This window comes from Sphingobacterium sp. MAE, from assembly GCF_056711605.1.
In genome coordinates this window covers 4,438,280-4,668,965 of sequence record NZ_CM160044.1, presented here as the reverse complement: position 1 = coordinate 4,668,965, position 230,686 = coordinate 4,438,280, and the positions used below count along the sequence as shown (strand labels likewise).

171 protein-coding genes, 3 tRNA genes, 3 pseudogenes and 1 riboswitch (1 of these 178 only partly in view) are annotated in these 230,686 nt (G+C 36.1%); of the genes and pseudogenes, 91 read left to right on the top strand and 86 right to left on the bottom strand.

Annotated features, from left to right (window positions below; translation table 11 throughout):
* The first annotated feature begins 28 nt into the window (after positions 1-28).
* A complete protein-coding gene (locus AC06G9_RS19950; RefSeq protein WP_480957002.1) occupies positions 29-1,228 on the top strand; it encodes a hypothetical protein in 1,200 nt (399 codons plus the stop codon).
* 89 nt (positions 1,229-1,317) lie between these two features.
* On the opposite strand, the gene lipB is transcribed toward AC06G9_RS19950, so the two are convergent.
* The 9 genes from lipB to AC06G9_RS19905 form a co-directional block, all read right to left on the bottom strand.
* A complete protein-coding gene (gene lipB / locus AC06G9_RS19945) occupies positions 1,318-2,016 on the bottom strand; it encodes a lipoyl(octanoyl) transferase LipB (RefSeq protein ID WP_045753084.1) in 699 nt (232 codons plus the stop codon).
* Between the two features lie 108 nt (positions 2,017-2,124).
* Complete coding sequence (gene hflX, locus AC06G9_RS19940; RefSeq protein WP_108158136.1) at positions 2,125-3,312, bottom strand: GTPase HflX; 1,188 nt, start codon at positions 3,310-3,312, stop codon at positions 2,125-2,127.
* Between the two features lie 225 nt (positions 3,313-3,537).
* Positions 3,538-5,643, bottom strand: a complete 2,106-nt coding sequence (recG, locus tag AC06G9_RS19935) for an ATP-dependent DNA helicase RecG (protein ID WP_480957001.1) — start codon at positions 5,641-5,643, stop codon at positions 3,538-3,540.
* Positions 5,644-5,930: 287 nt separating this feature from the next.
* Positions 5,931-7,598, bottom strand: coding sequence for a SusD/RagB family nutrient-binding outer membrane lipoprotein (locus AC06G9_RS19930; RefSeq protein WP_108158423.1), 1,668 nt, complete (start codon positions 7,596-7,598; stop codon positions 5,931-5,933).
* Between the two features lie 10 nt (positions 7,599-7,608).
* Positions 7,609-10,668: a SusC/RagA family TonB-linked outer membrane protein gene (locus AC06G9_RS19925; protein WP_108158138.1), complete on the bottom strand. Its 3,060-nt coding sequence runs from the start codon at positions 10,666-10,668 to the stop codon at positions 7,609-7,611.
* A 447-nt stretch (positions 10,669-11,115) separates the two neighbouring features.
* Entirely contained in the window at positions 11,116-11,829 is a 714-nt protein-coding gene (locus AC06G9_RS19920) for a hypothetical protein (protein ID WP_146171031.1), read from the bottom strand.
* Between the two features lie 157 nt (positions 11,830-11,986).
* Positions 11,987-12,913, bottom strand: a complete 927-nt coding sequence (locus AC06G9_RS19915) for an EamA family transporter (protein ID WP_480957000.1) — start codon at positions 12,911-12,913, stop codon at positions 11,987-11,989.
* Positions 12,913-13,299, bottom strand: coding sequence for a RidA family protein (locus AC06G9_RS19910; RefSeq protein ID WP_045753091.1), 387 nt, complete (start codon positions 13,297-13,299; stop codon positions 12,913-12,915). Before AC06G9_RS19910 ends, AC06G9_RS19915 begins: the two co-directional genes overlap by 1 nt.
* 10 nt (positions 13,300-13,309) lie before the next feature.
* The gene (locus AC06G9_RS19905) at positions 13,310-13,441 is read right to left on the bottom strand and encodes a DUF6728 family protein (protein WP_307724928.1); all 132 of its coding nucleotides are present in this window, start codon (positions 13,439-13,441) and stop codon (positions 13,310-13,312) included.
* A gap of 68 nt (positions 13,442-13,509) precedes the next feature.
* Between AC06G9_RS19905 and nagA the strand changes: the two genes are divergently transcribed.
* From nagA to AC06G9_RS19800, 21 genes are all read left to right on the top strand, one after another.
* On the top strand, positions 13,510-14,622 hold the full coding sequence (gene nagA, locus AC06G9_RS19900; RefSeq protein ID WP_480956999.1) for an N-acetylglucosamine-6-phosphate deacetylase: 1,113 nt from the start codon (positions 13,510-13,512) through the stop codon (positions 14,620-14,622).
* Positions 14,623-14,691: 69 nt separating this feature from the next.
* Positions 14,692-16,299 carry a glycoside hydrolase family 10-like protein gene (locus AC06G9_RS19895; RefSeq protein ID WP_480956998.1) on the top strand — a complete coding sequence of 536 codons (1,608 nt, stop codon included), beginning with the start codon at positions 14,692-14,694 and terminating at the stop codon, positions 16,297-16,299.
* Between the two features lie 160 nt (positions 16,300-16,459).
* Positions 16,460-17,008: an acyl-CoA thioesterase gene (locus tag AC06G9_RS19890; RefSeq protein WP_108158143.1), complete on the top strand. Its 549-nt coding sequence runs from the start codon at positions 16,460-16,462 to the stop codon at positions 17,006-17,008.
* A 244-nt stretch (positions 17,009-17,252) separates the two neighbouring features.
* Positions 17,253-17,636 (top strand): carboxypeptidase-like regulatory domain-containing protein, encoded by a 384-nt coding sequence (locus AC06G9_RS19885; protein WP_480956997.1) that lies wholly within the window; start codon positions 17,253-17,255, stop codon positions 17,634-17,636.
* Between the two features lie 7 nt (positions 17,637-17,643).
* Positions 17,644-20,415 (top strand): SusC/RagA family TonB-linked outer membrane protein, encoded by a 2,772-nt coding sequence (locus tag AC06G9_RS19880; protein WP_480956996.1) that lies wholly within the window; start codon positions 17,644-17,646, stop codon positions 20,413-20,415.
* Between the two features lie 12 nt (positions 20,416-20,427).
* Positions 20,428-22,200: a SusD/RagB family nutrient-binding outer membrane lipoprotein gene (locus AC06G9_RS19875; protein ID WP_480956995.1), complete on the top strand. Its 1,773-nt coding sequence runs from the start codon at positions 20,428-20,430 to the stop codon at positions 22,198-22,200.
* 58 nt (positions 22,201-22,258) lie between these two features.
* Positions 22,259-22,903: a peptidoglycan recognition protein family protein gene (locus tag AC06G9_RS19870; protein ID WP_480956994.1), complete on the top strand. Its 645-nt coding sequence runs from the start codon at positions 22,259-22,261 to the stop codon at positions 22,901-22,903.
* A 476-nt stretch (positions 22,904-23,379) separates the two neighbouring features.
* Positions 23,380-24,603 carry an exo-beta-N-acetylmuramidase NamZ family protein gene (locus AC06G9_RS19865; protein ID WP_480956993.1) on the top strand — a complete coding sequence of 408 codons (1,224 nt, stop codon included), beginning with the start codon at positions 23,380-23,382 and terminating at the stop codon, positions 24,601-24,603.
* Between the two features lie 57 nt (positions 24,604-24,660).
* A complete protein-coding gene (locus AC06G9_RS19860; protein ID WP_480956992.1) occupies positions 24,661-28,152 on the top strand; it encodes a SusC/RagA family TonB-linked outer membrane protein in 3,492 nt (1,163 codons plus the stop codon).
* A 10-nt stretch (positions 28,153-28,162) separates the two neighbouring features.
* Positions 28,163-30,022 (top strand): RagB/SusD family nutrient uptake outer membrane protein, encoded by a 1,860-nt coding sequence (locus AC06G9_RS19855; protein ID WP_480956991.1) that lies wholly within the window; start codon positions 28,163-28,165, stop codon positions 30,020-30,022.
* 194 nt (positions 30,023-30,216) lie between these two features.
* Complete coding sequence (locus AC06G9_RS19850) at positions 30,217-32,073, top strand: outer membrane protein assembly factor BamB family protein (RefSeq protein WP_480956990.1); 1,857 nt, start codon at positions 30,217-30,219, stop codon at positions 32,071-32,073.
* Between the two features lie 20 nt (positions 32,074-32,093).
* The gene (locus AC06G9_RS19845) at positions 32,094-33,920 is read left to right on the top strand and encodes a glycoside hydrolase family 9 protein (RefSeq protein WP_244914355.1); all 1,827 of its coding nucleotides are present in this window, start codon (positions 32,094-32,096) and stop codon (positions 33,918-33,920) included.
* A complete protein-coding gene (locus tag AC06G9_RS19840; protein ID WP_244914356.1) occupies positions 33,920-34,615 on the top strand; it encodes a polysaccharide deacetylase family protein in 696 nt (231 codons plus the stop codon). The genes AC06G9_RS19845 and AC06G9_RS19840 overlap by 1 nt, the downstream gene beginning before the upstream one ends.
* Before the next feature lie 25 nt (positions 34,616-34,640).
* Positions 34,641-35,453 carry an N-acetylmuramic acid 6-phosphate etherase gene (gene murQ, locus AC06G9_RS19835; RefSeq protein ID WP_108158151.1) on the top strand — a complete coding sequence of 271 codons (813 nt, stop codon included), beginning with the start codon at positions 34,641-34,643 and terminating at the stop codon, positions 35,451-35,453.
* A gap of 29 nt (positions 35,454-35,482) precedes the next feature.
* Positions 35,483-36,973, top strand: a complete 1,491-nt coding sequence (locus AC06G9_RS19830; protein WP_108158152.1) for a sodium:solute symporter — start codon at positions 35,483-35,485, stop codon at positions 36,971-36,973.
* Between the two features lie 69 nt (positions 36,974-37,042).
* Entirely contained in the window at positions 37,043-37,858 is an 816-nt protein-coding gene (locus tag AC06G9_RS19825; RefSeq protein ID WP_108158153.1) for a purine-nucleoside phosphorylase, read from the top strand.
* 28 nt (positions 37,859-37,886) lie between these two features.
* On the top strand, positions 37,887-39,875 hold the full coding sequence (locus tag AC06G9_RS19820; protein WP_346605594.1) for a putative porin: 1,989 nt from the start codon (positions 37,887-37,889) through the stop codon (positions 39,873-39,875).
* A 143-nt stretch (positions 39,876-40,018) separates the two neighbouring features.
* Positions 40,019-40,093, top strand: a tRNA-Val gene (locus tag AC06G9_RS19815).
* A 33-nt stretch (positions 40,094-40,126) separates the two neighbouring features.
* Positions 40,127-40,201, top strand: a tRNA-Val gene (locus tag AC06G9_RS19810).
* Positions 40,202-40,233: 32 nt separating this feature from the next.
* Positions 40,234-40,308 (top strand) — tRNA-Val (locus tag AC06G9_RS19805).
* Positions 40,309-40,526: 218 nt separating this feature from the next.
* A complete protein-coding gene (locus AC06G9_RS19800) occupies positions 40,527-43,460 on the top strand; it encodes a M16 family metallopeptidase (RefSeq protein WP_480956989.1) in 2,934 nt (977 codons plus the stop codon).
* 45 nt (positions 43,461-43,505) lie between these two features.
* On the opposite strand, the gene AC06G9_RS19795 is transcribed toward AC06G9_RS19800, so the two are convergent.
* The gene (locus AC06G9_RS19795) at positions 43,506-44,228 is read right to left on the bottom strand and encodes a 3-keto-disaccharide hydrolase (protein WP_480956988.1); all 723 of its coding nucleotides are present in this window, start codon (positions 44,226-44,228) and stop codon (positions 43,506-43,508) included.
* Between the two features lie 103 nt (positions 44,229-44,331).
* Positions 44,332-44,853, bottom strand: coding sequence for an NADPH-dependent FMN reductase (locus tag AC06G9_RS19790; protein ID WP_045755798.1), 522 nt, complete (start codon positions 44,851-44,853; stop codon positions 44,332-44,334).
* 228 nt (positions 44,854-45,081) lie between these two features.
* Here AC06G9_RS19790 and AC06G9_RS19785 point away from each other — a divergent pair, with 228 nt between their 5' ends.
* The 5 genes and pseudogenes from AC06G9_RS19785 to lepB all read left to right on the top strand — a co-directional run bounded on the left by AC06G9_RS19785 (position 45,082) and on the right by lepB (position 49,897).
* Entirely contained in the window at positions 45,082-45,879 is a 798-nt protein-coding gene (locus AC06G9_RS19785; protein ID WP_045755797.1) for a ParA family protein, read from the top strand.
* A 1-nt stretch (position 45,880) separates the two neighbouring features.
* Positions 45,881-46,808 (top strand): annotated as a pseudogene (locus AC06G9_RS19780) (ParB/RepB/Spo0J family partition protein).
* 1 nt (position 46,809) lies between these two features.
* Complete coding sequence (locus tag AC06G9_RS19775; protein WP_045755795.1) at positions 46,810-47,535, top strand: DUF5683 domain-containing protein; 726 nt, start codon at positions 46,810-46,812, stop codon at positions 47,533-47,535.
* Between the two features lie 83 nt (positions 47,536-47,618).
* Positions 47,619-48,365, top strand: a complete 747-nt coding sequence (dapB, locus tag AC06G9_RS19770; protein WP_480956987.1) for a 4-hydroxy-tetrahydrodipicolinate reductase — start codon at positions 47,619-47,621, stop codon at positions 48,363-48,365.
* 107 nt (positions 48,366-48,472) lie between these two features.
* Positions 48,473-49,897, top strand: coding sequence for a signal peptidase I (lepB, locus tag AC06G9_RS19765; protein ID WP_480956986.1), 1,425 nt, complete (start codon positions 48,473-48,475; stop codon positions 49,895-49,897).
* Between the two features lie 51 nt (positions 49,898-49,948).
* On the opposite strand, the gene AC06G9_RS19760 is transcribed toward lepB, so the two are convergent.
* A complete protein-coding gene (locus tag AC06G9_RS19760; protein WP_045755792.1) occupies positions 49,949-50,665 on the bottom strand; it encodes a pyridoxine 5'-phosphate synthase in 717 nt (238 codons plus the stop codon).
* Between the two features lie 117 nt (positions 50,666-50,782).
* Here AC06G9_RS19760 and cdaA point away from each other — a divergent pair, with 117 nt between their 5' ends.
* Positions 50,783-51,577, top strand: a complete 795-nt coding sequence (gene cdaA / locus AC06G9_RS19755; RefSeq protein ID WP_045755791.1) for a diadenylate cyclase CdaA — start codon at positions 50,783-50,785, stop codon at positions 51,575-51,577.
* Positions 51,578-51,617: 40 nt separating this feature from the next.
* Here the strand turns inward: cdaA and AC06G9_RS19750 are convergent, their stop codons facing one another.
* From AC06G9_RS19750 to AC06G9_RS19725, 6 genes and pseudogenes are all read right to left on the bottom strand, one after another.
* Positions 51,618-52,466, bottom strand: coding sequence for a DUF2911 domain-containing protein (locus tag AC06G9_RS19750; RefSeq protein WP_248755509.1), 849 nt, complete (start codon positions 52,464-52,466; stop codon positions 51,618-51,620).
* 112 nt (positions 52,467-52,578) lie between these two features.
* Positions 52,579-54,305 (bottom strand): annotated as a pseudogene (locus AC06G9_RS19745) (DUF4091 domain-containing protein).
* 68 nt (positions 54,306-54,373) lie between these two features.
* A complete protein-coding gene (locus AC06G9_RS19740) occupies positions 54,374-55,669 on the bottom strand; it encodes a sugar MFS transporter (protein WP_248755511.1) in 1,296 nt (431 codons plus the stop codon).
* 330 nt (positions 55,670-55,999) lie between these two features.
* On the bottom strand, positions 56,000-56,419 hold the full coding sequence (locus tag AC06G9_RS19735; protein WP_346568354.1) for a hotdog fold thioesterase: 420 nt from the start codon (positions 56,417-56,419) through the stop codon (positions 56,000-56,002).
* Entirely contained in the window at positions 56,391-56,939 is a 549-nt protein-coding gene (locus AC06G9_RS19730) for a DinB family protein (protein WP_045752896.1), read from the bottom strand. The genes AC06G9_RS19735 and AC06G9_RS19730 overlap by 29 nt, the downstream gene beginning before the upstream one ends.
* Positions 56,920-58,149 (bottom strand): sensor histidine kinase, encoded by a 1,230-nt coding sequence (locus tag AC06G9_RS19725; RefSeq protein WP_045752897.1) that lies wholly within the window; start codon positions 58,147-58,149, stop codon positions 56,920-56,922. Before AC06G9_RS19725 ends, AC06G9_RS19730 begins: the two co-directional genes overlap by 20 nt.
* A 162-nt stretch (positions 58,150-58,311) precedes the next feature.
* On the opposite strand from AC06G9_RS19725, the gene gltX reads away from it, so the two are divergent.
* A complete protein-coding gene (gene gltX / locus AC06G9_RS19720) occupies positions 58,312-59,838 on the top strand; it encodes a glutamate--tRNA ligase (protein WP_480956985.1) in 1,527 nt (508 codons plus the stop codon).
* Positions 59,839-59,902: 64 nt separating this feature from the next.
* On the opposite strand, the gene AC06G9_RS19715 is transcribed toward gltX, so the two are convergent.
* Positions 59,903-62,788: a DEAD/DEAH box helicase gene (locus AC06G9_RS19715; RefSeq protein ID WP_293925303.1), complete on the bottom strand. Its 2,886-nt coding sequence runs from the start codon at positions 62,786-62,788 to the stop codon at positions 59,903-59,905.
* Between the two features lie 164 nt (positions 62,789-62,952).
* The gene (gene dapF, locus AC06G9_RS19710; RefSeq protein WP_094773320.1) at positions 62,953-63,735 is read right to left on the bottom strand and encodes a diaminopimelate epimerase; all 783 of its coding nucleotides are present in this window, start codon (positions 63,733-63,735) and stop codon (positions 62,953-62,955) included.
* Positions 63,736-63,977: 242 nt separating this feature from the next.
* On the opposite strand from dapF, the gene AC06G9_RS19705 reads away from it, so the two are divergent.
* The 5 genes from AC06G9_RS19705 (at position 63,978) to AC06G9_RS19685 (ending at position 68,144) form a co-directional block, all read left to right on the top strand.
* Positions 63,978-65,525, top strand: coding sequence for a Do family serine endopeptidase (locus tag AC06G9_RS19705; protein ID WP_260948111.1), 1,548 nt, complete (start codon positions 63,978-63,980; stop codon positions 65,523-65,525).
* A 98-nt stretch (positions 65,526-65,623) separates the two neighbouring features.
* Complete coding sequence (locus tag AC06G9_RS19700; RefSeq protein WP_480956984.1) at positions 65,624-66,058, top strand: low molecular weight protein-tyrosine-phosphatase; 435 nt, start codon at positions 65,624-65,626, stop codon at positions 66,056-66,058.
* A gap of 191 nt (positions 66,059-66,249) precedes the next feature.
* On the top strand, positions 66,250-66,597 hold the full coding sequence (locus AC06G9_RS19695) for a hypothetical protein (protein ID WP_045752903.1): 348 nt from the start codon (positions 66,250-66,252) through the stop codon (positions 66,595-66,597).
* A 9-nt stretch (positions 66,598-66,606) separates the two neighbouring features.
* Positions 66,607-67,359: a peptidylprolyl isomerase gene (locus tag AC06G9_RS19690; protein ID WP_293925304.1), complete on the top strand. Its 753-nt coding sequence runs from the start codon at positions 66,607-66,609 to the stop codon at positions 67,357-67,359.
* A gap of 20 nt (positions 67,360-67,379) precedes the next feature.
* Positions 67,380-68,144, top strand: coding sequence for an exodeoxyribonuclease III (locus tag AC06G9_RS19685; protein ID WP_480956983.1), 765 nt, complete (start codon positions 67,380-67,382; stop codon positions 68,142-68,144).
* Between the two features lie 106 nt (positions 68,145-68,250).
* Here the strand turns inward: AC06G9_RS19685 and AC06G9_RS19680 are convergent, their stop codons facing one another.
* Positions 68,251-69,312, bottom strand: coding sequence for an Mrp/NBP35 family ATP-binding protein (locus AC06G9_RS19680; RefSeq protein WP_480956982.1), 1,062 nt, complete (start codon positions 69,310-69,312; stop codon positions 68,251-68,253).
* A gap of 180 nt (positions 69,313-69,492) precedes the next feature.
* Between AC06G9_RS19680 and AC06G9_RS19675 the strand changes: the two genes are divergently transcribed.
* Positions 69,493-71,526 carry a transglycosylase domain-containing protein gene (locus AC06G9_RS19675; RefSeq protein ID WP_480956981.1) on the top strand — a complete coding sequence of 678 codons (2,034 nt, stop codon included), beginning with the start codon at positions 69,493-69,495 and terminating at the stop codon, positions 71,524-71,526.
* The gene (gene hpt, locus AC06G9_RS19670; RefSeq protein WP_045752908.1) at positions 71,527-72,066 is read left to right on the top strand and encodes a hypoxanthine phosphoribosyltransferase; all 540 of its coding nucleotides are present in this window, start codon (positions 71,527-71,529) and stop codon (positions 72,064-72,066) included.
* Here the strand turns inward: hpt and AC06G9_RS19665 are convergent.
* The gene (locus tag AC06G9_RS19665; protein ID WP_260948120.1) at positions 72,063-72,623 is read right to left on the bottom strand and encodes a DNA-3-methyladenine glycosylase I; all 561 of its coding nucleotides are present in this window, start codon (positions 72,621-72,623) and stop codon (positions 72,063-72,065) included. The two genes, hpt and AC06G9_RS19665, sit on opposite strands and share 4 nt — an antisense overlap.
* 105 nt (positions 72,624-72,728) lie before the next feature.
* Here AC06G9_RS19665 and AC06G9_RS19660 point away from each other — a divergent pair, with 105 nt between their 5' ends.
* From AC06G9_RS19660 to AC06G9_RS19650, 3 genes are all read left to right on the top strand, one after another.
* Entirely contained in the window at positions 72,729-73,688 is a 960-nt protein-coding gene (locus AC06G9_RS19660) for a DUF4271 domain-containing protein (protein WP_084405282.1), read from the top strand.
* A 12-nt stretch (positions 73,689-73,700) separates the two neighbouring features.
* Complete coding sequence (locus tag AC06G9_RS19655) at positions 73,701-74,471, top strand: uroporphyrinogen-III synthase (RefSeq protein ID WP_045752911.1); 771 nt, start codon at positions 73,701-73,703, stop codon at positions 74,469-74,471.
* A 364-nt stretch (positions 74,472-74,835) separates the two neighbouring features.
* Complete coding sequence (locus tag AC06G9_RS19650) at positions 74,836-75,702, top strand: cupin-like domain-containing protein (RefSeq protein WP_480956980.1); 867 nt, start codon at positions 74,836-74,838, stop codon at positions 75,700-75,702.
* 61 nt (positions 75,703-75,763) lie between these two features.
* On the opposite strand, the gene AC06G9_RS19645 is transcribed toward AC06G9_RS19650, so the two are convergent.
* Both AC06G9_RS19645 and AC06G9_RS19640 read right to left on the bottom strand, forming a co-directional pair.
* The gene (locus AC06G9_RS19645; protein ID WP_052627497.1) at positions 75,764-78,640 is read right to left on the bottom strand and encodes a PD-(D/E)XK nuclease family protein; all 2,877 of its coding nucleotides are present in this window, start codon (positions 78,638-78,640) and stop codon (positions 75,764-75,766) included.
* A gap of 3 nt (positions 78,641-78,643) precedes the next feature.
* Positions 78,644-82,015 (bottom strand): UvrD-helicase domain-containing protein, encoded by a 3,372-nt coding sequence (locus tag AC06G9_RS19640; RefSeq protein WP_480956979.1) that lies wholly within the window; start codon positions 82,013-82,015, stop codon positions 78,644-78,646.
* A gap of 338 nt (positions 82,016-82,353) precedes the next feature.
* On the opposite strand from AC06G9_RS19640, the gene AC06G9_RS19635 reads away from it, so the two are divergent.
* From AC06G9_RS19635 to AC06G9_RS19615, 5 genes are all read left to right on the top strand, one after another.
* Complete coding sequence (locus AC06G9_RS19635; RefSeq protein WP_094773200.1) at positions 82,354-82,875, top strand: 30S ribosomal protein S16; 522 nt, start codon at positions 82,354-82,356, stop codon at positions 82,873-82,875.
* A 137-nt stretch (positions 82,876-83,012) separates the two neighbouring features.
* Positions 83,013-83,540, top strand: a complete 528-nt coding sequence (gene rimM / locus AC06G9_RS19630) for a ribosome maturation factor RimM (RefSeq protein ID WP_094773201.1) — start codon at positions 83,013-83,015, stop codon at positions 83,538-83,540.
* A gap of 165 nt (positions 83,541-83,705) precedes the next feature.
* A riboswitch (SAM riboswitch) is annotated at positions 83,706-83,811 on the top strand.
* A gap of 61 nt (positions 83,812-83,872) precedes the next feature.
* Entirely contained in the window at positions 83,873-84,829 is a 957-nt protein-coding gene (locus AC06G9_RS19625) for a methylenetetrahydrofolate reductase (protein ID WP_045752422.1), read from the top strand.
* 154 nt (positions 84,830-84,983) lie between these two features.
* Positions 84,984-86,090 (top strand): glycosyltransferase family 117 protein, encoded by a 1,107-nt coding sequence (locus AC06G9_RS19620; RefSeq protein WP_480956978.1) that lies wholly within the window; start codon positions 84,984-84,986, stop codon positions 86,088-86,090.
* Between the two features lie 180 nt (positions 86,091-86,270).
* A complete protein-coding gene (locus tag AC06G9_RS19615) occupies positions 86,271-87,998 on the top strand; it encodes a hypothetical protein (protein WP_480956977.1) in 1,728 nt (575 codons plus the stop codon).
* A gap of 100 nt (positions 87,999-88,098) precedes the next feature.
* Here the strand turns inward: AC06G9_RS19615 and AC06G9_RS19610 are convergent, their stop codons facing one another.
* From AC06G9_RS19610 to AC06G9_RS19590, 5 genes are all read right to left on the bottom strand, one after another.
* Entirely contained in the window at positions 88,099-88,770 is a 672-nt protein-coding gene (locus AC06G9_RS19610; protein ID WP_094773203.1) for an OmpW/AlkL family protein, read from the bottom strand.
* Between the two features lie 196 nt (positions 88,771-88,966).
* Complete coding sequence (locus AC06G9_RS19605) at positions 88,967-90,637, bottom strand: glutamine--tRNA ligase/YqeY domain fusion protein (protein WP_045752420.1); 1,671 nt, start codon at positions 90,635-90,637, stop codon at positions 88,967-88,969.
* Between the two features lie 172 nt (positions 90,638-90,809).
* Positions 90,810-91,454, bottom strand: coding sequence for a carbonic anhydrase (locus tag AC06G9_RS19600; RefSeq protein ID WP_045752419.1), 645 nt, complete (start codon positions 91,452-91,454; stop codon positions 90,810-90,812).
* A gap of 94 nt (positions 91,455-91,548) precedes the next feature.
* A complete protein-coding gene (locus AC06G9_RS19595) occupies positions 91,549-93,087 on the bottom strand; it encodes a SulP family inorganic anion transporter (RefSeq protein WP_434438719.1) in 1,539 nt (512 codons plus the stop codon).
* A 99-nt stretch (positions 93,088-93,186) separates the two neighbouring features.
* A complete protein-coding gene (locus AC06G9_RS19590) occupies positions 93,187-93,519 on the bottom strand; it encodes a hypothetical protein (RefSeq protein ID WP_248755525.1) in 333 nt (110 codons plus the stop codon).
* A 219-nt stretch (positions 93,520-93,738) separates the two neighbouring features.
* On the opposite strand from AC06G9_RS19590, the gene AC06G9_RS19585 reads away from it, so the two are divergent.
* The 3 genes from AC06G9_RS19585 to AC06G9_RS19575 all read left to right on the top strand — a co-directional run bounded on the left by AC06G9_RS19585 (position 93,739) and on the right by AC06G9_RS19575 (position 97,034).
* Complete coding sequence (locus tag AC06G9_RS19585; protein ID WP_480956976.1) at positions 93,739-95,280, top strand: helicase HerA-like domain-containing protein; 1,542 nt, start codon at positions 93,739-93,741, stop codon at positions 95,278-95,280.
* A gap of 55 nt (positions 95,281-95,335) precedes the next feature.
* Complete coding sequence (locus AC06G9_RS19580; RefSeq protein ID WP_480956975.1) at positions 95,336-96,247, top strand: sugar phosphate nucleotidyltransferase; 912 nt, start codon at positions 95,336-95,338, stop codon at positions 96,245-96,247.
* A gap of 106 nt (positions 96,248-96,353) precedes the next feature.
* Complete coding sequence (locus AC06G9_RS19575; RefSeq protein ID WP_480956974.1) at positions 96,354-97,034, top strand: TIGR02117 family protein; 681 nt, start codon at positions 96,354-96,356, stop codon at positions 97,032-97,034.
* 174 nt (positions 97,035-97,208) lie between these two features.
* Here AC06G9_RS19575 and dnaK read toward each other — a convergent pair whose 3' ends face one another.
* On the bottom strand, positions 97,209-99,110 hold the full coding sequence (gene dnaK / locus AC06G9_RS19570; RefSeq protein ID WP_045752415.1) for a molecular chaperone DnaK: 1,902 nt from the start codon (positions 99,108-99,110) through the stop codon (positions 97,209-97,211).
* 211 nt (positions 99,111-99,321) lie between these two features.
* Between dnaK and AC06G9_RS19565 the strand changes: the two genes are divergently transcribed.
* Positions 99,322-99,873 carry a thioredoxin family protein gene (locus AC06G9_RS19565; RefSeq protein ID WP_480956973.1) on the top strand — a complete coding sequence of 184 codons (552 nt, stop codon included), beginning with the start codon at positions 99,322-99,324 and terminating at the stop codon, positions 99,871-99,873.
* Positions 99,874-99,893: 20 nt separating this feature from the next.
* On the opposite strand, the gene AC06G9_RS19560 is transcribed toward AC06G9_RS19565, so the two are convergent.
* Positions 99,894-100,790: a GLPGLI family protein gene (locus tag AC06G9_RS19560; RefSeq protein WP_480956972.1), complete on the bottom strand. Its 897-nt coding sequence runs from the start codon at positions 100,788-100,790 to the stop codon at positions 99,894-99,896.
* Positions 100,783-103,455, bottom strand: coding sequence for an outer membrane beta-barrel protein (locus AC06G9_RS19555; protein ID WP_480956971.1), 2,673 nt, complete (start codon positions 103,453-103,455; stop codon positions 100,783-100,785). Before AC06G9_RS19555 ends, AC06G9_RS19560 begins: the two co-directional genes overlap by 8 nt.
* A gap of 190 nt (positions 103,456-103,645) precedes the next feature.
* On the opposite strand from AC06G9_RS19555, the gene AC06G9_RS19550 reads away from it, so the two are divergent.
* The 3 genes from AC06G9_RS19550 to AC06G9_RS19540 all read left to right on the top strand — a co-directional run bounded on the left by AC06G9_RS19550 (position 103,646) and on the right by AC06G9_RS19540 (position 106,103).
* Positions 103,646-103,999 carry an MmcQ/YjbR family DNA-binding protein gene (locus AC06G9_RS19550; protein ID WP_480956970.1) on the top strand — a complete coding sequence of 118 codons (354 nt, stop codon included), beginning with the start codon at positions 103,646-103,648 and terminating at the stop codon, positions 103,997-103,999.
* A gap of 155 nt (positions 104,000-104,154) precedes the next feature.
* Positions 104,155-105,297, top strand: coding sequence for a PCMD domain-containing protein (locus AC06G9_RS19545; protein ID WP_480956969.1), 1,143 nt, complete (start codon positions 104,155-104,157; stop codon positions 105,295-105,297).
* A gap of 29 nt (positions 105,298-105,326) precedes the next feature.
* Positions 105,327-106,103: a porin family protein gene (locus AC06G9_RS19540; RefSeq protein WP_480956968.1), complete on the top strand. Its 777-nt coding sequence runs from the start codon at positions 105,327-105,329 to the stop codon at positions 106,101-106,103.
* Positions 106,104-106,265: 162 nt separating this feature from the next.
* Here AC06G9_RS19540 and AC06G9_RS19535 read toward each other — a convergent pair whose 3' ends face one another.
* Positions 106,266-107,228, bottom strand: a complete 963-nt coding sequence (locus tag AC06G9_RS19535; protein ID WP_045752411.1) for an isopenicillin N synthase family dioxygenase — start codon at positions 107,226-107,228, stop codon at positions 106,266-106,268.
* 288 nt (positions 107,229-107,516) lie between these two features.
* Here AC06G9_RS19535 and AC06G9_RS19530 point away from each other — a divergent pair, with 288 nt between their 5' ends.
* From AC06G9_RS19530 to AC06G9_RS19500, 7 genes are all read left to right on the top strand, one after another.
* The gene (locus tag AC06G9_RS19530; RefSeq protein WP_045752410.1) at positions 107,517-107,966 is read left to right on the top strand and encodes a MarR family winged helix-turn-helix transcriptional regulator; all 450 of its coding nucleotides are present in this window, start codon (positions 107,517-107,519) and stop codon (positions 107,964-107,966) included.
* A gap of 36 nt (positions 107,967-108,002) precedes the next feature.
* The gene (locus tag AC06G9_RS19525; protein ID WP_480956967.1) at positions 108,003-110,429 is read left to right on the top strand and encodes a 3-hydroxyacyl-CoA dehydrogenase/enoyl-CoA hydratase family protein; all 2,427 of its coding nucleotides are present in this window, start codon (positions 108,003-108,005) and stop codon (positions 110,427-110,429) included.
* Positions 110,430-110,456: 27 nt separating this feature from the next.
* Complete coding sequence (locus AC06G9_RS19520; protein WP_045752408.1) at positions 110,457-111,632, top strand: acetyl-CoA C-acyltransferase; 1,176 nt, start codon at positions 110,457-110,459, stop codon at positions 111,630-111,632.
* Between the two features lie 197 nt (positions 111,633-111,829).
* Positions 111,830-113,608 carry an acyl-CoA dehydrogenase family protein gene (locus AC06G9_RS19515; RefSeq protein WP_094773215.1) on the top strand — a complete coding sequence of 593 codons (1,779 nt, stop codon included), beginning with the start codon at positions 111,830-111,832 and terminating at the stop codon, positions 113,606-113,608.
* 136 nt (positions 113,609-113,744) lie between these two features.
* Positions 113,745-115,001, top strand: a complete 1,257-nt coding sequence (locus tag AC06G9_RS19510; protein ID WP_248755535.1) for a YeiH family protein — start codon at positions 113,745-113,747, stop codon at positions 114,999-115,001.
* A 335-nt stretch (positions 115,002-115,336) separates the two neighbouring features.
* A complete protein-coding gene (locus AC06G9_RS19505; RefSeq protein WP_045755211.1) occupies positions 115,337-115,873 on the top strand; it encodes an RNA polymerase sigma factor in 537 nt (178 codons plus the stop codon).
* 1 nt (position 115,874) lies between these two features.
* Positions 115,875-116,579: a hypothetical protein gene (locus tag AC06G9_RS19500; protein WP_248755536.1), complete on the top strand. Its 705-nt coding sequence runs from the start codon at positions 115,875-115,877 to the stop codon at positions 116,577-116,579.
* A gap of 110 nt (positions 116,580-116,689) precedes the next feature.
* Here the strand turns inward: AC06G9_RS19500 and AC06G9_RS19495 are convergent, their stop codons facing one another.
* The 7 genes from AC06G9_RS19495 to AC06G9_RS19465 all read right to left on the bottom strand — a co-directional run bounded on the left by AC06G9_RS19495 (position 116,690) and on the right by AC06G9_RS19465 (position 124,055).
* Positions 116,690-117,256 carry a nitroreductase family protein gene (locus AC06G9_RS19495; RefSeq protein WP_293925321.1) on the bottom strand — a complete coding sequence of 189 codons (567 nt, stop codon included), beginning with the start codon at positions 117,254-117,256 and terminating at the stop codon, positions 116,690-116,692.
* Positions 117,257-117,301: 45 nt separating this feature from the next.
* A complete protein-coding gene (gene pepT, locus AC06G9_RS19490) occupies positions 117,302-118,561 on the bottom strand; it encodes a peptidase T (protein WP_480956966.1) in 1,260 nt (419 codons plus the stop codon).
* 552 nt (positions 118,562-119,113) lie between these two features.
* Positions 119,114-119,917: a DUF4197 domain-containing protein gene (locus AC06G9_RS19485; protein WP_480956965.1), complete on the bottom strand. Its 804-nt coding sequence runs from the start codon at positions 119,915-119,917 to the stop codon at positions 119,114-119,116.
* A gap of 192 nt (positions 119,918-120,109) precedes the next feature.
* Entirely contained in the window at positions 120,110-120,946 is an 837-nt protein-coding gene (locus AC06G9_RS19480) for an endonuclease/exonuclease/phosphatase family protein (protein WP_045752401.1), read from the bottom strand.
* A 178-nt stretch (positions 120,947-121,124) separates the two neighbouring features.
* On the bottom strand, positions 121,125-121,889 hold the full coding sequence (locus tag AC06G9_RS19475; RefSeq protein ID WP_094773220.1) for a glycerophosphodiester phosphodiesterase: 765 nt from the start codon (positions 121,887-121,889) through the stop codon (positions 121,125-121,127).
* Between the two features lie 344 nt (positions 121,890-122,233).
* Positions 122,234-122,881, bottom strand: coding sequence for an HD domain-containing protein (locus AC06G9_RS19470; RefSeq protein ID WP_045753849.1), 648 nt, complete (start codon positions 122,879-122,881; stop codon positions 122,234-122,236).
* Entirely contained in the window at positions 122,874-124,055 is a 1,182-nt protein-coding gene (locus AC06G9_RS19465) for a THUMP domain-containing class I SAM-dependent RNA methyltransferase (protein WP_045753848.1), read from the bottom strand. The genes AC06G9_RS19470 and AC06G9_RS19465 overlap by 8 nt, the downstream gene beginning before the upstream one ends.
* Positions 124,056-124,125: 70 nt before the next feature.
* Between AC06G9_RS19465 and AC06G9_RS19460 the strand changes: the two genes are divergently transcribed.
* The gene (locus AC06G9_RS19460; RefSeq protein WP_021187916.1) at positions 124,126-124,500 is read left to right on the top strand and encodes a DUF3127 domain-containing protein; all 375 of its coding nucleotides are present in this window, start codon (positions 124,126-124,128) and stop codon (positions 124,498-124,500) included.
* A gap of 57 nt (positions 124,501-124,557) precedes the next feature.
* Here AC06G9_RS19460 and AC06G9_RS19455 read toward each other — a convergent pair whose 3' ends face one another.
* The 5 genes from AC06G9_RS19455 to AC06G9_RS19435 all read right to left on the bottom strand — a co-directional run bounded on the left by AC06G9_RS19455 (position 124,558) and on the right by AC06G9_RS19435 (position 129,426).
* Complete coding sequence (locus tag AC06G9_RS19455; protein WP_480956964.1) at positions 124,558-125,550, bottom strand: acyltransferase; 993 nt, start codon at positions 125,548-125,550, stop codon at positions 124,558-124,560.
* Positions 125,551-125,558: 8 nt separating this feature from the next.
* The gene (locus tag AC06G9_RS19450; RefSeq protein ID WP_094773222.1) at positions 125,559-126,728 is read right to left on the bottom strand and encodes an MFS transporter; all 1,170 of its coding nucleotides are present in this window, start codon (positions 126,726-126,728) and stop codon (positions 125,559-125,561) included.
* Between the two features lie 88 nt (positions 126,729-126,816).
* On the bottom strand, positions 126,817-127,347 hold the full coding sequence (locus AC06G9_RS19445) for a fumarate hydratase (RefSeq protein ID WP_281046766.1): 531 nt from the start codon (positions 127,345-127,347) through the stop codon (positions 126,817-126,819).
* Positions 127,348-127,351: 4 nt separating this feature from the next.
* On the bottom strand, positions 127,352-128,749 hold the full coding sequence (fumC, locus tag AC06G9_RS19440; protein ID WP_094773224.1) for a class II fumarate hydratase: 1,398 nt from the start codon (positions 128,747-128,749) through the stop codon (positions 127,352-127,354).
* A gap of 107 nt (positions 128,750-128,856) precedes the next feature.
* Positions 128,857-129,426 (bottom strand): hypothetical protein, encoded by a 570-nt coding sequence (locus AC06G9_RS19435; RefSeq protein WP_045753843.1) that lies wholly within the window; start codon positions 129,424-129,426, stop codon positions 128,857-128,859.
* 150 nt (positions 129,427-129,576) lie between these two features.
* On the opposite strand from AC06G9_RS19435, the gene AC06G9_RS19430 reads away from it, so the two are divergent.
* The gene (locus AC06G9_RS19430) at positions 129,577-131,178 is read left to right on the top strand and encodes a S41 family peptidase (protein ID WP_045753842.1); all 1,602 of its coding nucleotides are present in this window, start codon (positions 129,577-129,579) and stop codon (positions 131,176-131,178) included.
* Here AC06G9_RS19430 and AC06G9_RS19425 read toward each other — a convergent pair.
* From AC06G9_RS19425 to uvrA, 5 genes are all read right to left on the bottom strand, one after another.
* Positions 131,175-132,290 carry an endonuclease/exonuclease/phosphatase family protein gene (locus AC06G9_RS19425; protein WP_045753841.1) on the bottom strand — a complete coding sequence of 372 codons (1,116 nt, stop codon included), beginning with the start codon at positions 132,288-132,290 and terminating at the stop codon, positions 131,175-131,177. The two genes, AC06G9_RS19430 and AC06G9_RS19425, sit on opposite strands and share 4 nt — an antisense overlap.
* Positions 132,283-133,164 carry a rhomboid family intramembrane serine protease gene (locus AC06G9_RS19420; protein WP_293925324.1) on the bottom strand — a complete coding sequence of 294 codons (882 nt, stop codon included), beginning with the start codon at positions 133,162-133,164 and terminating at the stop codon, positions 132,283-132,285. The genes AC06G9_RS19425 and AC06G9_RS19420 overlap by 8 nt, the downstream gene beginning before the upstream one ends.
* 13 nt (positions 133,165-133,177) lie before the next feature.
* Positions 133,178-133,900: a rhomboid family intramembrane serine protease gene (locus tag AC06G9_RS19415; RefSeq protein WP_045753839.1), complete on the bottom strand. Its 723-nt coding sequence runs from the start codon at positions 133,898-133,900 to the stop codon at positions 133,178-133,180.
* 9 nt (positions 133,901-133,909) lie between these two features.
* A complete protein-coding gene (mutL, locus tag AC06G9_RS19410; protein ID WP_045753838.1) occupies positions 133,910-135,787 on the bottom strand; it encodes a DNA mismatch repair endonuclease MutL in 1,878 nt (625 codons plus the stop codon).
* 133 nt (positions 135,788-135,920) lie between these two features.
* On the bottom strand, positions 135,921-138,761 hold the full coding sequence (gene uvrA / locus AC06G9_RS19405) for an excinuclease ABC subunit UvrA (protein ID WP_094773323.1): 2,841 nt from the start codon (positions 138,759-138,761) through the stop codon (positions 135,921-135,923).
* Positions 138,762-138,926: 165 nt separating this feature from the next.
* On the opposite strand from uvrA, the gene AC06G9_RS19400 reads away from it, so the two are divergent.
* Positions 138,927-139,982, top strand: coding sequence for a hypothetical protein (locus AC06G9_RS19400; protein ID WP_045753837.1), 1,056 nt, complete (start codon positions 138,927-138,929; stop codon positions 139,980-139,982).
* 36 nt (positions 139,983-140,018) lie between these two features.
* Here the strand turns inward: AC06G9_RS19400 and AC06G9_RS19395 are convergent, their stop codons facing one another.
* Positions 140,019-140,693, bottom strand: a complete 675-nt coding sequence (locus AC06G9_RS19395) for a response regulator transcription factor (protein ID WP_248755545.1) — start codon at positions 140,691-140,693, stop codon at positions 140,019-140,021.
* On the bottom strand, positions 140,683-141,924 hold the full coding sequence (locus tag AC06G9_RS19390; RefSeq protein WP_293925326.1) for a sensor histidine kinase: 1,242 nt from the start codon (positions 141,922-141,924) through the stop codon (positions 140,683-140,685). Before AC06G9_RS19390 ends, AC06G9_RS19395 begins: the two co-directional genes overlap by 11 nt.
* Positions 141,925-142,133: 209 nt before the next feature.
* On the opposite strand from AC06G9_RS19390, the gene AC06G9_RS19385 reads away from it, so the two are divergent.
* Positions 142,134-144,509, top strand: a complete 2,376-nt coding sequence (locus tag AC06G9_RS19385; RefSeq protein ID WP_480956963.1) for an outer membrane beta-barrel family protein — start codon at positions 142,134-142,136, stop codon at positions 144,507-144,509.
* Between the two features lie 68 nt (positions 144,510-144,577).
* Here the strand turns inward: AC06G9_RS19385 and AC06G9_RS19380 are convergent, their stop codons facing one another.
* The 3 genes from AC06G9_RS19380 to AC06G9_RS19370 all read right to left on the bottom strand — a co-directional run bounded on the left by AC06G9_RS19380 (position 144,578) and on the right by AC06G9_RS19370 (position 147,830).
* Positions 144,578-144,994 (bottom strand): OsmC family protein, encoded by a 417-nt coding sequence (locus AC06G9_RS19380; protein WP_480956962.1) that lies wholly within the window; start codon positions 144,992-144,994, stop codon positions 144,578-144,580.
* 249 nt (positions 144,995-145,243) lie between these two features.
* Positions 145,244-146,587 carry a G-D-S-L family lipolytic protein gene (locus AC06G9_RS19375; RefSeq protein ID WP_480956961.1) on the bottom strand — a complete coding sequence of 448 codons (1,344 nt, stop codon included), beginning with the start codon at positions 146,585-146,587 and terminating at the stop codon, positions 145,244-145,246.
* 25 nt (positions 146,588-146,612) lie between these two features.
* On the bottom strand, positions 146,613-147,830 hold the full coding sequence (locus AC06G9_RS19370; RefSeq protein ID WP_480956960.1) for an OmpP1/FadL family transporter: 1,218 nt from the start codon (positions 147,828-147,830) through the stop codon (positions 146,613-146,615).
* A gap of 183 nt (positions 147,831-148,013) precedes the next feature.
* Here AC06G9_RS19370 and tpx point away from each other — a divergent pair, with 183 nt between their 5' ends.
* Positions 148,014-148,514 carry a thiol peroxidase gene (tpx, locus tag AC06G9_RS19365; RefSeq protein WP_480956959.1) on the top strand — a complete coding sequence of 167 codons (501 nt, stop codon included), beginning with the start codon at positions 148,014-148,016 and terminating at the stop codon, positions 148,512-148,514.
* Positions 148,515-148,612: 98 nt separating this feature from the next.
* Here tpx and AC06G9_RS19360 read toward each other — a convergent pair whose 3' ends face one another.
* Both AC06G9_RS19360 and AC06G9_RS19355 read right to left on the bottom strand, forming a co-directional pair.
* Entirely contained in the window at positions 148,613-149,785 is a 1,173-nt protein-coding gene (locus tag AC06G9_RS19360) for a trans-sulfuration enzyme family protein (protein ID WP_094773228.1), read from the bottom strand.
* 327 nt (positions 149,786-150,112) lie between these two features.
* Positions 150,113-151,612, bottom strand: a complete 1,500-nt coding sequence (locus AC06G9_RS19355) for a catalase (RefSeq protein ID WP_293925330.1) — start codon at positions 151,610-151,612, stop codon at positions 150,113-150,115.
* A gap of 223 nt (positions 151,613-151,835) precedes the next feature.
* Here AC06G9_RS19355 and AC06G9_RS19350 point away from each other — a divergent pair, with 223 nt between their 5' ends.
* From AC06G9_RS19350 to AC06G9_RS19315, 8 genes and pseudogenes are all read left to right on the top strand, one after another.
* On the top strand, positions 151,836-153,731 hold the full coding sequence (locus tag AC06G9_RS19350) for an alpha-L-fucosidase (RefSeq protein WP_480956958.1): 1,896 nt from the start codon (positions 151,836-151,838) through the stop codon (positions 153,729-153,731).
* A gap of 3 nt (positions 153,732-153,734) precedes the next feature.
* Positions 153,735-155,858, top strand: a pseudogene (locus tag AC06G9_RS19345) (glycoside hydrolase family 95 protein); the annotation flags it as partial.
* Between the two features lie 6 nt (positions 155,859-155,864).
* On the top strand, positions 155,865-156,083 hold the full coding sequence (locus AC06G9_RS19340) for a glycoside hydrolase family 95-like protein (RefSeq protein WP_480958195.1): 219 nt from the start codon (positions 155,865-155,867) through the stop codon (positions 156,081-156,083).
* Positions 156,084-156,294: 211 nt separating this feature from the next.
* Positions 156,295-156,477, top strand: a complete 183-nt coding sequence (locus AC06G9_RS19335; RefSeq protein WP_480956957.1) for a hypothetical protein — start codon at positions 156,295-156,297, stop codon at positions 156,475-156,477.
* Positions 156,478-156,489: 12 nt separating this feature from the next.
* On the top strand, positions 156,490-156,738 hold the full coding sequence (locus AC06G9_RS19330; RefSeq protein ID WP_248755552.1) for a hypothetical protein: 249 nt from the start codon (positions 156,490-156,492) through the stop codon (positions 156,736-156,738).
* 82 nt (positions 156,739-156,820) lie between these two features.
* A complete protein-coding gene (locus AC06G9_RS19325) occupies positions 156,821-157,702 on the top strand; it encodes an AraC family transcriptional regulator (RefSeq protein ID WP_045754457.1) in 882 nt (293 codons plus the stop codon).
* A 22-nt stretch (positions 157,703-157,724) separates the two neighbouring features.
* A complete protein-coding gene (locus AC06G9_RS19320) occupies positions 157,725-159,458 on the top strand; it encodes a M64 family metallopeptidase (RefSeq protein WP_480956956.1) in 1,734 nt (577 codons plus the stop codon).
* A 59-nt stretch (positions 159,459-159,517) separates the two neighbouring features.
* On the top strand, positions 159,518-160,966 hold the full coding sequence (locus AC06G9_RS19315; RefSeq protein WP_434438662.1) for a hypothetical protein: 1,449 nt from the start codon (positions 159,518-159,520) through the stop codon (positions 160,964-160,966).
* Between the two features lie 135 nt (positions 160,967-161,101).
* Here the strand turns inward: AC06G9_RS19315 and AC06G9_RS19310 are convergent, their stop codons facing one another.
* From AC06G9_RS19310 to AC06G9_RS19295, 4 genes are all read right to left on the bottom strand, one after another.
* Positions 161,102-162,571, bottom strand: a complete 1,470-nt coding sequence (locus AC06G9_RS19310) for a glycine--tRNA ligase (RefSeq protein WP_094773236.1) — start codon at positions 162,569-162,571, stop codon at positions 161,102-161,104.
* Positions 162,572-162,777: 206 nt separating this feature from the next.
* On the bottom strand, positions 162,778-163,239 hold the full coding sequence (gene bcp / locus AC06G9_RS19305) for a thioredoxin-dependent thiol peroxidase (RefSeq protein ID WP_094773237.1): 462 nt from the start codon (positions 163,237-163,239) through the stop codon (positions 162,778-162,780).
* 37 nt (positions 163,240-163,276) lie between these two features.
* On the bottom strand, positions 163,277-164,998 hold the full coding sequence (locus AC06G9_RS19300; RefSeq protein WP_346568268.1) for a M23 family metallopeptidase: 1,722 nt from the start codon (positions 164,996-164,998) through the stop codon (positions 163,277-163,279).
* Between the two features lie 6 nt (positions 164,999-165,004).
* On the bottom strand, positions 165,005-165,616 hold the full coding sequence (locus tag AC06G9_RS19295; RefSeq protein WP_293925337.1) for a fumarylacetoacetate hydrolase family protein: 612 nt from the start codon (positions 165,614-165,616) through the stop codon (positions 165,005-165,007).
* A gap of 310 nt (positions 165,617-165,926) precedes the next feature.
* On the opposite strand from AC06G9_RS19295, the gene AC06G9_RS19290 reads away from it, so the two are divergent.
* The 7 genes from AC06G9_RS19290 to AC06G9_RS19260 all read left to right on the top strand — a co-directional run bounded on the left by AC06G9_RS19290 (position 165,927) and on the right by AC06G9_RS19260 (position 176,077).
* Positions 165,927-166,565, top strand: a complete 639-nt coding sequence (locus tag AC06G9_RS19290; RefSeq protein WP_480956955.1) for a DUF6266 family protein — start codon at positions 165,927-165,929, stop codon at positions 166,563-166,565.
* A 32-nt stretch (positions 166,566-166,597) separates the two neighbouring features.
* Positions 166,598-167,248: an HAD family hydrolase gene (locus tag AC06G9_RS19285; RefSeq protein WP_293925339.1), complete on the top strand. Its 651-nt coding sequence runs from the start codon at positions 166,598-166,600 to the stop codon at positions 167,246-167,248.
* Positions 167,249-167,337: 89 nt separating this feature from the next.
* Positions 167,338-167,838: a gluconate 2-dehydrogenase subunit 3 family protein gene (locus AC06G9_RS19280; protein WP_260948192.1), complete on the top strand. Its 501-nt coding sequence runs from the start codon at positions 167,338-167,340 to the stop codon at positions 167,836-167,838.
* Between the two features lies 1 nt (position 167,839).
* Positions 167,840-169,555: a GMC oxidoreductase gene (locus tag AC06G9_RS19275; RefSeq protein ID WP_248755562.1), complete on the top strand. Its 1,716-nt coding sequence runs from the start codon at positions 167,840-167,842 to the stop codon at positions 169,553-169,555.
* A gap of 532 nt (positions 169,556-170,087) precedes the next feature.
* Positions 170,088-173,267 carry a SusC/RagA family TonB-linked outer membrane protein gene (locus AC06G9_RS19270; RefSeq protein WP_480956954.1) on the top strand — a complete coding sequence of 1,060 codons (3,180 nt, stop codon included), beginning with the start codon at positions 170,088-170,090 and terminating at the stop codon, positions 173,265-173,267.
* An 18-nt stretch (positions 173,268-173,285) separates the two neighbouring features.
* Positions 173,286-174,848: a RagB/SusD family nutrient uptake outer membrane protein gene (locus tag AC06G9_RS19265; RefSeq protein ID WP_045752776.1), complete on the top strand. Its 1,563-nt coding sequence runs from the start codon at positions 173,286-173,288 to the stop codon at positions 174,846-174,848.
* A 53-nt stretch (positions 174,849-174,901) separates the two neighbouring features.
* A complete protein-coding gene (locus tag AC06G9_RS19260) occupies positions 174,902-176,077 on the top strand; it encodes a glycoside hydrolase family 76 protein (protein WP_480956953.1) in 1,176 nt (391 codons plus the stop codon).
* Between the two features lie 55 nt (positions 176,078-176,132).
* On the opposite strand, the gene AC06G9_RS19255 is transcribed toward AC06G9_RS19260, so the two are convergent.
* The 5 genes from AC06G9_RS19255 to AC06G9_RS19235 form a co-directional block, all read right to left on the bottom strand.
* The gene (locus AC06G9_RS19255) at positions 176,133-177,941 is read right to left on the bottom strand and encodes a M60 family metallopeptidase (RefSeq protein WP_346574901.1); all 1,809 of its coding nucleotides are present in this window, start codon (positions 177,939-177,941) and stop codon (positions 176,133-176,135) included.
* A gap of 364 nt (positions 177,942-178,305) precedes the next feature.
* Positions 178,306-179,292, bottom strand: coding sequence for a class 1b ribonucleoside-diphosphate reductase subunit beta (gene nrdF, locus AC06G9_RS19250; protein WP_248755567.1), 987 nt, complete (start codon positions 179,290-179,292; stop codon positions 178,306-178,308).
* Positions 179,293-179,393: 101 nt separating this feature from the next.
* On the bottom strand, positions 179,394-181,499 hold the full coding sequence (nrdE, locus tag AC06G9_RS19245) for a class 1b ribonucleoside-diphosphate reductase subunit alpha (RefSeq protein ID WP_293923914.1): 2,106 nt from the start codon (positions 181,497-181,499) through the stop codon (positions 179,394-179,396).
* On the bottom strand, positions 181,459-181,866 hold the full coding sequence (nrdI, locus tag AC06G9_RS19240; RefSeq protein ID WP_052627489.1) for a class Ib ribonucleoside-diphosphate reductase assembly flavoprotein NrdI: 408 nt from the start codon (positions 181,864-181,866) through the stop codon (positions 181,459-181,461). Before nrdI ends, nrdE begins: the two co-directional genes overlap by 41 nt.
* A 30-nt stretch (positions 181,867-181,896) precedes the next feature.
* Positions 181,897-182,130, bottom strand: a complete 234-nt coding sequence (locus tag AC06G9_RS19235) for a thioredoxin family protein (protein ID WP_021191847.1) — start codon at positions 182,128-182,130, stop codon at positions 181,897-181,899.
* A gap of 364 nt (positions 182,131-182,494) precedes the next feature.
* Between AC06G9_RS19235 and AC06G9_RS19230 the strand changes: the two genes are divergently transcribed.
* Positions 182,495-184,897 (top strand): S9 family peptidase, encoded by a 2,403-nt coding sequence (locus AC06G9_RS19230; RefSeq protein ID WP_480956952.1) that lies wholly within the window; start codon positions 182,495-182,497, stop codon positions 184,895-184,897.
* A 219-nt stretch (positions 184,898-185,116) separates the two neighbouring features.
* On the opposite strand, the gene AC06G9_RS19225 is transcribed toward AC06G9_RS19230, so the two are convergent.
* From AC06G9_RS19225 to AC06G9_RS19130, 20 genes are all read right to left on the bottom strand, one after another.
* Complete coding sequence (locus AC06G9_RS19225; RefSeq protein WP_045755287.1) at positions 185,117-185,635, bottom strand: DUF2911 domain-containing protein; 519 nt, start codon at positions 185,633-185,635, stop codon at positions 185,117-185,119.
* Between the two features lie 309 nt (positions 185,636-185,944).
* Entirely contained in the window at positions 185,945-187,198 is a 1,254-nt protein-coding gene (ilvA, locus tag AC06G9_RS19220; protein WP_045752782.1) for a threonine ammonia-lyase IlvA, read from the bottom strand.
* 139 nt (positions 187,199-187,337) lie between these two features.
* On the bottom strand, positions 187,338-188,501 hold the full coding sequence (locus tag AC06G9_RS19215; protein ID WP_084405278.1) for a 2-isopropylmalate synthase: 1,164 nt from the start codon (positions 188,499-188,501) through the stop codon (positions 187,338-187,340).
* 35 nt (positions 188,502-188,536) lie between these two features.
* The gene (gene leuB / locus AC06G9_RS19210; protein ID WP_045752783.1) at positions 188,537-189,610 is read right to left on the bottom strand and encodes a 3-isopropylmalate dehydrogenase; all 1,074 of its coding nucleotides are present in this window, start codon (positions 189,608-189,610) and stop codon (positions 188,537-188,539) included.
* A gap of 135 nt (positions 189,611-189,745) precedes the next feature.
* Positions 189,746-191,209: an ATP-binding cassette domain-containing protein gene (locus AC06G9_RS19205; RefSeq protein ID WP_248755570.1), complete on the bottom strand. Its 1,464-nt coding sequence runs from the start codon at positions 191,207-191,209 to the stop codon at positions 189,746-189,748.
* Positions 191,209-191,793 (bottom strand): 3-isopropylmalate dehydratase small subunit, encoded by a 585-nt coding sequence (leuD, locus tag AC06G9_RS19200; protein WP_045752785.1) that lies wholly within the window; start codon positions 191,791-191,793, stop codon positions 191,209-191,211. The genes AC06G9_RS19205 and leuD overlap by 1 nt, the downstream gene beginning before the upstream one ends.
* Before the next feature lie 305 nt (positions 191,794-192,098).
* Positions 192,099-192,920, bottom strand: a complete 822-nt coding sequence (locus AC06G9_RS19195; RefSeq protein WP_480956951.1) for a methyltransferase domain-containing protein — start codon at positions 192,918-192,920, stop codon at positions 192,099-192,101.
* A 39-nt stretch (positions 192,921-192,959) separates the two neighbouring features.
* Entirely contained in the window at positions 192,960-194,357 is a 1,398-nt protein-coding gene (gene leuC / locus AC06G9_RS19190) for a 3-isopropylmalate dehydratase large subunit (protein ID WP_045752787.1), read from the bottom strand.
* 94 nt (positions 194,358-194,451) lie between these two features.
* The gene (gene ilvC / locus AC06G9_RS19185; RefSeq protein ID WP_045752788.1) at positions 194,452-195,933 is read right to left on the bottom strand and encodes a ketol-acid reductoisomerase; all 1,482 of its coding nucleotides are present in this window, start codon (positions 195,931-195,933) and stop codon (positions 194,452-194,454) included.
* A 39-nt stretch (positions 195,934-195,972) separates the two neighbouring features.
* Positions 195,973-196,449 (bottom strand): DinB family protein, encoded by a 477-nt coding sequence (locus tag AC06G9_RS19180; protein WP_293923886.1) that lies wholly within the window; start codon positions 196,447-196,449, stop codon positions 195,973-195,975.
* A gap of 61 nt (positions 196,450-196,510) precedes the next feature.
* Complete coding sequence (ilvN, locus tag AC06G9_RS19175) at positions 196,511-197,101, bottom strand: acetolactate synthase small subunit (RefSeq protein WP_045752790.1); 591 nt, start codon at positions 197,099-197,101, stop codon at positions 196,511-196,513.
* Between the two features lie 2 nt (positions 197,102-197,103).
* Positions 197,104-198,849, bottom strand: a complete 1,746-nt coding sequence (gene ilvB / locus AC06G9_RS19170) for a biosynthetic-type acetolactate synthase large subunit (RefSeq protein WP_480956950.1) — start codon at positions 198,847-198,849, stop codon at positions 197,104-197,106.
* Between the two features lie 60 nt (positions 198,850-198,909).
* On the bottom strand, positions 198,910-200,610 hold the full coding sequence (gene ilvD / locus AC06G9_RS19165; RefSeq protein WP_045752792.1) for a dihydroxy-acid dehydratase: 1,701 nt from the start codon (positions 200,608-200,610) through the stop codon (positions 198,910-198,912).
* Positions 200,594-201,484, bottom strand: a complete 891-nt coding sequence (gene ilvE / locus AC06G9_RS19160) for a branched-chain-amino-acid transaminase (RefSeq protein WP_094773240.1) — start codon at positions 201,482-201,484, stop codon at positions 200,594-200,596. The genes ilvD and ilvE overlap by 17 nt, the downstream gene beginning before the upstream one ends.
* Before the next feature lie 974 nt (positions 201,485-202,458).
* The gene (atpC, locus tag AC06G9_RS19155; protein ID WP_480956949.1) at positions 202,459-202,707 is read right to left on the bottom strand and encodes an ATP synthase F1 subunit epsilon; all 249 of its coding nucleotides are present in this window, start codon (positions 202,705-202,707) and stop codon (positions 202,459-202,461) included.
* A 156-nt stretch (positions 202,708-202,863) separates the two neighbouring features.
* On the bottom strand, positions 202,864-204,366 hold the full coding sequence (gene atpD / locus AC06G9_RS19150; RefSeq protein ID WP_045755061.1) for a F0F1 ATP synthase subunit beta: 1,503 nt from the start codon (positions 204,364-204,366) through the stop codon (positions 202,864-202,866).
* Between the two features lie 464 nt (positions 204,367-204,830).
* The gene (locus tag AC06G9_RS19145) at positions 204,831-205,463 is read right to left on the bottom strand and encodes a hypothetical protein (RefSeq protein ID WP_480956948.1); all 633 of its coding nucleotides are present in this window, start codon (positions 205,461-205,463) and stop codon (positions 204,831-204,833) included.
* A 252-nt stretch (positions 205,464-205,715) separates the two neighbouring features.
* The gene (locus tag AC06G9_RS19140) at positions 205,716-207,623 is read right to left on the bottom strand and encodes a DUF294 nucleotidyltransferase-like domain-containing protein (RefSeq protein WP_480956947.1); all 1,908 of its coding nucleotides are present in this window, start codon (positions 207,621-207,623) and stop codon (positions 205,716-205,718) included.
* Between the two features lie 10 nt (positions 207,624-207,633).
* The gene (locus tag AC06G9_RS19135) at positions 207,634-208,260 is read right to left on the bottom strand and encodes a 3'-5' exonuclease (protein ID WP_248755574.1); all 627 of its coding nucleotides are present in this window, start codon (positions 208,258-208,260) and stop codon (positions 207,634-207,636) included.
* Positions 208,261-208,345: 85 nt separating this feature from the next.
* On the bottom strand, positions 208,346-212,398 hold the full coding sequence (locus tag AC06G9_RS19130; protein WP_480956946.1) for a hybrid sensor histidine kinase/response regulator transcription factor: 4,053 nt from the start codon (positions 212,396-212,398) through the stop codon (positions 208,346-208,348).
* A 477-nt stretch (positions 212,399-212,875) separates the two neighbouring features.
* Between AC06G9_RS19130 and AC06G9_RS19125 the strand changes: the two genes are divergently transcribed.
* The 12 genes from AC06G9_RS19125 to AC06G9_RS19070 form a co-directional block, all read left to right on the top strand.
* A complete protein-coding gene (locus tag AC06G9_RS19125) occupies positions 212,876-213,988 on the top strand; it encodes a glycoside hydrolase family 88/105 protein (RefSeq protein WP_480956945.1) in 1,113 nt (370 codons plus the stop codon).
* Positions 213,985-215,223 (top strand): DUF2264 domain-containing protein, encoded by a 1,239-nt coding sequence (locus tag AC06G9_RS19120; RefSeq protein WP_480956944.1) that lies wholly within the window; start codon positions 213,985-213,987, stop codon positions 215,221-215,223. Before AC06G9_RS19125 ends, AC06G9_RS19120 begins: the two co-directional genes overlap by 4 nt.
* Positions 215,224-215,236: 13 nt before the next feature.
* Positions 215,237-216,592: a BNR repeat-containing protein gene (locus tag AC06G9_RS19115; RefSeq protein WP_480956943.1), complete on the top strand. Its 1,356-nt coding sequence runs from the start codon at positions 215,237-215,239 to the stop codon at positions 216,590-216,592.
* A 2-nt stretch (positions 216,593-216,594) separates the two neighbouring features.
* The gene (locus AC06G9_RS19110) at positions 216,595-218,619 is read left to right on the top strand and encodes a DUF2264 domain-containing protein (protein ID WP_480956942.1); all 2,025 of its coding nucleotides are present in this window, start codon (positions 216,595-216,597) and stop codon (positions 218,617-218,619) included.
* 548 nt (positions 218,620-219,167) lie between these two features.
* Positions 219,168-222,179: a SusC/RagA family TonB-linked outer membrane protein gene (locus AC06G9_RS19105; protein ID WP_480956941.1), complete on the top strand. Its 3,012-nt coding sequence runs from the start codon at positions 219,168-219,170 to the stop codon at positions 222,177-222,179.
* Positions 222,180-222,249: 70 nt separating this feature from the next.
* Positions 222,250-223,992, top strand: coding sequence for a RagB/SusD family nutrient uptake outer membrane protein (locus AC06G9_RS19100; protein ID WP_480956940.1), 1,743 nt, complete (start codon positions 222,250-222,252; stop codon positions 223,990-223,992).
* Between the two features lie 188 nt (positions 223,993-224,180).
* Positions 224,181-225,257, top strand: a complete 1,077-nt coding sequence (rhaT, locus tag AC06G9_RS19095) for an L-rhamnose/proton symporter RhaT (RefSeq protein WP_480956939.1) — start codon at positions 224,181-224,183, stop codon at positions 225,255-225,257.
* A gap of 16 nt (positions 225,258-225,273) precedes the next feature.
* Complete coding sequence (locus AC06G9_RS19090) at positions 225,274-227,382, top strand: bifunctional aldolase/short-chain dehydrogenase (protein WP_293923844.1); 2,109 nt, start codon at positions 225,274-225,276, stop codon at positions 227,380-227,382.
* Between the two features lie 77 nt (positions 227,383-227,459).
* Positions 227,460-228,734, top strand: a complete 1,275-nt coding sequence (locus tag AC06G9_RS19085) for a sugar isomerase (protein ID WP_293923841.1) — start codon at positions 227,460-227,462, stop codon at positions 228,732-228,734.
* A gap of 10 nt (positions 228,735-228,744) precedes the next feature.
* Complete coding sequence (locus tag AC06G9_RS19080; RefSeq protein WP_480956938.1) at positions 228,745-229,206, top strand: hypothetical protein; 462 nt, start codon at positions 228,745-228,747, stop codon at positions 229,204-229,206.
* A 70-nt stretch (positions 229,207-229,276) separates the two neighbouring features.
* The gene (locus AC06G9_RS19075; RefSeq protein WP_480956937.1) at positions 229,277-230,104 is read left to right on the top strand and encodes a hypothetical protein; all 828 of its coding nucleotides are present in this window, start codon (positions 229,277-229,279) and stop codon (positions 230,102-230,104) included.
* An 11-nt stretch (positions 230,105-230,115) separates the two neighbouring features.
* Positions 230,116-230,686, top strand: the beginning of a protein-coding gene (locus AC06G9_RS19070; protein ID WP_293923837.1) for a rhamnogalacturonan acetylesterase. It continues 746 nt past the right edge of the window; only the first 571 of its 1,317 coding nucleotides appear in the window; the start codon lies at positions 230,116-230,118; its stop codon lies off the right edge, out of view.

The following is a 230,686-nucleotide window of genomic DNA, read 5'->3' as shown; positions in this document are numbered from 1 at the left end:
TGCGTTTATGTTGCAAAGACTATATTTTTTGTTTACTGTATTAATTTGTTTTATTACTCTGGATACTTTTGCTCAATCGGCCGGTGATCGTCCTGTCTATACATCAGAATGGGGGCATCTTTATCGTGCTGAAGATAATGAAAGAGATTTATTGGGTATTTTTTCTACGGAAGCGCCGATTTACGTTTTGGATTCTAATCAGACACAATATAAGGTGAAAGTGAGTAATGGAGATATTGGTTTTATCAAAAAGCAACCACTTCAAAAGGCGATGTCTGGGAAGAGATCGGAGGGTGAACCTGCTCAATATTTTTATCGAGGTAGTCAAGGAAGTCAATGTCCTCATTTTTTTGTTCAGGTATCTGAATTACGGGTGCGAAAAGCTCCAAATGTGGCTAGTATAGCTGTTAGAAGAGCCAGATTGAATGAATTGATTTGTGTGGATTACATTCCGCTTTATTCGGACGGTTGGGTATATATTGGTGATCATTTTCATGAAAAACCTGAATTCATTCAGGCTAAATTTTTAGGTACTGAATTAACTTACGCTAAAGTGTTGAAGGATTATTTTGAGGTAAGAGGTAAAGACCAAAAGCAAGAAATGGTATTGGCAGGAAGGCTGCGGGAAATCGCTTGGACTGATGATAAAAAATTAAAAGAGGCTCTGACTTTTTGGAAACAATCATTTGAAAATGCTGGTGTAAAAGATCCAAAAATAGATATAGATTTTGAATTGCTTGTCGCGGAAAGGTTTCAAAATAGACCAACATTTGATGCTATCATGAGTCAAGTAGAGGAACTTCGTATGCACTTCGATTGGAAGGGAATGCTTCTTTATGATGGAAAGATAACGGATAATCAGATGAAACAATTGGGTATGAAAAGGGTGGAAGAGATTCCTAATATGCCCGAATGTGGATGGGAACCGAAATATTATTATCAATCTCCATCATCTATTGTCGCATTTGAAGAAAATAACAAGGGTAAGTTAGTCGGGTCTGTCTATCAAACCTCCTTCCTGGAAGGTGTAGTATTACGGATTGGTCAGGAACGTGTGGATGCTAACTATGATGAACGGGAATTTGTTGAAAAATTCGGACACTTATTGACCGTCACGTGGATAGATACTCCGCATGTCTATCATATCCCAAATGGCGACGCCGGCCTCTTTATCATTACTTTTGAAAATGGAAAAGCTGTTCGATATGAATGTATGTTTTATTGTTAGGAAGGTTAGATGTTGAACATGTTGGATCATTAAAAAGGTTAGGTAAATATTGAAAATAAAGGGCCTACAGTTTGTAAGTCCTTTATTTTTTAAACCAGTTCCATAGCGAATAGATTGGCAATATGTCTTTTTAATTTGTCTTTTACTTCATTTATATTGGGTTTATAGCCCAACTCTCTTTCCATAGAAGTGACATCTTTGTCATCAATACCACAAGGTACGATATTTCCAAAATAGCTTAAATCTGCATTTACATTAAATGCAAATCCATGCATAGTGACCCATCGGCTTGCTCTGACACCCATTGCACATATTTTACGTGCTTTTTCGTTATCAGCATCTATCCATACACCTGTGAAACTCGGATATCTTCCTGCTTGAATACCGTAGTCTTGCAAAGTCAGGATAATAGCTTCTTCTAATGTGCGCAGATATAAATGGATATCTGTAAAGAAATTATCTAAGTCGAGTATGGGATATCCTACGATCTGTCCAGGACCATGATAGGTAATATCTCCTCCGCGATTAATTTTGTAATAGCGAGCTTCTTTTTCTTCTAATGCTTTTTGATCGAGTAATAAATGTTCTGGTTTACCCGATTTCCCTAAGGTGTAAACATGGGGATGCTCGTTAAAAATTAAAAAGTTTTCCGTTGACAATTCGGTGTTGTTAACACGATTATCATGCTTTATTGCTAAGGTTTTCTTAAAAATCTCTTCTTGTCTATCCCAAGCTTCTTGATAGTCTACTAAGCCCCAGTCGATAAATGTTACTTTCTTATTTTGCATATTGATATGGCTTTATGCCATTTATACTTTTGTAAAGAATTAAAATACACTTGGTTATTGTCTTCAATGCGATGTTATCCAAGCGTATTTTAGATATAAAAATTTAAATTAGTAAAGCAGATTATTGTAAGGATACCGCGCATTGTGCATATCTACAATGATTTCGTAAAGCTTCTGTTTGAACTCTTCCAAATGTGTTTTGTTTGTTGCGGAAATAAAAATAGCAGGATCAGCATTTTTTGCCATCCAACTGTTTTCAAAATCTTCTAATGTAACAGTACGTTCGCCGTCTTCTCCTTCTTCAACTGTGGGAACAAATGCATCTATTTTGTTAAAGACGGTAATAACGGGCTTATCCAATGCGCCTATATCTTTTAATGTTTCATTTACTGCTTGGATATGATCCTCAAAATTGGGATGCGAAATATCTACTACATGGATCAAAACATCTGCTTCGCGAACTTCATCTAAAGTGGATTTGAAACATTCTACCAAATGATGCGGTAGTTTGCGAATGAATCCAACTGTGTCCGATAATAGGAACGGTAAATTGTCGATAACGACTTTACGCACTGTTGTATCTAAAGTAGCAAATAACTTATTTTCAATCAATACATCTGATTTTGAAATCATATTCATGATGGTAGATTTCCCAACGTTGGTATAACCCACTAATGCAACACGGATCATGTCGCCACGATTCTTACGTTGGGTTTCATTTTGTTTGTCAATGGTTTCTAATCGATCTTTGAAAACACTGATTTTGTTAAGGATAATCCTTCTATCCGTTTCAATCTGACTTTCACCCGGGCCACGCATACCGATACCACCGCGTTGACGCTCTAAGTGGGTCCACATACGTGTTAATCTTGGTAAAAGGTATTGCAATTGCGCTAATTCTACTTGTGTCTTTGCTTGCGCACTTTTTGCGTGGCTGGCAAAGATATCCAAGATGAGGTTGGAACGATCTAATATTTTGACTTTGAGCTCACGCTCGATATTTCGAAGTTGTGAAGGTGTCAATTCATCATCAAACACCACCATGTCAATTTCTTCGGCGATGACAAAAGCTTGGATTTCTTCCAATTTTCCACTGCCCACAAATGTTGCTCGGTCTGGATAGGCCAGTTTTTGTGTAAAAATGCCTTTTGTGACGCCGCCTGCTGTTTGCACTAAAAATTCAAGTTCCTCTAGGTATTCTTGAGCCTTTGTTTCAGCTACTCCCTGTGGAATAACGCTCACGAGAATTGCGGTTTCTGGTTTTACTGCGGTATCGTATATTTTGATTTTTGCCATTATTTTCTGTTATAGTTTTGTATTGTATATTAAACTTGTGGAAATGTTAGCCTCAAGGCTTGACAAATAGGGGATGAAAGGATCAGTTTTCATATCACGAAGTCCTAATAATAATACAAAGATAATCGTTTTTAGTTTAATTGTTTTATCACGAAAGCTTATCCTTTCATTTTATTAAGAGCGCTTATGGGCTGTCTTAGAAAGAAATAGCAAGCGCGCGAATGATTACGAAATTTTATCCCAAGTGATACCGTCCGATTTTTTTGCGAGGTACTGTCTGAGTAATGCATGCCGTTCTTCGATCATTTCGGGATCTTCTTTGAAGATGTCTATGACTGAGTTTCGTGCTTCGGATAACAGTTGTTGGTCAGTAGCGAGGTTTGCTAACTTTAATTCTAATACACCTGACTGTTGCGTGCCAGAGATATCGCCTGGGCCCCGAAGTTCTAGATCTACTTCTGCAATTTCAAATCCATCATTGGTACGTACCATGGTATTCAACCTTAATTTTCCTTCTTTACTAAGCTTATTTCCTGACATCAGTATGCAAAAGGACTGCTCTGCTCCCCGACCTACACGTCCTCTTAATTGGTGGAGTTGTGAGAGACCAAAACGTTCCGAATTTTCAATCACCATAACGGATGCATTGGGCACATTGACCCCGACTTCGATAACGGTGGTTGCAACCATGATCTGAGTTTCATGTTTTACAAAACGTTGCATTTCAAAATCTTTGTCCTTTACTGGCATTTTGCCATGTACAATACTAATTTTATAATCAGGAAGTGGAAATTCACGTTGTATATTTTCCAATCCTGCCTCTAAGTATAATAGATCTAGTTTTTCACTTTCTTTGATCAGTGGAAATACAACATAAACTTGTCGGCCTTTTGCGATCTCTTCACGCATGAGGCCAAACATGCGTAGTCGGGAGCTTTCGAAAAAATGTACGGTCTTGATGGGTTTTCTTCCTGCCGGAAGTTCGTCTATAACAGAAATATCCAAATCGCCATACATGGTCATGGCCAGCGTGCGGGGTATTGGTGTTGCAGTCATCACGAGCATATGTGGTGGGATACTATTTTTACGCCACAATTTAGCCCGCTGTTCTACGCCAAAGCGATGTTGTTCATCGATGACGACAAAACCCAGATTCTTGAATTGTACTTTATCTTCGATTAAGGCGTGGGTTCCGATGAGAATATCTAAAGTTCCATTTTCTAATTCTTCATGGATAACACGACGTTGTTTGGTTGTGGTTGAGCCAGTCAATAATTTGATGTTGCAGATGTCCTCACCGAGTAATTCTTTCAATCCGGTAAAGTGTTGTGTCGCTAATATCTCCGTTGGTGCCATCATGCAGGCTTGAAAACCGTTGTCGATAGCTAAGAGCATGGTCAAGAGTGCAACCACCGTTTTTCCGGATCCTACATCTCCCTGTACTAAACGGTTCATTTGCGCTCCAGTCACGGTATCTTGTCGGATTTCTTTAACGACACGTTTTTGTGCATTTGTTAATGGAAATGGGATACGTTCTTTGAAAAAAGTATTAAACTTGTCACCTACTTTAGAGAAAATCTGCCCTCTGAATTTTTTAGTGTTGAGCTGTTTGTTTTTTAGTAATTTGAGTTGAATATAGAATAATTCATCAAATTTGATCCGCTTGATTGCTTGAGTCAGTTCTTCCTGGCTCTGTGGAAAATGAATAGCAACGGTTGCCCGGGCTTGATCCATCAATTGATGTTTTTCCAATAGATATGCCGGCATTTGCTCGGGAAGTTGACGAAATACAGTTTCTAATGCTGTTTGCTGTAGTTTTTGAATTCCTTTACTGTCTAAATTGAATTTTTTAAGTTTTTCAGTGGAAGAGTAGACCGGCTGTAGCGTCATGTTCCCTAAGTTTTTTGCTTGGGCTTGATATGGCTCCATTTCGGGATGTGTAATGGATATTTGTCCGTTAAAGACGGATGGTTTTCCATACATCACATATACCGCACCTACTTTTAACGATTTCTGGAGCCAGGTAATGGACTGAAACCACACTAACTCGATGCTTCCGGTTTCATCTTTGAATTGTCCAACTAATCTTTTGGCTTTTTTCTCTCCAATTTCTTTAAGCCCAATAAGCCTTCCTAATACCTGAGCAGAGTACATATCGGCATCAAGCTGTCTTATTTTATGAAAGACAGTACGGTCAATGTAGCGAAAAGGATAGTAGCTGAGCAGATCACCAATAGTGAAAATCTGCAATTCTTTCTTAATTACATCAGCTTTCTGAGGGCCTACGCCTTTCAGATATTCTATGGGGGTTATTAAAGATAAATCAGCCATTCTTCTAATTCGCTAATTTAAGGAATTTACTTAAAATTTTAGCAAAGTACTCTTATTGTTTGGTCATTTGTCTTGATTTAACGACATCATGTTGAGGTTTTGATTGATAATTGGCTGATAAAATACGCTTTTTAAAATTGGAATGGTTAACCGTGATGGATCATAAATGAAACTAGGTCATTGACTTGAAGAAATAAAAGTAAATGTATAGGTCTAAAATAATAAAAAATGGGGGTGATCATGATTTATGATCCACCCCCGCTCTTGTTATAGTATATTAATTTCGATTAAAAATTTCCTTTATTGACATCCCACCAGAGACGTGTGCCGCCATGATCGGCACCGCCAAGTAATGAAATGGCATTTTGTACTTCAGTCGCATTGGTGTTATACTCATTTTGCGGGAATGGTAAACGACGAATCTGAATCTTAGTGTCGATCAGACCAGCACTATTGTTAACCGCAACAGGGAATAGTTTTGGATATCCAGTTCTCCGGAATTCACTCCATGCTTCTTGTCCTTCAGGAAAGATAGCCAACCACTTTTGGGTAATGATGCGTTCCAGTTTTTCTTCATTAGTGGCTGCATCATTCCATTGTATGGTTAAGCTTGTCGGTGAGTCTGCATTATTGCTGGCGTTAAATGGATCAACGTAGGCATCAGCTTTACTGGTATTGTCTTGTAAATATGTGGCTAGACCACTTACACCCCACTGTGCAAAAGAGGTTTCAACACCTTTTTCATAAAGAGATTTTGCTGTTCCACCAACATTTGCCCAACCTCTTAGGGCTGCTTCGCTACGTAAGAAATACACTTCTGCTGCAGTCATTAAAATGGGTGCAGTGGTTGCAGTAAATGAGGGTGTACTCCCATTTGTATTTAAAGCAGATAATACTTGGTATTTATCTTTTTCAATAGCTGCGGCACCTGTGCGGATACCAATGTATTTTCCAGCAAATCCTGTTGTCAGTTTATCAACCGCTACGGGCTCCATATATTTGGAAATACGAGGATCTTTGTAACCCGTCATGTAAGATTGTAAGGAAGCATTCATACGTGTATCTGCCCAGTTTTTTGAAATAAACCAAAGTGGATTGCTAAATGTACCATCTGTAGGAACTTTAATTTTAAAGTTTTCACTATTTGCTTCGATAACTCCACCATTTGCAGGGTCCAACGCTTTTTCGGCTTGTATTTTTGCTAATTGTGGATCTGCTTTTACAATACGAATTGCAAGTCTTAAGCGAAGAGAATTGGCCAATTTTAACCAATTTTTGAATCGGGATTGGTTATCCATATTTGGGTAGACCAAATCAATTTCTTCGATTTTATCTGTCATTGGACTTTCTGCACTAAAGGCTTTTAAGGCTGTAGTAGCTTCGTCCAATTCTGTAAAGAAGGCGTTATAAAGATCGGATTGTTTGTCATAAGGAACGTCACCTGATGTGCCTACTTTACTGTAAGGGATGGGGCCATAAATGTCGGTTACACGGTTGGCCGCTGCAACTTTAATTACTTTTGCTGCTCCCCCAAGAGCTGGATAGGTTTTATCCAATCCGTTTTTTTGTAATTTATCAATAGATTTGATCACATCTAGATAAAGAACTTTAAACGGTTCGCCATTCCAACCATTCACCATAGCATAATTCAGATTGTTTTGACCACTATTGAAAGGAGTAGGGGACATAAAGTAACCGGAGAATACATCTGCATTTAGATTTTGCTGAAGTTGGTATGAATTTGGATCACCGCCTCCAGAGAAATTGTAAATGGCCATTTGGGCTGTTTTGAAGAATAAGACCAGATCTTTCCCATCGGCAGCGAGATCTTCATCGGTTAATCCGGTGTTGTTTTTGTTGTATTCTTCAAAGTTTTTTGTACAGCTGCTCATAGCACTTCCTAGTACTACACAGGCTAACATCAACTTACTTATATTTTTGAAATTGTATTTCATCGTTGTTTTTTTAAAATGTTGCATTCAAAGTAAGACCATAGTTACGGGTTGGTGGCATCATAAAGATATCTACACCGCTTAGGGTATTACCGGTAGACATGGTTACTTCTGGATCAAATGGTGCTTTCTTAGTCAAGTAGAATAGATTTCTACCTACTGCTGAAACGCGGAGTTTTTTAAAGAAACTGTCATTGATATTAAAATCATATCCTAGTACCAATTCACGTAGTCTAACAACTGTTCCATCGTAGATATATTGGCTACTTACAGGTCCCATTCCACCGACAGTGGTATACCATTTTTCGGCATCAACATTGGTCACTGTAGTACCTGAAGCTGTGATGCCATTAATAGCAACTCCGCCATTTGCACGGGCATCGCCACTTGTTTTTGAAACACCGTAACCGTCAAGAAGCGCTTGCGTGATGGACATGACTTCGTAGTCAAATTTGCCGTCGATCAAGAAACTTAAATTGAAGTTTTTATAATTGAAGCTATTGTTCCATCCCATTTGCCAAATTGGATTTGAGTTGCCTAACTTAGTATAGTTTGAATTCTTTTGTGGAGATCCATCTTCAGATACTAGAATACGTCCTTGATCGTCACGCGCAAAATCTTGTCCATAAATATCTCCGAAAGAACCGCCAACTTCAAATTTGGAAGCATAGTTATTACGTCCATCTCCGGTCAATGCAAATTCTTTAATGCGATCATCTAACTTGATAATTTTGTTTTTGTTATACGTAAAGTTTAAACTTGTTGTCCACGTGAAGTTGTCATTTTTGATGGCATCTAATGATACTAATGCTTCAACTCCTTGATTTTGGATATCACCAGCATTGATAGCATATTGATCATACAATGATGCTTGACTAGCCGCAATTTTGAAGAACTGATTTTTCGTATTTGTTTTGTAATAAGTGACATCTACATTTAAGCGGTTGTTCCACATACGCCATTCAGTACCAATTTCCAATGAATGGGTTTTTTCTGGCTTCAAACCTTTGAGAAATGCGATATCATTAAGATTGATGACCCCGTATGCATTGAGGTTATTGGTCAATAAAGTGGTATAAGGTGGTAAATCATTTCCAACGATAGCATACGATCCTCTAATTTTGGCCATGTTGACAAAATCGGGCATATTTAACTTGTCATTTAAAACGACACCTAGACCTACCGATGGGTAGAAGAATGAATTTGATTCTGTAAAAGCTAGGGTACTTGACCAATCGTTACGTGCTGTTAGATCCAGATATAACCACTGATCGTAGGATAAATTGGCACTAGCAAAGACCGATTGTAATTGTCTTCTGTTGTTCAATAGACCTGTTGGAGTTGGTGTAGTTGAATTTTGGATGATAAACTGATTTGGATATTGTAGACCAGCTGTACCACTGTTGTAATCGACACCTTCTGTCTTCCAGTCTGTGATACTGGTACCTACTACACCTGCAATTTGAAATTTATCGTTGACATTGAAATTCATGTTGGCGATCAAATCTCCATATTGCTGAGTAATGGTTGTATTGGTATAACTATATCCTCCATTAGGTCGGGCTAAAATAGACTGTGTACCTGCATATGATTTTCTATCCCAAACTTCACTGGTACGATCGACACTTCCACGTGCTTGAACATTGATCCATGGTGCGATTTGATATTTGGCACTACCGTTTAACAATAGACGGTTTCTTTTTGAACTATTTTGATTTCTGTTGACGATCCACCAAGGGTTTTGTTGTGTGGTTGGGTCATCTGAGAGCGTAAACCAGTTTTGATCATAAAGATTGCGGCTTGGATTGAATTTCTCAAATTCTTTATAAGGAGAAATGTCAACACTGCGAGGCAATAAATAAAGTCCCACTAAAGGATTATAGTAAAAACCAGATGTCGGTGCATTGTCTAGTTTTTGAGTAATATAATTAGCACTTCCTTCTACCGTTAGTTTGTCGTCAAAAAACTTGGCGCTTTCTTTTAGATTGAAGTTGTGACGGGTCATGTCATTATTTGGCGTAATTCCTTTTGCTAAAGTGTTGGCGTAAGAGAAGTACGTTTGATTTTTCTCGTTTCCTCCAGATAATGTCAATGAGTTGGTGAAATTGCTACCCGTTCTTAGGAACTTGTTAACATTATCAAAGTTCGTTTGATCATTTTTTGCTCCCCAACTGGTTACACTTGTCGTGCTAGCATTGCCTCCGGATCCTTGCCCATATTGATTTTGAAATTCTGGTAACGAGGTTGCTTGCTCGATCTGTGCACTGGAGGAGAAGTTAACTGTGGTGCGGCCACCTTTTCCAGATTTGGTCGTGATTAAGATAACACCATTGGCTGCTTGACTACCATATAAAGCGGCAGCTGATGCTCCCTTTAGTACGGAAATATTCTCCACATCTTCGGGATTGATCATGGCAATAGGATCTCCAGGATCGCGTTGACCTCCAAATACATTGTCAGGTTGTGATCCTAATGTCTGATTATTGATCGGTACTCCATCAACAACATATAAAACTTGGTTATTTCCTGAAGCTGATTTGTTTCCCCTTAATACAACTTTGGCAGATCCACCTGGTCCGGATGAACTGGAAGCAATGTTGACACCTGCTACTTTACCATTTAGGTTATTGGCCAAATTGGTGCTTTTCACACGATTCAATTCGTCGCCTTTCAGTTGTTGGGTCGAATAGGTCAACGATTTTTGAGCGCGGCTGATCCCAAGTGCTGTTACAACTACACTTTCGAGTTGTTGTGTCTGAGGCACTAGACTTATGGTTAAAGTAGTCTCATTGGGAGCAAGTGTTACGGTTTTGGTTTCATACCCAACAACACTGATGCTCAAAATACGATTTTTATCGTCAACGTTCACTTGGAAAACACCGCTAGCATCTGATGAGCTGGCTTTAGATGTTCCCAAAACTTTAATAGTAGCTCCCGCTATTGGTGAATTAGACTGGCCATCCACAATAGTACCCTTCACCTGCGTGTTTTGGGCAAGAAGTAAAGATGCTGAAAAGAGCATTGTTGGAACAATACCCAAGATCTTCAATGTTGTTTGTAATTTACTATTCATTTAGTAATATGTGTTATGATCTAATTATGTCTTTACACATTTCATAAGAATAGATTTATAAGCAATGGCTAATTCAATTTAGCTCATTGGTTAGTAGATGTCTTATATTGAATATAGGAGGGCACGTATATAATAGACGTAAAATAAAATCAATATAATTTATTAGCGAGACAGGTTTTTCTCGTAATGGGAATCTAAAGTACTATTGTTCTTGAAATTTTGAAAGGATTTTATAACAAATGTGATACAGTATTCCTGTTTATACTATCTATCTATCTGTTTTACAGTCGATTTATTTTGTCATATTTTTTAGACACCTGTTATTTTGTATCATAAAGGTCTTCGGGTTTCAGAAATTGATATTTTCTATATCATTAGAATTTAGTATAAAAAGACAGCCATAGCTGAATGCTATGGCTGCCTTTTATTAAATAACGGTTGTGTTAATTACTTAGAGAGTTCGACGACAGGTTTATTATTGACACATTTTACGCCTGTCGGATACATATATTCACCTACTGGGCAATTTGGTTTTTCAGCTTCAAGGATATTCTTTTTTAAAGAATTGTAAAGTGCAATATCTTTTTTGATTTCAGTTAGGTTAGCTGTCGTTAAATAAGGGATATAATCAAAGCCACAATCTCTTAAAAGTATAGTAGTCGTCCAATTATCTTTTCCGTTGCACGTGAGGTTATTCAGATAGTTGTCTATCTTAGTTTTTACAGGAGTTATTTGTGCTTTGCTATCGGCTAAACTAAGATCTTTCATATATAATAGCTTGGCTTTTCCATTTTCACAGATAAGTTGAATAGGTGCAGAAACATGCCAAATGCCTTCTTCACAGGGTTCGTAGATAATTCCTTCTCGGATTCCTGCATCTATTCCTTTAGATTCAAGTTCACGATATTCATTCCAAAGTTTTTCAAATTGTGTTTTAATGCGTTTGTGCACAGGGAAATAGCTGTGTCCACACCAATAATTTGCCGCTTTTTCAATGGTCCAATCGTTTAGGTTCTCGCATTTTTCTGAAGCAATGAGCTGCTCAATGGCTTCTCTTTTTTCTTTGGCTAGTTCACTCCATTGCAGTGAAGTTGTTTCATCTTTTTTACATGCGCTAACAAGTAAAATAAATAGCGTAAGATAGCTGAGTTGTTTGATCATGATCATAAAGGTTATAGATTTAAAATATAAGAATTGGACAGAGTATCAGTATTAAAGTACTAATCCTAAAAATTTGGCAAATTCTGAGCACAGATATAAGGTATACATGGTTAATAATCAATTATTAACCATGTAAACGCATTTAGAAATTGAAATGCTACAAATAATTTTTCCTTTTGAAGAGAATTTTTAATTTATCGAAATTAAAAATAATAATGGCAATGAAAATCAGACTATATGCCCAGTATTTATATGGATCTACCTGTTCTTGAAAATAGGTAACAGCCAGTGTAAATGCAATAATTGGGTTGATGTATAACATGATGCCAAGTGTCGAAGAAGATATTTTCTTTAACGCATACATGCTTGAGAATAATGGTATTATGGTAAATAGTAATGCTATGATTAATATAATGCTCCAGAATGTGCCTTCTTGAGGTATTGGACTTTGATCCATTATCATTTGGGGTATAATAAATAACGTACACATGGCTAGCTGTATCGCTAGCATATTGAGTTTGTCAAAACCTTGTATGATACGCTGTAAGACCAGATAGAAGGCATATAGTGAACCAATCGTTAAGGACCATAATACTTCTGTCAGAGACCCCGTTGCTAGCATGAATACGCCGGCTATAGCAATAATTAGAGATAGTTTTTGAGTGGTATTTAAGTTTTCTTTTAAAATGAAATAACCGCCTGCAGTAGTAATCAATGGGCATAGAATATAAGCGAACGCACCCGCTTGTACGCTAATACTGTTGATGCAATAGATATAGGTGTACCAATTTGCAAATAGTAGAATAGCTGATGCAAGCGTAAGATAAACGATTTTAATTCTTTTATTCTTAGGAAGTAGTTGAAAATTGCGATAGTCTTTTTTAAGATCTTTTTTTCTGAAAATAAAGTTGAAGAGCCAAAGAAGTGAAACGGCTAATATGATACGGTAATGCAGAATATCCTCTGCTGACCAATTTTTTAACAAGCGAATAGGGACAGCCATAAATCCCCAAATTAAAGGACCTAAAAAAGCCGCTAAGAAATACTTTCCGCGGCCTTCAGTATCTTGTTCTTTGGTTATCATTAATCTTTCCAAGCAATCACGGAAATTTCTACATTTACATTTTTTGGTAGTGTCTTAACAGCAACACATTCACGTGCCGGTTGTACAGTGGTGAAATATTGTGCATATACTTCATTGACTGTCGCGAAGTCATCCATATTGCTTAAGAAAATGGATGCTTTAACAACATCTTCAAATCCATAACCTGCGTTTTTTAAAATAGCATCTACATTTTTTAAAACTTGATGAGCTTCATCTGCAACTCCTGTTGTGATTAATTCCATCGTTTCTGGAACTAAAGGAATCTGTCCAGATACATATAATGTTTTATCGGCTTTTATTGCCTGATTGTATGGGCCGATTGCTGCGGGTGCTTTTTCTGTATTTAAAATAATTTTTTGAGACATATGTTGGTATTTAGGATGCAAGGAATATTTTATAGATCAACGCCAATATAAAAACAATGATAGCTATGGCATTGATGATATGCATAGCTTTTAGATTGCCGTTGGTGGGGCGATTGGGGTCTTTTTTTCTAAAAAAGTACATGGAACTAAGTTACGCTTGTAAATTGATAATCGCAATGATTATCTTTAAACAATCAAAAATAAAAGATAATGAATAAACTTGCTATAGTTGGTGGCAAAATCTTCTCAGATTATGATCTGATTGAACACAAAGCTCTACTCGTTGAAAATGGAATAATTACAGCTATCGTAGATCCAAAAGAAATTCCAACTGATTGGGAGCAATTGGACGTCAAAGGTGCGAATATTTGTGCTGGTTTAATTGATTTACAATTATATGGCGATGGAGATGACTTGTTTTCCGCTGAATTGACAGCCGCGTCTTTGCAGCGAATTTCGGATGGACTAGCTCGTAAGGGAACGACTTCTTATATGATGACTTTGGCAACAAATACATTTCATGTTTTTCAACAGGCTATTCAAGTTGCTGGTCATTTTAAGCATGACGCATTATTGGGATTACATCTGGAGGGACCATTTTTGAATAGTAAAAAGCGTGGTGCCCACCCTGCTGATTTGATTGTGAAACCTACGAAAGAGAATATCAAAGAACTGCTAGGCGATCATCCTTCTGTCGTGAAAATGATGACCATTGCTCCAGAGTGTATAGATGACGATGTGCTTGAATATTTACAATCTTATGGACTTTTATTAAGCGCAGGTCATAGTGATGCTACATGTAAGGAAGGCACGAAGGGATTCGATCTAGGTATTCCTACAGGAACTCATTTATTCAATGCGATGTCAGCTTTGCACCATCGAGAGGTGGGAATGGTAGGAGCAATCTTTAATCATGCTACAGTATGCGCTAGTATTATTTTAGATGGGCATCATGTGAGTTTTGAAGCTGTTAAAATTGCAAAAAAACAGATGGGTGAACGTTTATTTTTAATTACAGATGCTGTAGCAGCTTGTTCGAAAGGGATTTATCAGCATGTCTTGAATGATGGTTACTATTCGCTGCCAGATGGTACGATATCAGGTGCTGCTGTCTCTTTATTTGAGTCGGTTAGAAATGCTGTACAGCAAGTCGGTATCCCATTGGATGAGGCAATCCGTATGGCTACTACATATCCTGCTCGATTGTTGAAGCGAACAGATATTGGTAATCTAAATCCCGGTAGTATTGCTAATCTTTTAATCTTCTCTGCGGATTATAAACTTCAGGAAGTGCTGGTTAAAGGAAAGTTAATATCGAAGTAGTTCTGTCGATACAAAATCATAATCCGTACATTTGTAGCTTATTTTGAAACAACACATTAACATTTTTGAATGAAACATCACTTATTAATACTATCAGTTGCTTTATTTTTATTTTCATGTTCTTCCAAAAAGAATAGAAAACAAGAGCAGGTAAAGGGTACTACTGAAGTTAAATTGCAACATCCGGATGCAAAAGATAAGCCTCAACGTGAGAAAGTAAAAAATAATATTGAAGAGAAAAAGGCTGAAGAGAAAAAAGAGGTTGTAGTTGAGCTTCCTGAAGTGCAACGTGAATTTCGTGCTGCATGGATCGCTACTGTAGCGAATATCAATTGGCCAAGTAAGAATTTCTTGTCTACTGATGAACAAAAGCAAGAGGCTATCCAAATCTTGGATTTTTTGAAGAATAACAATTTTAATGCAGCTATTTTTCAGGTTCGTCCATCATCTGATGCTTTGTATCAAAGTGATTTGGAACCTTGGTCTTATTTCCTAACAGGAGAACAAGGAAAAGCTCCTTTTCCATATTATGATCCATTAGAATTTTGGGTTGAAGAGGCACATAAAAGAGGTATTGAGTTACATGTTTGGTTAAATCCATATCGTGCGCACCATACTTCCGGAGGTAAGCTGACAGAATCTTCCATGGCTAAAAAGATGGGTAATTCTGTCGTTCGCTTGAAACAGGGATGGTATTGGTTTGACCCATCGAAACAATCAACGCAAGATCATGCTTCACGTGTTGTGATGGATATTGTAAAACGTTATAATATTGATGGGGTACACTTTGACGATTATTTCTATCCTTACGCAGAATATAACGGTGGTCAAGATTTTCCTGATAGTGATAGTTGGAATGAATATAAGAAAAGTGGTGGTACATTGACACGTGCGGATTGGAGAAGAAACAGTGTGAATACATTTGTAGAGCGTATTTATAAGGAAATTAAAGCAGAGAAAAATTTTGTGAAATTTGGTATTAGTCCTTTTGGAATTTGGAAGCCAGGTTATCCAGCAGGTATTCAGGGGTCAAGTCAATATGATCAATTGTATGCGGACGCAAAATTATGGCTGAATAAAGGTTGGGTGGATTACTATACGCCACAATTATATTGGCCTATTCAGCCGGCCAAACAGAGTTTTACGACTTTACTAAAATGGTGGGAGAGTGAAAACACGATGCGCAGGCATCTGTGGCCCGGCATTAATACTGTGGGTAAACGTACGGCAGAATATTCTACTGAGATCGTCAATCAAATTGCGGCAATGCGCAACATTGTTCCGGATAGCAAAGGTATTGTTCATTGGAGTTTAGCAGGTTTGACCAAAAATCCTAGTATGGCAAAAGCTATTTTTGAAGGTCCATACCAAAATAAGGTGTTGATTCCTAGGACACCTTGGCTGAATGCAAATCCGATGTTGAAACCAACTTTGTTGTTGACTTCAGAGAAAGATTTTATTTTTGCAAAATGGCAGCACAAGCAGATTGACCAAGTGTTTCATTGGGTTCTTTATACCAATTATGGAGGAGAATGGTCTTATGATATTCTAGATCCATCGATAACAGCTCGAGAACTTCCGAAAATTAAAAATGGCAAAAAGCTGCAATATGTTGCGGTTAAAGCTGTGGATAGATTGAGTAATGAAAGTCCATATATTGCTGAAAAGATTAAGTAATCTAAAAAATATTAAAAAAGGGTTGTCCAACTTGGATAACCCTTTTTTTTGTAAAGTATGATTTTGGTCGATCACGTCGTCTATGAATGGAAGTCATGGATGTAATTGCTTGATCGGGATCGATTAGGAATTGATTTTTTTCTAAAGTATATTTAATTATATGGAAGAAATTTATAAAAAAGCTGGTGAGTCTGTTATACGGATGTCTCAGTTAATGTTACCCTCCAATGCCAATTTTGGAGGTAAAATTCATGGTGGATATGTGCTTTCTTTGATGGATCAAATTGCTTTTGCAGTAGCCTCAAAATTTTCTGGACATTATTGTGTGACAGCATCGGTTGGAAAAGTTAATTTTTTAAAACCGATTGAAGTAGGGGAATTGATTACGCTTATAGCTTCGGTAAACTATGTTGGCAATACTTCTATGGAAGTCGGTATTCGTGTTGAATCCATGAATATTCAATCTGGTGAAATAAAGCATTGCAACTCTTCTTATTTTACGATGGTGGCAAAAGATGAGCATGGACATTCTGTTCGTGTTCCGCGTTTGATATTGTCGAATGAAAAAGAGGTGTTTCGGTTTTATAAAAGTATCATTAAAATTGAGATTGATAAAGAAAGGGAGCGCGCAATACTTGATTTGGAATCTGATTCGGAGGAACAGTTAAATTATATCAGGGAACGCTATGATGTTAAGATCATGTTGTAATGATTTTTCTTTTTTATGTTTAATTTGTGCGCATTTCTGCATTTTGTTTTTTAAATTTTTGCTCGATTCAATCGATTGTGTTACAAAGAGATGATTTAGGGTTGTGTTTTAAGGCATATTATTAAAATAATTACGCATAATCTTGCAAAGCTTGGAACCTTTTTATACTATTGTAGTGTAATGGTTATAAACCAGTCGGGAAAAACCACCGATTTTAACAATTGCAACTAACTAAATTATTATTATGAATAAAAAATTACTCTTATTCTGTTCGGGAGTGATGTTATCTACCAGCTTGTGGGCGCAAACGAAAACTATTTCGGGCAAAGTGACCAATGCATCTGATGGAACATCCCTGTCGAATGTGACTGTCAGTATTAAAGGTAAAGCAGTCAGTACACAAACTAATCCAGATGGAAGTTTTACAATAAAAGCTGAACCTGGAGACGTCCTCATCTTTAGTGCTATTGGTTCTAAGTCAACACAGCAAATCATTGGTTCTAGTTCTACCATCAATATTGCGCTTTCTGGAAGTGAAGAAGCCTTGGGTGAGGTTGTTGTCACAGCTATGGGGATAAAAAAAGGAGAAAAAAGCTCTGGGATATGCTGTTCAAGATATCAAAGCTGATGAGTTGATGAAGAATAAAACTGCGAATGTTGTCAATTCATTAGCAGGTAAAATAGCCGGTGTGAATGTAACACAATCATCTGGAGCGGCTGGAGCAGGAGCACAAATTATTTTGAGAGGTGGTACATCTTTAGAAAGAGATAATCAACCTTTATTCGTTGTTGATGGAGTTATTTATGACAATTCAACGGTAATAGGGGGGAATAGTAGTTTTGACGGTGCACAAGCTACATCTTCGTCTAATAGCAATAGGGTAATGGATATTAATCCTGAAGATATTGACAATGTTTCAGTTTTGAAAGGACCAGCAGCAGCGGCTTTGTATGGATCTCGAGCAGCAGCAGGTGCTATAATTATCACAACGAAAAAGGGACAGGATGGTCGAACTGAGATTGGTTTTTCGAGCCGTTTTTCTAATAGTTGGGTAAATCGGTTACCAGAACAACAAAGTAAATTTAAGAGAGGGTATTTTAATAGTGCTGGTAAATTAGATACTTATACGACTCAATCTTGGGGGGAAGAATTTGGAGCTGATGATATTATGTATGATAATATTAAAGATTTTTTTCAAAACTCTACCATATTCGATAATGCTGTAAATTTATCCGGAGGTAATAAGAATGGTACTTTTTATTTATCGGCCTCTCGTTTTGATCAACAAGGTATTATTCCCAATACAAGTTTTGATAAAACGACATTTCGGTTTAATGGTGACCAAAAATTTGGAAAGTTAACTGTTGGAACTAATGTTGGTTATTCTTTAGCAAATACAGATAAAACCTTGACATCAGCTGGATTATATGGTTCAGGTGGTACTGGTGCTTTGGAGTCATTGTATGGTTGGTCCCGAAGTGATGATATGAAGAAATATCTTAATGATGATGGTACTAAATATCGAATGTTTGCAGGACTTCAGCCTTTAGAAGATGATGTTGAAAATCCTTATTGGACAATTAATCGTAATGTTCTTGGTGATAATACAGAGCGTTTTACAGGAGGCATTAACGCTACTTTACCCATTTTTGATTGGTGGAATGTGACTTATCGTGTTGGTGCGGATAGCTATTTGACCAAAAATTCAACTCGATTGGGAGAGGATGGAGCTGTAAAAAAAATATGGCAAAATGGAATGATGTCCGAAAGTGACTTTAAGTACAATTATTGGTCATCGAACTTGATGTCAGATTTTAATAAAAAGTTCGGTGATTTCGATCTAGGTGCATTAGTTGGTTTTTTCTCAGAACAAACTAAGACAACCAATAATCAAAGATTGGGCTATAATTTTGAGGTGGAAAATTTCTACAGCTTTGAAAATATTGCCGCTTCTAATAAACAATTTAGGGTCAATAATTCCACAAAAAGACTTTTTGGTTTATACGGTGAATTGCGAGCTTCATATAAAAACATACTTTATTTAAATGTAACTGGAAGAAATGATTGGACTTCCACACTTCCTGTTGCAAATAGATCCTACTTCTATCCGTCGTTAGGTGGTAGTTTTGTGTTTTCAGAACTATTGAAAGATAGTGGAGTGGATTGGTTAACTTTTGGAAAGCTTCGTGCTTCTTGGGCAAGAGTTGGTAAAGATGCTAATCCATATGTCACCAATACTTATCTTTGGAGACCTATTGAATATTTAGGTGGTATAGTTGGAGCTGGTAACAACTGGCAGAAAGGAAATCCTTTATTAAAACCTGAAACGACAGGTTCTTTTGAAATTGGAGCCGAATTAAGGTTCTTTAAGGGAAGATTAGGTATCGATTATGCTTATTATACGAACAATTCATATAATCAAATACTTTCCCCACGTCTAGGTCAATCAACAGGTTATATATTTGTTTCTGTCAACGGTGGTGATATTTATAATAAAGGTATGGAGTTGTCATTGACAGGAAAACCAATAGTAAATAATAATTTTACATGGGAGTCAACTTTGAATATGTCTAGAAATAAGGGTACTGTTGATAATTTGTTAGCAGGAGTTAATATTTTGTATGTGACTGATGTTCAGGTTGGTAATGCAAAAGCTGCTTCCTTCAACGGTGGTGATTTTATGGGTATTTCTGGTTCTAAATGGACGCGTACTTCAGAAGGAAGAGTGGTTTTAGATGCCAATACGGGAATGCCTACAAGTGACAATCAAACGACTTATAACATTGGTAATCGTGAACCAAAATTGACAGGAGGATTTAATAATAGTTTTACTTATAAAAATTTCAACCTTTCTTTCTTATTGGATTTCAGAATAGGTGGAGATATATATAATGGGACAGATTATGCAATGACGCTTAATGGTATGAGTAAGCGTTCGGAAGATCGTAATGAATTGATTTTAAATGGAGCAGTTCGCAATGGCGGTACCGAACAGGCTCCCATTTATGAAGATAAAACCTTTACTTTTTTAGCAGATGAAATTTATGATATTAAAGGTGTAAAAACTAGTGGACGAAAGATTATTCAAGATTATTGGAGTGACTTTTATGCTCGTGAAAGTTCAAATTTTATGACTAATACAAATTGGTTAAGGTTGCGTAATATTTCAATGTCTTATAATTTTTCAAACGGAATTCTAAAAAATGCTGGGATTTCGCACGTAGTAAAAGGTCTAACTGCAACAGTAACAGGAAATAATTTATGGCTTTTGACAAACTATAAAGGTATGGATCCGGAGACATCTGCCGCCGGTTCTGGGGTAACTGGTTCAAGCTCTGTTGGTATTGATTACAATGGTGTACCTAACACAGCTGGAGTTATGTTTGGATTAAACTTTAAATTTTAAGATAGTAAGCTCATGAATAATTATAAAAAAATCTTATCACTACTAGTGGTTTTAACTCTGTTTTCATCATGTAGTAAAAAATGGTTGGATATTAATGTGGACCCCAATACACCATCGAGTACTGTTGCTTCTGTTAAAAGTCGATTGGCTTGGATACAACATTACTATTTGTATGCGCAAGGAACAGCTGGTACAAGGGCAGGATATGTTACCCAACAATTGACTTTTATCAGTAGCACTGGGCAACAAAGTATGGCTGCAGGATGGAACCCCGTTGCAGGTATGTCGACCACGCCATATCAATTCTTTTTTGTAGGTGCAGGATCTAATTTTAAAGATTTGGAAGAAAAAGCCACAGCCGAAAATGCTTACCATTATCTAGGTGCTTTGAAAGCAATTCGTGCTATGGGATTTATGTTGATGACGGATTGGTATGGTGAGATGCCTTATAGTGAAGCACTGGGGGAAATCAATACGCCAAAGTTTGATGATGGTAAAATGATTTATGAAGGTTGTCTCGCTGATATTGATCAGGCAATAGCTTATTTTAATATGACTCAGCCCAATACTGCGACAGCATTGTCTGAAGGAGATAGTTGGAATGCAGGAAATGTAGATAAATGGCTGAAAATGTGTTATGGTTTGAAGGCAAGATGGTTAAATAATCTATCTAAGAAATCGAGTTTATATAAGCCTGATGAAGTATTGGCTGCGCTTGAAAAATCTCCGTTATCTATAGGCGAAAGTACGATAATATCGCATCAGGATGATCCTGCGGATAATATTGGGGATATTTTATTTGCGGACCCCGTGAAAACTTCAATTGTTTTTAATAATGCTGGTATGAATACCAATACTTTAGTGACAAAATGGTACGCTGATATTTTGACGAATTTTGATAATACTGGAGTAGAAGACCCAAGGGCCGATAAGCTTCTCCCTTGGGCACAATATGGATACCCAAAGCAGTTTGTTCGATCTAAAGGAATTGATATGCAATCAACTATCCGTATGAATGCTGGGCCAATAGCTGCTTCTTATAATGCGGACGGTAATGCCATTCAAAATAATGGTCGCACAGTTCCACCGCATTCTTGGTATGTTAATTCTGCAAATTCAGAACGCTGGGGAGATACGGTGTACGTTTCAATAAAAAGTAGTTCGAAAGGTTACGATAGTGATGTATCTGACACGTACAAATGGAAGGATGGGGTGGTAGCAGCTTCGGGAACATTTTATTCTCGTCCTGATGCCCCAACTCATTTATTAGGGTATCCTGAAATGTGTTTTATAAAGGCAGAGGTTTTATTTAATAAAGGAGATAAAGCTGGGGCTTATAATGCTTATGTTTCTGGTATTAAGGGTCATATTGATTTGATGAATATGAAGCTAAGTACTTACGGAAATGAAAATGTAAGTAAATCTCCTATGGCTCAGAGTAAAATAGATAATTTTCTTAATAAAGGTGTTGGAACTGCTGCAGATATTACTTTGGCAAAAATAATGACTCAGAAGTTTATTGCTTTATCATTTTCGCAGCAAAACTGGAATGATATGAGAAGATATGATTTTAGTAGTATGGTGTATCCAGGTTGGAAAGTACCTTATGAATATACTGTAACTTCGGCAGCACAAACAAAAATACCACAAGGGAAACAATTTAGGAGGGTGCGCCAAGTCTCACATGAAATTAATTACAATTCTGAAAGCTTAAAAGCTTCGCATCCAAATGCTTTGAATGATGATATTTGGTCATTTCCGGTTTGGTGGGACATAAAAGAATAATTTATCTTTGAGAGCCGCTATTTGCGGCTTTCGTTTTAATATGATAATAGTTAGAAGTATGAAATATTATTTAAAATTAATTTTAACCCTATTTCCAATTTGGCTTTGTGCACAAACACCTGTTATTATCCAAAAACCTATTCTTTGGAATGCAGAGCGGGAGCAGCTTTCTTTGGAATATCTTAAAAATAGGCATGGTATTGTGCAGCAAAAGGCTGTGATCAAACCAACAATGGTGGTCGTGCATTGGACAGCTAATAATAGTGTTCAAGCAACTTTTAATACGTTTAATCCCGTATTATTGCCTGGGAGGCCAGAATTGACTAAAGCAAGTCCGTTAAATGTTTCTTCGCAATATGTGATCGATAGAGATGGTACGATTTATCAATTTTTGCCTGATACTGTATTCGCTAGACATACCATTGGTTTGAATTATTGTGCGATCGGTATTGAAAATATTGGTGGCGATAAGTATCCACTTACCGACAAGCAGTTGTTGGCTAATGAGGCGCTCATTAGGCAGTTAAAAAGCAAGTATCCAATAGATTTTGTAATTGGTCATCACGAATATAAGACCTTTCGTAAAACTAAATATTGGAGAGAAACAGATTCAAATTATATCACTTCAAAGTCAGACCCTGGAGATGATTTTATGATAAAATTAAGAAGAAGGTTGATTGATTTGAATCTATTATCTTTATAACAGGATTATAAAAAACAAAAAAGGAGTTCTTATGAACTCCTTTTTTGTTTTTGTATTATTTCATCTGATTTCTTGAAATGTGGATGTTTTTTTAATCATATTACTATCTCTTCTAAAATGTTTGATGTAATTTCTTGAAAAATCATTAATTGCTGTTTTGTGCCGCACTTTATTAAAGTAATAATAATGTTACAAAACTGTGTATTAATTACACTAATTATGCTTTTGTAATTCTTAATTATTGTTAATATGTTTTTGATATTCAGTTATTTGCGATGTTTATTGAGTGTTTTTTGTTAAAAAATGTTAAATAACAGTTAATGGTGTATATAGGAAATAAAAGTGACTACTTACTTTGTTTTGCGTTTTTGTAAGTGATTTAGTTAAAAAAACGAAAACATCTACTTACATTTATTCACGAATTATCATCTATTTGCCAGTATGATAGACATGCTACCATTAATTTTTAATAAAATATGAAAAGACTATTTGGATTCCTTTTATTGACGAGTTTTCTTACTTTCACTTCATGTGCTAGTAAATCAGTAGTCATAAATCAGACTTCATTCACTTCTCTAAATAAAAATGCGCAAATTTTAACCGGTGCAGATCAGCTTTCATCTTACTTGCCTATGTTAAAAGGTAAGAAAGTAGGTGTTATGGGAAACCAAACTTCTATCGTAGGGGCATCTAAGGAACATCTAGTAGATGTGTTATTGCGCGAAAAAGTGGATTTAAAATTTGCCTTTGCGCCTGAGCATGGTTTTAGAGGTGATGTGGAGCGTGGAGAGAAATTTGGTAATGATGTTGATTCAAAAACAGGATTGCCATTATACACTTTATATGGAGGTAATCAGAAACAAGACTCTATTGTAAATGCAATTGATGTCATGATTTTTGATCTTCAAGATGTCGGCGCGCGTTTTTATACCTATATCACTTCCTTGCATCGGGTGATGGAATTATGTGCAAAACACAATAAAAAACTTATTGTATTGGATCGTCCAAATCCGAATGGTGATCAGGTGGATGGTCCGGTAAGACATGATGATAAGTTTAAATCAGATGTTTCTTGGCATAAAATAGCGATGATCCATGGTTTGACCATTGGTGAATTGGCTAAGATGATCAATGGTGAAAAATGGTTAGAAAATGGCAAACAATGTGATGTGACCATTGTACCTGTTAAAGGATATGACCATAAGATGATGTATGATCTTCCTGTTATTCCTTCGCCTAGTTTGCCTAATGCTCTTTCAGTCAGACTTTATTTGTCATTGTGTCTTTTCGAGGGGACAGATATTTCTGTAGGACGCGGAACGGATTGGCCTTTTCAAATTATTGGTTATACCAATCCAGTGTATGGCTCATTTACTTTTACTCCTGGTGAACGTCACGGTATGACTAAGCATGTAGAAGGTAAAGGTGCTATTAATTATGGGATTGATCTTCGAAGTGTAGTTCCTTCTGAACATAAATTTACTTTAAAATACGTGTTGGATTTTTACAACAAAACTCCAGATAAATCTACCTTTTTCGCTCGTCCTGCATTTTTTGATAAACTTGCTGGGACTGATCAATTGAGATTGCAGATTCTTGCCGGAAAATCGGAACAGGAGATAAGAGCTTCGTGGGCAGCTGATTTAGCTGCATATAAAATGATGCGCAAGAAGTATTTATTATATCCTGATTTTGAATAAAACAAACTAACTAAATTTCAATATAAAAATTCATTTATTATAAAACGCTACGATACAATGAGAAAATTTATACTATTTTCTGTTGCTGTGGGTCTGAGTGTGCCTTCTAAGTCTTTCAGTAATGTGAGCAAAGAAGGAGTGCTGAATAGCCCTAATGTAACACAGTCACTTTTAGCTTCATCCAAAGCTGCGCTTCAAAATGCAGTTCAGGGGGTGGTGACAGGGCCAGATGGGCCAATGGCGGAAGTAAGTGTAGTAGTTGTCGGAGGGACAGCCTCTACAAAAACAGATACTCAAGGACGTTTCAAGATTACGGCTCCTATCGGGAGTAAGTTGAGATTTACGTCCATTGGTTATGCTACAAAAGAGGCAACGGTAAGTTCTAACACTGTGAACGTTATTTTAGAATCAAGTAATGAATCTTTGGAAGAAGTGGTAGTTGTTGGTTACGGTACACAGAAAAAAGGGAATGTAACAGGTGCTGTATCGACTATCAATGTAAAAGAAAATTTACAGAGTAGACCTATTGCGGATGTTGGTCGTGCTATCCAAGGTACAACACCCGGATTGAGTGTTACAATACCAAGTGGAGAAGTAGGTTCTGATCCAAAGATTAGAATTCGGGGCGCAATTTCTTCTATACAAGGAACATCTAATCCTCTTATTTTATTAGACAATGTTGAAATACCAAGTATTCAATATGTCAATCCTGAGGATGTTGAATCTATTACAGTTTTAAAGGATGCTGCGGCCTCTTCGATATATGGTGCTAAAGCAGCTTTTGGCGTTATTTTGATCACAAGTAAGACGGGAAGTTCAACTGAAAAAATCAATGTTAATTACTCTAATAACTTCTCTTTTCAGAATCCTTTTAAAAGATATGAAATGGGTCGTCTTAATGCATTGAAATATACAGTAGACGCTATGGATCGGGTTGGAGAAACGGAAACTGGAGCTTTTTATAAAATAAATAGAGAGAGTTACGAAAAAGCTGTTGATTGGGATAAAAAATATGGTTCTACGATAGGATCAGATGACCCTACAGTCTATGGGAGAGATTGGTATGTGAATCCTACAGCGCCAACTAAAAAATTTGGTATTCGTACTTATGATCCCTATGATTATATGATTAAGGAATGGGCGCCTACTCAGACCCATAATCTATCGTTAAATGGTAGCATTAATAAAACAAAATATACGGCTTCATTTGGTTCCTTAAACCAAAGTGGTATGTTGAAACCTGGTGATGCAGATAAGTTTACAAGATATAATGCTGCTTTGCGACTAAGTACAGAACTTAATAAGTTTATTACTGTTCGTGGTGGAGCCATGTTTGCTCAGCGAAATAAGACATATCCATATGCCACAAACTCAACTACAGCAGATCCATGGTTATACATGTATAGATGGAGTTCATTGTATCCAATGGGAAATGACGAAAATGGAAATCCAATCAGAAGTCCTTGGAGTGAAAACAATGCGGCAAATGATGCATCGATGTTACGTAACTACATTAATTTAAATGCAGGTGCGACAGTTAATATTAAGAAAAACTGGAGAGTAGATATTGATTACAATTTTACGAATGAAGATTTTTCTTGGAGAAAAAATGGTACGAGATATACCGCTGCAAATTCTTGGGTTGCTGCAAAGCAAAGGCTGGATGCGAATGGTAAACCTGTTTTTGTTAATAGTGATGGTCAAGTAGTTTCTGCAACTGATGCGGGAGCAATACAGGCTTATGATTTGTCCAATGACATGTATACCGCGAATGGTTCTGCACAGGATCATATTTACATGCGATCTGAAAATGAACAAAAACATACTTTTAATGCATATACGACCTATGATTTAAATTTAAATGATAATCATGTATTTAAATTTATGCTAGGTATGAATCGGGTGGCTTCTGCTGGTCAGTATCATTGGACGCAAAAAGCTGATTTAATTGATATCACTAATCCGCAATTTGATCTTGCTGTTGGAACAATAACGGGTAGTGGAGGCGAGTATTGGGAATCTCAGTTGGGATACTTTGGTCGGGTCAACTATGCTTATAAAAATAAATATTTGTTAGAGGCAAATCTTCGTTATGATGGATCGTCTAAATTTCCTACAGATTTGAAATGGAGATGGTTTCCTTCATTCTCAGCGGGCTGGGTAGCATCAGAAGAGAGTTTTATGGAATGGGCGAAGCCAACGTTGAACCAATTAAAATTTAGAGGTTCATGGGGTATCATCGGTAATCAAACTGTACCTTCTGATTTGTATATTTCCAACATGCCTGCAGGTCAAACAAGCTGGGTAATCGATGGAACATTAACAAATTCTGTTGGATCTCCAAAATTGAATGTTCCGAATGTAACCTGGGAAGATCTGGAAACGTTGGATGTCGGTATGGATGCCAGATTTTTCAACAGTAAGTTGGGACTTACTGTTGATTGGTATCAAAAGAAAACAAACAATATGTTTGCTCCTTTAGAAGGTACTACTTTGACTTTAGGTTCAGCACCTCCGATAGGTAATTATGGTACTTTGACTACTCGAGGTCTTGAGATTGCTGTTGATTTTAACCATCGCTTTGAAAATGGCCTTGGAATTAATTTAAGAGCTAATATTGATGATGCTAAATCGGTATTTAGCGGTTATACAGAATCAAGAACCACAGGAGTAAATTATGACGGTCGTGTATATGGGGATATCTGGGGATTTGAAACTGATCGACTGTATCAGTATGATGATTTTGTGTTGGATGCAAATGGAAAGACACAATTAGTTAAGCTGACGCAGGATATGTCAAAATATTATACTGAAGGTGGTAGTCTAGCGTATTTATTGAAGGAAGGACCAAATGGCGAAAAGGCTGTTTATCAACCCAAGTATCAAAATTCATCTAATTTTTATTACGGACCTGGGGACGTAAAGTTTAAGGATTTAAATGGCGATGGAGAAATCGATAATGGTGCAGGTACAATCGATAATCCTGGAGATATGAAAATTATTGGAAATTCTACGCCTAGATATCAATATGGATTTAGAATAGGGGCTGATTTTAAGGGTTTTGATGTTTCAGCATTCTTTCAAGGAGTTGGTCAACGTAAAGTGTGGGGGACTGGATTTTTGGCTATTCCTGGCTTTAATGTTTCTGATGGCGCTATGCCAGCAAGTTTTGTTAATGATTACTGGACTCCAGAAAATCAGGATGCATTTTACCCAGCCGCATTCAATAATGCTGGTGGTACCAATGTAAACAATATGCAGATTCAATCTCGATATTTACTGGATATGTCATATTTGAGAATTAAAAATCTGACAATGGGATATACGATTCCAAAGCGTATACTGGATCGTGCAAAAATTAACAATTTAAGGGTGTATGTATCATTAGAAAATTTCTTTACTTGGGATAAGTTAAATGGCTTGCCAGTTGATCCCGAGGAGGTTGAAGGAGAATCGATTTTTAATGCTACTAACTATAATGGTGGTCGTACAGGTGTTGGTACTCCAACATTCAAAAGTGCATCATTTGGTGTTCAGTTAAACTTTTAATATTAGAAAAATGAAATTAAATAAACATATTATAGCAGTTTTGCTGTCTGCGGCAGGTTTAGTTTCTTGTAATAAGGACTTATTAGATCGTTCAGAGACAACGAAAGTGATTGATGCTGAATTTTGGAGAAACCAAAGCGATATCCGATTGTATGCAAATGACTTTTATACAAACTTTTTTGTTGGGTATAATTCAGGGTTTGGTGTTGCGTTTGCTCCGCTTAGAGGGTATAACTGGTCGGATGATTTTACATCTGAAGGAACGCAAGCAAGTTTTGAATCCACAGTACCTACAACGCGTGGTCCTCTTACAAATACAACTTTGCCGACAACAGATATGCTAACTCAGTATTCTGGGCCTTCTTGGAATTTCTACTGGGTACGCAAAGCAAATGTGATGTTGAATCGCATAGAAGATAAAGCAAAACCTAATTTATCTCCAGAAGAGTATAACCACTGGACAGCAGTTGCTAAATTTTTCAGAGCTTTTGAATATTCCCGTTTAGTAGGTGTGTTTGGAGATGTTCCTTATTTTGATGCGGAAGTCGATCCATTGGATTTTGATACGATGTATAAAGCTCGTACGCCAAGAACGGAGGTGATGGATAAAGTGTATGATGACTTTAAGTTTGTACTGGAGAATATGCGCGTAGATGATGGTAAAGGGTATGTAGGTCGTTATACAGCTGCTGCTTTAATCTCAAATTGGATGTTATTTGAGGGTACTTGGGAACATTACCACAATGTGGATAAAACAAGAGCGAAAAAGTTTTTAGAGTTAGCCGTTGAAGCTTCTCAATATGTAATGAATTCTGGTAAATATTCTTTTGGTAGTGATTTTAAAAGTTTATTTGCATCTGAGGATCTAACGGGTAATCCTGAGGTTATTTTTTTTAGAGCATATAATGATGCCGTAAAGGTGACACATGCAATTGGTTCTTACAGTAATGGTACTGAAGGACAGGATAAAGCTTCAAATTTAAATTTATTGAAATCTTTTATCTGTAATGATGGTCAAGTTTGGCAAAACTCTACAACAGCTAAAGCTGGTGACTTTTCGTTAAAAGCGTTAGCATCTTCTAGGGATCCAAGATTTGAAGCAACTTTTATGGATACAGTTAACACGGCGTCTAAAACATTAGCATATGTTCATAAATTTGCGAGCAGAGATGCCTTGAATTATATCGGTAAAACCTATCCTGCGAAATGGGCAAGTAATACCAATACAAATGATGCTCCTGTAGTTCGTTTAGCAGAAGTGGTCTTAAATTGGATTGAGGCTAAACAAGTATTAGCGGAAAATTATGGCGGTGCTGCTGTGGGGCAAAATGACTTGGATAAATCTATTAATGCAATCAGAAGTAGACCTTTAGATGCTGATGCAACTAGAAAAGGTGTTAAGAAAACTGCGCCATTATTATTATCTGCTATTCCTAATGATCCTACTCGTGATGGTGACGTGTCTCCATTGATGTGGGAAATACGTCGTGAACGTCGTATGGAATTTGTATACGAAGGATCTCGTCTGAATGATATCAGACGCTGGAAAAAATTGGATTATATGAATTTTAACAAGCCTGAATATGCGGCGGGTCCATGGATCAATGCTTTGAAAGATTTACCAAAAAATAATGCTGGTAATAATTTGGCAGATTCGTACAAAAATAGATTAAAGGTAATGAAGGCAGATGGTACCATTGTTACATTTAATGGCACAAATGCTAGTGATTTAGTTGGTTACTATGTTGTTGCAAACTTTGCAAATCGCGTCGATTTCAAAGAGCGTTCATATATGTCTCCAGTTGGACTTAATCAGGTTCAGCAATATGTGGATAGAGGATATACGTTAACACAAACAGCAGGTTGGTAGTTATCGACTACTGAGTTAATAAAGAGCCACTTAATTTTAGGTGGCTCTTTTTGTTAATTTTAAATTCAATTTGACAAAATTATCTTACGGTGTTGCTAGTATGACTGCGTATTTGTGTTATTTAATTTATAAAGTTGCACAAAAACGCATTATTTTATTTTTTATGACTATCTTTACAATACGAATTAATTCCTATGATGATAAAAAGAACCTATAGTATTATTTGCATGTTGATTTTTGCATTTAATATATTGAATGCACAATCTTTCAAATTTGCTCATGTCACCGATACACATGTTGGGGGAGCGACAGGTGAAGAAGATTTGCGTCGTACAGTAAAAGATCTGAATACTTTAAAAAATATTGATTTTGTTATCCTTTCAGGTGATATAACCGAATTTGGTGCCGATCATGAATTGATACTGGCTAAACAAATATTGGATAGCTTGTCCTTGCCTTGGTATGTAATTCCTGGTAATCATGATGGTAACTGGTCTGAAAATGGAGCCAATACTTTTCGACGTGTTTTTGGTGGTGAAACTTTCTTTTTTAAACATAAAGGTTTCATGTTTTTGGGGACTAACTCAGGACCAAATATGCGGATGAGTCCAGGACAGATTCCGCGTGAAAATCTTGTTTGGATGGATTCAATTTTTAGTGCTAATCCCGATCGTAAGATGCCTTTGATCTACATTAATCATTATCCGCAGGATTCTTCTTTAAATAATTGGTTTGAAGCTTTGGATCGAGTAAAGTCTAGGAATGTGCAATTGGCTTTTTGTGGACATGGTCATGTAAACAAATTATACGATTGGGAAGGGATACCAGGGATAATGGGGAGATCAAATCTTCGTGCAAAAAGTGAATATGGCGGTTATAATATTGTAACGATCGAAGAGGGTAAGGCTACTTATCAAGAGCGTACAGTTGATGGACGCTATTTGGATCCTTGGGCAGTGGTCACATTAGAAAACCATCATTTTGAGTTGGAAAAAAAGAAATATCCGCGACCTAGTTACATCGTTAATGATAAATATGGGTCTCAAGTCTCTGTAGCTTGGGAGTTTCAAGATGCGAGTGATATTGGTGCTGGAATGTCCCTTTATAAAGATTGCATTATCACGGCTAATACCTCAGGTGATATTTTTGCATTGGATAGCAAAACAGGCAAAAAGAAGTGGTCATTCAAAACGGGAGGTAAAGTATATTCAACACCAGCGGCATGGAAAGGTGTTGTGGTGGTAGGCTCTTCTGATCATTATATTTATGGTATAGATGCAGAGACGGGTATGTTGAGATGGAAAGTGAAAACAGAAAAAGCTGTTCTCGGTTCGCCATTGATTCATAAGGGTATAGCATATATTGGTGGATCTGATGGAGTGTTTAGAGCATTGGATGTATTGACGGGAAAACAAAAATGGAATTTTAATGGAGTGAAAGGATATGTTTCTACTCTTCCGACTTACTATCAAGATCTACTGATTTTCGGTTCATGGGGAAATGGCTTTTATGCTTTAAATGCAAAGTCGGGTGCTTTGGAATGGGAGTGGAATAACGGACATGCTAATCGCATGTTTTCTGCAGCAGCTTGTTACCCTGTTGCCGTTAATAATACCATTTTTGTAGTGGCTCCAGATCGTTATATGACGGCACTAAATGCAAAAGATGGACAAGTTATTTGGAGAGAGAAAAAGGATACAATTCGTGTTAGGGAATCCATGGGACTTTCTGCTGACCATAAATATGTTTATGTTAAAACAATGGATGGAGATTTGCTTGGGGTTTCCACAAAAGGTAATCAGATGGATGTCGCTTGGAAATCTAATTTGAAACTTCCTTATGAATTAGCCCCTTCTGCGATAAACACGAATGGTAAAATTGTTTTTGTACCGAGTCATTCTGGATTATTATCAGCACTAAATGCTAAATCAGGTCATATGCTTTGGCAATATAAAATTTCAAATGGTATGGTTAATCCAACATTAGTTTTGGGTAATAATGAACTCGTTTGCAGTACAATGGATGGTAAGATTGTTAAACTAAAATTTTAACTTTATAAAAGTTCTAAATTATGAAATTAAATACACAAAACTTATTACATTTACTGCGTATTTTTATGCTTGTTTTTGCATGTTTTGTTTTTAACTTTGCGAAAGCGCAAAAACAAGCATGGATTAGAGTAAACCAATTAGGTTATACACCTGCAGGTATAAAGGTTGCGGTATTTGGAGGAAAGGTAAAAGGAAATTATACTGAATTTGAACTGATAGAGGTAAAAACAACAAAACGCGTGTTCTCTAACACTATTGGTAAAGATTATGGTTCATATGGACCTTTTGTTCAGAGTTTTAGATTTGATTTTTCAACATTCCGGGATACAGGTTCTTATTATTTAAGAGTTGGAGAGGTGAAATCACCTGTCTTTAAGATTGGAAAAGATGTTTATAAAGGGGCTGCGGATTTTGCGCTCCGTTACATGCGTCAACAAAGGACGCTGTTTAATCCATATCTACAAGATAGTTGTCATACACACGATGGTTTTGTATTACATGCAAATAAGGTTGGTATCACTGATAGTACACGCATTGATGCAGGTGGCGGTTGGCACGATGCTTCTGACTATTTGCAATATTCTACGACCTCAGCAAATGCAACTTATCATCTTTTGGCTGCTTATCGGGATTTTCCAAAAGTATTTGGTGACCAAAAGCAGGCAAATGGACTGGATGGGAAAAATGGTCGTGCTGATGTGCTTGATGAGGCTAAATGGGGATTGGATTGGTTGATCAAGATGCATCCTGCTCCGAATTTGATGTTTAACCAAATTGCAGATGATCGTGATCATACCAATATGAGAATGCCTGGTGAAGATCCTTTTTATGGAAGAGGATTTGAAAGACCGGTATATTTTATTGATGGCGAACCACAGCAACGTGGTAAATTTATGAATAATACAACGGGAACAAGTTCTACAGCAGCTAAATTCTCGAGTGCGTTTCATCTGGGAAGTTCTTTGTTTCAAAGTGATGATCGTAGATATGCAAAAGTCTTGGCAAAAAAAGCAAAGACAGCCTATAGCTTTGCATTGATAAAACCAGGAGTAACGCAAACGGTATCGGTAAAATCGCCCTATATCTATGCTGAGGATAATTGGGTAGATGATATGGAATTGGCAGGTGCAATGTTTTATGGAGCGACTAACAAAAAGAGGTTTTTAAAGGAGTCAATGGCATATGCTCGACAAGAAAAGATTACGCCTTGGATGACAAGCGATACCGCAGCGCATTATCAATGGTATCCATTTATTAATCTTGGTCATTTTGAGTTAGGAAAACAATTAAAAGGCAATGATCGCGAGGAGATTGTCTCATACTATAAGTCTGGAATAGATGCTGTTTTAGCTAGAGCTCAAACTAATGCTTTTTATCGGGGAGTGCCTTTTATCTGGTGTAGCAATAATTTGACTGTATCCTTTGCTATTCAGTGCTTATGGTATAAAGAATTGACAGAGGATGAGCGCTATGATGAATTGGCACAGTCAAATATAGATTGGCTGTTTGGGACTAACCCTTGGGGGACTAGCATGGTTTATGGTTTGCCTTCTTGGGGCGATACACCGGTTAATCCACATTCTGCTTTTACCCATTTAAAGAATTTTCCAATTGATGGTGGATTGGTCGATGGTCCTATTATGACTTCGACATATCGTAATCTGATTGGTATCAAGTTGTTAAATGAGGATCCGTATGCAGCATTTCAAAGTGATTTAGTTGTTTATCATGATGATTACGGGGACTATAGTACGAATGAACCTACAATGGATGGTACCGCTTCTTTGATATATCTGTTGGCTTCTCAAGAGCAAAAGGCATTGGAGGAGCCTCCGGTAAAAAAGTAGTGTTGGATTCTTATGGAGCGATCATAAGGGGTGATAGTCTGCAAAAAAGGCTTGCACTTGTTTTTACAGGACACGATTTGGCTGAGGGAGGATTAAAAGTACTGAAGACATTAAGGGAAAAGTCTATAAAAGGATCATTTTTTTTAACAGGAGATTTTTTGAGGACAACAAAATTTCGTTCTGTTATAGATGAGATTAAAAAGAATAAACATTATCTTTCTGCCCATTCTGATAAGCATCTTTTGTTTAGTGATTGGAGTAATAGAAATGGATTATTAGTGACTAAAGATTCATTCATCCATGATTTGGAGATGAATTTTAGAGAACTAGATAATTTGGGTTTTCGAAGTGATAATAAATATTTTATTCCGTCGTATGAATGGTATAATAAAGAGATTGTCGTTTGGAGTAAGGAGATGGGGTATACGCCCATTAATTATACACCAGGATTGCGAACTGCGGCAGATTATAGTTATCCAGAAATGGGAAAACGATATTTATCTTCTGATGATATCGAAATGGGAATATGGAAAGAGAGTAAGCAACCCAATGGTTTAAATGGATTTATCGTGCTCGTACATATGGGTACTGATGTACGTAGAAAAGATAAATTCTATGATCGTTTGGGAAAGATAATAGATCAGTTAAAGAAAGAAGGATATCAATTTGTAGATATTCGTGAGTTATTACAATAGAATAAAGGACAATATAGAAGATAGGATGATAAATACAACCGAAAAAGAATCGCATTACCAGGATTTAGAAAAAATGACTGTTTTGGAGTTGTTAACGAATATTAATAACGAAGATAAGACCGTTCCAATGGCTGTTGAGAAAGCTATTCCTCAGATCGAGGCTTTAGTTAATGAGTGTGTTGCTAAGATGAAAAACGGGGGGCGCGTTTTTTATATTGGGGCTGGTACGAGTGGACGATTAGGTATTTTAGATGCTTCTGAATGTCCGCCGACATATGGGGTTCCTTTTGATTGGATTATCGGAATGATTGCAGGAGGAGATACAGCTATTCGTAAAGCTGTAGAGTTTGCAGAGGACGATACGGAGCAGGCGTGGAAAGATTTAGCTGAATATAGTATCAATGCGACAGATGTGGTGATTGGTATTGCTGCCTCTGGAACGACGCCTTATGTAGTAGGTGGTTTGAAGGCTGCTAACGCAGCGGGATTAGCAACAGGTTGTATCGTATGTAATGGTGGTTCTCCGATTGCAAAAGTGGCACAATTGCCAGTTGAGGTTGTGGTAGGACCTGAATTTGTTACAGGCTCTACTCGTATGAAAGCCGGTACTGCTCAAAAATTAGTATTGAACATGTTGAGTACCTCAATTATGATTCAATTGGGTCGTGTTCAGGGAAATAAAATGGTGGATATGCAACTGTCAAATCATAAGCTAGTCGCACGTGGGGTACGTATTATCATGGATGAAACGGATGCTACTGAAGCAGAAGCAACGGAATTGTTGGAAAAATTTGGTCATGTACGTCAAGCGATAGAAGCTTACCAAGAAACACATTAAACATAAATCACCTATTATAAAACAAACTTATGTCACCAATAATTTTATTGTCTTTTTTGGTTATCTACTTTGCTGTTTTACTTGCTGTAGCGCATTTTACATCAAAGGGGTCTTCGGATAACTCTACATTCTTTGTCGCAAATCGTAATTCAAAATGGTACATGGTTGCTTTTGGAATGATCGGTACCGCATTATCTGGGGTGACTTTTATTTCTGTCCCTGGAGCAGTTGGAGCTTCAGAATTTAGCTACTTTCAATTTGTATTGGGAAACGCGGTAGGATTCGTTATCATCGCCTATGTATTACTTCCTTTATACTATAGGATGAATCTTACTTCTATCTATACCTATTTGGAGGAGCGATTTGGACATACAACTTATAAGACCGGTGCTGCTATTTTTCTTATTTCCAGAACAATTGGTTCTGCATTTCGCCTTTATTTAGTTGCTATTGTATTGCAACATTTTATATTTGATGCTTGGAATATACCTTTTGTCGTTACAGTTGTTATTTGTTTATTACTGATTTGGCTCTATACGAATAAAGGTGGATTGAAAACTATTATCGTAACTGATACACTACAGACAACGTTTTTGATAACAGCTGTTATTTTATCCATCTACTTTATGGCAAAAGGTTTAAATTTTGGAATTGTGGACACCTTTGAGGCTGTGAAGGAAAGTAGCTATTCTAAAATATTCTTTTGGGATGATTTTGTTGGTAGCAAAGCTAATTTTTGGAAACAATTTTTAGGAGGTATTTTTGTAACAATTGCTATGACCGGGTTAGATCAGGATCTAATGCAAAAAAATCTATCAATGGGAACGATCAAAGAGGCTCAAAAGAATATGATAACCTTTACAAGTGTATTTGTCGTGATTAATATCTTCTTTTTGGCTGTTGGAGCGTTGTTATATATCTATGCAGAGAAAAATGGTATTAATATAAGTCAACTGGCAACTCGTGATTATCTATATCCGGAAATTGCTTTAAATCATTTAACTATCCTTCCAGCAATTATATTCATGATGGGACTGACAGCTGCCACTTTTGCTACTACAGATTCAGCTTTGACTGCCCTGACAACTTCTTATTGTATAGATTTTTTGAATTTTAATAAAAAAGAGAATCCAAATGATCCAGTATTGGTGAAGCAACGCAATTATGTACATTTTGGTTTTTCAATTGTAATGCTGTTGGTCATCTTAGTTTTCAAATTGATAAATGATGATTCTGTTGTAAATGCCATCTTTACTGCCGCGAGTTATACTTATGGACCATTATTGGGACTATTCGTTGTTGGTATCGCTACCAAATATGCTGTTAAAGACAAGCTTGTACCTTTTATCTGTGTGATATCTCCTGTTATTTTATATATATTGAAAACTTATGTTATTGAGGTTTATACACCATATGTTATTGGGTTGGATTTAATTATCATTAATGGATTTATTACATTTTTATTGTTAATCCTTACCTCTCCAGGTAAAGCCTCTGTTCAAGAGCTTGCACATAATTAAAAAAAGTTAAGTGATTTGTACGTGCAAAAAAATTAAGTTAAGTTTGATTAAATTAGTTTTTTTGTACGTATGTATCAATTGATAGAAGAAACAGCAGGATTTATCCGCAAAAAAATAGGCGATTTTCAGCCTGAATTTGGAATAATACTAGGTACTGGCTTAGGAAAATTGGTCGATGAGATCGAAGTGCAGTTTTCGCTAATGTATTCCAATATCCCCAACTTTCCAATCTCTACAGTGGAATTTCATTCTGGCAAATTGATATTTGGTACTCTTAATGGTCGTAAAGTTATAGCGATGCAGGGGAGGCTACATTATTATGAGGGATATAATATGAGAGAAATTACTTTCCCCATCCGTGTTATGAAAGTATTAGGTATTCAGAAACTGTTTGTTTCAAATGCTTCAGGGTCTTTAAATCCTACTATTCTTAAAGGTGATCTGGGAATTATCTCTGATCATATTAATCTTTTACCTGATAATCCTTTACGAGGTTCTAATTTAGCAGCTTTTGGACCACGTTTTCCAGACATGAGTCAACCCTATAATCAGGAGATGATCAAGCAAGGTTTGGCTATAGCCAAAGATAAGGAGATTCGTGCACATGAAGTAGTTTACGTAGCCGCACCAGGCCCAAATTTAGAAACTAAAGCAGAGTATCGTTACATGAGCATTATCGGTGGTGATATCGTTGGTATGAGTACGGTGCCAGAAGTTATTGTTGCAAATCACATGGATTTGCCCGTATTTGCCATCTCTGTCATTACTGATGAAGGTTTTCATGAAGATTTGAAACCTGTTTCTTTGCAAGATATCGTAGATATCGCTGCAAAAGCTGAACCAAAGATGACGTTAATTTTGAAAGAATTAATAGCTTTGCAATAGTTTTTCAACAATGCTAGTTCAAATATAAATGAAGGTGACCTTGCGCTTATTAGCGATTTTTTGTTGTATTATTGGTTTTATAAATCAAGTTCATGCACAAAGTAATGATGAATGGAGTAGTGCTTTAGACTCCGCTAGGGCAAAAGAGGATTCGAAAAAAGATTCTGTGATTTTGTCTGCTAAATATATTCGTTATACCACATTGGATATGATGAAGAAGGGCACTTATACTGTTCAAATCGATACATCACACCGTAATTTTCAATATTATAATAAACAAAATTTGCCCTGGAATCCGAGTATTAATTTGGGTTCTTACGGTCTTGCAACACGCGATTTGTTATTTCAACCAACAAAAACTATCGGTTTTCAAAGTGGTTTTCATAGTTTGGAACGGACGTTATATCGCCCAGATTCTATCCAATATTTTAGAGCACGAGCTCGATTTTCTGAACTTTATTCTGTTGGATTTTTCTTTAATGACCAAGTATTTCGTGCTCGACTTGCACAAAATATAAATCCAAGACTTAATATTGGTGGGGAATTTCATGCTACAAAGGCGGATGGATATTACACCAATCAGAAGTATTCTGATATTAAATCAGCTTTGTTTGCTTGGTATGAATCCGAAAATCATCGCTATAATTTATTGTCGAATCTAGTTTTCAATAAATTGGACGCAACGGAGAATGGTTCTATTTTGGCAGATAATATTTTTAAGGATGCTGAAAAACAATCTGCAGACCGATATCCTGTGCGTCTACAGGGATTAGGAGATAATAGACCTCGAAACGAATGGCGGGATAATTCACTTTTTATTCGTCAATCGATGTTCTTGGGGCATATTGATACCGTTGATGCCGGTAAACCTACGATGCAAATTTATCCTACTAATAGCATTGCCCATAACAGCTCGGTTCGTATTCAGAAATTTAACTTTTTTAAGAACGAAACGGATGGTAATGGAGCTTTTCCTTATGGACCTTCTCAATTAAGCCAGGATACAACAGAGATTACTTCGATTTCAAATGAATTTGAATATAGTTTTTATTTACGGGGGAAATCTATTTTTAAAAATGAAGCGAAATTGAATGTAGGATTTCAACATGATATGTATTGGTATACAGATAGCGGGATTAATAACCGATTCTATCAAAATGGAATGTTGAAAGGGGAGTTGGGCTATAAATTTTCTGACCGAATAAATATTACGGGTAAGGTGAATCAGATCGTGATGGGACACAATTTTGGAGATTATCTGTATGAGGCAAAAGCAGATTTTTTATTAAGCTCTAATGTGGGGAAAATAACGGTCTCGGCCTATTCTCAAAATAAGTCTCCTGAGATGGTGTTTAATCGGATGAATTATACTTATCATCAATGGGATCGGGATCTTGACAAAACCAAGACCCAAAATTTAGCATTCCATTATAGTAATCCAAAAATTGGTTTTAATGGTAAAGTTGAATACTTTTTGATGGACAACTATCTTTATTTTAGAGAGATTGACAATCCACAAAATGATGCGCGCTTATCAAAAATAATCGAACCTGCACAATTGAGCTCTGCTAATCTTTTGAAAATATCTGTTGGACAAAAGTTTAAGTTTAGAAGATTTACACTGGACAATCTGATTGTCTATCAAAAAACAGATCAACAGGCGGTTCTTGCCACTCCGGAAATCTATACATGGCACAGTTTGTATTATAGTAATGTTCTTTATAAAGTTGTTGATTTTAATATTGGTGTTGATGCACGTTTTAATTCTCCATTTACAACACCATCTTATTCAATTAATGCAAGCCAATTTTATAATGATAATACTGGGATTAAATTTTCTACTTACCCGATATTTGATGCATGGGCAACTGCAAACATTCAACGGGTCACATTATTCATCAGCTGTAATTTTGTAAATCAATATTTGGGACTGCCAAAAGGTTATTATACTGTTCGTCGTTATCCGATGAATGACGCTAATATTCGATTTGGAGTTTCTTGGAAATTCTATGACTAAAAATATTGAAAATTATGTGGGTGGCTTCTAGTGGATTGCGTTTTTATGCACAAAAAACTTTTGAAATAATTTTGAGAGTCAAAATTTTGCTGTACATTTGCATACGCAATTAGGGAAAGATATTAAATATCGATAACTAAAAAGGAGAATTAGCTCAGCTGGTTCAGAGCATCTGCCTTACAAGCAGAGGGTCACTGGTTCGAACCCAGTATTCTCCACAAAAAAACAGAGGTGTTTTAAAATACTGAAAAGGAGAATTAGCTCAGCTGGTTCAGAGCATCTGCCTTACAAGCAGAGGGTCACTGGTTCGAACCCAGTATTCTCCACAAAAAACAAAGGTGTTTTAAAATACTGAAAAGGAGAATTAGCTCAGCTGGTTCAGAGCATCTGCCTTACAAGCAGAGGGTCACTGGTTCGAACCCAGTATTCTCCACTTTAAAGCATCGATTTTATCGATGCTTTTTTTGTTTAAGTCTATTTTTATCTATTTCCTATATACTTTATATTCCGTATCACATAGCTGTTTTTAATTGATCTTGGGAAAAAATACTTCAACTCATCCAAAAGATTATGATTTTAAAGATGCGGGAAGACTGCGAATTATCCTTGAAACATTTATATATTTGATTGTATTTTATAAACTTATTATAAATGAATTTAAAATTTATTTCGGTAATAGCTTTTGTGTTCTTATCTAGCGTAACAACTTTTGCACAGTTGAAAAAGTATGATTGGAAAGAGGCACGTGAAGAAGGCTATACGTATCGTTACGTAACTAACGACCCTACAAATTCTCGTTTTTATACATTGAAAAACGGTTTAACAGTGATTTTGAGTCCTTCAAAAAAGGTTCCTCGTATTCAGGCATATATTGCTACTAAAGCTGGTAGTAAAACAGATCCGGCAGATCACACGGGTTTAGCGCATTATCTTGAACATATGCTTTTCAAGGGGACTGATAAATTTGGGTCTAAAGATTGGGCGAAGGAAAAACCATTACTTGATCAGATTGATGGGTTGTATGAACAATACAATTCAACAAAAGACGAATCTAAACGTAAAGAAATCTATAAACAAATCGATCAGGTATCTGGTGAGGCTGCTAAATATGCAATCGCAAATGAATACGATAAGCTGATGAGTGAAATGGGTGCCGAGGGAACCAATGCCTTCACTTCTTTTGAACAGACCGTTTATACTGAGGATATTCCAAACAATGTCATCGATAAATTTCTTGCTGTACAAGCCGAACGTTTTCGTAATCCCATATTAAGATTATTTCATACAGAACTAGAGGCTGTTTACGAAGAGAAAAATAGGGGGCTCGATAATGATGGACGTAAATCTGTTGAGGCTATGTTTGAAGCGATGTTTCCTAATAACAATTATGGAAAACAAACAACTATCGGCACGGTAGAACATTTAAAAAATCCTTCATTAAAAGCAATACGTGAATATTTTCATACTTACTATGTTCCGAACAACATGGGGGTAATTATGTCCGGTGATTTCGATCCAAATGAGGTTGTGAAGAAAATTGATCAAGCATTCAGTTATATGCAACCAAAGGAAATTCCAGTTTATAAATTTGACCCTGAACAGGATATTAAGCAGCCTATAGTTAGAGAAGTTAAAGGCCCTGAGTCTGAATTCTTGTTTTTAGGATTTCGCTTTCCTGGAGCATCTACTAAAGATGCACAAATGTTGAATCTGCTTGGAAATATGTTGACGAATGGTTCCGCAGGCCTAATCGATCTGGATCTGGTGAAATCTCAAAAATTATTGGGTGCAGGTGCATTCCCTTATGTTCTGAAAGATTATTCAATGTTGATTATGCAAGCAAATCCTAGCCAAGGGCAATCCTTAGATGATGTCAAATCTTTGATTTTAGTAGAACTGGAGAAACTTCGCAAAGGAGATTTTTCTGATGATTTGATTACTTCAATTGTAAACAACGAAAAGAAATCGGAGATTTCAAGAAATGAAAGCTATAGTAATCGTGCTGAGGAATTGATGGATGCTTTTACTTCTGGTGTAGATTGGTCTACAGAATTGAGTTATTCGGATAACTTAACTAAAATTACCAAAAAAGATATCATGGATTTTGCATCTAAATATCTGAATGATAATAATTATGTGGTAGTCTATAAGCGTAAGGGTGTTGATGATAATGTTGTAAAAGTGGAGAAACCACCGATTACGCCTGTAGTTGTAAACCGTGATGACCAGTCTGCTTTTCTCAAATCTATTGCAAAAATGCCAGAAAGTAAAATTTCACCAGTTTGGTTAGATTATGCCAAAGATATCCAAAAGGGTTCCTTAAAAGGTGTTGATGTGATTGCTGTTCAAAATAAGGATAACGCTTTATTTAGTTTGACCTATCGCTATGATATTGGAAAATGGAATAATAAGTTATTGGCTATTGCGGCAGATTATCTAGAGTTTTTGGGAACTAAAAACAAATCAAGTGAAGATTTTAGTAAAGCATTTTATAAGTTGGCATCTGATTTCTCGGTGACTTCTGGAAATGAAGAAACGCGGATTAATATTTCAGGATTAAATGAAAATTTTGAACAAACAGTCGCATTAATCCAAGATTTACTGAATAATAGTGTAGGTGATGAGGAAGCCCTAAAAGCTTATATCGGGCGTTTGAAAAAATCAAGGACAAATGCAAAAGAGAATAAGGCTTTAATTATGGAAGGACTAAAATCGTATGCAAAATATGGTTCTAAAAATCCTTTTAATAATGTGCTTACGGATGAGGAGCTAAATTCAATTAAAGCATCCGATTTAGTTGGTATTTTACATGAGCTGGCGAATATGAAACATCAGATTTTGTATTACGGTCCTAAAACAACGAGTGAGCTTGTTGCCGTATTGAAGCCTTTAAATACAAATACCAATTTTACTAAGGTTCAGAAAGCGAATAATTTTGCAGAGTTGCCTACCCCTAAAAATCAAGTGTTATTTGCTAATTTTGACATGAAACAAGCTGAAGTGTTCTGGTTTAGAAATTCAGAATCGTATAATTCGAAATACAGTCCTACTGTAGCTTTATTTAATATGTATTTTGGTGGTGGCATGGGAAGTATCGTCTTTCAGACAATTAGAGAATCTAAAGCACTAGCTTATTCTACTTATGCCAATTTTGCTTCTCCTGCAAAGAAAGAAAATCATTATTCTGTTGGTGCTTACGTGGGTACACAAGCAGATAAATTTAATGAAGCCGTTGTGGGAATGAATGAATTGTTAAATGATTTACCTGATGCTCCGAAAGCCTTGGAAATTGCTAAAGTAAGTTTGGTTAAATCGTTGGCAAGTGATCGCATTACAAATGCAAATATTTTATCAAATTATTTAAATGCTCAACGATTAGGACTTGTCTCAGATATTCGTAAAGATATATATGAGCAAGCGCCTCAATTAACTTTTGCAGATTTAAAAACTTTTCACAATAAAGAAATGAGTCGTAGACCATACGTTTACTGTATTGTCGCAAAAGACGAAAATATGAAAATGGAAGATCTGCAAAAGCTCGGAGAAGTTAAGAAATTAACTTTAGAAGAGTTATTTGGATATTAATTGTGAAGGAATTAGAAAGAGCAGGATTTTTCCTGCTCTTTCTATTTACAATACTTTTATTTTGATATTGCGGAAAGAAACTTCATCTGTATGGTTTTGCAACGCAATTTTTCCTTTTTGAAATGTACCAAAGTCAGGATAGTTTTTCATATTGGTATTGGCGACCATATCTATCCATGCTTGTGTATTGGTGCTGTCTTCGAATGTCAATTTGCCATTTAGCCAAAAACTAACTTTGCCTTTATCTTGGATGATTCGTGATGCATTCCATTCATTGAAAGGGTTAGGTTTCGAATTTGTTCCAATAACCTTTACAGAGTAAAGAGATCCTGCCCAATGTGTAGAATCTACTTGATGACGTGGTTCGGAATTGGCATTATCCAAAAGTTGCATTTCAAGACCTGTCACAAATGTCGCATCATATTTTGGATCTTCTTGCACATCGATAAACACACCGCTATTTCCTCCTTTAGCAATTTTCCATTCAAATTTTAAATCAAAATTTTCATAGGTTTCATTGGTAACTAAGTCTCCAAATATTCCCGTTTTTACTGTGGGATCACATAATATTGCCCCATCCTTTACAATCCATTTGGAAGGTTGGTTTCCCTGATTGTAAATGTGCCAATTATTGATGTCTTTTCCATTAAAGAGTAATTGCCATCCTTCTTTCTCTTCTGTTGAAGTTAAGATGTTATTTTCATGAATTTGCCTGCAAGAAGTTAATAATGCAAGTGATAATATGAGATATGATAACTTTAATTTCATATGCTTTGGTTTTTGAAACAAAATACGAAAATTTGGAATGTAATTCGAGTTAAATGAAATAGCCAATGTGAGTGGCATTGGCTATTTTAATTTCTTCTATTTTTTAAAAGTGGATAAGCTCTTCAATTTGCTCATCTATGGCTCTAATTGTTTCATCATGAATAAAAGTGTATTCCTCATTAATTTCATTTTGGATTTGTGGTAAAAATATTTTCAAAGGTAAGACATGCATCCGTAAGTAATTACAAATCCCTGTGAGGTGATCTATTCCTCTCAAATTGCCGTATCGCCCAGATGAAATGCCTACTAATGCCGCTTTTTTATGATAAAAACTAATTGGAAAACTACATGCATCTATAAAAATCTTAAGTACTCCAGGAATACTTCCATTATACTCTGGCGTGATAAAAATAAATTTATCTGCATCGGAGACAAGTTGTTGTATCTTTTGAAATTCGTCGCTTCTCTGACCATACAAATCAGAAACAATAACATCTGCAGGCAGATCTGTTAAAGGTAATATTTGACAGTTTTCGCCACTTTTTTTTAACTGCTTCTGATAGTATTGTGCAATTTTTAGTGTCTTACTTTTGGGACGATTCGTTCCCGAAATTATTAAAATCATTGTCTAGTTGTAACTTATAAAAACCCGCCGAACAAAGTGGATGTATATCCTGATTTTTTGTATCTTAGCATCTTGAGGATCTATTCCTTTAGATACTTTCAAAAGTAATAAATTAAGCACCATTTAAGTGTTTTTTACAAGGAAGAATTTATGAATGAACAGAATAATCCTTTTTTGTGACTTTAGATTCACAAAGTAATATTTTATAAAGAAAGAATTTCATTCGAAATGGGTAAAATTATATCAATTGCAAATCAAAAGGGTGGTGTTGGTAAAACGACAACATCAATCAATTTGGCGGCTAGTTTAGCTGTTTTAGAATATAAAACCTTATTGGTTGACGCTGATCCGCAAGCAAACTCTACTTCTGGAATTGGATTTGATCCAAGAACGATTAAGGAAAGTATATATGAATGTTTGGTAAATGATTTGGATCCTCGCGATGCAATTCAAGCTACAGAGACCCCTAACCTAGATTTATTACCCGCTCATATTGATTTGGTTGGTGCTGAAATTGAAATGATCAATATGCACGAACGTGAATATAAGATGAAAAAAATCTTAGATCAGGTTAAAGATGATTATGATTTTATCATTATTGATTGTTCTCCTTCTCTCGGTTTGATTACCATTAACGCATTATCCGCATCTAATTCGGTTGTGATACCAGTACAGTGTGAGTATTTTGCACTTGAGGGATTAGGCAAATTATTGAATACGATTAAAATCGTTCAGACACGTTTAAATACCAGTTTGGAAATTGAAGGTATTTTGCTGACGATGTACGATGTACGTCTTCGTTTATCCAACCAAGTGGTAGAAGAGGTCAAAACACACTTTACGGATTTAGTATTTGATACAATCATTCAGCGTAATACGCGATTGAGTGAAGCCCCAAGTTTTGGTATTTCTGTTATAATGCACGATGCATCGTGCAAAGGAGCTATCAACTATTTAAATTTGGCTAGAGAAATTTTACATAAGAACGGACATCTAAAAGAATTAGATTCAACAGTTACACTATAATATGGCAGCACAACAGCGAAAAACAGGTCTAGGAAGAGGATTAGGTGCCTTATTAAATGATAGTACCGATCTGCCTGAACGGAATTCAGATGCGGAAATATCTCGAATAGAGGCTCCAAAAAAATCAAAAGAATCTGGGAATATTAGTACGGTAAATGTGGATGCTATTGAAATGAACCCATTTCAGCCCCGTACTGATTTTGACCCCCAAGCATTGCAAGAACTTTCTGAATCGATCCTACTGCAAGGTTTGATTCAACCCATTACTGTTCGGAAAATCGGTGAAAATAGTTATCAGTTAATTTCGGGAGAGCGTCGTTACAGGGCTTCAAAATTGGCAGGTATCACTGAAATTCCTGCTTATATCCGGACAGCTAATGACCAACAAATGTTGGAAATGGCTTTGATCGAAAATATTCAACGTGAAAATCTGAACGCTATCGAGGTGGCTTTGAGTTTTCAACGTATGATCGAAGAGTGTAATTTGAAACAAGAGGAATTGGGGGAACGGGTAAGTAAAAACCGCTCTACTGTAACTAACTATCTGCGCCTATTAAAATTACCGCCAGTCATTCAAGCGGCTATCCGCGACGGAGAATTGACAATGGGACACGCTCGTGCACTTATTAATGTTGCAGAGGTTGATAAACAATTGTATATTTTCAAATTAATTGTTGATTTAGGGCTGTCTGTACGTAAGGCAGAAGAACTTGTTCGCGAGATTCAAAACGGAAATAAAAAAGAAAACACAAAAGGATAAAAATGCACCTAAATCTTTTCAATTTCAAAAAATTGAAGATGATTTGGCATCTAAGTTTTCATCTCGGGTCAAGTTAAATCTGAAGAGTGCAAAAGGAAAGGGAGCAATTGAAATTCCTTTTGAATCCGAAGATGATCTGAGTCGTATTTTGGAATTATTAGACTGGTAAGATGTATAGAGCGATCAGCTTATTGTTTTCAATTTTTATATTTTTTGTGGCACAAGCACAGAAAGTTGATTCTAAAGGAAAAGTGGCTTTAAAAACTATTGCTGTATCAGATTCAACTAAAAAGGTTTCAGCCGTACAGGATACAATAAAAAAAGAAAGCCGTAGAGAAAGAAAGCGGAGAGAAAAAGCCGAAGAAGAAGCAAAAACTCCAAAAATTTTTAAGGATTCTACACGTCTTGCTATTGAAGCAAAAACTGCGACAGCTTGGAAACGATCTTTGATCCTTCCTGGATGGGGACAGTATACAAACAAAGGTCTGTGGTGGATTAAAATACCAATCATCTACGGAGGATTTGTATCTACAGCGCTTGTATTTGATTTTAATAATCGTTACTATAAAGAACTTATTGCAGAACTCGATTACCGTTATAAAAATAATAATGCGGTAAATAATCCCGCATATGCAGGAGCTCAAACCCAAGGTCTTATCAGTGCAAAGGATTATGCTCGCCGTAATCGTGACCTCATGGTGCTTTTGACCGTGGGTTTATACGGATTAAATGTTGCTGAAGCTTATGTAGATTCCATGATTAAAAATCGTTGGAGCATTAACTCTGAAAAGTTAACATTTACAATTAGGCCTACAGTTTTACAGGGACCATCGACAAATTTTGCTTATAATGCTGTTCCAAATATTGGATTGAAATTATCCATGAAAATAAAATAAAAATATATAACTTAAATTTGTATTCAAGCATGACTGCAACATACTAATTTGGTCTTCTTTATTAAATATGATCTGAAAAAGATATGAAAATTGTATTATTCGGCTACGGCAAAATGGGCCAAATTATTGAGAAATTTGCTCAGAAGAGAGGGCATGAGATTCATTTGATTGTCAATAGTGAAAATCGTAACCTAATTACTGTGGCTAATTTAGTAGGCGCGGACGTTGCGATTGACTTTGGTGTACCTCAGGCTGCATTATCGAATATGGAGTTGTGTTTAGAAGCTAATCTTCCTATCGTGATGGGAACAACTGGCTGGTATGAACATCTTGATGCGATTAAAGAGAGATGTCTATCTGTTGATGGTTCGATTTTATATGGATCTAATTTTTCGATTGGTGTAAATATTTTTTTTCACATCAATAAAATGTTAGCCAAAGCAATTCAGCCTTATAAAGCATACGATGTGCAAGTAGAAGAAATTCATCATATCCATAAATTAGATGCTCCAAGCGGAACTGCTATTACAATAGCTGAAGGAATTTTGAATAATAGTGATGTTAAAACAGCTTGGGTCAATTCTTTAGTAGGCGATGGCGAAGAGGAGATCATCCCTAAAGCAAACGAATTATTGATAGAAAGTCACCGGATTGAAGAGGTACCAGGAACACATACGGTTGTGTATAGTTCGGAAGTTGATCAGATCGAATTTAAACATACGGCACATAATCGCGATGGTTTTGCTTTAGGTTCTGTAATTGCCGCTGAATGGTTATTTGGAAAACAAGGATTCTATCAAGTAACAGAAATGTTTGATTTTAATAGGTAATGCAATTCACTTTTTAACGTTAAAATTACGTGGTTCTGTAACGAACCTAATAGGTATGATACTAATTGAAATATTAGGTTATTAAAAAATAAAACTTAGAGAAACTTATGTGGTATATTATTTTTGCCTTCTTAACAGTTGTAGCCCATTATGGGCTTTGGAAATTATTTGTTAAAGCAGGCAGACAGGGGTGGGAAGCACTAGTTCCATTTTATCGGGAGTATGTGATGGCTCAATTGACTGGTCGTGCAAAATGGATAGTAATCTTATTACTAGTACCGATTGTAAATATCTTTATATTTTATGGTCTATACCTAGATTTGATAAAGGCATTTGGGAAAAGACGATTTTGGGAAAATGCTGCGGCTGTTTTAGTTCCATTTATCGTATTGCCCATATGGGCTAATGATCCTTTAGTCAAGTACTTAGGAAATCCTAATTCTGAAGAGTTTAAAAAGAAATATTTTTATAAAAAATCAATGGCTCGAGAATGGGCTGATGCAATTGTTTTTGCAACTGTAGCCGCTTCTTTGATTCGTGGTTTCTTGATTGAAGCTTATATGATTCCAACAGGTTCAATGGAACGTACGTTGCTAGTTGGTGACTTTTTGTTTGTCAGTAAGCTAAACTATGGGCCACGTGTCCCGATGACGCCATTGGCATTTCCTTTTGCGCACCATACGATGCCATTGACAGGTGGAAAAGCTTATTCTGAATTAATCGAACTACCTTATAAACGTTTGCCTGGATTTCAGGACATCAAAAGAAATGATGTTGTTGTATTTAATTATCCTATGGAAGCAGATGCTCCTTATAACAGACCTGTTGATAAACGTGAGAATTATATCAAGCGTTGTGTAGGTATGCCAGGTGATGAAGTTTCCATGTCAAATGCGGTATTATATGTGAATGGTAAACCTGGCTTTAATCCTCCAGAGGGACAATTGGACTATATCGTGGTAACAGATCAAACGGGATTAGATATGCGCGTCATGAGAGGTAAACGATTAGAAACAGTAGACACCGGTCAACCTAATATTTATCAGGTTTTTATGACAGCAGATGAAGCTGCAATGGTTAAAGGCTGGATGAATGTCAAAGAAGTGGTACCAAATATTCGTAAAGCTGGTGAGAATGAAGATGGAACATTTCCACATGTATCTGCTCTGAACTGGAACTTTGATAACTTTGGCCCAATTAAAATTCCTAGCAAAGGTTGGACAGTACAATTAGATAGTGCAACCATGCCACTTTATGAGCGTGCAATTACTGTATATGAAGGAAATAAGTTAGAGAATAAGACCGATGGGATTTATATCAATGGGGTTAAAGCTAATTCATATACCTTTAAAATGAATTATTATTGGATGATGGGTGACAATAGACACAATTCATTAGATTCACGTGGATGGGGTTTTGTTCCAGAGGATCATATAGTCGGTAAAGCATTATTTACTTGGTTGAGTCTTGATGAATTAGGTTCTGGATTATCTAAAATAAGATGGAATAGGATATTCAAAGGAATAGAATAACATAGCATCATAAAAAAGAAAGGGCTTTACACTGTGTAAAGCCCTTTCTTTTTATTTCAATGCATTTAGGTATCTTTTTATAGTTTCCTCCAATCCAAGGTAAAGTGCGTCTGCGACAAGTGCATGCCCAATGCTAACTTCTAGTAATCCTGGAATATGCTGATTAAAATAGGTTAAATTGTTTAAATCAAGATCGTGTCCGGCGTTAATTCCTAATCCTACTTCTCTAGCTTTTAAAGCTGCATGAAAATAAGGTCTAATGGCTTCATCTCTTTCTTCTAAAAATGCTTGTGCGTACGATTCGGTATATAGTTCAATTCGATCTGTACCTGTTTCAGCAGCAGCCTCTACCATATCTTCATCTGGGTCAACAAATATGGATACTCGAATGCCCTGATCTTTAAAAAGTTTACACATATCACTTAAATAAGCCTTATGTTTAATCGTATCCCACCCATGATTTGAAGTAATCTGACCCTCTACATCTGGTACTAATGTCACTTGTGCGGGTTTGTTGGCTAGGACGAGGTCAATAAATTTCTGTTCTTGACAATTGCCTTCGATGTTTAATTCTGTTTGAATATTGGCTTTCAAATCAAAAACATCTGTATAACGAATATGACGTTCGTCCGGTCTTGGATGAACAGTGATTCCATTTGCACCAAAGCGTTCGCAGGCTAAAGCTGCAGCTAATACATTTGGGTTGTTTCCTCCCCGTGAATTACGGAGAGTAGCTATTTTATTGATGTTTACAGATAGTGCGGTCATGTTTATTCCAATCTTTTAAGTAAAAATACAAAACTATTTGAATGCATGCTTATATTAACACTAATTTGCTTGATAAAGAGCATATTCTTTATTTGATTTTTTTTAACTTGCATCAATATGGAAGGATTTGATTATAGTCTGTTTAGAGGTTTCCGTTTATTGGATGTCATCGATATTATTTTAGTAGCGATTATTATTTACTATGTGTATAGTTTAATCCGTGGCACCATCGCTGTTAACATTTTAATTGGTGTTGCTTTATTTTACGGTATCTATATTATTGTTAAGCAAATGCACATGCGTTTGTTGACCGAGATATTTGGTGGATTTATTTCTGTGGGATCAATCGCTTTGATTGTGGTCTTTCAACAAGAAATCCGGCGATTCTTATTGCATATCGGAAAGAATATCTCGATGAAACGAAAGAAAATTTTATGGTCATTTTTGGTAAGTAAACGCACTGTTGCGAAAGATAATTCTGAACATCTTAAACCTATTATTGAATCTTGTCGTAGTATGTCGAAGTCTCGTACAGGTGCTTTATTAGTCTTTTCTAAATACTTTGATGAGGAATATTACCAAAGCAGTGGTGAATATATTGATGCACATATCTCTAAGCGTTTAATAGAAAGTATTTTTAATAAAAATAGCCCTTTACATGATGGAGCTGTTGTTGTAGTAGATTTTAAAATTATGTCAGCTTCTTGTATTTTACCTTTATCAGATAGCGAAGATCTACCTTTGCAGTTTGGCTTGCGCCATCGCGCTGCTATTGGAGTAACAGAGGTTTCGGATGCTGTTGCTGTTATTGTATCGGAGGAAACAGGTGAAATATCATTTGCTAAAGATGGTAATGTCAATATGAATATTACGCATGAGGAATTGGCCGAATTACTTAAAGAAGAGTTATAAATGCCCTTTTTCCAAAAAAAAGGGCATTTATAACTTAATTCTATTTACTGGCTTCTTGAATAACCTGTGTATTTAATTTAACGTATTCTGTGTTGTTTTCTTTTTGAGCAATTTCTAGTCCTTTTTTTGCAGTAGCAATAGCGCCTTTTTTATCACCAGCTTTTAACTGGATCTTTGCCTTCCAATAACGAATGTAAGGAGCTTCAGGATTTCCCTTTTCAGCTTCATTAGCCCAAACCAATGCTTTATTGAGATCAAGATTGTTAGTTAGATAAAATTGTGCGGCTTGTAGATAAGGTTTTTTATCCCCTTTCATCGCTTCATCAATGTTTGCTAAGATTTCTTTAGTTTGATCTACTTTTATCGTAAACTTGGTATATGTATTTTCCCAAGCTAATGATAATGTCGCGGCATTAGTAGTTACATTCTCAAACTGCATGGTAAATGTTTCTACTTTGTTGGAAAGTTTTGTAGACTTAACATTAAAACGGAGCAAATCGTCTTTTTTATCGTATGTATAAGCTCCCCATTGATTACTATTTTTAGTGAGGATGATCGTCCATTCTCCTTGAGTAGGAATGGTTAAGATACCATATGTACCAGCAGGAACTTTATTTCCTTCTATTGTAACTTCTTCTTCGAATTTAATAACAGGAATGTTGTTTGCTCCAGTCCTCCAAACTTCATTATAAGGAACTAAACCACCAAATATAACACGTCCATTAATATTTGGTCTTTGATAAGAAAGTGATAGATTTTTAATTCCTAATCCTTGTGTGATGGAAGTGGTGCTACTAGCTTGTGGTAGTTTTACTTGAGCAAAAGAAGTCGAAGATAGACTAAATGTAAGTAACGTTGCTGCACACAGTGTTAAAATAGATTTTTTCATTCTGAAAATGTTTAATTTTCACTAAAATACTGGTAAATAATCAGAATAAAGAATTTTTGATTTTAAAAAACAAAGACCGATAAATCATTTCAACGGTCTTTGTTTCATCGTTCTATAAGCTGTTTAATACTGCTTTAGCTTCTTTAAGTTGCTTCGGAATTGCATTTTGAATAATATTTTTATTTGTAAATCCTGCAATTGCTTTATTTAACTTTTCTAATTGAGCAGGGGGCAATTGATCTCTTAAAATTCTTATTTTTTCAACGTCTTGAATACCTTCAATTAACTTTTCAAAACGAATAGATGTCATGTTGTTCGGATATACAAAATAAGTGTCGCCACCTAACCAGGTTCCATAACGAGTGTCTTGACTCGGATTTGTATTCCAACAATCAAATGCCCATCTTAGGTAGCCATCAAAGCCTCTTTGCAAACTGTGCCAAGCTAACCAAGTTGCTTCTTGATAACCAGAATTGGTAAATGTATTTGGGAAAATTTCAGAACAGCACGTATAGAAAGTTGTTTTGAATCCTTTCTCTTTGCGGGCTTTTAAGATTTGAGGAGACATATCTTCTCCTAAGGTAATACTATAATCTGCAAAATTATCTGAAATTTCAGGATGATATGCACCTGCAAGGGATGATTTGAACTGTGGATCAGCTTCTTTAATGATTGCTATTGCGCGTTTCATATCTTCAAGTGGTCTTTCATCCATTGCGATTGTAGTCCATTCAAAATATCCTTTTTGTTTTAGGTGCCTTGCAAAATCTTTTATAAGGGTAACCAGTGTTCTCTATATTTTGGATCATCTGTTTTAACTTTGAGAATTTGGTATTTACCCGATGTTTCATCAAAATATTGAAAATTCATATTCCATGGAATCATACTATAACAATTGATATATTCTGAAATACCAATTTCACGCATGAAACTTACCCATTTATCAAAAATGCTATAATCGTATGACCAAGAGCCATCCCTCTTTTTTGTCCATTTGATCATAGCTTGGTATTTATCATAAGTTTGTCCATTCCAAGGGTCGTTGATGATACTTGCAGTGATGTTTTTTTGGCCAGCGTCCCGTAACCTTTCATAATATGGTTTCATGGCATTGAAGTGTGCTGAAGACCATAGCTCGACTTCATGTTGTCTCGCAATAGAGTAAGGGTTTTGCCAAAGATCTAAGTGATAAGCCCAATTTTTTGCTTCTGGTAGTACATGTGTCAATACTTCTACTGTGTAAGGAATAGTTGTATAATAATTTGTACCTTTTAGTGTAAGTGACCCTTTATAGATTCCCGCCTGCGCGTCACGGGGAACTTGTATACTTAACCAGAGGGGTCTGGTTGTATTTTTATCATATTCAAAAGTTGATTGATTAGTAATACGGTCTGCAACTAATGCCGAATCTAATACTTTACTGATACCACAACCATTTGTTAGATCTCCAGGGAGGTCTGTCATTACATAAGAAATATACCCAATGGCAATATCTTTTGTTCCGATTTCTTTTGCTTCACTATTTCTTAAAGATGAAGAACTCACTTCAATTTTATCATGATTTTGGTTGCTCCAAAATACCAATTGTGTATGTATTTTCTCGCCCTTCCAAGCTTTTGTATTCCATGATTTATTCCATGTTTCTGCTGTTGGCGGGTTTGTTTTAGAATAGCTGTAATCAGCTGTGCTAAAAGCGAAATTACTTTTCTCTTTTAAATTGTTCCACTTTTCAGTTGTTTGAGGAGCTTTAGGGTCTTTTAACTCATTTATTCTTTGGGAATAGCCCAGTTGGGCATAAATGAATAGACCAAATAGTAAACAATAAAACGATTTTTTCATATTTAGGGTATAAGAAAATAGCGATTATTTTCAAGAAATAATCGCTATTTGATTGTAATTAGTATTTTTTATTTCTGCCCGACTCTGTGACCTTTAGTTGCAAAGTATAAGATATATAGATAAGCAGGAACCATGGCATAAAGAAATGCATGTTGAAAATCAACATGTAAATTGTCTTTTAAATAACCATATATCAAAGGCCAAATAGCTCCACCTGCAATACCCATAATCATAATCGCAGAACCTGTTTTAGTGAAACGACCTAGACCTTTAATACCAAGTGGAAAAATTGCTGGCCACATCAATGAATTGGCAATACCTAATAAGGCTACAAATATAAAGGATGTAATTCCTGTAGTAAATACGGAAATAACGGTAAATAAAATACCCACCATGGTACAGATACGTAGTGCTAATTGTTGAGAAACAAATTTTGGTATAGCAATAATACCAACAATATAACCTAACAGCATGCAGCCCAACGTAAATGTCGTCGCATAGGTAACTAATGCTCCATGAATATTCAATTCTCTCGCATAAACGCCAATAATATCACCCGCCATTACTTCTACTGCAACACAGAAAAATATAGCTAATGAACCTAGGAATAAATGTGGGAATTGGAATACGCTTGTTTTCTTCTCTTTGATAACAACAGCACCGTGTTCATCTGTATGTTCTTCTTCTGCGTTAACATCTACTTCTGGTAAATGTGTTATTTTAATAACGATAGCAAATAGAACAAATATGACTGCTAGTGTGATATAAGGGGTATGGACACGTTGTAGTAAAGAATCTAAGATGGCATTTTTTGCGTCCATATCAACCGCAGCTTCTAGTTTTGCTGTGACAGCAGAGGAATCTTTTAAGAATAGAGTTCCGAAAATTAAGGGAACAATGATACCTGCTGATTTGTTGAAGAAACCAGCAATTGATATTCTTTGCGCTGCACTATCAATTGGGCCAATGATACTTAAATAGGGGTTTACAGCAGTTTGGAGTAATGCCATTGCTGAACCTTGAACAAAAATACCTGTTAAGAATAGAATATAGCTTCTGCTATCAGCTGCTGGTATAAAAATTAGAGAGCCTACGCCAAGAAGAACTAAACTAAGAACAAGACCATTTTTGAAGCCAATTTTTTTCAAAATCCAAGAACTTGGGATTGCTAAAAAGAAGTAAGCGATGTAAGAAGCAAATGTTACAAAAAAGGCTTGTAAATCTGTTTCTAAATTACAGGCAATCTTTAAGAATGGGATAAGAGTTCCATTTGCCCAAGTGACAAATCCTAAAATGAAGAATAAGGCGCAACACATTGCCATGGGGCGAAATGCTGTTTTTCCTGAATTTGGTTGAGAATTCATTTTTTTAGTATCAATTAATTGTTTTTTTAGATTAAAAATTAGAAAATGTTGATTTTTTTTTTGTCTCTATTCAAAATGTGTTTACACAATCGATTGATATTGGTTTATAATAAAAAATCAATTCTTTTCATTACAAGACTAATTAAATAAATTCAATATTGGAAATAAAAAAGGGGGATTTTGAGATTATTTAGTAATATTTTTAATAGAAAAAGGGAGTTTCATGCCTAGTACGAACCTCCCTTTTTTAAAACCGTATTAGCAAACCAAATTCAGTTGGTTTTCTTTATACGAAGACAACTGAAGAAGCCATTTGTTTTTAAAATAAAATTATTTTGGTATAATGGCAACCGTTAATCTGGATATACAATTGAGATTTCCAGATTCATCTGAGATGCGGACATCCCAGATATGTGTTTGCTTTCCAATATGTACAGCAGTACAAACAGCTGTCACGAATCCTGTTGCTACAGGACGTAAATGATTGGCATTAATTTCGAGTCCAACTCCCTTTTGTACATTGGGGTCAAGAATTAGATTAGAAGCGATACTACCGATAGATTCTGCCAATACTACAGAAGCTCCTCCATGTAAAATTCCAAATGGTTGTCTTGTCTTATTATTGACAGGCATTGTTGCTGTAATTGAATTATCGTCAATCGCTATAGCCTTAATTTCAAGCAAGCCTGTCATATATTGATCAAGGATGCTATTTATTTGTTCAGTGCTGTAATTCTGAAACCAGATCATGGACATTGTTGGAATTAAAATAACGTTCTTGAATGATGATACGATGGTGATTCAAATGTCCTGCAATAACATATAATAAAGCTTTGACACTTGTTAGTCTTTCTGATGCCATTCCTTTTCTTTCCAATTCCGGTTCACTGAAATTTTCAAAAAGAAACATATTTGCTTTTCTGAGATGTACAAATTCTTTACTCAAGGAGGCTAATGTACGTTCGCCATATCTGGAGTTTTGGATAAAATACTCTTGATCATATCCTAAAAGTTCTTTCATATCATTTCGAGAAAACCTCAGAGCACGATAAGCCATGATCCGTTCGTTATCCAAAATATGTCCAATAACTTCTTTGATTGACCATTTATCTTCAGCATAACGATAATCGCCTTTTTCTTCGGGTATGGTATCGAGGAACGCTGGAAAAGATAAAATTTGCTCTTCCAGTACTTCCATGACATCGCCGACTACGGTCTCAATGTACGTGGAATACACCGCTGGGTATTCATCAGATTTCAGTGGGTTCATATGTTAGATTACTTTTTAATATTATTCTAAATGTTGTTCCTTTACCAATTTCAGAATCTTTTACAAAAATATGTCCTTGGTGATAATGTACCATTCTTTTGGTTAGACTCAGCCCCAATCCCCACCCACGTTTACGAGTAGTGAAACCTGGTTGAAATACCGTTTCAAAATTTGATCTTGGAATTCCTTTGCCGGTATCACTAATGTCAATAAAAATTTCCTCTTTCGCAATATTTTCGGATATTTTAACAGTTATTTTACCTTCTGATGCAATTGCATTAACTGCATTTTTTAATAAATTTTCAATAATCCAATCAAAAAGAGGAATATTGAGCTTTGCTTCGACATGTTTATCTCCTACAAGCTCGAAGATAATTTTGTCACTTGTTCTAACTTTAAAATACCGAATGTAGGATGCAATCACTTCATATACATTCGCATTGTGAAGAACAGGTGTTGACCCAATTTTAGAAAACCGATCTGCAACGATTTCGAGTCGCTTAATGTCATTTTCCATTTCGTTTAGGGTTTCATCGTTTTCCGCATCAAATTTTAATTTGATCAATTCTACCCAACCCATTAAGGAAGATATTGGAGTCCCTAATTGATGAGCGGCTTCTTTGGTTAATCCCACCCAAACGAGATTTTGTTCTGATTTTCGAATAGAATTGAATACAGTATAACCAATTATCAGAAAAATGGCTATTAACGATAGTTGAATATAAGGAAATACTCTGAGCTGTTGAAGAAACCACGAATCTTTGTAATACACCATCCATTTCGCTCCATTATCTAATTTTAAAATAATGGGAGCATGGCTTTTTTTCATAAAGTTCAATTGCTTCTCAAAATAGTGAGGATCATATTCCAAATGATGATTTGTACTGTCTTTGCTAGTGGTTTTAATGTTAGTTTTAGTGGAATCTAAATCTCTCCAGAAAACAATATTTTCTTTTTCATCTGTGATGATTGCTGGCACAGCCAGGCTATCTCTTACAGAATAGACAAACGTAATAAATTCATCGTCCACATCAGGCATTGTCATAATGCTTTTTGTACTCATAGCCCACACCTCTGCTTTTGTACGCTCTACTTTAGATAGATTTTTGACCAGATAATTGGTATACAAAAGAGAGGCCGCCGCAATAATTGCGGCGAATATAAGTAAGAAAAATTTCCAACGTTGTTGATTGTATTGATACGGATTCATATAAGCCAATGAGGAATCTTGTTTTTGCAAATTAAGGAATTAATTGAAATTAATCTTTGTCGACAACATATATCTAATGATAAACTGTTAGTTTTATTATTTTATTGTGGTTATCAATGTTATAGTTTCATTGAAATGAAAATTTTGTGGTAATTTTGTGTCATGAGTTCTGAAAGAAAAGTAAGGGTGCGCTTTGCACCAAGTCCTACAGGTGGGTTACACCTTGGAGGAGTTCGTACAGCTTTATTTAATTATTTGTACGCACGCAAACATCAAGGTGATTTTATTTTGCGTGTTGAAGATACAGACCAGACACGTTTTGTTGCTGGAGCAGAAGAATATATTAATGAGTGCTTAGCTTGGTGTGGTTTGACACCAGATGAGAGTCCATTAAAAGGAGGACCTTTTGGACCGTATCGTCAAAGTGAACGTAAACCTTCTTATCGTCAATTTGCTGAGCAATTAATCGAGAAAGGATATGCCTATTATGCCTTTGATACAGCAGCGGAGCTCGAGGAACAACGGAAAGATCAACCAAATTTTCGCTATAGCCAAGAGAATAGATTAAATTTAAGAAACTCATTAAGCCTATCGAACGAGGAAACTCAGGAGTTGCTATCAGCAGGTATTTCACATACTATTCGTATTAAAGTTCCTACGGATGAAACAATTTCTTTTACAGATATGATTCGTGGTCAAGTGAGTTTTGATACAAATCTGATTGATGATAAGGTACTATTAAAAGCTGATGGTATGCCTACCTATCACTTAGCAGTTGTTGTTGATGATAAAGCAATGGAGATTTCCCATGTTTTTCGTGGCGAAGAATGGTTGCCTTCCGCTCCAATACATATTCTGCTTTGGGAATATTTAGGATGGAATGAATACATGCCCAAATGGGCACATTTACCCCTAATTTTAAAACCTGATGGAAATGGTAAATTGAGTAAACGCGATGGAGATCGATTAGGGTTCCCAGTGTATGCCATGAATTGGAAAGATGCTCAATCTGATACAGTGACAAAAGGATTTCGCGAAATGGGATTTTTACCAGAAGCTTTTGTCAACATGTTGGGAGTACTTGGATGGAACGATGGAACTGAGCAGGAACTTTTCTCGTTAGAGGAATTGATTGAAAAGTTCTCGGTTGAGCGTATAAGCAAAGCTGGGGCTAAATTTGACTTTGAAAAAGCTAAATGGTTCAATCATGAATGGATTAAGAAAACATCAAATGAAGCTTTACTACCGCAGATTAAAGATGTATTGGCAACACATCAAGTTGAAAATGTTTCGGATCACTATATTTCCGAAGTTTTGAGCATCGTAAAAGAACGCTTAACCTTTATTTCTGATTTTTGGGAGCAAGCATCATTTTTCTTTGTACAGCCTGATAATTATGATTTAACAGCTGTCAAGCCGAAGTGGTCTGTGGAGAAAACGACTTTCTTTCAAGAAGTTAATGTCGAATTTTCTAAATTTGACTCTTGGGATGCTTCAGTTTTGGAGACATTCTTTAAAGGGGCAATTCAAGCTTCAGGGATGAAAATGGGGGAATTGATGATGCCTTTCCGGATTATGTTGGTAGGAGGTAAATTTGGACCAGATGTATTTCAAATTGTTTCATTTTTAGGAAAAGAAGAGGTTATTGCTCGTGTTGATAAAGCGCTAATAGCTTTTTCTGCAGAGTAATAGATCTTATATAAATTAAAAGCAGGGAGCCCTATGCATTGCATAGGGCTCCCTGCTTTAGATATTAGCCGAGAAGCTCTTGTATGTCTTCTGCGGATAGTGATTTGATAAAACTTTCTTCAGTCGTGATTAGACTTTGAGCAATAGAACGCTTTCTATTTTGCATCGCAAGTATTTTTTCTTCAACAGTATCTTTAGATATGAATTTATAGATAAAAACATTCTTGGTTTGTCCAATACGATGGGATCTATCTACAGCTTGTTGTTCAACAGCTGGGTTCCACCAAGGATCAAGAATAAATACATAATCGGCTTCAATAAGATTGAGACCAACACCACCTGCTTTGATTGATATTAAAAAGAGTTTGGTATCTTTATCTTCTCTAAATTGACTTACAGCTTCATCTCTATTTTTAGTACTTCCATCTAAATATGCGTAATTGATATTCTTTTTATCAAAATAGCTTTTGAAAATATTCAATTGTTTTACAAACTGAGAAAATATTAACACTTTATTGCCATTTTGCAACACTTTTTCCAGTGTTTCAATGACCGTGTCAAATTTTCCTGAATTGCCGGTATAATCTTGATCGACCATCTTAGGATGGTTGGCCAGTTGTCGTAATTTGATTAAACCTTGTAATAGCGCAATTTGATTAGATTTTGCTTTTCCTGTAAGTTGATTATCTAAAATTGCATTGCGATACTCGGATTTTATTTTTTCATACAGTTCATGCTGTTTTTCAGACATTTCACAGTAGAGTACTTGCTCCGTTTTCGGCGGTAATTCTGTTGCAACCTGATCTTTAGTTCGACGTAAGATAAATGGTTTGACGATCGTTTGGAGTCTTTTTGCCTTCTCTTCATCTTTCTTTTTTTCGATAGGCTGAACAAATTCTTTTTGAAAATAGTTGTAACTACCCAAAAGACCTGGATTTGTAAAATGCATCTGTGTCCATAGATCAGAAACGGAGTTTTCTACAGGAGTTCCGCTTAACGCGAGTTTATGTTGACTTTTTAAGCTTTTAATTGCCTTAAAAGATTTTGATGTTGGGTTTTTTATATTTTGACTTTCATCTAGAATGATGTAGTTAAAATAAAATTGACTTAAGAATTCCTCATCAATACGGGTAATGCCATAGGTGGTAATGACCAAATCATAAGAGGTGAGTAATTCTGGGTTTTTTATTCTATTATTACCAGTATGTAGATATATCTGTAAATCTGGAGCAAATTTGTTTGCCTCATTTTGCCAGTTATAAATAAGTGAGGTCGGTAAAATTAATAGTGAAGTTTTAACAGCATGTTCTGTTGTCAGGATTTCTTTTTGACGCTGTAATAGGGCTAATGTCTGAACAGTTTTCCCTAGACCCATATCATCTGCAAGACATCCCCCAAATTTATATTGTTGCAGAAAATTAAACCAATTGTATCCAGCTTGTTGATAAGGACGCAATTGCCCTAAGAAATTTTTGGGTAGAGGTGCATTCGCAATTTCTTCAAATTCAGCTAACTTTTTTAATTTGCGACTGAAGGTAAGTTCGGTATGCTCATTAATTTCCAATAAAAGACCAAGATGAATTTTATTTAATTTTAATTCATTTTTATCTTTAGAAAATTGAAACAAGTGATTGTATTGTGCAAACCACTCTTCGGGGATCATCGCTATTTCTCCGTTTGGTAAAGTAAATTCTTTAATATTATGAAGAATATGATGTCTCAATTGAATAAAAGGAATTTCAAAAGGACCAAATTTTGCAATTGCTTTAATATCAAACCAGTCGTTGTCTTCATTGATTGAAATATCAATAGAGGTCTGACCAATGAAAAACCTCTTTTCAGCTAGATCTTGTATAATTTCAAACCCTTTCTCTTTCAAAACCGTATCATTTTGACTTATCCAGTCAAAAATAGACGATCGCTTTCCCAGTATTTCTTTTGGTATTAAATCATTCGAATATTGGTGGGTTCTCTCTAGCCCAAGATCAGTTATAATCTGCGCTTGTTTTTCTTCCCAGACAACAGATCGCTTGATACGGTGAAAGGTATAAAGATCTTGTTCTTCATTGTACTCCATTCGTACATTGACTTTATTATCTTTACCTGAAGAAAATATATACGGACCATATTGAAATTGTAACTGTACATGATAATCACCTTCTTCATGATAATTTAACTTCAATATTGGATTGGCATTATGTTGATGGTTTTTTATTTCAAAACCCTCCGCGTAGACGTGATACTTTTCTATCAAGCTACAGACAAATGTTTCAAAATATTTTTTCTCTGTACTGCGTGATACGGATATGAATCTTTTGTTTAAAAATGGACTCAGTTTCTTTCCCTCTAATTGTTGATCGAAGTGGAATAGTGTATTGTTCAGTAGCATCCAAGCTTGTTCATTGACGATTACCTGGGCATTCTTGAACATGAACTCCATGCGATGGTCTTCATACTTAATGGTTGGAAAGTATCGTGTTTCTTCTTCAGTTCTTCTAAAATGAAAAAGAACTGAAGCAGGCTGCGAAGCAATCTGAACTTTTTGATCAGCAGGATAACCATCTTTACTCATTAAGAAGATCGGTTTTTCTCCTACAATTTCAAAAAATTGAATAAGTACCTGATCAATTTTTGTTCTCAAGACTTCATACAGATTTTTGTCAAATACCTTTGAGAAGAAATCAACGGGTCTAATAACTTTGTTATGATGCTTTTTGATGAGGCTAGTTTGCTCGATCTGGTCAAGTAACCGAATTAATTTATAGTCCAATTCCTCAACAGCTTGAGCATATTCATTTACCGTATTGCTAAATACGCGTTTATATCGAAGTGAATAAGATCCATTGGGATTTAACTTGACCGCATGCGGCTCAATTAAATAACCCAAATAGGGATGTTCACAGATGGAATAAACAATTCGGTATGATGAAGATAACTTTGTTTGTTGCATTAAATATATTCGTACCCTCTAAAAAGGTTTCTAATATACAGATTAATCTATATGATGTGGCTAATATTTGTTAATAATTTATACTGAATGGGCATAAACAGCGATTTTGTTTATGCCCATTCAGTGATATTGATTTTGATGCAGGTACAATTATAATCCTCGAATTAAATTGTTCCCTCAAAAACAAATGTTGCAGGGCCTTTTAAGTAAACTTCGGTAAAAGTGAAATCTTCTTTAAAAAATGAGATGTATAATTGTCCTCCTAACACGCGAATGGGTATGGTTATCTGTCCATTTCTATTTTCATGTAATGCTATTGTCATTGCTGCAGCTGTTGCTCCAGTACCACAAGCAAAAGTTTCATCCTCTACACCTCGTTCAAATGTACGTAAGAAATAACCCGATTCACCTTCTTTTTCAATAAAGTTCACATTAATGCCTTCATCTTTATAGGTGGTATTGTTCCGAATTTTATAACCAGCACTGAAAACATCTAAATCAGAAAGGTTATTTTCAAATATAATATAGTGAGGTGAGCCTGTATTGATGACATAAGCATCTCCATCACGATTTATCTCATGAACATCAATCATTTGAAGGTCAATTAATTTATCGTCTAAGTTCGCTTTGTGAATGCCGTCAACTGCCAAAAAGGCAGTGTTGTCACGAATGATTCCTAAATCTCTTGCATAAGCTACAATACAACGTCCTCCATTACCACACATTGTGCCTTGTCTTCCGTCGGCGTTATAATAAATCATCTCAAAATCAAAATTTTCTTTTTCTTGCAATAACATGAGACCATCTGCGCCAATACCAAATCTTCGGTCGCAAAGCTTATGGATTAAATCTTCATTTTTGCTATCGAAATGCAGATTTCTATTGTCGATTAGAATGAAGTCATTGCCAGCGCCTTGATATTTTGAAAATTTAATTTTTGATTCCATTTGAGTGATTCTATCTAGCAAAATTAACTTTTCTGTTACATATAACATAACGAAAGTTAAGTTTTGTTAAAACGATGTTTTAAAGACTCCAATTAACATTTTTTAACGTGCCTAATTAGCAGAGAAATTTGAAATGGTATTACATTTGAAAAGGAACTACTATATTTATGTAGAATAGTTTTTCGGGGTAAATATTGAGTTTAGAATATCATATTTAATAAAAATTTTAGAAGCTATAGTTTATGAACAAAGTAGGTTTAACTTTATTAACAGCAGTCTTCGGAGGAGCCGTAGCCCTTGGGGGGTATAAGCTTTTTGAAAGTAAAAAGTTTGAAGGGATGTCTATCGAAGACAAACAAAAGGTATATTTTGCGAACAACCCAACTGGAGTGATTTCTTCAACAGGAAATCCAGATTTTACACAAGCAGCTGCAATTGTGTCTCCAGGCGTTGTTCATATCAAGACAACATATACAAGACAAGCATCTCAAGGAGGAGGATCAGGTTCGCCGTTTGATATGTTTGAAGAGTTTTTTGGAACACCACAAGGACGTGGCCGTCAACAAAGACAAGCACAACCCGTACAGGCCTCAGGCTCTGGGGTAATCATAACGGAAGATGGATATATCGTAACCAATAACCACGTTGTGGAAGATGCAGATAAAATTGAGGTTGTTCTTACGGATAAACGTTCCTTTGAAGCTAAAGTAATTGGTCGTGATCCAAATACCGATTTAGCACTTTTAAAAGTAACCGCTAAGGGATTGCCTGTCGTAAAATTGGGTAATTCAGATAACGTCAATATTGGAGAATGGGTATTGGCAGTTGGATATCCTTTGGGCTTACAATCTACAGTAACTGCAGGTATTGTGAGTGCTAAAGGCCGTCAGATCGGTATATTAGGAGAAAGCCAACAACAACCTCGTGGTTATGGAGGTCAAGAGCAGCCGGTCGCTAATTCTTCAATTGAATCATTTATTCAAACAGATGCCGTTATCAACAGAGGAAATAGTGGTGGTGCACTTGTAAATGCTCAAGGCGAATTAATAGGTATTAATTCTGCAATAGCTTCCCCAACGGGAGTGTATGCTGGATACGGGTTTGCAATACCAGTAAATCTAGTTAAAAAAATCGTTGACGATTTTAAAGAATTCGGAAATGTTAAACGTGGATATATTGGTATTACTTTTACAGAAATTAATCCTGAATTAGCAAAAGAAAAAGGCTTTACAGATGTCAATGGATTATATGTTCAGGATGTCGTTAAAGGCGGCGCAGCAGAATCTGCAGGAATTCAGAAGGCCGATCTAATTACAAAGATCAATGGTAGAGTAATCACTTCTTCTCCAGTTTTACAAGAAACTATTGGTCGATTACGTCCAGGAGATAAAGTAAAATTGACTTTCAAGCGTGATGGTAAAGAGCGAGAAGTAACGGTGACCTTAAAGGGAGAAGAGGTAAACAAAGCTGCAGAAGCAGGAAAGTCAAGTAAAAGTGCTACAGAAATCTATAATAAATTAGGAGCAAGTTTCCTACCTGCTTCTTCTGAAAAGAAAAAAGAACTGGGTGTTAATTCAGGCGTTGTCGTGACACAAGTTAATAAAGGTGGAGTTTTTGAATATTTTGGAGTAGAGAGAGGACTAGTAATTACTGAAGTGAATGGTGTACCTGTTAATAATGTTGACGAGATTGAGGCAGCATTAGCTAAAACAAAGCGTAATATTGTTAGCTTAAAAGGTGTTCCAGAACGAGGAAGTACAGTAGTGATCAATGTTCCTATCGAATATTAAAAATATTTAGGTTGGTTATGAAGGTGGTTTCGATTTCGAAATCACCTTTTTTACTTTAATATGGGTGTGTACTCTCAATATTATCACTATTTTTAGGCATGAAAATTTTAATGGTTTGTTTAGGTAATATTTGTCGTTCGCCATTGGCACATGGTATTTTAAATCATTTAGCAGAAGGGGAAGGATTGGATTGGACAATTGAGTCTGCTGGTACCGGAGATTGGCATGTTGGTCAAAGTCCAGATCATAGATCTATTGCTGTTGCTCAAAAATACAAAGTAGATATTTCACAACAAAAAGCGATGCACTTTAAGCCTAGTCTATTTGAAATATATGATCATATCCTAGTAATGGATCATCAAAACTATAAAGATGTAGTGGCACAAGCATCGTCAAAAGAAGAAAAGGAGAAAGTATCCTTATTTTTAGTTGATGATATTGTACCAGATCCGTATTTTGACGAACGTTTATTTGAACCTGTCTACCAGATGATCGAAACCCGATGTAAAGAATTAATTCAAGAATGGAGGTAGTTTTTCAGATCTTTTAAAATCTCTCAGTACTATTTTCAAGTTAGTAGATAGATTACACACTTGAGAAGTGTCAGGTGTTGTACATGAAATTTAATAATCTGAATGTACTATGTTTCATATTCACTCTGGATATATTAGTATATAAAACACAATTTATCTAAGTTTGTGTCTATATCTATAGTTGTATTTATATGAATGCGTCAGAAGTAAATAAAAAATGGGTGATTTTGCAACATGAGATTGCTCAATCATTTGATATGGATTTACCCGATTTAAAAGTATTTTTATTTTTGATTGGTGTCCAGGAATTAGGGAAAGGTCCGCAGACTTTTTCGAAGAGAGAAAAAGAGGAATTGATGCATATCGCAAATTGCCGTCTTTTTAGCGCGATGGGCTTTTATGAACTTAAAGGATTGGATGAACAAGGTTGGCCACATTGGGAGCTAGTTAAACCAATTCCTAATTATACTTTATTAGAACAGGAGTTGATCATCAAGTCTTTGATCATAGATTATTTCCAAGAGCTAAACGTCATTTAATAGATTATAATGAAAAGGATTATTTTAAGTGTATTTTTTTGTGCTTTATCGATCGCACTATTTGCAGCGAAGCCTGCTTATAAATATGTGCGTATCCAAACGGGTAAAGGGACAGTTGTTTTGAAGCTTTATAATGAGACACCTAAACACCGGGACAATTTTATCAAATTGGTGAAGGAAAATTATTTTGATAGCTTGCTTTTTCATCGGGTGATACATAATTTTATGATTCAGGGGGGGGATCCTGATTCTAAAAATGCAAAGCCAGGTCAACAACTGGGAGAAGGTGGGCCAAGTTATACCATTCCTTCTGAAATTCAATCAGGATTATTTCATAAAAAAGGAACTCTAGGAGCTGCACGTGATGATAATCCTGCAAAAGCTTCTTCAGCATCACAATTCTATATTGTCCAAGGGAAAAAGTTTACAAATGCAGGTTTGGATAGTTTAGAAACTTTGCGAATGAAAGGTGTCAAATTTACGGAAGCACAACGTGCTGCCTATACAACAGTAGGGGGAACACCACACTTAGATGGCAATTATACTGTATTTGGCGAGTTGATCAATGGAATAGAAGTGATTGATGCGATTGCTGATGTGAAGACGGACAAAAATGATCGCCCTATAACGGACGAACGAATGTATGTTAAGTTATTGACGAAGAGAGAAGCAATTAATTTGGAACGTGAATTAAAAGGATTAAAACCTAAAAATGGTTTATTCACTAAGATTGCTGATATGTTTTCTTCTTCTGATTATTAATTTCCAAATAGATTTTTGCTTTGAAAATAGTTACATATAATGTGAATGGTCTGCGTGCAGCGATTAAAAAAGATTGGCTAGGTTGGTTAAAAGAAGTCAATGCAGATGTTGTCTGCTTGCAAGAAATAAAAGCTACTCCAGATCAGATCCCTGAAATAGCATTATTAGAGCAGTTAGGATATGAACATTACTGGTATCCTGCTCAGAAAAAAGGATATAGTGGAACGGCTATATTTACTCGAATAACACCTAAACATGTTGAATACGGTTGTGGACATGAAGATTATGATTTTGAGGGACGAATCATTCGTGCCGATTTTGATGATTTATCTATTATGAGTACCTATTTTCCATCTGGCACTACTGGTGATACTCGTCAAGATTTTAAATATCGATTTTTAGCTGATTTTCAGAATTACTCCAATCAGCTTTTATTAGAGATACCAAATTTGATTGTGTGCGGAGATTATAATATCTGTCACCGTCCTATTGATATTCACAATCCGAAGTCAAATGCTAACTCTTCAGGTTTTTTACCAGAAGAAAGAGAATGGATGGAAAATTTTATAAACTCAGGTTATATTGACTCTTTCCGTCACTTAAATCCAGATCCGCATCACTACAGCTGGTGGAGTTATCGCGCAGGAGCACGTGCTAGAAATTTGGGTTGGCGTATTGATTATAATATGGTATCAACTGCTTTAGCAGATAGAATTGAATCCGCTACAATATTAAATCAGGCGATACATTCTGATCACTGTCCAGTTGTCCTTAACTTAAAATAATATCTAAGTTGAAGTGAAGTATTCGATTTTAACGATCGAATAAAGATCAAAAATAAAGGGTCTCATTCTATAATGAGACCCTTTATTTTTGATATGATGTCAACAGCTATCTTACGGCTTGTATGATAGACAATTGTTGCGCTACTTTTTCAGCGATTGTAATAAATGCCCTTGTTGTTGGATCTTCTGCATCTATGGCAGTTGGAAAGCCATTATCACCCGCATCAGATATTCCTTTTAATAATGGAATTTCACCCAAGAAAGGTATTTTGTATTCTTCGGCCAATCGCATTCCACCACCTTTGCCAAAAATATAATATTTGTTTTCAGGTAATTCGGCAGGAGTAAAATATGCCATATTTTCAACAATACCTAATAATGGTATATTTATGGAATCCATCAAGAACATACCCATGCCCTTAATAGCATCTGCTAAAGCAACCTGTTGTGGTGTAGTTACAATAACCGCACCTGCTATAGGATAGTTTTGAGCAACAGTTATATGGATGTCCCCTGTGCCTGGGGGCATATCGATTACTAAATAGTCTAGATCTCCCCAGTCTGTATCATTTAACAATTGTTTGATAGCAGATGTCGCCATAGGCCCTCTCCATGGAATAGGTTGATTTGGATCCGTAAAAAATCCAATAGATAATAACTTGATTCCAAATTTTTCTATTGGCTGTATTTTGACAGTGCCATCTTCATGTTGCACTGACTGAGGTTTTTCACCCTCAAGCCCAAACATAATAGGAAGTGATGGCCCATAGATGTCTGCATCTAAAAGTCCAGTCTTTGCCCCTTTAGCATGTAATGATAAAGCAAGATTTGCTGCAATAGTAGATTTGCCCACACCACCCTTTCCAGAAGAAACGAGTATGATGTTTTTGATTCCTAAAAGTTGATTTCCCTCTTTACCCAGCACGCGTGATGTCATATGAACATCTACTGCAATGTTCTTGTCAATAAAATGTGCGATTGCATTTCGACAGGCATGTTCAATATGATCTTTAAGCGGGCATGCCGGTGTCGTTAAAACAACTTCAAAAGATACTTTTTGATCTTCAATTACAATATTTTGAATCATATTGAGTGTAACCAAATCTTTTTTCAAATCTGGTTCCTCTACATATGATAATGCTTCTAGTACTTGTTCTTTGGTTATCATCTGATATATGGATGCATGTATATTAAACCACAAATTTACTGAATGATAAATTAAAACTTGTCATAAAGATGTTTTTAATGATATTAAGATTTAATTTTTACATTTGGATATTCAAACCCGAGTGTCATACGTTTTTATAATATGTCCAATAATCTTAAGACTCTTCTTCGCTCCAAAAAAATGCGAATCTTGTACATCGTACTGGGAGTTATTTCTATATTTATAGTTGCAGGAGGTGTTTTTGCATACCAAAAAAGGGATGGCCTGTTGCTGTCTGCTATTAACAAGGCAAAGGAAAAGCTTGCAACTAAATATGATTTAGATCTCAAAATTCAATATTATTCTTTCAAGGGGCTATCTTCTGTACAATTCCAAAATATCATCTTACAGCCTAAGGGAAAAGAACAATTAGCCCATATACAAGATCTGACGGTCTCTGTTCGTATATTTCCTTTATTATTTGGAGATGTTAAGTTAGGTCAAATAATAATGAATAATAGTGCTGTTACATTAATCAAAAAGGACTCTACGAGTAATTATGATTTTCTGTTTAAGAAAAAAAATAGGGATAGCACGACAAATGATAAAATCGAAACTAATTTTGCAGATTTGGCAGATCGTATGTTGAAAAGTATATTCTTTAAGATTCCAAAGAATATGGATATGCAAAATTTTGAACTTTCATATCAGGATGATAGCACTTCGCAACGGATTTCAATTCCTGAAGCTGAAATTTCTGGTGGAGATCTGAAAACAAAATTTTTACTAAATGAGCATGAAGCCGTGTGGAATTTAGAGGGTACTGTAGATCCCGATGGTAAAGAATTGTATGTCCGTTTATTCTCAGATGCTAAAGATGTCGAACTACCTTTACTAAGGCGTAAGTTTGGGTTAAAAGCAAGTTTTGATGCCATTTCCTTTCGTCTGAATAAGGTCAATCGTAAAAATAAAGAACTTTTATCCTTATCAGGTGAGTGGGGTTTTGAAAATTTAAAACTTAATCATTGGAGAATTTCTGATAAAGATGTTTTATTCCCTGAGGGGTTGATGAGTGGTACATTAAATATTGGGAAGAATTATCTGGAGGTAGATAAGGAAAGTAAAGTTAAAGTAAAAGAATTTGAGTTCAATCCATATGTAAAATATGTCCATAAACCCAGTAAACAATTGGCACTTGCTATACATACTGATCGTATTGAAGCTCAGAAATTTTTTGATGCGATTCCACAGGGTTTGTTTCATTCATTAGAAGGAATACACGTTTCTGGACACATGCAATACGATCTAAATTTTGCGTTGGATTTCAAAAAACCAAATGAAGTTGTCTTTACTTCAAAAATGGATGACAAAGATCTAAAAGTAGAAAAATGGGGTAATGCTAATATCCAAGAATTAAATACAGCTTTTACTTATACTGCTTATGAAAAGGGAGAACCCATGCGTACAATTATATTGGGGCCTCAAAACAAAGATTTTACACCGTTGGGACAGATTTCAAAGTATATGCAAATATCATTAATCAATACGGAGGATCCTTTCTTTTTTTCGCACAATGGTTTTCAAGAAGAAGCATTTCGTCTATCTATAGCAACAAATTTGAAAGAAAAAAAATTTAAGCGAGGAGCAAGCACAATCTCGATGCAACTGGTGAAGAATGTTTTTTTAAATCGTAATAAAACCGTTGTACGTAAAGTAGAAGAAATTATATTAGTCTGGTTGATGGAAACATCCAAACAAGTGAGCAAAAAGAGACTTTATGAAGTGTATCTGAATGTAATTGAGTGGGGTAATAATGTTTATGGTATTACGGAGGCTGCGCGCTATTACTTTGGTAAGAAACCCGCAGATTTAAATTTAGGAGAAAGTATCTTTTTATCAAGTATTGTTCCTAGACCTAAGACCGGGATATATTCCTTTGATTGGACAGGACATCTGAAGTCAAATATTCTTCGCTATTTTAATACCTATGGTCATATCATGGTCAAGACGAAGCAGATTAGCGTAGATTCCACAATGTCAAATTATGGTTTTTATCAAGTACAGTTAGTGCCACATCTGCGTTCTGCAAGACCTGCTTTTGTAGACTCATTGCAAGCTGACTCGTTAGATATAGGAGTAGGGGAAGACAGTTTTTTAGACTTGGACGAGACAACTGATGCGCACAAACGCTCTATTTTTGATAAATTGATAGGGCGAAATAAAGAAGAAAAATAAATGAAGCAGATAAAGATAGATCAGTTACATTTTGAATTGATGATTGATGACAATCAAATTCAGAAACGGATACGTTTGATCGGCGTTGATATTAATCATCGTTATGAGAATAAAAATCCGGTATTTATTGGAGTATTAAATGGTTGTTTCATGTTTATGAGCGATTTACTAAAGCAGGTTGTAATTCCATGTGAAATGTCTTTTGTAAAGCTGTCGTCTTACCATGGAACCAATCAGGGTGATATGCATGAACTCATCGGATTAGGTATAGATCTTAAAGGAAGAGATGTTATTATTGTCGAAGATATTGTTGACTCGGGGAACTCTTTAAAATATACAATCGCAGCTATTGAGAAAATGTTGCCCGCTAGCGTTGTTGTGTGCACTTTATTATTAAAACCTGAATGTTTACAATACGATTTTGAAAACATTCAGTATGTAGGTTTTGAAATTGAGAAGGAATTTGTCGTCGGTTACGGTATGGATTATAACGGCCTCGGACGTAATATTCCAGATATTTATAAAAACGTTCCTGCTTAATTCCTAAATGAACAAGAATTAAGGTGATCATTGACCATTCCTACAGCTTGCATATAGGCGTAACAAATGGTTGATCCGAAAAATTTGATACCTCTTTTTTTTAGATCTTTAGAAATTAAATCAGATTCTGCAGATGTAATCGCTACATCTTTTTGTGTGGCAATACTATGCTCTATAGGCTCCTGATTAGGCATAAAACTATAAAGATATTGGTAAAAGCTACCAAATTCCTCCTGTATCTTGATAAAAATCTGAGCATTCGTTATAGAAGTTTCAATTTTTCTTCTATGGCGAATGACTCCAGAATTTGTCAAGATATCTTCCACTTTTTCTGATGTGAATTTTGAAACTGCTTGTACATCAAAGTCGGCAAATGCTTCTTTGTATTGCTCTCTTCTTTTTAAAATAGTAATCCAGCTAAGTCCAGCCTGAGCAGATTCTAGAATCAAGAATTCAAAAAGAGTTTTATCATCTTTGACTTGTTTACCCCATTCTAAATCATGGTATTCCATATAAAGCGGATCATTCCCGCACCATAAACATCTCGTTGTTGACATTGGCTATCGTTTAATTTTTTGATGAAGTTAAGAAAAGCATTTGTAATGTTTTTTTTCTAAGCCAAATTTTATCCTAACTTTACAACTCTTAAGAATTTCAAATCAATGCAGGTGAGGTTAAGCTACGTTATTCAGTTTATTTTTTTCTTTTTTATGTTGTTTGTTCAACAGGCAAAAGGACAGGAGCTGACCGATTCAATGGCTGTGCTTTCGACTGATTCAACGGCAGTACAAGATACATTAGCTCAAGTTATGGTTCCAAAAGGGCAAGAATTGCTTCATCTTTCTGTTGCTAAACCTTATCGCATATTGGACATTGTTGGAGATGAGATTGTGCTTCATAATTTGAATTCTTATGCTGTAACACAGTATTTTATAACAAGTGACCTTCAGGGTAAGGATAAAGTGCATGTTGGAGTTTTAAAATATGAGCGTAAAAGATGGGTGCTATTTACCAGTTTATTTCTCTTCTTGGCATTTGCTATTGTTCGTTTTTTCTTTTCTTCAGATGTCAAATTAATAGTTTCCGCCTATTTTAACGAACGTATAATTGTACAGGTCAGTAAGGAAGATACCATTCTCACATCTTGGCCTTTTATTTTTTTATATCTTCTTTTCTCTTTAGCCCTTAGTCTTTTTGTCTGTATATTTTATGCTTATATCTTACAGCGGTTTGATTTCCTGTCATTTACCAATTATTTAAAAGTTTCAGCGATAATTGCAATTATATTTGCTTTGAAAATAGGGTTTATTCGATTTATCGCATTTGTTTTTGAAATACAGCGTTTGGTGAAAGAATATGTTACAATCTTATATTTAATTTACTTTAATTCATTGTTATTTTTACTGCCGATTGTACTTGTCGTAAGTCTTGTCCCACTCAGTTATCTGTCTTATATCTTTAGTTTCACTGTAATTGTAGGTATTTTATTGTTTTCATATCGCTTTTTACGGACAGCTCTGAATGTGGTATCTCAACAGCAGTTTTCAGTTTTTTATTTAATTTTGTATCTTTGCTGCCTAGAAATAGCACCTATTTTAATATTGGTACGACTACTAAGCTAATTAAATGATAATATGCAAACTTCCGACGTAGAAAGAGCAAAAAAGGTAAAAAGTATATTGGTAACCTTGCCAAAGCCTGAAAATGATAAGTCACCATATGCTGCATTAGCACTGAAGTATAATTTAAAACTTGATTTTAGAGGTTTCATCCACGTAGAGGGTGTTCCAGCTCGTGATGTTCGAAAAGATAAAGTAAATCTTGCTGATTTTACGGCTGTTATTTTTACAAGCAGAAATGCTGTAGATCATTTCTTTAGAGTCTGCGAAGAAATGCGATTTGAAGTATCCTCAGAATTGAAATATTTCTGTATTTCTGAGACGATAGCATTGTATCTTCAAAAGTATATTCAATATCGCAAGCGTAAAATTTTCTTTGGTAAACAAACGGCTAAAGATCTGGAAGATGTACTGAAGAAACATAAAGATGAAAACTTTTTATTCCCTTGTTCGGATGTTGCTAATGAAGAAACAAGTAATTGGTTAAAGATTAATGGTTATAAGTTTACACCTGCAGTTTTATTTAAAACAGTAGTGAGTGACTTATCTGATTTGAAAGATGTATTCTATGATATCATCGTTTTCTTTAGCCCTTCTAGTGTACAATCTCTTTATGAGAATTTTCCCGATTTTAAGCAAAACAAGACGAGAATTGCTGCATTTGGAGCAAGTACGCAACAAGCATTATTAGAACATGGATTAGTTTTAGATATTCCTGCACCGACACCCAAAGCCCCAAGTATGACAATGGCTGTCGAGGAGTATGTAAAGATGGTAAATAAGTAAAAATCTCTACATCTGAATTATTCCTTACGCGATTGATCGTCAGAATAATTCTCTGGTCTGTTTCATCTAGATGGATGTAAAACGCTGTAGGAAAGAAGGATTTTTAGATACGGTAAGATAGGTTAATAAATAGGCTTAAAAGGGACTGAACAGTCGTTGCTGTAGCATAAATATTATTTTGGATCACCATAAATAAAATATAAAATACGATATAATGACATGTGTCATTTAGTTATTTAGAATATTTCTACTAACTTATGTGCTAAATTAGTACTTTAGCGATAGTGATTGTTTTTAATCGCGGCATAAGTTTAAGTAGAAATATTTTTTTTAAGTTTGTAGTAGTTGTAAAAACAGATAGCTTGTGAAATTAAAACCAGTTGATAGTATCTCAGGAATAACTCCAAAAGAATTTGTGAAAGATTACTTAAAAAAAGGTCAGCCTGTAATTATTAGAGACTTTATAAGTAAGGAGAGTGCATGTTGGAATAAATGGAGTTACGATTATTTCAAGAAAATTGCGGGTCAAGAGCAAGTAGATGTATATGGACGTGAAGAAGATTCTCAAAATCATGCAGCGAGTCCTCCCGTTGGAAAAATGACTTTAGCAGAATACCTTGATAAAATAAGTGCAGAGCCGACTGAGTTGCGTTTATTCCTTTTTAATCTTCTTAAAATAAGGCCAGAACTTAAAAAGGATGTTACCTACAATGACGTTACCGGTGGTAAAGTGATACAATGGCTTCCCTACTTGTTTTTTGGAGGTGAGGGGTCATCAACTCGTAATCACTTTGATATTGACATGTCCCATGTATTTATATCACAATTTCAAGGCTCTAAGCGAATTTGGTTATTCCCAAATGATCAATCTGACTTATTATATAAATTGCCCTATAACTTTCATAGTATTGCCAATCCTAAAAAAAGTACTGAAGAAGAATATCCAGGATTGAAATATATTGAAGGTTATGAAGCTGTAATTAATCCAGGTGATACACTTTATATGCCAGCTGGATGGTGGCATTATATTCAATATGATACAGAAGGATACTCCATTTCTGTTCGAGCGCTGGCAAATACGTTCTCTGAAAAATTGAAAGGTGCACGTAATTTATTTATAACTCGTTACTTTGATGATGCGATGCGTAAAATATTTAAAAAGAAATGGCTAGATTATAAGATTGAGATGGCTAAAAAAAGAGCACAGCGAGCCATTAGAAAAATAAAATAATATCAATTTTAGTAGATATAGAAAAGCTCCGTCTGTTTTAACAGATGGAGCTTTTCATATGTTATTCTTCATTTTCTTCGTTGATCGCATTTTTGTAAAATAGGATGTAGGGATCAGAGTCGTATATTTTTGCATTCGGGTCATGTTTGAAAGGAATTTCTGGATTGAATATTTCCTCTAAAATGGTTTTCAAAAATGCTATAAATTCTTTTTTTACTTCATCTAAATATATGGACTCTAAGATTTCGGATTTCGCATAAAATAAAGTTCCTTCTTCTCTCATCTTTCGCGCAACATATAGATTTGGTTCAATACCGACTCGACCAGTAACCTGTTCATAGACATAGGTGTAAAATAAGGTTTGAACAAGTGCCTTGTTTTCTGTATTCTTGATGAATACTTTATCCAATCCTTTAAAATTTACTTCATCAGCTCCTGTTTTATAATCAACGATTCGAACTTTGACCGTTTTATCTTTTAAAAGAACCTCATCTACACGGTCAATTATGCCATATATGCAGACCTGTTCTTCTTTTCCCTGTACTTCAATTGGAAAATTCATCACATAATCTTTATCGTTCTCTAATTCTATAATTTTGATACCGATAAAATGATCGACATCATGTTGAATAAGTAGCCTCACATATTCGGAAGCAATTTTATGCATAATACGCTGAAGGCTGTTTAATGAGTTTAAACCTGTTCCTTCCAGTTGATACAATTCGATAATTTCAGAAACTATCAAATCATCAATTGTGATTAATGATTTCTCTAATTCCTGTATGGGTACAAACTGCTCAGCACCTTTAAATGGCAGGTAGACTTTTTCCATCACATTGTGTATAACAGTACCCAAATTATTCATTTCAAATTCTTGTGTAATACTGGGAGGTTCTTTGATTTCTGCTACGTATTTCAAAAAGAACTGTAATGGAGATTGTAAGTAAGTTGTGAGTGCTGTTGCAGAAATCTTCTTTTTCTTTTCGATAAAATCAACGTATAATTTATCCCATATTGCACCTCTCTTTTCCACTGTCAACTCTTCTAGATCTGGTAAAAACGTAATATTCTGCTGTTGATTATGTTTTAAAAATTTGAAATTACTTTCAAACTCCAACTGCTTGATAAAACGACTTTCTTCACCAGAGGAGCTTTCACTAACAATGCCGTTATAAAGAAGATGAATGCCTTCACTGTATTGAAAGTGACGATAAAATAAGTAAGCAGACAGAGCATCCTGATTTTCTAGAATTGGCAATCCGTAAGCTTGTCTTAATGAATTAGGAATAAATGTTGGGGAGCTTGAGGTTTTGGGTAATATGCCCTCATTGGCACCTAAGACATATACATGGTCAAAATTAAGACAGCGGCTCTCTAATAGACCCATGATCTGTAACCCTTCGAGCGGGTTTCCTTCAATAGCCGAATTGATATTGGCAATTGCTTTACTGATCAGTCCCAATTGAAAAGGTAAGCTCAGCGGTTGAAGCGATTCTAAGCCAAGATTGAGCTGGTTTAATGTCTTTCTTACCTCGATCAACAAGTTGCTGTCAATTTGTTTTATACGGTCTTCTTGAGCAAGATTAGCAAGTAAATTGTCAACGATATGAATGAGTATAGCAATAGTTTCTTCGATTCGGATAATCGGGTGGAAAAAATGTACCAAACTTGAACTTTTGAATACAAGTTCTTTAACTTCCACTTCAAAGAGCTGTTTATCAGAAATTAATTTTTGAATGGATTGTTTTTCCTCTTTTGAAATGTTAGTCAATGGATGATTAACGAATGTTTCAATAAGTGTATAAGGTATCTTTGTTTTTTTCTGATGGGTGATCAAGTGTTGGACTTCCATCCACAATTCAATAATGCCATAGATGGGCGATTGCGTTAAGGGAAAACCTGTTGTAATGTTTGGTTTTACATCAGGCAGACTTTGTAATAAAGAAACCAATAATGATTCGTCAGCAAGAAGAATGGCCGAAGATTTACCATCCTTTTCATTATTTTCTAAGATATCATGTAGTAGTTTTGTCTGGGATACATTACCCGTTGCTGAGTATAGATGAACTTCGGATTGACGAGTACCAATTACATTGGAGCTATCGCCTAAGGCATTTATCAAACCGGTTTGATAAATATTCCGACGGATGAATAGACCCGCTTCCTGTTGTTGATCATCTAGATAATAGGCATCTGCATCAAAGTAGAAGAGCGCTAATCCCTCATCTTGCCATTTTTTAAATAGAGTAGCTTCTGTTTTGCTCAGAGCATTGAATCCAACAAATATGATCGTTTTATAATTTTTATGGAATTCTTGATTTTTTGCTTTCCCATCCACAATATCCCGATAGATTGTTGGCATATTTGTCATTCTCTTCGCTTTTAATTGTTCTTTAAAAGCGCGATATAAGACCGGAAGGCGTCGCCATAGTTTTAAAAACCTTTCTTGTACTGCAGAGTGTCCTGCGATGGAGAAAGATTGCCAAAATTGACGTATAAAGTCCTGTTGTTCTGAAGTAAAATGTTGAAATTGCAAATCAATCTGTGTATTGTCAAACAATTCCATAAAGATTTCATCAATATCAACTAAATCATAGTCAATTTGTGAGAAGTCACCTAATATAGTTTCTGCGATCGGATAAAATTCTTCTAAAGTCTCGGCTTCATGACCTTCCTTGGATAATAGGTCGTTATGCAAATGATAAAGAATGAAAAACTGTGCAATAGGAGTTGCTTCTGCCAAATGGGTTGACAAACGGAAAAATTCTTGTATTGTGAAAAATTGTGGTGACCAAATTGCTTGTCCATACACTTCAGCTAGATGTTGTTTAAGATAAGTGATCGGCCTTTTGTTGTTAAATATAATAGCAGTTTCGTGTAGATCCGCTCCGAAACGATTCTTTAAATCGATAGCGACGTCTTTTAAAAATGGATTCATTTTCTAATTTTTTGCATGTAATAAAACCTCTACTAAATCATTTGACTTGGCATAAAATAAGAATCCTTTTACATTCTTATAGCCTAATTCCTCCAGTGTTCTGACATATTGCTTCACCTGCTTTTGATGGGACATCGCTTCACTTTGGGTAAATTTAAAGTCGAGTACAATCGTCTCTTTTTCGCTAGTAAATACTTTGTCGGGGCGTAAGGTTTCACCTTTAGCAGTGATGATGGCCGATTCATTCCAAATTTTAAAATCACCAGTCAGCCACATATTGATTTGTTGGTGTTGCCATATTTGATTGACCTCATGAAGAATTGCAGATTTCTCAGCCGGTGTAAATATGCCTTCTGAAATATATAGATTAATGATGGTTTCAATTTCCTCTTGTGTAGTTACAATGGACATGATTTCATGCGCCATGACACCGTATTGTGAGGCTTTGTCAAGTAATAAGATGCTGTTAATGGTACGTTGTGAGGATTTATCAAAAGCCTTATCCAATTCTTTTGAAACGGGATAGTGTTCCAGAGCGATTTTTCCTATTTCAACCTGATCACTTTTTTGTCGAGCTATGATATGATCGATGTTTATTTCATTATTTACTAAAGTAAAGTCTCCTCTATGATTATCCAATACTTGATAGACGATATCACTGATTAAATCATTCTTTACGTCCACGCCTATAATTTCTCCTGTTTTTTTGTCGATGAGCTGTTTAAAAGCAGGTGCGGATATATAAAGATGTTCTATTGCTCGAGTGGTTGCAACATAGAAAGTATTGAGTGCATCCATATAATTAAAAACCATCTCTTCATAGTACTTCTGATATAGGGTAGATTGTCCTAGAGAAGAAGTATACTTAATCGGTGCTTTCCCTATGGCTTCAAGAGCTGTTCCTTCGGTATCTATCCAGAAGTTGCCATTGACCATGCCATCTAAAGTCCAATTGCAAAATGGAATCATAACCACATCATAAGCTAATCCCTTTGATTTGTGTACTGTAGTCACTTCAATAGCATCTACTTTACCAGAAGAGGGTAATACCGATTTTATACCATCTTCTTCCCAAAAGATCAAAAATTGATTAATCCCGCGCTCTCCATTTGCCGAAAAATTAGCAATCATATCTTTAAAGGCCAATATATAAGGCAGATGGGCATTATGTAAAGAAGTCAATCCGTAAGCTTCTATCAACTTTTCAACCAGATGGACCAAAGGAAGTTTCTGCCAGTGCTCCCAGTTTTCCAGCAGTTCTTTTGGTAGCTCTCCTTGCAAACTATGAACATCATTTTCTTTAAATTTTAACCAGACATCTGCACTAAAACTTTTCCCTTTTTGAATAATATGATAAAGATGTGTGAGTTTTGCTTTATATAATACATGTTTATCACTATTGAATACAAAAGCCTTAAGTGTTTCAATCAGTAATTGTATCCCCTCATTTGCCTCTAATGCAAGTGCATCTCCAGATATAACTTCAAATTGTAGCTGTTTTTCATTTCTATAATTCATCAGTTCATGGATGATCAATCTTGCCTGCTTATTTGATCGTACAAGAATTCCAATCTGATTTGCGCGATATCTGCCCGATGTAATCCACTCTTCAATTTGTTGACATAAGGAGCTCACAGCAAGTTCCTCCACCTGTGAGCTTCTTCTTACATTGTTTTCTACTTCCAGATATTTGACAGTAATAGAACCTTGTTGTAACTTATCTTGGAGTTTGGACTTTGGTACTTGTTGTGAAGCGCCTTCGTAAGCTTTTATAATCATATGGTTATAACCCATTTCATTCCACCAAGATTGTCCTTCATCGCTAAGATCAGCTGCAATATGCTCGTTTAATAGTTTTTGAATATGACTTGGGATAGTCTCAAATAAATAGTTGTTAAAATGGATAATATTGGGCAGACTTCTATAGTTGACATCCAAGGAGCCATTTTCTATCAATTCTTTTAGGTCTTCTTCATTTGAAATATGAAAGGCTTGGGCGACTTGTTTTTCTGCTTGTTGCAGTAAGATGCGCCAATCACCATTTCTCCAACGGTAGATACTTTGTTTGACATCTCCAACAATTAAATGCTCTGAAATATTTCCAGAAGCATTTCCAAGTGCGTTGATTAATAATGGGCTGTAATTTTTCCACTGGATACGTGAAGTATCTTGAAACTCATCAAAAAGAAAATATTGGTAACGGTTTCCGATTTTTTCCCAAATAAAAGTAGGATCTCCATGTTGATCTAATCCCAGTTTATTCAATTGAATTTGAGCATCTGAAATTAATTGAGCATTGTTTTCCTTACGCCATTGTGCCAATAAGTCACTCATCTCTTTCATAAGACGGAGATAGTAAAAATTTTTTTGGAATGCTTCGTAAGTGATATAAGTACTGAATTTATCTTGTAATATTTTAAAGTTTTTTAGAAGTGGGAATAAGGCTTGCTTCAAAGCGTAATTGATTTCTTTCTTACCGTTTAAAAAAGCATCCTCCTTATCCATTAAATCAACATATTTAGTAATAATCTCCTGGAGTTTAGACGTACTTTGTTTGAACACATTGATCGTTGCATTGGATAACGAATAAATAGGATTTCTGCTTTTTCCCTTTAACTCCGCAGGATCAATGTTTAAGGATTTAAATGTGGTTGTAAAACTTTTGATCTCTTCGTTTAGGGCTTCTAAGAATACTTGAGTAAAATTTTCTATTTCCTTATTTAAGGTATTAAATACTTTATCCGAATTTTGTGATAAAAGATGTTTGTCAAATTCTTTGAAGTTTTCTGAAAAGATTTCATTTGCCAAGTTAGTTAATTCTCTACGGTAGTTCCAATTTTCATTATTTGATATCTTTTTTTCGGCAAATTCAATGATCCATTCCAGTAGATCCGGACGCTTATCCAAAAGTTGGTTTAACATGACAGTAAGCTCTTGTCGCACCCTACTGGTATTCATTTCTATTTTATATGCTGCATCCAAATTGAGCTCATATGTAAAACTTCGAATAACTTTTTGAGAAAATCCATCAATAGTACTAATGGTAAAGTGACTATAATCATGTAAAATCTTGCGATAGACCCGGTACGCCTTTTCTTGAATGAAGCTTGTATTCCATTGTGAAAATTGTGTCAACAATAAACTTCTATAATCCTGTATTTTTCTACTTTGATCACCCAAAGCCAAACCCTTCAATACGGATAAAATTCTTTCTTTCATCTCAGCCGTTGCTTTATTTGTAAAAGTGACAGCTAATATTTCTCGATAACTGTTTTCTTTTGAAAGTAATAGCGTTAGGTAATGTACAGTTAAGCTGAACGTTTTACCAGAACCTGCAGAGGCTTTTAATATTTTTAATGGAGCTATTAATGACATGAATTCAATTTGATTTGGAAGGATGAAAATACGCTTATTAATTTGAATAGACAAAACTGTATGTATGTCTATTATTTAACAATAGACGTAAAATTACAAATAAATTTCTCGAATTAAATTCCATTATTTTTCTGTTATGAAGCCAGATTATATTCTTTAAAACGGATGATTTTTAAATCATTCTACGGTTCAGAATGGATGCTAAGGTAGCATCTTTCTTATTACTTGGAAGTTGACTCTTATATTTAGCTTTTTACTTTCACAAATCCTTTGTATCTTTGCGTCCCCTCTTACATGAAGTACGGGGGATATGTTGAATACATAAATAACAAGAAAACATGGCAACTAAAATCAGATTGCAAAGACATGGTAAAAAAGGACGTCCTTTTTACCACTTAGTAGTAGCAGATGCACGTGCTCCACGTGATGGTAAATTCATCGACCGTATTGGTTCTTACAACCCGAACACAAATCCAGCGACTATCGTTTTGGATTTTGAAAAAGCTTTGGATTGGATGAATAAAGGTGCTCAACCTACTGACACAGCTCGTACTATCCTTTCGGATAAAGGTGTTTTATACAAAAAACACTTATTAGGCGGTGTTAAAAAAGGTGCATTTGATGAGGCTGCTGCTGATGCTAAATTTGTTGCTTGGACTGAAGCTAATGATGCAAGAATCGCTGGTAAGAAAGACGGTTTAGCTAATACAAAAGCTGAAACTAAGAAAATTGCATTAGCTGCTGAAGCTAAGAAAAAAGAAGAAAAAGCTGCTGCTATTGCTGCTAAAAATGCTCCAGTTGCAGAGGAAACTCCTGCAGAAGAAACTGAAGCTCCTGCTGCAGAAGAAACTGAAGGATAATTTTTCTTTCATACAGTATCAAGAAAGCCGGTTCGACATGATCCGGCTTTTTTTTTAAAAAGAAAATAACTCCTATTTCCAAAGTAGTACTGCAATTTTGTATTTATATTTTTAAATTTGCCCTTTCAAATTAGAACATGACCATAGAAGAAAGTTTTTACATCGGTTATATTAGTAAAACACGAGGATTAAAAGGAGAGCTGCAGCTTTTTTTCGAATTTGAAGATTATCAAGATCTAGATTTTGATGTCTTATTTGTTGAAGTCAATAAAAAATTAGTTCCTTATTTTGTTGCTAATATTAAATACCAAACCAATAGTACCGCTTATTTGAATTTGGAAGATGTAGATCATATCGATAAAGCACAGCCCTTAGTCCGTAAGAAGGTATATCTGCCTAATGATAAAATGCCTGAACGTGATCCTGATGATTTCAGATATACGGATTTAATTGGGTATCTAGTGATTGATGAGGTACATGGAGAACTTGGAGAAATTACACATGTGCAAGAAATGCCACAACAATTTATAGCCACCGTTGATTTCAATGGCAAGGAGCTTATGTTCCCATTAAATGATGATTTAATGCTCGGTATTGATTCAGAAGATCAAGTATTGGAGGTTGATTTGCCCGAAGGCTTAGTTGAGTTGTATAAAGAAATTTAACATCTTCACTATCGAACATGAAGAAATATAAGCCACTACACATCTTTGTGTAGTGGCTTATTTATTTTATCTGATCTTGTTTTTATAGCGCTATAAGCGTATAATTTTTTGAGCAAGTTTCTAATATTATTTTGATTATAAATTTCTATTACCGATATTAGCCGATGCTTATAGAGAAAGGCAGAGGGACTAGACCCAATGAAGCCTTAGCAACCTGTTATTTTATAAGGTGCTACATTCTACCCCAACTCAGAGATGGGAAAGATAAGTTGAAACAAGTTTACTTGTGCATTTCGATGTAAGCCAACCAAAATCATATTTAAAAAAAATTAATGAAAATCGTTGATCATATCAGTAATGCCAAAGGAAAAACTTTGTTTTCTTTTGAATTGTTGCCTCCAGCCAAGGGGCAAGGTATCCAGAGTATTTTTAAAACAATGGATGCACTAATGGAATTCAAGCCTCCCTTTATCGATGTGACTTATCATAGAGAAGACTATATGTATAAGAAACACGAAAGCGGTTTATTAGAGCGTGTGGCTTATCGTAAACGTCCAGGAACAGTTGCTATCTGTGCCGCTATTATGAATAAGTATAAAGTGGATGCTGTTCCTCATCTTATATGTGGAGGATTTACGAAAGAAGAAACGGAGAATGCATTAATTGATCTAAATTTCTTAGGTATTGATAATGTGCTGGTACTAAGGGGAGATGCACGAAAAGGTGATTCTGATTTTATTCCAACAGATGGTGGACATGCATTTGCAACGGATTTATTGCAACAGGTGGTTGATATGAATCAGGGACAATATCTCCATGAAGATATTGCTATATCTGAAAAAACAAACTTTTGTATTGGTGTAGCGGGTTATCCAGAGAAACATTTTGAAGCGCCAAACTTCAATACAGATTTCAAATGGTTAAAAAAGAAAGTAGAAATGGGAGCAGAATTTATCGTGACCCAAATGTTTTTTAATGTAGAAAAATACAAGGAGTTTGTTACAAAATGTAGAGAAAATGGTATTCATGTTCCTATAATACCCGGATTGAAACCGTTGACAACTAAAAAGCAATTGATTACCCTACCTAAGATTTTCCATTTGGATATTCCCGAAGAATTGAGTGAAGCGGTCTCCGCATGTAAAAGTAATGCTGATGTAAGACAAGTGGGAGAAGAATGGCTAGTACAGCAGTGTAAAGAATTAATCGATTTCGGGGCTCCCGTTTTACATTTTTACACCATGAGTAATCCCGGACCGACAAAAAGTATTGTAGAAAAGTTATTCTAAATCAACCTATTTAACGATCAGCCTGCCACGTAAATGTAGCGGGCTTTTTTTATAGGCTGTATTTTTTTGTTAAAAAAAGTTAATCTAGTTCAATTGAAATCTTCTTTCATTATATTTAATTGATTATATATCATCAATTAAACCTGGATCATTCATGAGCTATCAGAAAGTGAACAATATGTTAGGCTGGCTATGTGCCATCATAGCAATAGTAGTTTTTATTATTACGGCTGAGCGGACAACAAGCTGGTGGGACACCGGTGAGTTTATTGCTTCAGCTTATAAACTCCAGATTGTTCATCAGCCAGGAGCACCATTGTTTCTGATGGTACAGAATATCTTTTCAAATTTTGCATTAGGCAATGTGGCTCAGATTGCCTTTTGGATGAATATCGGATCTGCTGTATGCAGTGGTTTGACAGTATTATTTTTATTTTGGACCATTACAGCGTTAGGAAAAAAGATCAGTCATTCTGATGATAAACCAATTCATAAAAATCAAGTTATTAAAATTATGGGAGCAGGTCTTGTCGGTGCCTTAGCCTATAGTTTCTCCGATACATTTTGGTATTCAGCAGTAGAATCAGAGGTCTACGCGATGTCCTCATTGTGTACTGCAGTAGTATTTTGGGCGATATTAAAGTGGGAAGCTCGCGCAAATAAACCACAAGCAGATCGATGGCTTATCGTTATCGCTTATATCATCGGACTATCAATTGGGGTTCATTTATTGAACTTATTGGTGATTCCAGCTATAGCTCTTATCATCTATTTCAAGAAAACAGACCGGACAACTTTATGGGGAATCAGTAAAGCAATGATAATTGGACTCGGAGTACTGGCATTAATTCTTTGGGGCGTGATTCAGTATCTCATTAAGTATGCCGCCAAATTTGATTTATTTTTTGTCAACACCCTCGGGCTGGCATTTGGGTCAGGGATATTGGTTTTTGTAGCGTTGATTCTATCAACATTAATTTATGGTATCTATTACTCCATAAGAAAGGGGAAAGTTGTGTTAAATACGGCATTACTAGCAACCTGCTTTATTCTTTTGGGATACAGTTCCTTTACCATGGTTCTGATTCGAGCGAATGCCAATCCTTCCCTAAACAATAATGACCCTAAAAATGTTTTTTCTTTCTTAGGTTATTTAAGTCGAGAACAGTACGAATCAGAACCATTGATAAAAGGTCCATATTTTGATGCAAATCCAACTGGAGTCAATGAACGTGTTGATTATAGAAAAGACAGTCATTAATATGCCGCAATAAAAAGGTCGTCCAGTTATCAATTTGATCGAGAAACCATATTTCCAAGGATTTATAGTCAGAAACCCTATCATCAATATTTTTATAAAGGCTATTTAGGAATTGAAGAAGGCCGAAAAGCCAATTTTGCTGATAATTTAAAATTCTTTTTTAATTATCAGATTGGACATATGTATGCGCGATATTTTCTATGGAATTTTGTTGGTCGGCAAAATGACCAACAAGGAAATGGTTCATTAACAGAAGGAAATTGGTTATCAGGTATTAGAGCTATTGACAATCTACATCTTGGAGGCCAATCCAAATTGTCTGATGAAATGATTCATAATCCAACTAGAAATACTTACTTTTTTCTTCCTTTATTGATAGGACTCGCTGGTGCATTTTGGCATTTTAAGAGGAATAAGAAGGATGCGATTGTCGTGGGACTATTATTTGTTTTTACAGGTTTGGCTATTGTTATATATTTAAATCAATCTCCATTACAACCACGTGAACGGGATTATGCTTATGCAGGATCATTTTATGCCTTTGCCATTTGGATTGGTTTAGGGGTATTTGCTATTTCAGAACTATTAAAAAAATATGCAAACGAAAGAAATACAGCCCTGTTCGCAACATCACTGTGTCTATTTGCTGCGCCATTAATACTTATTAATCAAAATTGGGATGATCATAATCGATCTGAAAAATCCTTAGCAAGGGATGTTGCAAAAAATTATTTAGAAACTTGTGCTCCCAATGCAATTTTATTTACTTATGGTGATCATGATACTTTTCCATTATGGTATTTGCAAGAAGTAGAGGGTGTACGTCGAGATGTCAGGATAGTGGTCATTAGTTATTTGACTTCTGATTGGTACTTTCGGCAGGTGAAAAATGCAACTTATCAAGCTGCCGGATTACCGATAACCATTCCAAATGAAAAGGTGGCAAAAGGTATTCGAGAATCTTTGCCTTATCATGACCTGAATTTAGTAGGATCTACAGATATTAAATTATTGTTAGATTTCTTACTATCCGACAGTAATGATCATAAACTACAAATGAGAGATGGACAATATGAAAACTTCTTGCCCACAAAACAACTTAGACTTGCTGTCAATAAATCTGAGGTAATCAAAAATCGAGTAGTGCCGCAGGAATGGGAAAATGAAATATCAAATCAATTGGAGTGGACTTTTGGAAATGATTATGTAACACGGGCAGACCTAGGGCTGATGTCAGTTCTTGCCAATAACAATTGGCAAAGACCAATTTATTTTTCAAGCATGGTGCCTAGTGAAAACCTCATGGGATTGGACAAATACATGGTCGATGAGGGATTTGCCAAACGTCTGATGCCTATTGATGCAAAACTTTCAGAAGGGGAATCCCTAATAAATATAGATAAATTATACAAAAATATTGTTGAAAAATATGCTTGGGGCAATATACACCAAGCAACTTGTATTGATACAGATTCCTTCAGATTTGCAGGTATGTATGCAGAAGAAATCTTTGGAAAAGCAGCAAGAACTTTGTTTGCACAGGGTAAAACAGAACAAGCAAGACAAGTTGCTGTAAAAGCATTTAATGAACTACCACAGCGTCTATACAGTATGGCTGATGTGACAAGTTATGTAGATGTTATTGATACTCTTTATAAAACTGGAGAAAGTAAATTTGCTAATCAACTTGTTGATCGTAATCTCAAATTTTTAACAGAACATATGGATTATTATCAACAATTGGCTACAGATAAACCCGAAACAGGACTAGAAGTTCAAAATATAAAAATTGCTCTTGACTCTGTTGATCGGTATGAACGGATACTCGCAAATACGAAAGAAAAAGGTCGGTATGCTTATGTTGCTGATCTGAGCAGAAAATATAAAATGATCTATCTAAGAGATTGATTCATACAATGAATGAGACCAGTAATTATATCAAAGTACTGGTCTCTTTTCGTTTTAAAATATAAGGTAAACATTTCTTTACAAGGTCTGTCGACTCTTTCTAAAATCTTACCCCTAGACCAAAACCTAGAAGAAAGGGATTTATGCTCACCTTTGCAGGAATATTTAATCCAGTTGCAAGGTTACTTGCATCCACATTGACATCTGTTTTCAGAAAGATGTGTTTCACATCAAGATTTACAAAGAAATTTTTCGAAATGTTAATGTCAACACCCAACTGAGTTGCTAACCCAAAGGCATTATCATATTTTACGTTTTTAACTATATTTCCAGCATCTTCATTGTAAAATATAGTATAGTTAGCCCCAACACCGACATATGGTTTAATAGATGGACTAGGATAGAAATGATATTGAACAGTTAAAGTTGGTGGCAACAACCAAACACTCCCCAAGTCAATATTATTATTCGTGCTACCACCAATAGCCGATAAATCCGAATTTGTAGTGGATACTTTGTGTTTCGTGGTTCCTAGAATCAATTCTGCCGCGATGTTTTTGTTAAAAAAGTAAGTGAAATCCAGTTCAGGAATAAACTGACTTGAAATAGAAACATTTCCGCCGATCGTGGATACATCAGCATTTTCGATAGGGACAACTCCTACACCTCTAAGACGTATCTGCCATCTATCAAAGTCTTTAGTTTCTTGTGCCTGACTTATTCCTAATCCGAATAATAAACATACAGCAGTTGCAAATAATAACTTTTTCATATTTGAATGTGTTAATTGTGATTATTCAAATATAAAGAGGTCGCAGCTTTAAATATGTGACAAAAATCAAGAGTAGTTATGAAGGTAATTACTTTCTAGATCGAGTAAACTATCGATATTTATCATCAGTGATTCTATTTTTTTTGAAGAGGATGACGTAAAAAAAGGGAAGCTATTGCCTCCCTTTTTATTGTTATTATTGACCTTTTTTCACTTCTTTGGCCCAAGAATCTTTTAGCCCAACTGTACGGTTGAAGACCAAATGATCTGGTGACGAAGAGGTATCTAAAGTGAAATATCCCAATCGGATGAATTGATATCCTTTTCCCGGTATCGCATTTAACAAATCAGGTTCTATATATGCTTTGCTAATTTTTAAACTATCGGGATTAATCGATTCTTTAAAATTTTCAGATGCAGCAGGGTTTTCATCGTTAAATAAACGATCATATAATCTAATTTCAGTTTCCTTAGCATGTGGAACAGAAACCCAGTGAATGGTACCTTTTACCTTCATCCCGGAAGTATCTTCTCCAGATTTTGAATTAGGGACATAGGTACAATGAACCTCAATTACTTGACCATTTGCGTCTTTGACGAAGTCATGGCAGGTTACGATATAGGCATTTTTTAAACGTACAGATAGACCAGGCCCTAAACGGAAAAATTTCTTTGGAGCATCTTCCATAAAGTCATCACGTTCGATCCATAATTCATTTGAAAAAGGGATCATACGTGAACCTTCGCCACCTTCAACCTCAGGGTTATTTTCTCCATGTAACTCTTCTATATGGTCGGTCGGGAGATTAGTAATCACTAATTTAATAGGATCCAAGACAGCCATTCTTCTCCATGCTGTTTTATTCAAATCCTCACGAATACAGAATTCTAACAAACTTACATCAATCATGTTTTCGCGTTTAGCGACACCGATTTTATCACAGAATGCACGAATACTCGCCGGTGTATAACCTCTTCTACGCAGACCAGAAATTGTCGGCATACGCGGATCGTCCCAACTTTCGACAAATTTATCATTGACCAATTGCAATAGCTTACGCTTACTCATCACAGTATAAGTCATGTTAAGGCGAGCAAATTCATATTGTTTAGAAGGGTAAATCTCTAGTTTTTCAATACACCAATCATATAGCGCACGGTGTGGAATAAATTCCAGTGTACAAATGGAATGTGTGATTTTTTCAATGGAATCTGATTGTCCGTGAGCAAAATCATACATAGGATAGATGCACCATTTGTTACCAGTGCGGTGGTGATGTGCATGCTTGATGCGGTATAATAAAGGATCACGTAAGTGCATATTTGGATTTGCAAGATCTATTTTAGCACGCAATACTTTTTCACCATCTTGGTATTTACCATCTTTCATTTCTTGAAAAAGAACCAAGTTCTCTTCAATACTACGACTACGATTCGGGGTAGGAACTCCAGGCTCAGTTGGTGTACCTTTTGCTGCCGCAATTTCTTCGGCAGTACTATCATCTACATACGCAAGATCTTTTTTGATTAAGTCTACAGCATATTGATATAAAGTATCAAAATAATCCGAAGTATATAATTCCTGTGCCCAGCTAAAGCCAAGCCATTGAATGTCGTTTTTAATGCTTTCAACGTATTCTGTATCCTCTGTAACAGGGTTAGTGTCGTCAAAACGTAAGTTAGTCTTGCCATTGTATTTCTGACCTAAACCAAAGTTTAAGCAAATAGATTTAGCATGACCGATGTGAAGATAGCCGTTTGGCTCGGGAGGGAAACGTGTTAATACACGTCCATCATGTGCCCCATTACGAAGATCCTCTTCGATAATTTCTTCAATAAAATTTAATGATTTCTCCTCGTTTATCATAATACAAAGTTAAGTATTACTTCGAATTATCCGTAGTAGTTCTTACATTTTAAAGTAAGTTGTTTTAAGAGAAAAAATACTGTAATAAAGAGTGTAATAGTACTAACAGTATAAGGAAGGAAAATGAATTCTTTAAATAGTAAAAGGGTCGGTTGCCCGACCCTTTTATATCCTATCTATAAGAAAATACATCTCCAAGATCTTCATTACTAGTAAAAGTACAATTAAGATCTGTCAATGCTCCGGTACCGATATTAATGACCATTCCATGTACAGCCAGATCATTTCTATCTTTCCAAGCATTTTGGATAATGGAAGTTGTACACAAATTGAATACCTGCTCTTGTACATTTAGCTCAATTAATCTGTCTACTTTTTTCTCATGATCCTCTATAGCGTCTATTTCAGCCGCATGTAAACGATATACATCTTTGATATGGCACAACCAGTTATCAATAATACCAAATTGATTGCGACTCAATGATGCAGCAACACCACCACATCCATAGTGACCAGCGATTATGATTTGTTTTACTTTTAAAACATTGACCGCATAATCCAGTACAGATAGCATACTCATGTCTGAATGCACACACATGTTTGCAATATTACGGTGTACAAATACTTCTCCAGGTTTAGTACCTGTGATTTCATTTGCTGGCACACGACTATCTGCACAACCAATCCATAAAATTTCTGGATTTTGACCTTTTGCTAATTGTTGAAAACGACCTGATGTATCATTCTTAACAAAGTCCATCCATTCACGATTTCCGTCTAAAATTTTTTTAAATCCTAATTCTAAATCTTTTTCCATTTTATATATATATTAATACAGTTCATATGTAATTGAGCTGCATGTTTTATCCCTGATAGGATACAAATCTCGTTAATTAATTGTTTTTATTTTATTATTTTTTCTTGTATTCAACATCTGTCAGTTCAATACGCTTTCCTTTGGTCAATGCATTTTGTTGAAAATCTTTAATGACCTCAATGACATCCTTATCAATGAATTTACTTGCTGTACCATTGATAACAATCAAACCAACAGATTTAGGTAAGCTATAAAGCTTTTGCTGTATAGGTGCTTTATTTAAAAAAGATACCTCCTCTGCCAACGTGATGACAGCTTTATCGTAGTCATCTTGTTTTACAATATCAAATTTAAAAGCATTTTGCATATTCGCTTTTAAAATATAAAAAGTAGCTACCACAAGTCCAATACCCACACCCATGAGTAAGTCTGTCAATACAATGGCTACAATTGTTGCAAAGAAAGGAATGAATTGATCAAGTCCTTTTTTATACATGGAAGTAAATAAAGCGGGTTTGGCTAATTTAAATCCAGTTTGCAATAAAATAGCCGCTAGACAGGATAATGGAATAAAGTTTAAAACATTAGGGATGATTAGAATTGCTAATAGTAACCAAATACCATGAAGTAATGCCGATTGTCTAGTTCTTCCGCCAGCGTTCACATTGGCTGATGAGCGTACAATAACTGACGTCATTGGTAAACCTCCCAATAAACCACTTGTTATATTGCCGACACCCTGAGCGATAAGTTCACGATTAGTGGGTGTATTTCTTTTGAATGGATCAATTTTATCAACCGCCTCGATACTTAATAGAGTCTCTAAACTGGCAATAATTGCAATGGTGAAAGCGACTATCCAGACCTCTTTATTGATGATTTGCGTGAAATCTGGAAGTGTAAATAGCCCTGTGAATTCAGCAAAGGAATTGACAATAGGTACAAGTACAAATTGTGACTCTGCTAATTGAAAACGTGTACCATTAAAAACAAACGATAAGCCTATTCCAAGAGCAACTACAATTAATGGAGCTGGGATCTTGTTTAGCTTTGGAATTTTAGACCAATAGATTAAGACAATCAATGAAAGTATACAAATTATCAAAGCACCGGGGCCAATTGAAGACATCAATGTGTCTGTAAATGCGCCGATTCCATGCCCATTATCAAGCTCAAAAGCATGAGTTTCCATCATACCAAGTGCCAACGGAATTTGCTTCAATATGATGGTGATCCCAATTGCAGCAAGCATTCCGACGATAACAGAAGAAGGGAAATAATTTCCTATCATGCCGGCTTTAACGACTCCAAGAATCAATTGGATAACACCTGCAATAACTACAGCTAATAAAAAAGTTTCATAGGCACCTAGGCTCTGAATAGCGCCCAAAACAATGACCGTAAGACCAGCTGCAGGGCCACTGACGCTCAAAGGTGATTTACTGATAGAAGAGACGACGACACCGCCAATCACTCCTGTTAACAATCCTGCAAACAATGGCGCACCAGAGGCCATTGCAATGCCCAAACATAGTGGGAGTGCTACTAAAAACACCACAACACTAGCGGGCACATCATATTTTAAGTCTCTTTTCGATAGTTTTAGAAAAGCAGACATACGAGTTCCAAACATTAGTTTTTGTCTAAAATTTTACCTGATATTTTACAATATTTTGCTCTAATCAGACGTGATTAAAGTTTATTTCATGCACGAAGGCACAGAAAGGGAAAATTAACAGTTAGGAGGCGGCGTAGGAACAGAAGGGTGGAATGCGCGAATACTTTTTTCATTTTTCAAGTAATGCTTTTGATTCCCATGATTATCAGTAATGATGGCTAAGAAATAGGATTCTTCCGTTTTAGCATTAAAAAACTTTGAACCAGATTCATTACTATCACTGTGTGCACCATTGTTGTTTTCAATTTCTAATTGGAGCACAATTTGAAGAATTGTGTTTTGATCTAATAAAGAAGAAAATATAGGCGTTATCGATATGCTCATCTTTACGAAAAAGATTAAAGCACATAATAGAGCTGCGATATTTCTAATTTTTTTATTAAACATTTTTTTTCAAAGCTGTATCTGTTCCTTTTTTAGAGTACGTAAAAATACATTTTTCATGTTAAAAAATTATTAATTTTTTGAAAAAAAGTCCTTGCTGACAAAAAAATTACAAAGACTCAATATTTCGTTCTATATTTAATCTAAGAAATATAATTTGTAAAAGGTGGAGGTATTTTTAAGATAAGGACTGGTTCCTTTATAAAATTAGTATATTAAAGAATGGAAGATCAAGCATTATTTATTGAAAAAGTAAAAGCATCCTATAATCCTAAAGGTGCCTACATTTATTTAGGAGCCGGTATTTTAGAGGGGAATATCCTTGCTGATGCTCAAGTTAATTTAGCTTTAAAAATGATGAACCGCCATGGTTTGATTGCTGGGGCAACGGGTACAGGTAAAACGCGAACCTTACAATTGATTGCTGAACAGTTGTCCGACAGTGGTGTTCCTGTTTTCATGTTGGATGTCAAAGGTGACTTGTCAGGTCTAGCTCTAGAGGGCCAAACCAATCAAGCACTGATCGATAGAGGTAATGCCGTTGGTGTTCCATTTCAGCCCGCTAGTTTTCCTGTTGAATTGTTTTCATTGACTGGGAATAAGGGAACCACTATGCGGATTAAAGTATCCGATGTTGGTCCGATTCTATTAGCACGAATTTTGGAATTGAATGATACGCAAACTGGAGTTTTAGCCGCAATATTTAAATATGCGCAAGATCACAATATGCCTTTAATCGATTTTAATGATGTTAAAAAATTATTAAGTTATCTGGCCGATGGTCCAGGCAGTGAAGAGATTAAAGATGATTATGGTAAAATAAGTACATCAAGTTCTGGAACTATTTTACGTAAAATAGTGGCTATAGAGCAACAAGGAGTCGCGCATATATTTGGCGAGAAGGAATTTGATATCCGAGATTTGTTTCAAAAAGTAGATGGTAAGGGAGTTATAAGTTTATTGAATATTTCGGATGTTCAAGACCAACCAGTGCTATTTTCAACTTTTTTATTAAGTATTTTAGCACAATTATTTAAAAATTTACCTGAGGTAGGAGACTTAGATAAACCAAAATTGGTTTTCTTTTTTGATGAAGCTCACTTGCTGTTTAAAGATGCTTCAAAGACATTCATGACACAAGTCGAGCAAATTGTTAGATTGATTCGTTCCAAAGGGGTTGGTATTTTCTTCTGTACTCAATCTCCAACAGATGTTCCAGAATCTGTTTTAGCCCAATTGGGCAATCGTATTCAGCACGCGTTACGTGCTTTTACGCCAAATGACGCCGAGAACTTAAGAAAGACCGTCAAGACTTATCCAAAATCGGATTTTTATGCAATTGATCAAATTCTGACATCATTGGGCACCGGGCAAGCATTGATTACGGTGTTAAATGATAAAGGAATTCCTACAGAAGTCGTGGCTACACATCTTGTACCCGCTCGAGCTGTAATGGGACCAGCAGATACGACGACCTATGATGACCTCATAACGCGTTCAGATCTGTATACCAAATATCAGCAGCGCGAAGAGAATCGTTCCGCAGCAGAGATCATCGATGAGAAAATGGAAATTGCTGCACATCAACAAGAGCAATTGACCCGTGCCAAAGAAGAAGAAAAGCGTTCAAAAAACACTTCAAGAAGACAGACCCCATTAGAAGCTGCACAGAAAACGGCAACAACAACCTTAGCTAGGGAAGGGGTCAAGCTGTTAGGAAAATTAGCAAGTGGTTTGTTAACAGCATTCTTTAAGAAAAAGTAATCTAATATGTATATATTTGCAAAAATTTAAACTAGAAACGACCTAGAAATTGGATATGAGTAAACCAACTTTATTAATTTTGGCAGCAGGTATGGCTAGCCGTTACGGATCATTGAAACAGATCGATGCTTTTGGGCCTCACGGCGAAACTATTATTGATTATTCTATCTATGATGCTATCAATGCTGGGTTTGGCAAAGTAGTATTTATAATTCGTGAAGAATTTTTAGATAAAATGAAAGAGGTCTTTGACGAAAAATTGAAAGGAAAGATCGAAGTAGATTATGCTTTCCAAGATTTTGATTTGAAGAAATATGGCATTGACCGTGAAATAGAGCGTGCTAAACCTTGGGGTACTGCACATGCGGTATTGAGTGCTAAAAATAATGTCAATGAACCTTTTTGTGTAATCAATGCTGATGATTTTTATGGAACAGGCTCCTACCAAAAAATGGCGAAATTCTTAACAACAGAAGTATCAGATGAGCAAATGGCGTTAATGGGATTTCAAGTAGGCAATACGCTATCCGATTATGGTTATGTATCTAGAGGTGTTTGTGAAGTAAGTCCTTCAGGACATATGGAAAGTGTAACAGAACGCACTAAAATTTATTATAAAGAACTTGACGGTGAGAAAAAGATTGTCTTTGAAGAAGGCGATGTCATTACTGAATTGGATCCAAAAAGCCGTGTATCAATGAATTTTTGGGGTTTCACTCCTAAGGTTTTTGAAGTTGCTGAAGGTATGTTCAAAGATTTTGTTGAAAAAAATGCAGAAGACCCTAAATCCGAGTTTTTTATACCTTCTGTAGCAGATTATTTGGTGCAAACTAAGCAAGCCGATTTTAAAGTTATCCCGACATCATCAAAATGGTTCGGTGTTACCTATAAAGAAGATAAGGAAATTGTACAGGCATCTATTTTAAAATTAATCGCCGATGGAGCTTATCCAGAAAAATTATTTTAAGATATAATCATAGTATTTTCTTAAACCCGTCACATTTGTTACGGGTTTTTTTTATGTTTGAATATTAGGAAGTATTTTCATCCTAGTATTCAAGTCCATTATAAACATGAAAAAAATATTGAAAGTGTTATTATATATCCTAATCAGCATAATCGTGATCGTTTTTGTGTACTGGTTGTCAGAGCGCATTCTTTCACGCATGAGTGCACATAGGGAGCCCTCTATACTGCCGAAAGAGGTTGCCGTGTATATTATGTCCAATGGTGTTCATACTGATCTGGTAGTACCTGTTAAAACCAGTCAGATGGAGTGGTCCACGTTATTTCCCTTTCAAAATAACAAGGGAAAAAAAACAGATTATAGTTATGTGGGAGTAGGCTGGGGTGATAAGGGTTTTTATTTAAATACTCCAGAATGGAAAGATTTAAAAGCTTCTACTGCATTTGTTGCTGCAACTGGTATTGGCGAGACAGCACTTCACGTAACTTATCATAAAGAAATAACCGAAAGCGAGCTATGTTTTAAGTACATGATTGATACGGTACAATATCAGTCCCTCATTGATTTTGTGAAGTCATCGTTGGAATATGATACTGAAAATAAACCCATTGTAATTAATACCAGTGCACAGTATGGAGATTCAGATGCTTTTTATGAAGCAAAGGGATCATATAGTATGTTTTACTCATGTAATACTTGGACAAATGAAGCCTTAAAAAAAGCAAATATGCCAGCAGGTATTTGGGCAACATTAGACAAAGGGATATTGAGTCACTACAAAAAGTAATTGTAACGATCTAAAGACCATGTGGCAGTTGGCTGAAACCTCTATTGTCGTGCTGTAATATCAGATATTGATAGATGTATATTCCAGTAGAACAAAAGTATGGTTTTGATAAAATAAGTAAAAAAAAAGCCCGAAGACAAATCTTCGAGCTTTTTTATTTGAGGAGGAGTTAGATTACTTAACTTCTTCGTATTCTACGTCAGTTACATCATCACCACCTTGGTTACCTTTGTTAGCTTGACCAGCATCACCTTGAGGTTGTGAACCGCCTTGTGAAGCAGCATACATCTCTTCAGAAGCAGCATTCCAAGCATTGTTTACTTCTGCAGAAGCAGAATCGATATCAGCAAAACTTCTAGCTTCAAAAGCAGCTTTTAATTTTACTAAGCCAGCTTCGATAGCAGCTTTTTTATCTGCTGAAATTTTATCTCCGTATTCTTTTAATTGTTTTTCTGTTGAGAAAATCAAAGCATCAGCACCATTGATTTTGTCTGCTTCTTCTTTCATTTTTTGATCCGCTTCAGCATTTGCTTCAGCTTCCTCTTTCATTTTTTTGATTTCTTCGTCAGATAAACCAGATGAAGCTTCGATACGAATATTTTGCTCTTTTCCAGTTGCTTTATCTTTAGCAGAAACTTTGATGATACCATTTGCATCGATGTCAAATGTTACTTCAATTTGAGGAACACCACGAGGAGCTGAAGGGATATCATTTAAGTGGAAACGGCCAATCGTACGGTTTTGAGCTGCCATTGGACGCTCACCTTGTAAGATGTGGATTTCAACAGATGGTTGATTATCAGAAGCAGTTGAAAACGTTTCCGACTTTTTAGTAGGAATAGTTGTATTTGCTTCAATTAACTTAGTCATTACACCACCCATAGTTTCGATACCCAATGATAAAGGAGTAACGTCTAATAATAATACGTCTTTCACTTCACCAGTTAATACACCACCTTGGATAGCAGCACCTAATGCAACAACTTCATCAGGGTTAACACCTTTAGAAGGCTCTTTTCCGAAGAATGCTTTTACTGCATCAACGATTGCAGGGATACGTGTAGAACCACCAACTAAGATGATCTCATCGATATCACCTGTACTGAATCCAGCATTTTTCAATGCAGAACGACAAGGATCGATTGTGCGTTTGATCAAGTCAGCAGCTAAGCTCTCAAATTTAGCACGTGATAAAGGACGAACTAAGTGTTTCGGTCCTGTTGCATCAGCAGTGATGTATGGCAAATTGATTTCAGTCGAAGTTGTGCTTGATAACTCAATTTTAGCTTTCTCAGCAGCTTCTTTCAAACGTTGCAACGCCATTGGATCTTTTTTCAAGTCAAAGCCATTGTTTTCGTTTTTAAACTCATCATTCAACCAGTTGATGATTACGTTATCAAAGTCATCACCACCTAAGTGAGTATCACCGTCAGTAGATTTTACTTCAAATACACCATCACCTAATTCTAATACAGAAACGTCATGTGTACCACCACCACAGTCAAAAACAACAATTTTCATGTCTTTGTGTGCTTTATCTAGACCGTAAGCTAAAGCTGCAGCTGTTGGCTCGTTGATGATACGTTTAACTGTTAGACCAGCGATTTCACCAGCTTCTTTAGTTGCTTGGCGTTGTGCATCATTAAAGTATGCAGGTACTGTAATAACAGCTTCAGTTACTTCTTGACCTAAGAAATCTTCTGCAGTTTTCTTCATTTTTTGAAGAATCATAGCCGAAATTTCTTGAGGCGTATATTTACGGTCGTCAATTTCTACACGAGGTGTATTATTGTCGCCTTTTACTACATTGTAAGGTACATGTTGCGCTTCTTTTACAGACTCATCATATGATAAACCCATAAAGCGTTTAATAGAATAAATAGTTTTAGTTGGGTTTGTGATCGCTTGACGTTTTGCTGGATCACCAACCTTACGTTCTCCACCTTCAACAAAAGCAACGATAGAAGGAGTTGTACGTTTACCTTCATTGTTAGCAATAACTACCGGCTCGTTACCTTCCATTACAGCAACACATGAATTGGTCGTACCTAAGTCGATTCCTATTATTTTAGACATATTATATATATTTATTTTTTACTAATCTGTTTGTATATCTACCCTAATCAACCCTTGTGCCAATCATTTTGTTTGCATGAAATTGGATGAAATTAGTAATGTAACGTCAGTATTGGTGACAAACTGTCATTTCTGTGTTTATTTATTATGTCTGAATTGTACAAATGGCAAAATTTTGTCATATTGTGTCCCTAAATAAAAAAGCTATTTTATGCAGTTCGACGAATACATATCTTATTTTCAAACCATATTAGATGATCCACAGCAATATGAAGTTTATCAAGATGAAGAAATTTTAAGCTATACGAAGCTAAATTGGTCACGTATGAACCGTTGGTTGAAAAAATTCCAGCCAAATGCTGAAACCACTTCTTTTATAAATGGAATATCAATAAAGCAACATTGGATTTTGATTACAGAACCTTGGTGTGGAGATGCAGCACATTCTGTACCCATGATTTACCAGTTGGTCAAAAACAATCCAGCTATTGTATTGGATATTCAACTCCGTGATTCGGAACCTTATATCATTGAACAATACTTGACCAATGGTGGCAAATCTATTCCTAAATTAATCATTCGCAACGAACAAGGTGAAGATATTGCCGTTTGGGGGCCACGCCCTCAAGGTTGTACAGATTTATTTGTTATGATGAAGGAGAAGGGAGCTGAATTTCATGAGATAAAAGAAGAAATTCAAAAATGGTATAATCATGATAAAGGAGTTGCTATACAACAAGAAATAGTAAGGCTACTATCCTGATAAATATTAGAACAGATGATTTAGTAGATAATCTGTTCTAATATTTGTCTTCTTTGCTCAGATTCATTTCCTCCTCTACCTCTAAATATACTGCCAGAAAGCAATTTGAAAAAATCATTAGCCGTCATTTCTTTCGCTTTTTTATCTCTCCACGAATTTGAAATTTCATCATTCGTAAACTTGACTTCTGTAGCCCAGTAATTAATATGCATTTCAGGAATTACAAGTCCTAATATCATACCAGGCAATCCATTAGTTAAAACAGGACCTGCAGAAATTGGAATCTCTTCCGAATAAAATGCAATAAGATATAATGAATCTTTTGTTGCTCCGTTGACACGTCTACACTCGTAACCAGCAATGGTTCTAAACTCATCCGTAAATCGCCAAGTAACTTGTTGAAGACTGTCCTTGATCAGGATTTTTTCATCTATTTGTAATTGTATCTCCGAAGTTCTGGATCTGAGATTTTGAACATATATTTTCTCACCCATCTTATTATTTCCTCTCATCATTCCCCCCATACGATTTCCTCCATTATTATTTCTTTGCGAGCCACCTGCACCTGCACCTCCGCGAGAACCTCCCCCTGAGGAACGACTACCTTTTGTAATACCAGGAGCTGTCATTGTTGATTTTACTGGTGTACTCGTATCGCTAGGAGACATGACAGTTTGATTCTCATCAAATTGTAATACGAAGTTTGAGGTCGAACTTTCAGGCATCTCATCGATATTTCCCATATACATCATACCCCTATTATTACCTCCATATTTTGCCATTATATCTCGCATTCGTGCTTTTGTATACACGACTTTCTCATATTGGATGCTACCTTTCGTTGCAAAATATGCATGCTGGGCAAATGAGTTCATCCCGCTTAATAAAAGCATAAAACCTATTAATAATCTAGTCATTTTTCTTTCCTAAGTTTTTGTTAAAATCCCATTTCAATCCGACCATGAAGTATTGCGTTAAGAGCTGTTGCTGTGATTCAGAAAAATTACTGCTATCAAATGATCGATTAATAGTATTAAATGTTTTAAAAATATCAAAAGCTTTTAAACTCAATTGAAGATTATTGCTCATCAATTTTTTATTTAATTCGAGGTTCATATAAAATTGGTGAATAGCCTTTGTGAACACTTTATTTTTACCTGTATAACCATAGTTAACCACCTGCACTAAATCAAATTTGTAAGGGAGGAAATATTTAATATCAGCATTAAGATTAGTTCTTAAGCTGTTGTTATTTAATTCAGGTTTTAAAAGAGTTTCTTGTCGGTCGATGCCGATATTACTGAAAAAGTTGAAATCAATCACTTTAGAATTTTGTTTATTTAATCCAAAGCCTATACTCGCATTGTAATTTTTAGAATTGTTTAATTCACCATTGATAAAATCGTAACTATTACCATAACTTAGATTTGCATTGGGATTGAACTGAAGTAAATTATTGAATATTGGCTTGCTATACCCTGAATAAACTCGCGCAGACCAATTGACTTTATCACTAATATTTACATAATTACTAGTCGTAACACCAAGTGTATCGAGCACCCTTTTGTTTGCAATCGGGTTATGAGTAGTACTAATTCCTGCATTAATATTGAAACTAGAACTTCTTAAAATACTAAAACTGTTGAAATTGAAGTTATAAGAATTTTCGGTCGATTTTTTTAAATCAGGATTCCCCAATTGTATAAATAATGGATTCGTTAATGGTTGTAAAGATTGCAATTGTCCAAACGTTGGAATCTTATTAGATGTACTGTAACTGACCATCAAATTTTTATTTAATGTTAATTTATAATTGATGTTCATATTTAGGTTATTATCCCAAAAGTTACGCTTTAGGTCAATATCGCGATATGTATCGATTAATTTTTGATTTTTATAGCTTATCGTATTTGAAATAGTGACGTTTATTTTGTCTTTAAGATTATAGTTTATTTGAATATTAGCCCCTTGATTGAAATTTCTATTTTCTTCATTTTTTGAATATAGAGAATCCAATTTGGTGTATTTTCCCAATTCATCTATATTAGACGAATTATTAAGACTTTTGGAAATATTGGTATTCATCGTATACCCTAAGGTCAAATATAGATCCTGGAACACTTTTTCATTAAGATTTAAAGAAGCACCGATTCGATTGCTGGTGCTGGAGTTAACACGCTGCTGATCCAGCACCACGCTATCAACTACGTTTTCTTTATAATAATTTGTCGTAGAGTTTACCTGTGCAATAGATTTGTTTTGCGATATCTGGGTATTGAACTGTGCATTTAACGATCTACCATTGTTATTTAATCTTCTTCTATAATTAATGCGAAAATCCGCGTTATCGTTATTGCCATTAGAATTATTTCTTTCTTTAAAAGTATTTGTTAGCGTAGTATCGTTATTCGTTATAGTGCGATTTGAGGTACTTTTACTTTGAGAATTTGATTTACCCGCATTGAATTGAACATCCAAATTCTGGATAGAATCAATTTTGAATCGAACTTGTGTTCGGAAATTATTATTTTTAGTATCATCATCTGAAGTGCTGTAGCCCGTAGTTTCTCGCGTTTTATCTGGAAAAATCTCTTTACTGTAGGATTGCCTCTCATTAGAAGCGCTATTATTATTAAAATTGTAACTAGAGTTTAAGGACAATCTTTTCTTTAAAAACACGTTATCATAATTAATACCAATATTTTTGTATTCTGGTTTGCCTTGTATGCTCGAATTGGACCTGATTCGAGAATCATTTCCGCCACCCATGTTATTCCAATTGCCAGTCAATCCGATACGTTCCGTCCTGTTGAATTTAGCAGCAAATAGTGCTGCGTCAAATAAACCTTTTGTTCCTAGAGCAGCATTTGCATTTCCAAAAATTCCCTTTCGCGCTTCCTCTTTCAGTACTACATTGACGGTTTTGATACGTACTCCATCATCAACTCCAGTTAATTCAGCCTCATCAGATTTTTTCTCGTATACCTGTACTTTGTCAATAGCATCTGCTCTAACATTGCGAATCGCAATTTTAGGGTCATAACCAAAAAATTCTTCACCATCTATCAATACCTTTGATACGGTTTTCCCTTGAGCAGTAATAGTTCCGTCCGAAGACACAGTCATTCCCGGTAATCTTCTTAATAAATCTTCAAGCTTGGCATTTTTTTCAGTTTCAAAACTACCCGCATTATACTCTATCGTATCACCCTTTATTTTTATAGGTAGTTTTTGTGTGATTACAACTTCCTCAAGAACATGAGCTCTAGAACTGATTTTAATATCATGTAAATCTATCTTTGTATCTTCTACAGTGATGAGGTCACTAAATAGTTCAAATTTTGGATAAGTTACAAGTACGCGATAATTACCTTTTTCTAGAGGTTGAATAGAAAAGTTGCCTTCCTCATTTGTACGAGTAAATACTTTTAATATAGAATCCTGTGCAGATAGTAAAATCACAGAAGCATTCATGAGGGGTTTGTTTTCACCTTTATCTAAGACCTTACCTTTTATAGAGGATTGACCATAGCTCAATGTTGTACAAAAAAATAAAACCAGAAAAAGGATCCTGTTCATCATAGTATTTAGGTGAAGTTATGTCGCAAATATAGAATATTAAGTGGGTCCGAATATTTCTGTAATCACAATGTTATAAAAACAAACAACTATTAACAATAATTAACAATAGACGTTGTTTTTACAGCTAGAATAGACAACAGTAGAGTTTGCAAATAATAAATATTTCTTAGCTTTAAAAAAAATAGCCTGTATGAATATCGAAGAGCTACGTGAATATTGTATAGCTAAGCTTGCAGTTACAGAAGAGCTTCCTTTTGGACCAGATACTTTGGTTTTTAAAGTTGCCGCTAAGGTTTTCCTGTTAGTTGGTTTAGATCAATTGGATAGTTTATCTTTTAATGTCAAATGTGATCCAGAGTATGCCATTACACTGAGACAAGAGTATGGACAGACCGTATTTCCTGGTTATCATATGAATAAGAAGCACTGGAACACTGTGCATGCAAATCGCGAATTGACAGATCAGAAGTTATTGGAATTAATTGATCATAGTTATGATCTTGTGTTTGCATCATTGCCTAAAAAGATAAAAGAAAATCTTTAATAACAGTTGAATTTCCTTTAATTGTCAAGTTTTAGAGACAAGGGGCTTTTTTCTCCGCTAAATTTAAGTTGTTACCCCAACAATCTTAACTTTGCGCCACGTTAATAATTCTCAATATACATTAACGATATTTTACACTAAAATATTAATTTATTATGGAACAAAAACGAATTCTCTCGTTTATGATTTGTATGATACTGCTTTTTGGATTGAATAGCTGTATTAAAGAAGAAGCACTGAATACAGAGGCTGATATAGAGCAAGCGAGCATTCCTAACGATGATTTAATGCTGAGTACAGCACCTTCTATTGGTAATAATACGATTATTTTCAAATTAAAACGTTTTTCAGGTACTTATCTTCATGCACCAGAATTTGTGGTAACGTCAGGGGCGAGCATCTTACCTGAAAGCGGTACAGAACTTGATTTTTCAGTACCACAGCAATATACTGTTACTTCTCAAGATGGTGCCTGGTCAAAAACTTATACAGTCTCATTTGTCGTCGACGAAGGAGCAGATTTTTATGCTGCATTTGAAAATGCACAAGTTGTTGACACGGACAATCCTGTTGGTCATTATCATCAGTTTTTTGAATTGACAGCACAAGGTCAGAAAAAGTTCATATGGGAAACCGCAAATGAAGGCTATAATATTCTTGCTGGGACACTTGTTGGAGATGAAAAGGATCTTGTGCCATCTTTTTATCCAACTTCGCAGGTTACAGATGGTTATTTAGGTAAGGCCGCTAAATTAGTGACGAAAGATACCGGTCCATTGGGTGGGATGTTCGGTTCACCATTGGCTGCTGGTAATTTGTTCGTTGGAGAGTTTAGGTTGACTTTTCCTACGGTAAATTCTACTCGATTTGGTATTCCTTACAATAGCGATACTAATCCCATAGCATTAAAGGGCTTTTTTAAATACAAAGCTGGAGAAAAATTCCTAAATAACTCCAAAACATCACAGCTTACTCAAGACACCTGGGATGGATATGCAATTTTGTTTGAGAAGACAGCTGATTTAAATAAAAATTTCTTAACAGGTACACATGGTTTTAAAGATGCCCGTATTGTCAGCGTGGCTAGAATTGGTTCCAAAGAACAAATTGAAACGGATAAATGGACCGCATTTAATGTGCCTTTTTCTTTTGTGGATGGCAAAACTTTTGACCCAGCTAAAGAATATATGTATACTATAGTATTTAGTTCAAGTATAGAAGGAGATATTTTTAATGGTGCTGTAGGAAGTACTTTATTTATTGATGAGGTAGAGCTTGTTACAGGTCAAAAAAAATAATGATGTATATAAATAATAAAACTATTGTAATGAACAGAATACTCTATGTTGTAGCTATTTGTTTAATGGTTACCCAATATGCCCAGGCGCAGGACAGTACAGCTAACCGTGGTGCAAATTTTTTTAATACAAATATTGATTACGCAGTAAAGGCTCAATTTAGTGTAGGCGGTAGTAGTCCATTGGGTATGCCTCGTGAAATAAGAAAGATTGAAAGTTTTAATCCCGGGTTTAGTTTTGGTTTAGAAGCAAACGCTACTAAATGGATACATGAAAATGGAAAATGGGGAGTGCGATTAGGACTTCGCTTTGAAGAAAAAGGAATGAAGACCAATGCCCGTGTTAAGAATTATCTAACAGAAGTGGTTAAGGATAATTCAAAAGTAAGAGGTTACTATACTGGAAAAGTACAGACAAATGTGAGTAATACATATTTTACTATACCTGTTTTGGCTGTTTATAAACTTTCGGATAAATGGAATTTATATGGAGGTCTCTATTTTTCAAGATTGATTGACAATACATTTGATGGATATGTATCGGATGGCTATTTAAGACAAAATACGCCAACAGGAACAAAAATATCGTTTGAAGACGGAAGTCAGGCCACATATGATTTCTCGGACAATATTCGGAAATTTCAATGGGGTACCCAACTTGGGACAGAATGGAAAATGAATAAACATTTTAAATTATTGACAGACCTTACATATAGCTTCAATAATATTTTAGAAAAAGATTTCAACTCGATCGATTTCAGTATGCATAATATTTACCTTAACATAGGTTTTGGTTATTCTTTTTAAACAGATTGAGATGGATTTCCTGATCGATTATTGTCAAAATGGAAATCAAGATTTTGATGATGTTAAAAATTAAAAATGGCCTGTTAAATTGTTAACAGGCCATTTTTAATTTCGGATAAACAGTTTGTTTGAAAGATTGGTCTTCCTTTTGGAAAAGATAACTTACATCTTCAAACCGATCTCTCGCAAACGTTCATCTAAATATTCACCTGCAGTATAATCAGGATAAGCCTTTGGATAGGTTTCGCTGATGCAAGAATCTAAACAAGCTAAGCTCATTGATGCTTTAGGATGTAAGAAGAAAGGAATAGAAAAACGCGAATTACCCATTAATTCACGCGGTGGATTAACGACACGGTGTGTAGTCGACTTTAACTTGTTATTTGTTAAGCGCTGCAACATGTCACCAACATTGATAACGATATCTTCGCCTTTGGCTTTAATAGGAAACCATTCACCATCCTTTGTCATAACCTCAAGTCCGTCAGCACTCGCGCCAATTAATAAAGTAATTAAATTGATATCTTCGTGTGCTCCGGCACGAACAGCATCAGGTGCTAATTCATCTGGATTTTGGATCGGAAAGTAATGGATTGCCCGTAAAATAGAGTTACCGTTTATAACGAATTTTTCGAAATAATCTTCTTCTAGTTCCAAATAAGTTGCAATTGCTTTTAATAGCTCGCGACCAGTATCTTCTAGTTTTTTATATACTTCGGCGGTGATCTCACTGAATCGAGGTAATTCGGCAACTTCCGGATTATCAGGGAAATCAGTTTTACTATATTCTTCTCCAACGATTGTTTGTCCTCTTTGCCAAAATTCTTTCAAATCTGGAGTCGTCGAATCTTTTGCTTTTTCACGACCTTTTGTTGTATACCCTCTTTGTCCGGCAAGTTCAGGAAACTCATATTTCAATTTTGTTTCTGTCGGTAATGAGAAGAATGCAGGTACGATTTGATACAATTCGTCTATTAATTCTTTTGATAGACCATGATTAGCAATAGTAACGAAACCAGTTTCGTTAAAAGCTTTTCCAATGTCTTGGATAAATTGACCGCGTTGTTCTGAATTCCCCTCAGTAAAGTTTAACAAGTCAAGTCTCGGTATATTAACTAAAGCCATACGTTTATGTTTGTTTGTACAAAGGTAACCGATTTAATTTTGAATATAAAAACACAAATGTGAATAACTGTAAGGGTGTTTTGTTTAAGTTGTTGGTTTATAGTTGTTAAAAGTTTTCCACATTTTGATAATGTGGCATATTGTCAATTATAATCGGTATTTTAATAACTTGGTAAGGCACTATTCATTTCCGTCAAATATTTATTAAAAATTTAATATTAACTATTTGAAATCCAAAAAAAATAAATTAGATTTGTTATGCTTGCATAGTAAATAACAAAGCGGATTATGAGTCAAAATAAAACTATCGATTATTTTTTAAAAACAGGTTGGCAGACGATTGCTAATAAGTATAATCAAATTGCTACGCAATATGGTTTTACACAAGCAGCTGGCTATATTTTAATAAATATTCATAAAGAAGGCACTCCAGTGTCACAAATAGCAAATCTAACAGGAGTGAAAACAACCAGTTTGTCTCGTGTGTTAAATAATTTAGAGAAGCTAGGATTTATTTATAGAGAAGCAAGTGCATCTGATAAACGATCAGTCAAAGTTTATCTAACAGAATTAGGCAAAGAAAAGAGAGAAGTTGCAAAAAATGTCGTGCGTAATTTTAATCAATATTTAGAAGATAACTTATCAGAGAAAGAGCGAGTTCAACTGATGAAATCTTTAACCAAATTAAATGAATTAGCGACTGCTTATCAAGAAGAAAACAGTACCATCGATCAATAGTAGACAACCATTATTGATAATAAAACAATTAAATAAATGAGTAGAAACATTAGAAAAGTAGCAGTATTAGGTTCTGGAGTAATGGGCTCTAGAATCGCTTGCCATTTTGCTAACATTGGTGCAGAAGTATTACTCTTGGACATTGCTCCAAAAGAATTACTACCAGCCGAGACAGCAAAAGGACTTACTTTGGAAAGTAAGATCGTGCGCAATCGAATTGTCAATCAGTCTTTAGAAACGGCTGTCAAATCTAATCCATCTCCTATTTATAGTAAATCTTTTGTAAAAAGGATTGCAACAGGAAATTTTGATGATAATATGTCAGAGATCGCTTCTTGTGATTGGATTATTGAGGTTGTCGTGGAAAGATTGGATATTAAAAAATCTGTATTTGAACGTGTCGAGCAATACCGTAAACCCGGTACTTTAATTACATCAAATACGTCAGGTATTCCGATACATTTAATGACAGAAGGTCGTTCAGAAGATTTTAAAGATCATTTTTGCGGAACTCACTTTTTCAATCCTCCACGTTATTTACCATTATTAGAAATCATTCCTACGCCACATACCAAGGTAGAAGTAGTTGATTTCTTATTAGAATTTGGAGATAAAATGCTAGGTAAAACAGTTGTATTGTGTAAAGATACTCCTGCATTTATCGGTAATAGGATTGGTGTCTATTCCATGTTAGCATTGACACATTTAGTTGAACCGCTTGGTTTGACTGTGGAAGAAGTAGACAAATACACTGGACCAGCAATGGGGCATCCTAAGTCCGCTACTTTTCGTACCGCTGATGTTGTTGGTTTGGATACTTTAGTAAATGTTGCCAATGGACTTGCTCAAAATGCTCCCGATGATGAAGCCAAAGGTGTCTTTCAATTACCATCTTTCATAACCCAAATGGTTGAAAATAAATGGTTAGGTGAAAAAACTAAAAAAGGATTCTACGAAAAAGTAAAAGATGCTTCCGGAAATTCGGAGATTCAATCTCTAAATCTCAAAACATTAGCATTTGGATCACAAGAAAAAGTAAAATCAGCAACTCTTGAAGCAACAAAACAGGTAGAAGATATCCGCAAGCGAATGAAGGTATATGAACAAGGTAAAGATAAAGCAGGAGAATTATTTCGTGCCATGCATTACCCTTTGTTTGAATATGTTTCCAATCGTGTACCGGAGATTACGGATGATTTTTTCCGTATTGATGATGCCATGCGCGCCGGATTTGGCTGGGAGATAGGTCCTTTTGAAGTCTGGGATGCCTTAGGAGTTAGAGAGACTATTGAGAAAATAAAATCAGAAGAAAAGCGCCTCCCTGGTCAACGTGGACAAGTAGCACCATGGGTTCATGATATGTTAGCCAGTGGTTGCGAGTCATTTTATAAGATTCAAAATGGTGTACGCCACTATTATGATATTACCTCCAAATCATATAAACCTATTCCAGGAACAGAAGATCTGATTGTTTTAGATCACATTCGCGATAGTAAGACTATTTGGAAAAACTCAGGAGTTTCTATTATTGACTTAGGCGATGGTATTATCAATTGCGAATTCCATACCAAGATGAATACTATAGGTGGCGATGTGATTCAGGGAGTCAATAAAGCAATTGATTTGGCAGAAAAAGAATACCGTGGATTGGTCATTTCTAATGAAGGGAAGAATTTTTCTGCAGGAGCAAATATCGGCATGATCTTCATGATGGCCGCTGAGCAAGATTACGATGAGCTCAATATGGCTGTTCGTGCCTTCCAAAATACCTCGATGCGTCTCCGCTATTCTTCCATTCCAGTAGTTGTAGCACCATTTCAAATGACATTAGGTGGTGGTTGTGAATTTTCTATGCATGCTGATTTTGTACAGGCGCATGCTGAAACCTATATGGGCTTAGTGGAGTTTGGTGTAGGTGTAATACCAGGAGGGGGCGGTACTAAAGAATTTGCTTTGCGTGCTTCAGATGAATATAAAGACGATCAAATAGTTCAAAATACATTAAAAGATCGCTTTTTGACCATTGGAACAGCAAAGGTGTCAACCTCTGCTGTAGAAGCTTATGAACTAGGTTATTTACAAAAAGGTAAATATGCCATCACGATGAACAAAGCAAGGCTCATTGCTGATGCCAAAGAAAAAGCCTTAGAATTAGCTAATGCCGGATATATTCAACCTGCGCAACGGACAGATATTAAAGTGTTGGGAAAACAAGGTTTAGGTATTGTATATGTAGGAGCAAGTTCAATGCGTGCAGGTAATTATATTTCAGATCATGATAAAAAGATTTCCGAAAAATTAGGAACTGTTTTATGTGGTGGTGAATTGTCGGAACCAACAGAAGTGTCTGAGCAATATTTGCTCGATCTTGAGCGTAAAGCTTTCTTAGAATTATGTGCGGAACGTAAAACACTAGAACGCATCCAATTTATGTTAACAAAAGGAAAGCCGTTGCGAAATTAAAATTTAAATCTCACATCTAAAAAAATTATGGAAGCATACATTGTAGCAGGATATCGTACAGCAGTCGGGAAAGCTCCTCGTGGAGGATTTCGCTTTATGCGTGCAGATGATTTGGCCGCGGATGTAATCAAACATTTGGTCGCATCAGTTCCAAATTTAAATAAAGAAGAAATTGACGATGTAATCGTTGGTAACGCAATGCCAGAAGCAGAACAGGGATTAAACGTAGGACGTTTAATCTCCTTAATGGGCTTAGAGACAGATAAAGTTCCAGGAGTGACTGTGAATCGTTACTGTGCATCAGGACTGGAGACCATAGCTACGGCAGTAGCAAAAATAAAAGCTGGTATGGCTGATTGTATTATTGCAGGCGGTGTTGAAGTGATGTCTGGAATGCCTTTTGGAGGATGGAAAATTGTTCCAAATCCACAAGTGGCCAAAGAAAACCCAGATTGGTATTGGGGAATGGGACTCACTGCTGAAGCAGTTGCCAAAGAGTACCATGTCTCAAGAGAAGATCAAGATGCGTTTTCTTTAAAGTCACATCAAAAAGCAATTGAAGCAATAAAAAATGGACACTTAAAAGATGGTATAGTTCCGATCACAGTAAAAGAAAACTATCTGAAAGATGGCAAAAAACTAGAAACAAGAGAATATATTGTCGATACAGACGAAGGCCCTCGTGCGGACTCTTCGATTGAAGCATTATCTAAGTTACGTCCTGTTTTTGCTGCTGATGGTGTTGTCACAGCCGGTAATTCATCCCAAACCTCAGATGGAGCCGCTTTCGTCTTGGTTGTTTCTGAGAAAAAAATGAAAGAATTAAATCTAAAGCCTATCGCTCGTCTAGTTAGTTATGCCGTGGCAGGTGTTCCCCCAAGAATTATGGGGATAGGACCTATTTTTGCGATACCAAAAGCCTTGGAAATGGCGGGGTTGAACAAAGAGGATATTGATCTATTTGAATTGAATGAAGCATTCGCCTCACAGTCTTTAGCAGTAATTCGTGAATTAGGGCTCGATGAGGAAAAAGTCAATGTCAATGGTGGTGCCATTGCATTAGGGCACCCACTTGGTTGTACGGGAGCAAAATTGACTGTTCAAGTGTTGAATGAGCTGAAGCGTAGAAATAAGAAATATGGTATGGTTACTATGTGTGTAGGAACTGGACAGGGAGCCGCCGGTATTTTCGAATTACTGTAGACCAACAAAAATCAATAGAACCATAGTACGCATGCAGCAGCTTGTTAAAGATGGGATGGATTACAGATCTCAGCATCGATTCAAATAAGTTATTGACAGAATAAGTAAATTCAACAAGAGTAAAAACATTTTTTTAAAAATAGAAGCAAAGAAAGAGGATCAAGTTCTTTAACCTTTGCTCTTTAATCAGAAAAATTATGAGTAACACAATTAAAGGCGGAGAATTTGTCATCAAAGAAACCTCTTACAACGATATTTTTATACCAGAAGAATTTGACGAAGAAGCAAAGATGATCCGTCAGACCTGTATTGATTTTTTAGATACAGAAGTTTTAAATAAATTGGACCGTATCGATGCTCAAGAAGAGGGTTTGATGCCAAGTTTGATGGATAAAGCGGGCGCACTAGGTATGCTAGGTGTATCCATTCCAGAAGAATACGGTGGCTTTGGCAAAAATTTTAATACTTCGATGCTGGTAGCAGATGCAGTAGGAGGAGGGTTCTCTTTTGCAGTAGCATTATCTGCACATACAGGTATTGGCACACTCCCTATTCTATATTATGGGAATGCCGAGCAAAAAGCAAAGTATATTCCTAAATTGACTACAGGAGAGTGGAAAGCTTCCTATTGTTTAACAGAACCTAATTCTGGTTCAGATGCCAATTCGGGTCGTACAGCAGCAAAGTTAAATGCTGCAGGTACCCATTATGTCATCAATGGTCAAAAGATGTGGATTACAAATGGTGGCTTTGCTGATATTTTTATTGTCTTTGCAAAAATTGATGATGATAAAAATTTGACAGCCTTTATTGTAGAGAAAGATTTCGGAGGGATCAGTATGAATCCTGAAGAACATAAATTAGGGATTAAAGGGTCTTCTACCCGTCAGGTTTTTTTCAACGATTGTGAGGTCCCTGTTGAAAATATGTTATCCGAACGCGAGAATGGATTTAAAATTGCCGTCAATATCCTAAATATTGGTCGTATAAAATTAGGAGCAGCAACGATTGGCTCATCTCGAATGGTGATCACACAAGCTGTTAAATATGCCAATGAACGTGTACAGTTTAATTTGCCTATCTCAAAATTTGGAGCCATTCGTTATAAGTTAGCCGAAATGGCCACCCGCTTATTTGCTACCGAATCAGCAGCATATCGTGCAGGACAGAATATTGATGATGCTTACGAAACTTTAGTTGCCGGGGGTATGGATGAAGCGAAAGCAAAGTTAAAATCGGTAGAACAGTTTGCTATTGAATGTGCTATTATTAAAGTATGGTGTTCAGAGATGTTAGATTATGTTGTAGATGAAGGAGTACAAATATATGGAGGAATGGGATATTCAGCTGAGGCTCCTATGGAACGAGCTTATCGTGACTCCCGGATCAATCGTATTTTTGAAGGTACAAACGAAGTAAATCGATTATTGGTCGTTGATATGCTTTTGAAACGTGCCATGAAAGGTGAAATAGATCTAATGGGACCAGCAACAGCTGTTGCTTCAGAATTGTTGGCTATCCCTGATTTTGGAGAAGAAGATGAAACAGCATTTGCTGCAGAGAAAAAAATTATTGCGAATCTGAAAAAAGCAGGATTATTGATCGCAGGTGCTGCGGTTCAAAAATTAATGATGTCTTTATCTAAAGAGCAGGAGATTTTAATGAATATTGCCGATGTGATTGGTTATGTATATATCGCTGAATCGGCATTATTAAGGGCAGAGAAATTGTATCATACAAAGGGATCAGAAGTAAGTGCTGATGCTACCGATATGGCTAAGATTTACTTGTATTCAACGGTAGATAAAGTCAATGTAGCAGCTAAAGAAGCACTAAATTCTTTTGCTGAAGGTGACGAATTAAAAATGATGCTAGTAGGACTACGCCGTTTTACTAAGTCAGAACCATTTAATGTGAAAGATGCTCGTCAACGTATCGCTAAGAAATTGATCGATGCAAATAAATATTGTTTTTAGGTTAAACATATGATTATAGGTTTGCAAGCCGTGGTGTTTTTACCACGGCTTTTTTATTTGGTAACTTTTTCGTTTGTCTGTTGCCCACAAGGATAATATTTCTAAATTTGGGGTTTCAATATTAAAACCTATTTACATGTCATCTTCGAAATCATTCTCCTTAGCTGAGGATTGGGTAGTTGTTATTTTAGGCTTAGGAATTATTTTCTTAGCTATCTTTGGAGTTATTGTACCCCAACCAAGCTTTAGCTGGAGCAATTTTTCAGAACTTAAAGATCTCGTATTTTCAAATCATAACCTGCAAGCAATTGCTACACAATTTGGACTTGTTTTTATAGTGGCTATTCTGGGAGCGACATTATTAGGCAAATCAGTGAAAAATTTATTAATCGTATTTCCTACCGTTTATATCTTGACTATGCTAGCATTGATCCTCGCAGGGAATGCATTTGTCAAAGATTATAACCTAGAAGCAGTTATTTTTAGTTTAGCCATAGGATTAGCGATCAGCAATTTGTTTAATCTTCCAGATTGGTTTAAGAATGCGTTAAGTACGGAGCTTTATGTCAAGATCGGTTTGATCTTACTCGGCACTACCGTCATTTTTGGAGATATACTGAAAGCAGGTTTTTTAGGACTGATTCAAGCATTAGTCGTTGTGATATCGGTCTGGTATTTTGCTTTTTGGATTTGTAAAAAACTAAAAATTGATAAAGAAATGTCTTTGATGTTATCGAGTGCTGTATCCATTTGTGGTGTTTCAGCGGCTATTGCAACCTCTGGAGCAATTAAAGGAGATAGTAAAAAACTTTCCTATGTCATTTCACTTGTTTTGATCACTGCGATTCCGATGATGATTTTTATGCCTTATCTAGCCGAGCTGATGGGACTATCACAGCAGGTGACCGGTGCATGGCTTGGGGGATCTATTGATACCTCAGGTGCTGTCGCAGCATCAGGTAGTCTAGTTGGAGAAGAAGCTTTAAAAATAAGTACGATAGTAAAATTCTCCCAAAATGTTTTGCTAGGGATTGCTGCATTTGCCATTAGTATTTATTGGAGTTATTCCAAATCTGTCGATGACGAAACTAAAAAAGAAAAACCAACATTGAAAATTATTTGGGAAAGATTCCCAAAGTTTGTGCTCGGTTTTATTTTCGCATCCCTGCTTTTTTCCTTTTTAATCTCTCCCGAAACTAATGCCGAGATTAAAGGAAGTTTAAAATTTATTCAAGGACTTTGGTTTACACTAGCATTTACATCCATTGGATTAGAAACGAATTTCAAAGATCTCTTCCAGCAAGATAATAAAAAGCCCCTCTATGCATTTTTGATAGCGCAAACTTTTAATGTTATTGTTACGCTCATTATTGCACTCCTGTTATTTCAATAAGGCAGATTGAAAAATAGTTTTTAAGATTTATAAAGAAAAAGGAGAACCGACATTCAAGTTATCCTTTTCTATACCTTTAAATCATGTCAACTTATTCACCGTCTTATTGAATTTCTTTACTAAAACATGTAATGACAAGCGAAATAAGACGAATTGTTCAAAAATAAAGATGAATATATTGTTGATGGCTCACCGATATATCAATTCAGAATTATTTATTTTTTAAATTATGATATTTTGTAGTCCAGTTAGATAATATAATTTGGAATGTTTTCTTAATTTTTTATGGAATTCAGTATCTTCAAGCATCAATTTATCAAAGTAATATCCCAAGTATGAGTGAAAAGGAATTATTAATACAATATCGTATAACAGGAGATTTGGATCTTCTGGGAAAATTGTATGCTCCTTATATGTCATTATTGTATGGGGTATGTTTTAAGTATCTGCAAGATGTAGACAAAAGTCAAGATGCAGTTATGCAAATTTTTGAAGAGTTGATTCGAAAATTGCGTATTCATGAAGTTGATAATTTTAAAAGTTGGTTATACACCTTCTCAAAAAATTTCTGTTTAATGCAGTTACGCAAAGGAAAAGGAACTCACTATGTTGACATCGATGAACAAGTTGCAATTGGCAATGATTATTTAGATGAATCAGATCCTAAAGAATGGAGTGAAAGTCAATTTGAAAAATTAGAAAGTTGCATGCTGACTTTAAAACCTGAACAGGAGCGTTGCATCCGTTTGTTTTACTTGGAACAAAAGTGTTATAAAGATATTGTCGCTTTGACGGGCCTCGACATGAATCAAGTGAAAAGCTATATTCAGAATGGAAAGCGAAATCTGAAAATTTGTATGGAGAATAAGTAAAATGGAAAATAATTATCAATTATCCAGAATTCAGAACTACATCAGTGGTTTGATGAATAAAGAGGAAATGTTTCAATTAGAAAAAGAAGCATTAGAAGATCCTTTTTTGCAGGATGCCATTGAAGGTTATCGCATGCAAAAGGGAGTAGATGTGCGACAATTGAGTTTATTGCAGCAGAGACTAAACCGTCGCGTTGAACAAACTAAATCTACACGCAATGCTCAGTTTTACACTTGGCAACGATTGGCTATTGGATCCGCTGCGGGCGTCATTTTTGTCGTATTGATCGCATTTATCTATTTTAGAAATTTTACTTCACCTAGCAGTCGTACGACTGAGGTCGAATTAATCAATCCAGAAAATAAGATTGCTATTGAACCGTTGTTAACTGGTGGAGATGCCTCTCCGATAGGAGGATGGAATGCATTTGAACAGTACCTGCAAAAAAATACACAGGTAAAGGATCTGGGTGGAAAGATTGTAGTTCAATTTAGTGTTGATAAAAATGGAAAACTTACGAATTTTATTTTTGATGGACAGCCAAATGAAACTTTAAAGAAAGAAGTATTAAGGTTGATCGAGCAGGGGCCTAAATGGCAAGGTAATCAAGGGAAATTAATTATTCTTTTTCCTGCTGATGAGCATAATTTCAGTCAAGTCATAAAACCGCCACACTGCTTCGGTGTGAAAGAGGAAAGCAAGTAATATCGAAATCTTAACAAAGGTTCAAGAAGATAGTTTTTTATATCACGAAAAAGGAAAACATTTTTTTTAGGATATTAAAAAACTATCTTTTTATTGTTGTACTAACGGTTTTATTCTTCCCAACGTATTTTATCAGCAATAGGAGATCGAATAGGTTCTCTAGCTTCCGTTTCGTGGTGGCCTAAATAGAATAACCCAATGCATTTTTGATGTTCTTCCAACTTTAGGAAGTTTCCTAAATGATTGATGAGCCCCGGAGTTGCCCAATATCCACCTAAGCCCAAGGAATGTGCTGCTAGCCACATATTCTCAATAGCACAGGCCGTAGCAGCCAATTCTTCCCATTCAGGCACATCACCAGTATAATTAACGATCAATGCAATAGCAACTTTTGATTGTGTAGCCTTCTCACCCATGGTGATTTCTGTTTTTTCCAAGTATTTTTCTGCGGGTGTGACCGCCTTATAAATACGCGAAAGTTCAGTGCCTAGACGAACAAGACCTTCGCCCTTGAAAATAGTAAAACGCCAAGGTTGCGTTCTTTTATGAGTAGGAGCAGCATTCGCCGCTTCTAAAATCGTTAAGATATCTTCTTTATTAACATCTTGATCCGTAAAATTAGCTTGAAAAACAGATCGTCGACTTTGTATTGCTTTTAAAACTTCATTTGATTGCATATATATTATTTTCTTAAGCTTCTGATATGAGTATCAAGTTAATTATTATTTTTCTTCCCAAAGAGCGGCAACATGTAATATTGTTAAAACTGCTTTTTCCATATCTTGTTCCGACACCCACTCTTGTTTTCCATGAAACGCATGTCCACCTGCGAAAATATTAGGACATGGCAATCCCATAAAAGATAAGCGTGAACCATCAGTACCACCGCGTATGCTTCTGCGTTCTGCTCTCATACCCGCTCTCGTAATTGCCTCTATTCCAATTTCCATGATTTGAGGAAATTGATCCAAGATCTCTTTCATATTGCGGTATTGCTCCTTTATTTCAAAAGTATAGCTACAGTTTGGATATTGTTCAACTATATTTTTCGCGATAGATTCCAATTCCGCTTCATGTTTTTGTAAATTTGAGGTTTTGTGATCTCGAATGATAAAGTGGATTTCTGCTTTTTCAACTGTACCAGAGATATTTGTAGGATGCACAAATCCATCTTTCTTGTTGGTACTTTCTGGGGAAAGGCGATCTTGAGGCAAGGCAGCTATAACGGCACTTGCAATTTTTATAGCGCTTTGCATTTTGCCTTTAGCAAATCCTGGATGTACTGAGACGCCATGAATAGTCAATATTGCTCCATCTGCAGAAAATGTCTCATCTTCTATTGTACCTGCTTTCTCACCATCCATTGTATAAGCAAAATCTGCGGCTAATCGTTTCAAATCGGCTTTATCAACACCTCTTCCGATTTCTTCGTCAGGAGTAAATAAAATTTTGATATCACCATGCTTGATTTCGGGATGTTGCATCAATAACCGAGCAGCATCCATGATTTCAGCAATTCCTGCTTTATCATCAGCACCTAATAAGGTTGTACCACTTGCCGTGATGATGTTATTGCCAATTTGATTAGCTAAATCAGGATGATCAACATATTTGATTATGATGTTATTGTCATCTGGTAATACCAGATCCTGACCTTGGTAGTTTCGGTGAACTAAGGGTTTTACATCTTTACCCGAAGAGTCCGGCGATGTGTCCATATGCGAACAGAAACATATCGTCGGTACTTTTTTATCTGTATTAGAAGGTATAGTTGCGTAGATATAACCATTATCATCCATTGCAGCATCTACAATACCTAAAGCTAACAATTCTTCAACAAGCAATTTGCCTAGGTTTTTCTGCTTCGCTGTTGATGGACAAGTAGGTGAACTTGCATCTGATTGTGTATCTATTTGAACATAACGTTGAAATCTTTCAGATACTGAAAAATCGTTGATGTTGTTGATCTCGAAGTTACTCATATACTTTTATTTCATTAATGTGATCGTACTGTACAAAATTACAAAAAATGTAACCATTAGCGAATTTTGACTTTTATAGTTTAGCATTTGTTAAATCATAATTTATTTTGTAAATTTATAAAACTTAAATTTTGATTTTCAGTATGTTGCGTTTGTTAAGAGCAATGTTTCTTCTCCTCGTTATTGTGCAGTTATTTTTACTCTTGAGTATAGATGATTCCTATCGGGAATTGGTCTATATTGGTCAATTGATTTACTTATTTATTCCCTTATGGGCATTTAGAACATCAAAAAACCGAAGATTTATGAAGAAATCCTTTCAGATATATGTAATTTTTTGTGGGCTTTACAATGTTTTCTTTGCCTTGGTCTTAATGGCAAAACATGTGCAGATAACTCCCTACTTCGGAGCAAATTTGCTCATAAAGTCTATCCTGCTAATGATTGGACTCGTCAGCATATATCAGTACAAAAATTGGTCTAGACTATTTTTTAGTTACATCAATCAAAGACATTTAAAAATGTAAGCAGAACGTAGTGTTCTGCTTCATCTTAGTTTTGATTATCTGCCCAGCCAAATACTTTTGACAATAAATCTGTACTTCTAGATCCACCAATATTTTCTCTGATTTGCAGTTCTTGATCCGCTACTTTTACAAATAAGCCATCAATTGCTTTTTGTGTCACGTAACTCGTCAAATCAGTTTCTACTTTTTTCGAAAATGGAAGGTTATTATAAGCACTAGTCAATTGATTCCAATATCCGGATACATTATTGGCGCCCATTGCTTTGTCGATAACCGGTGAAAATTTTGAAGTTAATTCATTAGATGTATTCGTTTTGAAAAATGTTGTCGCCGCATTTTGATTGCCACTCAATAAGATGTTGTAAGCATCTGTTATGGTCATTTTTGATAGGGAATTAGCAAAAACAGTACCCGCCTCACTTACAGCTGTTTCTGCAGCTCTATTCATGCTACTTATAAATTGATCACACAAAGAACCCATACCGACTGCTCGCAGTGCTTTTTCAACTTTTTGTGCCTCCGATGGCATTAATATTCTAACAGCAGCATCACCCAAAAAACCATCCTTTGCAGACAAAATATTTACACTATTTTTCAAGCCCTTGCTCAATGCTTCTTTAACACCTAAAGTAGCTTCTTTTTTAGTAATATTTATTGGAGCATTTGCTGTAGTTGTTTTGGTAGTTGTACTATCTGTAGATTTTTTATTTTGATCAGTTATAGCACTTAGGCTTTTTTTTAATTTCGAAAGCCCCTTCGATTGTGCTTGAGAGTGAGTCGCAAATAATAACCCTGAGGCAATCAAGGCGTATGATAAGATATTCTTCATGTCTATTTTTTTTGTAAACTTACAAATTAGAACCTGAAATGACTCAAACGTTTAATAAGGAGACTTATTATTTATATTAACGCTTATCAATAGCAAGCTGGAATAAAACCAAATGTAACTTTAAAAGGAAAGGTAAGTAGCCACCAAAGTGTCAAATTGTGTCAGGTTTTAATCTGACACAATTCAAATCATTTATAATATCAGATCAATCGTCACAGGAAAGTGATCCGACGGAAATTTTCCTTGATAGGTATCCGTCAGTATAGCATAGTCTAAAACCTTTATTTGAGGTACAACAAAGATATGGTCAATGCGTTCTTTAGGTTTGATGCTTTTACCCCAACCATTAAAAGACGAGCTAGGTTCGTAACGGCGAGGGCTCACGGTATAGCTATCAACAACTGTTTTACTGTTTGCCAACGTGAAATAGGCTTCATTATGTTCATCAACATTAAAATCTCCGGTTAAGATCAGTGGCAGATTTCCTGCCAACTCTTTTGCTTTAGCCAAGATTAATTTAGCACTTTCTTTTCTCGCTTCTATACCTACATGGTCAAAGTGGGTATTCATAAAAATAAATGATTTACCACTTTTTTTATCTTTCAAGACCACCCAAGTACAGATCCGTGGTAATGCGGCATCCCATCCTTTATTCGGTTGCTTAGTATCAGTAGCTGACAACCAAAAGGTACCACTCTTCTTTGCTTCAAAGCGATTTTGATTATAAAATATAGAAGAGTGTTCTCCTTTTTCCGCACCATCGTCACGACCAACACCCACAGATTTAAAATCCGGTAGACGATCCTGTAGGTCCTTTACTTGTTCTATAAATGCCTCCTGTATTCCAAAAATTTCAAACTGATGATATTTGATCAGATTGGCAACAGCATCTTTACGCTCATCCCACATATTTCCGGTATCATGATCATTTTTCTGTCTGATATTATAGGTAGCTACACGCATTTGTTGTGCGATGGAATAGGATAAACCTGTAATTAAGATAAAGAATGTAAAAATAAGTTTTTTCATTAGCATATAGTTTTATGCGTGTAAAGGTTAGGAGTATTTTTATAAACATTTACACGAAGGTTATTATTCAGAAGTTGAGGTCAAGGCATGATAATTAGCCTCAGTCCATTTTAAGCAATGAATGGATCATAGTCAGAATTCATTATTATAAGTTAATGACTATGATCCTTTATACATATTACTTCAGTAAAGTCTTTAACAATTCAGGCTCGTTGGTCGTGATATAATCAATCTTTTGGTCAAGTAGTGATTTCATATCAGATTCCGCATTGACTGTCCAAGCGTTAGTGGTTAATTTCAATGCCTTTGCCTCTTGCAACCAAGTTGGATGTTTCGTGAACACACTCAGGTGATAGTCGATACCTGTCAGCCCATCTTTTTTGATTTGGTCAGGAGCAATATCGCCATTTAAATAGGATACTTTAGCTTTCGGATCCAATTCATGAATCTTTTTACAGGCATCATAACTGAACGCAATATATTCTGTTACTTTTTCAGCTTTTAATTCTTTTACTAACGCAACAGCTTTTTCAGTAGCTTCCAGTGTACGCTCTAACCCTAATTTGTTTGTTTTTAATTCCAAGATTAATTTTAGTCCCTTAAGTTTTAAACCTGCCTTAATAAATTCTTCAAGCGTAGGGATTTTTTCACCATTCGGATGTGTTTTAGCTAATAAATCTTGATATGTGGATGTGGCTATATCAATTCCATAAAAATCGTTGTCATGATTGACCACGAGAATATTATCTTTTGTTAAGTGTACATCGTATTCAGATCCCCAAAGATTAAGCTCTTTAGCTGCCTTTAAAGAAGCGATCGAGTTCTCTGGTAGCTTAGTGTTTTTAAATGCTCCACGGTGAGCAATAATTTTTGTTTGTGCTGTTAATTCGGAAATTCCCATAACGGCCATAGCGGCAAGGATTACTAAAACTTTTTTTTTCATCAGATATATTACTTCGTGAGCCCGTAAGCTCGGTTTGTGACTTAAAAAGGAACGATCATGTGTCTTTTATTTATCTAGACCTTTAAGCGTGATTAGCTCATGATGGTTTCATGCTATAAATCATTTGGCTATTGCCATAATGTTAAATCATGCACCATTCATGACAGATTAAGCAGATTTTTAGTTTGAAATCTCTCCAGTTTCTGGTGAACACTCTTACTTTATAGATTTTTGAAAATTAAATTTAAACAAAAAAAATGGTACCTAGATAATGATCAATCAATCATCTAAAGTACCATTTTTTTATAATCTCCTAATTAAGGAAATATTAAGTTTTATGTATCTTATCTTTTACCTTCCCACTCCGCGTAAAACTCATCTAAAAAAGAAAGCATAAATGCATGTCTTTTTTCGGCAATTGCTTGAGCAGCTTTTGTATTCATTTTATCCTTTAGCAATAAAAGTTTCTCATGAAAATGATTGATTGTAGGTGCTTCAGAATGTTTGTAGCTTTCTTTATCCTGATATTCTTGAACAGCAATATTAGGGTTGTACATTTCTCTGTTTTTGTGTCCGCCATAATTAAACGCTCTGGCAACACCAATTGCACCGATTGCATCTAGGCGATCAGCATCTTGAACGATTTCAAGTTCCTTTGAGTGGAAAGCGATTTCTCCTAGACTTGCTTTAAATGACATGTTTAAAATAATTTTTTGAACATGGTCAATAACCTCCTTATCTAGATCCAATGATGATAAAAATTCACCGGCAACACGCGGACCAATGGATTCATCTCCATCATGGAATTTACTATCCGCGATATCATGAAGTAGAGCAGCTAATTCACAAATTTGGTAATCCGCATCTTCCGTTTGAAGAATTAATTTTGTGTTGTTCCATACGCGTTGGATATGAGACCAATCATGACCAGATTCAGCAAATTTTAATCTGTCCTGTACAAATGCAACCGTACTTTCAATAATCTTATTCATAAATTACTTTTGGTTTTTCTCGAGTTCCCTCGTACAATTCGTATTCTAATAGACGACAATCCAGTTTACCGTTATAAAATTCTACCTTTCTGGAAGCACGTAATCCAATTTTCTTTGCAAGATCAGGATTTCCAGTAAAAATATAACCTCTATAACCCTTGCAGTTTTGTTTTAGAAAGTCACCTACACGTTTATATGTTAATTCCAGTTGACTATGATTACCAAGGCGTTCACCATATTCTGGGTTAAATATAGCAATTCCTTTTTCTTCTTGCGGTACAGTTGTATCTGCAAAATCACAAACTTGAAAATCAATCAGCTGATCTACACCCGCTGTCTTGGCATTCATGATCGCAATATCTACTGCCTGCTGCGAAAGATCCGAAGCTACAATTTTTGGATTTGCTTTTTTGTTGACCTGTTCTTTCAGATTTCTTCTCTCTTGAAAAAACACCTCTTCGTCATACCCTATAAAGTGCATAAACGAATAGTTCATGCGGTAAAGGCCTGGACGACGATTGGTCGCGATCAATGCCGCTTCGATTGCCAAAGTACCTGAACCGCACATTGGATTGACAAAAGACGACTGACCATCCCATTTAGAAGCTAAAATTGTGCCAGCAGCTAATGCTTCTAGCATCGGTGCTTTTCCGGGATGTTTACGGTAGCCATGCTTTGCTAATGTTTCACCAGATGAATCGATGAAAACCTCGGCACGATCATCTTTCCAATACAAATGCACAACAGCTTTATTACTGTCAGAACCTGAGTTAGGACGGATGTCTTTCTTTTCTTTGATACGATCTACAATAGCATCCTTAACCTTCAAATTTGCAAATAATGGCGTAGTGATTGTTTCATTATCCACATTCGAAGTCACAGAGAAATATCCATCAAAAGCAATCAGTTCTTCCCAAGCGATGTTTTTCAATTCATCGTATAGCTCTTGAGGGTTTGATGCCTTAAATTCTTTGATAGAATATAAGATCTGCGAAGCCGTACGCAAGTTTAAATTTAATTTAATCGTTTCATTCAAAGTGTTAAATAATTCTACACCAGTAGAGAATGAACGTTTGATCTCGAAGCCAAGTTCTTCGACTTCTTGTTGCAAATAAGGAGAAAGTCTCTTATTGCAAGTGATGATGATTTTATTGGGGGTGTTGAAAACTTCCATAATATTTGTACAAAGTTAGTTAATCTCTTACTCAAAAAATGCTTATTTTTACGGTTTAATATTTTTGATTATGGAAATTAGAGGAAAAGTACACGAAATAGGTGCTACGCAACAAGTAACAGAGTCATTTAAAAAGCGTGATATAATCGTGGCTTACGCTGAGAATCCGCAGTTTGTTGAATATATTCGCTTTGAAGCTACTCAAGATAGAACATCAATTTTTGATGGTTTAACAGTAGGTGAAGAAATTGAAGTTTCTTTCAATTTACGTGGTCGTCCTTGGACAAATAAAGAAGGTGTAACAACATACTTCAATTCATTAGTTGCTTGGAGAGTTACAAAATTGGCCAATACTGCCGCTTCAGCTCCTGCTCCAGGTTATGCTGAAATGCCAGCTCCAGTTGACTTGTCAGGTTCAAATGACGATGATGATTTACCTTTCTAGTCCTGCGACAATCTAAAATATAAAAAAGCTTCAATTGATTCAATTGAAGCTTTTTTATTAGCCTGAAACGTATTTACCTAGCGGTATCTTTCGAATACTATAAGTGAGTAGTATACTGATCAAAAGTGTAATAAAAGTCGCTAATGGAATCTTTAAAAACGTTCCAACTGGTAATATCGGATGTACATAATTTAGTATAAGAATATGACAGAGGTATATACCAAAGCTATAATGATCGATCCAAATGGCCCATTTAGGAAGTGTCCTACTTTTTGATACGGATTTGATAAAAATAAATAAACTAGCTGCTATAAGAACAGTATTAGGTGATAAGTACCCATATAAAAGAGGGCGAAACTCATGCGCATTCAAACTCATTGTATAGGTAAAATAGGAAGTACCCCATGCGGTAATGATAAAAATACCCAAAAACCACCATTTCAAGGAACCAAAATCTTTTATGTTCAAATAATAACCTAAAATTAAGTATCCCGTGTAGCTAGAGAAAAATGTGAGATCTAATTTAGGCAGATAAGTAGGTAAGTTTTTATTAAAAATAAACAAGGAGACAAACCATAAGATCAGAAATATTTCCAGTTCTTTTGTTGTTGCATGTTGCACTATTTTTTGAAGAAAAGGAATTGCTAGATAAAGACCTATGATCATGTATAGATACCACAAATGTGCATTTGCACCATTTTTAAGTCTGTAGACAATCGTTTCAATCAATTCATCTTTCCCTAAATGAATTACATCCGTATTGTAAAAGATGTAAATTATAGTCCAGAAAATAAATGGATAGCAGAGTTTAAGTAATCTTTTTTTATAAAATTCACTTGTATTTTCCTCCTTTGTCAATAGGAGAGCCCCTGAGAGCATCACAAAAACAGGGACAGAAAAGCGTGTAAAACTATTGATTAGGTTGGCATATTTCCAATCAAAACCAGCTATATCAGAGCCATTGAGATAACCCGATGAGGCATGTATCGCAATAACTGCAATAGTTGCAATAATACGTAGGATGCTGATATAGCTGAGTTTGTGTGGCATCTTATCCGTTAGTCTGCAATTGGAATACGATTCTTTTGCACATACTGTACCAAAAATACCAAAGTAAGTAAAGCGCCAATTGTCGCCATACCAACACCTACCAAAGAGGGTGTATTGTAAGCCAGTCCATAGATAATCGGAATACCCCCTAAATAGGCACCTAAAGTATTTCCTAAATTAAAGGCAGCCTGACCACCTGCAGCAGCCAATGTCTCTGCTCCTTTAGCAGTTCTAATTAACATCATCTGCGTTGGAGGACCAATAGTAAATGAAACTAAGCCAGTAATAAAGGCCATGATATACGCAGACCATTGAAATGGAGAGATAAAAAAAACAATGACTAGACATATTGCCATGGAACTAAAACTAGCAATGGCCGCTTTTGTTGGAGAAATGGTATCTGCCAATTTTCCACCTAGAAGATTGCCAAAGAACATGCCAATACCAATTAAAACCATAATGAGTGGCACCCGATTCGCTTCAAGTCCAGATACATTGGTAACTAATGGAGCGATATAGCTGATCCAGGCAAAAAGCCCTCCAGTCCCGATGGAAATAATAGCCATCAGCAACCAAGCCTCACTCTTTTTAAAAAAACTGAGTTGTGCGATGATGTCATTGTGTTTAGAAGATTCAATTTTTGGCAACCACAGATATATCATCATAAATGTAAGCAGACCAAGAGCACTGATGACACCATAAGTAATGCGCCATGAGTAATGATGACCGATATATGTTCCGAGCGGTACACCAGCCAAGTTTGCAATGGTCATTCCCGTAAACATGATCGATATAGCTTGAGCCTCTTTTCCTTTCGGAGCTAATCTTGCAGCAACAACAGACCCTACACCGAAGAATGCACCATGGGGTAAGCCTGACATAAACCGAGAAAGTTGAATAGTAAAGTGAGTTGGTGAAATGGCAAATAATCCATTAAAAATGAAAAATAGAACCATTAAAAACAGCAATACATTTTTAGGCGGGTATTTTCCAGATAATAATACTAACGTTGGAGCTCCAACAACAACCCCTATCGCATATAATGCTATTAAATGGGCAGCGGTTGGAATGTCGATGTTCAAATCCTTTGCTATATCAGGTAAGATTCCCATCATCGAGAATTCTGTCATTCCTATAGCAAGACCTCCAAAGGCCAATGCAATAATTCCTTTATTCATATTTTTTGCTCAGATAGTGACGAGCGCGTCATTAATGATAGAAAAAGCCATTTAATGATTAAATGGCTATGTGTATGTTTAGTTTGTTTTATTGCCAACGCTTTTGCGGGACACAAATTACGTCTTTAGTTTTCCGTAAAATGATAGGGCGCTGATCATATTTATTTTCTAAGACCAAAGAGTCCTTTGAATGGGAAGCAACTTTAAATCGAGGTAGATACTGTCCCTGACGGTAGCAGCCCGATAATTTTTGTTTTCCATTTTCTTTAACATAAATACCGTCCACAATTACGCTGTCACCACGGACAACATAGAGACCTTTAGCATATTCAACCCAGGAACCGTTATTGTAGCAACTATCTGCAATTTGTTTTGTTTTCGAATGAACATACATACGCGCATAGATCGAATCACAGGTAAAACGAAATTCCGTAAGTGTGTATTGCAGCATTTGGTCCTGATGAGGAATACGATCTTGCTTCCATTCTCCTTGCAAATAACTTGCACCTTCACTCTGCATTTCCGAATTAAACTTACAGCTCCCAAACAGCAAAAGCATACCTATTGTAACGAATAGGTATGCTTTTATATTTTTACTTTTAGTTAGATAGGACATCATAAGCTTATTTTAAGCTCCCGACCATATCTTCAGGCTTTACCCATTCATCAAATTCTGCAGCAGTTACATAACCCAATGCAATAGCTGTTTCTTTTAATGTTGAATTATTTTTATGCGCTGTCTGAGCAATTTCTGCAGACTTATAGTATCCAATTTTAGTATTTAAAGCCGTTACTAACATTAAAGAGTTATCTACTAATTCCTTAATACGAGCGTAGTTTGGTTCGATACCGCTAGCACAGTGCTCTTCAAATGATATACATGCATCACCGATTAATCGAGCAGATTGTAAGAAGTTAGCCGCCATCAATGGTTTGAAAACGTTCAGTTCATAATGACCCTGCGTACCACCTATTGTGATCGCAACATCATTGCCCATTACTTGAGCAGCAACCATAGTTAAAGCTTCACACTGAGTTGGATTTACTTTTCCAGGCATGATAGAAGAACCCGGTTCATTTTCAGGGATGATGATCTCACCAATACCTGAACGTGGACCAGAAGCCAACATGCGGATATCATTAGCGATTTTATTTAAAGAAACTGCTAATTGTTTCAATGCACCATGAGACTCAATGATGGCATCATGAGCAGCTAAAGCTTCAAATTTATTCTCAGCCGTGATGAAAGGATGACCCGTAAATTGTGCAATATATTTCGCTACTAGTACATCATATCCAGCAGGCGTGTTTAATCCAGTGCCAACTGCAGTACCACCCAATGCCAATTCAGATAAATGCGCTAACGTATTTTTAACAGCTTTAATACCGTAGCTCAATTGAGCAACATAGCCTGATAATTCTTGACCTAATGTCAAAGGGGTAGCATCCATTAAGTGCGTACGGCCAATTTTGACAACTTTCATAAACTCAGCAGATTTCTTTGCTAAGGTATCACGAAGTTTTTCAACACCTGGTATGGTCACCTCAACTACAGCTTTATAGGCTGCGATGTGCATACCAGTAGGATAAGTATCATTTGAAGATTGTGATTTATTTACATCATCATTCGCTTTTAAAACAGGCTCACCTTCTCCAATTTTGAATCCAGCTAATACCTGAGCACGATTTGCAATGACTTCATTTAAATTCATGTTCGATTGCGTACCCGAACCTGTTTGCCAGATTACCAATGGAAATTGATCATCCAATTGACCAGCTAAGATCTCATCACAAACAGCTGCGATAGCATCACGTTTCTCAATAGGTAATACACCTAATTCAGCATTAGCATAAGCTGCAGCTTTTTTTAAGTAAGCAAAACCTTCGATAATTTCATGAGGCATAGATGCTGCAGGACCGATTTTGAAGTTGTTGCGTGAACGTTCTGTTTGAGCTCCCCAGTATTTATCTGCTGGAACTTGAACTTCACCCATGGTATCTTTTTCTATTCTAAATGACATAGCGTTTGATTTTTTTGATGTAACAAAGTTAAGTAAAAATATAGAGAACAGCCATTCAAAGAGTTCATCTTAATTGAATTTGAATGTCATAATTTCTTCAAATCTCCCTAACCATTCAATCGTTTTGTTAATTGTTCATTGATATGGTGAAAAATTTGAATGGGTTTTAAAGTGCGCCAAGGAAGATCATTAAGATGTCCGCCAAAATTGATATAATAGTCGATGTTATTTTGCATAAATTCCGTAACAACATGCTGTCTAAAATTGACAGCAGCTATCCAGCCATCCTCAATATCCTGAAACCACTCTTCATAATAAGTGTCATCAGAAGCATGGAAATTAAGTAGATTTTCACCTATCAATATAAAATGATTGATTCCCTCGGCGATCATTAAATCAATCAATTCACGTTTCAAGATCATGATATCGTTGTCAATTGCATCATTCCATTCGCCGATAAGCTCGATGATACCATACTGCTTCTCATAGTCCACAAATAGTACTTTTAAATACAGCGTATGTGAACCAAAATCATCCCATTGGGGATGTAAAAGGAAATTATAAATCTGTTTATCGTATTCAAATTCATTATATATTGTTCCATAAAAAGGAGATTGTTCATCTTCCGATGCAATATAATCATGTCTCCAATTGTAAAAAGGTTCAATTTCGTGCATTTTGGCAGATTATTTGATTGTTACAAAGACAAAGTTGAGAAAACTTTCAGATATTAACCACTTTTAATAACTTTTGTTTTAACATAAAAATCACGTCATTTATTGTGGTATTAATGAATAAAACTTAGTATTTTTGAAGCATCTTTTCATATGCAAGGAAGTATAAAACGGAATATTTTTGTAGCAGCAACATACGCAGGAGTTTTACTCGTGGGTCTATTGCTTGGGCAGAAATATGCCGATGAACAAGGTAATAAACAATCGACTTCTATTCTAGCCGGTGGATTAACTGGAAATTCTGAGAAAGTTCAATATTTAGTTAACTTAATTTCAGATAATTATGTGGATAAAGTGAGTCTAGATACCATTCAAGATGAAGCCATTCAACATATCATCACCCGATTAGATCCGTTTTCTACATATCTTAAACCCAACGAACGTTTAGCGCAAGCAGAAGCCCTTGAAGGAACCTTTGATGGTATTGGTGTTGAATATTTTAATCTCAACGATACACTGCTAGTTGTGGGTATGATCGCTGGTGGTCCAGCAGAAAAATCAGGAATGAAAATTGGCGATCGTTTAATTAAAATAGCCAATCGAAATATTGCCGGTGTTCGTGTTACCGAGCACGTGGTCGATAAATTAATTCGTGGTAAGAAGGGTTCTACCGTTGATATCATGATCAAACGTAATGATGAAATTCTAACTACACCTTTAAAAGTTGTACGTGATCAAGTATCCGTAAGTACATTAGATGCCTCCTACATGATAGCACCTAAAATTGCTTATGTAAAAATCCGACGCTTTGGGCATCAGACTTCCGAAGATTTTAAAATTAAATTGCGTGACCTGAAAAAAAGTGGCGCCCAAGATCTGATTTTAGACCTTAGAGGTAATGGTGGTGGTTATGTACATACCGCCATTGAAATGGCCAGCATGTTTTTCAAAGAGAAACGCCTGTTGATGTATACTGAAGGAGCAAACGAGTTACGTCGTGACTACTTCTCTACCGAGCCTGGCAACTTTAGTGACGGTCGTATTGTTGTTCTTATTAATGAAGAAACAGCCTCGGCAAGTGAAATTGTGACCGGAGCTCTACAGGATTTGGATAGAGGTACCGTAGTCGGTCGCAGATCTTATGGAAAAGGATTGGTTCAAGAGCAGTTTGACTTTGCAGATGGATCTGCAGTCAACCTGACTGTTGCTCGCTATTACACGCCATTAGGACGGTGTATTCAAAGAAAGTATACTCGGGCAAATTATGATCAGTCTAAATATATGACCACATTTGATCTTTGGACATTGGATACAGAGTATAATACACATGAAATGTATACCACTAGCAAAGGCAAAATGTTATTTGGAGGAGGAGGTATACAGCCTGATATTGTAATCCCTATAGACTCCAATGAAATAAGTGCCAAGTATAGAGAGATTTATCATTCCAATAGTATACAAGAGTTTGTCTATGATCGTTTTACAAAGAAATTGCCAGCATACTCAATAGAAAATTTCTTAAGTGGTTATAATTTACCAGATCAAGAATTTAATGATTTTATTTCCTTTTTATCTAGAAAAGGTATTGCGGTCAATAAGTTAGAGGCAGATCGCCTTCATCAGATCATTCAGTCTGACATCGAAGCTTTGGTCGGGCGGTATTATTTTGGTAGAGAAGCTTATTTTAAGATCAAGAACAGGAAAGATCAATTTGTTGCAAGTGCCTTACGTGCATTAGGTATTCAGATCAGCTAGTTTTTCAATTTTAGATCACTCCAGATCGGATAGTGATCAGATAGCTTTCTTTTGACCACGTGATAATTTAATACCTCAAATGCAGGGCTGGCAAAAATATAATCAATCTGAAAGATCGGCAACATTTCATAATGTGTGACTCCCCAGCCGGCACCTTTTTCTTTAAAGGCATTATGAAGACCTTTGCTCACTAGATTTACAGAATAACTCATTGGTGTATCATTAAAATCTCCCATCACGATGTACGGAGAAGTACAGGCGTTCATATGTCTTTTTAAAGAACTAGCTTGCTCACTTCTGAATTCAAAAGCATTTTTTAGCTTTCTGCCCAAACGTCTTGAAGCTTGATTGTGGGTTTCATTTTTACTTGATGGATTTTGAATAAATTCTTTATCTTCATTTTGAAGCGCAAATGATCTGAGATGAACATTGTATACGCGAATTGTACTGTCATTTTTCTTAATATCAGCATAAGAAATTCGATTGATACCATAGTCATTGTCTAAAATATTTCCTGAATTCACAATCGGATATTTCGAAAAAATAGTCATACCATAAGCCTCATAATCATTCTTAGAACTTTCAGCAAAGTAATGATAGTCATACCCCAGTTTGATTTTAAATTCATTGGAGATGACGTATTTTCCTTTTATTTTACTGTAATATTCCTGAAAACATACGATGTCAGGTTTGATACTATCCAATATTGTCAAGGCATCATTTTTAAAGTTTTTCTTAGCATCGTGTATATCCTTAAAAAGATGAGCATTGAAACTTAAAACACGAATATAATCTGTTGTTTTTGCAGTAATTGGAGCGGTGGACCTGGGGTTCCAATGTTTGGTTAATAAAGGCCATCCGATTAGGATGGTCAGCAAAGAAAAGATTAGCATTTTTGGCTTTCGTAATAACCAATAAGCAATAAAACCGATGTTTATAAGGAGAATAGGCAGGTATCCTAGACCAAAAAAAGCAATTGGCCAAAATGTCTTAGGATTGATGAAAGCGGCTGAATAACTAATCAATAAGGCAACAATGGCAAGAATGTTGAAAATGAAAACCGTCCTGCTCAAATAACCCAATCTTTTTTTTACGAGTGCCCGCCTAGCCATCTATCTTATTGTTATTGCTTGCTTTAAATAGAATTTCTTTTTCGTGAGTACTTAAACTATCGTATCCGGATAAAGATATCTTATCCAATATTTGGTCGATCTGATCCTGATTGGGTAAATCATATCGGTGTTGAGGCATTGATCGTTCACCATGTCCGACTACTACTTTTAGTTTTGAACGTTTTTTATCTTTCTTTTTAAATATTTTAGACCAATCCATACCAGATTGCAATGCATAAGTGTACCCCATGCCAAATATAACAGCGCAAAAATAACTGATAGCAGCTGGTTTATTTGTTAGTATGAAGAATAAGAATTGTATGGCAAAATACACAATAGCAATGGTCTTTAATTTTACATTTCCAAATAATAGAAGCCTCAGTTCATATTTAGGAACTAAAGTCGCTATTGATGCTAAAATGGCCGCAATAGTGATCGAACCTGTATTTAAATAAGGATTAGGTAAATTAGAAAAAAGTGCAAGATGTGAAAAGATCAAAAAGATCAGTCCCGCAAGCAACCCAGAAAAGATATAAATAAACAGAAATTGTCGTTTATTTAGAAAATTGAAGAAAATATTCCCTAACCAATAGAGCCATAAACAATCAAAAGCAACATTAAATAGTCCCGTATAAAGAAAATTGTAAGTCAGTAGAGACCAAGGCTGTTGAATAAAAGCTTGAAAATTTGTAGGTAAACTTAATTGATCGACCGTCCATTGAAAAAGAGGTGTAGGTATAATCTTCAATTCAAAAAGAATATCAAAAAGATAGATCAAGATAAACAGAGCAACATTTCCACTGATAATAAATGGAATAGGGGATCCTGAACCGAAGGTTGTCCTGATAAAGTTTTTGAACGAATTTTCCCTCATGTTATAAAGATAATTAATATATTCCTTTTTTAATACCCCAAGCTTTTAGCAATAGGTAACCAAATAATGCTCCTCCAACGTGCGCTAAATGGGCAATAGACCCTCCTGAATTTGAAAATCCTAAATAGATTTCAATCAAGATCATGATTGGGATAAAATATTTCGCCTTTATCGGTACAGGTATAAAGATAAGTGCAAGCTTGAGATTGGGGAATAAGTAGGCAAAAGCTAACAACAAACCATAAATAGCACCAGAAGCACCTACCAATGGCGTATTATAGATTGAAACTAAAGTTCCTAAACCTGCCTGAGATATATTAGGGCTATCGCTATATACCATGCCCGAGATCATATCAAACTTTAGACTACTGCCTGGATTAACTACACCAGCGATTTGATACACTTCAAATGCCTGTACGCCAAATTGAAGAACCAGAGCTCCAATTCCAGTTAATAAATAAAAATTTAGAAAACGCTTTGATCCCAATACCTGTTCGATGATCGGACCAAACATCACTAGTGAAAACATATTAAAGAAAATATGTGTAAAACCTCCATGCATAAACATATAGGTAATGATTTGCCACACATTGAAAAAAGGAGAGTCAGGATAATAGACCCCAAAAAGTCTCGTTGAGTTTTCAAAGATCATCGAACCAACAAAACAAACCACATTTATGATAAGTAAGTTTTTAGTTACTGTAGGTAAATTTGAAAGAGGGTTAGCGCTATTCATAAATTTAAATTAGTTTTTACTAAACTTTTCTAGGAGTTCCTGTAAGGTAATGGTAATAACGATTGGTTTTCCGAAAATAGAAATATTTGGAGATTCGCAAGCAAATAATTGATCAATAAGTTCTGATATCGCATTGTTATCCAAGAAAGTTCCTGGTTTTATTGCAGCATTGCGTGCTAGGCTTTTCGCTAAATTTTCGCGTTTTTCAATTTTAAAATCGCTCAAATTGTTTTTATAGTCTTCTAAAATCTGTTCAATGATTTTACGTTCATCAATTCCAGTCCCTAGATCTGCAGGAATACCGTCAATAATGTAACTATTTTTACCAAATGAACGAATTTGAAACCCTAAACTTTGGATATCTTCCAAAAGATCTTGCATCAATTCATTATCTGATGGATTTAAGTCAATACTTTGTGGGAATAAACTTTGTTGGCTCAATCCTTTGTGTTGGTCGAGCTGTGATTTGAATTGTTCAAACAAAATACGTTCGTGTGCCGCCTGTTGATCGATGAGCATGACTCCAGAATGAATCTGCGAGACAATAAATCTATTGTGGATTTGAAAAAACTGCTTGGTAGTTACTTGACTATTAACCCCGGGTAGTTGATGAATAGAACGCTCTTGCTGCTCATGTTCAAGCGGCAACTGCATGGATTCATCTCGCTCTGTGATTTGATATAAAGTATCCCAATTTTGTGGAATGGCCGATTTTTTCTCAAAACCTGCCATATAGTTATCAGCACGTGAAAATGTTGTTTTAGTGACTTGATCCGGTTCAAAAGGATTAAAATCAGGGTTGAAACTAACGGTAGGCACAATGATTTCATCCAAAGGTTTTGGAGTAATCATGTTCGAAAAACCTGTTTCTTGCTCAAAATCCAGCGATGGTGCAATGTTATAGCGACCGAGGGATCTTTTGACAGCAGATCGGATGATGGCATAAATCGCTTTTTCATCTTCATATTTAATCTCGGTCTTCGTTGGATGAACATTAATATCGATTTTTGAAGGATCAATATCAATAAATAATACATACAAAGGAAAGGTCTCTGCAGGAAGAATTTCCTCAAAGGCATTCATAACAGCATGATTCAGATAATGATCTCTGATAAATCTTTTGTTGACAAAGAAAAATTGCTCACCCCTTGTTTTTTTAGCAAATTGAGGCTTACCGACAAAGCCATTCACCTTAATAATAGAAGTATCCTCTTCCACAGGTACTAATCGCTGATTGTATGTATTCCCAAAAAGATGAACAATACGCTGTTTTAAGGTCTCCGCTGGTAAATGAAACATTTCATTTCCATCACTATGTAGAGTCAAAAAGATCTCCGGATTAGCTAATGCTATCCGTTGAAATTCTTCTATAATATGGCGCATTTCTACCGAGTTACTTTTTAAAAAGTTACGGCGTGCGGGTATATTGAAAAAAAGATTTTTAATAGAAATATTGGTGCCTGCAGCTACTGCTTCAGGAGCTTGAGTGATGATTTTTGAACCTTCGATCTCGACAACAGTACCCAATTCATCCTCAAAGCGACGTGTTTTCAATGTTACATGCGCAATGGCTGCGATAGAAGCCATCGCTTCTCCACGAAATCCCATTGTACGAATGGCAAACAAGTCTTCTGCTTTACGAATTTTGGAAGTAGCATGTCGTTCAAAACAAAGACGTGCATCCGTCACGCTCATTCCACAACCATTATCAATCACTTGAATTAATGATTTTCCAGCATCTTTGATGATCAATTGTATCTTGTCAGCTCCAGCATCTATAGCATTTTCAATCAATTCTTTAATAGCAGCGGCAGGTCTTTGTACGACTTCACCTGCTGCAATCTGATTGGCAACATTATCTGGTAGTAATTGAATAATATCCGACATATGATGCGAAGTTACGAAATTAATGAGGAATGATTTTAATTCCGTTAGAAAGTTGTCGTATAAATTACATTACTTATCAACTTTCATGCTTTAAATTTGATACACCAACTAGGTGTATCAAATTTAATCTGGATTATTTCATTTCCAACTTTAGGAATCGGGCCGTTTCGCTATCCTTATTTTTGATTAAGCCTTCTGGTGTACCAGAAAATAATACTTTACCACCATCTTTACCTCCTTCAGGACCAATATCGATGACCCAGTCGGCGCACTTAATCACATCTAAATTATGCTCAATGATCAAGATGGTATTACCACGGTCAACCAAGCGGTTGATCACACCCATCAACACATTCACGTCTTCAAAGTGTAGACCCGTAGTTGGCTCATCCAAGATATAGAAGGTGTTACCGGTATCTTTTTTAGAGAGCTCAGTAGCCAATTTAATCCGTTGAGCTTCACCTCCAGATAGCGTTGTCGATGACTGTCCCAATGTAATATATCCTAAGCCAACATCCTGCAATGTTTTTATTTTACGATAGATAGAAGGGATGTTTTCGAAGAAAACAACAGCCTCATCCACACTCATGTCCAATACATCGGATATGGATTTACTTCTGAAGCGTACTTCCAAAGTTTCTCTGTTATAGCGTTTTCCATGACATGTTTCACAAGGAACCTGAACATCAGGTAGAAAGTTCATTTCAACGACTTTCATTCCCCCACCTTGGCAGGTTTCACAGCGTCCACCCTTGACATTAAAGGAGAATCTTCCGGGTTTATAGCCTCTTATTTTCGCTTCAGGTAGTTGAACAAACAAGGTTCTGATATCTGAAAATACACCTGTATAAGTAGAAGGATTTGATCGTGGTGTACGACCGATCGGACTCTGGTCGATTTCAATCACCTTATCAATATGCTCTAATCCATCAATACTCTTAAAGGGGAGAGGGATACCTTTAGCACGGAAAAAATGTTTATTTAGAATAGGATATAATGTACCTGTAATCAAACTTGATTTTCCAGAACCGGAAACACCAGAAACTAAAATCAATTTTCCTAACGGAAAATCTACAGAAACATTTTTCAAATTATTTCCTGTAGCTCCTTTAAGTGATAATGTTTTTCCATTGCCAGCTCTTCTTTCAGAAGGGATGGCAACCTCTTTTTTGCCATTTAAATAAGCCGCTGTTAAAGATTTTGATTTCAAAATATCTGTTGGTTTTCCCTCAGCCACCACCTGACCACCGTTTACACCTGCGGCAGGCCCCATATCAATGACATAATCGGCATTCAAAATCATGTCTTTATCATGTTCAACAACTAATACCGAGTTGCCGATATCACGTAAATTTTTTAAAGAATTGATCAATCTTTCATTGTCTCTTTGATGGAGACCAATACTCGGCTCATCCAAAATATACAAGACATTGACGAGCTGAGAACCGATTTGTGTCGCAAGTCGGATACGTTGAGCTTCTCCTCCAGAAAGTGATTTTGAAGAACGATCTATAGTCAGGTAGTTTAATCCCACATCCAATAGAAATCCTAAGCGTGATTGTATTTCTTTTAAGATTTCAGTTGCGATGATCTGTTGGCGTTCATCCAAAGAAGCGTTTACATTTGAAAACCATTCGTACAGGGATTTGATATCCATATGCGCCAGTTCATAGATGTTTTTACCTGCAAATTTAAAATGCAACGATTCTTTCTTCAATCGTGCTCCTTGACAAGTTGGACAGACTATTTTCGAACGGAAATCATCTAAAGAAGACATATCGTCGCTAGATTTGCCTGATTGCTCTTCAAGCATTTTGAAAATACCCGAAAATTCGATCCGATAATCGCGTACATCATAACTACCATATGAAACAGCTACTGAAATAGGTTCCTCAGCACCAAATAGTAACGTGTCGAGTTGTTCTTCTGTTAATTTCTCTAAAGGAGTGCTCAGAGAAAAATCAAGTTTTTTAGCAACCGCTTTTAAAACTTGGAAATTCCAAGTTTCCTTTGCAGGGCCTAGTGGCGCTAAACCTCCTTTTTGAATACTTAATTTACGATCAGGAATAACGGTATTTTTATCAATTTCAAAGATATAACCTAGACCATCACATTTTGGACAAGCTCCATATGGCGAATTAAAAGAGAAGGTATTCGGTTGTGGCTCATCATAAGAAATACCCGATTCAGCATCCATTAAGTAGCGGCTGAAAAATTGTTCATCATTTTCCTGATTAGCCACTTTGATAATTCCTTTCGCTGTTTTCATCGCTTGCATAACAGATGTCTGCAGGCGCTTTTTATCATCGGCAGTTACTTTAAGTCGGTCTACTACAATCTCAATATCATGTATTTTATACCGATCCACTTGCATCTTTGGCGTGAGATCTACAATTTCACCATCAACGCGAACTTTTACATAACCCTGCTTACGGATTTGTTCAAATAATTCGCGGTAGTGACCTTTACGGCCCTTGATAACAGGAGCCAAAATATTGAGAGCTTGTCCATCAAAATCAGTCAGAATGCGATCCACAATTTGATCATCAGACATGCGCTGCATGCGATTGCCCGTTATATAAGAAAATGCCTCACTCGCACGTGCAAATAGCAGACGCATAAAATCATAAACCTCAGTAATGGTACCGACTGTCGAACGCGGATTTTTGCTCGTCGTTTTTTGTTCAATAGAAATAACAGGGCTCAATCCGGAAATTTTATCGACATCAGGTCGCTCCATGCCACCCAAAAACTGACGGCTGTATGCACTAAATGTCTCCATATACCGCCTTTGACCCTCTGCATAGATCGTGTCAAAAGCTAATGACGATTTACCACTACCACTTAGTCCCGTGATAACAACCAATTCGTTTCTAGGAAATGAAATGTCAATATTCTTGAGATTGTGTACACGTGCTCCAAATACTTGAACTTCATTTTGTTCACCTAAATCTGGTGTGATTTTCTTTGTCATGTAACCCCTGTTTTCTTCCAAACGCAGATGAATTTCTGCAAACATGCAAAATTACTTATTTTTAATGAACTTTAACAGTGCTCATATCTTTATTATTGTCACGACATTGCAAATCTATAGCTTAAATAATGGGTATAATTTGTACTTTGCCATTTCACAACTTATATGAAGAAATTAGACGTAACTAAACAAGAAAAAGAATCCTTAGAAGAAGCGATACAATTTTGGGAAAAGGAGAAAATAATCGATGCATCAACCGCTAGTGCTATGGTCAATAGTATTGATGTAAAAAGCTTTGATTGGAAACGATTAGCACGCTATGCTTTTTGGGTTGCGCTGGCTTCTTTGGTGTTTGCCGTATTTTCTTTGATGACAGATACAGCCTTTCTCAAATTTGTCGATACACTTTATGAAGCACCAAATATTTTGTTTTGCTTATTCTTTGCTGCACTAGCCGTTTTATTTTATACATTAGGATTTCGTTACAAAACAAAATTTCCCAATAAAAATCTATCTATTGAAACCATGATGCTCATCGGAGTATTCGCAACAGCAGCATGTATTGGGTTTTTAGGTAAAGTGCTGGACAAAAATAGCATGCATTATTCTTTACTATTTTTATTGTCGGTACTCATCTATGGATACCTCGCCAATCGCCTTAAGTCAAAACTGATATGGGTTTTTATGCTCATCGCTTTAGGGATTTGGTTTGCAACAGAAACAGCCTACCATAGCGATTGGGGATTTAAGTTCTGGGGAATGAATTATCCATTGCGTTTTACCATTTTTGGTTTTGTCTTAACATTAGTAGCTATATACATACAACCACGATTTAAGCAATTGATGGAATTTCAGTCCCTCAGCTATCTCATTGGGTTATTGTATCTGATGGTTTCATTGTGGTCCCTTTCTATTTTTGGCAACTATTCGGATTTTTATGAGTGGACATTAGTACGACAATATCATATATTCTACTGGGGATTATTATCTACTGCAGTATCGGCAGGTTTAGTGATCTATGGTTTAAAGATGAAAGATAATACCACCAGGGAAATCGGTTTCGTATTTTTTGTATTGAATGTCTATACCCGTTATGTCGAGTATCTATGGGATAATATCAATCGTGCTATCTTCTTCCTCATCTTGGCGATATCCTTTTGGTTTGTGGGCCGTTGGGCAGAGAAATTGTGGCAAAAACGCGAAGAAGGTATTGATGGATAGGTACACTAATTTTTGATCGACCCAAGGGCAATCCGATCAGAATGAAATTGTAAATCCAACTCCTCGGGAAGAAGTTATTTGCAAGCTTACATCATGTTTGAGGTATTTTCGAAGCCGTGTAATAAATACATCCATGCTACGGCCATTGAAAAAATCACTGGTGCCCCACACTTCTTGTAAAATTTCTTCCCGTGTCACAAGAGAACCCGAGCGCTTACTTAGAAATAATAAGAGCTTGGCCTCCCTTTCTGTTAATTTAAATTGTTCGAAAGGATGAGACAAGATTAAGCGTTGTGGAAAAAACTGATAACTGCCCAATGTTATCGAGATCGTGAGCTCTTTCTTTTTATTCCGCTTTAAGATATTTTGGATACGCAATACCAACTCTTCTGGATCACAGGGTTTTGTGATGTAGTCATCGGCACCTATTTTTAGACCGGTTAATTTGTCAATTTTTTGCTCTTTGGCAGTTAAGAAAATAAAAGGAAACTCAGGGAAACGTTCCTTTATTTCTTGCGCTAATGTAAACCCACTTTTAAGAGGCAACATTACATCAATGATTAACAAATCATAAGGAAGTGTATTTTCATACAGCGAAAATTCAGCAGGACTTTGCATCCAATGAACTTCATATCCCGAAAGTTGTAGATAATGCTGCAGCATAAAGCCAAAATCAGGATCATCCTCGATTAACAAAAGCTTAGTTTTCATGTGGTATCGAAATATTAAATGTGGTTCCTTGATTCTGTTTACTACTGACTTGAATATTTCCTTGGTGGCGGTTCACGATATTGTTGATTAGATATAAACCCAATCCTAAACCTTTAGTATCATGAATGTTATTTTTTTGTATGCGGTAGAATTTTTCAAAAATATGAGGAATCTCCTTCTGAATTATCCCAATTCCATTATCACGCACTTGAATCTTGCATAGGTTCTGATCATTTGTGATGGATATATGCAATTGCGTAGCACCATACTTGATACTATTATCCATCAGATTCACCAATATGGTGTTAAAATCAACATCATTGAGCGGAATAACCACCTTTGTAATATCGTTCATTTCAAAGTGGATATCAGGATGTGCTAGCTTAAAATCGGATAGCAATGTTGCTATCTGATGATTAGCGATCACGATATTAGAAATTTCTTTTTTTGGTTCATTCAGGGGCTCTAAAGTCTGTTCTAGGCGCTCCAATTGTCTGGTCATGACTGCTATTATAGTAGGGTCGGGATGTTTTTCTAAAGTTTTTAAAGCGACTTTTAGGGTTGCAATAGGTGTTTTAAGTTCATGCGAAATATTGTCAACAGTGTCATGTAACTGCCCAATTTTCTTCTGTTGCTTTTTAAGATTTTGATAGGTCTTATAAAATAAGAACAGTAGGGCTATTAGGATCAAAAGTGTATTCAGTAGTAGGAATGCCAATTCTTTGAAAACAACCCAATTGATATTAACAACTTCAAAAGTTGATTTTCGAAGCACAAGAAAACTATATGGTTTATCCTCTTGTTCAACGGTTATTGCCGATTCCTCTTTTGTCAATTGTTTCACCGTTCTTTCCGTAGCCCATGTTCCCGAAGATAGCTCTAATGGATGCATGAGATTTCCGTTCGTTTTATACACCACAATCGGATTATTCAATAGCTTTTGCTCGGTGTTTTTGAAAGTGATCTGTAGAATTTCTTTTTGTAATTTTACTTCAAGACCTAATGGAGAGAATATACTATCCACATAATGAGTCAGTACATGTTGAGCCCGCTTTGCTTTTTCTGAATAACTGTTTTCTAGTTGAGCAAGTGTAATGTTCCCTTGGACCAAATTGATATAATGAGCCGTAGCATCTTGGTTATTTAATAGATCGTTATCAAATAATGCATCTGTATCATCAATTTGTCCTAATTTTTCTTTTGTCTTTGAATAGATTTCCCGTTTCTTCAAATGAAAAGAATTCATTAATAAATATGTCTGGATACCAATGAGGACTAGAAAGAGGATAACGAAAATATAAATATAGTTTTTAGACTTCAGTTCCATATACAAATATAAGTTCCGCTTTTGAATAAATGGAACCTTAACCTTCCATTAACCCTTCATTAACCGAAGTTTTCCCTGACATGAGACACTTTTGTACCATCAATTAAAAAAGCATGAAGTATCTTATTATTTTTTTATTATTACCTTTTATTGGACAGGCTCAAGGGAAGCGTTTAGCTGTTAAAGTCTGTGATCAAAGCGAACGTGCATTGACAGATGTTACCGTTGTATTATTAGATAGTGCAGGGAAATTAATATACACGTCCCAGGTAGATACAGCAGGTAGATTCGACTATACTATTGCAGAGAAAAATCTATACAGGCTGGCAATATCTCACTTAAACTACGAAAATCAAGAACTCTACTTTCGTTCCGATACCGTGCAAAAATTGGTGTTGATCAAGCTCAGTCCAAATGAAACCAAACTTGAAGAAGCACAAGTGACCGGCAAGCGTCCTCGAGTCATTCGAAAGATTGATCGATTGGAGTTTAATGTCCAAGGCAGTAATTTATCCGGATTGAATAGTTGGGATATTTTAAAGCGGACACCTATGGTGATGCTCACGGGGAGTAATATTGCTGTCCGTGGAGATAAGAAAGTTGCAGTCATGATCAATGAAAGAAAGGTGATGCTGACAGGAGAAGAGCTGAAGACACTCTTAGAGAATACTGCGGGATCAGATGTGCAAGCTATTGAGGTCATCACCAATCCACCTGCAAAATATGAAGCAGAAGGGAGCACAATCATCAATATCAAAATGACCAAATCACAACTTTATGGATACCGGGGAGTGGTGTTGGCTTTGGCAGAGCAAAGTAACTATGCAAAACAGCTCTTTGGACTGACACAATATTATAAAAATGAAAAAATTAATCTGCGTGCTACCTACAATTATGGGAGAGGGACATACGCGCGATATGGGACTGATTTTGTATACTATCCCAATGAACAAACATCATGGGAAAGTATCATGACTCGCATCGATCAAAATAATAGTCAAAACAGTTATGTGTTCTCTTTCGATTATACACCTGATACCTCTTTGACTATCGCTATAGGATTAAATGGTTATTACGGACCCAAGTCTGCTGGAGTATATCGCGTACCGACTTCTATATATAATAAGGATGGTCAACTGGAGTCTTCTTATTTAACGAAGAATGACCATGTAGATTCTCGGAAAACCAATAACCTGTATTTACAGGTTAACAAAAAGATAAATTCCAATTGGAATGCGAATTGGTCGTCATATTTTACAACAAATCGAAGATCTAATCTGCAAGATGTATGGACCGATTTAAATTTTAAAGACCAGGAACCGACAAGCACACGGTTTGTAAGTGATAATGCGAGTCAAAATCAGCTGTTATCAACACAACTCGATTTTTCCGCAAATTTAAATAAGGTCGCTCTAGAATTTGGAGGAAAATTTAGTACTGTAAAAACAAAAAGTACTTTATTGTTTTTCGATGATGAACGAGGTAGTTTTCAGGAAAGAGCTGATAAGAGTAACGTTTTTGATTACGATGAGCAGCAATTTGCCGCTTATGCGTCTATGGAATATAAATGGGGTAAATGGAGCTGGAAAGGAGGATTACGTTTGGAAAATACGGCATTGAATGGTATCGTTTCTGAACCTGCAGACCGCAATCATCAAAATTATTGGGCACTCTTTCCAACATTCTATGCCCAATATCATACAGATCAGGAATATCAGTGGGGATTTTCCTATGGCAAACGAATCAGCAGACCAGCATACTCCTGGTTAAATCCTGCGAAGTCTTATTATAATTTGTTTTCTTACTTTCAGGGAGATCCACGGTTGCGAGCCACAATTATTCACAATCTTAATATCATGTTTACAAAAGAGAACTGGAATGTGGACTTGTTCTATCGTTATGAGCAGTGGCCATCCATGGAGATTTCTATTCAGGATAATATCAATCATCAATTGATCTATCAGTATACAAATATTAAAAAAGGGCAAGGTGCCGGTGTAGATTTGAGTAAAAGTTTCCAGCTGTTGAAAAACTGGAGTTTAAATACACAATTGGAAGGAATGTATAATGTAAACTACTATCAAGGAAGAGATCTTGAGTTATACCGCAATCAGGTGTGGATGGCCAATGGTAATGTCAGCTCAACTTTCCTGCTGAATAAAAATGTCGATTGGAATTTGGAAATTGGCAATACCTTTGAGTCGCCTACCATACAGGGGCCTTTTAAGATTTCTGGTTACTCAAGTACCTACCTATTGACCAATCGGAAGTTTTTTAATAAAAAATTTGAAGTAAACTTTTCCTTTATGGATATTTTTAAAACTGAAAAGCAGCGAGTATCATCACAATATGCTGACCAGAATAATTATTATAACGATTATCGCGATACACGTAAAGTAAATGTAACACTTCGTTATCATTTTGGTAATCAAAAAATTAAAAATAGTGCCAATGTGCCGAAAAAAACAGAGGAACAAGGGAGGTTATAAGATAAATGAGTAAATATTAAAACCCAGATTTGCACAGAAATCTGGGTTTTAATATCGCTGAAAACACTTTAATTTATTTTCAGGGAATAGGTGATATTAACACCACCTGCTGCTAACATATCATGTACAGAACAATATTTTTTAACTGCTAATTCTGCTGCTTTTTGGGCTTTGATCTCGTCAATATTACCTTTTAAATAGAAGCTAATGTGAATATCCGTAAAGATATTTGGAATTTCTTCTCTTCGTTTTCCTTCGACTTCCACTTGTATATCTTCAATCTCTTGACGTTGTTTGGTCAAGATCGACGAAAGGTCAAATACACTACATGAACCTAAAGCCATTAAGACTAACTCCATTGGTCGCACGCCTTTTCCTTCACCTCCAATAGCTTCTGAGCCATCTATATGAACTTTGACATTAGACAATTCACTTGCGGCTTCAAAGTGTACCGCTTTGTTTTGGCGATTTAGTGTTACTTTCATGTTTCTGTACCTCGTTGTATACACAAACTTAGCTAATTTTGCGTTGATTAACAATATAATCGCATGGATTACAAAAACCAATTTATATGCTTTTAACGTGAGCTATATCAGCTTCATCGTCATATTCTTTTTCATATTTTCTTGTGTTTAGTGCTATCGAGTTGATAGGATCTATAGGCGATTGATAAACAATAAAAAGGGTGATCATAATTATGATACACCCTTTTACCAAACCATTTAGTATTAATATTACGGAAGTTTTACACCTCTAAAGTCAGAAATATTCAACCTGGGAACCTGAGCTCCATATGTTTTGTTTATAGCTTCAATAAATACATTTGCCATCAATGCATTTCCAATGGGAGTTAAATGTATGCCATCCAAAGAAAAACCGTTACCAGTAATGTATTTTGCACTTACAGCAAGACCATCGATCCTGATTCCATTTTTTACTGAAGTTAAGAACGCATTGACATCTGCCACAGCCAATCCTTTAGATGCAGCTACCGATTTAATTGTCTTATTGAAAGCATTGACACGAGCCACTACTTCCGCGGCTTCAGTAACATCTAAAACAAATTGATCTCCTACACCATTTCTAGGATCAAGTCCATAAGGATATGGATTTACAATATTTGTTTTTTCATCTGGTATATCTGTGCGACCAAGCAATCCTGCTGATGAAAAAGGTAAAATAAAATAATCGGCATTTGTAGCAGCACGAGTTCCATTTTTTGTTCTGATATAGATATCTTTAACTCCAGCAGATGGATTGGCAGCATTCACCCCTGCTATTAAAAGTTCGCGTGTCACCGTTGTAAAATAAGGTACTGCTGTAACATCCGGTATGGTCGCTAATACACCCTTTTGACCACCTTTAGTGAGTTCTGTGACATAAGTGTTTAAACGAGCATCGAATGTCGATGTTGCTGTTAAGACAGTGGTTGGATCTGGTTCTTTAGTAGTTGGATTAATTTTTACAACACCGCCATTTGTTGCCCAACCTAAGGCATCATTATTTCCAAGAGAAAAAGTGAAGAACGTATGATTTTGCGATGTAGAGTAGGTAAAATAATTCATCGTTGGTGGAGTACCATCAGGTAGTAGACGTTCGAAGTACATATTTCCTGCAGCGGTACCTATACCTGGTGCAAAAGCCATATCCATACGCATGCCCGGTACACCTAAGTTATTGATAGGCTCTGTATATTTTATTAATAATTTGGGAGTCGCCGAACGATAAGCTAATTTATCCGCAACCTGTTCCGTAACTGGCTGGCCATTCACGAGTGCTTTTAGACGGATATAACCTGAACCATTGGACTGCTCTTCACTAAAAAATGGAGACTTAAACTCTCCGCCACCAACTTTTTGAAGTTGCTCAGCAATAAGTAAAGGGAAAGCTACTTTTTGCCCCTCTAGATATAAGCCTCCATCAGCAAATCCTGCAGATAGCGAGTTTCCAATAGCAATATATTTGCTAAAATCAGCTTTTGTTCCTGCAGAGGGAGTAAATTCGTCTAGAGTTGGTTTACATGCTGTGATACTCAGTATAGCTAATGCAACTCCTATATATAGATTTCTTCTTTTCATGATCATAACATTTTAGTATAAATGCTTAAAATTTGTAAGTCAAACCAATGCCTGGTGCGTAGATATTCGTTGTATACGTTCCCGATAGATGGCTGTCGACATTATTCGCTTCACGGGGTAATATTCTTTGGTATGCAAATGAACCTGTCAAATCAAATTTAGGCGACATTTTGTAGGTGAAACCACCAGCTACCAATATGCGGTTATTATCTGGAGTTTCTGGATATACATAATCTTTCCTTACAGGAGTTGCAATATATCCACCACCTATCCGAAGTTGTAATTTCTCTGATGGTAGGTATTCAATACCCGCTTTTATAGAACCTGCCTTTGTATAATTCTTTGGAGAATGTGTATCTGGAGTATTTGCTCCGCTATAATCAAAATTTAATTCCTTATAGACGTCATAATTGATCACAGTTCCATCTACAGCCATTTTCACCTTCTCACTGATAGGGAAAGTTACACCTACGGCAAAAGTAGAAGGAAGAGGAAGTTCTGCACTAAATTTGCTATCTCGCGGAAATGTTCCTTCTGCCGCTTCAGGTACAGTGAATTTCGCATCGCCATCTTTTAGTTTTGTCAACACTTTCGAACGGTAGCTCATCGAGATCGCAAATTCTTCATTTAAATTATAATGCACCCCGACATTATAGCCTGTACCAGTTCCCGTTCCCTTTAATTCTGCTAATCCAGATGTTCCATCTTGGAAATAAACAGGAATAGCACTTTGTAAATCGACAGATCCAATATTGTAAACAAATCCACCACCAATACTAAAGTTGTCCGTTAATTTGAAACTCACAGTTGGTTGTATATAGATCGCACGTAATGATAAACTTACTAAACTGTATTTACCTGTCCATCCTGTTCCCCAATCCACTGCACCACCGTAAGGTGTATAGATACCTATACCAGCTTTCCACCACGTGTTTTTAGGACCTACTGTCGCAAATACAGAAAAGGGAGGTGTGATCTGATTTCTAGTGTGATCAACTACTGAACTTCCTGTTGCTTGAAAAGCAGATTTGAACATAACACCATTTCCGTTAACAGAGATAGCATTGTGACTCATTTTTGAAAGTGCTCCTGGACTATAAAAAATAGAAGATTCATCTATAAAGTAGGCAGAGCCTGCACCGCCCATACCCACAGATTTTGGACTCTGAAGATTAACTTGAGATCCCTGTGCAAAAAGTAAGGAGGGGGATGCACAAAGTAGGGTAATTAGTAACTTCTTCATATACATCATATTTGGTTTATCGTTTGTGTTTCAATTACAATGCTAACATAGTAATTTTTTGTGGTTTTTTGATATTTTTTTGGCAAATATTGATAAATATTTATTTTGAATGAAAGACCACTAATTATTGTGATTTTTGTGGCAACATTAGACATAAATCATTAAATTGCTAAAAAATTAATTATGGCAACAGTAACATTCAAAGGCGGAGCAGTAAATACAGTTGGAAATTTACCTGCAGTAGGAAGTCAAGCTCCAGATTTTAAATTAACAGCAGGTGATTTATCCGATAAGTCATTGGCAGATTATAAAGGAAAGAAAGTAGTATTAAATATTTTTCCAAGTGTCGATACCGGAACATGTGCAGCGTCAGTTCGTGCGTTTAATCAAGCAGCGTCAGGTTTAGAAAATACCGTTGTATTGTGTATTTCTAAAGATTTACCATTCGCTCAAGGCCGTTTCTGTGCGGCAGAAGGTTTGAATAATGTAGTTACATTATCAGAGTATAAAGACAATAATTTTTCAGAAACCTATCAATTACGCTTTTCTGATGGTCCTTTAGCAGGATTATTCAGCCGTGTAGTCATTACATTGGATGAAAATGGAAAAGTATTGTACGAAGAGCAAGTTGCAGAAGTGACAGAAGAACCAAATTACGAAGCAGCATTAGCTTCATTGAAGTAGTCGTATCCATAAAATAAAGAGGATGGCAGGTGAAACATTCTCTTTTGTAAAATTACAATAACAATAAAAGGGTGATCACAATGATCACCCTTTTATTGTTATTTTGTTTTTTCTAATGCTTGCAATATATCTTGGATAATATCTTCTTGATCTTCTAAACCAACAGACAAGCGTACGCTGCCAGGTTTAATTCCGAGATTTAAACGTTCATCCTCCGTTAACTTAGAATGTGTGGTTGATGCGGGATGAGTAGCAATTGATCTTGCATCTCCTAAATTAGAAGTATATAAGATCATGTTTAATTCATCTAAGAATCTAAATGCCCTTTCTTTTCCACCTGCAACCACAAATGTGACAATGCCACCTCCAGCTTTCATTTGCTTCTTCGCTAATTCATATTGTGGATGTGAAGGAAGAAAAGGATATTTAACATCTTCAATTTCAGGATGTGTCTCCAAAACAGTCGCCAAGGCGAGCGCATTGCTACAATGTCTATCCATACGTAATCCCAATGTATCTAAACTTTTGGAGATGACCCATGCATTGAAAGGTGATAGGGAAGGACCTGTATGACGGATGAAAAACATTAATTTATCGATCAATTCCTGTTTACCGACTACCAATCCACCAAGTACGCGGCCTTGACCATCCATGTACTTGGTTGCCGAATGAATGGATAAGTCAAAACCATACTTTAAAGGCTTTTGTAAATACGGCGTTGCAAAGCAGTTGTCAATGGCCAATATAATATGGGGATACTTTTTCTTCAAAGAACCTAACCACTCCAGATCAACCAATTCAAGACCTGGATTAGATGGTGATTCTAAGAATATAATTTTTGTATTCGGTCGAATTGCTTTTTCCCACTCTTCAGGATCGACTGCATCCACATAGGTTGTTGTCACTCCCCAACGTGGAAACAATTGTGTAAACAATTGATGTGTGGAACCAAAAATAGCACGAGAAGAAACAATATGGTCTCCACTTTCAATAATGCCCGCAAAAGAAGCAAACACAGCTGCCATTCCTGAAGAAAAAGATAGGCCTGCCTCTGCACCCTCTAGGATACAAACTTTATTAATAAGTTCAGAAGTATTAGGATTTGCATAACGTGAATACACCATTCCTTGCTCTTCTTCAGCAAAAATAGCTCTACCCTGCTCAGCACTATCAAAGATAAAACTTGAGGTTAAATATAGAGGTACCGAATGCTCACGTGTTGCAGAACGATCGGCTTGTTCGCGTATGATTTTAGATTGATCTTTGTTCATGATAACGTAAAGGTACAAGTTGTAAATTTTATTTTTTATATTTAATCCAATAAAATTGTATAAAAAATAATCATCAGAACAACTGAAGTTTTTAAATTATTTCAGATTGTAATCTGAAATAATTGCCTATCATACAGTTAAATCGATTGACGTGCTATTTATGTTCATTTATCTAAAATCGGTGAAGTCTAAATTAATACTATTAAAAAGCTAGGATAAGTATGATTTGTAATAGAAGATCGGAGTATTTATGTTTTATTATGGATATTAAAGAAGCGGAAATGTGCGGTCACCGTTCCGCTTCTTTAATCTGGATCATCTCATTTTTTATTTCTGCGGCATATGTTTAGCCATTTGATCCATAGAAAATCCTAGACCTTTAGCAATACCAAGACCAAGATTCATATCAGCTCTAAACCAATGGCACAACTGGCGCATGATAATTTCATCTCTTTTTGGACCTTCGATTCCAGACATTGCACCAACAATATTTTCAATAAGATGTTGTTTTTGCTCTTCATCTAATAAACGGTACAGATCACCTGGTTGCGTATAGTGATCGTCTTCACCAGGGGCGTTGCGGTCATAATGATCGGCCACCACACTATCCAATTGTAATGCAGGCTCTTTGTAAGCTTGATCTTGGTAGTTGCTATCAAAACTGTTGGGATAATAATTTGGAGCAGAGCCTTGATTTCCATTGACAGTCATCTGACCATCACGTTGATAATTATTGGTCATAAAAGGACATTGGTTTACCGGAATTTGCTCATAATTACCCCCCAAACGGTAACGTTGTGCATCAGGATAAGATAGAATGCGACCCTGCAGCATTTTATCTGGAGAAAAACTAATACCATCTACCACATGTGCTGGAGCAAAAGCAACTTGTTCCACATGAGCAAAGTAATTATTAGGGTTTTGGTTTAGTTCCATTTCTCCAACTTCAATAAGTGGATACTCTTTTTGCGACCATACTTTTGTTAAGTCAAATGGATTCCAGCGGAAAGTTTTTGTTTCCGATACGGTCATAACTTGAATATAAAGTTTCCATTTTGGAAAATCACCCTTTTCAATTGCGGCATGCAGATCACGTTGCGCATAGTCCATATCTTTAGCACGCATCTCATCTGCCTCAGCAGCAGTGAGATTCTTGATGCCCTGCTGTGTCCTAAAGTGAAATTTAACATACACCAATTCATTTTTTGCATTGATCATCGAGTACGTGTGACTTCCGTAGCCATGCATATGTCTATAGCCATACGGTGTACCACGATCCGACATTAAAGTCGTCACTTGGTGCAGAGACTCCGGATTTAGTGACCAGAAGTCCCACATCATGGTTGGCGATTTGCAATTCGTATAAGGATCTCTTTTTTGTGTATGGATAAAGTCAGGGAATTTTTTTGCATCTTTAATAAAGAAAACAGGAGTATTGTTGCCTACTAAATCATAGTTTCCATCTTCTGTATAGAACTTGACTGCAAATCCACGCGGATCGCGTTCCGAATCTGCAGATCCTCTTTCTCCACCCACAGTGGAAAAGCGAATAAATAATTTCGTTTGCTTGCCAATTCCATTAAAAAGTTTTGCTCTTGTATATTGGGAGATATCATGCGTTACTGTAAATGTGCCATATGCGCCAGAACCTTTGGCATGTACAATTCTTTCTGGGATACGCTCTCGATTAAAATGAGCTAATTTTTCATGTAGAAAGTAATCCTGTAAAAGCACCGGACCTCTAGGTCCAACCGTCATCGTGTCTTCATAGTTGACAACAGGAGCTCCCGATGCTGTTGTAATTTTTTTGTGGCTGTTATTTTCCATTGCTCGTATTATTAGTTTCTATCTCTTTGTTGTTAGACAAATTTAGACGAAATGGACGGGCTTATCTTATTGATAATCTTGATGACGTATCAATATTAATGATCAATGAATTATTTTTTAAATTACTTTAATCAATCGATTGCTTAGGAAAAATGGTTTTATCAAATTTTTATTACTCCAAAATAAAACTATATTTAAGATTTAAAACCTATTCTCTAGATATATGTTAACATTTCTTTTCTCTAGTTTACTCTTTGTACATGGTAGTATTTTGCCATCTGAACCTGTAAATCCTCCGAAACCATATGGGGCTATACCTTCCGAACGACAACTGAAATGGCATGAAATGGAGACTTACTGCCTAATTCATTATACACCAACTACCTTTCAAAATAAGGAGTGGGGATACGGTGATGCCGATCCGGCTATCTTTAATCCAACTCAATTTGATTCGAATCAAATTGCAAGAGCAGCAGCTTCCGCTGGTTTTAAGGGCTTGATTTCTGTTGCTAAGCATCATGATGGCTTTTGTCTGTGGCCGACCGCAACCACAACATATAGTGTGGCAGCTTCACCTTGGAAACAAGGTAAAGGTGATATGGTCAAAGATTTTATGTTAGCAACGCATGCCAATAAGATGAAATTTGGTGTATATCTTTCCGCATGGGATCGCAACGATATGCGCTATGGTACTGTCGAATATGCGGAGGCTTATCGGGCACAATTGACGGAATTAATGTCTAATTATGGAGAATTGTTTACTTCATGGCACGACGGAGCCAATGGAGGTGATGGTTATTACGGTGGATTGAAAGAGAAAAGAACCATCGATCGCAATACCTATTATGCATGGGAAGAAAAAACTTGGCCTATCGTACGCAAGTTGCAGCCCATGGCCATGATCTTTAGTGATGTTGGTCCCGATATGCGATGGGTCGGAAATGAAAAGGGATTTGCAGGAGAAACCTCATGGGCAACTTTTACACCAGAAGGCTTAGATGGGAAAAAAGCAGTTCCCGGATTAGTTAATGAAAAAACATTGACATCTGGAGTTCGAAATGGAAAATATTGGATTCCTGCTGAATGTGATGTTCCGCAAAGACCAGGCTGGTTTTATCATGCAGAACAAGATGCTCAGGTGAAAACACCAAATCAGCTATTTGAAATCTATTTAAAATCTGTCGGGCGTGGTGCGAATATGAATCTTGGGCTGGCTCCTATGCCATCAGGTCAATTGCATGACAATGATGTCAAATCTTTGGCGGCATTTGGAAAAAAGGTCGATAAAACTTTTAAAACCAATTTAGCAAAAGATGCTCAAATTAAAGCATCTGCTATTCGTGAGCACTCCATTCAAGAGTATGGAACATCGTATATCCTCGATGATGATCGCTATAGCTATTGGGCGACAAACGATGATGAGCATCAAGCTTCATTAGAAATAAAGTTGAATGGTAAACAAACCTTTGATATTATTCAGATACGAGAAAATATTAAACTCGGTCAACGACTTGATAGTGTTTTGGTAGAGCAAAAAGTGAATGGCCAATGGGTGACATTGACAAAGGCTACAAGTATTGGCGCTAATCGATTGATGAAATTGGAAAATCCGGTTACGACCGATGAACTGCGGGTTCAGTTGTTTGCTCCAGTCGCTATTACGGTAAGTGATTTTGGATTATATAAAGAGTATAATGAAGACTTTGAATTTGAAGGTGCAGGATTTAAAAAATTAAATGCAAGGGAGTTTACAGTTAATTCTTTTTCCCAATCAGCAAAGGCACTTGATGGTAAGAGCGAAACTTTTGCCTCCGTACAAGCATATAAAAAGGGATTTGTTTTCGAATTGAAAAGTGATGTCTTAGGACTCGGTTACTTACCGCGTCAAGATGGACAAACAGCGGGTACAGCGACCAAGTATAAGATCTATACCAGTCACAACAAGCAACAATGGGAAATGGTGAAAGAGGGTGAGTTTTCCAACATTAAAGCAAATCCCATTTTACAACAGATCATTTTTGATGATGTCTTAAAGGCAAAATACATCAAATTTGTTCCAACTGAAACGTTAACGAAAGATGTCTTCACAGTAGCAGAATTTGAATTATATTTTAAATAAAAAATGAAATTTACAACTAAATCAACCTTATTGGCTCTGTTATCGATCACCTCTCTACAAGCGTATGCACAAAAAAGAGATGGTCTAACGATGTGGTACGATAAACCAGCTACTCGATGGGAAGAAACGCTGCCATTAGGAAATGGATTGATAGGAATGATGCCAGATGGTGGAATTAAGTCCGAATCCTTGGTGTTAAATGAGATTTCTATGTGGTCGGGCTCAGCTGAAGATCCCAATAATTATGATGCATATAAAAGTGTTAGCGAGATTCAAAAATTATTGATAGCAGGGAAGAATAAAGAGGTTGAGGATCTGGTGAATAAGAACTTTGTCTGTAACGGACAGGGGTCTGCTTTTGGAGCAGGTGCGAATGCACCATATGGTTGTTATCAGAATTTTGGATTTTTAAAATTTAATTTTGAAGTGGATGCATAGCATATTTCTAATTATGAACGATCATTAAATATTGGAAACGCTACTGCACATACTTCTTTCACTTCTTCGGGAGTAGACTACAAGAGAACTTATTACACTTCTTTTGATCAAAATGTAGGCGTGATACATTTAACTGCTTCTCAGAAAAAAAGTATCAGTTTTGCTGTTGCTCTGGAAAGATCGGAAAATATTGATTCTTATGAGATTAAAAATGGTGAAATTGTTTTATTAGGTTCTTTACCAGATGGTAAAGGAAGCAAAAACTTACAGTTTGCCAGTAAGGTTAAGATCAGCTTTAAGGGAGGGAGATTGACGGATAATGGAAAACAGTTAATTTTGACAGGTGCTGATGAAGCTACAGTCCTTTTCGCAGCAAGTACAAATTATTATGGTACCGATCCACAAACGGTTGTCGGTAAGGATATCTTAGCTGTTGAAAAAAAAGCTAATAGTACACTATATAGCAATCATAAAAAAGCTTATGCAAAGAAATTTGATCGTGTTACTTTAAACATTGCAGATCATCAGCTTAAGGTCGATACGCCGACTCCGCAACGTTTACATCAATTTTTTGAAAATCCAGCTTTGGATAATGGATTGGCGGCATTGTACTTTCAGTTTGGTCGTTACTTGAGTATTTCAAGCACAGCTCCAGATCACAAAAATGCATTACCTCCAAATTTACAGGGGTTATGGGCGCATCAGATCCAAACACCTTGGAATGGAGATTATCACTTAAATATCAATGCACAAATGAATCACTGGGGAGTTGAAGTCAGTAATCTTTCTGAATATCATAAACCCTTTATAGCAATGATCAAACGTATTGCAAAGACAGGTGAAAAAACAGCTAAAGCTTATTACAATGCACCAGGATGGGTTGTTTATATGATGACAAACGTCTGGGGTTACTCAGCTCCAGGAGAAAATGCATCTTGGGGATCGAGTACAGCTTCAGGATGGTTGTGTAATCATCTTTGGGAACACTACCTATTTACGCAGGATAAAGCCTATTTAAAAGAAGTATATCCTGTATTAAAAGGAGCAGCTGAATTTTACGATTATATCTTAGTGAAAGATCCAGAGACAGGCTGGCTGGTTACTTCACCGTCCGTTTCTCCAGAAAATGGATTCCGTCTTCCTAATGGTGAAGTCGCTTCCGTAGTAATGGGGCCTACGATCGATAATCAGATTGTTAGAGAGCTGTATGGTAATTTAATTCAGGCAGATAGTTTGTTACAGATGAACGATCCTTTTATCCACAAGTTAAAGGAAAAATTAAGTCAAATTCCACCAGCGGTAGTGGTGAGCAAAAGCGGCCGTGTTCAAGAATGGTTAGCCGATTACGAAGAAGTAGAGCCACAGCATCGTCATGTATCACATTTGTATGGCCTGTATCCGGCTAATTTTATCTCGCCTCAAAAAGATAAATCTTGGGCAGACGCAGCTCGTAAGACGCTAGAAGTAAGAGGAGATCAAGGCACAGGATGGTCACGCGCTTGGAAGATTTTATTTTGGGCGAGATTGCAGGATGGCGATCATTCCCTAGAGATATTAAGACAACTGCTAAAACCCGCATTTGTTAATGAAACGACTTACCAAGGAGTTGGAGCAGGTACTTACCCAAATTTGTTCTGTGCACATCCTCCATTTCAAATAGATGGTAATTTTGGAGGTTCAGCAGGAATTGCTGAGATGCTTCTTCAAAGCCACGCAGGCTTTATTCATTTACTACCTGCTCTACCCAAAGCGTGGAAAGATGGAGCTGTAAAAGGATTAAAGGCTAGAGGTAACTATACGGTGGATATGACATGGAAAGATGGCAAGGTGATCCACTATGAGATTGGTGGACCAAAAAATACGGTCCTTAAAGTATTAAATGGTTCAGAATATCAAAATTATACAATAAAATAATTAGTAAATAAATTTATGTAAATTGGTTGTAGATTTAAGTGTAATCTACAACCAATTTTTTTATGAACCTATCCGTTTTTCGTTGCATTATTTTTTTTATCATCTTTTTGGGTGCTTGTGACTTAGATACAAAACAAGTACAAAAGAAAAAAGGGGGTGTGATCTCCAAGAACATCCTTACTTTCAAGCAGCACTAAATAAAGTGGAACACATGAAAAATTTCTATGAAAACATGCCCGTTTTTCCCGAAATAACGTCACGGAATTTAAAAGGTGATTCACTAAAATTTGATCAATTTCTTGCTGGAAAGATGATTATTGTTGCGATCTGGTCGAGTAAGGGTAAGAATTCGAAAATGGATTTGCCAGTTTTGTTAAAAAAAGAAGCTGCATGAAGTAAAATGGGGGTGCAGGTTGTTTATTTGACCGATGATGAAGATGATGAACGTTGGCGAAAAAGTAACCATCTTATAGGACTTGGGTCAAACAGCTATTTGTTAAATGTGACGGATCGTGATTTTATTAAAAACAGCTATGACGTTGTTGCTACACCTCGTTATTTGTGGATAGATCCCAAAACACGAGCGATTATTGAGCTGGTTGGGGCAGATCCAACTTTGCCTGATTTCATGAAAAAACTAAAAAATAAATTATAAATGGATTTACGATTATTGTCTATTATATTGTTTAAATTTGAATAATTAAACAATATCTGTTTTTTTTTAGTTTTTTTTGATCATGAAAGTTGTTCAATTTACCGTTCCTGTTCCAAATCAGGGCTCTGTTTGTGTACAAGAGGATCTGTTGGTGGAGTTCTACAGTAACTATCATCGGCATAAAGAAATTCAACTCACATACATCTTAAAAGGAGAGGGTACTTTTTTGATTGGCAATTTTACGCATCAATTCAAACAAGATGAAATTTATATTGTTGATGCCAATGAACCACATATGTTTCAACGTTCGGAATTGATCCCAGATCCCTTATTAAAAGAACAAATTCATGCCATTCATATTTTCTTCGATTACAACAGATTCAGAGATTTTTTGCAATTACCAGAATTGGAAGAAGTTCGTTTCTTTCTGGAAAATATCAATGTAAGTAAAAAGTTAGATGCAGGATCAAACCCTGCGATCAAACGAAAATTCTTACAGATTAATGAAGCAGACGGAGTAGAACGGTTAACTGCATTTGTCAGTTTAATCGATTACCTTACTGAAAAAGTAGATCTTTGGACATCGCTATATACTGGGATTCCACAGAAAAAGTATTCTGATGCAGAAGGGATACGTATTAATGAGATTTTTCAATATACATTTAAGCATTTTGAGCAAAAGATATCGCTAGAAGATATTTCGGGAGTTGCTCATATGACCCCGCACGCATTTTGTAAATATTTTAAGAAACATACGCGAAAGACTTATATCACCTTTCTTAACGAGATTCGTATCGAACAAGCCTGTAAAATGTTGATCCATGGTCTATCGGAAAATGTATCGGATATCGCTTTTAAAACAGGTTTTAATAATGTGGTCAATTTTAATCGCGTTTTTAAAAAAATCACTAAACTCTCTCCAAGTGAATACTTAGTACAACATAAAATAAAAGACATGAACTAATACTCATCCATACCCTATATTCATGAATATCAAATTACAACCCTTATTTTTAAGCTTTTTCCTTTTTCTTTTCTTTCCAAGTTGTTTTGCACAACGTTATGCCATAGATACGTTGCAGTATCAAGGAACCGATCAAAAGGTAGTGAACCTCGTAATTTTAGGCGATGGTTATACACAAGCACAATTGACAGATTTTGAAGAAGATGCCAAACGTTTCACGGATTATTTCTTTCAGACAGAACCTTTTCGTCAATACAGTAATTATTTTAATGTGTTTGCAGTCAAAACACCTTCACCAGAATCTGGTGCAGCACATGCCTGTAGCGCGAGTGACTGTGTGCATGGCCATACAGATTTGAGTAAATATCCTGCGCGATTTAATAAGTTTACAAAAAAATATCCCGTTCCTGTTGCCTCTCCCAATACCATATTTGGAAGTAGCTTTGATAATGGAGGATTACATCGATTGGTCGTTCCCCAGAAATATCGGGTCATCGATCAGGTGTTGAAAGATCATATTCCAAATTATACACAAGTTGTAATTTTGGTCAACTCTCCCTTTTATGGAGGTTCTGGTGGTAAGTATGCGACTGCTACAGTTAACTTTATGAGCAATGATATTGCAGTACATGAGATCGGTCATTCATTCTCTATTCTGGCAGATGAGTACTGGGCTGGTAATCAGTATGCCATAGAGGGACCCAATCGTAGTCAAGAATCCGATCCAACAAAAGTGCCTTGGAAGCATTGGGTGGGTACGCAAGGTATTGGCGTGTATGCTTATGGCGGAACAGGATCAAAGTCTACTTGGTTTAGACCTCATGAATTTTGTAAAATGCAATATTTGGTAGCTCCATTTTGTGCGGTATGTCAAGAAGTTTTTGTGGAAACGATACACCAGAAGACGAATCCAATCGTCGCGACCTTGCCAGTAGAGAGTAAACTAATAGATGCAGATAGTAGTATGTCTGTTTTTACGCTAAAATTATTAAAACCATCTCCCAATACATTGGATGTGAAATGGTATCTCAACGATCTTTTAATTGATCAAAACATCGATTCGATTTATTTGAATGTAGGGATGCTTCAATTGGGAGACAATCAATTAAAAGCGGTTGTGAAAGATACAACGTCTTTAGTTCGGATCGATGACCACCATAGCCATCAATACGAAGCAGTATGGTCGATTACCAATAATAAAGATCGTGAACTTAGCGCCCCATTATCCAATTGGGGAGATACGTTGGAGACCTGTTTTAATGGTGGACAGGTATTGACTATCAAACAGGCAAGTCGCGGATTAACGTACAATTGGTATCGTGAAAATCAAGTAGATGTTCCTTTTGCTTCTGGCCCTAATGTGAGTGTGAATGAAGTCAAAGAATCAACTAGTTATTTCGTTGAAAGTGTGTGGAAAGGTAAGACATCTCCTCGAAGCAAAGTATTAGTTAAAGTTTTTGATATGATTGAAAAGCCTAGTGGTGCGAAGCTGAAGTTAGATAAGAAATTAGGTAAAATTCGTATTTCTTTAGATGAAAAATATGATGATCGTTACAATTACATATGGTGTAACGAAGATGGTACATTGTTGTATGAATGGGATGAGTTTAATGGCGAATATGTGCGTCCTAAAGGAAATAACAATGAATTTGTCTTGAATAAGTCAGATAATAAATCTAAAGTATATGTGCTAAAAGTTAATAAATTAACAACATGTCGTAGTGAAAGATTGGAAATCAATATTCCTGAATTTTAATGTTTAGAAGTAATAAGTATCTTTAAAGTTATTGTTGTATAACTAACCTTAGATATTTTATGAAAAAGAATGCCCAATTTAATTTGAGCATATCTTCTTTATTATTCATCTTTTTATTAGCCGCTGCTTCATCATGTCAAAAGAATAAGAAAATTTCAGATGAATTAGAAGAAAATGTGTTCGCCGTAAAATTCAAGATTAAAGATTTTGAAAGCGTGGTAACGCCACTGCAAAAGACCAGTGCCGTCAAGAAATTAGCCTCTGGAAAAGTCGCAGGAAGTGCACAAGAAGAGATTCTCTTTCAGTGGACTTTTGATTTAGGTAACACTGATCCTGCTATAGCAATTAATCCTTTACCTATCATTGATTATAATAACGGTAAAGTTGATTATAGCTTTACAGCTGGATGGCCAACGACTGGCAAATCAATCAACTTCAAAGGAGCACAGTCAGTTCTGATAAAACTGCCCGTCCAAAAAATTGAATCTCTTCATATCTTGAGCATGGATGTGAATAGCTCGGGAACTGGACCTCGAGCAATATTGATTGACTATTCAACCGACCTCGGAAAGTCTTTCTTTACACTTTCAGATACCCTCCATTATCCAATTGAATTGACAAATAATGGTGTCGCCAAATTTGCCGTGAACCAATCATTGACTGGAATATCTACCGTAGAAAATAATGATGTTTGGATTCGTCTGCGTTTATTTGAAGGCAAAAGACCTACTGGCAGCATCTACAATCCCACGACTGGCACCTTTAAAATGGACAATTTAGTGATAACAGGAGTGGTCGATGGATCAGTATTGAAAAATAAACTCTATTATCATATTTATAATTCTGAAAGTCAGGCATTGGTTAAACAAGGAGGAATCTCTGCTCAGGAAACCTTTGAGATCGACCTGCCTTTAGGAACTTATTATTTGAGTGTAGTGACTAAAAACTCCAATAGTCCCATTGTTTTTGCGAATAGTGGTCATCGAAATGGTTTTTATATGAGTAATTCATTTCAGGAAAAAGAAGTGGAAATCTATGCTGCAAGAGATACATTTGAGGTGAGCAAAGCAATGGAAAGAGTGTTGACATTAGATCGGATCTTTAGCGAGATTAATGTCGAATTTACGGATATCGAAGATTTAAGTAATATTGACAGTATCCGTATTCAGCAAAAACATCCTAGCTTTTATTATTACCCTTTTAGTAACAGCAGCAATACCCAAATGGATGCCAGTGTCCTGCTGATAGAACCACAATTTACAGCAAATAACAAGAAGTTTTATTTTAATCAATTTATGGGATTTCATGAAACAGATCAATCCATTAAGTATGAACTGAAAGTATTTGCTGAAGGCACTATAATTCGGACATTCGAGCTGAGTACTGATGTTAAAAACAATATGCAAGTTCTTTTTAAAGGATTACTCTTAGCCGGGTTAGATCCTATTCAGGGATTTACAATCCGAAAAAATGAAATCTGGAATGGCAAGCTAGATGTCGATTTTTAAAAATGAAGAGACCCGCATGGGCTAGGTTGTTCTCAAAAGAAACCAGTTAAAAAAGGGTGTAACTGCAATGCCCCCAGAAAGTGTCTAACTTTTGGGGGCATTGCACACTTCAAAGAAGCGACATCCTTTTATCAATTACAAAACCTTTTTTAATAAAGTATTCCAACCCACAAGGTCAGAAACAAATTTTTCCAGATCAGCAATTGCTACACGCTCTTGTTGCATCGAATCACGGTGACGAATAGTAACCATGTTATCTTCTAATGATTGATGGTCAACTGTAATACAGATCGGTGTACCAATAGCATCTTGACGACGGTAACGTTTACCTATTGAATCTTTTTCATCATATTGAACATTGTAGTCTAATTTCAAAACAGACATAATCTCACGCGCTTTCTCCGGAAGACCATCTTTCTTGGTTAAAGGTAAGATAGCTGCTTTTACCGGTGCTATTGCAGGAGGGAATTTCAATACAACACGGGAATCTTGTTTTTCATCTGTAGAAAGATCTTCTTGGACCAATGAATTACATAATACCGTTAAAAACAAACGATCTAAACCAATCGATGTCTCTACCACGTAAGGGATATAATTTTGATTGATCTCGGTATCAAAATATTGCATTTTTTTACCAGAGAACTCTTGGTGTTGTTTCAAGTCAAAATCTGTACGGGAATGAATACCTTCTACTTCTTTAAATCCAAATGGAAAATTGAATTCAATATCCACTGCTGCATTAGCATAATGTGCTAATTTATCATGATCGTGGTAACGGTAATTATCTGGGTTAAACCCTAAAGCTAAATGCCATTTAAGACGAGTTTCTTTCCATTTGTTGTACCATTCCATTTCTGTACCTGGACGAACAAAAAATTGCAATTCCATTTGTTCAAATTCACGCATACGCATGATAAATTGACGCGCAATGACTTCGTTACGGAAAGCTTTACCGATCTGAGCGATTCCAAAAGGAATTTTCATACGGCCAGTTTTTTGCACGTTTAAGAAGTTAACAAAGATACCTTGAGCAGTTTCAGGACGTAAGTATACTTGTTCAGCACCATCGGCCATTGCTCCCATCTGTGTAGCAAACATCAAGTTGAATTGACGAACATCAGTCCAGTTTTTTGTTCCAGAGACAGGACAAACAATATTATGATCTTCAATAATTGTTTTCAAACCAGCAAGGTCGTCAGCGTTTAAAGCAATGTTTAAAGCTTCTAATAAAGCAGCTGCTTTATCCGTTTTACCATCCGCTTCGTAACGGGCTATTTTATCTTCGATCAACTGATCAGCACGATAACGTTTTTTAGAATCTTTATTGTCGATCATGGGATCGTTAAATCCATCCACGTGACCTGAAGCTTTCCAAGTCGTTGGATGCATAAAAATAGCAGCATCGATACCGACAATGTTTTCATTCAATTGCACCATGGATTTCCACCAATAGGTCTTCAAGTTATTTTTCAATTCAGAACCTAATTGACCGTAGTCATAGACAGCACTTAAGCCATCATATATTTCACTCGATTGGAATACAAAACCATATTCCTTGGAGTGTGATACTATACTTTTAAAGAAGTCGTCTGTTTGTTTGCTCATAAGTAGCAAATATAAATATTAGTATTTAGATTTTAGATAGTAGGGCTTAGATATTGCGATTTAGATTTTAGTACGACATGAATGCATACGTCCATCTGTGTGAAAAGCCTCTTTTGCAGCAATTGAAATGATTCCTGCAAAAGGGGGGGCAAAGTTGCCGATATCACATGTGTTTTCTGTGAACCAGCAATAGGGTTATCTGCTCTCTATTGTATTAGATCACGGATTTGTTGTGAGGCATTTTTATTATCTACCTTCTTAACAATATGTGCAATATTTCCTTGTTCATCAATGACAAATGTTGTACGCGCTGTCCCCATGTATTTTTTGCCGTACATGTTTTTCTCGACCCATACGCCGTAGTCATTGACAATTTTTTGGTCTTCATCCACCAGCAGTTGAAAGGGTAGTTCATGCTTGTTGATAAATTTTTGATGCGATGCTTCTCCATCAATACTGACACCTATAACTTCGAAACCTTCCTTTTTTAGAGACTGGTAATTATCTCTAAAATTGCAAGCTTCTGTCGTGCAGCCTGGCGTATTATCTTTTGGGTAGAAATACAAAATTACTTTTGTGCCCATAAAATCTGACAAAGAAATGCTTTCTCCATTTTGGTTTTTAGCCGTTATTGCAGGTGCTTTTTGTCCTACTTCTAGTGTTGCCATATGGTATTATTATTAGTCTTACGTACTAAGATACTGATTATCTCGTGAAATTGGCTTCATAAACCCTTACATTGTCTTTCCAATCTTTGACCTCCAGTTTAAAGTTGTGTTTTCCAGCACTTAAATTAGATTCAAAAGTATGCCAAATATGACGGTTTTTAGGGTCATACTTCATCAGTACCCATTCGCCATCGATATAGGCATTAAAGGATTGAATACCGGATAAATTATCTGAAATGGTAAAGTCGATCTGTTTCTGGGCAGAGACATTTTTATTATTCACTAAATTACGAGCCGTAATCGTTGGTGCGATTGTATCGACTGCAATATAGAAATCGCCAAAACTGCGTACCGATCCTGTCACTAAGCCATTTTCATATTTTCCTCCTTGAGATCCACCATCAGTGGACATAAGCATTGCTTTGCTGTAAAGTTCCTTTGTGAGCTCTGCAGTTGGTCTAATGCTTAATGTGTACGAACCAAATACAGGAGTAAATTTATTATGAATACGCTGAAGTTGCGAGTAGGCATTGACAGGTTTGGGACCTTCGCTATATGTAAAATTCAGATTGTCGTACAAGGTGTTTTTAGGAACAGTCACCTTTACATTATCAGCTTGAAAAACATTGTCAAGTAGAAAATTGAAGTACTTTCCTGCGTTTGATGGAGTATTTTTCACCACGTAGGTAGCATCCCTTTGCACTTCAAAATTTATTTCTGTTGCATTACCCTGTACATCTTTTACAACGTAGCGAACTTGATGCACTTGGTCATCTTGGAGTTCCATAACACCATTATTTTCTAATTGATAGTAGATGTCTATCGGGTTTCCAGGCTGCTTGAAACTTTTTTGTACGCGAACATTCGATTTTTTCCAGTAGGGGTAATCGATGTACGAATGGATAGCACGTGTTTTATCAAATGGAATTGCTTCGAATAGGACAGTGCTGATATTTTTGTTGTCCAAAAACAGTTCAATCGAGTATACTCCATAGGTAAAGGAAATACCTTTGCGTTTATCCACGGTGTTAATCCCTAAACCAAATCTGCCATTAACAGGAATGGGAGAGTTACCAGAAAGACTATAGTTGCCATTTGCAAGCGCTTTTACAGTCTGGTGTCTTCTTGGTGTATTTTCATTGAAAATGGGGTCTGCAAGATCATAAACCGTTAGACCTCGAATAATGGGTTTAATATCATCGGGAAAGGTAAGTCCGAATAATTGAGTGTTAAAAGGAAGTTGCTGCTTTGTGTCGCGGATTTCAAAATGAAGATGTGGTCCTGCCGAACCACCCGTATTACCAGAGTTGGCTAAAAGCTGACCTTTTTTTAAATTAAACTGCCCTGGTTTTAGGAATAAATCAACATCAAAGCGCTTTTGTTTATATTGTTCTGCTTTTATAAAAGCATTTAGTTCATTGTTAAAGCTTTCTAAATGTAAATATACAGAAGTATACCCGTTAGGATGATCGACATAAACCGAATTTCCGCCACCACCAATTTGTACACGAATACGTGACACAAAACCATCTGCTACAGCATAAACAGGTATATTAATTTTCTGCTGTGTGCGGTAATCATCGCCACCATGAAAATGAGTAGCCCTCAATTCGCCAAATGAACCAGATGCCTGTGGAGCGATATCCATAGGCCGTCTAAAGTAATTTTGTGGATATTGACGATGTTTGATGATATCTTGTGCTTGTATCGTTGTCGTAGCTAGAGTAAGCAGACTGATTATAAAACTTAATTTCTTCATAATCGCTTACTTAATAACACAACTAAACATTTGCTCTTGACCGATATATCCAACTAAAATATCACCAATAATTACTGGTCCCACGCCTGCAGGAGTTCCTGTATAAATTAAGTCTCCTTTTCGTAAAGTAATGAACTTGGATATATATACAATTAGATCTTCGTAAGAAAAAATCATATCTTTTGTATTTCCCTGTTGTACAAGCTCAGTATTCTTGACTAATGAAAAATCAAGATTTTTAAGATCACCTAAATTTTCTTTAGGTATCAGTGTACTGATAACTGCTGAACCGTCAAAAGATTTCGCAAGTTCCCAAGGTAGCCCCTTTTCTTTATGTTTTTGTTGTATATCTCGAGCTGTAAAATCTATTCCTAATCCGATGGCATCAAAATATGTATGTGCAAATTTGGCACTTATATGTTTACCCTCTTTACAGACACGTAAAACGATTTCAGCTTCATAATGAATGTCATTCGAAAAATCGGGGTAATAGAAGTCTTTGTTGTCTTTTAGTAAAGCTGTATCTGGTTTCATGAAAACAACGGGTTCTTTGGGAATGGGGTTGTTGAGTTCTTTAGCGTGGTCTATATAGTTGCGGCCTATAGCAATAACTTTCATCGTGATCTATCTTAAAATTAAGGCACCTGAGTATATGAGTTTTGGTGCGGAATATACAAACTTAGCAAATGTAGAAAGTAATTCAAATTGATTCGAGCTAAATCCCTACCATATTAGAATTTAAAAGAGGTTTAATAGAGATATAACAGGGGGTTAGTAGGGGGTTAATAGGGGTATACCCCTATTAACCCCCTACTAACTCTAGGTAAAAGGTATATTATTCCTAAATAAATCATATATTTTGTATATATTTGGTATTGAGTAGGATAAGTGTGATTGTGCAACCAGAACAATATAAACTAATAAACCGATGGCAATTCAAGAAAACGGTCCTAATGGACCTTTTAAAGGTAAAGTAGGTTCAGTATATGGCTATAAGCTCAATGGCCAAAATATTATTAGAGGTGCTCGAAATAAAAATAGAAAACCTCCAACCGAAGCTATGTTGCTGAATCAGCAGAAGATGAAGGTTGCGAATAATTTTATTGGATCGGTAAAAGCTTTAATGCAATATGGCTATCGTAATATTGCGCCCAAAGGAAGCAAAATCGGTCCATTTCAATTGGCACAACAACACATCTTAAAGGAAACAATGGAATTGGACGCAGATTGCCAATATTATGTCAATGTTGAAAAAGTTTTTATTTTTAAAGGTCCTCTTTCTCCTCCGACAGGTTGTTCTGTTGAAAGGCATGGCAAAATGTTGCATATGAAATGGATTGTTAATGCGGATTATATGGATAAAATGTACAAAATGAGCTTCGCATTATTTAACACAAAGGAATTTATACAACTTGATATTGGTGTCGCTGAGGTTAATCAAGGCTCTTGTACAGTACCGTTAATTGGATCTTTTGACGAGAAAAATCCCATTCACGTATATTTTGGAATATGGGATTCGTACCTTGATTTAAATTCCGATTCGGTGTATTGCGGTATAGTTGAGTAGGAATTGCCCTAGGGTTTGCCTATTTTTAACGGATGAAAGATTTAAGAGCTGTATTTTTTGATTTTGATGGGACCTTGGTAGATTCTGAACGTTTTTATTTTGAAGCATGGAAACCCATTCTTAACCAGCACTTTGCTGTTGATTTGGATTTCGAGACTTGGATTCAGTATTTTGCAGGACATACTTTGGCCCGTAATATACTAACGATGAAAGAACTCTGGGGAGTTGACGTTAAGGAAGAATTCATGTGGAAAAGTACTAGGGAAAATTATGCAAATCAAGATATGTTAACGATCCCTTTGATGCCACACGCAAGAGAATTAATTGATTTTTTGGTGGAAAGGGACATTCAGATGGGTTTAGTGACTTCCAATTTTAGGCCAACCGTTGAGCGCATGCTTGAGCATTACGGCTTATTGCAACATTTTTCATGGTTCGTAACGCGTGAAGATGTTGTTAATCCTAAACCGAACCCAACTTGTTATCAAAAAGCCTTGTTATTATCCGGTTTTGATACATCAGAAGTCGTTGCTGTAGAGGATACCGCTACAGGATCTCGTGCTGCATATGATGCCGGATTGACATGTATTGCTGTAACAAAGCAAAAAGCTGAACGTGATCGCTTGGATTTTGTCAACCATCTTTTATTCGATCTTAAGGAGGTTAATGACCTACTCAGATAGTTTTATGTAATTTTTTGTAAAAATTAATCGTTTTAGCTTTGTTATTTTTAATATTATCTTTAATATTACAGCAGTAAGAATACCTTATTATGATGAATCGAAGAACCCTTGTTAAGCAGTTATTTATTATCGCAGGAGGAATCGCCATATTGCCTTCTTGTCTTCGTGAACAAGGGGGAGCATCAATTGTGCTCCAAAATATTAAGTTATCAGCTTCAGATGAAGATTTTTTGGCAAAGCTTGCTGAAATTGTTATTCCTAAAACAGACTCTCCAGGAGGATTAGAACTAAATTTGCATTTATTTGTGATGAAGATGGTCGATGATTGCGAAAGTCCTGAAAATCAACAGCATTTTTTGAAGGGGCTAGCTATAATGAAAGAGCGATTGGACTCGAGTACGCTGGATCAAACTTTAAGCTCCTTAACGGCTTTGGAGAAAGAAAAAGAGGGAGATGAAGCTACTTTTTTCAAGATATTCAAGAACCGCACTATTCAAGGTTATCTAAATTCTGAATATGTAATGAAGAATAAATTGATTTATAAATTGATTCCTGGTCCTTATGAGCCTGCAGTAAAATTAAAAGCATAAAATGGCAAATATTAATATAGATAGTCAAAAGAATAGAACTTACGATGCAATTGTGATCGGTTCGGGGATCAGTGGTGGATGGTCTGCTAAGGAATTGTGCGAAAAGGGGTTGAAGACTTTGGTTTTAGAGCGAGGTCGGGATGTGAAGCACATTAAAGATTATCCAACCACCAATATGAATCCTTGGGAATTTGAACATCGCAATGAGATGCCTTATGCCATAAAACAGGAAAATCCAATCGTTAGTAAATGTTATGCCTTTCACGAAGATGCGGCTCATTTTTTTGTCAAAGATAAAGAGCATCCTTATGTACAAGATAAACCTTTTGATTGGATTCGCGGATATCAAGTAGGGGGCAAGTCGCTTTTATGGGCGAGACAGACACAACGTTGGTCTGACTTTGACTTTGAAGGTCCAGCTCGTGACGGTTTTGCTGTGGACTGGCCTATTCGTTATGCCGATTTAAAACCATGGTATGATTATGTTGAAAAATTTGCAGGGATTGCTGGCGATAAGGATGGTCTGCCCGAATTGCCTGACGGTGAATTTTTACCAGGATATCCGCTTAATATGGTAGAAAAATATTTCAAGCAATCGGTATCCTCTCAATATCCAGAGCGGAAAGTAATTTCAGCACGCTGTGCACACCTTTCCAAACCGAATCAAATTCATTTTGATCAAGGACGTGTACAATGTCAAAATCGTACTTTATGTCAACGAGGTTGTCCATTTGGAGGTTACTTTAGCTCCAATGCCGTAACGTTGCCTTGGGCTGCAAAAACAGGAAATATGACTCTCCGTCCTTTTTCTGTAGTTCATTCTATTTTATATGATGAACAAAAAGGTAAAGCTGTAGGTGTTCGCGTGATCGACACCAATACCAAGGAGGAAATCGATTTTTATGCGCGTATTATCTTTGTCAATGCAGCAGCAATCAATACAAATTTAATTTTGTTGAATTCGAAATCCAATCGTTTTCCTAATGGTCTAGGTAACGACTCGGGTGTACTGGGAAAATATGTTGCTTTTCATAACTATAGTGCCCGGATTTATGCAGAGTATGAAGGACTGCAAGATTATACTACTGAAGGAAGAAACCCAGCGGGTGGGGGATATATTCCTCGATTTAGAAATTTACATAAACAAGAAACGAACTTTCTTCGTGGATATGCGGCAGGTTTTGGTGCTTATCGTGGTACCTCTGCTGATCGCTCAGGTGCTGGGGAATCCTTGAAAAATAATTTATTAAATCCGAAATTAGGCAATTGGCAAGTCGGTTCCCATATGATGGGAGAAACGATTCCAAAAGAATCTGGCCAAGTAACATTGGATACTAAGAAAACAGATGATTGGGGAGTTCCTTTACTTCATATTGCTGTCGATTACGATGATAATGATGCAAAGATGAAGAAAGATTATCTCGATACGATGGAGGATATGTTTAAGACTGCCGGATTTACCAATATTCGACGTGATGATGGTAGTCAGGCTCCAGGCCTGGACATTCATGAAATGGGGGGAGCGCGTATGGGCTTGGACCCAAAAACGTCTATACTAAATAAGTGGAATCAAATGCATTCGGTACCCAATGTTTTTGTTACAGATGGTGCAGCAATGACATCAACTTCTACTCAAAATCCTTCTCTAACTTATATGGCTTTTTCTGCTCGTGCAGTGGATTATGCGATAGCAGAAATGAAAAAAGGAAATTTGTAAGATTTATTAAAGATTAAGCTTTTTTTAGAAAAAAGCTTAATCTTTAAAATTAAAATGCTAATTTAAACCAATCTTGATTAATGATTATCTGATTTAATCAAGTTACAATAGTCTAGAAAATCCTTGAAACAGCACTGGTGATGCGGTGTATTTAAGATTATTGTGCAATTTATAGACTAAAGCTTGAAGAAGAAATTATGATATCATGACCAATTATAATGGAAGTTCTCTCTTGAAATATAAATCGAGTTAAAAAATAATAACCATACTGAATTAAAAAAATTGTTATAGTGTCTTTGAAAGGGAATTCTATTACAATCTTTATTTTTCTAATAAGCTAAAACGATTAAACAAATTATGATATTAAAATCAACTATGACCAAAACTTTTCTTAAGGCATAAAATATGCTTTTTTAATAGATTATAACCAACAAATAAACATGTGTTAACATTTTGAGGGAAACTTATGGATTCATTTTTTTTCCTAAAAATGGCTAAAACGATTAAACAAATCTAAATCATTTTAAAAATTATGAACAAATTTGACGCAAGAACATTATTGCAGTTAAAGAAAAAATCAAAATTGTTTTTTTCATTAGCTGTTATTGCTGGATCTATGCAACATGTCTATGCATCGTCAGTTACTTCGTTAGGATACGTGGAAGTATCAGAAGCAAAAAACCTTGTTGCTAAACAAGGTCAAGTAAGTGGAAAGGTATTGGATGGTACAGGCAATCCAGTACCAGGTGTGACTATCTCGGTAAAAGGATCTCCTGGAGGAACTCAGACAGGACAAGATGGTAGTTTCAGTATCAATGCTAAAGTCGGAGATGTACTCGTTGTATCGTCTGTAGGGTATAAGACCTCAGAAACAAAAGTGACAAGTACCACCGGTTTAACGATTCGTCTCGAATCAACTGCAGATCAATTGGATGAGGTCGTTGTAGTCGGTTATGGTACGATGCGTAAGTCTGATGTGACCGGATCTATAGCTATGGTGAAAGGTGCAGACATGATCAAAGATCAGAATTTTAGTCCATTGGACAACCTAAGAGGTAAAGCATCTGGGGTTAACATCTTTTCCAATTCCAGCCAGCCTGGAGCTTATGGTAATCGTGTTATTATTCGTGGTGTTGGTACGATTAATTCTTCTTCAAGTCCATTATATGTTGTCGATGGAGTTGTCATGGAAGATTTTCAATTGTTGAATCCGAATGATATTGAAAGTATTGAGGTATTGAAAGATGCTTCTTCTGCTGCAATTTATGGCGCTCGAGGTGCAAATGGAGTGATCATGGTAACAACTAAGAGAGGAAGTAAAGATGGTCGAAAAACCATCAGCTATCAAGGATCAGTCGGTATCAGCTCTGCTCAACGCCATATGGATCTTTTAAATGCGCAAGAGTGGGTTGATGCCTTTATGATTGGCTTGGAAAATGAAAATAAATATGCAGCAGATTACCTTTTAAAAAATAATAAAGATTGGAAGCCATGGTCACTTGATAAAAAGGACTGGTTTAATGACCCGAACTATTTTGATGCTAGTGGTAATCCACTTTATGATACGGATTGGCAAAAAGAAGCAACTCGAACAGCAATTTCACATAACCATCAATTGAATATCCAACAGGGAGATGAGAAATCATCGATCGGAGCTTTTTTAAATTATACCGATCAGCAGGGGATCATGAATAACACTTGGAATAAGCGTGTAAATGGAAAATTAGCATATGATTCAAAACCCACATCTTGGTTATCGACATCTGTCAATTTAACTGTAAATCATACTTGGGGACGTTATACGCCTGAAGATGGGGGAGGGCAAGATGCAAGACGAACAATGATTGAAATGTTGCCATGGTATCCAGTTCGTAACCAAAATGGTGATTATACGATGTCGTCTTCATCTACTGTATCGGATAAATTGGGTTTTGAGGGTATGTCAAATCCGGTTGCTATTTTGGATTTACAAAAGCGTATGCGCTATAATACCCAGATTTTTGGAAATGCTGGTTTGACCTTTCATCTTGCTGATGGATTAGATTTAAAAACACAATTAGGTATTGATAATCATCAAAAAACATATAGAGGATATTCTTCTGTTTTATTAAATAATATCTCTGCTCCAAATGGTTGGGCTGAAATTAACCATACCAATACATTATACTGGCAAGAGGAAACGTATTTAACGTATAATAAGCAGTTTGATAAGCACCGGATTAATGCAATGGCTGGTTTGTCGTGGCAAGCTCGTACCTATGATTTTGATAACTCAAGAACAGAAGGTTTTCAAGACGATTTTTATGAATATTATAATATGGGAATTGGTACAATTCCATCTGCACCAGGATCAAATTGGAATAAATGGGCAATGAATTCTTATTTTGTCCGTGCAGCTTATTCTTACGATAATCGATATTCAGCAACTGTTACAGGTCGTTATGATGGTTCTTCCAAATTTGGAAAAAACAATAAATATGCTTTTTTCCCATCAGCTGGTTTAGCATGGAATGTTTCTAACGAAGATTTTCTGAAAGGTAATGAAACTGTTAGCAATTTGAAATTACATACCAGTTTTGGTTTAACAGGGAATTCTGAAATTGATCCCTATAAATCATTAGCCAATGTTACTGCAGGAACAATCTTATTAAACAATGTTCGTGCACCTTATTCTTATGTAGGTTCCATTTCAAATCCTGATTTAAAATGGGAGAGAACAGCTCAGTTTGATTTCGGAGTTGAGTTGGGTTTATTTCAAAATCGGTTGAATTTTGATGTTTCTTATTATCATAAAAAGACCACAGATCTATTATTGGATGCACCGCTACCTACATCTACTGGTTTCAGTACAGTAATGAAAAATATTGGAGCAGTCAAGAATCAAGGGCTTGATATGATGATCACAGGTACTCTTGTGAATAGTGAGAATTTTAATTGGAAATCTTCTTTAAATTTAAATTACAATAAAAATAAGGTTGTACAATTGGGAGAGAACAATGCCGATATTTTAATGAATAATTGGGTTGGTGGAGCTAATAGTATCATCCGTGTAGGAGAAAATCTCAACAGTTTTTACGGTTACAGAAGATTAGGTGTTTTTACACAAGCTGATGTAGATGCAGGTAATGCAAAATCAGAAGATATTGGCCGTGCTAAACGTACAACTGAAAAAGAAATTATTGGAAAAGGGTTACCAGATTGGACAGGTAGTTTTATCAATAATTTAAGTTACAAAAACTTTGATTTCACTTTAGATCTTCAATTTGTTAAAGGAGTAGAAGTGATGCAACAATTTTATCACTCTACTTATGACCGTTTTGGTATTACCAATGGTTTAAAAGAGATTTTAACAGATGCTTATAACGGTACAAATCCCAACACCATGCAACAAGCAATTTATTTGACAAATGGTGGTCATAGAGGACAAGAGACCAATGTAGATGATTCTTGGATCGCTGATGGATCTTATTTAAGAGTCAATTTAATTCAATTGGGATATACATTTAATCCAGAAATATTGAAGAGAGCAGGAATGTCTAGATTAAGAATTTATGCAAATGCCAACAATCCATTTTTGTTTACAGCGAAAGAGTTTAAAGGTTATGATCCAGAAAGTACTTCTCAAGGGACTAGTCAATTTGGACAAAACATGACCTTTTTTGCTTATCCAAGAGCGAAGACGTTTTCTTTAGGTGTTAATGTAACTTTTTAAATCGTAGAACTTATCAAAATGAAAAATAAATTATTTATGTTGTTATTGGCCGGAATGGTATTAACAACTTCTTGTAATAAATTTTTGGAAGAAGATCCAAAATCAGGTATAACTTTGGATAGTTATTATAAAACTCCAGCGCATGCTCTAAATACAGTTAATTCTCTTTATCGTATGGGTGCACCACAACAGTATTCTTATGCATCGAGTGCTTATATTGGACCTACGGCATCTGTAAATACCATGTTAACAGGATATTTTACCAATAGTTATGAAGGGCAAGAACGAATTTGTCAGTTCTCAAGAGAATTGACTCGTCAAAACAATACTAGTTTGATCTCTAATACAATGAATTCTATATGGGCGGATTCGTATAAAGCTATTAATATTGCTAATGCGGGTTTAAAATATATTCCAGAGATAAAGATGGATGAAGCTACTGCAAATAAACTAATGGCTGAAGCTAAATTCTTTAGAGCTTTTAATTATTTCTATTTAGTGAAAACATTTGGTGCTATTCCGTTTTACACAACACCAAATGAGTCTTTGGAAGATGAACTGTATTTAGATCGTACAGATGCTTCTAAAGTTTATGAACTTATCGAATCAGATTTGAAGACAGCTGTTGATGTTCTTGCTGCATCAAAATTTGCGACTAACGGACATCGTATTACAAAATATGTAGCCGCTATGACTTTAGCAAATGTTTATTTGCAACAAGGTAAATTTGCAGATGCAGCAGCAACTGCGAAAATTGTTGTAAATTCGGCGCATAAAATGACGCCTAATGGTAACCTTGAAGGTTTGAGTGCTTATAATGAATTACGTCGAGAAGATGATTTGGATGAGGTTATTTATGCACAAGAGTATAATGCAGATGTTAGAGATGGAAGTTGGTGGCCTACTTATGGTTTTAGCTCTTCAGCAGTATCTGTATTTGATAAATATTCAATCTTTGAACGTGTATATGGGCCAACAAAGCAGTTTTTAAATGTGTATGATACCAAAGATCTTCGTATTCAACCCAACCAATTCTTCCATTGGAAGTATACAAATCCGAATACGGGTAAGGTTTGGGAATCTAGTGAGGCTGGTATCTGGTATTATGTTGATGAAGAAGCATTACTAAGAACGGGTAAAGCAACAAAGGATTGGAATTTTTATCGTTATCCTGAAGCCTTATTGATTGCGGCAGAAGCAATTGCTAAAAGCGGTAGTGTTACTGCAGAAGCGGCTGGTTATTTAGCACAAGTGAGGGCTCGTGCTAATACGGAAGGTAAAACGGTTGCTCAATTTACTGCGGAGTTGCAAGGTTTATCAGTAGATAACTTTGTGAAAGAATGTTGGATTGAGCGGTTGAGAGAATTTCCATTGGAATTTAAAATGTGGGATGATATTTTAAGAACAAAAATGTTTCCAGTTATTTCTGCAACTCAGGCAGGTGTAATCGAATTTAAACCATTGATAGGAGCTGCTAATGGTTCCGGAGCTATTTTTAAAGAATCGGATTTATTATGGCCAATATCTGTAGAAGAATTGCAAAGAAATAAAAAATTAACGCAAAACGAAGGCTATAAATAAAATAGAAAGGCTGTCCTGAATAGGGATAGCCTTTTTTAGATCTCATCACAAATATGAAATTATTTAGTTTTTGTGCAGTTTTAATGATTCAATTGTGTATAATTCCGTTGTGTGCACAGGAAAAGGTGCCATTTGATTTGGCAGCTTCACAAACCATGAAGCGGATTTATCAGTTTTTTGGAAATTCGGATAATCGGTTGTTATTGGAGAAATATCCTTTTGATGAAAATTTTAAAGCTGATTATTTAAACAATAATGAACAAGCGGCGCAGCAGAAAAAATATGCTTATCTATGGCCTTTTTCGGGTAGTTTTTCGGCAGTGAATGCGTTGATGGAGTTGCCAAAGCAAAAAAAAGAATATCAAAAAATTCTGGATAAAAAGGTGTTGATAGGTCTTCATGTCTATCGTGATGAAAAACGTCTACCAGTAGGTTATGCTTCTTATTTGAACACAGCAGCTGCCTCTGATCGTTTTTATGATGATAATATTTGGTTGGGTATTGATTTCACTGATAGTTATTTGTATACTAAAAAGGATGTATATCTTACAAAAGCTAAGGAGATATGGACTTTTGTAAAAAGTGGTGAAGATAGCCTGCTAGGAGGAGGAATCTATTGGTGCGAGCAAAAAAAGGAATCAAAAAATACCTGTTCCAATGCTCCTGCTAGTGTATTTGCACTAAAACTCTTTGAAGCAACAAAAGATAGTGTATATTTTCTAGAAGGAAAACGGCTTTACCGTTGGACAAAAGAAAACCTGGAAGACCCTACTGATGGACTTTATTGGGATAATATGCGCTTAAATGGTCATTTGGATAAAGCAAAATATTCGTATAATTCAGGTCAAATGTTGCAAGCTGCCGCTTTATTATATCGATTGACCAAAGAGAAGCACTATTTGATTCATGCTCAAAAAATAGCTGAAGCCTGTTATTCTTATTTTTTTCAAGATGTCACAGGACAAGACTTTAAGCTGCTGAAAAATAGTAACCTTTGGTTTCATGCTGTGATGATGCGGGGTTTCATTAGTTTATATGAACAAGACCAAAATCCGAAATACATCAATGTATTCGCTAAAAATCTGAACTATGCGTGGCGGTATATGCGCGATGAAAAGGGATTGTTCTATGCCGATTGGACGCTTAAGAATCGAAAAGAGAAAAAAGATTTACTTGATCAATGTGCATTTGTAGAAATGTATGCTCGATTGGCAAAGCTTAATTACTAGCAAAAGAGGCTGATTTTTTGTTGATCATATAAAAACCAGCCTCTTTTATCAATTACTATAATACATTCATCCTTGTTCCATCCCATCCGACAGCTTTGACCTGTGTCGTGCCTGCTGGAGTGTGTACAATGGTATTGGACGCATCGTTTGAACCAGCACCAACGAAGGCTACCTTTACCAATTTTTCGCCTGTGTATGTTTCAAATGCTACTGCATTTTTCCACGCATTATTTTGAATAATGATTTTACCTTCCTTTTTTTCAAAACCAGCTCCTGTGTTTCCACTTAGGGGTGATTTGTTTTTATAGATGTCAGCACTATTTGCGGTGATATAATGTAATACTGGTGTCGAGGGTTTAGAATATTTTGCAGCATACCGTTTTATTTCAGCAATATCTGAAGCGGTGATTGTCATTTGTGCGCAGGTATAATCATCTACCCACAGATCTATTGGTATGAGCATACCAGACTGTTCAAAGAAATCTGTGAGGTCTAATTTTGCTGCATCACATGCATTTTTGATGAATTCAATTTGATAGTATGCATCTTGCTTTTCTGGAGTTTCTGCAGCATTGATGGCTTTTGTATAGATATCGCCGTAGAAGTTTTTATGTTCCCAGACATTTCCTTTTCCTGCAACAGTAAAGTATAATTGTAATTGCCAAAGGGGAACTAATTTTACGAAGTGATCTCCGCCCCAATCACGTGGACGTTGACGATCCCATCGGTCTGGACCTGCCTGTGTTAACCAAGGTTGACGGTGTACAAATGCAGATTCCATATAAGAGGTGATTCGACCTCCAATTTTAGGTTCATCGTAATCTTTTAAGCGCTCTCTTTCTAATTTTGGACTATGACTATTGTAGACATATTGTGTCCATACCGAATAAATGTTGTTGGTTACTTCTGTTGTACCGACCCATTTCATATTTGGTCGTACTTGATTGACATGACCAAATTCATGGGCTACTCCCCAAGAATTTTTTCTAAGATTAGCGACGTTAGCGACATCTTTCATGGTATTATCGTGAAATGCAGCTCCGATACCATCGGCATGCATAAACCCTTGCCAGATCACACGACCAAACATCCTATTCTTAGGAACTCTTTTAGTTTGCGCTAATCCCATAATTTGGTGTTGAATACCGATAATAGAATCATATAGCTGGATCAGTTCTACGCCTTGGTGAGGTGCATTTTGCTGTAATGATTTGACCGAATATGCCAGTTGTACTTGTTTTCCAACAATGTCTAAAATTGGACCCGAGGCATTTGCCAGCATATCATCCCAATCTTTATTGGTATGCTTACCTCGTTCAAATACATCATTCACTTTCCCACCGAGTATGTGGATATTGATCTTTTTTGACGAAACTTTGTCTTCTGAAAAATATTGAATGTATGCATTTCCTTTATTTTCAATTTTGAAAGCATTATATCCTTCTTTGAGCTGGTAATCTTTTTGTTCAAAATTTTTATCATCCCAATTCGTTACACGAAGAGCAAGTGTTGCTCCATTGGTCTTTCCGACCCATACAATTGCTTCATCTCCTGCAGAGAAATAGATACCTGTTGGGTTTTCATATTGAGAGTATGGACTTGTTTTGAGCTGTTTGCTCAAGATGATGGGAGAGAGGTAGTTTGTATAGGCACGTAAACGTTTTTGAAGAGGATAGGATCCATCTTTTAATTGTCTTGCGGCTCTCTGCAAAGTTGGGTTGCTGATACGCGCAATATCTTCATCGTTGACATTCTTTTTTATTTGACTGTAATCGTTTTTTGCAAATAGGTGGCTATAGTCCTGCTGTGCATAGGATTGTATACTGATAGCAGATAATAATAAAAATGTAAATAATTTATTCATCTTAGTCGAATTGGTTTGTTGGTAACACCAAATATAGTTCAAAAGAGCTTCCTCTGTATTGCTTCGATTTCAGACAAACGTTTGTGTAATAGAGGTTTTACGTTTTATAGTTTTTGCTCTGTTTCTTCAATTATTGATAACGAGTGTGAAAGTTTGTATTTCAAGTTGATATGTTTGTCTTTTACTGTTTTGGAGTAAAACAAGATATTCGTTATTCGTTATGGCGATTTATCATATGAATATTGGATGTATTCATGAATCTGATTATTTAACTCTGCAAATCGATCAGATCATGGATTCGTTTAAAATAAAAATTCCCTTTACTTATTCAGTAAAGGGAATCTATATCGGATTAAATATATCCTTATACGTTTACTGTAGCATCCATTTTAAAATCATCATCTTTAAGATGTACGATTTCCATTGACTTTTCGTAGTTAGTTGATTTTTTAGAGAAGAAGTCATGTTGTGTTGTTTCGGTGTTTAAGCCGTTTAAAACAATTGGATTTACTTGTTTTACTTCAAAAATTGGATCAAATCCAAGATTCATTAATGCCTTATTTCCGTTGTAACGTACATACTCTTTTACTTCTGCTGTTAAACCAACTTCTGTATAGATTTCTTCTGTATATTTCATTTCGTTGTCATACAACTGGTTCAGCAAAGTAATAAATTTTTGTTTTACCTCTTCCTGATTTTTTATTTTTTTGAAGACTTCTTGTGCCATTAATCCAACAAAAACACCGTGGATAGACTCGTCAGCAATGATCTTTTTGATGATGTCTGCAGATGCCACCATTTGTCCTTGTCCACATAACCATAAAGGCAAGAAGAATCCTGAATAGAATAAAAATGACTCTAGAAGCACAGATGCAGCTAAGGTCATAAATAATTCTTCGTTTGTTGGATTTTCCTTATCTAATACGCGATAGTAAGAATCAATGGTAGAGGCTTTGAATTGCAAAAATTTATTTTGTTCTACCCAACCGAAAATATCATTGATTTCGTTTGTCGTAGATACTGTTGTAAAAATAGTTGAATACGATTTTGCGTGAATAGCCTCCATCATACACATATAGGATAATACAGCCTTATTTTGTAAAGACTCTGTGTGGTCAATGATTTTTGGCATACCTGTATGGCTTTGTAATGTATCTAACAAAGTCAATCCGCCCAATGCTTTTTTATAGCATTCTTTCATTTCCCAGCTTAATCCTTTCCAACTATCGATATCTTTTGAAGGGATATATTCGGTATCAATCCAGAATTGTCTAATATTTTGCTCCCAAAACATCAAGGCATAATCATTATCTGGCGTATTCCAGTTTACAGCAGTATATTGTTTACTCATTATTTTTACAGCGAGAATTATTGAATGTATCTGTTAATAAAGCTATTCAAAAGTTTTATTAGCTTTTGAATAGCTTATGGGTTTTATCTTTGAATGAAGAATTATGCAGAACAAGAAACACAATCTTCAATAGATGATTTACGTGTACGTGTATAATACAATGACTTAAGGCCTAATTTATGTGCATAAATATAATATCTAGATAGGTCACGTGTATTATCCTTCGAATTGGTGTGCAAAATTGTACTTACCCCTTGATCTATGTGGCGTTGGATAACGGATACTAATTTAAGCACCTTGAATTGATCCATGTCGTATGCTGATTTGAAGTAGAAGTAATTATCATTTGTCAAATAAGGCATTGGATAATATGTTGTACTATCTCCATACTCACGAACTTCGATGATATCTACAATTGGCATTACTGATGCCGTTGCATTCATGATATAAGAGGTGGATTGGTTCGGTGCAATAGCCAATCGATAAGCGTGATATATACCATGCTCTTGAACTTCTGCTTTCAATTTTTCCCAATCTTCAATTGTTGGAATATGTACCCCTTCAAATAATTCTTTAACCTTATCTGTTTTTGGTAAATAATCGCGTTCTGTATACATGTTGAAATATGATCCATCTGCATAAGCTGATTTTTCAAATCCTACAAATGTTCTTTTGCGGTCACGTGCGATTTCCATAGATGCCTCCAAAGAGTAGAAGTTCATCATCATAAAAAATGCGTTGGCAAAATCTAATGCTTCTTCCGATTCGTACATGATAAAGCTTTTAGCTAAGTAACCATGTAGGTTCATCGCACCAAGCCCGACTGAGTGAAGTTCTTTGTTTGCTTTAGCGATGGATGGAACCATTTTGATATCGGTAACATCAGATACCATTGTCAATGCACGCATCGCCAATTTAACAGATTCTTTCACGCGTTTATTGTCCATTACGGTTGCAATATTCAATGAACCTAAGTTACAGGAGATACCGTATTTGATTTGATCTTCTTCTCCATAAATATTGATTTCTGAAACTTCTGATACCTGCATGATTTCGGTACATAAGTTAGAGAATTTTACTTTACCAATACCATTCAATGCATGAACACGGTTGGTGTTTTCTTTATAGAAAATATATGGGTAACCTGACTCTTTTTGTGTTTGAGCCACTTTTACCAAAAGGTGACGTGCGTTTATTTTTTTCTTTTTGATATTTGGATTCGTGATCAGCTCTTCGTACATCTGGTCCATATCCATCTCGTCCAATGGTATACCATATTCTAGCATCACAGTATGTGGATAGATTAAATAACAAGCTTCATCTTTTTCCGCTAATTCCATGAATTTATCAGGAATAATGATACCGATAGAAAGTGATTTTATACGCACTTTCTCATCAACGTTGATTTTTTTACAGTCTAGAAACTCTTCAACGTCGGCATGGAATATATTCAAATATACCGCACCAGCACCAGGGCGTTGACCCAATTGGTTGGCGTATGAAAACGTATCTTCCATGATTTTCATGATGGGAAGAACACCTCCAGCACGACCTTCCACTCCTTTGATAGCTTCACCTCGAGCACGAATTTTTGAAATATTGAATGAAACACCTCCTCCTATAGAAGATAGCTTCATTGCTGAATCAACAGCATAACCAATGCCATTCAAATTGTCTCCAATCTCATCTAAGAAACAAGATACCAATTCACCAGAACGTTTTTTACCTGCATTTAAGAATGTTGGTGTTGCTGGTTGATATTCTTGATTGATAAATAATTCGGCATAAGCAATCGCTTTTTCCACACCTTCTTGACGTGCTAAAAATAAAGCTACTGCTACTACGCGGTCTTCATAGCGTTCCAAAAATTTCTCACCTGAGTCGTCTCTTAACGCATAGCTCTGGAAAAATTTAAATGCAGCCATAAAGGATGCAAAGCGGAATTTTTTTGCAAAAACAAAATTATAAACGGTTTCCATTTCTTCGTATGTAAACCATTCGTAGAAATTGATATAGTAATTTTGTTCAATTAAATAATCGATTTTTTCTTTTAGTGTATAAAAGAATACGGTATTCTTATTTACATACTCTAAAAAATAGGCACGAACTGCCTCTTTATCTTTATGTAAGCTAAACTCGTCCTCATGTTTGATCATGATTTCGTTGTTAAGCAATATCCAGTTTTTTGCTACCTCGTTTGCTACCATCGCAGTTGTTCTTTATGATGTCAATAAATTGGTTAATATCCTCCATTGTACCAGACAATTCAAATTTGAAAGCCAATGGGATGTCAAAATCCGCTGAAATTTTGTCAGCTGCTAATCCGAAGTTTTGCCCCCAATTGCGGTTACCACTCGAAGTGACCGAATAGATTTTTGAAGCATTTGCTTTCATAAAAACTGAGGTCGCTTCGGGTACTTGTCCGAAATTAGTTGTAAAAGTCACGAGATGCCCCGATTCTTCAGCAACAAGATCTGCGGTTATTTTATGTCCTTGCCAGCCTGTGATTTGCGTGACCTTATCCATAAAACGTTGTACATTTCCTGTTTTGCTATCGTAATAAATATGTATCATGGATTATAAAAATTTGATACCAGATTATTATTATAATGCGATTGCTCCTAATTCTTCAGGCTTGAAACCGATAATTCGGTGTTGAATTTCGTCATTTTCCAAAACGATAACGGTCGGAACAGTGCGTACTTTAAATTTTGCAGCTAAATCAGGTTGATCAAATGGGTTGATAGACTCATATTTGATACCTTTTTGATCTAGATATGCAGATACTTGAGCACAAGGTGCACAATCGTTTTTCTCGAATTTGATGATTCTTGCCATGATTTTTACTTAAATTTAAAATCGCGCTTCCTAAAAGAAGGCGAGTTGAGTTGAATGATTTTAACAAGTTTGAGAAGCCTAATTTCTCAACTCTAACAAATATCATAAATTTAATTCGAAGCTGTAATTTGACTTTTCCACATTGGTGGAAAAAAGTGAGCGATATATGCCTTTGCGCATGCGCAATATTTGTATTCGATTGGTTATCAGTATTAAATTAATGTTGATAACTTTAGAACCTCTAAAATATATGTATTTTAAGAATGTTTTTTCTGTCTAATATTAGTGTCATAAAGTGACTACATCTTCTAGCTTTTATTTAATTTTTTACTATATTTTGACAGCTTATTATATTACAATATATATGAAAAAATTATTTTACGGTTTATTATTTTTGTTATCTCTGGAAGCCTCTGCACAAGAGAATATTACCTTCCAGCAACCTTCTTCTGAAATTTTAGCTTTAGCTGATTTTATTCGTCCTCCTCAAATGCGTATATCAAGTGATCGTAATTGGATTTTGTTTATGTATCGTCCTACGTATAAATCACTGACAGAACTGGGGCAGGAAGAGATGAAATTAGCTGGTCTTCGGATTAATCCAGTCACAAATGTTTTAAGTGCAGAAAATTTCTTTAATAAAATATCATTAAAGAAAATTGCTGATGATAAAGAGTTTACAGATTTTAAAGGAATGCCTGAAAATCCAGCATTGTCAAATGTAACTTTTTCTCCAGATAATAAGAAATTGGCGTTTACCCAGACAGATGCTACAGGTACTGCATTATTTGTATTGGATTTAACCACGATGCAGGTCACACAATTAACATCATATGTATTAAATGCTACTATGGATGCGCCATTTAAGTGGTTCAGAAATTCGGATCGTCTTTTAATTTCAACATTGCCGGCTAATAGATCCAAGTTAATTGATCAAACTAAGGATCTACCGGCAGGACCAATTGTTTCGACAAGTGATGGCCAGGTTTCGCAATTGAGAACTTATCAAGATTTGTTGAAAAACCCACAAGATGAAGCAAATTTTGAAACATTGGTACAATCTGAGTTAAAGATCGTAGATCTAAAGGGTGGAATAGAAATGTTTAGGGAAAAATCTATTTTTGCAGGAACTTCATTTTCTCCAAATGGTGAATATATCATGGTTACTACAATTAAGAAGCCCTATTCTTATATTGTTCCCTATTCTAGATTTCCACAGGAGACAGCTATTTACGATCTAGCAGGAAAATTAATCACGCAGGTCAGTGATGTTCCTTTGATTGAAGTAATGCCTAAAGGATTTTCCGCGACACGTACGGGTAGACGCAATCTGCATTGGAGAGATGATAAGCCTGCAACTTTGGCTTTTGTTGAAGCGCTAGATGAAGGAAATCCAAGTAAACAGGTGGAGTACCGCGATGCGCTATATACATTGGACTTTCCTTTTACAGGTCAGCCAAAGCTCATCACAAAAACTAAAGATCGATTTGCTGGTGTTACTTGGGGTAATGATCAGTATGCTTTGGTCAACTCACAATGGTACGATACACGTAATGTGAAAACGTTTTTGGTTGATCCTACTTCTGGAAATTCGAGATTGGTCAATGATCGTAATAGCCAAGATGTGTATAATGATCCAGGAGATGTCTTTAGAGATCGTAATAACTTTGGAACTTATCCGATGTACATTCAAAATGGAAAAACCTTGTTGGTTGGAAAAGGTTTCACCAAAGAAGGTGAGTTTCCTTTTATTGATGAATTGGATCTCAAAACGTTAAAAAAGAAACGTCTTTATATAGCTAAAAACTCGGATCTTCAAGAACGCATCGTACAACTTATTGATCCCAAAACAGGGGACATGTTGATTTCTTTGCAATCAGCTTCTGTCTTTCCGAACTATTTTACAAAAAATATGAAATCAGGGAAGCAAAAAGCACTGACTCATTTGGAAAATCCATTTAAAAGTTTAGAAAAAGTGCATAAGGAGATTTTGAATTACAAGCGTAAGGATGGTGTTGATCTTTCGGGAACATTGTATCTACCTGCTGGTTATGATTTCAAAAATAAAAAGAAACTTCCTTTATTAATTTGGGCTTATCCAAGAGAATATAAGGATAAAAATACTGCAGGACAGACTACGGCAAATCCAAAAGAATTTACTTATCCTAGCTATGGATCTTTCATTTACTGGGTATCTAAAGGTTACGCTGTATTGGATAATGCGGCATTCCCAATCGTTGGAGAGGGAACACAAGAACCAAATGATACTTTTATCGAACAATTAGTCGCTAATGGTGCTGCTGCGATCGATGCTGTGGATAACTTGGGCTATATTGACCGTAAGAAAGTTGCTGTGGGAGGCCATTCTTATGGAGCTTTTATGACGGCACATCTTTTATCTAATTCAAATTTATTTGCAGCCGGAATAGCGCGCTCTGGTGCTTACAACCGTACATTGACGCCTTTTGGATTTCAAAGTGAACAACGTAATTTCTGGGACGATCCCCAATTGTATATGACCATGTCTCCATTTGTGAGCGCCGATAAAATGAAAACACCTTTATTGCTTGTACATGGGGGAGCAGATAATAATCCGGGGACATTTACCTTACAAACTGAACGTTATTTTCAGGCATTGAAAAATCTTGGGGCTCCTGTGCGGATGGTTATTCTTCCTCGAGAGGCACATGGATATGTGGCTAAGGAGAATATTTTTCATTTATTATGGGAGCAGGATCAGTTTCTTGAAAAATACTTGAAGAATTAAGAATTTTAAAAATTAAAGGAAGAGGCCAGATGTTGTACATTCATCTGGCCTTTTTAGATTTCTCCTCCACATGATCAATGAAGTTTATCGGCATATGCTCGACTTCTCATTATGATGGCGACTATTTTGATGATGCAAATACTTGTATCAATTTTTCAAAAATCCAGTGCCAAATTTAATTGGTTTTGTTTATCCTTTGCTATCAATTCTTTTGGTCAGTTAAAGCGCAGATTTGACTTGTATAGGAAGTACATAATCGCCCCATAAAAGACCTATTTTACCCGATTTATCAACATCAATTTTAAATTGTTCTTGTGTTAGATTATTAGTTTCACTGGATACATTAACGCGCAGGGCGTCTTGATTTTTATCATATTTTGTACCCCATTGATCCCATGTTTTATTGAAAATCACAATGGTTTCCTGTTCTCCTGGAATCGTATATAAACTATATTTTCCTTTCGGCAACTTTTCACCTTCGACAAGGACGTCGTGATCAAAAGCTACTGTGGTTGCTTCATTTGCTCCGGTACGCCATACTTCTCCTATTTTAACGATGTCAACTCCAATTTGTCGTCCTTTTAAAGAAGGGCGGCTATAGTGTATATCAATTGTTACCCCATCATTTGTAGTGACTTTAACACTATCAGGAGGGCTTGCTCTTTTGCTTTTGTCTGTCTGTCCAAATACCGTGGTGCAGATGATGCTTAACATGAATAGAATAGCTGTTGTTTTCATAATATTTTTTAGTTTAAATATATGTAAAAAAAATATATTTATCTTATTAATAGGCTGTTCTATTCTCAATTTGTTTTTGGATATGCTATTCGTTCCGAGATCTTTATTGATCAAAAGTAGTGATCATCATGTGATTTGTCACATTCTTAGAAAATGTAAAAAATAAGTGTATGCAAGTAAACTTGTTTGTTAATTATGATTAAAATTAGATCGATAAGGTTTAAAATAGGTATTGGATGTGGATAATGCAAAAAGGGAAATATGCTTTTATTTCATATTTCCCTTTTTTAGATTTTGCATTTGAAGCTCTTATACTAAATATTCAAATAATGTTTGATCTTTATTTAATTCAATATATTCAAATTTATTGTCCGTCATTCTTTGTAACAAAGATTGATAATCTGCCGGATTATTCAATTCAATACCGATCAAAGCTGGCCCACGTTCGCGTTCCGTTTTTTTGATAAATTCAAATCGGGTGATGTCATCTTTTGGACTTAGTACTTCGGATACGAATAGTTTTAAAGCCCCTGGACGGTTCGGGAAACGTACAATAAAGTAATGTTTGTATCCTTCATAAAGGAGTGATAATTCTTGAATTTCACTCATACGGTTGATATCATTGTTTCCACCTGAAATGATACATACTACTTTTTTTCCTTTAATCTCTTCTTTATGGAATTCTAAGGCTGCCACGGATAGGGCACCTGCAGGCTCCACAACGATTGCATCTTTATTGTAAAGTTCTAATATGCATGTACATATTTTTCCTTCAGGTATGGATCGAATATCATCTAAATACTGACGGCTGATCTCGAATGTCAGTTCGCCAACTTTTTGTACAGCAGCACCATCAACAAATTTATTAATCTTTTCTAGTTCTACGGGTTTTCCGACTGTAAATGCAGCTTGCATGGAAGCGGCTCCTTGTGGCTCTACACCGTAGCATTTGATATTTTGATTTTTGTTCTTCAAATAGTAGCTCGTACCTGCAGAAAGGCCACCGCCACCAATCGGAATAAAAACAGCATCAACATCTGGCAAGTCTTGTAAGATTTCTACGGCTACTGTTCCCTGTCCTTCAATAATCTTGGGATCATCAAAAGGAGGGATAAAAGTCATGTTATTTTCTTCGGTATAAATGCGGGCAGCTTTCTGACAATCATCAAATGTGTCTCCGGTCAATATAATTTCAATATTACCATTTCCCCACATTTCTGTTTGTGTTATTTTTTGTTTTGGTGTTGGTCCAGGCATAAAGATAACGCCTTTGATATCGAGCTTTTTGCAAGAAAAAGCTACTCCCTGTGCATGATTGCCAGCACTGGCACATACGACACCTCGTTGTTGCTGCTCTTCACTTAGGGAAATAATTTTGTTATAAGCACCTCTTAATTTGTATGATCTGACGATTTGTAAATCTTCTCTTTTCAGATAGACATCTGCGCCATATTTCTCAGAAAGATAAGTATTGTATTGCAAAGCAGTGCGATTGACGACATCTTTGATACGGTGGTAAGTGCTTTCTGAGTCGATTTGTAAATTAGAAAAATCTAAACTCATTTTGTTTTATTATGATTAGGTGATTGTTTGTTATAAAAAAACGCCATTTCGACTTAGAATAAAAGTAATTAAGTTTTTTGACTTTTTACTTGTAAAGTTATTCTTTGTCAAAATGACGCTTTAATAAGTTTTTGTTTTATTAAACGCTTTCTGCGAATAAACTTCTGAGATCATCGTCGCAAATATCTTTTTTTGCATCTGCAAGAATTAGAAAGCGCTCATATGTTTGTGAGAGGGCTTCTTTCTCTAAGGTATAGCCTAGGCGTTCCAAGTGATGTTTTAAAGCATGGCGACCAGAGCGAGCGGTTAAGATAATACCTGCTTCTTCTAATCCTACATCTTCTGGACGAATAATTTCATAAGTCTCACGGTGTTTTAGAAATCCATCTTGATGGATTCCAGAACTATGTGCGAATGCATTTCGTCCAACAATTGCTTTGTTTGGCTGAACGGGCATATTCATCATTTCACTCACTTTACGTGATAGATAAGTGAACATCTTACTATCAATATTTGAGGTTAAATTACCGAAAGATTGATTATGTACTTTTAGAATCATTGCCACTTCTTCCAATGAAGTATTTCCTGCTCGTTCACCGATACCATTGATGGTACACTCCACCTGACGGGCACCATTTTGGATTGCCGCAATAGAGTTAGCGGTTGCTAATCCTAAGTCATTGTGACAATGTGCAGAAATAATAGCTTGATCAATGTTTTTAACATTTTCTTTTAAAAACTTGATTTTTGCACCATATTGGTCTGGTAAACAATATCCGTTTGTATCTGGAATATTGACTACAGTAGCACCTGCAGCAATCACTGCTTCAACCATCTGCGCTAAATAAACTAAATCTGCACGACCTGCGTCCTCGGCGTAAAATTCTACATCTTCGACATGCGATTTTGCATATTTTACTGCAGCCACAGCACGTTCTAATATCTCTTCGCGCGTGGAGTTGAATTTATATTTGATATGCATATCAGAAGCTCCGATACCTGTATGAATACGTGGTCTTTTTGCATATTTTAGGGCTTCTGCAGCGACTTTAATATCATTCTGATTGGCACGTGTTAATGCACAGATGATAACATCATTTACCGCTTTTGATAACTCAACAACGGATTGGAAGTCTCCAGGGCTAGAAACTGGGAAACCAGCTTCAATAACATCGACTCCCAGTTTCTCCAAATCTTTTGCAATATCGATTTTTTCAGGAGTAGTTAATTGACATCCTGGTACTTGTTCGCCATCGCGAAGAGTTGTATCGAAGATGTATAGATGATTTGGATCGTGTAACATAGCTTTACGTTTTTATTTTAGAAACTCTGTTCAGTCTATTTAATAAATTCTAATACTCGTGCACCCATTTCTTGTGTGCCTAATATTTTATCTGCAGGTGTGTTTGCATTTGCGATATCGCCTGTTCTCCAGCCCGCTTTTAATGTTGCAGCAACGGCTTCGGTAACTTCTTTTGCTTCGGCCTGTAAACCGAAACTAATATCTAACATCAACGCAGCAGATAGGATCGATGCTAACGGATTGGCTTTATTCTGTCCTGCGATATCGTGTGCTGACCCATGAATAGGTTCAAAGAATCCAGTACCATCACCGATGGAAGCAGAAGCCAGCATACCCATAGAGCCTGCGATTTGTGAAGCTTCATCTGTCAGGATATCTCCAAATAAATTAGCGGTCAATACAACATCAAATTTCTTTGGATTTTTAACTAATTGCATGGCAGCATTGTCGATGAACATATGTTCTGTTTCTACATCAGGATATTGTTTTGCAATCTCTTGAACAACTTCTCTCCATAGGCGAGATGTTTCCAAGACATTTGCTTTATCCACGGAGCATAATTTTTTGGAACGTGTACGGGCAGCTTCAAAAGCCTTGTGCGCAATGCGCTCTACTTCATATCGATTGTAATTCATTAAATCTGAAGCGAAATTATTGTCTTCAGAACGATTCTTTTCACCAAAATAGACATCACCGGTTAACTCGCGGAAAAATAATATATCTGTTCCTTTTAATACTTCTGGCTTAAGGCTTGAAGCATCTAAAAGTTCATCAAATAACAAAATTGGACGTAAGTTTGCGTAAAGTCCAAGCTCTTTTCGGATTTTTAACAATCCTTGCTCCGGACGAACTTTTGCTGAGGGATCATTGTCATATTTAGCATGCCCTATTGCTCCAAATAAGATGGCATCGCTTGACTTTGCTTTTTCTAAAGTTTCGTCAGGCAATGGATTTCCAGTTGCTTCAATAGCAACATGCCCCATGATGGCTTCATCGAAACTAAATTCATGACCATATTTTTGTCCGATTGTCTCAAGAACTTTTTTACCCCAAATTGTAACTTCTTGTCCTATTCCATCACCAGGAATAACGAGTATATTTTTTTTCATCAGATTAATTATTTTTGAGTGTAGGATTTCAACGGTATTCATGAACTCATATCACTCGTTTTTTATGTTTGTGATGAAACGATCATCAGCAAATCTACATGATGTTGGGAGTAGTGTGCTGAGGATGGTTTCATGCTATGCGTATTGTAAAATATCTTCAATGGACTGAACCATTCCTTTATCTAATATGATTTTCTTTTCCAGGCATGACGGGAGTTGTGTTTCAAAATGGCCGACATAAATTAATGTCTTGCCATAGGTACACAATTCATCTACTACGGCATTGAAATGTTGTGTTTGTTCGTAATCAAGACCTTGGCAGGGTTCATCCAAAATCAACAATTCTGGATTCTTTATGACAGTCCTTGCTAATAAAGCAAGGCGCTGTTTGCCTAAGGGTAGGGTATTTAATAATTTATTTTTATCTTCTTTTAAATCAAAAAAATCCAATATTTGATCTAATAATTGTTGTTTTTCAAAGCTGAGGTTACGGAATAATCCAACAGAATCAAAAAATCCGGAAGCGACACTTTGCCAAACTTTAGCTGTCTGATCAAAGTACCAATGCATCTCAGGTGAAATAATTCCTAAATGAGCTTTGATGTCCCATATACTTTCTCCAGAGCCTCTTTGCTTACCGAACAGAACGATATCATTGGCATATGCTTGCGGATGATCTCCATTGATTAAACTTAATAACGTCGACTTTCCTGATCCATTATGGCCTTGTAACAACCATTTTTCACCCGCTTTTACTTCCCAATTGATCTTTTTTAATACTTCTTTTTCCCCATATCTAACATCCACATTGGACATTTTTACCATGGTTTGGGAAGTTATACGGGGAGATTTTTGTAAAAAATGTGGAAGTGGTTTTCTTGCACGCTCTTTTTCTCGTGACAATGCTGCTGGTGAAGAAACCTCCTTTAATTGCCCTTGTTGTATTTCCGCAAAATGATTGATACATGTTGGTAGCGTTTGATCATTACTGATTAAGATCAAGGTCACACCCGCTTGTGCTAAGCCGTCAAATGCATGATTGAGTTCCTGTCGCGATTGGCGATCCAGGCCAGTATAAGGTTGATCAATAATCAAAACCTGTGGCTTCAACCATAATGCTTTGATCAGCTGTAGTTTTTTATGTTCTCCACTGGACAATTCGATGAGTTGTGTATGTTGAACATTTTCAAATCCAAAAGTTTCGAGGTATGGTTTTACGTCATCGAATTGCAAATGTTTTTCTTTTCCAAAATGTTGAAATTCGGCCTGTACTGTTAACGTATCGTTGGTTTGATGCTTATTGTATCGTTGCTGATAATAAAAATTTTTATCACCTTCTAGATTGGTGAATTGGTACCAATTGGAGACATATAACACTTCTGGGGGAAGAGGTGAGCTGTTATCAAAGTTGACATTTACAATTCCATGATATGAGACATGCCTCGCAATAGCTTGTGCCAAAGTGGTCTTTCCCGTCCCGCTTTTACCACCGATTAACCAGTGTTGACCTGGTTCAATTTGCCAATTCAAGTCTTGCAATACCACATGATATTGGTATTGAACAGTTAAATTAGCAATATGGACGACAGGTTCTATCATTATCTTGTTTGTTCGAAGGTTTCGATTGCAGCTTTGTTGTTTAAGATGAAATCAATATCATCATAACCATTGATCAGGCATGATTTTTTGTAAGGATTGATTTCAAAAGATTGTTGAGCTCCTGTTTCAGATAAAGTAACCGTTTGGTTTTCAAGATTAATAATGATTTCGGTAGCAGGATTTTTAAAAACGGTATCAAAGATTGTTTCTAAGAACTCATCTGTAACCTGAATAGGCAATACGCCATTATTCAACGCATTTCCTTTAAAGATATCGGCAAAAAAACTACTGATAACCGCATCAAATCCATAATCTTGGATAGCCCAAGCGGCATGTTCTCGGCTAGAACCGCAACCAAAATTTTTACCTGCGACTAATACTTTTCCTTGATAAGTAGCATCGTTCATCACAAAATCAGTTTTTGGTTGATTGTTGCTGTCGTAACGCCAGTCACGGAATAAGTTATCACCAAATCCTTCACGTGTAGTCGCTTTTAGAAAGCGAGCTGGAATGATCTGATCGGTATCTATATTTTCAATCGGTAAAGGAACTACCGTTGTTGTTAATGTTTCAAATTTTTTCATCCAAATAATTATTTACGAGTGTCTGTTCTTAACTGTATAAATGAACTCGTTTCACTCGGTTTGTTTTTTAATGGTGATGAAGCTATCATGAGCCGAGTATTTATCTCGGTTTGTGAGCTGCTTTAAGCTCATGATGGTTTCATCCAATTCATTATTTACGAGTCTCTGTCTTCAAATGTATAAATAAACTCGGTTTGTTACTTAATGGTGATTAAGCTATCATGAGAAGCATATTTATCTTTATGTGCGTGCCTCGATATACTCATGATGGTTTCATCCAAATAATTTATTGATACTAATGTTTTTTATTTTAAAACTGCCCTCACTTCTCGTAGTTTCATGGTCATACTTACCGCTTCCTGATCAGCCCAATTACTATAATCTTGAATAGCATCTAAACGTTCCTGATCACTCAAATATCCCTCTTCTACCATCTGTTTGGAGTTGGCCACCTTTGACCATATTTTTAGTTTCTCTAGATGTAATGGATTACTACGCTCATAATGTTCATCTGCATTGAACACTTCTATTTGATCAAATCCATGCTCTTCAAATATTTCCTCCAGATCATAGCCTATTCTATTGTTCATACCAGCATCATTTCGCCACATGAGAAACATGTGATAAAAATGTTGCATGCTTCTTGGTATTTTTGGATTCCAATCTATCGCTTCATGATTATAATCTAAAATCGATACTTGCCCATTGGGCTTTAATAACGTTTTCAATTTATCAATCGCTTTATCTAGTGTTGAAATCCACTGGAAGGTTCTTGCTGATACGATTAAATCAAATTTTTCAATACTTTCAAAATCTAACAAATCGCAATGCACCAATTCCAGATTGGGTATGTTTTTGAATAAACTTTTTCCTTCGGTAATAAATGAGGCAGTATTATCAATTCCAATAACATAACCAGATGGCCCTACAATTGTAGCGATGTCTTTGGTGATGGCACCTGTTCCACATCCAATGTCCAAAATACGCATTCCAGGTTTTAAAGCAGACTTTAACGTACGATAATCCTGATCCAAAGTTCTTTGGTTAAAGGTGGTAGCGGAGCTCTGCGATTCTCTATGGATGACTTTATTTTCAGTGACTGCTACGGTCTGACAAATTTGGCACATAAGTGAAGTGATTAAAGAACAGTACTATTCATATTTAATTTATATCAATTCCCGTACATCCGTAATAATACCTGTAACAGCTGCGGCAGCGGCAGTTAAAGGTGATACAAGCATGGTACGAGCATTAGGACCTTGACGTCCTTCAAAATTTCTATTTGAAGTTGAAACACAGTATTTCCCTGCAGGAATTTTATCTTCGTTCATTCCTAGACAAGCTGAACATCCAGGTTCACGTAATTGGAAACCTGCGGCTTCGAAAATCTTGTCTAATCCTTCTTCGATGGCCTGTTTTTCTACTTGCTTAGAGCCTGGGACGATCCATACCTCTACTTGTTCTGCTTTTTGTTTTCCTTGAACAAAGGCAGCTACTTCACGTAAATCTTCGATGCGAGAGTTAGTACAGCTTCCAATAAAGACATAGTCTACAGGTTTCCCCAAGATCGGCGCATCATCAGTAAAGCCCATGTAGTTGAGTGCTTTTTGATAAGATGGTTGTTCAGATTCTGGTTGCGATTGTGTAGCAGGAATATGTTCGGTGATACCCATTCCCATTCCTGGGTTGGTACCATAGGTGATCATCGGTGCGATATCTGCTGCATCAAATTCTAATACCGCATCAAATTGTGCGTCATCATCCGAATATAATGTTTTCCAGTATGCTAGTGCTTGATCCCATTCTTCACCTTTAGGGGCAAATTCACGTCCTTTTACATAATCAAATGTTGTTTGATCAGGTGCAATTAATCCACCTCGAGCTCCCATTTCAATACTCATGTTACAGATGGTCATTCTTGCTTCCATACTTAAAGAACGGATCGCAGAGCCAGCATATTCAATGAAATAGCCTGTCCCACCTGCGGCAGAGATTTTTGCAATAATGTATAAGATAATATCTTTTGCACCTACTCCTTTTTGCAAATCACCATTTACTTCGATTTTCATCGTTTTGGGTTTTTGTTGCAATAAGCATTGTGTTGCAAAAACTTGTTCCACTTGAGAAGTGCCTATTCCAAAAGCAATAGCACCAAATGCACCGTGGGTAGAGGTATGGCTATCTCCACATACCATGGTTTTACCGGGAAGGGTAATGCCTAGCTCTGGGCCGATAACGTGTACAATGCCTTGATAGGGGTGACCGAGACCGTATAAATTAATTCCAAATTCAGCACAGTTTTTAGTCAACATATCGACTTGGTAACGTGATAATTCTTCTTTAATCGGAAGATGCTGATTTAAAGTGGGAACATTATGATCTGCCGTGGCGACAGTTTGGTTGGGACGAAATACCGGTAAGCCTCTTTTTCGTAAACCGTCGAATGCTTGTGGTGAAGTTACCTCATGGATAAGGTGTGTGTCTATATAAATAATATCTGGAAATCCTTCTTCACGTTTGACGACATGCGCATCCCAAATTTTTTCTACTAATGTTTTTGACATTTTCTTCTCTAATGTTAATTTTTTCAATTTAATTCGGCTGTTTTTAGGAACTTCCTAAAAACAGCCGAATTTTTGCAGTCTAAATTACGAAATTTTAAACAGTTTTTATAGCTTTCATTGCAGTCATTGCTTGACGTAATTTACGACCAACAATTTCTACTTCATGATTACGTAAAATTTCATTAATCTCCACTAATTGAGCATTATCTACGGAGCCGTCTTTACCCGTATTGTAATTCTTTCCTACTAAATCAGTTTGTACTGTTTTCATGAAATCAGCTAATAATGGTTTACAAGCTTGATCAAATAAATAACAACCATATTCAGCCGTATCTGAAATGACACGATTCATCTCGAATAATTTTTTACGAGCAATTGTATTTGCAATTAATGGAGTTTCGTGTAACGACTCGTAATACGCAGATTCTGGTTTAATGCCAGCTTCTACCATCGTTTCGAAAGCTAATTCAACACCAGCTCTGATGAAAGCAACCATTAATGTATAATTGTCAAAATACTCTTGCTCTGCAATTTTGACATCACCTGCTGGTGTTTTTTCAAATGCTGTCTCACCTGTTTCAGCTCTCCATTTTAAAAGATTGGCATCACCATTAGCCCAGTCTTCCATCATGGTTTTACTAAACTCACCTGAGATAATATCATCTTGGTGTTTTTGGAATAATGGACGCATGATATCTTTTAATTCTTCTGATAATTCAAAAGCTTTAATTTTAGCAGGATTGCTTAGACGATCCATCATGCCACTTACACCACCGTGCTTTAATGCTTCAGTGATTACTTCTACACCATATTGAACTAATTTGGAAGCATACCCTGCATCAATGCCTTGCTCCACCATTTTGTCGAAAGACAAAATAGAACCTGTCTGCAGTAAACCACATAAGATGGTTTGCTCACCCATTAAATCAGATTTTACTTCAGCAACAAATGATGATTTCAATACACCTGCTCTATGGCCACCTGTACCTACGCAATATGCTTTTGCTTCAGCCCATCCCTTTCCTTGAGGATCATTTTCTGGGTGAACAGCAATTAAAGTAGGAACACCAAAACCACGTACATATTCTGCACGAACTTCAGATCCTGGGCATTTTGGTGCGACCATGATAACCGTAATATCTTTACGGATTTGCATGCCTTCTTCAACAATATTGAAACCGTGAGAATATGACAATGTAGCTCCTTCTTTCATCAGAGGCATTACGGCGTTGATCACAGCTGTATGTTGTTTATCAGGTGTTAAGTTGATCACTAAATCTGCTGTTGGGATCAACTCTTCGTAAGTGCCAACATTAAAATTGTTGTCCGTAGCATTTTTCCAAGAATCTCTTTTTTGCTCAATAGCTTCTTTACGCAATGTATATGATACATCTAAACCGCTATCTCTTAAATTTAGACCTTGATTTAATCCTTGTGCACCACAGCCTACGATTACGATTTTTTTACCTTTTAAAGCATCCACACCGTCTGCGAACTCACTATTGTTCATAAACTCTGCTTGACCTAATTGATGTAATTGATCTCTAAGTGGTAGTGTGTTGAAATAATTTGCCATTGTTATTATTAATTTCTTATTGATGGTTTGTTGATTATTCTATTTATTATTTTTAATTACTCTGCGTTGTGCTTGGGCATATCCCCAGTGCAAATTATCGTGCGATAATGTCGCGATTAGTACTTCTTCGATTGTTTTCATCTCAGAACCATACGTTGCGGTCGCATACGGTGTGATGGATTTGAAAGTTCCCTTTGCATAGTCGCTTTGAATCTGATCGATCGTTGTTAGCGCTAAAGATTTAAATTCATCCACTTCTGCTTGCGTCACCTCGCGTGTTGGTTTTGTGTCTTTTTTATAATCGTCATTGTACTTTACCGTTGAAGCATTTGCTAGGATGCCAGTACGAACGTAGCTCAAAGTTTGAGTGGAAACAACGATATGTGCAAAATTCCAAAAGATATTATTATTGAATCCTTCTGGTATTTGGTTTAATTCGTCTATTGTTAAATCATCGATCAAGCGGATGAAGGCTTTGCGACTATTGATGATAAATTCAAATATATGTTGTGTCATTTTTTACTCTTTTTAATCGATTTATTTCATTACTCTAGATTGAAGCTAAGCCAAAGTGTGGTTACATGGTAAACACATTATCTCCTTTTTCAAGATATTCGTTTTCAACAACTTCTTCAGAAGGCTCTCTTCGCTCAAATTCTTTTAGCTTAGCATGAAATCCTGCACTTTCTTTAATGATAGCGATACGTGCACCGCGTACAAATTCGATTAAGTTATACTTAGTCAACTCTTCTGTTAGTTTATCAATTTCCTCTCGATGTCCAGCAGTTTCAAATACGGTGTAATCTTTGCGGATTACAACTGCAGATGCGCCATATTGACGCAATAGTCTTTCTACATATACTTTTTCGGTAATGATATCTGTTGGGACTTTATATAAAGCCTGTTCTTGCCAGATGACTTCATCATTCGTATTATAATAGGCTTTCAGTACTTCTACCTGTTTTTCAATTTGACGACACAATTTGCGGACTACTTCCTCAGCTTCCGCGATTAAGATTGTGAAGCGGTGAATGCCTTCGACTTCGGAAGGTGAAGTGTTTAAGCTTTCGATATTGATTTTTCTTCTTGAGAATATGGTTGATATTCTACCGATCATACCGATAGAATTTTCCGTATATATCGTAATTGTATATTCTTGTTTTTCCATTTTTACTTCAATCTAATTTCTGAAACACTAGTTCCTTGGGCAACCATAGGGAATACATTGTTCTCTTTGCCCACCATTACCTCTAGTAAATATGCGCTATCGTGATCCAACATGGTTTTTAACGCTGTTTTCAATTGATCTCTTTCAGATACTTTTTGGCCATCGATGTAGTATGATTTTGCTAGTGCAACAAAATCTGGACTTGTAATATTGACAAATGAGTATCTTTTTTCATTGAAAAGCTGTTGCCATTGGCGTACCATTCCCAAGAATTGATTGTTTAAGATCAAGATTTTTACTTTAGCACCAAATTGCATAATCGTGCCCAATTCTTGTAATGTCATTTGGAAACCTCCATCACCGATAATCGCAATAACATCACGATGAGGTGCACCATACCAAGCCCCTATAGCTGCAGGTAGACCAAATCCCATTGTTCCCAGTCCGCCTGAAGTGACATTCGATTTTGATTGTTTGAATTTTGAGTAGCGGCATGCGACCATTTGATGTTGACCCACATCTGTGGTGATGATCGCATTACCTTCTGTCAATTCGTTTAGTAAATTGATCACTTCACCCATGGTTAGTACATCACCAGTTGGATGAAGCTCGTTTTGGATGACTTCTTTAATTTCTTCTTTTTCTAACGTTCTGAATTGTGCCAACCAATCGGTATGGTCTTTTTTTTCAATCAATTCAGTCAGTTGTGGCAATGTTTCTTTACAATCTCCCCAAACGGCAACAGTTGTTTGTACATTTTTATCAATTTCTGCAGGGTCAATATCAAGATGAACTACCTTTGCCTGTTTCGCATATTTGTCAAGACGTCCAGTTACACGGTCATCGAAACGCATACCAATAGCGATTAAGACGTCACATTCATTTGTCATCACATTTGGCGCATAGTTGCCATGCATACCTAGCATTCCAACATGTTGTGGATGATCTGTTTCTAGTGCGCTCAGTCCCATTACGGTTGCCGCGGCAGGTATTCCTGACTTTTCTAAGAAAGCTTTAAATTCTTGTTCAGCTCTCCCTAGGATGATACCTTGACCAAATAAGATAAATGGTTTTTGAGCACTATTGATTAAAGCTGCAGCTTCTTGTACATATTCTTTTCTGACGATTGGAGAAGGACGGTATGAGCGTATGTGTGTACACTTTTCATATCCTAAATAATCGAATAACTCCATTTGAGCATTTTTTGTAATATCGATCAATACGGGACCAGGACGACCCGTACTAGCAATATGAAATGCTTTGGCTATTGCTGTAGGAATTTCTGATGCTTCTGTCACTTGGTAACTCCATTTGGTGACAGGTGCGGTAATATTAATGACGTCTGTTTCTTGAAAAGCATCTGTACCCAATAAACTAGCGAATACTTGTCCAGTGATACAGACGATAGGATTACTATCGATCATAGCATCAGCCAAACCAGTTACTAAATTTGTTGCTCCAGGACCAGATGTCGCAAATACAACACCGGTACGGCCAGAGGTTCTTGCAAAGCCTTGTGCTGCATGGATACCACCTTGCTCATGACGGACAAGAATATGAGTCAATTTTTCATTGTAATCATATAATGCATCATAGATCGGCATGATCGCTCCTCCAGGATATCCAAATACGGTATCAACACCTTCACACAATAAGGCTTCTAATACCGCCTGCGAACCTGTCAATTGATTAATAGGTTGAGGCTGCTTCGTACATTCCTTACTTTCAGTTTTTTCCAGCGTACTCATTATTTTTAATTTATTCGATTTGTAATTCTTTTGTTTTTGTTGATTATTCGGTCTTTTGCTTTATAGATCTGTTACACAGCCATCTGAAGCGTCGGAAACGGTTTTTGCGTATTTGTAAAGCACTCCCTTAGTTACTTTTAGTGCTGGTTGTTTCCATTGTGCACGTCGAGCTGCAATTGTTGCTTCATCTACTTTTAAGTTTAAAGTATTGTTGACCGAATCGATTTCAATGATATCATCATCTTCTACCAATCCAATTAAACCTCCTTTGTACGCTTCAGGGGTAATGTGTCCCACGACAAAACCATGCGTTCCTCCAGAGAATCTTCCATCAGTGATCAATGCAACCGATTTTCCTAATCCTGCACCAATGATAGCCGAAGTAGGTTTTAACATTTCAGGCATTCCCGGTGCTCCAACAGGTCCTTCGTTTTTAATAACCACTACATCACCTTTTTTAACGCGTCCTGATGAAATACCTACGATAAGATCTTGTTCGCCATCAAACACACGAGCTGGACCGACAAATTTCTCCCCCTCTTTTCCTGAAATTTTAGCAACAGAACCTTTCTCTGCTAAATTACCATAAAGGATCTGTAAGTGACCATTTGCTTTAATGGGATCACTCAATTTATGTATGATCTTCTGATCATAATCGATGACGGATTTCACATCTGCCAAATTCTCTGCCAGTGTCTTACCTGTTACAGTCAAACAATCACCATGCAATAAGCCTTCGTTCAATAGATACTTTAAAACAGCAGGGATACCACCATATTGATGTAAATCTTGCATTAAGTATTTTCCGGAAGGTTTAAAATCTGCTAAGACCGGTGTCTCATCCGACATGCGTTGAAAATCGTCTTGAGTGATGTCTACTCCTATAGATTTACCAATTGCAATAAAGTGCAACACAGCATTGGTACTTCCTCCTAAGATGATGATCGCACGAATGGCATTTTCAAATGCTTTACGTGTCATGATATCCGAAGGTTTGATATCTTTTTCTAATAAGATACGGATATATTTACCTGCTTCTAGACATTCATCTTTTTTATCTTGTGAAACAGCTGGGTTAGAAGATGAATAAGGTAAACTCATACCTAATGCTTCTATGGCAGCAGCCATGGTGTTTGCGGTATACATTCCGCCACAAGCACCTGCTCCAGGGCAAGTATTACGGATCACACCGTCATAATCTTCGTCGGATATATTACCACATATTTTTTGCCCTAAAGCTTCAAATGCGGAAACAATATTTAAATCTTCACCTTTATAATGGCCTGGGGCAATAGTTCCGCCATAGACCATAATCGCTGGACGATCCAGACGGCCCATTGCTATAATAGCTCCAGGCATATTTTTATCGCATCCTGGTATCGCAATCAATCCATCGTAATATTGTCCACCACAGATGGTCTCAATACTATCAGCGATAACATCTCTACTCACCAACGAGTAGCGCATACCTGCTGTACCGTTGCTCATCCCATCACTTACACCAATAGTACCAAACGTAAGACCTACTAAATCATTTGACCAAACTCCTTTTTTAACAACTTGTGCTAAATCATTTAGATGCATATTGCAGGTATTACCATCGTATCCCATGCTTGCAATACCTACCTGCGCTTTTTCCATGTCCGCATCCGTCAGACCAATACCATACAGCATCGCTTTTGCTGCTGGTTGTGTTTCATCTTGTGTGAATGTACGGCTGTATTTATTCAATATGTTTTCCTTATCAGATGATGACTTCATAGTTCTCGTTCTCTAATACTAAATTTTTATATCTTCTTTGAATAGAAGCACCTATTGTATGCTCCCAGTTTTCTTTATATATAATATGATCGACTTGTTTTATTCCTATGATCTCTGCTGCCGTTCCGGATAAAAAGGCTGAATCAGCTTCATGTATATCTTGAATAGTTAGTCGTTTCTCAATTAAGTCAATTCCTAATTTTTTGCAAATAAGGATGACATTTTTTCGTGTTATCCCAGGGAAAATATTCTGGATAGGGGGGGTGTAGATTTTGAAATCTTTTTCTATGAATAAGTTTTCACTTGAAGCTTGCGCTACATAACCATCTTGATCCAATAATAAAGCTTCATCAAATCCATGCTGGATTGCTTTGCTGCTAGCTAGGATTGAATTAATATATTGCCCTGATATTTTAGATGAAATCGGAAATGATTTTGAACTCGGACGTTCGATATCTGAAATTTCCACTTTCAATAAATTCTGACCCAAATATGGTCCCCATTCCCAAGCGGCCATCATGATTCTAGCTTCGGTTGATGAGGTCAAGTGCATATTAGATCCTGAAAATACCAATGGTCGAATATAGGCTGAACGTAAGTTGTTAATAGCAAGTAATTCATAAGCACGGTCGATCAACTCACGATTGTCCCAGGAATAAGGAATGTTAATCGCTTCACAAGATTTTTGTAAACGCTCGAAATGTTCGAGTGCCTTAAAAATACGAGGTCCATTATGGGTGTTATATGCCCGAAGGCCTTCGAACGCTCCATAGCCATAGTGTAATGCTTGCGTATACAAGTCAAGACCTGTCGCAAAAGCTTTGACGTATGATCCGTCTAAGTAAATTAATGTGTTCTCGTCGTAATACTTCATAGCCTATGATCTACCCCCTCTAGTAAATATTAAAAAATAACTTGTTTTTGTTTCCCTTGGGTAAATGTAATTTTAACCGTAAACTTTGGTGCTAAAATTATTTCTTTAAGTTACTCCGAATAAAAATAATTGGCAATAGCTATATTTGACTTTTTTGATTAAGTATATAATTTTGAATTATGTGTTTTTACAAAATTTAATTTTAACAATTTCAATAATATTGATATTTTAAAGTGCGTTAAGTAGACCGTATTTAAAATCGGTCTACTTGGTCTGAAAAATTTTTTTTTGATTTTTGTGTGAAATTCTTCTTAAAAAAGGATAATTGTGAATTTATTTGATTTTTTTATACACGCTGGAGTATCGGTTTTCGAATCCTTTTATTGGCTTAATAATTAGATTTTTGGTCATGAATGCTAGGTGTAAAATTCTTGTAAACTAATGGGAATAATTGGTTTATAATCATGTCAAAAATAAAAATGTACTGTTATATTTTATCTGCATTGTTACCATGATGTTAATATCTATTGGTAAAAGTGGATAAATAGCATCTATTTTTTAAATCTCTGGAAAGTTATAGACATCTTATTGGCATTTGTTAAGAAATGTATATAATAAGTGTAGTCAGTTATGATCTGATGTAGACCTTTGAGCCCTGATGTTTGGTGAAGAACAGTTTATATTTTGGTTTTATAAACATCATGTTGATAAAGGTATATAAAGTGTGAAGTTCTTCCATTTTCTAGGAGGTTATAAACATGTTGTAGACATCTTGTTGACAAGTGTTAAGAAAACGATATACGACGTATAACAAGTTATGATTTGAGATAGGTCTATAAGTGACCATTTAACTGGAAAGAATTTTTCCATTCATTTATAAACAAGATGTGGATATCTATTTGGGACAAGTGGATAAAAATACAAAAGCCTCTTATTTTTAAGTAAGAGGCTTTTAGATATCATCAAGAGATGAGTTATGCTTCAATAATTCCTTCAGCTAATATCGTAACGACATTGTTTTTAGCTTCTACCACACCACCTTTGATGCTTAAGGTTTGCTCGTCTTTACCTTGCTGAATAATTAGTTTTCCATCTTCTAAAGTAGAAATGATAGCAGCGTGATCTTTTAAGATTTGAAAAGATCCTGCAGTACCTGGAACAGTTACCGCAGTTGCATCACCTTCAAATACTATTTTGTCAGGAGTGATTATAGATAATTTCATTTTATATAATAGTATTTAGTAGTTCGTATTAAGTACTTAGACTTTTACACTGTATTTAGTATGGAGTATTTAGACTTTTGCTATCGATTAGCATCTAAAACCTTCATATTAAGTTTTCGAGATCTAAATACAAGCTACTAAATACTAACAACTAACTTAAACTGCTTCAGCTAATAATTTTTTACCTTTTTCGATTGCTTCTTCGATGCTACCTACTAAGTTGAAAGCTGCCTCAGGATACTCATCAACAGCACCATCAAGGATCATATTAAACCCTTTGATTGTATCTTTGATGTCTACCAATACACCTTTTAAACCTGTAAATTGCTCAGCCACGTGGAAAGGTTGTGATAAGAAACGTTGAACACGACGTGCGCGTTGTACGGTTAATTTATCTTCTTCTGATAACTCATCCATACCTAAGATGGCGATGATATCTTGTAATTCTTTGTAACGTTGTAAGATTTCTTTTACGCGCTGTGCTGTATCGTAGTGCTCGTTACCTAAAACAGCAGGGCTTAAGATGCGAGAAGTCGAATCTAATGGATCTACTGCAGGATAAATACCTAACTCTGCAATTTTACGTGATAATACAGTCGTTGCATCTAAGTGAGCAAATGTTGTCGCTGGAGCAGGGTCGGTTAAATCATCCGCAGGTACGTATACCGCTTGAACTGAAGTAATTGATCCGTTTTTAGTAGAGGTAATACGCTCTTGCATTAAACCCATCTCTGTTGCTAACGTCGGTTGGTAACCTACTGCAGAAGGCATACGGCCTAATAAAGCAGATACTTCAGAACCCGCTTGTGTAAAACGGAAGATATTATCAATAAAGAATAATACGTCTTTACCTTTACCATCTTCTTCACCATCACGGAAATATTCAGCAATCGTTAAGCCTGATAAAGCAACACGTGCACGTGCACCTGGAGGCTCATTCATTTGGCCGAATACGAAAGTACATTTCGATTCTTTCATCAATTCGGTATCGATAGCATCTAAAGGCCATTGACCTTTTTCCATCTCTTCCATGAAGTGCTCACCATATTTGATAATGCCTGATTCCAACATCTCACGCAATAAGTCATTACCTTCACGTGTACGCTCACCAACACCAGCAAATACAGATAAACCACCGTGTCCTTTTGCGATATTGTTGATTAACTCTTGAATTAATACAGTTTTACCTACACCGGCACCACCAAATAATCCAATTTTACCACCTTTAGAATATGGCTCTAATAAATCGATTACTTTAATACCTGTGAAAAGTACTTCAGTTTCAGTCGATAGATCTTCAAATTTAGGTGGAACATTATGGATTGAACGACCATTAGTTTTATCTAAATTTTTGATCCCGTCAATGGCATCACCCACAACGTTGAATACACGACCTTTAATTTCTTCACCAATAGGCATTTTGATTGGAGCACCTGTGTCGACAACTTTCATTCCACGAACCAAACCTTCGGTTGCATCCATAGAAATTGTACGAACACGTTCCTCACCTAAGTGTTGTTGAACCTCTAAAACGACACGTTGACCATTTTCTCTCTCGATAATCAAGGCATCGTAAATTTTAGGTAGATTTTCATTGTCGGCGAAGTTGACGTCAACCACTGGGCCGATAATCTGCGCTATTTTACCAATATTGGGCATATTATGGGGACTAAATATTTATTAATCAATTTTATAAAGGCAATATAAACCGCCTCTTTTTGGTCAGCAAAAATAAGCTTATTGTCGCTGAAAAACAAATAGAAATTTCAATTAAATTCTTTTTTATTGAAATATGTCAATTTGTTATTCATTCTATTAATATATGTTCTCTAAAAAAGATAATTTCAGCTTAATATGACGGCTTTATCCATTTTAAAGACACTATTCATCTTTTTTTGTCATCATTGGACAAACGATAAAAAATCCTGATTTTAATTCAAACATAGAACGAGTTTGAATCAAATACAACTCCGATCGTTACATATTTGTTGTATCATGGCGCTGATTATTCGAAAACATATTGAATTATTTATAAACAAATCCTATTCTCACTCTTTATCTCGAATAAAATAAGGGCAATTGCACGATGCAATTGCCCTTATTTTAAATGTATTAAAAATTCGTTACGATCTTTTGTTTAATTCATCTTGAAGTTGACGTTTTAATGCTTGTTCTTTTTCAAGTGCCTTTTTTCGGAATAACGCAAGCTCTTCTTGTGCTTGATCTGCCGTTTTTTGATATTCATCAGTATTTACTTTCGCTTTACGGTAAGAGAATAGAAAGGTTATTGTACTGATCAAGAGTACGGCAATGATTAACCAAACGATACTGCTATAAGCTGATTTGGTAGTATTGATTCCTAAAAAAGAGAAACTATCGGCTTTTTCTTGTTCCTGAGCCAATTGGTCTTTTAATATCTGAACACTATCTTGTAATCCTTTGGTTGTCGATCCGTAATTTGAGCTTGCAGATTTTAATGCAGTAATTTCTTTTTGAAGTTTGCTGACAGTATCTACTACATTTTTTCTGATGATCTCCAGATTTGATTTGCGTACCATCTTGAAATCATAATTATTTTTTGAAATGTAGTTCAAATGGTCAAACTGATTTGCAAGACTACCTTTACTCAAACCTTCAGGGCCAAATTTGTTAGCAGCTGCTGTTGTTGGTTGAGCTACTGGAGCTTGGGCCGAAGCGAATTGCTGATGAGCGCATAGAAGAGATACAGTTATAACTAGTGATTTTAAAATATGCATAGATGAATTAACGTTACAAATTTTTTACAAAATTAATGATTGCTTCTAATATATACTAAAAAGTTAAGATTTTAAGTTTAAATGTTGAAATATTTTTATTAAATGTGTATTTCTGCAAGATAAATAAAGAATATGCAATCCTAATTGTTTAGGTGTTCATCCTATTTGTTGTTTTAAAAATTACGCTTAGATGAGCACTTTTTTCACAAGTTCTCGATCGATTATTTTATGTACAGATCAATCGTTTTTTAGCTAGAGACTGCTCGTAAATTTAAATTTGATACCCAATTGAAAATTGCTAATGGTCTTAAATATTTCTTTCAAAGTTGCTTTTTCAATTTTAGTTAGACTATCGATTCGAATATAATTACTGGGTTCAGATTTTGAGGTTAAAATCTCATTAGTTTGATTTTTTAATCTCAGGGCCATCATGTAATAGTATGATTGATATAATTCTTCGTATTGTGTCTGATTGAAGATCCCGAGCTTAACCAATTTTTTAAGCCTTTCGCCAGTATTTTCTTCATAAATTCTATTTTTTAATGCATATACACGCACCAGATCCACAATTGGAGTCATCGCTTTTTTGATATTTAAAAATTCAGCAGTTCCAATGGTTTGTGTTTTTATGGCATTAAAAAATGTTAATGGTGGTTGATATTGCAAAGCATTCTTTGCGATGAAGGAGAAGAAGCGTTCATTTGGTTTTTGTAATTCTATATTTAAAAATAATTTAAGTTCATCGATGATTTCTTGATCTCCATAGAGTCGCCTACAATCAAAGAACGTTGAAAATTTAATCGCATTCTCGGGCATGGTATCTTCTATCCAATTTTTATAATTATTTTTCCAATGGGATAAAGAATGTGTCCATTTAGGATTGCTCGCCATAAATTCACCGGTACAGTATACAAATCCAATTTTATTTAAATAATCAGAGACTTTCTTTGCAAAAGTTAAAAAATAACTTCTAACAAGTTCACGATGTTCATTCGCTTTATCTTCGTATATAATGGCATTATCTTGATCGGTTTTGAGTGTTTGTTCCTTCCTGCCTTCACTTCCTGTTACCATAAAAACAAACTTTGCGGGAGGTTCTCCAATTTCTTGGATCACTTTTTCAATCACTTTGATTGAAATGGTATCGGCAATTGTGGTGATCACTTGGTTGGCAATTTCTGCATGGACACCGCGCTCTAGCAATTGGTTTATAATTTTAGGTACATTATTCCATTTATCTCCGAGCTCATCTATAGATTCAGCTAATTTTACAGATTGTATAAAAACTAAGGGAGATTGCCCTTGCTCACTTAGTAAGCGATTTCGGCTTAAAAAACCAACATATTTACCTTCTTTTTCGACTAAAAGATATTTGGTTTTCGTTCGGAACATCATGAGAACGGCTTCATATAGAAAGGCTTGATGAGAGATGCTGACAATCGGATTGTCCATCACCGACCCGATCGGTTGTGTAGCTTCTATTTGCTTCCCTAATACATTGTCGCGTAATGTTATATCTGTTGCGTATCCGATGATTTCTTCTTTTTCCGTTATAAAGATGCAGCTAATTTTATGTCTTGACATTTTTTGTGCTACTTCGAAAATAGGCGTATGGTAGGGAACGGATATAATATCTTTATAGATGATGTTATCAATCTTTCGAGAATATAACTGATCAGCTGCGTAATAACTTTCTTCAAATGGTGCTGGCGATTTTACGAAATGCGAAAAATCTTCTTCTAGCATTTTGCGTCCAAATGAATTTGTAAAGAAATGAAAAAAATCCTCATTGACATGACAGAGTTCAATAAAGTCTTTACGGGGCAATCGGTATATGGTTGTTCCTTTTTTGACCATGACAGATTTTAATGCCTTTTTACGGTTTAGCAGAATAGATATTCCTCCAAAGCAATAAGTATGATGATGGATCTCAATAGAATGTTTATTTTCACTAGTATCTAAGAAAAAAGTTTCGTATTCACCTTTATAAATGAGATCTATTCCTTCAATATCTGTCACATTCTGTCGGTAAAGCAGCTCTTCTTTTGTAAATGTATATTTCGTCATCAGGTCTACTAAACTTTTTTGCACGGAATCGGGCAAGAGTTGAAAAGGTTGAGTTGTTTTTAATAACGATAAAATAACCTCAGAATTATTCATATAAGCGGATTTAAGGTTGAAATATAGGAAGAAATTGAGCTTGTTGGTTTTCAACATCTGCTATTGAAAGTTCATTTCTGCGTATCATTTCAAAATAGCATTTTGCAGTTATTTCGGCATCTTTTTCAGCATGATGCATATTTTCGGGCAATGTTGTAAATAACGCTTCATGTAGGAGTGCTAGATTCATATAAACCATATTGGGATTTCGTACATACTTTTTGCTATGCCATAAGGTACAAAAATAGCGGAATTGTTCAAATGGGATAGGCAGTTTTACTCTAACAAATTCAGCGCACAAGACTTGTAAATCAAATGATAAGAAATGACCAACAATTAAAGGGTTATATTTTTTTAGATCATGTGCTAATTTTCGAAGTACGTTTTTTTTGTTGTCACCATGCTCTCTCAAAAAATGGGGTGTTAAACCATGAATTTTTTCTGATTCTCGACTTATAGGGATCAGTGGTTCATAGATGTATTTGTTTGTGCGTTTGATTTCATTAATCTCCATGTCAAATATGATCCATGCTAATTGCAATACATGAGGCCAATTTTGAATATCGCTGTATTTTTTATCCCATTTTTTAGGAAGATCGGAGGTTTCTGTATCCAGAAATAATATATACTTTTTCAAAAAGTGTGTCGCTATGCTATTTGTTATTAAAAATAAGTAAATTATCGATCATATGGAAAGCCAACAGGTAAAAAAAACGGATCGGCTACACATGTTGTACAGTTGTGTTTTTTTGAAACTCGGTAGGTGTGATTCCAAAAGACGCTTTGAAGCAAGTCGCAAAATAACGTGGATCAGAAAATCCGGTTGCAAATGCCACTTCGCTAACCGTAATTGATTTATCTTTTTCCATGATCTGACAGGCATGTTTTAAGCGAATATTTTTTATAAACTCACTCGGTGATAAATCAAGCAGTACTTTGGTTTTACGGTATAGTGTCGATTTGGATAGTGCGAGTATCTCCCCAAGCTTAATAATATCAAATTGATCGTCACCTAAGTTTTCTTCAACAACCTTGATCATTCGTTGTAAGAACTGTTCATCTACAGGAGTGTAATCCAAAGTTGCGATATTAATTTGTGTATTGTTATTGAAGTTGATCTGCTTCGTTCTTTTATTGATGATAAAGCTCTGAATTTTGGCTTCCAGTACTTTAATATCGAAAGGCTTACTGATATAGCCGTCGGCTCCAGCTTGATAACATTCAATTCGATCTTCTATACTATTCTTTGCTGTAAGCAATAATACTGGAATATGGTTAATTTCGGTATGCTGCTTGACAGCTCTACATAGGCTAAGTCCATCCATTTCGGGCATCATAATATCACTGACAATAATATCAATATCGACTTTGTTTAAAAGGTCAAGACCTTGTTTTCCGTCAGAAGCGACATGGACATGGTATTTCTTTGATAAAATACTTGACATAGTCTGCTGCAGATCTTCGTTATCTTCTACCAGTAAAATATGCAGTTTATGGAGGTCTCCAGAAGTGATTTCATGGATGGCTGTTTCGACATCATTAATTTCATAGATTAGTTGATCTTTTTTAGGAAAGGACTCATCCCATATTTGATATCCTTTGTTAAGGTAAAATTCCTTATCAACAGGTAGTATGATCTGGAAGCAAGTTCCTTGGTCAGGTAAACTCTCGACACTGATTTTCCCAAAGTGAATGTCTACTAATTCTTTGGTTACTGACAGACCAATACCATTGCTTTCTTGATTGACAAATGATTTATTGGTATAAAATGGTTTAAATATTTTATCTAATTCATCTTTATCGATTCCCATGCCGTTATCACGTACAAAAAGATAGAGCAGTTTTTGTCTATTGTCTTCTTTTATATAGTATGACAGGGTGATTTTACCATCTTTATGTGTGTATTTAAAGGCATTAGAGAGTAAATTGAAAAGGATTTTATCCATTTTATCCGCATCATAATAAACATCGGTTGTACATTCTCCATGATTGATTTCAAATTCAATATTTTTTCGAACGGCTAACGGGCTAAAAAAAACATGGCTCAATTGATTTATAAATGCGGGCAAATGTTCTTGACTAACTTTCAATTCCATCAAATTATTTTCTATTCTTCTGAAATCCAAAATTTGTTGTAATAAACGTTTTAAGCGATCTAGATTTAATCTCATTTTTTCGAACTGGCTTAAATGATGCTTTGTTGTCATTTGGACGTCGTCTACTAAGCAAGAAATAATGGTTAATGGTGTCAACAGGTCATGCGAAATACTTGTGAAATAACTGAGTTTGGATTGCGCCAGTGCGTGTGCATTTTCTTTTTCTATTTGCGCAATTTTTAGATCACTTCTTAATTTTAAACGGTGTAAAGTAAAATTAATAAAATAGTAAAATATACCGATCAGTAGGCATGCATATAAAAAATAGGCTAAATTGCTCTCATAAAATGCAGCTTTTTTGTAAATATTAATTTCGGTAATCGCCGTATTCCATTTATTATTTAAATCAGTCGATTTTATTAAAAATCGATAAGATCCTTTTCCTAGATTATTATATGCTGCGAATACCCGATCTCGGGATGCATTGACCCAATCCTGATCAATACCTTCTAACTTATAGGCATAGCGAAGTTTATTATCCTGGGTATAGCCAAGTGATGAAAAAGAAAATTCTATATTTTGATCGTCGGGTTCTAATGTCAGTATCTGTTGATTGAAATTAAATTTTTTTTGATTGGATTCAAGGACAATGGACTTATTATTAATCTTGATATCTGTTACTTGGACTTTAGCTCTATAATTTGGAATATTACTATTATCATCCAATCTAACCATTCCGTTATATCCTCCAAAGTACACCGAGTTTGATTTTTTATCAATCGTAAATGCTCTTTTGGAAAACATATTGACTTGCAGACTGTCAGTCGATGTAAATTCTAAGATGTCTTTATTGAGTGCATTTATTTTAAATATATTTCTGGTACTAGAAAGCCATACGGTATTATCTAGGCAAACGATATCCAGTAGTTGGTTTTTTCCAAATAAAGCCGAATTTGCTAATTCCTCCATTTTCTTTATACCAGTTTGATAATACAGTAAGCGATTATCTTTGGTTCCGATCCATAGGTTGTCATTTTTATCAATATCTAAGGATTCAATTTGATTCGTTTTAAGAATTGCCGTCGATTGACCAATATGTTGTAAGATCTGATCTGGATCATTTTTATTGATATAATAAATGCCGCTTCCCTTGGTGGCTATCCAGATGTTTGATTTTTTATCTTCAGCTATGCTAACCGCTTGATCTTTTATCTTTGTGATCAGCTTTATTTTCTTGCTGCTAGCATCTCTATATAATACACCTTGACTTGTTGCGATCCAAGTTCTCGACTGACTATCTTGGAAAAAGAAGATGGGAACCCCGGAGTGGTTTGCTTCACGCTTTAGATCTATCTTATGGTTTAACTTGATATTGTTATGCTGCTTTTCGAAAACATTTATAGTGGCTTCATAAGCAGAACCGACCCACAGTTCCTGCTGTACATCAATGGCACAGCTAGCTGCTCTAATGGAGATCAATTCTCGTAAATTGGCATTACTATATGTGTTTAATAAACCATCGTTTGGGTTTAAACTTCCAAAGCCAAAGCGCTCCAGATTGAACCAAAATATGCCCTTTTCATCGCGGTATAACATATTCACATTGGGCGCGATGCTATATCTACTTTTAATTTCTTTAAAGGTGTAATTTTGAATCAGGGGCTTATCAAAACTAATCGTTGAGATCCCTTTTCCACCGATAGAAAGCCACAATGTCCCTAATCGATCTTGATATATATCATTGAAAATATTGGTTGTATGATCAAAATAGGGAGCCATATTGACTTCTTTGAGTGCTCCGTTTATATATTGAAAGGTCGATATACCAGAAAACGAAAGGATCCAAATATAATTGCGATGCCGATCTTGCACGATGTTATAGAATAAATCTTCCTTTCCAATGTTTCGACGCTTGTTTTTAATTGCTATTTCTTGGTATAAGTTCTTCTTATTGTCCGGATTAAATAAGTAAACTCCATCTCCCCAGGTACATACCCAGAGTTGTTTGTTATGATCTTCAAATAGCTTGAAGGGATTATTACGTGTTCCAACTTTTGGATAAGCAATGAATTGATTTTTCTGTATATCTAACTTAAATAAGCCTTGTTCCCAAATTCCTACCCAAATATTGCCTTTTTTGTCTTCAAATATGGTATTAACAGTTCCTGATGGTAATTTATAAATAGAATTATGATCATCCTGATAATTTTGGATGATGGATAAGTCTTTGTTATATACCACAATACCGTTGTCAGATCCTACCCATAATCTGTTTTTTTTATCAATTAACAATGTTGTTATACGTGTTGTGGATTGTAGTTTGTTTTTGAATGGTTTGATCACATAACTTTCTTTTTCTAGCGTATATAACCCTTTCTCTGTACCTAGAATGAGGTAATTTTGATATTCTACTAATGTTTTAATGTTTTGATTTGTTGCTGTTTTGCCCTCTATGGTCTTTAATTTAAAATTAAGAATATTATACGCATCATACCTACTTAATCCCTGTGTAGAAGCAAACCAGATATAGCCATCCTTATCCTGACAAGTTTGATTGATGGTGAGGGAGGGTAATTCATTATTTTTAGCAATGGGATTCAATCCCATTTGTTGGCCATTAACTTGGATATGAAAAAGTAAATATATGATGAAGAAGAAGATTTGATATGTATTTTTCATAATCAATTGGTTTAATCTAATCAGATCTACAATTTGTCCTTGACTTCTAGCTGTTTTAATCGCCTTACTCTATAAAGCCGGTGAATTAATTAACATAAGAAGAAAGGGAGACATCATTTAATTCCTTAATAATGGTTAGCGCTAAATTGCTATTCCTTGCGTCTTAATTGAGTATCTAACTGGTTCAAAAGTCCGATTCAAATTGGTATCTTTTTTAAAGATATAGAATGTTATTTAAAATAAATGTAAAATAAACACTTATTTTTAAAAAAATGGGTTAAATGTCGTTTTCCGAGCACTATTGCTATATAGTAGATTACTCAAACTATTAAATGATCCAATTTTGTATGTTGAATAAACCCAAATTAAACATCAGATATATGCATTTTAGCTAGATTTGATTTGACCAATCTTCAATAATATTTAGATCTGCTAAACGCTGTTGATTGGATTTTTTTAACCTTAAAACCTTAAGATATGCGCAAATACTTTATTGTATATTTTCTTCTGATTACTTATTCTGTCTTTGGACAAGATCTTAAAAAGAGTGATGTTTTGGCTCAATTGAATCTGGCGAATCACTATTGGCAGTCCAACCATAAGCCTCAAGTTTGGGCATTTTGGGATCAAGCGGCTTATCACAGTGGAAATATGGAATTTTATAAAGAGTTTAAAAATAAAACCTTCTTAAAATATACGGAAGATTGGGCGAATTTTAATGAATGGAAGGGTGCAAAATCAACCGATAAAGCGAATTGGAAATATAGTTATGGGGAGACTGATGATTATGTGCTGTTTGGCGATTGGCAGATCTGTTTTCAAACGTATATTGATCTTTATCATATCGATCCCCAAGCTTACAAAATAGCCCGAGCTCAAGAAGTGATGGATTACCAAATTCATACCAAACAGCATGATTACTGGTGGTGGGCCGATGGACTATATATGGTGATGCCCGTGATGACCAAGATGTACAATTTAACTAAAAATCCGCTCTATTTAGAAAAGCTACATGAATATTTGGAGTATGCAGATGGTATCATGTATGATCAAGATGAAAAACTGTATTATAGGGATGCGAAATATGTTTATCCAAAACATAAGACTGCCCATGGAAAAAAAGACTTTTGGGCAAGGGGTGATGGTTGGGTATTCGCGGGATTAGCAAAAGTGCTACAAGATCTACCCAAAGACAATGCTCATTATAAACATTATGTAAAACGTTTTCAAGATATGGCCGATGCTATTGTAGCGTGTCAACAGAAGGAGGGTTTCTGGACGAGAAGTATGCTGGATCCAGAACATGCACCAGGTAAAGAATCTAGTGGAACGGCTTTCTTCACTTATGGACTTCTCTGGGGAATTAACAACGGGATTTTGAATCGTGAAGAATTTGATGGTGCAGCAAAAAAAGGATGGCATTATTTAAGTAATATTGCTTTACAGCCTGATGGGAAAGTCGGTTATATTCAACCTATCGGAGAAAAGGCCATACCAGGTCAAGTCGTTGATGCCCATTCCACATCACCATTCGGTGTGGGAGCATTTTTATTGGCGGGTGTTGAAATGTACAGATATTTAAACGAATGATGATGAAAAATGTATGGACATTATGGGTATTGATATGCTTCGCCACTGTGACTTATGGGCAGAAGAAAAATACTATAGCATGGAAAGAAACTTCAAGAGCCTTTTGGTTAAAGGAGATGGATCGTATGGCAAGACCGGTTATGCGTAGTTTGGCTCATGACAGTCTAAAGATCAATATGCCTCAAATTACTTCTATAGCGGTTGACAATAAAGAACATCGTATTCAAGTGCAATATGTAGAAGTATTAGGTCGAGTTTTAAGCGGAATATCGCCTTGGTTGGCTTTGAATGACGGTTCGGAAGAAGAGCAAATATTGAGAAAACAATATCGCAATTGGACTATTCAAGCATTAAAAAATGCCTTGGATAGTAATGCAAATGATTTTATGCGTTTTGATCTAGGTGGGCAGCAATTAGTGGATGCCTCATTTATTTCAGTTGCTTTTTTGCGTTGTCCTTGGTTATGGGATCAGCTGGATCCTGTAACTCAAGGCCATTTGGTCCAGGCAATCAAAACGACACGTCAATTTAGACCCGTGTTTTCCAATTGGTTACTTTTTTCTGCCATGAATGAAGCTTTTCTAGCCCAGTACAGTAAAGAATGGGATGTTATGAGAGTAGATTATGCCTTGCAACAATTGGAGCAATGGTATGTTGGGGACGGGATGTATATGGATGGTCCTCATTATGCATATGATTATTATAATAGTTATGTTATTCATCCTTTTTTATCTGGAATTATGGATGTCATCGAGCAAAAAACTAAAAATTATGATGGCATGTTTGCGAAAATCAAACTACGCAACCAACGATATGCCATTATATTGGAAAGGTTGATTAATACAGATGGTACTTTTCCACCATCCGGAAGATCAGTCATTTATCGTGGAGCAGCCTTTCACCATTTGGCAGACATGGCCCTGAAAAAACGATTACCCAAAGAGCTGACGGAGGGACAAGTCCGCGCTGCTTTATCTGCGGTTTTGAAGAAAACATTTGAAAGTCCATCTACTTATCATCAAAACTGGTTAACGATTGGTCTATATGGAGATCAGCCCGGATTAGGAGATTTTTATAACAATCAAGGAAGTCCATATTTATGCAGTACGATTTTTTTACCGCTTGGACTATCTGAACAAGATAGTTTTTGGACTTCAAAAGAAGAAGAATGGAGTTCTAAGCGTATTTGGTCTGGACAGGATTGGAAAAAAGATCAAAGTAAGACCATTCAATAAAAAGCTATTAGTCATGAGGTTAAGTACATTTTATAGGGTTTTATGGGTTCATTTTTATATGATCCTTTCCTTAAATTTCTGTTTTTCGCAAAACCCACAGGTTCAGACCATGGACGTTGGAGACGGTTGGGCCAAGAATACGGTCAATACAGCTGTTTTTCGAAAAAACTCTCTCGTCAGTGATGCGAAGTTTCAATACATAGCCTACTACAACGAGAAGGGAAAAGTTGTATTAGGAAAAAGAAAGTTGAGCGAGAAGAGCTGGCAGCTACAGGTTACTGAATATTCGGGCAGAGCTCAGGATGCACATAATATTATCAGTATCATGATTGATGGAGAGGGATATTTACATGTTTGTTGGGATCATCATAATGGTGAGTTACGATATGCTAGGGCAAAACAGCCATATACTTTGGATTTAGGGCCTGAGCGGTCTATGATCGGGAAAGATGAACAGTATGTTACCTATCCTGAATTTTTCAAAATGCCTGATGGCTCACTATTGTTTCTTTATCGTGATGGCGGTTCTGGGTCAGGAAATCTTGTGATGAACAGTTACGATCCCACGAATAAAAAATGGACTAGACTACATCGTAATTTAATCGATGGAGAAGGGAAACGAAATGCTTATTGGCAGGCTTATGTCGATAACCAAGGAACGATACATCTGTCTTGGGTATGGCGAGAAAGTCCTGATGTAGCCAGTAATCATGATATGGCATATGCTTGTTCAAAGGATGGAGGGCTCACTTGGGAGTCTACTGCTGGAGCTCAATATACATTACCCATAAACGAATCAACCGCGGAATATGCGGTGCGTATTCCTCAAAACAGTGAGCTGATCAATCAAACATCGATGGCTGCAGATGATGATGGTCATCCATTTATTGCGACTTATTGGCGCGCAAAAGGTTCTACTATTCCTCAATATAAGCTTATTTATTATAGGAAAGGTGCTTGGCAAGTCCGTTCTTTTGATTTTAGAAAAATGTCTTTCAGTTTGAGTGGACATGGAACAAAAGAAATACCTATAGCGAGACCCCAATTAATGGTCAAAGGTAAAAGAGACAAGGTTGCTGTTATGCTCTTGTTCCGAGATAAGGAAAGATTAAGTCGAGCTTCTGTATTGACCTTAAATAAGTTGACGGATAATGATTATCAACTATTTGATTTGAATGACGAATCATTAGGAGCATGGGAACCCAGTTATGATACTGAAATGTGGCGAAACAAGAGGAGATTATCGCTGTTTGTTCAAGCTACTGATCAAAAGGATGGTGAAGGACTTTTGGAGTCTGCTCCAAGCAAAGTTAGAGTTATTGAATGGACGCCTAGTCTAAAACCAATAAAAAATACAATCAAACATTAATTATGAAAAAATACCTCTTTAGGATGATATCCTGCTTCATACTCATTTTATTTTATCCCATGGATATGTTCGGACAAGGGACAAGAGATACTGTTTTTAATGTTAGAAATCCAGATCTGAATCTCAGTCCCTATACCGGCATGAACCGTCAACATTGGTTAGATGCAGCCGAATATCTTTTAAAGGGCGCGTTTAGTTATGTCAGTAATCTGGATAGCCCAATGGAGTTTCCTAAACAACCAGGAAGAAGCTATCCGAGAGATGGTATTCATACGGAAACAGAACGATTGGAGGGACTTTGTAGGACCTTGTTTATTGCTTTGCCTTTGATGAAGGAAAATCCAGATTATGAAATTGGAGGTCTAAAGATTTCCGATTATTATCGGCATCAGATTACGCAGCTAGTGAATCCACAATCTGCGAGTTTCATACCACCTTTACCCAAAAAAGGAGGACCAAGTCAAAAGCTTGTTGAATTCGGTGGTTTGGCAGTAGCGCTTATGGCTGCTCCCGAAATTTTATGGGATCCATTATCCCAAGAGAAAAAGGATATTTTAGCGCATACGCTCTTAAGTTATGGCAACGGACCTACTATTGATATGAATTGGCGTTTTTTTAATGTCATGATTTTAAGCTTTTTTAAGAGTAAAGGTTACCCGATACGTGAAGATTATTTAAAAGAATTGCTGGAGAAGTGTTTATCTGATTATAGGGGGGATGGTTGGTATAATGATCAGCCCTATTATGATTATTATAGTATGTGGGGGTATCAGATGTACGGAACATTATGGGCTACCTATTATGGAGACCAGATGTATCCAGATTATGCGAAGAGGTTCAGGACTCATTTGCGAGAAATGGTTAGTCATTACCCTTATATGTTCAGTAAGGACGGGGAGATGATTATGTGGGGGAGAAGTATTGCCTATCGAATGGGAGCTGCTGTGCCCTTTCCTCTGATGGGTTTTCTAGAGGACAAAAGCATCAATTATGGATGGATGCGACGAATTGCATCAGGAACACTGCTACAATTTCTCAAACAGCCTGATTTTTTATCTGAAGGTATTCCTACACTTGGTTTTTATGGAGCTTTTGAACCTGCTGTGCAGGAATATAGCTGTAGAGGGAGTGCTTTTTGGCTAGGTAAAATATTTTTAGGATTGCTTATTCCGGATGATAATATATTTTGGACAGCAAATGAAAATTTAGGTGCTTGGGAAAGGGAGATTCCAAAAGTGAATGTCTTGAATTCTTTTGCTCCTGATGCTGAAATATTGATTACTGATTATGCAGAAATTGGCGCAGCAGAGATCAGGGCTTGGTGTGATAGTAAGACAGTGGGTTATTATCAGGGAACTGAAAATTATAATAAGCTGGCTTATAATAGCGCATTTCCTTGGCAGGCGGATGGAAAGAATGGTGAAGTATCGATGAACTATATGTTTCATATCGATGGGACAAAATGGGAGGCACTTCGCCGCTATAAATTCAAAGGCTATCAGAATGGAATTTACTACAGGGATGCGGTATTAGCTTCGGATTCGACGATCAGATTGCAACTTGCAGATGTGATACTTCCTAATGGGATCTTGCGTGTGGATCAGGTGTATAGTCAACAAACTGCTGCGCTGCGTTTGGGACACTATGCTTTGCCTCAATATGAGGGTAGGGCAATTGTTGAGCATCAAATTAAATATAAAAAATGGACAGCAACGATCATCGACAATGGACAGTATCAGTTGGCTATTATTCCTCTTGAGAACTGGGGAAATGTTGAAATCGTAAGTGCTCAAGGTTTAAATCCAGTTACTGCTAACAGTAAAGTCTTGAATGTAATTGGAAATACCAGTGCAAATCAAAAGCGTTTGTTCGCGACGTTGATGTTATGGAAAAAATCGGGTGAGCAGTGGAAAAATGAAGAATTGTTCCCTGTAAAAAAATGGGAACTAAACTTGGATCAAGTAAAAATCAGTTGGAAAAATGGTCGTTATCAAACCGTGAGTTTGACAGCCAAAGATCAACTCTGATATTACCTTAAATAATTATTTTTCAAATGATCATAGTCCCGTGAAAGATGATTTGAAATAGACTTGAATACGATAAAGGCGGAGTTTTTGAATTGTGAAACTTAAATGCAAGCGTGCATGCTGATGAGTAAGAACTAGCAGATACCGCAACAAAATTTTAAAAACCATTTTATGTAATAGGTAGCGAAGGCACCCTTTACATAAAATGGTTTTTACTTTTTATTGATTTTTAGTGAATAATTTCCTCTCCTGAATAGATTTTGAACCTTATTGAATCGATTTCAAACCGTTTATAAGCGAATCCGCTATAATTTTGACCTAACAAGGAATTCGAAAATAGCTCAGCAGCGTGTTTCTTTTTCTTAACAATGGAACTGTATCGAGCGATTTTCTTGAGTTTGATAAGAACCAATTATAAACAAAAATATAAACAATACGACGATGGGATCAAGTTGAAATCAACCTGTAGGGGGATTATAGGATAATGGTATGGTCCTATAATAAATTGAATAAAATAGTAATTCTAATCTAAAAACCAATTGTAAATTATGTTAACCCACTATTGCAATAAATACGCAAAAAACACATTGCTATTAAATAGTTTATTTTTAATAGCGATGACTACTTATGGTCAAGGAACTTCCATAAAAGGAACTATTCGAGACGCTTCTACAGGAAGAAATATAAGTAATGTCACCGTAAAGGTAAAAGGAAGTTCTGCAAGTACACAATCAAATACGGGCGGTAGTTTTACCATTCAGGCAAATATCGGAAATACCTTAATTATTTCTTCAGTAGGATATCAGGAAAAGGAAGTGATCGTGCCACAGGGGGGTGTTGTCGATGTTACGCTTATTCCATCTGAAAATGTACTTGAGGAATTAGTTGTGGTCGGATATGGAACACAAAAGAGATCGGATGTTACGGGGTCTGTGGCATCAGTACCAAAGGATCGATTGTCAAAAATTCCGGTTACGAATGTGATGCAGGCTATCCAAGGTGCCGTATCCAATGTTTCGGTTTCGCAAGCATCCTCTATACCTGGAGATGCTCCATCTGTTCAAGTTCGAGGTAAGAACTCGATCAATGCATCTTCAGAACCTTATATTGTCGTTGATGGAATTCCGCTATCGCGTACAGATGGTTCTATTAATGATATCAATCCCAATGATATTGAGTCGGTCGAGATCTTAAAAGATCCATCAGCTGTTGCGATTTATGGTGTGAATGGTTCTAATGGTGTTATTTTGATCACCACAAAACGCGGTACATCCGGTACCCCCCGTATTCGTTACAGTGGTTATGGCGGTGTAGAAAATGTTGCACATATTCTTAAGCCCGTTTCGGGAGAAGAGCTTTTAAAGCGTTATGCTGAATATTCCCGCATTAATAATAGTCCGCTATATAATGGTGGTCCGGTTCGCAATCGGAATGAGTTTGATAATTACACCAATGGTGTGACCATCGATTGGTTGGATGCGGTGATGCAGACCGGTGTGATCCAGAATCACAATGTCAGCTTATCAGGTGGAAGTGAGAATGCCAAATACTATGTCTCTGGAGATTATCTGGATCAAAAAGGCGTTTTATTAGGATATAACTATAAACGGTATTCATTTCGAACGAATACAGATTTTAAACCAACTAAATATTTATCGGTAGGTACATCATCTTATATCATAGCGCATAATAGAGATGGTGGACGCGCGAGTCTTCTACAGGCTGCTGCAATGAGCCCTTATGCCAAAATGTATAACGATGACGGCACTTTAACACAGCATCCCATGTATTCGGAACAGCTTTGGACCAATCCACTTTTACCAACGACATTAAATCCAGAGCGTCGTCAATTTAATATCTCCTTAAATGGTTATGCAGATCTTAATTTTGGGGAGCTTTACAAACCGCTGGCTGGTCTGAAATACAAGTTCAATGCAGGATATACTTATGTCCCTGGTCGTACCAACGAATATGAAGGGGAGAGTGTTTATAATTTTGCCGGGATGGGTCGTATCACCAACAGTGAATCTCAGTCATATACAGTAGAGAATATATTAACCTATAACAAGGATTTTGGTAAGCATCATCTTGATTTCACAGGATTATATGCCTCCAAAAGTAAATATTGGCAACAGGCTATTGCTACAGGAGAGGTATTCCCTAATGATGCCTTGGAATGGGGTAATCTAGGTGCTGCCGCCACACAGAAAGTGTCTTCTCAAGCCGACTTGTACCGCTCTATTTCCCAAATGGGTAGATTAAACTACTCTTACGATAGCCGTTATTTATTTACAGTAACTGCACGTCGAGATGGGGCCTCTATCTTTGGTAGAAATAATAAATACGGCATGTTTCCATCTGCCGCTGTCGCATGGAATATACATAATGAATCGTTCATGAATAGCACTAAAGATGTGGTGGACAATTTAAAATGGAGAATATCTTACGGTATTTCTGGAAATGAAGCTATTGGAATTTATGAAACGCTTTCGTTAATGGATGCCAGTACTATTGCGATGAAAGGCTTATCCAATACGGCATTGAATATTCGTAAGAGAATGGGAAATGATGATTTGCAATGGGAAAAAACGAAGGGATTCAATACAGGGATTGACTTCGGATTATTTAAAAGCAGAATAAGTGGAAGTATCGATGTGTATAAGACCAATTCTTATGATATACTTTTAAAACAGCGCCTTCCAAGACTTACGGGTTTTGAAGATGTGTATTTTAATATTGGAAAGGTTGCTAATACAGGTATAGACCTGACGCTGAATACCAAAAATATTGTAAAGAATGATTTTACTTGGTCCAGTACGTTTGTATTCTCCCGCAATAAAAATAAGATTGTAGAAGTTTATGGTGATGGAAAAGAAGATCTGGGCAATAGGTGGTTGATCGGACATCCGCTGGGTATCATCTATGATTTTACCAAAGTGGGGATCTGGCAGGAAGAGGAAATAAAAGCGGGAGTTAATAAAGGATGGGATGAACAAGCAGAAGCAGGAAGTGTAAAATTAGCGGATCTAAATGGTGATGGTCTAATTAATGAGGACGACCGATCTGTATTGGGACAAACTGCCCCGAAATGGACCGCTGGACTTACCAATACATTTAGCTATAAAGCATTTTCATTAAATATTTTCATCAATACGGTGCAAGGAGCACTACGCAATAACCCGCAGATCGGTTCGGCTGCAGATGAAATGGGACGTAAAAGTACGCCAGCAGAATTGGGCTATTGGACTCCTGAAAATAAAAGTAACGAATGGCGTTCATTGAGTAATCGTTCCAATACCTATGGGTATGGATTTCCATCAAATGCAAGTTTTACACGGTTGAAAGATGTGACCTTAAGTTACAATATGCCACAAAATACCTTGAATAAATTGGGTATCAATGGGGCTACGGTTTATGTCAGTGGCCGAAACCTATATACATGGACCAATTGGATTGGCTGGGATCCTGAAGCTCGAGATATCACTCGTGGATCTTCAAATGATAACCTAAACTATCCAATGGTTCGCACCTATGTACTTGGAGTTAATTTAACCTTTTAATGAAATCATGAAGCTATCATGAGTAAACGCTCATGATAGCTTCATCACCGATAAAAAACAATATATACTGATGAAAAAATCAATAAATATTCAAAATAAGTTATTACCTGTCTTTGCGATCTTTTTGTTAGGTTCTGCATCTTGTAGTAAGAATTTTCTGGAAGAGAAACCCTATTCTAATTACGAAGCTGGAAATAGTGATCCATCAACAATAGAAAATAGGGTTTTAGGTTTGCATGCGACTTTTGGTCAATTGTGGGGTTACAGTGGGCGTCAAGGATTTTTGTCGTGTTGGCAGATCGGTACTGATATCGCAAATGCTGGTTCTACGGAAGGTGTGGAAAATCCTTTTTTTCAATATGCCGATCTCAATCCAGAAAATGGTGGAGTAAGTTACTTATGGCAACGCTGTTACGAGTTTATTAACAATGCAAATAGCATTATCGAAGCTGTAGGAGATACTAATCCAAAGGCAGCAGCAGAAGCAAGATTCTTTAGAGCTTATGCTTATCATATGTTGGTCACGCTATGGGGCGATGTGCCTTTGTTGACTACTTCTATTAAAGTTCCAACGTTCAACTATGTACGAAATTCTACTGTAGAAGTGGACAAAGTGATTGTTGAAGATCTGGAATATGCGGCTAAGGAATTGGCTAATGTTGGAGAAGCTGCTGCACCAAGCCGGATCAATAAAGATATGGCAAGACAATTGGCCGCTGAAGTTTATCTTCGAATGGGCATGAGAGATCCTGCTTATTTTGCTAAAGCAGAAGCCATGGCAACAGCCATCATTGAAAGCGGCAGTTATAAATTAATTGACAGTCGTTACGGCAAATACTTAAATGAGGGTGGGGATGCTTTTCGAGATATGTTTAGACAGGGCAATATGCGCCGCGCTCAAGGAAATACCGAAGCCATATGGACTTTTGAAGTTGAATTTAATCGCGAAGTGAATGGTGGAACCATCGATAATCCGCAGCATCGTCGTGTATGGCAACCTTCCTACCATAAGTGGGATGGAATGTTAAATGCTGATTCTCTAGGTGGAAGGGGTAATGGACGTTTGAGATTAAGCAATTTTATGAAGTATACAGTCTGGAAAGGACTTCAAGGTGATATTCGGAATAGCAATTATAATATCCGAAGGACTACGAATTATAATCGACCTAATATGACCGTCAACAATGTTGTAGTAACACCATGGAGTACAGAAATCGGTCTGGATGCCGATGGTTATCGTGTTGCTAAAGGTGCAGGGGTTAGAAATGTGACGATAAAAACTGGTGATAAAGTGATTCCTTTTCGTACAGACAGTCTGGAAGTATGGTATCCTTTCCCAACTAAATGGGGTGGTTATGATCCTTTGGATGATTTTGGTTACGCATTGGTCAAAGATTGGCCAGTTATGCGGTTTGGAGAAACGTATCTATTAAGGGCAGAGGCACGTCTGAGACAAAATAACCTAGCTGGTGCGGCTGATGATATCAATAAGTTGAGAGACCGTTCTTTTAAAGAAGCTCGTAGTCAATCTGGAAATACAGCTCTAGGAAAGGTTCTAGCATCAAACATGACCATTGATTTTATCCTTGATGAACGTGCCCGTGAATTGATATCAGAAGAAAATCGTAGGATGACCTTAGTGAGAACGAATAAACTTAAAGAACGTATTGGATTAAATGGTGATCAAGGACCTGCGAATAAAATCATCAGTGGTTTCCAAGATTATAATGCTTTACTTCCTATTCCTTTGAGTGAAATTCAATTAAATAATAAAGAGGGAGAGGGACTTAAACAAAATTTAGGTTATAAATAATCTGTTTTATGTTATTGTCATAACTGTAAAAAGGTCAATTTTCAGCATATTGAAAATTGACCTTTTTTGTTAGGTATGGCTTGATGCTTTTAGTGCTGAGTTTGGGGCAGCTGCACATAACAGTGCATAACAGTTTACGTATAAAAATCTTTTAATTTAGTTGATGTCAAATACCTAAAATATATCATATGAATGCTGTTTTCGGAGTATTATTCCATTTCATTGGCGGGTTTGCGTCAGGAAGTTTTTATGTGCCCTACAAGAAAGTAAAGGGATGGTCTTGGGAATCTATGTGGATCTTGGGAGGGCTATTTTCTTGGATTATCGTACCACCTATAGCTGCCTGGTTAACCATTCCAGATTTTGTAAATATCATCCGATTAGCCAGTTATTCCACCTTGAGTTACACGTTTATATTTGGTCTTTTGTGGGGCATAGGCGGATTAACCTATGGTTTGGGGGTTCGGTACCTGGGTGTTTCTTTGGGTAGTAGTATTATTCTTGGTTTAAGTATGGTTTTTGGATCATTGATGCCGAGTATCTATTATTTCTTTAACGAAACGGCAGGCAAACATGGTATTGATTATTTTTTTACTACTCAGTCAGGTATCTGCATTTTAATAGGCTTATTGATTTGTGTTATTGGTGTTTGTTTATGTGGTCAAGCTGGTATATCAAAGGAAAAAGACCTCACGTCACTTTCAACGGAAACTAAATCTGATTATAATTTTGGTTTAGGCATTGTGGTCGCTATTATTTCAGGCGTGCTTAGTGCTTGTTTTAATTTCGGAATCGAGTCTGGTAAACCCTTGGCCGATGTCGCCAATGAAATATGGAAAACAAATCATCCTAACCATGGAGAGTTTCTTTATCAAAATAACGTTACTTATATCATTATTCTTTGGGGTGGTTTTACGACAAATTTTATCTGGTGTGTCTATCTGTTGTTTAAAAATAATACCTTTTCAGATTATACCAAAGCAGATGCTCCGAAAGGTAAAAATTTATTGTTGTGTGCGTTAGCGGGTACGACCTGGTACTTGCAATTTTTCTTTTATGGAATGGGTGAGAGTCGCTTGGGTAATGGTGCCAGTTCTTGGATTCTTCATATGGCATTTATTATTTTGATTTCAAATGCTTGGGGGGTGGTACTAAAAGAATGGAAGGGAGTGAATAAAAAAACATATCGATCCATAATAGCTGGAATAGTGACAATTATTATTTCAATCTGTGTCGTCGGATTTGCAAGAACTTTAGAAAATTAATTTAATATATATAGCAGTGAAAACGTACAAACATGTCAATTACTTGTGGGACGATCAAAAAGCGAAATCATTGGAAGGCGATGAAGTTGCTTTATTATTATATCGTTCAAATATTTTAGGCGCAGATCTAAGAATTACCAATTATGGAGGAGGTAATACTTCTTGTAAAGTCTGGGAGAAAGATCCACTCACAGATGAAGATGTTGAAGTGATGTGGATAAAAGGATCTGGAGGCGATATTGGTACTTTGAAAAAATCAGGACTTGCAGCATTATATCTGCAGCGTTTACGTCATCTAGCAAATGTCTATAGAGGGATCGATTATGAAGATGAAATGGTGGAATTATTCAATCACTGTATTTTTGATTTAAGTTCTAAGGCTCCTTCGATTGATACGCCATTGCATGGTTTTCTACCTTTCAAACATATTGATCACTTACATCCTGATGCTGCAATCGCAATAGCCGCAGCAAAAGATGGAAAGAAAATTACGGAAGAACTGTTTAATGGTGCCATTGGTTGGGTAGATTGGCAACGTCCCGGATTTGATTTAGGATTACAACTGCAGGCTTGTCTTCATGCAAATCCAGATATCCGCGGTATTATGTTGGGATCTCACGGTTTATTTACCTGGGGGGATACTGCTTACGATTGCTATATCAATTCACTGGATATAATTGAAACCTGTGCCGCATATCTGGAAAAGAATTATGGTCAAAGAGGTCCTGTATTTGGCGGACAAAAGATCGAAAGCCTCCAAAAGGAAGACCGGAATGCTCAAGCTTCAAAATTAGCCCCTATATTAAGAGGATTTTGTTCAAGCGAACGTCATATGATCGGACATTTTACAGACGATGAACGCGTATTGGAATTCATTAATTCTCATGATCTGGAGCGATTAGCTCCTCTGGGAACAAGTTGTCCCGATCATTTTTTAAGAACTAAAATTCAGCCTTTGGTACTCCACTTGGATAAGTTAGAGAATTTGGATGATGTGGAAGAACTGAAAACAAAATTGGAACCCTTATTTGAAGACTATCGTTTGATGTACGAGGAATACTATGAAAATTGTAAGCATGATAATAGTCCCCTTATTCGAGATAAAAATCCAGTCATTGTTTTATATCCTGGAGTAGGTCTGTTTTCATTTGCAAAAGATAAACAAACTGCTCGTGTGGCTGCCGAGTTTTATACCAATGCCATCAATGTGATGAAAGGTGCAGAAGCTGTTAGTGCGTATACAGCACTGCCAAGGCAAGAGGCTTTTGATATTGAATATTGGTTGTTGGAAGAAGCAAAATTGCAACGTATGCCACGACCTAAAGCTCTTTCAGGTAAAATTGCGCTAGTGACCGGAAGTGGTGGCGGTATTGGTAAAGCTATTGCAAAAAAAATGGCACAAGAAGGAGCTGTTATCGTGTTAAATGATATCAATGCCGAACGACTTGCAGCTTGTGAGCAAGATTTTGTATCGGAATTTGGTAGAGATGCCGTTATTACCACGATCCTCGATGTAACAAACGAAGCGCAGATTAAACAAGCACTTAATGATGCTGCATTAGCATTTGGAGGTGTTGATATCATTGTCAATAACGCAGGATTATCCATTTCTAAAACGATTGAAGATCATACTCAAAAGGACTGGGACTTACTGTATAATGTATTGGTTAAAGGTCAGTTTTTAGTTACTCAAGCAGTTACTCCAATCTTAAAGGGACAAAATATAGGGGGTGACATTCTTAATATTGTTAGTAAAAATGCGTTGGTCAGTGGTCCTAACAATGCGGCTTATGGCAGTGCTAAAGGAGCACAGTTACATTTAAGCCGTTTGTGTGCTGCGGAATTAGGTCTATCAAAAATACGTGTAAATGTGGTTAATCCTGATGCGGTTATTTCTGATAGTAATATTTGGGCCGGTGGATGGGCAGAAGGCCGCGCACTAGCATATGGTGTAAGTGTTGAGGAATTGCCAGCTTATTATGCTAAACGTACTTTATTGAACGAGATTATTCTTCCTGAGGATATTGCAAATGCTTGTTTTGTTTATGTAAGCGGTTTGTTAAATAAATCTACAGGAAATGTTCTGAACGTCGATGGCGGGGTTGCAATGGCATTTGTACGCTAATTAAAAGCAATTAGATATCGAGTGGAGGAAATTCACTCGATATTTCTTTAAATTATTAATCATTAACCCATTTAATTATGATACTAAACAAACAGGTCGTAGATCAACATAATAATCAATTACTCGATAAACATAAAAGAAATTTTACTCATCTCTCTTCGGATATTACCCATCTAGACTACATTTTAGAAAAGCTTCAGCAATTTCAAATTGCAATACCTAGCTGGGCTCTTGGTACTGGAGGTACTCGTTTTGGACGATTTTCAGGTGCCGGAGAGCCAGGAACTTTGGAGCAAAAATTAGAAGATGTTGGATTATTGCATGCTTTAAATAAATCCAGCGGAGCGATTTCTTTGCATATTCCTTGGGATATCCCTACGGACGCTGATAAAATAAAGCAATTGGCAGGTTCTTTAGGGATCGCATTTGACGCAGTGAATTCGAACACTTTTCAAGATCAACCCCATCAAGCCTACAGCTATAAACATGGTTCATTGCATCATGTCGATCCAAGAGTGCGTAAGCAGGCTGTTGATCATAATATTGAGGTGATTAATTATGGAAAATCACTTGGCTCTAAAGCGTTAACAGTTTGGCTGGCTGATGGATCGTCCTTTCCGGGTCAATTGAATTTTCGTGAAGCATTTCAAAATACGCTTGCTAGCTTACAAGAAATCTATCATCACCTTCCAGAAGATTGGAAATTATTTGTTGAGTATAAAGCATTTGAACCTCATTTTTATTCCACCACAATTGGAGATTGGGGACAATCATTATTGCTGGCCAATAAGCTAGGTCCGAAAGCATATACCTTGGTTGATCTGGGGCATCACTTGCCGAATGCAAATATTGAGCAGATCGTGTCTTTATTGTTGATGGAAAAAAAATTGGGTGGTTTTCATTTTAATGATAGTAAATATGCCGATGATGATCTTACGGCAGGGAGTATCAAGCCTTATCAACTCTTTTTGATCTTTAATGAATTAATCGATGGGATGGACCTTCACGGTATGGATCACGCTTCTGGTTTAGGATGGATGATTGATGCTTCACACAATTTAAAAGATCCGTTGATTGATTTATTGCAATCTGTAGAAGCCATTAAAATTGCTTATGCACAGGCGCTGTTGGTTGATCGTGAAGCTTTAAAAAAGGCACAGCAAAGCAATGATATTGTGAAGGCCCAAGAACTATTGCAAGATGCTTTCCGAACAGATGTTAGAGCGCTAGTGGCGGAGGCAAGATTGCGAATGGGAGGGGCAATTGATCCTGTCCAGCTTTTTCAAGAAAATGAAATCAGAAGTCAATTAATCGCGGAGAGAGGTTTAAATACTGTGGCAACGGGATTATAAGAGCGAAAGCATGAATGATAAGAAAATTCCAGTTGTTGCTATTTTTGATGTTGGTAAAACAAATAAGAAGCTGTTTCTTTTTGATGAGCATTATCACATCGTATTCGAACGTTCGGCTCGGTTTTTAGAAACAACAGATGAAGATGGTGATCCATGTGAGAATCTAGAAAGCCTTCGTTTGTCTGTATTTGATTCTCTTCATGAGATATTTCGAAAAAATGAATTTGAAATCAAAGCAATAAATTTCACTTCTTATGGGGCTAGTTTTGTTTACATTGATGAGCATGGACGCCCATTGACACCGCTATACAATTATCTCAAAGAATTTCCAACTGCTATTCAAGAGGATGTATATGCAAAAAATGGTGGCAAAGAATCATTTTCGATGATTACCTCTTCGCCAGCTTTGGGAAGCCTAAATTCAGGCTTCCAACTCTTGCGGTTGAAAAAGGGAAAAACCAGCTATATTTAAACAGGTTAAGTTTGCGCTGCACTTGCCGCAATACTTAAGCTTTCTGGTTTCTGGAAAAACATATTCGGATATGACCAGCATTGGCTGTCATACGGGTCTTTGGGATTTTGAGAAAGGTGATTATCACGATTGGGTGAAAGAGGAAGGTATACAGGAAAAATTGGCTCCTATTGTACAGGGAAACGAGGTATTTGATGGCGCATTTCCAGGTAGCCCTTATCGTGTTGGACCTGGTTTACATGATAGTTCATCAGCCTTGATACCTTATTTGTTGAATTTTCATGAACCCTTTATTTTAATCTCTACAGGTACTTGGTGTATTGCTTTCAACCCTTTTAATCATCGTGCTTTAACCGTTGATGAGTTAAAACAGGATTGCTTATTTTATCAATCCTATGCAGGAACTCCTGTGAAGGCATCTCGATTATTTGCGGGTTATGAACATGAGTTGCAATCGAAACGAATCGCTGATTTCTTTCAGGTGACGATTGCTAAATTTCGTAATCTACAAATTAACTGGTCGATTGTTGATCAATTATCATTGTCGGAAATCGACAGTGGTTTAAAGGCTTTTTCAACAATACCATTAGAAAGATTTCAAAATTACGAAGAGGCTTATCATAGTTTAGTCTTGTATTTAATCAAGGCACAAGTTCAATCAACTAAGCTTATTTTAGACACCAATCAGGTATCTAGAATATTTGTCGATGGCGGGTTTAGTAAAAATCATATTTATATGAATTTATTAGCAAAGGAATTTTCTGAAGTGGAGGTTTTTGCTGCCTCTATGGCGCAAGCGACGGCACTGGGAGCAGCTCTGGTGATCCATGAACATTGGAATAATCAATCTATCCCTAATGATATTATTGAGTTACGTTATTATAGAGCAAATTATTAATCTTCTTGCACATGGAAAAAATATTTCATCGAATTTTAAGCACCATATTGGGGGGTATTTTTTGTATGACGATATTCACTTGCACGTATGCTCAGGAGCAATATATTTACAGTTTTGGTTCCAAAATAAAAAAGGAGAAAAATGAAATAAATATCAATGATGCGATCCGTTATGATTCGCAGAGCGGTTTTGGATTTGATTTTGGGACAGAAAAAAATATTTTTCTTAAAAATAACTGTTTGATCAGCGACAAGCCTTTTTATTTCTCTTTTAAATTACCAGAAGGTGCATATAAAATAACAGTTCGATATGTTCCTCAAAAAAATAGTTTTACGTGTACCATACGTGCTGAGTCAAGACGCAATTATTTAAACCATTATGTGGTCCATTCAACCGGAATGCATGAACAAACATTTGTGGTTCAGGTAAAAGATGCAAAAATTAGTGCAACAGAAACCATAAAATTAAAGGAAAGAGAACGTCATAAATTGGATTGGGATGATAAATTGACGTTAGAGTTTCAGGGGCAAAATTTTATTGAATCTATTCGACTTGAAAGCGCAAAGGGTATAACGTCTATCT

What these genes read in the sequence shown, in the direction of transcription:
- AC06G9_RS19775 (WP_045755795.1), top strand. Translation starts at nt 46,810, where the DNA reads ATGTATAGAGCGATCAGCTTATTGTTTTCAATTTTTATATTTTTTGTG.
- AC06G9_RS19920 (WP_146171031.1), bottom strand. Translation starts at nt 11,829, where the DNA reads ATGATCAAACAACTCAGCTATCTTACGCTATTTATTTTACTTGTTAGC.
- atpD (WP_045755061.1), bottom strand. Translation starts at nt 204,366, where the DNA reads ATGCCCAATATTGGTAAAATAGCGCAGATTATCGGCCCAGTGGTTGAC.
- AC06G9_RS19850 (WP_480956990.1), top strand. Translation starts at nt 30,217, where the DNA reads ATGATGATAAAAAGAACCTATAGTATTATTTGCATGTTGATTTTTGCA.
- AC06G9_RS19100 (WP_480956940.1), top strand. Translation starts at nt 222,250, where the DNA reads ATGAAAAAATCAATAAATATTCAAAATAAGTTATTACCTGTCTTTGCG.
- AC06G9_RS19420 (WP_293925324.1), bottom strand. Translation starts at nt 133,164, where the DNA reads ATGAGGGAAAATTCGTTCAAAAACTTTATCAGGACAACCTTCGGTTCA.
- AC06G9_RS19875 (WP_480956995.1), top strand. Translation starts at nt 20,428, where the DNA reads ATGAATAATTATAAAAAAATCTTATCACTACTAGTGGTTTTAACTCTG.
- AC06G9_RS19320 (WP_480956956.1), top strand. Translation starts at nt 157,725, where the DNA reads ATGAATATCAAATTACAACCCTTATTTTTAAGCTTTTTCCTTTTTCTT.
- AC06G9_RS19860 (WP_480956992.1), top strand. Translation starts at nt 24,661, where the DNA reads ATGAGAAAATTTATACTATTTTCTGTTGCTGTGGGTCTGAGTGTGCCT.
- AC06G9_RS19690 (WP_293925304.1), top strand. Translation starts at nt 66,607, where the DNA reads ATGAAAAGGATTATTTTAAGTGTATTTTTTTGTGCTTTATCGATCGCA.
- AC06G9_RS19645 (WP_052627497.1), bottom strand. Translation starts at nt 78,640, where the DNA reads ATGAATCCATTTTTAAAAGACGTCGCTATCGATTTAAAGAATCGTTTC.
- AC06G9_RS19905 (WP_307724928.1), bottom strand. Translation starts at nt 13,441, where the DNA reads ATGTACTTTTTTAGAAAAAAAGACCCCAATCGCCCCACCAACGGCAAT.
- AC06G9_RS19470 (WP_045753849.1), bottom strand. Translation starts at nt 122,881, where the DNA reads ATGAATAAGATTATTGAAAGTACGGTTGCATTTGTACAGGACAGATTA.
- AC06G9_RS19700 (WP_480956984.1), top strand. Translation starts at nt 65,624, where the DNA reads ATGAAAATTTTAATGGTTTGTTTAGGTAATATTTGTCGTTCGCCATTG.
- AC06G9_RS19725 (WP_045752897.1), bottom strand. Translation starts at nt 58,149, where the DNA reads ATGAATCCGTATCAATACAATCAACAACGTTGGAAATTTTTCTTACTT.
- AC06G9_RS19605 (WP_045752420.1), bottom strand. Translation starts at nt 90,637, where the DNA reads ATGATAAACGAGGAGAAATCATTAAATTTTATTGAAGAAATTATCGAA.
- AC06G9_RS19110 (WP_480956942.1), top strand. Translation starts at nt 216,595, where the DNA reads ATGAAAAAATACCTCTTTAGGATGATATCCTGCTTCATACTCATTTTA.
- AC06G9_RS19085 (WP_293923841.1), top strand. Translation starts at nt 227,460, where the DNA reads ATGATACTAAACAAACAGGTCGTAGATCAACATAATAATCAATTACTC.
- AC06G9_RS19550 (WP_480956970.1), top strand. Translation starts at nt 103,646, where the DNA reads ATGAATATCGAAGAGCTACGTGAATATTGTATAGCTAAGCTTGCAGTT.
- AC06G9_RS19620 (WP_480956978.1), top strand. Translation starts at nt 84,984, where the DNA reads ATGAGCTATCAGAAAGTGAACAATATGTTAGGCTGGCTATGTGCCATC.
- AC06G9_RS19400 (WP_045753837.1), top strand. Translation starts at nt 138,927, where the DNA reads ATGAAGAAATTAGACGTAACTAAACAAGAAAAAGAATCCTTAGAAGAA.
- AC06G9_RS19485 (WP_480956965.1), bottom strand. Translation starts at nt 119,917, where the DNA reads ATGAAGAATATCTTATCATACGCCTTGATTGCCTCAGGGTTATTATTT.
- AC06G9_RS19740 (WP_248755511.1), bottom strand. Translation starts at nt 55,669, where the DNA reads ATGAATTCTCAACCAAATTCAGGAAAAACAGCATTTCGCCCCATGGCA.
- AC06G9_RS19585 (WP_480956976.1), top strand. Translation starts at nt 93,739, where the DNA reads ATGGAAGATCAAGCATTATTTATTGAAAAAGTAAAAGCATCCTATAAT.
- AC06G9_RS19455 (WP_480956964.1), bottom strand. Translation starts at nt 125,550, where the DNA reads ATGCCACACAAACTCAGCTATATCAGCATCCTACGTATTATTGCAACT.
- dnaK (WP_045752415.1), bottom strand. Translation starts at nt 99,110, where the DNA reads ATGTCTAAAATAATAGGAATCGACTTAGGTACGACCAATTCATGTGTT.
- AC06G9_RS19910 (WP_045753091.1), bottom strand. Translation starts at nt 13,299, where the DNA reads ATGTCTCAAAAAATTATTTTAAATACAGAAAAAGCACCCGCAGCAATC.
- AC06G9_RS19575 (WP_480956974.1), top strand. Translation starts at nt 96,354, where the DNA reads ATGAAAAAAATATTGAAAGTGTTATTATATATCCTAATCAGCATAATC.
- uvrA (WP_094773323.1), bottom strand. Translation starts at nt 138,761, where the DNA reads ATGACAAAGAAAATCACACCAGATTTAGGTGAACAAAATGAAGTTCAA.
- nrdI (WP_052627489.1), bottom strand. Translation starts at nt 181,866, where the DNA reads ATGATACATATTTATTACGATAGCAAAACAGGAAATGTACAACGTTTT.
- cdaA (WP_045755791.1), top strand. Translation starts at nt 50,783, where the DNA reads ATGGAAGGATTTGATTATAGTCTGTTTAGAGGTTTCCGTTTATTGGAT.
- AC06G9_RS19680 (WP_480956982.1), bottom strand. Translation starts at nt 69,312, where the DNA reads ATGATAACCAAAGAACAAGTACTAGAAGCATTATCATATGTAGAGGAA.
- AC06G9_RS19545 (WP_480956969.1), top strand. Translation starts at nt 104,155, where the DNA reads ATGGAACAAAAACGAATTCTCTCGTTTATGATTTGTATGATACTGCTT.
- AC06G9_RS19215 (WP_084405278.1), bottom strand. Translation starts at nt 188,501, where the DNA reads ATGTTACACGATCCAAATCATCTATACATCTTCGATACAACTCTTCGC.
- AC06G9_RS19675 (WP_480956981.1), top strand. Translation starts at nt 69,493, where the DNA reads ATGCGAATCTTGTACATCGTACTGGGAGTTATTTCTATATTTATAGTT.
- AC06G9_RS19260 (WP_480956953.1), top strand. Translation starts at nt 174,902, where the DNA reads ATGAAATTATTTAGTTTTTGTGCAGTTTTAATGATTCAATTGTGTATA.
- rhaT (WP_480956939.1), top strand. Translation starts at nt 224,181, where the DNA reads ATGAATGCTGTTTTCGGAGTATTATTCCATTTCATTGGCGGGTTTGCG.
- gltX (WP_480956985.1), top strand. Translation starts at nt 58,312, where the DNA reads ATGAGTTCTGAAAGAAAAGTAAGGGTGCGCTTTGCACCAAGTCCTACA.
- AC06G9_RS19525 (WP_480956967.1), top strand. Translation starts at nt 108,003, where the DNA reads ATGAGTAGAAACATTAGAAAAGTAGCAGTATTAGGTTCTGGAGTAATG.
- AC06G9_RS19315 (WP_434438662.1), top strand. Translation starts at nt 159,518, where the DNA reads ATGAAAAAGAATGCCCAATTTAATTTGAGCATATCTTCTTTATTATTC.
- AC06G9_RS19290 (WP_480956955.1), top strand. Translation starts at nt 165,927, where the DNA reads ATGGCAATTCAAGAAAACGGTCCTAATGGACCTTTTAAAGGTAAAGTA.
- leuD (WP_045752785.1), bottom strand. Translation starts at nt 191,793, where the DNA reads ATGAAAAAATTTGAAACATTAACAACAACGGTAGTTCCTTTACCGATT.
- ilvA (WP_045752782.1), bottom strand. Translation starts at nt 187,198, where the DNA reads ATGAGTTTAGATTTTTCTAATTTACAAATCGACTCAGAAAGCACTTAC.
- dapF (WP_094773320.1), bottom strand. Translation starts at nt 63,735, where the DNA reads ATGGAATCAAAAATTAAATTTTCAAAATATCAAGGCGCTGGCAATGAC.
- AC06G9_RS19375 (WP_480956961.1), bottom strand. Translation starts at nt 146,587, where the DNA reads ATGAAAAGAAGAAATCTATATATAGGAGTTGCATTAGCTATACTGAGT.
- AC06G9_RS19225 (WP_045755287.1), bottom strand. Translation starts at nt 185,635, where the DNA reads ATGAAAACAACAGCTATTCTATTCATGTTAAGCATCATCTGCACCACG.
- AC06G9_RS19450 (WP_094773222.1), bottom strand. Translation starts at nt 126,728, where the DNA reads ATGAATAAAGGAATTATTGCATTGGCCTTTGGAGGTCTTGCTATAGGA.
- AC06G9_RS19145 (WP_480956948.1), bottom strand. Translation starts at nt 205,463, where the DNA reads ATGCATATTTTAAAATCACTAGTTATAACTGTATCTCTTCTATGCGCT.
- AC06G9_RS19855 (WP_480956991.1), top strand. Translation starts at nt 28,163, where the DNA reads ATGAAATTAAATAAACATATTATAGCAGTTTTGCTGTCTGCGGCAGGT.
- AC06G9_RS19640 (WP_480956979.1), bottom strand. Translation starts at nt 82,015, where the DNA reads ATGTCATTAATAGCTCCATTAAAAATATTAAAAGCCTCTGCAGGTTCT.
- AC06G9_RS19830 (WP_108158152.1), top strand. Translation starts at nt 35,483, where the DNA reads ATGTCACCAATAATTTTATTGTCTTTTTTGGTTATCTACTTTGCTGTT.
- murQ (WP_108158151.1), top strand. Translation starts at nt 34,641, where the DNA reads ATGATAAATACAACCGAAAAAGAATCGCATTACCAGGATTTAGAAAAA.
- ilvN (WP_045752790.1), bottom strand. Translation starts at nt 197,101, where the DNA reads ATGGAAAAACAAGAATATACAATTACGATATATACGGAAAATTCTATC.
- AC06G9_RS19820 (WP_346605594.1), top strand. Translation starts at nt 37,887, where the DNA reads ATGAAGGTGACCTTGCGCTTATTAGCGATTTTTTGTTGTATTATTGGT.
- AC06G9_RS19275 (WP_248755562.1), top strand. Translation starts at nt 167,840, where the DNA reads ATGGCAAATATTAATATAGATAGTCAAAAGAATAGAACTTACGATGCA.
- AC06G9_RS19705 (WP_260948111.1), top strand. Translation starts at nt 63,978, where the DNA reads ATGAACAAAGTAGGTTTAACTTTATTAACAGCAGTCTTCGGAGGAGCC.
- pepT (WP_480956966.1), bottom strand. Translation starts at nt 118,561, where the DNA reads ATGAGTAACTTCGAGATCAACAACATCAACGATTTTTCAGTATCTGAA.
- AC06G9_RS19415 (WP_045753839.1), bottom strand. Translation starts at nt 133,900, where the DNA reads ATGAATAGCGCTAACCCTCTTTCAAATTTACCTACAGTAACTAAAAAC.
- AC06G9_RS19080 (WP_480956938.1), top strand. Translation starts at nt 228,745, where the DNA reads ATGAATGATAAGAAAATTCCAGTTGTTGCTATTTTTGATGTTGGTAAA.
- AC06G9_RS19310 (WP_094773236.1), bottom strand. Translation starts at nt 162,571, where the DNA reads ATGAGCAAACAAACAGACGACTTCTTTAAAAGTATAGTATCACACTCC.
- AC06G9_RS19350 (WP_480956958.1), top strand. Translation starts at nt 151,836, where the DNA reads ATGTTAACATTTCTTTTCTCTAGTTTACTCTTTGTACATGGTAGTATT.
- AC06G9_RS19265 (WP_045752776.1), top strand. Translation starts at nt 173,286, where the DNA reads ATGAAAAATAAATTATTTATGTTGTTATTGGCCGGAATGGTATTAACA.
- AC06G9_RS19760 (WP_045755792.1), bottom strand. Translation starts at nt 50,665, where the DNA reads ATGACCGCACTATCTGTAAACATCAATAAAATAGCTACTCTCCGTAAT.
- recG (WP_480957001.1), bottom strand. Translation starts at nt 5,643, where the DNA reads ATGGCTGATTTATCTTTAATAACCCCCATAGAATATCTGAAAGGCGTA.
- AC06G9_RS19180 (WP_293923886.1), bottom strand. Translation starts at nt 196,449, where the DNA reads ATGACACAACATATATTTGAATTTATCATCAATAGTCGCAAAGCCTTC.
- AC06G9_RS19495 (WP_293925321.1), bottom strand. Translation starts at nt 117,256, where the DNA reads ATGCAATCAAATGAAGTTTTAAAAGCAATACAAAGTCGACGATCTGTT.
- AC06G9_RS19625 (WP_045752422.1), top strand. Translation starts at nt 83,873, where the DNA reads ATGAAAATCGTTGATCATATCAGTAATGCCAAAGGAAAAACTTTGTTT.
- AC06G9_RS19730 (WP_045752896.1), bottom strand. Translation starts at nt 56,939, where the DNA reads ATGAACCCACTGAAATCTGATGAATACCCAGCGGTGTATTCCACGTAC.
- AC06G9_RS19565 (WP_480956973.1), top strand. Translation starts at nt 99,322, where the DNA reads ATGCAGTTCGACGAATACATATCTTATTTTCAAACCATATTAGATGAT.
- AC06G9_RS19610 (WP_094773203.1), bottom strand. Translation starts at nt 88,770, where the DNA reads ATGAAAAAGTTATTATTTGCAACTGCTGTATGTTTATTATTCGGATTA.
- AC06G9_RS19555 (WP_480956971.1), bottom strand. Translation starts at nt 103,455, where the DNA reads ATGATGAACAGGATCCTTTTTCTGGTTTTATTTTTTTGTACAACATTG.
- tpx (WP_480956959.1), top strand. Translation starts at nt 148,014, where the DNA reads ATGGCAACAGTAACATTCAAAGGCGGAGCAGTAAATACAGTTGGAAAT.
- ilvD (WP_045752792.1), bottom strand. Translation starts at nt 200,610, where the DNA reads ATGAAGTCATCATCTGATAAGGAAAACATATTGAATAAATACAGCCGT.
- AC06G9_RS19335 (WP_480956957.1), top strand. Translation starts at nt 156,295, where the DNA reads ATGAAAAATTTCTATGAAAACATGCCCGTTTTTCCCGAAATAACGTCA.
- nrdF (WP_248755567.1), bottom strand. Translation starts at nt 179,292, where the DNA reads ATGAGTAAACAATATACTGCTGTAAACTGGAATACGCCAGATAATGAT.
- AC06G9_RS19890 (WP_108158143.1), top strand. Translation starts at nt 16,460, where the DNA reads ATGGAAGAAATTTATAAAAAAGCTGGTGAGTCTGTTATACGGATGTCT.
- AC06G9_RS19230 (WP_480956952.1), top strand. Translation starts at nt 182,495, where the DNA reads ATGAAAAAATTATTTTACGGTTTATTATTTTTGTTATCTCTGGAAGCC.
- AC06G9_RS19480 (WP_045752401.1), bottom strand. Translation starts at nt 120,946, where the DNA reads ATGAAAAAACTTATTTTTACATTCTTTATCTTAATTACAGGTTTATCC.
- AC06G9_RS19205 (WP_248755570.1), bottom strand. Translation starts at nt 191,209, where the DNA reads ATGATAGAACCTGTCGTCCATATTGCTAATTTAACTGTTCAATACCAA.
- AC06G9_RS19425 (WP_045753841.1), bottom strand. Translation starts at nt 132,290, where the DNA reads ATGGCTAGGCGGGCACTCGTAAAAAAAAGATTGGGTTATTTGAGCAGG.
- AC06G9_RS19870 (WP_480956994.1), top strand. Translation starts at nt 22,259, where the DNA reads ATGAAATATTATTTAAAATTAATTTTAACCCTATTTCCAATTTGGCTT.
- AC06G9_RS19560 (WP_480956972.1), bottom strand. Translation starts at nt 100,790, where the DNA reads ATGACTAGATTATTAATAGGTTTTATGCTTTTATTAAGCGGGATGAAC.
- AC06G9_RS19540 (WP_480956968.1), top strand. Translation starts at nt 105,327, where the DNA reads ATGAACAGAATACTCTATGTTGTAGCTATTTGTTTAATGGTTACCCAA.
- ilvB (WP_480956950.1), bottom strand. Translation starts at nt 198,849, where the DNA reads ATGAGTACGCTGGAAAAAACTGAAAGTAAGGAATGTACGAAGCAGCCT.
- AC06G9_RS19895 (WP_480956998.1), top strand. Translation starts at nt 14,692, where the DNA reads ATGAAACATCACTTATTAATACTATCAGTTGCTTTATTTTTATTTTCA.
- AC06G9_RS19665 (WP_260948120.1), bottom strand. Translation starts at nt 72,623, where the DNA reads ATGTCAACAACGAGATGTTTATGGTGCGGGAATGATCCGCTTTATATG.
- AC06G9_RS19120 (WP_480956944.1), top strand. Translation starts at nt 213,985, where the DNA reads ATGATGATGAAAAATGTATGGACATTATGGGTATTGATATGCTTCGCC.
- AC06G9_RS19370 (WP_480956960.1), bottom strand. Translation starts at nt 147,830, where the DNA reads ATGAAGAAGTTACTAATTACCCTACTTTGTGCATCCCCCTCCTTACTT.
- AC06G9_RS19500 (WP_248755536.1), top strand. Translation starts at nt 115,875, where the DNA reads ATGGAAAATAATTATCAATTATCCAGAATTCAGAACTACATCAGTGGT.
- AC06G9_RS19445 (WP_281046766.1), bottom strand. Translation starts at nt 127,347, where the DNA reads ATGATGTCCTATCTAACTAAAAGTAAAAATATAAAAGCATACCTATTC.
- AC06G9_RS19105 (WP_480956941.1), top strand. Translation starts at nt 219,168, where the DNA reads ATGTTAACCCACTATTGCAATAAATACGCAAAAAACACATTGCTATTA.
- AC06G9_RS19800 (WP_480956989.1), top strand. Translation starts at nt 40,527, where the DNA reads ATGAATTTAAAATTTATTTCGGTAATAGCTTTTGTGTTCTTATCTAGC.
- AC06G9_RS19125 (WP_480956945.1), top strand. Translation starts at nt 212,876, where the DNA reads ATGCGCAAATACTTTATTGTATATTTTCTTCTGATTACTTATTCTGTC.
- AC06G9_RS19825 (WP_108158153.1), top strand. Translation starts at nt 37,043, where the DNA reads ATGTATCAATTGATAGAAGAAACAGCAGGATTTATCCGCAAAAAAATA.
- AC06G9_RS19865 (WP_480956993.1), top strand. Translation starts at nt 23,380, where the DNA reads ATGAAAAGACTATTTGGATTCCTTTTATTGACGAGTTTTCTTACTTTC.
- AC06G9_RS19140 (WP_480956947.1), bottom strand. Translation starts at nt 207,623, where the DNA reads ATGAATAATTCTGAGGTTATTTTATCGTTATTAAAAACAACTCAACCT.
- ilvC (WP_045752788.1), bottom strand. Translation starts at nt 195,933, where the DNA reads ATGGCAAATTATTTCAACACACTACCACTTAGAGATCAATTACATCAA.
- AC06G9_RS19695 (WP_045752903.1), top strand. Translation starts at nt 66,250, where the DNA reads ATGAATGCGTCAGAAGTAAATAAAAAATGGGTGATTTTGCAACATGAG.
- ilvE (WP_094773240.1), bottom strand. Translation starts at nt 201,484, where the DNA reads ATGAAGTATTACGACGAGAACACATTAATTTACTTAGACGGATCATAC.
- AC06G9_RS19795 (WP_480956988.1), bottom strand. Translation starts at nt 44,228, where the DNA reads ATGAAATTAAAGTTATCATATCTCATATTATCACTTGCATTATTAACT.
- AC06G9_RS19930 (WP_108158423.1), bottom strand. Translation starts at nt 7,598, where the DNA reads ATGAAATACAATTTCAAAAATATAAGTAAGTTGATGTTAGCCTGTGTA.
- AC06G9_RS19750 (WP_248755509.1), bottom strand. Translation starts at nt 52,466, where the DNA reads ATGAAAAAATCTATTTTAACACTGTGTGCAGCAACGTTACTTACATTT.
- AC06G9_RS19615 (WP_480956977.1), top strand. Translation starts at nt 86,271, where the DNA reads ATGTATGCGCGATATTTTCTATGGAATTTTGTTGGTCGGCAAAATGAC.
- dapB (WP_480956987.1), top strand. Translation starts at nt 47,619, where the DNA reads ATGAAAATTGTATTATTCGGCTACGGCAAAATGGGCCAAATTATTGAG.
- AC06G9_RS19295 (WP_293925337.1), bottom strand. Translation starts at nt 165,616, where the DNA reads ATGAAAGTTATTGCTATAGGCCGCAACTATATAGACCACGCTAAAGAA.
- leuC (WP_045752787.1), bottom strand. Translation starts at nt 194,357, where the DNA reads ATGTCAAAAACATTAGTAGAAAAAATTTGGGATGCGCATGTCGTCAAA.
- AC06G9_RS19635 (WP_094773200.1), top strand. Translation starts at nt 82,354, where the DNA reads ATGGCAACTAAAATCAGATTGCAAAGACATGGTAAAAAAGGACGTCCT.
- AC06G9_RS19340 (WP_480958195.1), top strand. Translation starts at nt 155,865, where the DNA reads ATGCTTCTTCAAAGCCACGCAGGCTTTATTCATTTACTACCTGCTCTA.
- nagA (WP_480956999.1), top strand. Translation starts at nt 13,510, where the DNA reads ATGAATAAACTTGCTATAGTTGGTGGCAAAATCTTCTCAGATTATGAT.
- AC06G9_RS19475 (WP_094773220.1), bottom strand. Translation starts at nt 121,889, where the DNA reads ATGAAAAAAAAAGTTTTAGTAATCCTTGCCGCTATGGCCGTTATGGGA.
- AC06G9_RS19580 (WP_480956975.1), top strand. Translation starts at nt 95,336, where the DNA reads ATGAGTAAACCAACTTTATTAATTTTGGCAGCAGGTATGGCTAGCCGT.
- hpt (WP_045752908.1), top strand. Translation starts at nt 71,527, where the DNA reads ATGAAGCAGATAAAGATAGATCAGTTACATTTTGAATTGATGATTGAT.
- AC06G9_RS19435 (WP_045753843.1), bottom strand. Translation starts at nt 129,426, where the DNA reads ATGCACGAAATTGAACCTTTTTACAATTGGAGACATGATTATATTGCA.
- AC06G9_RS19885 (WP_480956997.1), top strand. Translation starts at nt 17,253, where the DNA reads ATGAATAAAAAATTACTCTTATTCTGTTCGGGAGTGATGTTATCTACC.
- AC06G9_RS19505 (WP_045755211.1), top strand. Translation starts at nt 115,337, where the DNA reads ATGAGTGAAAAGGAATTATTAATACAATATCGTATAACAGGAGATTTG.
- AC06G9_RS19520 (WP_045752408.1), top strand. Translation starts at nt 110,457, where the DNA reads ATGGAAGCATACATTGTAGCAGGATATCGTACAGCAGTCGGGAAAGCT.
- AC06G9_RS19325 (WP_045754457.1), top strand. Translation starts at nt 156,821, where the DNA reads ATGAAAGTTGTTCAATTTACCGTTCCTGTTCCAAATCAGGGCTCTGTT.
- AC06G9_RS19395 (WP_248755545.1), bottom strand. Translation starts at nt 140,693, where the DNA reads ATGAAAACTAAGCTTTTGTTAATCGAGGATGATCCTGATTTTGGCTTT.
- AC06G9_RS19300 (WP_346568268.1), bottom strand. Translation starts at nt 164,998, where the DNA reads ATGAAGAAATTAAGTTTTATAATCAGTCTGCTTACTCTAGCTACGACA.
- AC06G9_RS19660 (WP_084405282.1), top strand. Translation starts at nt 72,729, where the DNA reads ATGCAGGTGAGGTTAAGCTACGTTATTCAGTTTATTTTTTTCTTTTTT.
- AC06G9_RS19530 (WP_045752410.1), top strand. Translation starts at nt 107,517, where the DNA reads ATGAGTCAAAATAAAACTATCGATTATTTTTTAAAAACAGGTTGGCAG.
- AC06G9_RS19380 (WP_480956962.1), bottom strand. Translation starts at nt 144,994, where the DNA reads ATGAAAGTAACACTAAATCGCCAAAACAAAGCGGTACACTTTGAAGCC.
- AC06G9_RS19130 (WP_480956946.1), bottom strand. Translation starts at nt 212,398, where the DNA reads ATGAAAAATACATATCAAATCTTCTTCTTCATCATATATTTACTTTTT.
- AC06G9_RS19510 (WP_248755535.1), top strand. Translation starts at nt 113,745, where the DNA reads ATGTCATCTTCGAAATCATTCTCCTTAGCTGAGGATTGGGTAGTTGTT.
- AC06G9_RS19075 (WP_480956937.1), top strand. Translation starts at nt 229,277, where the DNA reads ATGACCAGCATTGGCTGTCATACGGGTCTTTGGGATTTTGAGAAAGGT.
- AC06G9_RS19385 (WP_480956963.1), top strand. Translation starts at nt 142,134, where the DNA reads ATGAAGTATCTTATTATTTTTTTATTATTACCTTTTATTGGACAGGCT.
- AC06G9_RS19845 (WP_244914355.1), top strand. Translation starts at nt 32,094, where the DNA reads ATGAAATTAAATACACAAAACTTATTACATTTACTGCGTATTTTTATG.
- lepB (WP_480956986.1), top strand. Translation starts at nt 48,473, where the DNA reads ATGTGGTATATTATTTTTGCCTTCTTAACAGTTGTAGCCCATTATGGG.
- AC06G9_RS19115 (WP_480956943.1), top strand. Translation starts at nt 215,237, where the DNA reads ATGAGGTTAAGTACATTTTATAGGGTTTTATGGGTTCATTTTTATATG.
- AC06G9_RS19430 (WP_045753842.1), top strand. Translation starts at nt 129,577, where the DNA reads ATGCAAGGAAGTATAAAACGGAATATTTTTGTAGCAGCAACATACGCA.
- AC06G9_RS19600 (WP_045752419.1), bottom strand. Translation starts at nt 91,454, where the DNA reads ATGGAAAAAGATTTAGAATTAGGATTTAAAAAAATTTTAGACGGAAAT.
- AC06G9_RS19915 (WP_480957000.1), bottom strand. Translation starts at nt 12,913, where the DNA reads ATGATAACCAAAGAACAAGATACTGAAGGCCGCGGAAAGTATTTCTTA.
- AC06G9_RS19195 (WP_480956951.1), bottom strand. Translation starts at nt 192,920, where the DNA reads ATGTGCCAAATTTGTCAGACCGTAGCAGTCACTGAAAATAAAGTCATC.
- AC06G9_RS19270 (WP_480956954.1), top strand. Translation starts at nt 170,088, where the DNA reads ATGAACAAATTTGACGCAAGAACATTATTGCAGTTAAAGAAAAAATCA.
- AC06G9_RS19355 (WP_293925330.1), bottom strand. Translation starts at nt 151,612, where the DNA reads ATGGAAAATAACAGCCACAAAAAAATTACAACAGCATCGGGAGCTCCT.
- AC06G9_RS19655 (WP_045752911.1), top strand. Translation starts at nt 73,701, where the DNA reads ATGCAAACTTCCGACGTAGAAAGAGCAAAAAAGGTAAAAAGTATATTG.
- AC06G9_RS19595 (WP_434438719.1), bottom strand. Translation starts at nt 93,087, where the DNA reads ATGTTTGGAACTCGTATGTCTGCTTTTCTAAAACTATCGAAAAGAGAC.
- rimM (WP_094773201.1), top strand. Translation starts at nt 83,013, where the DNA reads ATGACCATAGAAGAAAGTTTTTACATCGGTTATATTAGTAAAACACGA.
- AC06G9_RS19235 (WP_021191847.1), bottom strand. Translation starts at nt 182,130, where the DNA reads ATGGCAAGAATCATCAAATTCGAGAAAAACGATTGTGCACCTTGTGCT.
- AC06G9_RS19460 (WP_021187916.1), top strand. Translation starts at nt 124,126, where the DNA reads ATGGAAATTAGAGGAAAAGTACACGAAATAGGTGCTACGCAACAAGTA.
- AC06G9_RS19280 (WP_260948192.1), top strand. Translation starts at nt 167,338, where the DNA reads ATGATGAATCGAAGAACCCTTGTTAAGCAGTTATTTATTATCGCAGGA.
- AC06G9_RS19785 (WP_045755797.1), top strand. Translation starts at nt 45,082, where the DNA reads ATGGGTAAAATTATATCAATTGCAAATCAAAAGGGTGGTGTTGGTAAA.
- lipB (WP_045753084.1), bottom strand. Translation starts at nt 2,016, where the DNA reads ATGCAAAATAAGAAAGTAACATTTATCGACTGGGGCTTAGTAGACTAT.
- AC06G9_RS19465 (WP_045753848.1), bottom strand. Translation starts at nt 124,055, where the DNA reads ATGGAAGTTTTCAACACCCCCAATAAAATCATCATCACTTGCAATAAG.
- AC06G9_RS19925 (WP_108158138.1), bottom strand. Translation starts at nt 10,668, where the DNA reads ATGAATAGTAAATTACAAACAACATTGAAGATCTTGGGTATTGTTCCA.
- AC06G9_RS19880 (WP_480956996.1), top strand. Translation starts at nt 17,644, where the DNA reads ATGAAGAATAAAACTGCGAATGTTGTCAATTCATTAGCAGGTAAAATA.
- AC06G9_RS19790 (WP_045755798.1), bottom strand. Translation starts at nt 44,853, where the DNA reads ATGATTTTAATAATTTCGGGAACGAATCGTCCCAAAAGTAAGACACTA.
- leuB (WP_045752783.1), bottom strand. Translation starts at nt 189,610, where the DNA reads ATGAAAAAAAATATACTCGTTATTCCTGGTGATGGAATAGGACAAGAA.
- AC06G9_RS19515 (WP_094773215.1), top strand. Translation starts at nt 111,830, where the DNA reads ATGAGTAACACAATTAAAGGCGGAGAATTTGTCATCAAAGAAACCTCT.
- atpC (WP_480956949.1), bottom strand. Translation starts at nt 202,707, where the DNA reads ATGAAATTATCTATAATCACTCCTGACAAAATAGTATTTGAAGGTGAT.
- hflX (WP_108158136.1), bottom strand. Translation starts at nt 3,312, where the DNA reads ATGGCAAAAATCAAAATATACGATACCGCAGTAAAACCAGAAACCGCA.
- bcp (WP_094773237.1), bottom strand. Translation starts at nt 163,239, where the DNA reads ATGGCAACACTAGAAGTAGGACAAAAAGCACCTGCAATAACGGCTAAA.
- fumC (WP_094773224.1), bottom strand. Translation starts at nt 128,749, where the DNA reads ATGTCATTTAGAATAGAAAAAGATACCATGGGTGAAGTTCAAGTTCCA.
- mutL (WP_045753838.1), bottom strand. Translation starts at nt 135,787, where the DNA reads ATGTCGGATATTATTCAATTACTACCAGATAATGTTGCCAATCAGATT.
- AC06G9_RS19715 (WP_293925303.1), bottom strand. Translation starts at nt 62,788, where the DNA reads ATGCAACAAACAAAGTTATCTTCATCATACCGAATTGTTTATTCCATC.
- AC06G9_RS19255 (WP_346574901.1), bottom strand. Translation starts at nt 177,941, where the DNA reads ATGAATAAATTATTTACATTTTTATTATTATCTGCTATCAGTATACAA.
- AC06G9_RS19590 (WP_248755525.1), bottom strand. Translation starts at nt 93,519, where the DNA reads ATGTTTAATAAAAAAATTAGAAATATCGCAGCTCTATTATGTGCTTTA.
- AC06G9_RS19535 (WP_045752411.1), bottom strand. Translation starts at nt 107,228, where the DNA reads ATGGCTTTAGTTAATATACCGAGACTTGACTTGTTAAACTTTACTGAG.
- AC06G9_RS19360 (WP_094773228.1), bottom strand. Translation starts at nt 149,785, where the DNA reads ATGAACAAAGATCAATCTAAAATCATACGCGAACAAGCCGATCGTTCT.
- AC06G9_RS19285 (WP_293925339.1), top strand. Translation starts at nt 166,598, where the DNA reads ATGAAAGATTTAAGAGCTGTATTTTTTGATTTTGATGGGACCTTGGTA.
- nrdE (WP_293923914.1), bottom strand. Translation starts at nt 181,499, where the DNA reads ATGGTAGCAAACGAGGTAGCAAAAAACTGGATATTGCTTAACAACGAA.
- AC06G9_RS19735 (WP_346568354.1), bottom strand. Translation starts at nt 56,419, where the DNA reads ATGATCTGGTTTCAGAATTACAGCACTGAACAAATAAATAGCATCCTT.